196 protein-coding genes, 5 tRNA genes and 3 pseudogenes (1 of these 204 only partly in view) are annotated in these 230,686 nt (G+C 71.6%); 100 read left to right on the forward strand and 104 right to left on the reverse strand.

Annotation, left to right across the window (positions count from 1 at the left end; all coding sequences use genetic code 11):
• Positions 1 to 54: 54 nt before the first annotated feature.
• Positions 55 to 984 carry a dioxygenase family protein gene (locus BS75_RS20115; RefSeq protein ID WP_042438526.1) on the reverse strand — a complete coding sequence of 310 codons (930 nt, stop codon included), beginning with the start codon at positions 982 to 984 and terminating at the stop codon, positions 55 to 57.
• 141 nt (positions 985 to 1,125) lie between these two features.
• Here BS75_RS20115 and BS75_RS20120 point away from each other — a divergent pair, with 141 nt between their 5' ends.
• Positions 1,126 to 1,911, forward strand: coding sequence for an SDR family oxidoreductase (locus tag BS75_RS20120; protein WP_034093401.1), 786 nt, complete (start codon positions 1,126 to 1,128; stop codon positions 1,909 to 1,911).
• Positions 1,912 to 2,030: 119 nt separating this feature from the next.
• Here the strand turns inward: BS75_RS20120 and purL are convergent, their stop codons facing one another.
• From purL to purS, 3 genes are read right to left on the reverse strand one after another with little or no spacing between them, the layout of a single operon-like run.
• Positions 2,031 to 4,286, reverse strand: coding sequence for a phosphoribosylformylglycinamidine synthase subunit PurL (purL, locus tag BS75_RS20125; RefSeq protein WP_034089249.1), 2,256 nt, complete (start codon positions 4,284 to 4,286; stop codon positions 2,031 to 2,033).
• Complete coding sequence (gene purQ, locus BS75_RS20130; protein WP_034089250.1) at positions 4,286 to 4,975, reverse strand: phosphoribosylformylglycinamidine synthase subunit PurQ; 690 nt, start codon at positions 4,973 to 4,975, stop codon at positions 4,286 to 4,288. The genes purL and purQ overlap by 1 nt, the downstream gene beginning before the upstream one ends.
• Positions 4,972 to 5,223: a phosphoribosylformylglycinamidine synthase subunit PurS gene (gene purS, locus BS75_RS20135; protein WP_030258068.1), complete on the reverse strand. Its 252-nt coding sequence runs from the start codon at positions 5,221 to 5,223 to the stop codon at positions 4,972 to 4,974. Before purS ends, purQ begins: the two co-directional genes overlap by 4 nt.
• Positions 5,224 to 5,764: 541 nt before the next feature.
• Here purS and BS75_RS20140 point away from each other — a divergent pair.
• The 3 genes from BS75_RS20140 (at position 5,765) to BS75_RS20150 (ending at position 6,585) form a co-directional block, all read left to right on the forward strand.
• A complete protein-coding gene (locus tag BS75_RS20140) occupies positions 5,765 to 6,082 on the forward strand; it encodes a histone-like nucleoid-structuring protein Lsr2 (protein WP_034089251.1) in 318 nt (105 codons plus the stop codon).
• A gap of 243 nt (positions 6,083 to 6,325) precedes the next feature.
• A tRNA-Gly gene (locus BS75_RS20145) sits at positions 6,326 to 6,400 on the forward strand.
• A 110-nt stretch (positions 6,401 to 6,510) separates the two neighbouring features.
• Positions 6,511 to 6,585 (forward strand) — tRNA-Gly (locus BS75_RS20150).
• 103 nt (positions 6,586 to 6,688) lie between these two features.
• On the opposite strand, the gene BS75_RS20155 is transcribed toward BS75_RS20150, so the two are convergent.
• From BS75_RS20155 to purD, 4 genes are all read right to left on the reverse strand, one after another.
• Positions 6,689 to 7,606 (reverse strand): phosphoribosylaminoimidazolesuccinocarboxamide synthase, encoded by a 918-nt coding sequence (locus tag BS75_RS20155; RefSeq protein ID WP_034089252.1) that lies wholly within the window; start codon positions 7,604 to 7,606, stop codon positions 6,689 to 6,691.
• 181 nt (positions 7,607 to 7,787) lie between these two features.
• Positions 7,788 to 9,305 carry a N,N-dimethylformamidase beta subunit family domain-containing protein gene (locus BS75_RS20160; RefSeq protein WP_408022547.1) on the reverse strand — a complete coding sequence of 506 codons (1,518 nt, stop codon included), beginning with the start codon at positions 9,303 to 9,305 and terminating at the stop codon, positions 7,788 to 7,790.
• A 193-nt stretch (positions 9,306 to 9,498) separates the two neighbouring features.
• Positions 9,499 to 11,154: a M48 family metallopeptidase gene (locus tag BS75_RS20165; RefSeq protein ID WP_034089254.1), complete on the reverse strand. Its 1,656-nt coding sequence runs from the start codon at positions 11,152 to 11,154 to the stop codon at positions 9,499 to 9,501.
• A gap of 475 nt (positions 11,155 to 11,629) precedes the next feature.
• A complete protein-coding gene (gene purD / locus BS75_RS20170; protein WP_034089255.1) occupies positions 11,630 to 12,874 on the reverse strand; it encodes a phosphoribosylamine--glycine ligase in 1,245 nt (414 codons plus the stop codon).
• Positions 12,875 to 13,183: 309 nt separating this feature from the next.
• Here purD and BS75_RS20175 point away from each other — a divergent pair, with 309 nt between their 5' ends.
• The gene (locus BS75_RS20175) at positions 13,184 to 13,990 is read left to right on the forward strand and encodes an SLATT domain-containing protein (protein WP_081982465.1); all 807 of its coding nucleotides are present in this window, start codon (positions 13,184 to 13,186) and stop codon (positions 13,988 to 13,990) included.
• 152 nt (positions 13,991 to 14,142) lie between these two features.
• Here BS75_RS20175 and BS75_RS20180 read toward each other — a convergent pair whose 3' ends face one another.
• From BS75_RS20180 to BS75_RS20210, 7 genes are all read right to left on the reverse strand, one after another.
• Positions 14,143 to 14,790, reverse strand: coding sequence for a hypothetical protein (locus tag BS75_RS20180; RefSeq protein ID WP_034089257.1), 648 nt, complete (start codon positions 14,788 to 14,790; stop codon positions 14,143 to 14,145).
• Between the two features lie 118 nt (positions 14,791 to 14,908).
• Positions 14,909 to 15,778: a GntR family transcriptional regulator gene (locus BS75_RS20185; protein ID WP_063771514.1), complete on the reverse strand. Its 870-nt coding sequence runs from the start codon at positions 15,776 to 15,778 to the stop codon at positions 14,909 to 14,911.
• Between the two features lie 147 nt (positions 15,779 to 15,925).
• Positions 15,926 to 17,281: an aspartate aminotransferase family protein gene (locus BS75_RS20190; RefSeq protein WP_034089258.1), complete on the reverse strand. Its 1,356-nt coding sequence runs from the start codon at positions 17,279 to 17,281 to the stop codon at positions 15,926 to 15,928.
• Between the two features lie 110 nt (positions 17,282 to 17,391).
• Complete coding sequence (locus BS75_RS20195; RefSeq protein ID WP_034089259.1) at positions 17,392 to 17,862, reverse strand: GNAT family N-acetyltransferase; 471 nt, start codon at positions 17,860 to 17,862, stop codon at positions 17,392 to 17,394.
• A gap of 2 nt (positions 17,863 to 17,864) precedes the next feature.
• Positions 17,865 to 18,461 (reverse strand): GNAT family N-acetyltransferase, encoded by a 597-nt coding sequence (locus BS75_RS20200; protein WP_034089260.1) that lies wholly within the window; start codon positions 18,459 to 18,461, stop codon positions 17,865 to 17,867.
• A gap of 10 nt (positions 18,462 to 18,471) precedes the next feature.
• Complete coding sequence (locus tag BS75_RS20205; RefSeq protein WP_034089261.1) at positions 18,472 to 19,068, reverse strand: GNAT family N-acetyltransferase; 597 nt, start codon at positions 19,066 to 19,068, stop codon at positions 18,472 to 18,474.
• A gap of 166 nt (positions 19,069 to 19,234) precedes the next feature.
• On the reverse strand, positions 19,235 to 20,521 hold the full coding sequence (locus BS75_RS20210; RefSeq protein ID WP_034089262.1) for an adenylosuccinate synthase: 1,287 nt from the start codon (positions 20,519 to 20,521) through the stop codon (positions 19,235 to 19,237).
• A gap of 132 nt (positions 20,522 to 20,653) precedes the next feature.
• Here BS75_RS20210 and BS75_RS20215 point away from each other — a divergent pair, with 132 nt between their 5' ends.
• A complete protein-coding gene (locus BS75_RS20215) occupies positions 20,654 to 21,868 on the forward strand; it encodes a diacylglycerol kinase family protein (protein ID WP_197091953.1) in 1,215 nt (404 codons plus the stop codon).
• 115 nt (positions 21,869 to 21,983) lie between these two features.
• Positions 21,984 to 22,403, forward strand: a complete 420-nt coding sequence (locus BS75_RS20220; protein ID WP_034089264.1) for a DUF3151 domain-containing protein — start codon at positions 21,984 to 21,986, stop codon at positions 22,401 to 22,403.
• A gap of 85 nt (positions 22,404 to 22,488) precedes the next feature.
• On the opposite strand, the gene fbaA is transcribed toward BS75_RS20220, so the two are convergent.
• Positions 22,489 to 23,511: a class II fructose-bisphosphate aldolase gene (fbaA, locus tag BS75_RS20225; RefSeq protein ID WP_034089265.1), complete on the reverse strand. Its 1,023-nt coding sequence runs from the start codon at positions 23,509 to 23,511 to the stop codon at positions 22,489 to 22,491.
• A 529-nt stretch (positions 23,512 to 24,040) separates the two neighbouring features.
• On the opposite strand from fbaA, the gene BS75_RS20230 reads away from it, so the two are divergent.
• On the forward strand, positions 24,041 to 24,772 hold the full coding sequence (locus BS75_RS20230; RefSeq protein WP_034089266.1) for a DedA family protein: 732 nt from the start codon (positions 24,041 to 24,043) through the stop codon (positions 24,770 to 24,772).
• 85 nt (positions 24,773 to 24,857) lie between these two features.
• Here BS75_RS20230 and pyrE read toward each other — a convergent pair whose 3' ends face one another.
• From pyrE to BS75_RS20285, 11 genes are all read right to left on the reverse strand, one after another.
• Positions 24,858 to 25,394 (reverse strand): orotate phosphoribosyltransferase, encoded by a 537-nt coding sequence (gene pyrE, locus BS75_RS20235; RefSeq protein ID WP_034089267.1) that lies wholly within the window; start codon positions 25,392 to 25,394, stop codon positions 24,858 to 24,860.
• Between the two features lie 59 nt (positions 25,395 to 25,453).
• Positions 25,454 to 26,323, reverse strand: a complete 870-nt coding sequence (locus BS75_RS20240) for an aldose epimerase family protein (RefSeq protein WP_042438520.1) — start codon at positions 26,321 to 26,323, stop codon at positions 25,454 to 25,456.
• Positions 26,324 to 26,362: 39 nt separating this feature from the next.
• Positions 26,363 to 27,442 carry an SRPBCC family protein gene (locus BS75_RS50415; protein WP_034089268.1) on the reverse strand — a complete coding sequence of 360 codons (1,080 nt, stop codon included), beginning with the start codon at positions 27,440 to 27,442 and terminating at the stop codon, positions 26,363 to 26,365.
• Between the two features lie 138 nt (positions 27,443 to 27,580).
• Positions 27,581 to 29,203: a spermine/spermidine synthase domain-containing protein gene (locus tag BS75_RS46760; RefSeq protein WP_052069558.1), complete on the reverse strand. Its 1,623-nt coding sequence runs from the start codon at positions 29,201 to 29,203 to the stop codon at positions 27,581 to 27,583.
• A 132-nt stretch (positions 29,204 to 29,335) separates the two neighbouring features.
• Positions 29,336 to 29,845 carry a DUF2617 family protein gene (locus BS75_RS20255; RefSeq protein ID WP_034089269.1) on the reverse strand — a complete coding sequence of 170 codons (510 nt, stop codon included), beginning with the start codon at positions 29,843 to 29,845 and terminating at the stop codon, positions 29,336 to 29,338.
• Positions 29,846 to 30,351: 506 nt separating this feature from the next.
• Positions 30,352 to 31,194, reverse strand: coding sequence for a metal ABC transporter permease (locus tag BS75_RS20260; protein WP_034089270.1), 843 nt, complete (start codon positions 31,192 to 31,194; stop codon positions 30,352 to 30,354).
• A complete protein-coding gene (locus BS75_RS20265) occupies positions 31,191 to 32,114 on the reverse strand; it encodes a metal ABC transporter permease (RefSeq protein WP_042438513.1) in 924 nt (307 codons plus the stop codon). Before BS75_RS20265 ends, BS75_RS20260 begins: the two co-directional genes overlap by 4 nt.
• A gap of 4 nt (positions 32,115 to 32,118) precedes the next feature.
• Positions 32,119 to 32,985: a metal ABC transporter ATP-binding protein gene (locus BS75_RS20270; RefSeq protein ID WP_231607838.1), complete on the reverse strand. Its 867-nt coding sequence runs from the start codon at positions 32,983 to 32,985 to the stop codon at positions 32,119 to 32,121.
• Between the two features lie 149 nt (positions 32,986 to 33,134).
• Positions 33,135 to 34,112: a metal ABC transporter solute-binding protein, Zn/Mn family gene (locus BS75_RS20275; RefSeq protein WP_034089271.1), complete on the reverse strand. Its 978-nt coding sequence runs from the start codon at positions 34,110 to 34,112 to the stop codon at positions 33,135 to 33,137.
• Between the two features lie 297 nt (positions 34,113 to 34,409).
• Positions 34,410 to 35,426, reverse strand: coding sequence for a WD40 repeat domain-containing protein (locus BS75_RS20280; RefSeq protein ID WP_042438511.1), 1,017 nt, complete (start codon positions 35,424 to 35,426; stop codon positions 34,410 to 34,412).
• 315 nt (positions 35,427 to 35,741) lie between these two features.
• A complete protein-coding gene (locus BS75_RS20285) occupies positions 35,742 to 36,908 on the reverse strand; it encodes a pyridoxal phosphate-dependent aminotransferase (RefSeq protein WP_034089273.1) in 1,167 nt (388 codons plus the stop codon).
• Between the two features lie 165 nt (positions 36,909 to 37,073).
• Between BS75_RS20285 and BS75_RS20290 the strand changes: the two genes are divergently transcribed.
• Complete coding sequence (locus BS75_RS20290) at positions 37,074 to 38,309, forward strand: mannosyltransferase family protein (RefSeq protein WP_231607839.1); 1,236 nt, start codon at positions 37,074 to 37,076, stop codon at positions 38,307 to 38,309.
• A gap of 79 nt (positions 38,310 to 38,388) precedes the next feature.
• Here the strand turns inward: BS75_RS20290 and BS75_RS20295 are convergent, their stop codons facing one another.
• From BS75_RS20295 to BS75_RS49390, 4 genes are all read right to left on the reverse strand, one after another.
• Positions 38,389 to 38,943 (reverse strand): type III secretion system chaperone family protein, encoded by a 555-nt coding sequence (locus BS75_RS20295; RefSeq protein WP_034089275.1) that lies wholly within the window; start codon positions 38,941 to 38,943, stop codon positions 38,389 to 38,391.
• Positions 38,944 to 39,011: 68 nt separating this feature from the next.
• Entirely contained in the window at positions 39,012 to 41,636 is a 2,625-nt protein-coding gene (gene clpB / locus BS75_RS20300) for an ATP-dependent chaperone ClpB (RefSeq protein ID WP_034089276.1), read from the reverse strand.
• Positions 41,637 to 41,812: 176 nt separating this feature from the next.
• Positions 41,813 to 42,307 (reverse strand): LURP-one-related/scramblase family protein, encoded by a 495-nt coding sequence (locus BS75_RS20305; protein WP_034089277.1) that lies wholly within the window; start codon positions 42,305 to 42,307, stop codon positions 41,813 to 41,815.
• Between the two features lie 392 nt (positions 42,308 to 42,699).
• A complete protein-coding gene (locus tag BS75_RS49390) occupies positions 42,700 to 42,969 on the reverse strand; it encodes a hypothetical protein (RefSeq protein ID WP_052069559.1) in 270 nt (89 codons plus the stop codon).
• A 781-nt stretch (positions 42,970 to 43,750) separates the two neighbouring features.
• Here BS75_RS49390 and BS75_RS49405 point away from each other — a divergent pair.
• Positions 43,751 to 44,014, forward strand: coding sequence for a hypothetical protein (locus tag BS75_RS49405; protein ID WP_197092100.1), 264 nt, complete (start codon positions 43,751 to 43,753; stop codon positions 44,012 to 44,014).
• Positions 44,015 to 44,051: 37 nt separating this feature from the next.
• Here BS75_RS49405 and BS75_RS20315 read toward each other — a convergent pair whose 3' ends face one another.
• Positions 44,052 to 45,143, reverse strand: a complete 1,092-nt coding sequence (locus BS75_RS20315) for a glycosyltransferase (RefSeq protein WP_034089278.1) — start codon at positions 45,141 to 45,143, stop codon at positions 44,052 to 44,054.
• A gap of 157 nt (positions 45,144 to 45,300) precedes the next feature.
• Complete coding sequence (locus BS75_RS20320) at positions 45,301 to 48,432, reverse strand: FG-GAP repeat domain-containing protein (protein ID WP_152645939.1); 3,132 nt, start codon at positions 48,430 to 48,432, stop codon at positions 45,301 to 45,303.
• A gap of 314 nt (positions 48,433 to 48,746) precedes the next feature.
• Between BS75_RS20320 and BS75_RS20325 the strand changes: the two genes are divergently transcribed.
• Entirely contained in the window at positions 48,747 to 50,564 is a 1,818-nt protein-coding gene (locus tag BS75_RS20325; protein WP_174515062.1) for an NHL domain-containing thioredoxin family protein, read from the forward strand.
• A gap of 61 nt (positions 50,565 to 50,625) precedes the next feature.
• Here BS75_RS20325 and BS75_RS20330 read toward each other — a convergent pair whose 3' ends face one another.
• Both BS75_RS20330 and BS75_RS20335 read right to left on the reverse strand, forming a co-directional pair.
• A complete protein-coding gene (locus BS75_RS20330) occupies positions 50,626 to 51,930 on the reverse strand; it encodes a M18 family aminopeptidase (protein WP_034089281.1) in 1,305 nt (434 codons plus the stop codon).
• Between the two features lie 267 nt (positions 51,931 to 52,197).
• Positions 52,198 to 54,027 carry an acyl-CoA dehydrogenase gene (locus BS75_RS20335; protein WP_034089282.1) on the reverse strand — a complete coding sequence of 610 codons (1,830 nt, stop codon included), beginning with the start codon at positions 54,025 to 54,027 and terminating at the stop codon, positions 52,198 to 52,200.
• A 168-nt stretch (positions 54,028 to 54,195) separates the two neighbouring features.
• On the opposite strand from BS75_RS20335, the gene BS75_RS20340 reads away from it, so the two are divergent.
• Complete coding sequence (locus tag BS75_RS20340) at positions 54,196 to 54,714, forward strand: SseB family protein (RefSeq protein WP_034089283.1); 519 nt, start codon at positions 54,196 to 54,198, stop codon at positions 54,712 to 54,714.
• Between the two features lie 160 nt (positions 54,715 to 54,874).
• The gene (locus BS75_RS20345) at positions 54,875 to 55,834 is read left to right on the forward strand and encodes a pirin family protein (protein ID WP_034089284.1); all 960 of its coding nucleotides are present in this window, start codon (positions 54,875 to 54,877) and stop codon (positions 55,832 to 55,834) included.
• A 58-nt stretch (positions 55,835 to 55,892) separates the two neighbouring features.
• On the opposite strand, the gene BS75_RS20350 is transcribed toward BS75_RS20345, so the two are convergent.
• Entirely contained in the window at positions 55,893 to 56,711 is an 819-nt protein-coding gene (locus tag BS75_RS20350; protein ID WP_034089285.1) for a protein phosphatase 2C domain-containing protein, read from the reverse strand.
• A 137-nt stretch (positions 56,712 to 56,848) separates the two neighbouring features.
• Positions 56,849 to 57,502 (reverse strand): NAD(P)-dependent oxidoreductase, encoded by a 654-nt coding sequence (locus tag BS75_RS20355; RefSeq protein ID WP_034089286.1) that lies wholly within the window; start codon positions 57,500 to 57,502, stop codon positions 56,849 to 56,851.
• A 96-nt stretch (positions 57,503 to 57,598) separates the two neighbouring features.
• Between BS75_RS20355 and BS75_RS20360 the strand changes: the two genes are divergently transcribed.
• Both BS75_RS20360 and BS75_RS20365 read left to right on the forward strand, forming a co-directional pair.
• Positions 57,599 to 58,204: a TetR/AcrR family transcriptional regulator gene (locus tag BS75_RS20360; protein ID WP_034089287.1), complete on the forward strand. Its 606-nt coding sequence runs from the start codon at positions 57,599 to 57,601 to the stop codon at positions 58,202 to 58,204.
• Positions 58,205 to 58,420: 216 nt separating this feature from the next.
• A complete protein-coding gene (locus tag BS75_RS20365) occupies positions 58,421 to 58,948 on the forward strand; it encodes a universal stress protein (protein ID WP_042438506.1) in 528 nt (175 codons plus the stop codon).
• 73 nt (positions 58,949 to 59,021) lie between these two features.
• Here the strand turns inward: BS75_RS20365 and lysA are convergent, their stop codons facing one another.
• Together lysA and BS75_RS46770 are read right to left on the reverse strand one after the other, a co-directional pair.
• Complete coding sequence (gene lysA / locus BS75_RS20370) at positions 59,022 to 60,422, reverse strand: diaminopimelate decarboxylase (RefSeq protein WP_081982467.1); 1,401 nt, start codon at positions 60,420 to 60,422, stop codon at positions 59,022 to 59,024.
• A 15-nt stretch (positions 60,423 to 60,437) separates the two neighbouring features.
• On the reverse strand, positions 60,438 to 60,932 hold the full coding sequence (locus BS75_RS46770; RefSeq protein WP_081982468.1) for an SseB family protein: 495 nt from the start codon (positions 60,930 to 60,932) through the stop codon (positions 60,438 to 60,440).
• A gap of 308 nt (positions 60,933 to 61,240) precedes the next feature.
• On the opposite strand from BS75_RS46770, the gene BS75_RS20380 reads away from it, so the two are divergent.
• A complete protein-coding gene (locus BS75_RS20380) occupies positions 61,241 to 61,939 on the forward strand; it encodes a hypothetical protein (protein WP_034089289.1) in 699 nt (232 codons plus the stop codon).
• Positions 61,940 to 62,238: 299 nt separating this feature from the next.
• Here the strand turns inward: BS75_RS20380 and BS75_RS20385 are convergent, their stop codons facing one another.
• Together BS75_RS20385 and BS75_RS20390 are read right to left on the reverse strand one after the other, a co-directional pair.
• Positions 62,239 to 63,507, reverse strand: coding sequence for an HTTM domain-containing protein (locus tag BS75_RS20385; RefSeq protein WP_052069561.1), 1,269 nt, complete (start codon positions 63,505 to 63,507; stop codon positions 62,239 to 62,241).
• Entirely contained in the window at positions 63,504 to 64,256 is a 753-nt protein-coding gene (locus tag BS75_RS20390) for a DUF5819 family protein (protein ID WP_156164273.1), read from the reverse strand. Before BS75_RS20390 ends, BS75_RS20385 begins: the two co-directional genes overlap by 4 nt.
• 181 nt (positions 64,257 to 64,437) lie before the next feature.
• Here BS75_RS20390 and BS75_RS20395 point away from each other — a divergent pair, with 181 nt between their 5' ends.
• The 5 genes and pseudogenes from BS75_RS20395 to BS75_RS20410 all read left to right on the forward strand — a co-directional run bounded on the left by BS75_RS20395 (position 64,438) and on the right by BS75_RS20410 (position 69,160).
• Positions 64,438 to 65,589, forward strand: a complete 1,152-nt coding sequence (locus BS75_RS20395) for an acyl-CoA dehydrogenase family protein (protein ID WP_034089290.1) — start codon at positions 64,438 to 64,440, stop codon at positions 65,587 to 65,589.
• Between the two features lie 29 nt (positions 65,590 to 65,618).
• A complete protein-coding gene (mobA, locus tag BS75_RS52255) occupies positions 65,619 to 66,263 on the forward strand; it encodes a molybdenum cofactor guanylyltransferase (RefSeq protein ID WP_081982469.1) in 645 nt (214 codons plus the stop codon).
• A 135-nt stretch (positions 66,264 to 66,398) separates the two neighbouring features.
• Positions 66,399 to 66,452: pseudogene (locus BS75_RS52260) on the forward strand (hypothetical protein); the annotation flags it as partial.
• Between the two features lie 360 nt (positions 66,453 to 66,812).
• Positions 66,813 to 68,072 (forward strand): molybdopterin molybdotransferase MoeA, encoded by a 1,260-nt coding sequence (locus tag BS75_RS20405; RefSeq protein ID WP_231608154.1) that lies wholly within the window; start codon positions 66,813 to 66,815, stop codon positions 68,070 to 68,072.
• Positions 68,069 to 69,160, forward strand: a complete 1,092-nt coding sequence (locus BS75_RS20410; protein WP_034089291.1) for a potassium channel family protein — start codon at positions 68,069 to 68,071, stop codon at positions 69,158 to 69,160. Before BS75_RS20405 ends, BS75_RS20410 begins: the two co-directional genes overlap by 4 nt.
• A 7-nt stretch (positions 69,161 to 69,167) precedes the next feature.
• Here the strand turns inward: BS75_RS20410 and BS75_RS20415 are convergent, their stop codons facing one another.
• Positions 69,168 to 69,551: a hypothetical protein gene (locus BS75_RS20415; protein WP_034089292.1), complete on the reverse strand. Its 384-nt coding sequence runs from the start codon at positions 69,549 to 69,551 to the stop codon at positions 69,168 to 69,170.
• A 131-nt stretch (positions 69,552 to 69,682) separates the two neighbouring features.
• On the opposite strand from BS75_RS20415, the gene BS75_RS20420 reads away from it, so the two are divergent.
• Complete coding sequence (locus BS75_RS20420) at positions 69,683 to 70,660, forward strand: NAD(P)H-quinone oxidoreductase (RefSeq protein ID WP_034089293.1); 978 nt, start codon at positions 69,683 to 69,685, stop codon at positions 70,658 to 70,660.
• Positions 70,661 to 70,696: 36 nt separating this feature from the next.
• Here BS75_RS20420 and BS75_RS20425 read toward each other — a convergent pair whose 3' ends face one another.
• Genes BS75_RS20425 through BS75_RS20450 form a run of 6 tightly spaced genes read right to left on the reverse strand, consistent with a single transcriptional unit; the run spans position 70,697 to position 76,615 of the window.
• On the reverse strand, positions 70,697 to 71,149 hold the full coding sequence (locus BS75_RS20425; RefSeq protein ID WP_042438504.1) for a DUF6917 domain-containing protein: 453 nt from the start codon (positions 71,147 to 71,149) through the stop codon (positions 70,697 to 70,699).
• Positions 71,146 to 72,069, reverse strand: a complete 924-nt coding sequence (locus BS75_RS20430) for a Gfo/Idh/MocA family protein (RefSeq protein WP_034089294.1) — start codon at positions 72,067 to 72,069, stop codon at positions 71,146 to 71,148. The genes BS75_RS20425 and BS75_RS20430 overlap by 4 nt, the downstream gene beginning before the upstream one ends.
• Entirely contained in the window at positions 72,066 to 73,262 is a 1,197-nt protein-coding gene (locus BS75_RS20435) for an Ldh family oxidoreductase (protein WP_231607840.1), read from the reverse strand. The genes BS75_RS20430 and BS75_RS20435 overlap by 4 nt, the downstream gene beginning before the upstream one ends.
• Positions 73,238 to 74,590, reverse strand: coding sequence for a M20/M25/M40 family metallo-hydrolase (locus BS75_RS20440; RefSeq protein ID WP_042438500.1), 1,353 nt, complete (start codon positions 74,588 to 74,590; stop codon positions 73,238 to 73,240). Before BS75_RS20440 ends, BS75_RS20435 begins: the two co-directional genes overlap by 25 nt.
• The gene (locus BS75_RS20445) at positions 74,587 to 75,540 is read right to left on the reverse strand and encodes a sugar phosphate isomerase/epimerase family protein (protein WP_081982470.1); all 954 of its coding nucleotides are present in this window, start codon (positions 75,538 to 75,540) and stop codon (positions 74,587 to 74,589) included. The genes BS75_RS20440 and BS75_RS20445 overlap by 4 nt, the downstream gene beginning before the upstream one ends.
• Positions 75,530 to 76,615: a Gfo/Idh/MocA family oxidoreductase gene (locus BS75_RS20450; protein ID WP_034089295.1), complete on the reverse strand. Its 1,086-nt coding sequence runs from the start codon at positions 76,613 to 76,615 to the stop codon at positions 75,530 to 75,532. The genes BS75_RS20445 and BS75_RS20450 overlap by 11 nt, the downstream gene beginning before the upstream one ends.
• Before the next feature lie 235 nt (positions 76,616 to 76,850).
• Here BS75_RS20450 and BS75_RS20455 point away from each other — a divergent pair, with 235 nt between their 5' ends.
• The 15 genes from BS75_RS20455 (at position 76,851) to BS75_RS20525 (ending at position 95,262) form a co-directional block, all read left to right on the forward strand.
• A complete protein-coding gene (locus BS75_RS20455; RefSeq protein WP_231607841.1) occupies positions 76,851 to 78,047 on the forward strand; it encodes a DegT/DnrJ/EryC1/StrS family aminotransferase in 1,197 nt (398 codons plus the stop codon).
• Positions 78,044 to 79,183, forward strand: a complete 1,140-nt coding sequence (locus BS75_RS20460) for a DegT/DnrJ/EryC1/StrS family aminotransferase (protein ID WP_034089296.1) — start codon at positions 78,044 to 78,046, stop codon at positions 79,181 to 79,183. The genes BS75_RS20455 and BS75_RS20460 overlap by 4 nt, the downstream gene beginning before the upstream one ends.
• A gap of 360 nt (positions 79,184 to 79,543) precedes the next feature.
• Positions 79,544 to 80,044 carry a hypothetical protein gene (locus BS75_RS20465; protein WP_034089297.1) on the forward strand — a complete coding sequence of 167 codons (501 nt, stop codon included), beginning with the start codon at positions 79,544 to 79,546 and terminating at the stop codon, positions 80,042 to 80,044.
• A gap of 160 nt (positions 80,045 to 80,204) precedes the next feature.
• Positions 80,205 to 81,059 (forward strand): class I SAM-dependent methyltransferase, encoded by an 855-nt coding sequence (locus BS75_RS20470; RefSeq protein WP_042438572.1) that lies wholly within the window; start codon positions 80,205 to 80,207, stop codon positions 81,057 to 81,059.
• The gene (locus BS75_RS20475; protein ID WP_231607842.1) at positions 81,056 to 82,699 is read left to right on the forward strand and encodes a CoA transferase; all 1,644 of its coding nucleotides are present in this window, start codon (positions 81,056 to 81,058) and stop codon (positions 82,697 to 82,699) included. Before BS75_RS20470 ends, BS75_RS20475 begins: the two co-directional genes overlap by 4 nt.
• The gene (locus tag BS75_RS20480) at positions 82,696 to 84,327 is read left to right on the forward strand and encodes a class I adenylate-forming enzyme family protein (RefSeq protein ID WP_034089298.1); all 1,632 of its coding nucleotides are present in this window, start codon (positions 82,696 to 82,698) and stop codon (positions 84,325 to 84,327) included. The genes BS75_RS20475 and BS75_RS20480 overlap by 4 nt, the downstream gene beginning before the upstream one ends.
• A gap of 57 nt (positions 84,328 to 84,384) precedes the next feature.
• Positions 84,385 to 85,404: a UbiA family prenyltransferase gene (locus BS75_RS20485; protein ID WP_081982471.1), complete on the forward strand. Its 1,020-nt coding sequence runs from the start codon at positions 84,385 to 84,387 to the stop codon at positions 85,402 to 85,404.
• A complete protein-coding gene (locus BS75_RS20490; protein ID WP_034089299.1) occupies positions 85,401 to 86,987 on the forward strand; it encodes a class I adenylate-forming enzyme family protein in 1,587 nt (528 codons plus the stop codon). The genes BS75_RS20485 and BS75_RS20490 overlap by 4 nt, the downstream gene beginning before the upstream one ends.
• Positions 86,984 to 88,384, forward strand: coding sequence for a protoporphyrinogen/coproporphyrinogen oxidase (locus BS75_RS20495; RefSeq protein WP_034089300.1), 1,401 nt, complete (start codon positions 86,984 to 86,986; stop codon positions 88,382 to 88,384). The genes BS75_RS20490 and BS75_RS20495 overlap by 4 nt, the downstream gene beginning before the upstream one ends.
• Before the next feature lie 78 nt (positions 88,385 to 88,462).
• Positions 88,463 to 88,804 carry a hypothetical protein gene (locus BS75_RS20500; RefSeq protein ID WP_034089301.1) on the forward strand — a complete coding sequence of 114 codons (342 nt, stop codon included), beginning with the start codon at positions 88,463 to 88,465 and terminating at the stop codon, positions 88,802 to 88,804.
• A gap of 77 nt (positions 88,805 to 88,881) precedes the next feature.
• The gene (locus BS75_RS20505) at positions 88,882 to 89,763 is read left to right on the forward strand and encodes an SAM-dependent methyltransferase (RefSeq protein ID WP_034089302.1); all 882 of its coding nucleotides are present in this window, start codon (positions 88,882 to 88,884) and stop codon (positions 89,761 to 89,763) included.
• 165 nt (positions 89,764 to 89,928) lie between these two features.
• On the forward strand, positions 89,929 to 90,939 hold the full coding sequence (locus BS75_RS20510) for a hypothetical protein (protein ID WP_042438498.1): 1,011 nt from the start codon (positions 89,929 to 89,931) through the stop codon (positions 90,937 to 90,939).
• 64 nt (positions 90,940 to 91,003) lie between these two features.
• Positions 91,004 to 91,561 carry a bacterial proteasome activator family protein gene (locus BS75_RS20515; protein WP_034089304.1) on the forward strand — a complete coding sequence of 186 codons (558 nt, stop codon included), beginning with the start codon at positions 91,004 to 91,006 and terminating at the stop codon, positions 91,559 to 91,561.
• Positions 91,562 to 91,738: 177 nt separating this feature from the next.
• Entirely contained in the window at positions 91,739 to 93,358 is a 1,620-nt protein-coding gene (locus BS75_RS44550) for a protein kinase domain-containing protein (protein ID WP_081982472.1), read from the forward strand.
• Positions 93,359 to 93,525: 167 nt separating this feature from the next.
• On the forward strand, positions 93,526 to 95,262 hold the full coding sequence (locus tag BS75_RS20525; RefSeq protein ID WP_081982473.1) for a protein kinase domain-containing protein: 1,737 nt from the start codon (positions 93,526 to 93,528) through the stop codon (positions 95,260 to 95,262).
• A gap of 41 nt (positions 95,263 to 95,303) precedes the next feature.
• On the opposite strand, the gene BS75_RS20530 is transcribed toward BS75_RS20525, so the two are convergent.
• A complete protein-coding gene (locus tag BS75_RS20530) occupies positions 95,304 to 96,380 on the reverse strand; it encodes a phosphotransferase enzyme family protein (protein WP_231607843.1) in 1,077 nt (358 codons plus the stop codon).
• A gap of 105 nt (positions 96,381 to 96,485) precedes the next feature.
• Positions 96,486 to 97,145 (reverse strand): response regulator, encoded by a 660-nt coding sequence (locus BS75_RS20535; protein ID WP_034089305.1) that lies wholly within the window; start codon positions 97,143 to 97,145, stop codon positions 96,486 to 96,488.
• A 266-nt stretch (positions 97,146 to 97,411) separates the two neighbouring features.
• On the opposite strand from BS75_RS20535, the gene pdhA reads away from it, so the two are divergent.
• From pdhA to BS75_RS20565, 6 genes and pseudogenes are all read left to right on the forward strand, one after another.
• Positions 97,412 to 98,566, forward strand: a complete 1,155-nt coding sequence (gene pdhA / locus BS75_RS20540; protein WP_034093424.1) for a pyruvate dehydrogenase (acetyl-transferring) E1 component subunit alpha — start codon at positions 97,412 to 97,414, stop codon at positions 98,564 to 98,566.
• Positions 98,566 to 99,564: an alpha-ketoacid dehydrogenase subunit beta gene (locus BS75_RS20545; RefSeq protein ID WP_042438496.1), complete on the forward strand. Its 999-nt coding sequence runs from the start codon at positions 98,566 to 98,568 to the stop codon at positions 99,562 to 99,564. The genes pdhA and BS75_RS20545 overlap by 1 nt, the downstream gene beginning before the upstream one ends.
• An 18-nt stretch (positions 99,565 to 99,582) precedes the next feature.
• Positions 99,583 to 100,990: pseudogene (locus BS75_RS43445) on the forward strand (dihydrolipoamide acetyltransferase family protein).
• 92 nt (positions 100,991 to 101,082) lie between these two features.
• The gene (locus tag BS75_RS49410) at positions 101,083 to 102,240 is read left to right on the forward strand and encodes a M64 family metallopeptidase (RefSeq protein ID WP_052069563.1); all 1,158 of its coding nucleotides are present in this window, start codon (positions 101,083 to 101,085) and stop codon (positions 102,238 to 102,240) included.
• 126 nt (positions 102,241 to 102,366) lie between these two features.
• The gene (locus BS75_RS44555) at positions 102,367 to 103,476 is read left to right on the forward strand and encodes a trypsin-like serine peptidase (protein WP_052069564.1); all 1,110 of its coding nucleotides are present in this window, start codon (positions 102,367 to 102,369) and stop codon (positions 103,474 to 103,476) included.
• Between the two features lie 84 nt (positions 103,477 to 103,560).
• Entirely contained in the window at positions 103,561 to 104,973 is a 1,413-nt protein-coding gene (locus BS75_RS20565) for an MFS transporter (protein WP_042440378.1), read from the forward strand.
• A 22-nt stretch (positions 104,974 to 104,995) separates the two neighbouring features.
• Here the strand turns inward: BS75_RS20565 and BS75_RS20570 are convergent, their stop codons facing one another.
• Positions 104,996 to 105,826, reverse strand: coding sequence for a maleylpyruvate isomerase family mycothiol-dependent enzyme (locus tag BS75_RS20570; protein WP_034089306.1), 831 nt, complete (start codon positions 105,824 to 105,826; stop codon positions 104,996 to 104,998).
• A gap of 176 nt (positions 105,827 to 106,002) precedes the next feature.
• Between BS75_RS20570 and BS75_RS20575 the strand changes: the two genes are divergently transcribed.
• Positions 106,003 to 106,797 (forward strand): carbon-nitrogen family hydrolase, encoded by a 795-nt coding sequence (locus tag BS75_RS20575; RefSeq protein WP_034089307.1) that lies wholly within the window; start codon positions 106,003 to 106,005, stop codon positions 106,795 to 106,797.
• Positions 106,798 to 106,802: 5 nt separating this feature from the next.
• Here the strand turns inward: BS75_RS20575 and dhaL are convergent, their stop codons facing one another.
• Both dhaL and dhaK read right to left on the reverse strand, forming a co-directional pair.
• Positions 106,803 to 107,456 carry a dihydroxyacetone kinase subunit DhaL gene (gene dhaL, locus BS75_RS20580; protein ID WP_034089308.1) on the reverse strand — a complete coding sequence of 218 codons (654 nt, stop codon included), beginning with the start codon at positions 107,454 to 107,456 and terminating at the stop codon, positions 106,803 to 106,805.
• A 4-nt stretch (positions 107,457 to 107,460) separates the two neighbouring features.
• Positions 107,461 to 108,459, reverse strand: a complete 999-nt coding sequence (dhaK, locus tag BS75_RS20585; protein ID WP_034089309.1) for a dihydroxyacetone kinase subunit DhaK — start codon at positions 108,457 to 108,459, stop codon at positions 107,461 to 107,463.
• 50 nt (positions 108,460 to 108,509) lie between these two features.
• On the opposite strand from dhaK, the gene dhaM reads away from it, so the two are divergent.
• Positions 108,510 to 108,899 (forward strand): dihydroxyacetone kinase phosphoryl donor subunit DhaM, encoded by a 390-nt coding sequence (gene dhaM, locus BS75_RS20590; protein WP_034089310.1) that lies wholly within the window; start codon positions 108,510 to 108,512, stop codon positions 108,897 to 108,899.
• 132 nt (positions 108,900 to 109,031) lie between these two features.
• On the opposite strand, the gene BS75_RS20595 is transcribed toward dhaM, so the two are convergent.
• From BS75_RS20595 to dnaK, 6 genes are all read right to left on the reverse strand, one after another.
• Positions 109,032 to 109,589: a hypothetical protein gene (locus tag BS75_RS20595; RefSeq protein ID WP_034089311.1), complete on the reverse strand. Its 558-nt coding sequence runs from the start codon at positions 109,587 to 109,589 to the stop codon at positions 109,032 to 109,034.
• A 201-nt stretch (positions 109,590 to 109,790) separates the two neighbouring features.
• Positions 109,791 to 110,765 carry a helix-turn-helix transcriptional regulator gene (locus BS75_RS20600; RefSeq protein WP_052069565.1) on the reverse strand — a complete coding sequence of 325 codons (975 nt, stop codon included), beginning with the start codon at positions 110,763 to 110,765 and terminating at the stop codon, positions 109,791 to 109,793.
• 573 nt (positions 110,766 to 111,338) lie between these two features.
• A complete protein-coding gene (locus BS75_RS20610; RefSeq protein ID WP_081983326.1) occupies positions 111,339 to 111,890 on the reverse strand; it encodes a heat shock protein transcriptional repressor HspR in 552 nt (183 codons plus the stop codon).
• Between the two features lie 4 nt (positions 111,891 to 111,894).
• Entirely contained in the window at positions 111,895 to 113,073 is a 1,179-nt protein-coding gene (gene dnaJ, locus BS75_RS20615) for a molecular chaperone DnaJ (RefSeq protein ID WP_034089313.1), read from the reverse strand.
• 96 nt (positions 113,074 to 113,169) lie between these two features.
• Complete coding sequence (gene grpE, locus BS75_RS20620) at positions 113,170 to 113,796, reverse strand: nucleotide exchange factor GrpE (protein ID WP_034089314.1); 627 nt, start codon at positions 113,794 to 113,796, stop codon at positions 113,170 to 113,172.
• The gene (gene dnaK, locus BS75_RS20625; protein WP_034089315.1) at positions 113,793 to 115,649 is read right to left on the reverse strand and encodes a molecular chaperone DnaK; all 1,857 of its coding nucleotides are present in this window, start codon (positions 115,647 to 115,649) and stop codon (positions 113,793 to 113,795) included. The genes grpE and dnaK overlap by 4 nt, the downstream gene beginning before the upstream one ends.
• A gap of 402 nt (positions 115,650 to 116,051) precedes the next feature.
• On the opposite strand from dnaK, the gene BS75_RS20630 reads away from it, so the two are divergent.
• The 4 genes from BS75_RS20630 (at position 116,052) to BS75_RS20645 (ending at position 122,300) form a co-directional block, all read left to right on the forward strand.
• Positions 116,052 to 118,286: a (Fe-S)-binding protein gene (locus BS75_RS20630; protein WP_034089316.1), complete on the forward strand. Its 2,235-nt coding sequence runs from the start codon at positions 116,052 to 116,054 to the stop codon at positions 118,284 to 118,286.
• A gap of 702 nt (positions 118,287 to 118,988) precedes the next feature.
• Positions 118,989 to 120,128 (forward strand): mannose-1-phosphate guanylyltransferase, encoded by a 1,140-nt coding sequence (gene manB, locus BS75_RS20635; protein WP_042440382.1) that lies wholly within the window; start codon positions 118,989 to 118,991, stop codon positions 120,126 to 120,128.
• A gap of 168 nt (positions 120,129 to 120,296) precedes the next feature.
• A complete protein-coding gene (locus BS75_RS46780) occupies positions 120,297 to 121,340 on the forward strand; it encodes a Yip1 family protein (RefSeq protein ID WP_152646228.1) in 1,044 nt (347 codons plus the stop codon).
• A gap of 78 nt (positions 121,341 to 121,418) precedes the next feature.
• Positions 121,419 to 122,300 (forward strand): alanyl-tRNA editing protein, encoded by an 882-nt coding sequence (locus BS75_RS20645; protein ID WP_034089317.1) that lies wholly within the window; start codon positions 121,419 to 121,421, stop codon positions 122,298 to 122,300.
• Between the two features lie 21 nt (positions 122,301 to 122,321).
• Here the strand turns inward: BS75_RS20645 and dcd are convergent, their stop codons facing one another.
• On the reverse strand, positions 122,322 to 122,897 hold the full coding sequence (dcd, locus tag BS75_RS20650) for a dCTP deaminase (RefSeq protein ID WP_034089318.1): 576 nt from the start codon (positions 122,895 to 122,897) through the stop codon (positions 122,322 to 122,324).
• A 71-nt stretch (positions 122,898 to 122,968) separates the two neighbouring features.
• On the reverse strand, positions 122,969 to 123,187 hold the full coding sequence (locus tag BS75_RS20655; protein WP_034089319.1) for a hypothetical protein: 219 nt from the start codon (positions 123,185 to 123,187) through the stop codon (positions 122,969 to 122,971).
• A gap of 322 nt (positions 123,188 to 123,509) precedes the next feature.
• Here BS75_RS20655 and BS75_RS20660 point away from each other — a divergent pair.
• Positions 123,510 to 123,583 (forward strand) — tRNA-Gly (locus BS75_RS20660).
• A gap of 317 nt (positions 123,584 to 123,900) precedes the next feature.
• Positions 123,901 to 125,031: an SMI1/KNR4 family protein gene (locus tag BS75_RS44560; protein ID WP_052069567.1), complete on the forward strand. Its 1,131-nt coding sequence runs from the start codon at positions 123,901 to 123,903 to the stop codon at positions 125,029 to 125,031.
• A 94-nt stretch (positions 125,032 to 125,125) separates the two neighbouring features.
• On the opposite strand, the gene BS75_RS20670 is transcribed toward BS75_RS44560, so the two are convergent.
• Entirely contained in the window at positions 125,126 to 126,529 is a 1,404-nt protein-coding gene (locus BS75_RS20670) for a hypothetical protein (RefSeq protein ID WP_034089320.1), read from the reverse strand.
• Between the two features lie 23 nt (positions 126,530 to 126,552).
• On the opposite strand from BS75_RS20670, the gene BS75_RS20675 reads away from it, so the two are divergent.
• Positions 126,553 to 126,801, forward strand: a complete 249-nt coding sequence (locus tag BS75_RS20675; RefSeq protein ID WP_197091954.1) for a hypothetical protein — start codon at positions 126,553 to 126,555, stop codon at positions 126,799 to 126,801.
• Positions 126,802 to 126,839: 38 nt separating this feature from the next.
• Positions 126,840 to 127,382: a hypothetical protein gene (locus BS75_RS20680; protein WP_152646230.1), complete on the forward strand. Its 543-nt coding sequence runs from the start codon at positions 126,840 to 126,842 to the stop codon at positions 127,380 to 127,382.
• A gap of 12 nt (positions 127,383 to 127,394) precedes the next feature.
• Here BS75_RS20680 and BS75_RS20685 read toward each other — a convergent pair whose 3' ends face one another.
• From BS75_RS20685 to BS75_RS51540, 7 genes are all read right to left on the reverse strand, one after another.
• Positions 127,395 to 127,859 carry a hypothetical protein gene (locus BS75_RS20685; RefSeq protein ID WP_034089323.1) on the reverse strand — a complete coding sequence of 155 codons (465 nt, stop codon included), beginning with the start codon at positions 127,857 to 127,859 and terminating at the stop codon, positions 127,395 to 127,397.
• Positions 127,860 to 128,021: 162 nt separating this feature from the next.
• Complete coding sequence (locus BS75_RS44565; RefSeq protein ID WP_052069568.1) at positions 128,022 to 128,930, reverse strand: hypothetical protein; 909 nt, start codon at positions 128,928 to 128,930, stop codon at positions 128,022 to 128,024.
• 264 nt (positions 128,931 to 129,194) lie between these two features.
• Positions 129,195 to 130,229 (reverse strand): hypothetical protein, encoded by a 1,035-nt coding sequence (locus tag BS75_RS48385; protein ID WP_152646231.1) that lies wholly within the window; start codon positions 130,227 to 130,229, stop codon positions 129,195 to 129,197.
• Between the two features lie 196 nt (positions 130,230 to 130,425).
• On the reverse strand, positions 130,426 to 130,920 hold the full coding sequence (locus tag BS75_RS20695; RefSeq protein WP_063771597.1) for a DUF4365 domain-containing protein: 495 nt from the start codon (positions 130,918 to 130,920) through the stop codon (positions 130,426 to 130,428).
• A 249-nt stretch (positions 130,921 to 131,169) separates the two neighbouring features.
• Complete coding sequence (locus tag BS75_RS20700) at positions 131,170 to 131,997, reverse strand: DUF6928 family protein (protein WP_231607844.1); 828 nt, start codon at positions 131,995 to 131,997, stop codon at positions 131,170 to 131,172.
• 562 nt (positions 131,998 to 132,559) lie between these two features.
• The gene (locus tag BS75_RS44570; protein WP_052069570.1) at positions 132,560 to 133,000 is read right to left on the reverse strand and encodes a hypothetical protein; all 441 of its coding nucleotides are present in this window, start codon (positions 132,998 to 133,000) and stop codon (positions 132,560 to 132,562) included.
• A 66-nt stretch (positions 133,001 to 133,066) separates the two neighbouring features.
• Entirely contained in the window at positions 133,067 to 134,131 is a 1,065-nt protein-coding gene (locus BS75_RS51540; RefSeq protein ID WP_042440391.1) for a helix-turn-helix transcriptional regulator, read from the reverse strand.
• 228 nt (positions 134,132 to 134,359) lie between these two features.
• On the opposite strand from BS75_RS51540, the gene BS75_RS20715 reads away from it, so the two are divergent.
• Complete coding sequence (locus BS75_RS20715; RefSeq protein ID WP_034089324.1) at positions 134,360 to 135,082, forward strand: G1 family glutamic endopeptidase; 723 nt, start codon at positions 134,360 to 134,362, stop codon at positions 135,080 to 135,082.
• A 314-nt stretch (positions 135,083 to 135,396) separates the two neighbouring features.
• On the opposite strand, the gene BS75_RS20720 is transcribed toward BS75_RS20715, so the two are convergent.
• From BS75_RS20720 to BS75_RS20730, 3 genes are all read right to left on the reverse strand, one after another.
• Positions 135,397 to 135,726, reverse strand: coding sequence for a hypothetical protein (locus BS75_RS20720; protein WP_034089325.1), 330 nt, complete (start codon positions 135,724 to 135,726; stop codon positions 135,397 to 135,399).
• Positions 135,727 to 135,913: 187 nt separating this feature from the next.
• The gene (locus BS75_RS20725; protein WP_034089326.1) at positions 135,914 to 136,444 is read right to left on the reverse strand and encodes a hypothetical protein; all 531 of its coding nucleotides are present in this window, start codon (positions 136,442 to 136,444) and stop codon (positions 135,914 to 135,916) included.
• Between the two features lie 331 nt (positions 136,445 to 136,775).
• A complete protein-coding gene (locus tag BS75_RS20730; RefSeq protein WP_034089327.1) occupies positions 136,776 to 137,051 on the reverse strand; it encodes a carbamoyltransferase N-terminal domain-containing protein in 276 nt (91 codons plus the stop codon).
• A gap of 21 nt (positions 137,052 to 137,072) precedes the next feature.
• On the opposite strand from BS75_RS20730, the pseudogene BS75_RS20735 reads away from it, so the two are divergent.
• A pseudogene (locus tag BS75_RS20735) lies at positions 137,073 to 137,381 on the forward strand (winged helix-turn-helix domain-containing protein); the annotation flags it as partial.
• Positions 137,382 to 137,665: 284 nt separating this feature from the next.
• Here BS75_RS20735 and BS75_RS20740 read toward each other — a convergent pair.
• The gene (locus BS75_RS20740) at positions 137,666 to 140,020 is read right to left on the reverse strand and encodes an ATP-binding protein (protein ID WP_052069571.1); all 2,355 of its coding nucleotides are present in this window, start codon (positions 140,018 to 140,020) and stop codon (positions 137,666 to 137,668) included.
• 229 nt (positions 140,021 to 140,249) lie between these two features.
• Between BS75_RS20740 and BS75_RS20745 the strand changes: the two genes are divergently transcribed.
• The 3 genes from BS75_RS20745 (at position 140,250) to BS75_RS20755 (ending at position 142,303) form a co-directional block, all read left to right on the forward strand.
• A complete protein-coding gene (locus BS75_RS20745; protein WP_034089329.1) occupies positions 140,250 to 140,855 on the forward strand; it encodes a hypothetical protein in 606 nt (201 codons plus the stop codon).
• A gap of 231 nt (positions 140,856 to 141,086) precedes the next feature.
• On the forward strand, positions 141,087 to 141,665 hold the full coding sequence (locus BS75_RS20750; protein ID WP_034089330.1) for an RNA polymerase sigma factor: 579 nt from the start codon (positions 141,087 to 141,089) through the stop codon (positions 141,663 to 141,665).
• Complete coding sequence (locus tag BS75_RS20755; RefSeq protein ID WP_034089331.1) at positions 141,662 to 142,303, forward strand: hypothetical protein; 642 nt, start codon at positions 141,662 to 141,664, stop codon at positions 142,301 to 142,303. Before BS75_RS20750 ends, BS75_RS20755 begins: the two co-directional genes overlap by 4 nt.
• A 68-nt stretch (positions 142,304 to 142,371) precedes the next feature.
• Here the strand turns inward: BS75_RS20755 and BS75_RS20760 are convergent, their stop codons facing one another.
• Positions 142,372 to 142,605, reverse strand: coding sequence for a hypothetical protein (locus BS75_RS20760; RefSeq protein ID WP_034089332.1), 234 nt, complete (start codon positions 142,603 to 142,605; stop codon positions 142,372 to 142,374).
• Positions 142,606 to 142,960: 355 nt separating this feature from the next.
• On the opposite strand from BS75_RS20760, the gene BS75_RS20765 reads away from it, so the two are divergent.
• Positions 142,961 to 143,413, forward strand: a complete 453-nt coding sequence (locus BS75_RS20765; RefSeq protein WP_152646232.1) for a hypothetical protein — start codon at positions 142,961 to 142,963, stop codon at positions 143,411 to 143,413.
• A 105-nt stretch (positions 143,414 to 143,518) separates the two neighbouring features.
• On the opposite strand, the gene BS75_RS20770 is transcribed toward BS75_RS20765, so the two are convergent.
• Complete coding sequence (locus BS75_RS20770; RefSeq protein ID WP_042440397.1) at positions 143,519 to 144,073, reverse strand: hypothetical protein; 555 nt, start codon at positions 144,071 to 144,073, stop codon at positions 143,519 to 143,521.
• A gap of 427 nt (positions 144,074 to 144,500) precedes the next feature.
• On the opposite strand from BS75_RS20770, the gene BS75_RS20775 reads away from it, so the two are divergent.
• From BS75_RS20775 to BS75_RS20790, 4 genes are all read left to right on the forward strand, one after another.
• Positions 144,501 to 144,995: a MarR family winged helix-turn-helix transcriptional regulator gene (locus BS75_RS20775; RefSeq protein ID WP_052069572.1), complete on the forward strand. Its 495-nt coding sequence runs from the start codon at positions 144,501 to 144,503 to the stop codon at positions 144,993 to 144,995.
• Between the two features lie 62 nt (positions 144,996 to 145,057).
• Positions 145,058 to 146,734 carry an MDR family MFS transporter gene (locus BS75_RS20780; RefSeq protein WP_063771595.1) on the forward strand — a complete coding sequence of 559 codons (1,677 nt, stop codon included), beginning with the start codon at positions 145,058 to 145,060 and terminating at the stop codon, positions 146,732 to 146,734.
• Positions 146,735 to 146,838: 104 nt separating this feature from the next.
• Complete coding sequence (locus BS75_RS20785) at positions 146,839 to 147,690, forward strand: DUF72 domain-containing protein (protein ID WP_034089335.1); 852 nt, start codon at positions 146,839 to 146,841, stop codon at positions 147,688 to 147,690.
• 100 nt (positions 147,691 to 147,790) lie between these two features.
• A complete protein-coding gene (locus tag BS75_RS20790; RefSeq protein ID WP_081982478.1) occupies positions 147,791 to 148,456 on the forward strand; it encodes a C39 family peptidase in 666 nt (221 codons plus the stop codon).
• Between the two features lie 13 nt (positions 148,457 to 148,469).
• Here BS75_RS20790 and BS75_RS20795 read toward each other — a convergent pair whose 3' ends face one another.
• The 4 genes from BS75_RS20795 to BS75_RS20810 form a co-directional block, all read right to left on the reverse strand.
• Complete coding sequence (locus BS75_RS20795; RefSeq protein ID WP_034089336.1) at positions 148,470 to 149,126, reverse strand: mycothiol-dependent nitroreductase Rv2466c family protein; 657 nt, start codon at positions 149,124 to 149,126, stop codon at positions 148,470 to 148,472.
• Positions 149,127 to 149,281: 155 nt separating this feature from the next.
• Entirely contained in the window at positions 149,282 to 150,010 is a 729-nt protein-coding gene (locus tag BS75_RS20800; protein ID WP_052069573.1) for an HAD family hydrolase, read from the reverse strand.
• 150 nt (positions 150,011 to 150,160) lie between these two features.
• Positions 150,161 to 150,811, reverse strand: coding sequence for a pyridoxine/pyridoxamine 5'-phosphate oxidase (locus BS75_RS20805; RefSeq protein ID WP_034093444.1), 651 nt, complete (start codon positions 150,809 to 150,811; stop codon positions 150,161 to 150,163).
• 70 nt (positions 150,812 to 150,881) lie between these two features.
• Complete coding sequence (locus BS75_RS20810) at positions 150,882 to 151,094, reverse strand: hypothetical protein (RefSeq protein ID WP_034089337.1); 213 nt, start codon at positions 151,092 to 151,094, stop codon at positions 150,882 to 150,884.
• Between the two features lie 179 nt (positions 151,095 to 151,273).
• Between BS75_RS20810 and BS75_RS44575 the strand changes: the two genes are divergently transcribed.
• On the forward strand, positions 151,274 to 152,755 hold the full coding sequence (locus tag BS75_RS44575; protein WP_081982479.1) for a methyltransferase domain-containing protein: 1,482 nt from the start codon (positions 151,274 to 151,276) through the stop codon (positions 152,753 to 152,755).
• Between the two features lie 60 nt (positions 152,756 to 152,815).
• On the opposite strand, the gene BS75_RS20820 is transcribed toward BS75_RS44575, so the two are convergent.
• Positions 152,816 to 153,859, reverse strand: coding sequence for an ROK family transcriptional regulator (locus BS75_RS20820; protein ID WP_034089338.1), 1,044 nt, complete (start codon positions 153,857 to 153,859; stop codon positions 152,816 to 152,818).
• A 72-nt stretch (positions 153,860 to 153,931) separates the two neighbouring features.
• On the opposite strand from BS75_RS20820, the gene BS75_RS20825 reads away from it, so the two are divergent.
• The 4 genes from BS75_RS20825 (at position 153,932) to BS75_RS20840 (ending at position 163,360) form a co-directional block, all read left to right on the forward strand.
• Entirely contained in the window at positions 153,932 to 155,116 is a 1,185-nt protein-coding gene (locus tag BS75_RS20825) for an MFS transporter (protein WP_034089339.1), read from the forward strand.
• A 269-nt stretch (positions 155,117 to 155,385) separates the two neighbouring features.
• The gene (locus BS75_RS20830; RefSeq protein ID WP_052069576.1) at positions 155,386 to 156,051 is read left to right on the forward strand and encodes a hypothetical protein; all 666 of its coding nucleotides are present in this window, start codon (positions 155,386 to 155,388) and stop codon (positions 156,049 to 156,051) included.
• A gap of 49 nt (positions 156,052 to 156,100) precedes the next feature.
• Positions 156,101 to 158,500 (forward strand): flotillin family protein, encoded by a 2,400-nt coding sequence (locus BS75_RS20835; RefSeq protein WP_052069577.1) that lies wholly within the window; start codon positions 156,101 to 156,103, stop codon positions 158,498 to 158,500.
• Between the two features lie 48 nt (positions 158,501 to 158,548).
• Positions 158,549 to 163,360, forward strand: a complete 4,812-nt coding sequence (locus tag BS75_RS20840; RefSeq protein ID WP_052069578.1) for a DNA repair ATPase — start codon at positions 158,549 to 158,551, stop codon at positions 163,358 to 163,360.
• On the opposite strand, the gene BS75_RS20845 is transcribed toward BS75_RS20840, so the two are convergent.
• From BS75_RS20845 to BS75_RS20855, 3 genes are all read right to left on the reverse strand, one after another.
• Positions 163,345 to 164,469 carry a PucR family transcriptional regulator gene (locus BS75_RS20845; protein ID WP_063771559.1) on the reverse strand — a complete coding sequence of 375 codons (1,125 nt, stop codon included), beginning with the start codon at positions 164,467 to 164,469 and terminating at the stop codon, positions 163,345 to 163,347. The genes BS75_RS20840 and BS75_RS20845 overlap by 16 nt on opposite strands.
• A gap of 141 nt (positions 164,470 to 164,610) precedes the next feature.
• On the reverse strand, positions 164,611 to 165,342 hold the full coding sequence (locus BS75_RS20850; protein ID WP_034089340.1) for a response regulator transcription factor: 732 nt from the start codon (positions 165,340 to 165,342) through the stop codon (positions 164,611 to 164,613).
• Complete coding sequence (locus BS75_RS20855) at positions 165,339 to 166,505, reverse strand: sensor histidine kinase (RefSeq protein WP_197091955.1); 1,167 nt, start codon at positions 166,503 to 166,505, stop codon at positions 165,339 to 165,341. Before BS75_RS20855 ends, BS75_RS20850 begins: the two co-directional genes overlap by 4 nt.
• A gap of 117 nt (positions 166,506 to 166,622) precedes the next feature.
• Here BS75_RS20855 and BS75_RS49415 point away from each other — a divergent pair, with 117 nt between their 5' ends.
• On the forward strand, positions 166,623 to 166,877 hold the full coding sequence (locus BS75_RS49415; protein WP_034089341.1) for a hypothetical protein: 255 nt from the start codon (positions 166,623 to 166,625) through the stop codon (positions 166,875 to 166,877).
• 96 nt (positions 166,878 to 166,973) lie between these two features.
• Here BS75_RS49415 and BS75_RS20865 read toward each other — a convergent pair whose 3' ends face one another.
• Together BS75_RS20865 and BS75_RS20870 are read right to left on the reverse strand one after the other, a co-directional pair.
• The gene (locus BS75_RS20865) at positions 166,974 to 167,399 is read right to left on the reverse strand and encodes a TIGR03667 family PPOX class F420-dependent oxidoreductase (RefSeq protein ID WP_042439795.1); all 426 of its coding nucleotides are present in this window, start codon (positions 167,397 to 167,399) and stop codon (positions 166,974 to 166,976) included.
• An 81-nt stretch (positions 167,400 to 167,480) separates the two neighbouring features.
• A complete protein-coding gene (locus BS75_RS20870) occupies positions 167,481 to 168,242 on the reverse strand; it encodes a DeoR/GlpR family DNA-binding transcription regulator (protein ID WP_034089342.1) in 762 nt (253 codons plus the stop codon).
• An 89-nt stretch (positions 168,243 to 168,331) separates the two neighbouring features.
• On the opposite strand from BS75_RS20870, the gene BS75_RS20875 reads away from it, so the two are divergent.
• The gene (locus BS75_RS20875) at positions 168,332 to 169,570 is read left to right on the forward strand and encodes an MFS transporter (RefSeq protein ID WP_034089343.1); all 1,239 of its coding nucleotides are present in this window, start codon (positions 168,332 to 168,334) and stop codon (positions 169,568 to 169,570) included.
• 31 nt (positions 169,571 to 169,601) lie between these two features.
• Positions 169,602 to 170,246: an HAD family hydrolase gene (locus BS75_RS20880; RefSeq protein ID WP_034089344.1), complete on the forward strand. Its 645-nt coding sequence runs from the start codon at positions 169,602 to 169,604 to the stop codon at positions 170,244 to 170,246.
• A gap of 22 nt (positions 170,247 to 170,268) precedes the next feature.
• Here the strand turns inward: BS75_RS20880 and dnaB are convergent, their stop codons facing one another.
• On the reverse strand, positions 170,269 to 173,151 hold the full coding sequence (gene dnaB / locus BS75_RS20885) for a replicative DNA helicase (protein ID WP_152646101.1): 2,883 nt from the start codon (positions 173,149 to 173,151) through the stop codon (positions 170,269 to 170,271).
• 489 nt (positions 173,152 to 173,640) lie between these two features.
• Here dnaB and BS75_RS20890 point away from each other — a divergent pair, with 489 nt between their 5' ends.
• Positions 173,641 to 174,969 (forward strand): MATE family efflux transporter, encoded by a 1,329-nt coding sequence (locus BS75_RS20890; RefSeq protein WP_034089345.1) that lies wholly within the window; start codon positions 173,641 to 173,643, stop codon positions 174,967 to 174,969.
• 66 nt (positions 174,970 to 175,035) lie between these two features.
• Here the strand turns inward: BS75_RS20890 and BS75_RS20895 are convergent, their stop codons facing one another.
• The 5 genes from BS75_RS20895 to rpsF form a co-directional block, all read right to left on the reverse strand.
• The gene (locus BS75_RS20895) at positions 175,036 to 176,193 is read right to left on the reverse strand and encodes a GNAT family N-acetyltransferase (protein WP_034089346.1); all 1,158 of its coding nucleotides are present in this window, start codon (positions 176,191 to 176,193) and stop codon (positions 175,036 to 175,038) included.
• A gap of 186 nt (positions 176,194 to 176,379) precedes the next feature.
• On the reverse strand, positions 176,380 to 176,826 hold the full coding sequence (gene rplI / locus BS75_RS20900) for a 50S ribosomal protein L9 (protein ID WP_034089347.1): 447 nt from the start codon (positions 176,824 to 176,826) through the stop codon (positions 176,380 to 176,382).
• A 19-nt stretch (positions 176,827 to 176,845) separates the two neighbouring features.
• A complete protein-coding gene (rpsR, locus tag BS75_RS20905) occupies positions 176,846 to 177,082 on the reverse strand; it encodes a 30S ribosomal protein S18 (RefSeq protein ID WP_034089348.1) in 237 nt (78 codons plus the stop codon).
• A gap of 115 nt (positions 177,083 to 177,197) precedes the next feature.
• The gene (locus BS75_RS20910) at positions 177,198 to 177,806 is read right to left on the reverse strand and encodes a single-stranded DNA-binding protein (RefSeq protein ID WP_034093453.1); all 609 of its coding nucleotides are present in this window, start codon (positions 177,804 to 177,806) and stop codon (positions 177,198 to 177,200) included.
• A 111-nt stretch (positions 177,807 to 177,917) separates the two neighbouring features.
• Positions 177,918 to 178,208 carry a 30S ribosomal protein S6 gene (rpsF, locus tag BS75_RS20915; protein WP_034089349.1) on the reverse strand — a complete coding sequence of 97 codons (291 nt, stop codon included), beginning with the start codon at positions 178,206 to 178,208 and terminating at the stop codon, positions 177,918 to 177,920.
• Positions 178,209 to 178,558: 350 nt separating this feature from the next.
• Here rpsF and BS75_RS20920 point away from each other — a divergent pair, with 350 nt between their 5' ends.
• From BS75_RS20920 to BS75_RS20930, 3 genes are all read left to right on the forward strand, one after another.
• Positions 178,559 to 178,900, forward strand: coding sequence for a hypothetical protein (locus tag BS75_RS20920; protein ID WP_034089350.1), 342 nt, complete (start codon positions 178,559 to 178,561; stop codon positions 178,898 to 178,900).
• Positions 178,901 to 179,000: 100 nt separating this feature from the next.
• Positions 179,001 to 180,119, forward strand: a complete 1,119-nt coding sequence (locus BS75_RS20925) for a lipid II:glycine glycyltransferase FemX (protein WP_034089351.1) — start codon at positions 179,001 to 179,003, stop codon at positions 180,117 to 180,119.
• A gap of 58 nt (positions 180,120 to 180,177) precedes the next feature.
• Entirely contained in the window at positions 180,178 to 181,212 is a 1,035-nt protein-coding gene (locus tag BS75_RS20930; RefSeq protein ID WP_034089352.1) for an alanine racemase, read from the forward strand.
• A gap of 95 nt (positions 181,213 to 181,307) precedes the next feature.
• Here the strand turns inward: BS75_RS20930 and BS75_RS20935 are convergent, their stop codons facing one another.
• The gene (locus BS75_RS20935; protein WP_042439798.1) at positions 181,308 to 182,804 is read right to left on the reverse strand and encodes a glycosyltransferase family 87 protein; all 1,497 of its coding nucleotides are present in this window, start codon (positions 182,802 to 182,804) and stop codon (positions 181,308 to 181,310) included.
• A gap of 226 nt (positions 182,805 to 183,030) precedes the next feature.
• Complete coding sequence (locus BS75_RS20940; RefSeq protein WP_081982482.1) at positions 183,031 to 185,685, reverse strand: transglycosylase domain-containing protein; 2,655 nt, start codon at positions 185,683 to 185,685, stop codon at positions 183,031 to 183,033.
• Positions 185,686 to 186,113: 428 nt separating this feature from the next.
• On the opposite strand from BS75_RS20940, the gene BS75_RS20945 reads away from it, so the two are divergent.
• The 3 genes from BS75_RS20945 (at position 186,114) to BS75_RS20955 (ending at position 189,669) form a co-directional block, all read left to right on the forward strand.
• Positions 186,114 to 186,815 (forward strand): PadR family transcriptional regulator, encoded by a 702-nt coding sequence (locus BS75_RS20945; RefSeq protein WP_034089353.1) that lies wholly within the window; start codon positions 186,114 to 186,116, stop codon positions 186,813 to 186,815.
• 145 nt (positions 186,816 to 186,960) lie between these two features.
• Entirely contained in the window at positions 186,961 to 188,043 is a 1,083-nt protein-coding gene (locus BS75_RS20950; protein ID WP_034089354.1) for an inositol-3-phosphate synthase, read from the forward strand.
• Positions 188,044 to 188,259: 216 nt separating this feature from the next.
• Positions 188,260 to 189,669: an MFS transporter gene (locus tag BS75_RS20955; RefSeq protein WP_063771560.1), complete on the forward strand. Its 1,410-nt coding sequence runs from the start codon at positions 188,260 to 188,262 to the stop codon at positions 189,667 to 189,669.
• Between the two features lie 6 nt (positions 189,670 to 189,675).
• On the opposite strand, the gene BS75_RS20960 is transcribed toward BS75_RS20955, so the two are convergent.
• Entirely contained in the window at positions 189,676 to 191,190 is a 1,515-nt protein-coding gene (locus tag BS75_RS20960) for a CCA tRNA nucleotidyltransferase (RefSeq protein WP_081982483.1), read from the reverse strand.
• Positions 191,191 to 191,431: 241 nt separating this feature from the next.
• On the opposite strand from BS75_RS20960, the gene BS75_RS20965 reads away from it, so the two are divergent.
• From BS75_RS20965 to BS75_RS21000, 8 genes are all read left to right on the forward strand, one after another.
• On the forward strand, positions 191,432 to 193,930 hold the full coding sequence (locus BS75_RS20965; protein WP_034089355.1) for a DUF6049 family protein: 2,499 nt from the start codon (positions 191,432 to 191,434) through the stop codon (positions 193,928 to 193,930).
• Between the two features lie 176 nt (positions 193,931 to 194,106).
• Entirely contained in the window at positions 194,107 to 196,476 is a 2,370-nt protein-coding gene (murJ, locus tag BS75_RS20970; protein WP_081982484.1) for a murein biosynthesis integral membrane protein MurJ, read from the forward strand.
• Between the two features lie 149 nt (positions 196,477 to 196,625).
• Positions 196,626 to 198,530, forward strand: a complete 1,905-nt coding sequence (locus BS75_RS50435) for a protein kinase family protein (RefSeq protein WP_034089356.1) — start codon at positions 196,626 to 196,628, stop codon at positions 198,528 to 198,530.
• Positions 198,531 to 198,556: 26 nt separating this feature from the next.
• Positions 198,557 to 199,375: an RNA polymerase sigma factor SigM gene (sigM, locus tag BS75_RS50440; RefSeq protein ID WP_231607845.1), complete on the forward strand. Its 819-nt coding sequence runs from the start codon at positions 198,557 to 198,559 to the stop codon at positions 199,373 to 199,375.
• The gene (locus BS75_RS20985; RefSeq protein WP_034089357.1) at positions 199,372 to 200,298 is read left to right on the forward strand and encodes an anti-sigma factor family protein; all 927 of its coding nucleotides are present in this window, start codon (positions 199,372 to 199,374) and stop codon (positions 200,296 to 200,298) included. The genes sigM and BS75_RS20985 overlap by 4 nt, the downstream gene beginning before the upstream one ends.
• Positions 200,299 to 200,399: 101 nt before the next feature.
• Positions 200,400 to 201,356, forward strand: a complete 957-nt coding sequence (gene trxB / locus BS75_RS20990) for a thioredoxin-disulfide reductase (protein WP_034089358.1) — start codon at positions 200,400 to 200,402, stop codon at positions 201,354 to 201,356.
• Between the two features lie 48 nt (positions 201,357 to 201,404).
• Positions 201,405 to 201,734: a thioredoxin gene (gene trxA / locus BS75_RS20995; RefSeq protein WP_034089359.1), complete on the forward strand. Its 330-nt coding sequence runs from the start codon at positions 201,405 to 201,407 to the stop codon at positions 201,732 to 201,734.
• A 118-nt stretch (positions 201,735 to 201,852) separates the two neighbouring features.
• Positions 201,853 to 203,019, forward strand: coding sequence for an N-acetylmuramoyl-L-alanine amidase (locus BS75_RS21000; RefSeq protein ID WP_042439802.1), 1,167 nt, complete (start codon positions 201,853 to 201,855; stop codon positions 203,017 to 203,019).
• Between the two features lie 52 nt (positions 203,020 to 203,071).
• On the opposite strand, the gene BS75_RS21005 is transcribed toward BS75_RS21000, so the two are convergent.
• From BS75_RS21005 to rpmH, 9 genes are all read right to left on the reverse strand, one after another.
• The gene (locus BS75_RS21005) at positions 203,072 to 203,689 is read right to left on the reverse strand and encodes a GNAT family N-acetyltransferase (protein WP_034089360.1); all 618 of its coding nucleotides are present in this window, start codon (positions 203,687 to 203,689) and stop codon (positions 203,072 to 203,074) included.
• A 314-nt stretch (positions 203,690 to 204,003) separates the two neighbouring features.
• Entirely contained in the window at positions 204,004 to 205,113 is a 1,110-nt protein-coding gene (locus tag BS75_RS21010; protein ID WP_034089361.1) for a ParB/RepB/Spo0J family partition protein, read from the reverse strand.
• The gene (locus BS75_RS21015; RefSeq protein ID WP_081982485.1) at positions 205,110 to 206,237 is read right to left on the reverse strand and encodes a ParA family protein; all 1,128 of its coding nucleotides are present in this window, start codon (positions 206,235 to 206,237) and stop codon (positions 205,110 to 205,112) included. Before BS75_RS21015 ends, BS75_RS21010 begins: the two co-directional genes overlap by 4 nt.
• 384 nt (positions 206,238 to 206,621) lie before the next feature.
• Positions 206,622 to 207,413 carry a 16S rRNA (guanine(527)-N(7))-methyltransferase RsmG gene (gene rsmG, locus BS75_RS21020; RefSeq protein ID WP_034089362.1) on the reverse strand — a complete coding sequence of 264 codons (792 nt, stop codon included), beginning with the start codon at positions 207,411 to 207,413 and terminating at the stop codon, positions 206,622 to 206,624.
• A 32-nt stretch (positions 207,414 to 207,445) separates the two neighbouring features.
• Complete coding sequence (locus tag BS75_RS21025) at positions 207,446 to 207,973, reverse strand: Jag family protein (protein WP_034089363.1); 528 nt, start codon at positions 207,971 to 207,973, stop codon at positions 207,446 to 207,448.
• Between the two features lie 68 nt (positions 207,974 to 208,041).
• Positions 208,042 to 209,307: a membrane protein insertase YidC gene (yidC, locus tag BS75_RS21030; RefSeq protein WP_052069580.1), complete on the reverse strand. Its 1,266-nt coding sequence runs from the start codon at positions 209,305 to 209,307 to the stop codon at positions 208,042 to 208,044.
• Complete coding sequence (yidD, locus tag BS75_RS21035) at positions 209,304 to 209,705, reverse strand: membrane protein insertion efficiency factor YidD (RefSeq protein ID WP_081983329.1); 402 nt, start codon at positions 209,703 to 209,705, stop codon at positions 209,304 to 209,306. The genes yidC and yidD overlap by 4 nt, the downstream gene beginning before the upstream one ends.
• A gap of 11 nt (positions 209,706 to 209,716) precedes the next feature.
• Positions 209,717 to 210,202: a ribonuclease P protein component gene (rnpA, locus tag BS75_RS46790; RefSeq protein WP_081982486.1), complete on the reverse strand. Its 486-nt coding sequence runs from the start codon at positions 210,200 to 210,202 to the stop codon at positions 209,717 to 209,719.
• Between the two features lie 16 nt (positions 210,203 to 210,218).
• On the reverse strand, positions 210,219 to 210,356 hold the full coding sequence (gene rpmH, locus BS75_RS21040; RefSeq protein ID WP_034089364.1) for a 50S ribosomal protein L34: 138 nt from the start codon (positions 210,354 to 210,356) through the stop codon (positions 210,219 to 210,221).
• A gap of 408 nt (positions 210,357 to 210,764) precedes the next feature.
• Here rpmH and dnaA point away from each other — a divergent pair, with 408 nt between their 5' ends.
• From dnaA to BS75_RS21105, 14 genes are all read left to right on the forward strand, one after another.
• The gene (gene dnaA, locus BS75_RS21045; RefSeq protein WP_034089365.1) at positions 210,765 to 212,684 is read left to right on the forward strand and encodes a chromosomal replication initiator protein DnaA; all 1,920 of its coding nucleotides are present in this window, start codon (positions 210,765 to 210,767) and stop codon (positions 212,682 to 212,684) included.
• 985 nt (positions 212,685 to 213,669) lie between these two features.
• A complete protein-coding gene (dnaN, locus tag BS75_RS21050; RefSeq protein ID WP_034089366.1) occupies positions 213,670 to 214,800 on the forward strand; it encodes a DNA polymerase III subunit beta in 1,131 nt (376 codons plus the stop codon).
• Positions 214,801 to 215,020: 220 nt separating this feature from the next.
• Positions 215,021 to 215,896: a phosphogluconate dehydrogenase (NAD(+)-dependent, decarboxylating) gene (gnd, locus tag BS75_RS21055; RefSeq protein WP_034089367.1), complete on the forward strand. Its 876-nt coding sequence runs from the start codon at positions 215,021 to 215,023 to the stop codon at positions 215,894 to 215,896.
• A 65-nt stretch (positions 215,897 to 215,961) separates the two neighbouring features.
• The gene (gene recF / locus BS75_RS21060) at positions 215,962 to 217,092 is read left to right on the forward strand and encodes a DNA replication/repair protein RecF (protein ID WP_034089368.1); all 1,131 of its coding nucleotides are present in this window, start codon (positions 215,962 to 215,964) and stop codon (positions 217,090 to 217,092) included.
• A gap of 73 nt (positions 217,093 to 217,165) precedes the next feature.
• Entirely contained in the window at positions 217,166 to 217,714 is a 549-nt protein-coding gene (locus tag BS75_RS21065; RefSeq protein ID WP_034093464.1) for a DUF721 domain-containing protein, read from the forward strand.
• A 372-nt stretch (positions 217,715 to 218,086) separates the two neighbouring features.
• Positions 218,087 to 220,066 carry a DNA topoisomerase (ATP-hydrolyzing) subunit B gene (gyrB, locus tag BS75_RS21070; RefSeq protein ID WP_042439817.1) on the forward strand — a complete coding sequence of 660 codons (1,980 nt, stop codon included), beginning with the start codon at positions 218,087 to 218,089 and terminating at the stop codon, positions 220,064 to 220,066.
• A 117-nt stretch (positions 220,067 to 220,183) separates the two neighbouring features.
• Positions 220,184 to 222,808, forward strand: a complete 2,625-nt coding sequence (gyrA, locus tag BS75_RS21075; RefSeq protein WP_052070668.1) for a DNA gyrase subunit A — start codon at positions 220,184 to 220,186, stop codon at positions 222,806 to 222,808.
• A gap of 152 nt (positions 222,809 to 222,960) precedes the next feature.
• The gene (locus tag BS75_RS21080; RefSeq protein ID WP_231607846.1) at positions 222,961 to 223,806 is read left to right on the forward strand and encodes a DUF3566 domain-containing protein; all 846 of its coding nucleotides are present in this window, start codon (positions 222,961 to 222,963) and stop codon (positions 223,804 to 223,806) included.
• Positions 223,807 to 223,966: 160 nt separating this feature from the next.
• Positions 223,967 to 224,040: transfer RNA gene (locus BS75_RS21085), tRNA-Ile, on the forward strand.
• Between the two features lie 92 nt (positions 224,041 to 224,132).
• The gene (locus tag BS75_RS21090; protein WP_034093466.1) at positions 224,133 to 224,450 is read left to right on the forward strand and encodes a DUF6191 domain-containing protein; all 318 of its coding nucleotides are present in this window, start codon (positions 224,133 to 224,135) and stop codon (positions 224,448 to 224,450) included.
• 217 nt (positions 224,451 to 224,667) lie between these two features.
• Positions 224,668 to 224,799 carry a DLW-39 family protein gene (locus BS75_RS50445; RefSeq protein ID WP_225446657.1) on the forward strand — a complete coding sequence of 44 codons (132 nt, stop codon included), beginning with the start codon at positions 224,668 to 224,670 and terminating at the stop codon, positions 224,797 to 224,799.
• A gap of 155 nt (positions 224,800 to 224,954) precedes the next feature.
• A tRNA-Ala gene (locus BS75_RS21095) sits at positions 224,955 to 225,027 on the forward strand.
• A 364-nt stretch (positions 225,028 to 225,391) separates the two neighbouring features.
• Positions 225,392 to 225,958 carry a Uma2 family endonuclease gene (locus tag BS75_RS21100; RefSeq protein ID WP_034089371.1) on the forward strand — a complete coding sequence of 189 codons (567 nt, stop codon included), beginning with the start codon at positions 225,392 to 225,394 and terminating at the stop codon, positions 225,956 to 225,958.
• Positions 225,959 to 226,186: 228 nt separating this feature from the next.
• Complete coding sequence (locus BS75_RS21105; RefSeq protein WP_152646105.1) at positions 226,187 to 227,665, forward strand: serine/threonine-protein kinase; 1,479 nt, start codon at positions 226,187 to 226,189, stop codon at positions 227,663 to 227,665.
• A 10-nt stretch (positions 227,666 to 227,675) separates the two neighbouring features.
• On the opposite strand, the gene BS75_RS21110 is transcribed toward BS75_RS21105, so the two are convergent.
• A protein-coding gene (locus tag BS75_RS21110) for a M48 family metalloprotease (RefSeq protein ID WP_034089373.1) crosses the window boundary here: on the reverse strand, positions 227,676 to 230,686 show its 3' portion. It continues 280 nt past the right edge of the window; only the last 3,011 of its 3,291 coding nucleotides appear in the window; its start codon lies off the right edge, out of view — the gene reads right to left on this strand; the stop codon is at positions 227,676 to 227,678.

Genomic DNA, 230,686 nt, shown 5'->3' on the forward strand with positions numbered 1-230,686 from the left:
GCCCTGCGCCCTCGGCCCGGGCCGTGTCGAGCCGGAGCTCCACGGGCGCGGCGCTCATCCGGCCGCTCCGGCCGGCCCGTGGTGGAACGGCCCGTGGTGGACCGGCCCGCTGTCCGCCAGCACGATGTCGAAGTCCAGCCGCCACCAGGGGGCCGTGAGCCGCCGCCCCTCGGGTCCGTGGCCGGCCGGCTGCCGCCGGAACTCCACGACCAGGGAGTCCTTCACCCCGAAGACCGCGTCGGAGCCGAGGTGGGGGTCGCCGGCCGCGAACACATGGGTGGTCAGCGTGCGGTAGCCGGGGGCGGTGACCAGGAAGTGGATGTGCGCCGGGCGCATCGGGCCGCGCCCGGCGGCGGTCAGCAGCTCGCCGACCGGTCCGTCGTGCGGGATCGGGTACGGGGCCGGCCGCACCGACCAGAAGCGGTAGCCGCCCTCGGCGTCGGTGAACAGGTGCGCCCGGTTGGCGACCGGCCCGCCCTCGTACTGGACGTCGTAGTAGCCGTCCTCGTCGGACTCCCACAGCTCGATCCGGGCGCCGGGCACCGGGCTGCCGTCGGTGCCGCGCACCGTCCCGGCGACGTAGCAGGGCTCGCCGGAGGCCACCCCGGCGATGTCCGCGCCCAGTTCGGCCCGGGGCGAGCCCTCGACGAAGAAGGGCCCGAGCACGGTCGACTCGGTCACCCCGGCGTCCCGGCCCGGGTGGTTGGCCCCGACGGTGGCCATGGACACCCCGAGCACGTCGGAGAGCAGGATGAACTCCTGCCGGGCGGGGCCGCTCAGCTGCCCGGTGCGGGTGAGGAAGTCGATACCGAGCGCCCACTCGGCCTCGGTCAGTCCGACCTCGCCGACGAAGGCGTGCAGATGCCGCACCAGGGCCTGGAGGACGGTGCGGAAGCGGTCGTCCGAGGCTCCGTCGAAACTTGCTTGCACCGACCGGGACAGCTCACCGAGCATGTTCTCCGGCTTCGGGTCCGCTGCTGCCATGGCTGGGCCGCCCTCGTGGTTCGCTCGCCCGGTCGCCCGGGCACCGGCGCGTCAGTGTGTCGGCGCACAGCGTCCGCCCGCCGCCCCCGTCCGTGCAAGCCCGCCTCTGCCCGCCTGTCAGTTCACCCGAGGAGCGCCGCCATCAGCAACCCCGGCACAGAGACCCCCGGCACCCGCCCGCTCGCCCTGGTCACGGGGGCCGGACGGGAGCGGGGCATCGCCTTCGCCGTGGCACTGCGGCTGGCCGAGACCGGCTGGGACGTGGCCTTCAGCCACTGGCCGCAGTACGACGCCGGGATGCCCTGGGGCCGGGACACCGACGCCGCGGCCCGACTGGGCGAGCGGCTGACCGCGCTCGGGGCGCGGTCGCTCGCGGTCGAGGCCGACCTGGCCGACCCGGCGGCGCCGGCCGCGCTCTTCGACACGGTCCAGCGGGAGCTGGGCCCGGTGACCGCCCTGGTGCTGCTGCACGCCGAGTCGGTCGACTCGGACCTGTCCGGCACCACGGTCGAGAGCTTCGACCGGCACTTCGCCGTCAACGCCCGTGCCACCTGGCTGCTGGTCCGCGAGTTCGCCGCGCGCTTCACCGGCGCACCGGAGTCGGCGGTCGGCCGGATCATTGCCTTCACCAGCGACCACACGGCCGGCAACCTGCCCTACGGGTCGAGCAAGGGCGCGCTGGACCGGATCGTGCTGGCGGCCGGCCAGGAGCTGGCGGGGCGCGGGATCACCGCCAATGTCATCAATCCGGGCCCGGTGGACACCGGCTGGATGACCTCGGAACTCATCGCGGAGATCGTCTCCTCGACCCCGCTGGGCCGGCTCGGCACCCCGCGCGACGCCGCGCACCTGGTCGGCTTCCTCTGCTCGCCGGAGGGCGGCTGGATCAACCGGCAACTGCTGATGAGCAACGGCGGGCTGGCCTGACCGCCGGTCCTCGGCCACCAGCTGCCGCAGCCCGGTCGATCCGGGCTGCCTCCCGACGCGCTGCTGCCCCCGTGACCGGTCGGTCACGGGGGCAGCAGCGGTCGCGCTCTGACGTGTCGTCAGCCGAGCAGCGCCTCGATCACGCCGGTGTGGGCCTCGCGCAGCTCGGCCAGGGTCAGCGTGAACTGTCCCTGGACCTCGACCACGTCGCCGTCGACCACGCCGATACGGGTCGCCGGGAGGCCCCGGACGCCGCACATCTCGGTGAAGCGGAGCTCCTCGCTGCGCGGGACGGAGACGACCGCACGGCCGGCCGACTCGCTGAAGAGGAACACGAACGGGTCGAGCCCGTCCGGGACCACCAGGCGCGCGCCCTTGCCGCCGCGCAGGCAGCTCTCGGTCAGCGCCTGGATCAGGCCGCCGTCGGAGAGGTCGTGCGCCGCGTCGACCATGCCGTCGCGGGAGCCCGAGATCAGGATCTCGGCGAGCAGCCGCTCGCGCTCCAGGTCCAGCCTGGGCGGCAGGCCGCCCAGGTGGTCGTGCGCGACCTGGGACCAGGCCGAGCCGCCCAGCTCGTCGGCGGTGTCGCCGAGCAGGTAGACCAGCTGGCCCTCCTCGGCGAAGCCGATCGGGGTGCGGCGGTTGACGTCGTCGATGACGCCGAGCACGGCCACCACCGGCGTCGGGTGGATCGCCACCTCACCGGTCTGGTTGTAGAGCGAGACGTTGCCGCCGGTGACCGGGGTGCCCAGGATCTGGCAGGCGTCGGCCAGGCCGCGGGTGGCCTCGGCGAACTGCCACATCACGTCCGGGTCCTCGGGGGAGCCGAAGTTGAGGCAGTCCGAGACCGCGAGCGGCTTGGCGCCGGTGGCGGCGACATTGCGGTACGCCTCGGCCAGGGCCAGCTGCGCGCCGGTGTACGGGTCGAGCTTGGCGAAGCGGCCGTTGCCGTCGGTGGCGATGGCGACGCCGAGGTTGGACTCCTCGTCGATCCGGACCATGCCGGAGTCCTCCGGCGTGGACAGCACCGTGTTGCCGAGGACGTAGCGGTCGTACTGACTGGTGATCCAGGACTTGTCGGCCTGGTTCGGCGAGCCGACCAGCTGCAGCGCGGCAGCGCGCAGCTCCTCGCCGCTGACCGGGCGCTTCAGCCGCTCGGCGGTGGGCGCGTCGGCCTGCAGCGCGTCCTGCCAGGACGGGCGGGCGAAGGGCCGGTTGTAGGTCGGGCCGTCGTGGGCGACGCTGCGCGGCGGCACGTCCACGATCTGCTCGCCGTGCCAGAAGATCTCCAGCCGCTCGCCCTCGGTGACCTCACCGATGACGGTCGCGATGACGTCCCACTTCTCGCAGATCTCCAGGAAGCGGTCGACCTTCTCCGGCTCGACGATGGCGCACATCCGCTCCTGCGACTCGCTCATGAGGATCTCCTCGGGCGAGAGCGTGGCGTCGCGCAGCGGCACGGTGTCGAGCTCGACCCGCATCCCGCCGGAGCCGGCCGAGGCCAGCTCGCTGGTGGCGCAGGAGAGCCCGGCGCCGCCGAGGTCCTGGATGCCGAGGACGAGCTTCTCCCGGAAGACCTCCAGGGTGCACTCGATCAGGAGCTTCTCCTGGAACGGGTCGCCGACCTGGACCGCCGGGCGCTTGGCCGGGCCGGTCGCGTCGAAGGTCTCCGAGGCCAGCACCGAGACGCCGCCGATGCCGTCGCCGCCGGTCCGCGCCCCGTAGAGGATGACCTTGTTGCCGGCGCCCGAGGCCTGCGCGAGGTGGATGTCCTCGTGCTTCATCACGCCCACGCAGAGCGCGTTGACCAGCGGGTTGCCCTGGTAGCAGGGGTCGAAGACGACCTCGCCGCCGATGTTCGGCAGGCCCAGGCAGTTGCCGTAGCCGCCGATGCCGGCCACGATCCCGGGCAGCACCCGGCGGGTGTCCGGGTGGTTCGGCGCACCGAAGCGCAGCGGGTCCATCACCGCGACCGGGCGGGCGCCCATCGCCAGGATGTCCCGGACGATGCCGCCGATGCCGGTGGCCGCGCCCTGGTAGGGCTCGATGTAGGACGGGTGGTTGTGCGACTCGATCTTGAAGGTGACCGCGTAGCCCTGGCCGACGTCCACGACGCCGGCGTTCTCGCCGATGCCGACGAGCATGGCGTCGTTGGCCGGGGCCTTCTCGCCGAACTGCTTGAGGTGGACCTTGCTCGACTTGTAGGAGCAGTGCTCGGACCACATGACCGAGTACATGGCCAGCTCGGCGCCGGTCGGACGGCGGTCCAGGATCTCCCGGATCCGCGCGTACTCGTCCGGCTTGAGGCCGAGCTCGGCCCACGGCTGGTCGGCGTCCGGGGTGCCGGTCGCGTGCTGGACGGTGTCGAGAGTCATCAGGCGCTCACCAGCTGCTTCAGGATCGAGGCGAAGAATCCGAGCCCCTCGGTGCCGGATCCGGTGCCGGGTCCGGTCAGCGGCTCGACCGCGTGCTCCGGGTGCGGCATCAGGCCGACGACGTTGCCGGCGGCGTTGCTGATGCCGGCGATGTCGCGGTAGGAGCCGTTGGGGTTGACGTCGAGGTAGCGGGCGACCACCCGGCCCTCCGCCTCCAGCGCGTCGAGGGTGTGCTCGTCGGCGACGAAGCGGCCCTCGCCGTTCTTCAGCGGAACGGTGATCTCCTGGCCCTGCTCGTAGGCGTTGGTCCAGGCGGTGCCCGCGTTCTCGATCCGCAGCTTCTGGTCGCGGCAGACGAAGTGCAGGCTCTCGTTGCGGGTCAGCGCACCGGGCAGCAGGTGCGACTCGCAGAGCACCTGGAAGCCGTTGCAGATGCCGAGCACCGGCATCCCGGCCCTCGCCTGCTCGATGATCGTGTCCATCACCGGCGAGAAGCGCGAGATCGCACCGCAGCGCAGGTAGTCGCCGTACGAGAAGCCGCCGGGCAGCACGATCGCGTCGACCTGGTGCAGGTCCTGGTCGCGGTGCCAGAGGGCGACCGGCTCGGCGCCTGCCAGCCGGACGGCTCGCTGGGCGTCACGGTCGTCGAGGGAGCCGGGGAAGGTGACTACGCCGATGCGAGCGGTCACTTCTCCTCCTCCACCCTCACGGTGAAGTCCTCGATGACGGTGTTGGCGAGGAAGGTCTCGGCGGCTTCCCGGATACGGGCGAGGGCGGCGTCATCGACCGGCCCTTCCAGTTCCAGCTCGAAGCGCTTGCCCTGACGGACGTCCGCGATCCCGGCGAAGCCCAGACGCGGCAGCGCGCGCTGCACCGCCTGGCCCTGGGGGTCGAGGATCTCCGGCTTGAGCATGACGTCGACAACGACGCGTGCCACGGGTACTCCCGGTGGTTTCTGGTGCGGGGGGACTTCCAGACTACCGGGGGTCGGAGCGGGCTTTGGATTCTCGTCCACGGCGACGCGCGTAGACAGCAATGGCCGCACGGATGATCGCACAAACGGGGGGTGGGACTCCGGAGTCGGGCTCCGCCCCTGTTCCGGGCCCCGGCCGGGCCGGGGCCCGGGCAAAGGAACAAGGGCCCCGCAGTCGGAATTTACCTCTTTCGTCGCATTCGGACAGAGAGTTCCGACTCCGACCACAACCCGCCCCGCTACGCATTAGCAGGACCCGGCACCGGCTGTCCACAGGTTTCGACAGGGTATCGGCGAGGTATCGAAGCGACACGGAATATCGGACAGAAAATCCTGCCTCATCGATTTTCTCGGGATTTAGGGGCAGAATGAGCCCATCGGCCGCAGTGTTGTTCCGCAGCCGGTCAGCAGTGGTGTCCGCAGAGTTGCGGGCAGCAGAACATACCTCCGACCTGCGGGCTTGGACCGTCGCTGCGGCGATGCCAATCCCGAGAGGATTGGCATCATGGCTCAGCGCGTAGTGGTCACTCTCTCCGACGACATCGATGGTGGGACGGCCGAGGAAACCGTGCAGTTCGCGGTGGACGGCAAGTCGTACGAGATCGACCTGTCCACCCAAAACGCCGAAAAGCTGCGGAACATGCTCGCGCCTTATGTGGCCGCAGGTCGCAAGCAGAACCGAGCCGGCAAGACGGTCAAGCACACCGAGATCGCCCCGGATCCGAAGACGGTCCGCGCCTGGGCGCAGTCGCGCGGGATCGATCTGCCGGCCCGGGGCCGACTGCCGAAGCACGTGTACGAGGCCTTCGCCGAGGCGAGCTGAGCCCGCACGGACCGGAGCCGGAGCGGGCGGGGGCACGGGCCTCCCGCCCGCATCCCGCCCGCTCCCGCCGGACACCGGACACTGGACACCGGGGTCCAGCGTGGGGGCAAAACAGACTTTTCTGCCCTGATCGTGGCGAAGCACCCATCCGCGTTGATCACCTCTCGGGGGATGGGCTAATGTTCTTCTCAGCGGAAGACGCCGCAGACGAAAGCCGAAAGGCCAGGTCAACGGGGTCAACTCGCAGGTGTAGCTCAGTAGTAGAGCGCTCCCCTTCCAGGGGAGAGGCACAGTGTGCAATCCCTGTCACCTGCTCCACTCGACGCTCCGAGGGGATGGCGAAAGCCGCTCCGAGGATCAGGTAGAGTAGAGCTCGCCGGAACGGACCGGAGGCCGAAAGGCCGAAGGAAAGCGAAGGCGAACGCCACGCGGATGTGGCTCAGTGGTAGAGCATCACCTTGCCAAGGTGAGGGTCGCGGGTTCGAATCCCGTCATCCGCTCCAGTAGGACCGAAGGGCGCACTCGTCGAGTGCGCCCTTCGTCGTTTCCCGGCCCCGGCGCCCGTGCCCGCGCGTCCCGGGGGGACGCGGGGCGTGGGCGCGGCGGTCAGCTCCAGTTCTGGCCGGTGAGCCGCTCGTAGGCCTCGACGTACTTCTCCCGGCTGAGTTCCACGATCTCGGCCGGCAGCGCCGGCGGCGGCTCCTCCGAGCGGCGGTCCCAGCCCGAGGCGGGCGAGCTCAGCCAGTCCCGGATGAACTGCTTGTCGAAGGAGCGCTGGGCGCGACCCGGCTCCCACTCGTCGGCCGGCCAGAAGCGGGAGGAGTCGGGGGTGAGCACCTCGTCCCCGATGACCAGCTGCGGCTGCTCGCCGGGGGCAGCCGGAAGGGTGCCGAACTCGAACTTGGTGTCGGCGAGGATGATCCCCCGGTCCCGGGCGATGTCACGGGCCCGGCTGTAGACCGCCAGGGTGGTCTGCCGCAGCTGGGTCGCGGCCTCCGCGCCGACCCGGCGGGCGACCTCCTCGTAGGGGACGTTCTCGTCGTGCTCGCCGACCTCGGCCTTGAGCGCCGGGGTGAAGATCGCCGCAGGCAGCTCCGAGCCGTCGACCAGGCCCTCGGGCAGGGCGATCCCGCAGACCGTGCGGAACTGCTGGTACTCCTCCAGCCCCGAACCGGTGAGGTAGCCCCGGGCCACGCACTCCACCGGGAGCATCTCCAGGTTGCGGCAGACCAGCGTGCGTCCGGCCCAGTCCGCCGGGGCCCCCGCCGGAACCTCGGTCGAGATGACGTGGTTGGGCACGATGTCGGCCAGCCGGTCGAACCACCACAGCGAGAGCTGGGTGAGGATCCGCCCCTTGTCGGGGATGTCGGTCGGCAGCACCCAGTCGAAGGCCGAGGTGCGGTCGCTCGCGACCATCACCAGCTCGCCCTCCTCGTTCCGGTACAGGTCCCGGACCTTTCCGGTGTGCAGGTGGATCAGGCCGGGCACCTGAACCGGCACGGGCTTCTCGACAAATCCGCTCAAGGTGTGTCCCTAGGTGGAAGACAGGAGGGTGGGGGCCGCTCCGAGTCTGTCACAGCGAATTCGCCGCGCCCCACGGCGCAAGCCCGGACAACAGTGGACAACAGTGGACAGCCTGAGTCCGATTCTGACGGGACTTCGCGCCGGAACCCGCGCCGGAACCCACACCGGAGGTGCGGAGCGTTCAGTGGACCTTGCAGATGCGGTCCAGCAGGTTGGCGGTCGCCCGCTGCACCCGCTCGTCCGTGTGGGCCGGCCGGTCCAGCGCCGGGGACCAGGAGAAGGTGCCGCTGGCGAAGACGTACGCGCCGCTGGGCGCGCGGTGCAGCGAGGTCTCCTGGTAGCGGGGCGCCCCGGCCGCGTCCCGGTACGGCGAGTGCGCCAGCAGGGCCCGCTCGCTGTGCGCCGGCAGCGGCACCCTCGGGTAGTAGCGGTCGGACTCCCCCGCCACCAGCCCCGGGATCCGGTCGCCGTCCTGGAGGCCGGTGCCCTCCCACAGCCAGTGGTCGGTGTTGTGGACCACCATCGGCGTCGGCTCCGGCACCCGGCCCGCGTACTGGACGCCCAGCAGCAGCTGCTCCGGCTCGCCCTGCTCCCGCCAGAGGGCGCTGCGGGCCGGGGCGGCGCGGCGCTTGCGGCAGGTGAGCAGCCGGTCCGGCTCGCCGGTGATCCCCGGGTCCAGCTCGACCTGCCAGTACATCGAGTTGGCGCTGAGGAAGACCAGCGAGGTGCCGCCGTCCCGGGCGGCCTCGACCGCGCGGCGCATCGGCACCGACCAGTACTCGTCGTGGCCGGGGAAGACCAGGCCCCGGTAGCGGCCGGGGTCGATCCGGCCGGCGTGGAGGTCGGTCGCGTTGGCGTAGGCCAGGTCGTAGCCGTAGCGCTCGGCCCAGCGGATGAAGTCGTAGGCGTGGCCGATGTGCAGCGGCAGCCCGGCCCCCGCGTAGGGGCGGTCGAAGGAGACGGTGACGGCGGCCTCCTCCTCCCCGAGCAGCTCGCCCTTCTCGTTCCAGGCGTGGTAGAGGCTGGCCCCGGACCGGCCGTCCTCCGGGTAGAGGTTGTAGGCCTGCCAGGTGACGTCGGGCAGCAGGAGCAGCAGGTCGGCGGCGCTGTCGGCGGGCGCCCGGACGGTGAACGGGATGTGGCTGCGGTGCCGGTTGTCGGCGGTGGTGAGCACGGCGACATAGGCGCCGGGACTCCAGTGCGGCGGGATCTGCAGCCGCCAGGACATCCACCAGTGGTGGCAGGAGACGGTGCGGTCGGCGACCAGCGGGGCGGGCTGCACCAGCCCGGACAGCCGGGGGCTGGCCGAGACGTGCCGGGCTCCGTCCCCGCCGTAGTGGCCGATCCGGTAGACGTCCACGGTGAAGCCCTGGGCCGGGCGGACGCTGACCCGCAGGTCGAGCGAGCCGCCGAGGTCGGCGCCGGGCGCGGCGAAGCCCTTGATCTGGCCGCCCACGTCGTCGGAGGCCCGGGGCCGGCCTGGGTCGCCCGGGTCGGGGAACTGCTCCGCGTCGAGCGGCTGGCGGGCCCCGGGGAGCGGCCCCTGCCGCTGCCCCCGGTCGACGTACCAGGGGACGATCAGCCCGGTGTCGTCGAAGTACTGGTCCGCACCCCGGAGCCAGGGCAGCGGGCCCTGGCCGAAGGGATCGGTCGCTCCGTGCGCGAGCGCACCGGACTCCCACCGGCGAATCTGGTCCATGACCGCGCCCACCCCCTGACTCTGGTCCGCACGCCGGGCGGAAGACCACCGCCCGAGCCGTGGCCGTACCGTACAGCGGAACATGACGTGCCGTCAGGACGACAGAGCGTCACATTCGGCTGCCGACTCATCACTGCACGTACTCTCATCGTACGTGCTGACTATCCGTCGGAGCACTGTTGGTGGAGATCCTTCATCGCAGTCGCACGGCTTTCTCCACGTGCACGCCGAGATCGGCCAGCCAGCGGCGCAGCGGGGCGTCGTCGGCCTGCTCGACCGCGAGCGCCACCGGGACCGCGAAGTCGTTCCGCCGGACCCCGCCGACGATCAGCACCGGCCCGTCGAGCCAGTCGAGCCCGGGCTCGGCGACGCCGGCGTCCAGGGCGGTGCAGCAGACCAACGCCGACAGGTGCTCGCAGACCAGGTCGTGCCCGGTGCGACGGGGCTGCTGCGCGGTCTCGGCGGAGCGCTCGGCCAGCCCGGCCAGCCGGTCCGGGAGCGCCGCGCCGTCGGCGGCGGGACCGACCAGCGGTCGCAGCCGGTCCAGGACCCGGGCCAGGTCGACCGGTTCGCCGGGGTCGGCAGTGAGGCCGGCGCCGCCGCCGGCCGCCAGCGCGGCCTCCAGCTGGGCGGCCTGGACCCGCCAGGTCCGTTCGACCACGGCCTGCGGGTACTCGTCCCAGTCGACCGGGCCCGCCCCGGCCGGTCCGGCCCCCGGCCGGTCGAAAAGGTGGCCCGCGGTGCCGTAGCCGGCGTAGAAGTGCCGGGCCGCCAGCAGCGAGACGGCCTCGTCGATCCGGCCCGGCTCCTCCAGCAGGTCGCAGGCCGGGCGTTCGCCGAGGCGGCTCTCGAAGCCCTCGGCCAGCCGGTCCCGCCGGGAGAGCTCGGTGAGCGCGGAGACCACGCCCGCGTCCAGCCGCCCCGGCCAGCGGCCTATCCGCCAGGCCGGCAGAGCGACCCGGGTCAGCAGCCGGTCCCAGCCCGCGTAGGCCAGGCCGACCTGCTCCTGGGCGGCGATCCGCTGCCCGTAGTCCACCTGCTTCGCCTGCTCCGAGGCCCAGGCGGCGACGGCCCGCTCCATCTCGGCGGCATGGACCCGGCTGCGGCGCAGCAGCACTGCGGCCGTCCTGCCGACCAGCCGCAGCGCCGGACGCCGCCAGGCGGGCGCCGAGGGGGCGTCGGCGGCGAGGCCGAGGGCAGCGTCCAGGCCCCGGACGAAGCGGCGGGCGGCGGCGATGTCCGGGTCGGCGGAGCAGGCGGTGCCGGCGATGACCGGCGCCAGCAGGGCGCGGAGCTCGGCGACCCGCATCCACCAGATGAACGGGGAGCCGATGACCAGGGTGGGCGCGACCGGCTCGGCCGGACCGCGCCGGTCCAGGACGTCGGCGCCGGCCCGGGGCCCGGCCTCGGAGCGGTGCCGACGGGGCGCGGGCGGGTCCTCCAGCCAGCTGTCGCAGTCGGGGGTGAGCACCACCCGCTCGGGCGCCGGGACCTCCATCCGCTCGGCGACCTCGCGGACCAGCCGGTACAGCTCGGGGGCCTCGGTCTCGGCCAGCGGGACCTCCGGGGTCTGCGGGCGCTCGGCCCGCAGCACGGCGAGGGCGAAGCCGGCCGTGCCCAGCAGCACCGCCAGGGCCACCGCGGAGACCGTCCAGCGGGCGATCCCCCAGGCACCCGCGTCGGCCGAACCGGCCGCCCCCAGCCGCCCGGTGAGGCCGCCGAGGATCAGCACGGCCGCGACGGCGGCCGGGAGCACGGCGACGGCCAGGGCACGGCCGCGAAGTCGCAGCACAGCCTGTGCGCGTGCCCGCGCCGCCTGCATACCGGCCGTGGCGCTGGTACCGGCCATGTTCGGATCACCCCCTGCCGCTGACGCTCACCGCCCCGGTCGTCCGGGTCGGATCAGGTCCTTGTCTGATCCGACGCGCAACCGGGGTGAGGTGTTCCAGGAACGGTCCGGAACCACTCGGATCGGTGATTCCCTCTGGACCGCAGCTTGCCCCCTCGCCGCTCGGTGTACCCGCGCGGCACCGCGCCGGAGGCCCCTGGACGAGGCCTGGCCGAGCGGTCCAGGGCACCATAAGGCCGAGGGCGGCCCATCGTCAGCCGGATCGGCTTCCCGTCACTCGAAGGGTTCGCGGGCTGCGGCTGTTCGCGCCCGCAGCGACGGCGGACGGCACCGGGCCGGGGTGTTGCTCCCGCCGGGTGGCGCCCCGCCGGACGACGAACGGCCGGACGACGAACGGCCGGGCCCGGAGGTGCCGGGCCCGGCCGAGGTCGCGCGGGTGCTGCTGAACGGTGCCCCTGGTGCGGGGGCGGCGGCGTCAGACCTGGGCGGCGATGTCCCCGCGGTGGTGCGCACCGGCCAGACCGATCCGCTCGGTCGCCGCGTAGGCCCGGGTCCGGGCCTCCGCGATGTCCCGGCCGGTCGCGGTGACCGACAGGACCCGACCGCCGGCGCTGAGCACGGTCTCGCCGTCCTCGGCCAGCCGGGTGCCGGCGTGCAGGACGTAGCTGGTGCCGTCGGCGGCCTCGGCCTCGGCCAGCCCGGTGATCGGGTCGCCGCTGCGCGGGGACTCCGGGTACCCCTCGGCCGCGATGACCACGGTCACCGCCGCGCCCTCGCGCCAGCGGAGCTCGGGGAAGTCCGCCAGGTGACCGGTGGCGGCGGCGTGCAGCAGACCGCCCAGGGGCGTCTTCAGCCGGGCCAGCACGACCTGGGTCTCCGGGTCGCCGAAGCGGGCGTTGAACTCGATGACCCGGACCCCGCGCGAGGTGATCGCGAGCCCGGCGTACAGCAGGCCGGAGAACGGGGTGCCCCGGCGGCGCAGCTCGTCCACGGTGGGCTGGAGGACCGTCTCCAGGACCTCGTCGACCAGCTTCGGGTCGGCCCAGGGCAGCGGCGAGTAGGCGCCCATGCCGCCGGTGTTGGGGCCCTCGTCGTTGTCGTAGGCGCGCTTGAAGTCCTGGGCGGGCTGGAGCGGGATCACCGTCTCGCCGTCGGTGACGGCGAAGAGCGAGACCTCCGGGCCGTCCAGGAACTCCTCGATGACGACGCGCTCGCAGGAGGCGGCGTGGTCGACGGCGGCCTGCAGGTCCGAGGTGACGACCACGCCCTTGCCGGCCGCCAGCCCGTCGTCCTTGACCACGTAGGGCGGCCCGAACGCGTCGAGGGCGTGCGCGGCCTCCTCCGGCGTCGTGCAGACGTAGGAGCGCGCGGTGGGGACGCTGGCGCCCGCCATCACATCCTTGGCGAAGGCCTTGGAGCCCTCCAGCTGGGCGGCCTGCCCGCTGGGCCCGAAGACCGGGATGCCGCGCTCGCGCACGGCGTCGGCGACGCCCGCCACCAGCGGGGCCTCCGGGCCGACGACCACGAGCTCGGCGCCCAGGGCGACGGCCAGGTCGGCGACGGCGGCGCCGTCCAGCGGGTCGACCGGGTGGACCTGGGCGACCTGCGTGATCCCGGCGTTGCCGGGGGCGCAGTGCAGGGCGGTTACTTGCGGATCGAGCGAGAGCGCGCGGCACAGGGCATGTTCGCGGGCGCCGCCGCCGATAACGAGGACCTTCACAGGTCCGAGCCTAGTGCCTGTGCCCGGGGCCTCCGACTGTCCTGCCGACGCATCCGGACGTAACACCGCAAATCACCCCGGGGTCAGGTCTCCCACCGCCGGAGCACCCACCCGTACGGGTGAGACTGCTTCGGCCCCGGTGACCCCCTGGGCAGCGCCTCGACCACCCCCGAAACACTTGCCCCAGAAGTTTTCGCACAACAATCCCAGCGAATCTGCAACCATGGTCAGCCATTTGGCGGTAAGAACATGGTGTTTGACGACTGGGACAATCGGGCCCGATGGGCCGAAGGACAGGGAGTTCTCGCGGTGAGCCAGCCCGATATGCAGCCCGAAGAGAGCCCCTGGGGTTCCGATTCGGCTCCGGAGGAGCAGCGGTCCGCCGCAGCGGCCGCCGCCAACCCGTCCCGCAGTGCGGCCGCGACCAGCGGCACCCGGGGCCGTGACCTCAGTGTCCGACAGTTCCCGCTGGGCGACTGGGGCGAGCCGGCCGAGCGTCTTGAGGAGCTCTACCGCTGGTCGGAGGAGCGCGCGCTGGAGGCCGTCGACTGGTACCACCGGGACCGCCGCTGGAAGCGGCGCGGCGCCAGGGTGCTCCGCTACCTCGCCGTGCTGCTCGGCATCGGCGGCGCGGTGCTGCCGCTGGTCGGGCTGACCGGTCTCTGGGACAAGGGCGTCGACTGGGGCTACGTGCTGCTGCTGCTGGCCGGCGCCTGCCTGGGCGCGGACCGGGTCTTCGGGCTGACCAGCGGCTGGATGCGGGACATCAGCACCGGCCAGGCCCTGCAGCGCCGGTTGGAGGCGTTCCAGTTCGACTGGGCCTCGGAGTGCGTCCGCGAGGTGCTCGGCCCGACCGAGGGCACCGCCAGCGAGGCGGCCGAGCGCTGCCTGGGTGTGCTGCGCCGCTTCTGCGAGGACGTGTCGGACATGGTCCGCACCGAGACCTCGGAGTGGATGCTGGAGTTCCGCGCCTCGATGACCCAGCTGCCGACGCAGGCGGCCGGCGTCTGGGGCGGACGGGCCGAGGGCTCGGGCGCCCAGGTGCGGGTGCTGCCCTCGCTGGGCGGCCGGCCGACGATGCCGCGCCAGCGCCCGCCGGAGTCCCCGCTGCGCTAGCGGGAGGAGCCGGACGGACGGTGTCGGGGCGGGTACGCGATGCGTACCCGCCCCGTCGCGCGGTACGGGGCGGCAGCGGGCGCGGTGCGGCCGGGGCCCGGTCGGGGCCCGGTCGGGCTCAGGGTCGGGTCCGGCTCAGGGTCGGGTCCGGCTCAGGCGAAGACGACCATCGAGCCCTGGCTGAGGGCGCGGACGGCAGCCGCGTGCAGACCGGTCCAGGCGTGTCGCTCGCGGGCGAAGGGGCCGTCGTTCCCGGGCGGGGGGTAGGCCGGGCCCTCCAGCGTCGTCGGCGCGACCGGACGCACCGGGATCGGCGGCAGCTGGTGGTCGATCCCGATGTACGGGGCCACCGCCTGCAGCTCCCGGAGCAGGCCCTGGGCCGAGCCCAGCGGACCGCCGGCCGCCAGCAGCGCGTCGTCGACGATGGGCAGCTCGAAGTCGATCGGCACGTAGGCGCCCGCGTGGTCGAAGTGCCAGACCAGGTGCGAGCGCTCGGCCGCGTCCTCGAACATCTCCAGCAGCTGCTCGTAGTCCCCGCCGAGTTCGTCCACCGGGGTGACGTCCAGACCGGTGAGCTGCAGCAGGTAGGCACGGCGCAGGAAGTGCAGCGAGTCGTAGTCGAAGGCCGCTATCGGCTCGACGTCCCCGCTGAGACCGGGCATGTAGCGGAAGATCGGCACCTCGGGCAGGCCGCAGGCGGTGAGCGAGGCGTTGTAGACCGCGAGGTCCTCCGCGAACGGGTTGTCGGGGCTGTGGACGAGCACATCGACGAGCGGGACGAGCCAGATGTCACAGGCCACGGGCACTCCTGGGCGCGTAGGCACCGGTGTCGGGAAACGGTCGGGTCAACCCTAACTGCTGAGCTGCCGCCGGTCAGCGGTCCGGCGAGAGTGATCAAACAATCGCGCGGCCCGGACCTCAGGCCGGGTGCCTGGGCTGCGGCAGGGCCGCCTCGACCACGGCCTCAGCCGCCCCGACCGCCTCGGCGGCCCCAGTGGTCTCGGCAGCCTCAGCCGCCTCGGCGGCGGAGCGGTGCAGGGCGAGCCGGAGCCCGGCGGCCCCAGAAGTGTCCGGGCTCTGCCCGCACAGTTCGGCCATCTGCGCCAGCGACTCGTCGTTGTAGCGCAGCAGCATCCGGTGCACGGCCCGGAAGTCGCCGGCGAGCATGTGGTCCGCCAGCTCCTCGTGGCGGGACCAGCAGTACTGGGCGATGTCGGTGCGGGCGCGCAGGTAGGGCGCGGCGAAGATCCAGTACTGGACCCGCAGCCAGTCCAGGTAGTCGGTCATCCGCCGGTTGCCTGCCAGCGCCGAGAGTTCGCTCCAGAACCGGCGGTCGCAGCCGACCAGCAGGTCCAGCTGGCCGTTGCGGGCCGCCTGGGCGGCGGACTGGGCGCGCCGCCGGAGGGACTCCAGCCGCTCCGGGGCGGGCTCCGGCCAGGGGGTGCCGGCCGCGAGGGCGTTGCCGACCCGGCGGAAGATCGCGTCCATCACCAGGGTCCGGGCCTCGACGACCTCCAGGTAGTCCGCGAAGCTCAGCAGCGGGACGGTGAAGCCCCGGTTGGGCTCCATCCACAGCAGGTCCTGGGCGGTGAGGTCGACCAGGGCCTCACGGACCGGGGTCGCCGAGACGCCGTACAGCTCGGCGATCTCCTTGACCGTGAACCGGGTGCCCGCCGGCAGCCGGCCGGCCATCATGTCCTCGCGCATCGCGCCGGCGATCTGTTCGCGCAGGCTGTTGCGCTGTACCGCGCCCTGGGTGTCGGGACGGAGGAGGGCGCCGGGCGGCATGACGGTCCTCCTCAAGGGGGTGGGGATGCTGGATGATTACGACGAAACGGACTCCAGCGTAAACAGTACGGCCCCGAACGCCGCCGCACAGCGGAATTCGGGGCCGCATTGGTCCAGACCTCAGGTCAGCGGTCCGGTCCGGGCAGGTCAGACGGTGTGCGCGTCCGCGAGGGTCAGCACCTCGTCCAGGATGGCCAGGCCCTCCTTGACCTCCGCGTCGCTGCTGTTGCACGGCGGGACGACGTGCAGGCGGTTCATGTTGACGAACGGCCACAGCCCGCGCTGCTTGCAGGCGGCGGCCAGCTCGGCCATCGGCGCGGCGGCGGGGCCGGCCGCGTTGTAGGGGGTCAGCGGCTCGCGGGTGGCGCGGTCCTTGACCAGCTCCAGGGCCCAGAACACGCCCATGCCGCGGACCTCGCCGATGACCGGGTGGCGGTCGGCCAGCGCGCGCAGCCCCGGGCCGATGACGTCCGCGCCGAGACGCTTGGCGTTCTCGACGATGCCCTCCTCGGCCATGGCGTTGATGGTCGCCACGGCGGAGGCGCAGGCCAGCGGGTGCCCGGAGTAGGTCAGGCCGCCCGGGAACGGGCGCTCGGCGAAGGTCGCGGCGATCGCGCCGCTGATGGCGACGCCACCGAGCGGGACATAGCCGGAGTTGACGCCCTTGGCGAAGGTCAGCAGGTCGGGGACGACGCCCCAGTGGTCGGCGGCGAACCACTCGCCGGTCCGGCCGAAGCCGGCCATGACCTCGTCCAGGATGAAGACGATGCCGAAGCGGTCGCAGATCTCGCGGACGCCGGCCAGGTAGCCGGCCGGCGGGACCAGGATGCCGGCGGTGCCGACGACGGTCTCCAGGATGATCGCGGCCACGGTCTGCGGGCCCTCGAAGGCGATGGTCGCCTCCAGGTGCGCCAGCGCGCGCTCGCACTCCTGCGCCTCGTTCTCGGCGTGGAAGTTGGAGCGGTAGGCGTAGGGGCCCCAGAAGTGGACGATGCCGGAGACGCCGGTCTCGTTGGCCCACCGGCGCGGGTCGCCGGTCAGCGCGATCGCGTTGGCGGTGGCGCCGTGGTACGAGCGGTAGGTGGAGAGCACCTTCTGCCGACCGGTGTGCAGCCGCGCCATCCGGATGGCGTTCTCGTTGGCCTCGGCGCCGCCGTTGGTGAAGAAGATCTTGTCGAGGTCACCGGGGGTGCGCTCGGCGATCAGGCGAGCGGCCTCGCTGCGCACGTCCACGGCGAAGGCCGGGGCGAAGGTGCAGAGCTTGCCGGCCTGCTCCTGGATCGCCGCGACGACCTTGGGGTGCTGGTGGCCGATGTTGGTGTTCACCAACTGGGAGGAGAAGTCCAGGAATCGGTTGCCGTCGTAGTCCCAGAAGTACGAGCCCTCGGCACCGGCCACGGCGAGGGGATCGATCAGGGCCTGGGCGGACCACGAGTGGAAGACGTGGGCACGGTCGGCGGCCTTGACGGCCTGCCCCGTAGCGGTGTCGACAGGGATGCTCATGCGCGCCAGCCTACGGAGGCCGCCCAGGCGCGAGAACGGACACTGTGGTAGGCGATCCGGAAGCACGGCGACACCTTGTCAATCCGCACGCCGCCGGACCGCCCGGCCGCCTACGCCTGGGCGGGCGACATGCTGTAGGTCAGGAAGACGGTCTTCACCGCGTGGCGGTCGTAGAGGCCGCGGGCGCGGTAGTTGTCCTCGGCCGTGTTCCAGCGGATCACCGGCCAGCCCTCCTCGGCGCCGATCCGGTTCAGCTCGGCCAGCAGGGCGTCCGCCGCGCCGCCGCCGCGGTAGGAGGGGTCGACGAAGAGGTCGTCGAGGAAGCCGCAGGTCCCGCGCAGCGGGGTGTCGTAGGCACGGTAGTGAGCGAGGCCGACGGGGGTGCCGTCGGCGTCACGGGCGATCAGGCAGCGGGTCTCCCGGGCCGGGTCGTGGATCCAGGACCAGGCGCGCTCGTAGTCGGCGTCGGTGAGCTCGGTGCGGTAGAAGGCGGCGTAGCCCTCGAACAGCTCGCGCCAGCGCGGCTTGTCCTCGGGGTGGGGCGGAGTGATGGTCAGTCCGGTCGTCGTCGGCCCGGTCATGGTCAGCCTCGTTCCAGTCGTTCCGTCAGTCGGGCCCTGGCGGCGGGCCACTCGTCCAGCAGCAGCGAGAAGTAGACGCTGTCGCGCCAGCTGCCGTCCGGGCGCTGCCGCTCCCGGCGGTGCACGCTCTCGCGCCGCGCGCCCAGCCGGGCGATGGCGTTCTGCGAGCGCAGATTGAAGATGTCGGTGCGCCACTGGACCCGGCCCATGCCCAGCTCCTCGAAGGCGTGGGTGAGCAGCAGCAGCTTGGACTCGGTGTTCACCGCCGTCCGCCAGGCGGAGCGGGCGTACCAGGTCCAGCCGATCTCCAGTCGCTCGTCCCTGGCGTCGATCTCGTGGTAGGTGGTCCAGCCCAGGGCCCGGCCGGAGTCGCGGGCGACCACCGCGAAGGCGAGCTGCTCGGGGGCGCGGGCCAGCAGCATCGCGGCGACGGCGCGGAGCTCGTCCTCGGTGCGCGGGGCGGCGACCGGCATCCAGCGCCAGATCTCCTCGTCGGCCGCACCGGCGGCGAAGAGCTCCGGGACGTGGTCGAGGGCCAGCGGCTCCAGACGGACGTGACGGCCGGTGAGCGTGGTGGGGGCGGGTGTCCTCGCGGTCATGGCGCCGCCCTCACCCCTCCGCGAGCCGGGCGGTGAGCCGGGCCCGGGCCGTCGGCCACTCGTCGGCCAGCATCGAGAAGTAGACGGTGTCGCGCCAGCTGCCGTCCGGCCGCACCCGGTGCCGCCGGTGCACGCCCTCGGGCTGCGCGCCCAGCCGGGCGATGGCGTTCTGCGAGCGCAGGTTGAGGTGGTCGGTCTTCCACTGGACCCGGCCGATGCCCAGGTCCTCGAAGGCGTGGGTGAGCAGCAGCAGCTTGGACTCGGTGTTCACCGCCGTCCGCCAGGCGGAGCGGCCGTACCAGGTCCAGCCGATCTCCAGCCGCTCGTCCCTGGCGTCCCAGTCCATCAGCGTGGTCCAGCCGACGGCCCGCCCGGAGGCCAGGTCGATGACGGCGAAGGGGACGTAGGAGTCCGTAGCGGCGAGCAGCCCGGCCGCGACGGCGCGGAGCTCGTCCTCGGTGCGCGGGGTCCAGACGCCGAGCCAGCGCCAGACCTCGTCGTCGTCGCCGCCGGCGGCGAAGAGCTCGGGGACGTGGTCGAGGGTCAGCGGCTCCAGTCGGACGTGACGGCCGGTGAGCGTGATGGGCGAAGGCGTCTTGGCAGGCATGATCAGACTGTAGGCAGCTTTTGAACTAGGTGCAAATAGTTTCTGCACTAGTGCAGATGTCGACCCCGGTGGGCCGCCCGGCAGACACAGCGCGGCCCCGCCGCTCCGGAGGGAGCGGCGGGGCCGCAGGCACTGCAGCGATTTCCGGTCGGTCAGGACCGGAGGCTCAGGACAGGAACGAGTTGATCTGGATGGTCTCGGTGCGGCCGGGGCCGACGCCGATCGCGGAGATCGGGGCGCCGGACATCTCCTCCAGCGCCTTGACGTACGCCTTGGCGTTCTTCGGCAGGTCGTCGAAGGTCTGCGCCTTGGTGATGTCCTCGGACCAACCCGGCAGGTTCTCGTAGATCGGCTTCGCGTGGTGGAAGTCGGTCTGCGAGTAGGGCAGCTCCTCCACCCGCTTGCCGTCGATCTCGTAGGCCACGCAGACCGGGATCTGCTCCCAGCCGGTGAGCACGTCCAGCTTGGTGAGGAAGAAGTCGGTCAGGCCGTTGACCCGGGTCGCGTAGCGGGCGATCGGGGCGTCGAACCAGCCGCAGCGGCGGTCGCGGCCGGTGGTGACCCCGCGCTCGCCGCCGATGCGGCGCAGCGCGTCGCCGTCGGCGTCCAGCAGCTCGGTCGGGAACGGACCGGAGCCGACGCGGGTGGTGTAGGCCTTGAGGATGCCGATGACCCGGTCGATCTTCGTGGGACCGATGCCGGAACCGGTGCAGGCGCCGCCGGCCGTCGGGTTCGACGAGGTGACGAAGGGATAGGTGCCGTGGTCGACGTCGAGCAGGGTGCCCTGACCGCCCTCCATCAGCACGACCTTGTTCTCCTCCAGGGCCTTGTTCAGGACCAGGACGGTGTCGGCCACGTACGGGCGGAGCTTGTCGGCGTAGCTCAGGTACTCCTCGACGACCAGGTCGGCCGGGACCGCGCGCCGGTTGTAGAGCTTGACCAGGATCTGGTTCTTGTCGTGCAGCGCCGCTTCGATCTTCTGCTGCAGGATGCTCTCGTCGAAGAGGTCCTGGACCCGGATGCCCACGCGGTTGATCTTGTCGGCGTAGGCCGGGCCGATGCCGCGCCCGGTGGTACCGATCTTGCGCTTGCCGAGGAAGCGCTCGGAGACCTTGTCCAGGGTCCGGTGGTAAGGGGTGATCAGGTGGGCGTTGCCCGAGACCAGCAGCTTGGAGGTGTCGATGCCGCGCTCCTGCAGCCCGACCAGCTCGGAGAAGAGCACCGCCGGGTCGATCACGACGCCGTTGCCGATCACCGGCGTGCAGCTGGGACTGAGGATGCCGGAGGGGAGCAGGTGAAGTGCATACTTCTGATCGCCGACGACCACCGTGTGACCGGCATTGTTGCCGCCCTGATAGCGGACTACGTAGTCGACCGAGCCACCGAGGAGGTCGGTGGCCTTCCCCTTGCCCTCGTCGCCCCACTGAGCGCCGACCAGCACGAGTGCGGGCACAGGCGTACACCCCTTTCGGGCGGGGCACAACCACGGCGGGAAGGCCGCCGTTCTGGCCCCGGATAGACCAAGCCCCTGGCGCAACAGCGCAAGGGGCTCTTACACCGAGAGATTACCCGAGGAAGGACCGCGGTGTCGGCTGCGCAATCGGCGGGAGAGGCCCTTCTGGTGGTGGTCTCCCCCGTGGCACTGGCCCTGGACGGCGAGTCCGTACGGGTCGCCAGGGACGTCCTCGGGGCCGCCTTCGCGATGAAGGCGGTGGTGCCCGAGGACCTCGCCGAACTGGAGCACGCGCTGTCCCGCAGGGGCAGAAGGCGACTGGTTGTGATCGGTGACGATCAGGCCCTGCACGAGGTGGTGCAGCTGCTCCACCGGCATGCCGAGCTGGAGGCCGGACCGATCGGGATCATCCCGGTCGGAACCGGGCAATCACTGGGCCTGAGCAGGTCGCTGGGGGCGGCGAGCCGCCCGGTCGAGGCGGCCAGAGCGGTGGCCCGGGGCGCGGAACGCCGGCTCGACCTGCTGGTCGACGAGGACGGCGGAGTCGTCCTCGGGAACCTGTGGATCCCCGGCCGCGCGGAGCCGCGGGCGGGCCGCGCGGAGGGCTCGGAACCGGGTCCGCGCGAAGCCGGCGGAGGCCCTCGGGCGACGTCCGAGCGAGCGTCGAATGAACGCACCATGGACGCCGATCCGCACGAGGCATGTTCGCCGAGGGCGAACAGCGCTGCCTCCGGGCGGGGCTCCGGCGGACTCATCGGGAGCTGGTGCTCCCAACTCGGACGCACCGCACAGGCCGCGGCCCGAGCCGTGACCGGCCCGTTGCTGGCCCACGGGGACGCACCGGCCGACGGCGAGGGCCTCGGGCACCGGGAACCGTGGCCCGGAGGGTCGGGGCAGCGCGGGAGCAGCGGCGGGCGGAGCGGGAAGAACGGGGAGTCCGCGGGCGCCGGGGCCGACCGCGCCGGGGCCGGGCGGCCCGGCCAGTACCTCCGGGTCGAGGCCGACGGCCGGCTGCTGGCCGACCTGGACCGACCGGTCGGCCCGGTCTCGGTCCGCAACGCCTCCGCCGCCGGGAGCGCCTCCGGGCTGTCCGTCCCCGACGACGGCCTGGTGGAGGTGCTGATCGGGACGGACGCCGAGCTCGGCGCGGCGCTCCGGGTCCGGGCCCAGCGGATCACCGTGACCGGCGGTACGGGCTCGACCGGGAACGGCTCCGCCCTGTTCACCTACGAGGCCGACCACACCCTCAGCAGCCCGGTCCACGAGCGCACCTGGACCGTCGTACCGGGCGCCTGGCGGCTCACCGTCCCGCTGGGCACCGGAACCGGCCCTCTCCGGACGGACTGACGGTCCGTCCGGAGAGGGGGTGTCGGCAGGCCGGTCCGGCTCCCGGCCCCTGCTCGGCGGCTGCCGGTGCACCCGACTTAACGGAGCCCTCATCTACGGATGGCAGACTCTTCCTATGAGCATTCACAAGAACCTGCTGGGCGGCCCTGAGCCGACACTGCTTCCGGAGGACGAGCAGCCGTACCGGCTGCTGGCGGAGCAGTCCGCTTCGCCGGTCCAGGTCGCCGCGGACTTCCCGACGTTCTCGCTCGCCTGGGCCATGCTCGCGGACGACGCCTTCACCGAGGACCATGTCGTCGAGTCCTACGCCTACGCCCGCACCGGCTACCACCGCGGGCTGGACGCCCTGCGCCGGGCCGGCTGGAAGGGCCACGGCCCGGTCCCCTGGGACCACCGCGCCAACCGCGGCTTCCTGCGCTGCCTGGCCGCCCTGGCCCGGGCCGCCGATTCCATCAAGGAGACCGAAGAGGCCGATCGCTGCTGGCAGTTCCTCAAGGACAGCAGCCCGGAGGCCTACGCCGAGCTGAAGCGCTGACGCTTCGACAGCGCCGCCACCCGGAAGACATCGCGCCCCCGTACCCGGTCGGACCGGGTACGGGGGCGCGTCGGTGCGCTGCCGACTACTTCAGCCGGGTGCCCGCGGAGCGGAGCATCCGGGTGGCCTCGACCACGCGGGCCGCCATCCCGGCCTCGGCCAGCTTGCCCCAGGTGCGCGGGTCGTAGGTGTTCTTCTTGCCGACCTCGCCGTCGACCTTCAGCACGCCGTCGTAGTTGCGGAACATGTGGTCCACGATCGGGCGGGTGAAGGCGTACTGGGTGTCGGTGTCGAGGTTCATCTTCACGACGCCGTTCTCCAGCGCGGTGGCGATCTCCTCGGCGCTGGAGCCGGAGCCGCCGTGGAAGACGAAGTCGAACGGGTCCTTCTGGCCGGTCATCTTGCCGATGGCGTCCTGCAGCTCGCGCAGCAGCTCCGGCTTGAGGACGACGTTGCCCGGCTTGTAGACGCCGTGGACGTTGCCGAAGGACGCGGCCAGCAGGTAGCGGCCCTTCTCACCGAGACCGAGCGCCTCGGCGGTGCGGACGGCGTCGTTGACGCTGGTGTAGAGGTTGTCGTTGATCTCGTGCGAGACGCCGTCCTCCTCACCGCCGGTCGGGGTGATCTCGACCTCAAGGATGATCTTCGCAGCGTGGGCCTGGGCCAGCAGCTCCTGCGCGATCGCCAGGTTGTCGTTGAGGGTCTCGGCCGAGCCGTCCCACATGTGCGACTGGAACAGCGGGTTCTGGCCCTTGGCCACGCGCTCGGCGGAGATCGCCAGCAGCGGGCGGACATAGCCGTCCAGCTTGTCCTTGGGGCAGTGGTCGGTGTGCAGGGCGACGGTGACCGGGTACTTGTCCGCGACGATGTGCGCGAACTCGGCCAGCGCGACCGCGCCGGTCACCATGTCCTTGCTGTACTGACCGCCCAGGAACTCGGCGCCACCGGTGGAGATCTGGACGATGCCGTCGCTCTCGGCCTCGGCGAAACCGCGCAGGGCGGCGTGCAGGGTCTGGGTCGAAGTCACGTTGATGGCCGGGTAGGCGAACTTGCCTGCCTTTGCCCGGTCCAGCATCTCGCTGTAGACCTCGGGAGTTGCGATGGGCATACGAATCCGCTCCTGTCGGTGATGCGTCTACGGATACTGCTGCTTACCCCGACCAGGGCCGGGCACCAGGGGCATTGTCCCATCCCCGAGCTGCTGGTTCACCTCTACGAGGGACGAACAGCCATGAATACCATCAGATACCTACGAAAATACTGAAAGGGATCTTACGGGTGAAGCGGCCCCCTTGCCGGATGAACTGCCGCCCGCCGTGGGAAGGCTGACGACGAGCCCGGGGAGCGGGACCCCGGGGAGCGGGGCCGCGCGAGCAGGCCCGAGGGAGCAGGGGGTCTCATGGCAGTCAGGGCCGGCACCTCGGACGCCGAAGGCCCGACCGGGCGGACGCCGCGCCTCGGCCGCCGGGCCGCGGCCGTCGCCGCCGGAACCGCGCTGCTGTTCGGCGCCGGAGCCGGCCCGGGCGCGGCCGGAGCCGGCGACGCCGGTCTCGCGGTGCAGAACGCCGGGCGGCCGCTGCGGTCCGAGGACCTGCCCTTAACAGTGCGCGGCCAGCCGGGACCGCTAGTCTGCCCGGGTGACCACGACCACGACTCTCGCGTTGAACGTCCTCGACGCCAAGGCCCTGATCTCGCAGTTGGGAACGGTCGGTCTGCTCGCGATCATCTTCGCGGAGACCGGGCTGCTCATCGGCTTCTTCCTGCCCGGCGACTCACTGCTGATCCTGGCCGGCGTCGCCGCGTCCAGCGCCGGCCTGAAGGTCGTCGGCTCGCAGATGCCCATCGGCGTGCTGCTGGTCGGCGCGCCGCTCTGCGCCATCGCCGGGGCGCAGCTCGGGCACCTGCTCGGGGCCAAGGGCGGGGCGAAACTGTTCAACCGGCCGAACTCCAGGCTCTTCCGCCGGGAGCACGTGGAGAAGGCCGAGGCGTACTTCGTGAAGTTCGGCCCGGCCAAGGCCGTGCTGATGGCCCGGTTCATCCCGGTCGTCCGGACCTTCCTGAACCCGGTCGCCGGGACGCTGGAGATGCCGGCCCGGACCTTCCTGCTCTGGAACGCCATCGGCGGCGTGGTCTGGACCGAGGGGATGCTGCTGATCGGCTACAACTTCGGCGCGGCACTGGCCCCGGTGATCGACACCTACCTGGTGCCGGCGATGGCGCTGATCGTGCTGGTGTCGGTCTCGCCGATCCTGGTGGAGGTCCTGCGGGAGCGGAAGAAGCGCAGGCTCGGCCTGGTCGAGGCCCCGGCCGAGCAGCTCGACCCCGCCGGCGCGGGGGCCGGCAACGGCGGACGGCACCGCAGGGGCTGACCCGCCGGGCGGGAACCCACGGACGCGTCGCGGCCCGGACCGGATCACCGGTCCGGGCCGCGTCGCGTTCAGTCCCGGGAGCGGGTCACAGCCCCAGGTCGGGCAGCTGGTACGCCGCGAGGTAGGGCAGGCCCTGGGCCTCGATGACGGGGGCCGCGCCGCGCTCCACGATCACCGCGACCGCGACCACCTCGCCGCCGGCCTCGCGGACCGCCTCGACCGCGGTCATCGGCGAACCACCGGTGGTGGAGGTGTCCTCGACCACCAGCACCCGGCGGCCCTTGACGTCCGTGCCCTCGATCCGGCGCTGCATCCCGTGCGCCTTCTGCGCCTTGCGGACCACGAAGGCGTCCAGGCGGCCGCCCCGCGCCGCGGAGGCGTGGAGCATCGAGGTGGCGACCGGGTCGGCGCCGAGGGTGAGGCCGCCGACCGCGTCGAAGTCCAGCTCCGCGGTGAGGTCCAGCATGACCTGGCCGACCAGCGGAGCGGCCAGGCCGTCCAGGGTGACCCGGCGGAGGTCGATGTAGTAGTCGGACTCCAGGCCGGAGGACAGGGTCACCTTGCCGTGGACCACGGCCTTGGACTTGATCTGCTCGAGAAGCGCGTCGCGGTGGTTGCTCATGAGGCACCAGCTTAGAGGCTCCGCGGCTCGGAGGCTCCGTGCCCCGGCGCCCCGGCGGCTCAGTGGCGCCGCCAGCGCCAGGTGGTGGTCGCTTCGAGCGGGTCGACCAGGGTGACCAGGCGCGGAGCGGTGTTCAGGCCGTTCGGCGGACCGGACTGGGGCTCCACGCAGAGCGCGTCCGGGCGTCCGTCGAAGACCACCAGCCACTCGCAGTCGGCGGTCATGCTCAGGCTCAGCTCGCCCTCCCAGACCAGGGTGGCGGAGACGCCGTCGGGCATGCCGAAGCAGTCGTCGCGCGGGCCGGGCAGCGGCTCGATCCGGCGGCCGGTGGGCAGGTGGTCCTCGCCGCGCTCCTCCTGCCAGGCGGGCTCGAAGTCGAGCCGGGCGCTCGCGCCGTCCGGGCTCAGCTGCTTGCGGAACCAGGGGTGCCAGCCGACCTGGGCCGGGAACGAGTCGGCGGCGGTCTCCACCGAGAGCGTCGTCCGCAACTCGTCGGCGGACAGTTCGAACAGCTGGGTGACCCGGCCGGCATAGGGCCAGGGCTCGGCCAGGTCGTAGTAGAACGCCGCCGAGCCCTCGGTCGCCGGGGACGCCTGCCGCCAGCCGGTGCGGACTCCGGTGCCGTGGATGGCGTGCGGCGGCATGTCCACCGGGAGCCGGTGGGAGACCTGGCCGTTGTTCCAGCGGCCGCGGTCGACCCGGCCGGCCCAGGGCACCATCGGGAACGAGCCGTGCCCGAACACGCCCGCGTCCCGGGCTTCCACCGAGTCGGCCGAGCGCAGCAGCTCCAGCCCGCCGATGCGGAGGCTGGCCAGCCGGCAGCCGTCGGCTGGGAGCACGGTCGCCTCGGCCTCCCCGGCGGTGAGCCGGACCGGCGGCAGCGGCGTCGTCGTCGGACGCGGCGGAGTCGTCGAGGTGGGGCTGGGCACGGGACCTCCAGGTCGGGCGGTACGGATGGGTCGGGCGGGTCAGCGTCGGCGCAGGGCGCGGGCGAGCAGCACCACGCCGCCGACGACCGCGACCCCGCCGCCGACCAGCCACGGCACCACGCTGTGCTCGCCGTCGGCGGTCGGCGGCTCGCCCATTCGCCGCTCCGGGTAGCCCCAGCGGGCGGCGGCCCGGGAGCGGGCGCTGCGCGGCGGCAGCGCGGGGCCGTAGCGGCCGCGCGGCGGGGCGTGGTCGACCTCCTCGGCGGAGCGGCCGACGATGCTGCGCCGGTGCGCGGGCTCGTCCGGCCAGGGCTGGTCGAGCCCGGGGACGCCGTGGGCGGCGACCGACTCCTCGATCAGGAACAGGTCGGGCGCGTCCAGGTCGGAGATCTCGGAGAGCCCGGCCAGGTCGCCGATCTCCGAGAGGTCGGTCAGACCCGAGAAGTCACCGAGTTCGGAGAGGTCCGGGAGGTTGTCGAGTTCCTCGAAGAGGTCCTGGTCCGCGGGGCGGTCGGGGTCCTCCCCGTCGGCGCCCTCGTCGCCGAGCTCGGCGACCAGGGTGGCGCAGAAGCGGTCCAGCAGGCGGCGGGCCGCGAGTGTGACGGTCTCCGGGTCCAGTTCCGCTATCCGGCCCAGGCCCCGGACGCCGCAGTCGAAGACGATCCGGCAGCTGTCCGGGTCCTCGGCGCCGTCCTCGCCCACGGCGGGCTCCACGCCGACCAGGACCGCGCCGGAGAGCTCGCCGCTGCCGACCGACTGCTGGGCGGCCACGTCGACCAGCAGGTCGGTCCCGGGATGGAGCCGGAGCGTGCCCCGGTAGGTGATGGAGGAGTTGCCGATCCGCAGCTTCATCCGCCCGGCCAGGACCGGACTCCCGGCGTCGGCGCTGTCCTCGCCGTCCTCGCTGTCCTCGCTGTCCTCGCTGTCGGCGGCTTCCCCGGCGTCCCCGGTGTCGCTCCCGGCCGGGTCGGCCCGGTGCTCGTCCGGCGCGGGCACCGGCTCCGCGGCGCCGGAATCGTCGGGGGTGAACCCCGGCAGGCAGCGGGACAGCAGTTCGGGACGGCGCAGCGACCGGCGGGCGGTTTGCGGCGACAGCGGTACCAGAACTTCGTGCTCCATACCTGGCGAGCGTACAGACCTGTCGGCGCGGAAGGGACGTATGGAGACAGTGTTTTTGCCCGGTTGCGCCGCCCGCGCCGGCCGCTTTGCCCGACCCCGCGCCCGGCCCCGCGCCCGGCCCCGCTCGGGTGGGGCGGGTCAGCGCGGGTGGAGCAGGGTCGACGGGAGCGGCGGGCGCAGCGGGCGGCGGGTGCCGGCCAGGGTCGCGGCGAGGCGCAGCGCGGCCGGATCCAGGCCCAGCGGCTCCGGGGTGTCGGCGGGCAGGCCCAGCTGCGGGGTGCTGCGGGCGGCCAGGATCAGGCCCCAGTCGGCCGGGCTGCCGCAGTCGTCGGGCCCGCTGGGGATGGAGTACTCGACGGTGCGCAGCCCGACCGCGCGCAGCCCCGCGTCCGCCTGCCAGTAGTCCGCCTCGGCGACCGACCCGGCGTGGACGACGACCCGTCCGCCGGGGGCGAGCATCCGGGTGACCAGGCCGTAGAACTCCTCGGTGTAGAGCTTGCGGCTCTGGTCGAGGGCGGGGTCGGGCAGGTCGGCCACGATCACGTCGTAGGGCCGCCGGGTCGCCGGGGCGGTGCGCAGCCACTCGAAGGCGTCCGCGGTCACGGTCCGCACCCGGGGATCGGCCAGCGAGCCGCCGTTGAGCCGGGACAGGACCGGGTCGGTCCGGGCCAGCCCGAGCACCACCGGGTCGACCTCGACCACGGTGACCCGGTGGACGTCGGGGTGGAGCAGCGCCTGGCGGGCGGCGAGGCCGTCGCCGCCGCCGAGGATCAGCACCCGGCTCCGCGGGCCGGTCATGGCGGGCTGGACCAGGGCCGCCTGCCGCAGGGGCTCGTCGGCGCCGCAGACGGCGAGGCGTCCGCCGAGGTAGAGCCGCAGCTCGGCGGCGGACCGGGAACGGGCGGGGTCGGGCGCGCCCTGGCCCGCGCCGTCCGCGCCGCGCGGCGGCGGGACCCGGCCGGCGGCGTCGTCCGTCCCGTCGGGGCCGGGCCCCGGTCCGGGACCGGTGAGGACGACCTCCTGGTAGCGGCTCTGGTGGGTGTAGCGGACCGGTGTCCCGTAGAGGGCCTGCCGGGCCGAGCGCTCGAAGAAGCCGGTGAGTCCGGCGGCGAGGGCGAGCAGCAGCAGCACGGCCCCGCACAGGCTCCACAGCAGGACCCGGGTCCGGGACGAGGACTCCTCGCGGAACAGCCAGAGCACGACCACGGCCCCGGCGACGGCGTTGACCGCCCCGGTGACCAGCGCCCCACCGGCCTGGCCGAGCGCGGGCAGCAGCAGGAAGGGGAAGGCGAGGCCGCCGACGAGCGCGCCGACGTAGTCGGCGGCGAAGAGGTCGGCGACGGCACGGCCCGCGTCCTGCCGACGGATCCGCTGCAGCAGCGTCATCAGCAGCGGGATCTCCGCGCCGATCAGCACCCCGAGCAGGGTGGCCACCCCCACCAGCACCCACTGGTAGTGCCCCAGCCAGACGAAGCAGCTGTACAGGGCGAGCACCGAGAAGCCGCCGACCAGCGCGAGCGCGCTCTCGACCAGCGCGAACGAGGTCGCGGGCCGGGTGGTGAAGCGTTTCGCGAGCAGCGAGCCGATGCCCATGGCGAAGACCATGACGGAGAGCACCACGGACGCCTGGGTCACCGAGTCACCGAGCAGATAGCTGCCGAGGGCGACCAGTTCCAACTCGTACACCAGCCCGCAGGCGGCACAGACAAATGCCGCGAGGAGTACCAGCCATCGGGCAGCCCGGGCACCGACAGCTTGCATCGGCGTCGGCACTGCTGATTGGTCGATCACGTATAAACGCTAGGCGACGTCAGGTGACGTCCTCTTCCCCCGGAGGAAGTCGTGGTATCAGCACCGGGTTGACGCCTCGCTCGAATGAGGCATTTCGTGCCGTCATGCCCGCCGGAGCTTGAGCGATGAACGCGTGCAGACAAGTCGGCCTTCCTGCGGATAGGCGTGCCAGGTACGCCAGTAGATCTCGTGTTCGGTGCCCCCGGCCAGAAGTGCGGTGAAGGCGGTGGGGTCCCCGGGGAAAACTCCGGCGAGACCGTGCGGGTGATTCTCCACCAGGGCCAGCAGTTCCTGGGCGCGCCTGGCGAAACCCTGCTCGTGGAGGGTTTCCACATGGGCCGCGAATTCGTATTCCCAGCCCTGGACGCATTCGGCCACCCGGGCCGGCAACGGGCTCCGGCGACCGGGCAGACAGGCGACGGTCTCCGAACAACGGGCGGCCCCGCCACCCAGGATGACCTGGTGCGATGCCCCGAGCAACCGGAGCTGGAGGTCGGTCGGCCCGATCGTCAGATCGAGGACGGCCAGGGCCGGCAGCTCCTGGCTGCCCAGGCACCAGGCCAGATCTCCGGCACGGGTGTCGGTGTAGGTGGTCTGCAACGTGGTGAGCATGGTCTTGGCTCCGCGTACTTGGGTCGCTCGAGGACGCCGGTGCGGGCGCATACCGGAGGACAGGGGGAACCGGAGGGCATGGAGGCCGGCGGCACGGGTATCAGCGGACATGCCTGTCGGCGGTCATGGGGTCAGCGGGCACGGATGTCGACGGGCACGGTCGCCCTGCGGCGGAGTGACTTTCGGGGACTCAGGAAGCAGGGAAGCACGAATGCTCCATGTCTGTTGATGCTTTACCCAACTTCCCCGCCCAGTCATCATTTCCCGGCCGAATCCTTTGCATGCCGGGCACACAGTTGATCGAGTCTGCGCGTTGACGTGCGAAAACTATGGCGAAACCGGGAACAGAGCGGACCGCTTCCGGTCCGGAATCCAACCACCGCTTCCGGTTCGACGGGCCCGGAAACCGGGAATCGGGGGCGACACATGCCAGCGGCAGTACCCGTAGGCACTGCCGTCGGCGAAGTTCACCCCTTCGGGGGTCACTCGTACGGACACCCCGGCCGTCAACCGGCCGCCGGAACCGCACTCTTCCGGGTAAGGCCCCCGAATACCCATGCCGCGCCGTAGACCAGCGTCGCCGCCAGCATGATCGAGAAGCTCGGGGGCAGGCTCGTGGCGACCGCGCTCAGCGCCAGCCCGGCCCACATCTCGGCGACCGCGAGCCCGGCCGAGAGCGCCAGCCCCACGAACGGACGGTTCGTCAACCGCAGCGCCGCACCGGCCGGGGCCGCCAGCAGGCCCAGCAGCAGCAGCGAGCCCACCGCCTGCGTGGCCTCGCCCGCGCAGGCGCCGACCAGGGCCAGGAAGCCCAGCCCCAGCACCTTCACCGGCACGCCGCGCGCCGCCGCGACCGCCTCGTCCAGCGTCGCGAACAGCAGCGGACGGGCGATGGCCAGCACCGCGACGCTGATCGCGGCCGCCACCAGCACCGCGACCAGGGTCTGGCTGCCGCTCAGGCCGAAGATCGAGCCGAAGAGCACGCTGGTGCCGGCGTTGCCCACGTCCGAGCCGCTGCGCGAGGTCGTGTAGAGGGTGAGGAAGAAGGCCCCGAGGCCGAGGATCCAGGCGAAGGCCGCTCCGATCACCACATCGTCGGCCCGGCCCCTGCGACCGATCCCGGCCAGCAGCAGCCCGCCGCCGATGCACCCGACGAACAGCCCGAGCCGCAGGTCCCAGCCGGCGGCCAGGGCCGCCATCGCCCCGGCGAAGGCGACATGGCTGAGCGCGTCCCCGGTGAAGACCTGGGCGCGCAGCACCAGGAAGTAGCCGACCAGACCGGACGCCAGCGCGATGAACGTCCCGGCGAGCAGGGCGTGGTGGAAGAAGTCCTGACTCCACACGTTCATACGGCGACCCTCCTGGCGGCGTCGGTCCTGGGTACGGCGGTCATGGCGCCGGCACCGGCGCCGGTGCCGCGTCGGCGGGCGACCAGCCGGGCCGCGTGCGCCAGCAGGTAGCCGGCGAAGGCGAAGCTGGTCACGAAGAAGCCCAGCGGGTACGGCCAGTACCAGGCCGCGATCAGCCCGGCCCAGGTCGCGCCGAAGCCCAGCAGCAGTGTCAGCAGCAGGCTCAGCGCCGGGCGAGCGGTCAGCACCTGTGCGGTCGCGGCCGGCAGCACCAGCAGCGCGAACACCAGCAGCGAGCCGGTGATCTGCGCGGCCTCCGCCGTCGCCGCGCCCAGCAGCAGCAGGAACAGCGTCGACAGCAGCCGCACCGGGACCCCGCGCGCCGCCGCCACCTGCGGGTCGACCGAGGCGAACAGCAGCGGCCGACCGATGACCACGAGCACCGCCAGCACTGCCAGGCCGACCAGGGCCAGCAGCAGCACCTGGCCGGTGGTGATCCCGAGGAAGCTGCCGAAGAGGATGCTCTCCGGCCCGCTCAACAGCCCCTTGTAGAGCGCGATGAAGAGGAAACCGCAGGCCAGCAGGAATGCCTGGACGACCCCGGTGGCCGCGGACTCCTCCGCGTCCGCGTCCCGGCCCTCCCGCCGCAGCAGCGCGATGACCAGCGCCGCCGCCAGGCAGAAGCCGAAGTAGCCGAAGCCGGTGCTGATCCCCGCGAGGGTCGCGAAGGACGCCCCGGGGAAGGCCACCACGCCCAGGGTGTGCCCGGCGAAGGACTGCCGCCGCAGCACCATGAACCAGCCGATCGCGCCCGCGACCAGCGCGACCACCGCGCCCGCCCGGAAGGCGTTGACCATGAACGGGTAGGACCACATCTCCTGGAAGTCGGTCAGCAGGTTCCAGCTGAACTGCACGGGCATCGGTTCAGGCCTCCGGTTGTCCGACGACGACCAGTCGTCCGTCGGCGGTCCGCAGCACCTCGACCGGGGTCCCGTACAGCCGGGTCAGGTTCTCGGAGGTGACCACCTCGCCCGGGGCGCCGGCGACCGCGCCGCCGCCCGCGATGTACACCACCCGGTCCAGGTGGTGCAGGATCGGGTTGACGTCGTGCGCGACCATCACCACGGCCACGCCCTCCTGATGGCATATCCGGCCGATCAGAGCCGCGACCGCGCTCTGGTTCGGCAGGTCCAGGCTGTCCAGCGGCTCGTCCAGCAGCAGCACCGCCGGACGCCGGACCAGCGCCTGGGCGATCAGCAGCCGCTGCTGCTCGCCGCCGGAGCACTCGCCGATCGGACGGTGGGCGTAGGCCGTCGCACCGACCAGCTCGACGACCTCGGCTATCCGCTCGGCCTGCTCCCGGCGCCGGCGGCCGCCGGGCAGCGGCAGCCCCCAGCGGTCGCCGTCGAGGCCGAGCCGGACCAGGTCCACACCCCGGATCCGCATCCCGGGCCCGAAGCTGCGGCGCTGCGGCAGGTAGCCGACCCGGTCCCCGCCCTGGCCGGGCCGCAGCCCGAGCACCCGGGCCTCGCCCTCGGCCGCGGGCAGCACCCCGAGCAGGACCTTGAGCAGCGTGGACTTGCCGACCCCGTTCGGACCGAGGACGGCGACGAACTCGCCCGCCCGCACGTCCAGGTCGACGCCGGACCAGAGGGTGCGCCCGCCGACGCGGACGGCGGCGCCGCGCAGTTCGAGCACGGGATCGGCGGCGGCCGCGGTCGTCGCGACGGCGGCCGGGATGGTCGCGGCGGCGGTTGCCTGAACGGGTACTGCTGCCTGTTCGATCGCCACTGTGTGCACCGTCCCGTCTTGCGTCGTCCGCCGGTCTGCCCTCGGCAGTTGTGTCCCCGCCCGCTGCGACGTCAGCTGTCGGCGGGCCGCCGTTTGTTCCGGCTCCCCGTCGCGGATCTGCTGCCGCGCCGCCGTCATGTCCCGCACCGTCACCGTCCGGTCGCCTCCTTGAGGGCCGCCGCGATCCCCTGGAGCTCGCTGACCTGCCACTGCTGGAAGGTGTCCCCGGCCGGGCTGAGCGTCTCGGTGACCGGGGCCACCGGGATGCCCTCGGACTTGGCCAGGTTCACCTGGGCGACCACGTCCGGCGTGGAGTTCTGGGTGTTGTAGACGTAGACCTTGATCTTCTTCGACCTGATCTGCTGGTCGATCGTGGACTTGTCGGCGGCGGTGGGGTCGGTGCCCTCGCTCATCGCGTCCAGGAAGCTCTCGGGGGTGATCAGATCCAGACCGAGGCCCTGCGCGAGCGGGGTCACGATCGACTCGGAGGCGCCGATCGGCGTCCCGGCGTAGGTCGCCCTGATGCTCGCGATCAGCTGGTTGTACTGGGCCAGGGTCTGCGTCTCGAACGCCGTCTTCAGCTGGTCGAAGTAGGCCGCGTCGGCCGGGTCGATCTTCTTGTAGTCGGCGGTGATCGCCTCGATGACCTGGTGCACGTTGGTCGGCGAGTACCAGCGGTGCGGGTTGCCGCCGGGCTGGATGCCGACCAGGTCGCCGACGTTGAGCTCGGTCCGGCCGCTGCCGGGGTTGGTCGCCAGCAGTTTGTCCGCCCAGCCGTCGTAACCGACGCCGTTGACGATGGCGAACTGCGCGGTGGTGACCGTGCGGGCGTCGGCGGCGGTCGGCTCGTAGGAGTGCGGGTCGGTGTTGGGGTTGGTGATGATGCTGGTGACCTGGACGTGGTCGCCGCCGAGCTGGGCGGCGATGCTGCCCCAGAAGTTCTCGGCCGCCGCGACCTGGATCACCTTTCCGCCGCCGGCCCCCGCGCTCGAACCGCCGGCCGTCGCGGCGCTCGGCGAGGTCGGCGCGGTCGTGGCGCAGGCACTCGTCAGCGCGAGGGCGGCGACGCCGACCGCACCGAGCGCGAGGCGCGCGGGGTGGGGAAGGCGGGAGGCGGGGGTCTTCACGTGGTCTCTCCTCGGACAGGCCGGAGCGGAACACCCACCACGCTAGATGAAAATGATTCTCACTTCTAGCCCGATCGGTCCAACGATGAAAACCATTACCGTTCCGTGACCCGCTGCACGCCCCCGGCGCGCGCTCCGGCGCTAGGACGTTTGCGCAGGTCAGGGCCATCGCCTCGGCGCAGACGGCAGATCGCCCCGGGCCGGTGGCCCGGGGCGATCGACGTGATCAAGCGTGTTCGGCTTCACATTCCGGCGCCGAGCCCGGCCGCACCGTCCGTGCCAGGCCCGGAGGCCGGGTCAGCGCACCGGCGGGAGCCAGAGCATGGTGTCCAGCTCACCGTCGACCCGCTGCGCGCCGGCGGGCGTGAAGCGGGTGGGACTCGCCACCGGCGCCGTCTCGACGGTGCTGTAGAAGCCGCCCATGGCTCCCCAGGGGAAGAGCGCCGCGACCACCGCGACCTGTCGCCCGTCCGGCGAGAAGGTCGCCGCGTAGAAGGCATGGGTGTTGTGCTGTGCGTCCTGGTACTCGGCGGCGATCCCGGTCACCTTGCCGGTGGCCAGGTCGGCCAGATAGGCGCTGCCGTCCCCGTAGGCCAGCTCACGGCCGCTCGGCGAGAAGCTCACCGCCCCGGTCGGCTCCACCGACAGGTGCAGCTCGTAGGGCTTGGCGTTGCCCGCCTTGAGCCAGAGGTTCCCGCCGACGTCCGCGGCCAGGGTCCGGCCGTCCGGCGAGTACGCCTCCGGCGCGACCAGGGTCGACTGCGGGAAGCCCGGAGCAACCGGGGTCAGCCCCTTGCCGTCGATGCCGATCCGGTAGAGCTGGTTGCCGTCGGTGCTCCTGTTCTCCACGTCGAAGAGCAGGTGCCGACCGTCCGGCGTGAAGATCGCCCGGTCGAAGGAGTAGGCGGTGCTCGGCAGCCGGTAGACGACCCGGCCGTGGGTGCCGTCCCGGTCCATCACGTGCAGCGCCAGCGGGGTGGTGATCGGCCCGCTCCCGGCGTCCGGCACCGCCGGTCCGATGTACGAGACCAGCCCGGCGTCGGGCGAGGCCGAGGGCTCGCAGCCGGCGCCGGTCGGGGTGAACTCGGCGACCTTGCCGGTGACCGGGTCGGTCGCCGACAGCGCGCACACCCCCGGGAACCCGTCGTCGGCCGTCCCGGAGATGATCTGCCCCTCGCTCGGACGCGCGGCGGATGCGGTGGCCGCCGTGGCGCTCGGCCCGGTGGCCGCCTCCGCGCCGGCGCCGGAGGCTCCCCACATCCCCGCCAGCAGCACCGCCGCCGTCACGAACGCACGCGCGCGCTGATTCCCCATGGCACTCCCCCCACCTGCGCGAGCACCGCTCTGACGCCCGCCACCGCTCCCGCCCCCTCACGCTTCCTCGACCCCCAGGGAACCGGGCAGCCCCTCGAACATATCCGCCACCAAATGCGGTCAGCAATACCGCTGTTGACTGATCCTCAGATCCGTTGGCGCACAGGGGCACGACCGGCGCACCCGCCCCGACGGCGCGCCGCCGCAGCCCGGGAACCCGCTATCAGGGTCGCGGCACGCCGTGACCGCCCCGGAATCAGTCACTCTGCTGCCGCGGGACAGATCAGCCCGTACAACGGACAGCGGCCGAGCAGGTCACCCTCCCAGGCGCTGAAGCTGGACTGCCGCATCGGCGAGGACCTGGTCCTGCTTGCAGAAGGTGAAGCGGACCTGGGTGCGGCCGGCTTCGGGGTCGTCGTAGAAGACGGAGTTGGGGATGGCGACCACGCCGCAGCGTTCGGGCAGCGCGCGGCAGAAGGCGTAGGCGTCCTTCTCGCCGAAGGGGGTGATGTCGGTGGTGATGAAGTAGGTGCCCTGGGGCTGGTAGACCTCGAAACCCGCCGCGCGCAGGCCGTCGGCCAGGAGGTCGCGCTTGCGGAGCAGGTCGGTGCGCAGGGTGGTGAAGTAGCCGTCCGGGAGCCGCAGGGCCTCTGCGACGGCGTACTGGAACGGGCCGGCGCTGACATAGGTCAGGTACTGCTTGGCGGTTCGGACGGCGGCGACCAACTCCCGCGAAGCCGTCACCCAGCCGACCTTCCAGCCGGTGAAGGAGAAGGTCTTGCCGGCGGAGGAGATGGAGACGGTGCGCTCGCGCATCCCGGGGAGGGCGGCGATGGGGTGGTGCGCGCCGCTGAAGACCAGGTGCTCGTAGACCTCGTCGGTGACCACCAGGAGGTCGTGCTCCACGGCCAGTTCGGCGATGGCGCTGAGCTCGTCCGGGGAGAGCACCATGCCGGTCGGGTTGTGCGGGGAGTTGAGCAGGAGCAGCCGGGTGCGCGGGGTGACCAGCGAGCGCAGCAGGTCGAGGTCGGGGCGGAAGTCCGGGGCGCGCAGGGTGAGCGGGACGCGGGTGGCGCCGGCCATGGCGATGCAGGCCGCGTAGGAGTCGTAGAACGGCTCGAAGGCGATCACCTCGTCACCGGGCTCCAGCAGCGCCAGCATCGCGGCGGCGATGGCCTCGGTCGCTCCGGCGGTGACCAGCACCTCGCCGTCGGGGTCGTAGGCGAGGCCGTAGAACCGCTGCTGGTGCTCGGCGATCGCCGCGCGCAGCTCGGGGATGCCGGGGCCGGGCGGGTACTGGTTGCCCCTGCCCTCGCGGATCGCGCGGACCGCCGCCTCGGCGATCTCGGCCGGGCCGTCGGTGTCCGGGAAGCCCTGGCCCAGGTTGATCGCGCCGGTCGCGGTGGCCAGCGCCGACATCTCCGCGAAGATCGTCGTCCCCAGCCCGTCGAGGCGTCGGTTCAGCAGCGGCCTTGCAGTCATCTTCGGCTCCTCGTGTGTGCGACTGCTGGCCATCCTCGGGCCGGGCCCGCGACCGCGACAAGCCCGGTCGGGTCACTGCGGCCGATCGGACGCCCGGGACGTGCGAGGAACCGTGGTCGGCCGAAGCCGGATCCCGGGCCGGTGGACGTACGGGAGAATGCCCGGGTGGACGAAGACCTTCTCGACAGCGCTCAGCAGCAGGCCGGGCGACGAACCAGGGGCGCTGCGAGGGCCGGCGCGGACCCGGCGGACGCATCGGCGCCGTCACGGCCGTCCGCCGGGCGCAGCGTGCTGCGCGCGCTGCGGGGTGCGGCGCTGCCACTCGCGGTGGCGGTCGCGTCCGCGCTGCTGAGCTGCCTGCTGATGAACTGGATGAAGACCCCGGGCGAGACCCTGGCCGGGCGGTTCCACGTCTGGGACGCGAGCTTCTACGTGCAGATCGCCGAGTCCGGCTATCCGCACGGCTACACCTACGGAGCCAACGGCCAGCTGTCCGGCAACAGCCTGGCGTTCTTCCCGCTCTACCCGCTGCTGATCCGGATCGTCCACCTGCTCACCGGGTTGGCCTTCGGCACCTCCGCCGTCGTCGTCGCCTGGCTCTGCGCGGCGGGTGCGGCCGTCGCCGTCCACCACCTGGTCGCCCGGCTGCACTCGGCCCGGGTGGCCGGCTTCGCGGTGGCGCTGGTGTTCTGCCAGCCGATGGCCGTGTCGCTGTGGATCGGCTACACCGAGAGCCTGTTCCTGCTGCTCGCGGCGGCGGCGCTGCTGGCGGTGCGGAAGGAGGCGTGGGTCTGGGCCGGTGTGCTCACCTGCCTGGCCGGGCTGACCCGGTCGACCGGGGTCGCCGTCGCGGCGGCACTGGTCGTCGGCGTGCTGCTGGCCGCGCGCCGGGAGCGGTCGCTGCGCCCGCGGATGCTGGTGGGCTGCCTGCTCGGCTGCGTCGGGATGCCCGTCTACCTGCTGTGGGTCGGTCTGCGGGTGGGCCAGCTGGACGGCTGGGCGCGGATCCAGAGCGCCGGCTGGAGCACGGCCTGGGACTGGGGCAGCAGCACGTTCGACTTCCTCAGCAGCACCCTGCACGGCGCGGACGGCTGGGTGCAGGTGAGCGTGGCCTTCGTCCTGCTCGGCTACGTGGTGGCGTGCGCGGCGGCCCTGCTGAGCCGCCCGTGGCCGCCGCTGGCCGTGTACGGGGCGCTGATCCTGGTGATGTCGCTGGGGCAGAGCAACTACTACCACTCCAAGCCGCGGCTGCTGGTCCCGGTGCTGCTGGCGGTGCTCCCGCTCGCGGAGGCGCTGGCCCGCGGGCGCCGGCCCGGGGCGTACCTGGCGCTGGCCTGGATCGCCTTCCTCGGCAGCTGGTTCGGCGCCTACATGCTCACGGTCTGGCCCTACGCGATCTGATCCGCAGCAGGACGGGGCCGCAGCAGGACGGGGCCGGTACGCATGCTGCGTACCGGCCCCGTTCAGCTGTGCTGACAGATCAGTCCTCGGCGGGACCGTCGGAGTCCTCGTCGCCCTCGGCGGAGCCGTCGACGTCCTTGACCAGGCCGAGGCGGTTCGCCAGCCACTGGTCGAAGGCGACCGAGGCCTGGGTCCAGTTGGCGGTCATGGCGACGAAGTAGTTGATGTTGACGCCCATGCCGACGATCATCTGCGACTCACCGATGACCCGGATCACGCCGTCGTCGTGGGTGTGGGTGTAGACCTTCGGCCAGAGCGACTCGCGGTTCCACTCGTCCAGCGCCTCCAGCAGCTCGGTCTTGGAGTCGATCGAGTGCGGGCGGTCGTAGAAGGTGCGGACCGCGAAGAGCTCCTTCTGGTCGCCGCGGAACATGTAGTAGACGCGGAAGCCCTCCCAGGGGGCGAGGAGGTCGCCCTCCTCGTCCATGGCGTGCTTCAGCTCCATCTGGTCCAGCAGCTGGCGCACCAGGTCCTGGTTCGGAACGACCACGGGCGGCGGCCCGGCCTCGCCCGACGGCTGCTGCGGCGGCTGCGGCACCCCGAAGGACGGGATGGACGACGGGTCGATGCTCATCGAGACGAGTTCCCTTCAAGAAGACTTTGCATGTCCATCCTGCCTCATGGGTGCCGGGCCGCGAAGCTTCAGCCCAGCTTCTTCAGAGAAGGCACGGAACGTTCAGCCGCCCGCACCGTGAGCTTGTCCGTTGCCTCATCCAGGTCCACCTCGACGGTGTCGCCGTCGAGCACCTCTCCGCTGAGGATCGCGCGCGCCAACTGGTCGCCGATCGCCGACTGCACCAGCCGCCGCAGCGGGCGCGCCCCGTACGCCGGGTCGTAGCCGGTGAGCGCCAGCCAGTCCCGGGCAGCCGCGTTGACCTGCAGCGTCAGCCGCCGGTCGGTGAGCCGCCGGTCCAGCGCGGCGACCTGGAGGTCGACGATCCGGGCCAGCTCCTCGGTGTCCAGCGCATCGAAGATCACGATGTCGTCGAGCCGGTTCAGGAACTCCGGCTTGAACGAGGCCCGCACCGTCTCCATCACCCGGGACCTCTTGGTGGCCTCGTCCAGGTTGGGGTCGATCAGCCACTGCGAGCCCAGGTTGGAGGTCAGGATGAGGATGGTGTTGCGGAAGTCGACCGTCCGCCCCTGGCCGTCCGTCAGCCGGCCGTCGTCCAGCACCTGCAGCAGGATGTCGAAGACCTCCGGGTGGGCCTTCTCGACCTCGTCCAGCAGCACCACGCTGTAGGGGCGGCGGCGCACCGCCTCGGTCAGCTGGCCGCCCTCCTCGTAGCCGACGTAGCCGGGGGGCGCCCCGACCAGCCGCGCCACCGAGTGCTTCTCGCCGTACTCGCTCATGTCGATCCGGGTCATCGCCCGCTCGTCGTCGAAGAGGAAGTCCGAGAGCGCCTTCGCCAGCTCGGTCTTGCCGACACCGGTCGGGCCGAGGAAGAGGAAGGAACCGGTCGGCCGGTCCGGGTCGGCGACGCCCGAGCGGGAGCGGCGCACCGCGTCCGACACCGTCTGGACGGCGGTGCTCTGGCCGATCAGCCGACGGCCCAGCTCCTGCTCCATCCGCAGCAGCTTCGCGGTCTCGCCCTCCAGCAGCCGGCCGGCCGGGATCCCGGTCCAGGAGGCGACGACGTCGGCGACGTCGTCCGGGCCGACCTCCTCCTTCACCATCGAGGCCGTCGAGGCCTCGGAGCGGGCGGCGTCCTGGCCCTCGGCCAGCTCGCGCTCGGCGGCCGGGATGTCCGCGTACATCAGCCGCGAGGCCGTGGTGAAGTCGCCGTCGCGCTCGGCGCGCTCGGCCTGGCCGCGCAGGTCGTCCAGCCGCTCCTTCAGCTCGCCGACCTTGTTGAGGGTGGCCTTCTCCGCCTGCCAGCGGGCGGTCAGCCCGGCCAGCTGCTCCTGCTTGTCCGCGAGGTCGCGGCGCAGCCGGGCCAGCCGGTCGACGGAGGCGGCGTCGGACTCCTTGGCCAGCGCCATCTCCTCCATCCGCAGCCGGTCCACGGCGCGCTGCAGCTCGTCGATCTCCACCGGGGAGGAGTCGATCTCCATCCGCAGCCGGGACGCGGCCTCGTCGACCAGGTCGATGGCCTTGTCCGGCAGGAACCGGGAGGTGATGTAGCGGTTGGACAGGGTCGCGGCGGCGACCAGCGCGGCGTCCGAGATCTGGACCTTGTGGTGGGCCTCGTAGCGGCCCTTCAGCCCGCGCAGGATGGCGATGGAGTCCTCGACCGAGGGCTCGCCGACCATGACCTGCTGGAAGCGACGCTCCAGCGCGGCGTCCTTCTCGATGTGCTCGCGGTACTCGTCCAGCGTGGTCGCACCGACCATCCGCAGCTCGCCGCGGGCCAGCATCGGCTTGAGCATGTTGCCGGCGTCCATCGAGGAGTCGCCCCCGGCACCGGCGCCGACCAGGGTGTGCAGCTCGTCGATGAAGGTGACGACCTGCCCCTCGCTCTGCCTGATGTCCGCCAGGACGGCCTTCAGCCGCTCCTCGAACTCGCCGCGGTACTTCGCCCCGGCCACCATCGAGCTCAGGTCCAGTGAGACCAGCCGCTTGCCGCGCAGCGACTCCGGGACGTCCCCGGCGACGATGCGCTGGGCCAGGCCCTCGACCACGGCGGTCTTGCCGACGCCGGGCTCGCCGATCAGCACCGGATTGTTCTTGGTCCGCCGGGACAGCACCTGGACGACCCGGCGGATCTCCTGGTCGCGGCCGATCACCGGGTCCAGCTTGCCGTCACGGGCGGCCTGGGTGAGGTCGGTGCCGTACTTCTCCAGCGCCTTGTAGGTGCCCTCCGGGTCCGGCGAGGTGACCTTGCCGCTGCCCCGCACGTCCTTGAACGCGGCCAGCAGCGCCTTGGGGGTGGCCCCTTCGGCCCGCAGCGCGTCGGCGACCTGGCCGCCCTCGGCGGCGAGGCCGACCAGCAGGTGCTCGGTGGAGACGAAGGCGTCGTCGAGGTCGGCCGCCCGGGCGCCGGCCTCGTTCAGCACGGCGACCAACTGGCGGGCGATCTGCGGCGCGGAGACCGTCGAGCCCTGGGCGCTGGGCTGGGCGGCGTTGAGCCGCTCGGCGGCGGCCCGGAGCCGTACCGGGTCGGCCTTGACGGCCTCCAGCAGCGGCTTGGCGATACCCTCGGGCTGCTCCAGCAGCGCGAGCAGCAGGTGCACCGGGGTGACATCGGGGTTGCCCGCACTCGATGCCTGCCGGATCGCAGCCGACAGGGCTTCCTGCGCCTTGGTGGTGAGCTTGCTCGCGTCCACGCTGGGGTGTCCTCCTGAGCTCGGCGTGACTGTGGACCGGAGTGAACCACTGGGCGTGCCTCACCCAGCGAATCCTGCCATGGTGAACATGACGTAAGTTGAGTCTATTCCACTCAAGGCAGGATCTGGGACGTCTCCGGCCGACGCCGGACCGCAGTCGGCGCCGAGCGCCTGCGCTACAGCCGGTCCTGGTGCTCCGCCGCCTGCATGTGGTCCACGCAGACCGCGACGCTGAGCAGCAGCGGCACGTCCTGGTCGTCCTGGATGTCGATGCCGTAGGTGTCGCGGAAGCTGAACCACTTCCGGCTGATGTGGGCGATCCGGTGGCCGTGCTCCTCGACCGCGAACTCGTGGTCGCTGAAGTTGCCGTGCACCTCCAGCTCCCGCCCGTCGTGGAGGTGCACCTCGTACTTGTCCCGGAACGGGGTGAACAGCTTCTTCTTCACCGTGGCGACGACCTCGCCGTCCCGTTCGATCTTCATCGCGTCGCGGATGCTCACCAGCTTCTTCTTGACCACGGCCACCTTGTGGCCGTGCATGTCCTTGAGCTCGAAGGTGTCCGAGATCCGGAGGATCTTCGCGTCCACCAGGAACGCCTTCTCGCCGTGCTCGGTGGTGATCCAGAAGTCGTCGCCGATCGAGAACAACCGGTCGCGCAACAGGTACTTCATGCCGCCCCGCCTCCTTGAGTGATCCTGCGTCGGCGTACCGGCCCGCCTCGGCGCGCGCTTGCGCGCGTCCGCGCGGGGCCGTGCATCCGCTGTCCGTGGAGACGCCTTCCCCCGGCCCGCCGGTTCGACCCTTCCATGCACCCGTACGTGGCGGAAGACCGAACGGAGAAACGGTCAGCTGACGGTGGGTGAGCTGACGGGGTGGCATTCCGTTCATGCGGTTATCGGATCTCTGCTCAGGGGGACGTTCGCGACGGCCGAGGCGCGCGAAGGTCATGCACCGGGGGCGTCCGCTGCGAAGCACGCCCCCGCGCCACACCCGAGAGAAAGCGACAGTGACGGGCCATGACGCAGAGAAGGATCCCCCGCCGTTCCGGCACGACGTTCGGCAGCTACTCCCGACCGGTCCAGCGCGTCGCGGCCCTGACCGGCGCGCTGGCGACCGTCTGCCTGCTGTGCGCCACCCCGGCCGGGGCCAGCGCGAGCGCGAACGAGACCGCCCATACCCGGCAGCAGGCCGCGCGCCTCGGCGGCGCGGTGCAGGGAGGCGCGAGGCAGACGGGCTCGGGGTACGCGGGTTCGGGGTACGCGGTCTCGGAGCACGGGCAGCCGAAGTCGACCTGCCCGCCGAAGAAGTCCCATGAGCACGAACACGCGGCCATGTGCGAGGAGCAGGGCCGGACCGGACCGGCCGGTCCTGCGGGAGCGCCGGGCCAGACCGGCCCCGCAGGGGCGACGGGCGCCACGGGAGAGGCCGGGGCGATGGGCCCCGCCGGACCCATGGGGGCGACCGGAGCGACCGGGGCTATGGGAAGTCCGGGTGCGACCGGCGCCAGGGGGCCGGTGGGAGAGGTCGGCGCCACGGGAGCCACCGGTCCGGCCGGGCCGAAGGGCGACCGTGGGCCGTCCGGACTGACCGGACCGACCGGAACTGCGGGGACGCCGGGGGCAACCGGGCAGCCGGGGGCAGTCGGGGCAAAGGGCGATACGGGGGCGGCAGGGGCGACCGGGGCGAAGGGCGATGCCGGCCCGATGGGGCCGATCGGGGCGAAGGGCGACACCGGCCCCGCAGGGCCGGCCGGAGCGAAGGGCTCGAAGGGCGCGACCGGCGCGACCGGGGCAGCGGGTGCTACTGGCATGCCGGGTGCCACTGGGGCTGCAGGGTTGCCAGGGGTACCTGGCTTGATCGGAGCTACCGGAGCTACCGGAGCAACTGGAGCTACCGGTGCCACCGGACCCTCCGGGGCAACGGGTGCAACCGGTGCGAAGGGTGCAACGGGTCCTGCAGGTCCCAATGGGGCTACGGGTCTCACCGGTGCGGACGGGGCCACCGGCGCCACGGGGCCAACCGGCGCAACCGGGGCCCCGGGGGCGGTCGGGGCGACCGGGCCCGACGTCGGCATCGCTGCGATCTTCGACGGGAGCACCGAGCTGCGGACCGCCGTGAACGCGAGTGGCGCCGCCTACCTCCAGGACAGCCGCACTGCGGGAACGCCCTGGATGCCGCTCTCCCTCGTCGCCGACTACCCCTCCGGCAGGATCGCCGCCGGCTCCGTCGCCCTCCAGGGTCACAACCTCTTCATCACCCTGCTGACCAGCAGCGGCTCTGCCTACGAGACCGTCTGCATGGACGACCCGACGTCGCTGACGGCGGAGAACCTCAACTCCCGGTGCAGCGCCTTCACCGCCGTGACACCCATTCCCTGACGAGCCGCCCTGGCCGAGGAGTCGGCGGCGGATCCGCTCAGCGGACCGCCGCCGACTCGGCCAGGAGCTGGACCGCGAACTCCCGGTTGGCCCGGGTCTGCTCGCGGTACGGGGCGGGCAGGTCGGCCAGGGCCAGCAGCCGGTCGCAGGCCGCGAGCGAGCCCTGCGGGTCGCCGCTCCAGTAGGCGGCGATGGAGTGCTCGAACAGCAGGCCCCAGCGGTAGATCCACGGCTGGACGAAGAGCCAGTCGTCGGGCTGGGGACGGTCGAGGCCGGCCCGGGTGAAGGCGTGCGCCGCCTGGTAACGGCCCAGCAGTCGCAGCCGCGAGGCGAGCTCGTAGCTGGCCTCCAGCCGCTGCGGCCGTACCTCCCCCGCCCGCACCAATGCGTCCATCGCGCCCGGCCAGTCGTCGTTCCCGGCCCTCAGGACGCCTGCCTGGAGCAGCGCGTAGTACACCTCCTCCTCCCAACCGCCCATCTCGGCGCGGCGTTCGTAGAGGTCGACCGCCGCCGTGGTCTCACCGAGGTCCCGAAGGGTCTGGGCCAGGTAGAAGACGGCACGGGAGTTGCCGGGATCGCGGTCGAGCTCCGCGCGCAGCAGTCGGGCGTCGCGGGTGAACTTGTCCGACCTCGACCCGCCGTCGGCGAAGTGCTCGACGGAGATGGCGTCGATGGTGGCCGGAACGTCCCGCTCATCGGTCGTCAGGTACTCGTGGGTCGAGCCGACGTAGCGCCAGTCGGTACTGCTCCGCACCAGCCGCTTCACCCGGTACTCGGTGTCGCTGACATGCCGCACCAGGTACGAGTCGGCGGTCAGCTCGGGGATTTCCCCCGCCTGCCGGACGACCATGTCGGCGTCGATCAGCAGCAGGTAGTCGGACCGGCCCCGGGCGTGCCGGATGTTGAGCGTGCGGTTGTGCCCGAAGTCGACCCAGGGCTCCTGGTGCAGTTCGCCGGGGATCCCGGCCAGGGCCGACCGGATCAGCTCCTGGGTTCCGTCGGTCGAGCCGGTGTCGGAGATCACCCAGTAGTCGATCAGCCCTCGTACCGAGGCCAGGCAGCGCTCGATGACCTGTACCTCGTTCTTGACGATCATGCACAGGCAGATGGAAATCCGCTGTTCCACCATGACCTCCCAGGCTGCGCCGTCGCCGCACGCCGCCCGGGCGTCCGCACCGTTCGGATCGTATCCGGCCGACCCCGGCCCAGCCGGAAGCAACACCTCCGGATATGGGAACGCGGCCCCGCCGGTGTTCCGGCGGGGCCGCGCGTCCTCGGTCGGTCGGTCAGTACAGGCCGGCGAAGACGTTCCAGCCGCCGCCGAGACGGACCCGGGTCGGGAAGGTCCCGTTCGCGCTGCTCTCGTAGCGCCAGAGCGTCCCCGAGGAGTCGCGGGCCACGATGTCGCTGCGGCCGTCGCCGCCCAGGTCGCCGACGCCGACGACGGCGGTGTAGCCGCCGAAGCCGCTGCCCACCTCGGTCCGCGCGCCGAACCCCCCGTGGCCGTTGCCGAGGTAGCGCCACAGGATGCCACGGGAGTCCATGGCGACGATGTCGCCCGCGCCGTCGCCGTTGACGTCGCCCACGGAGACGATCCAGTCGTAGGCGTTCCACCCTGCGCTGATCCGGACCGGCGCCGAGAAGCCCCGGCTGTTGCCGGCGAAGAACCACAGCACACCGGAGCGGTCACGGGCGATCAGGTCGTCGTGGCCGTCACCGTTCAGGTCCCCGACACCGACCAACTGGTCGAAGGCGTTCCAGCCGGCGCCGATGGTCATCGGCTTGGAGCTGTTGAAGCTGGGCCAGTTGGCGATTCCGGGGTAGTACTTGAGCACGCCGTTGCCGGTGCGCGCCAGGACGCCGTTCACCCCGCTGCTGTCCAGGTCCCCGAACAGGACCACGTCGTTGACCTGGTTGGCGCCGTTGCCGAGCGACCAGGACGAGTAGAGCCCCTCGTCGACCAGACCGCCCTGGCCATTGCCCTGGTAGATGAAGCCGGAACCGGCCGGGTACTGCGGGATGGCACGGCCGGTGATCCCGAACAGCGTCGGCGTGCCGTTCTCGTCGTAGGAGTGGAAGGGCTCGACGCCGCCCTGGAGCAGAACCGTTCCGGACGCCACCTGATCCGCAGGACCGGTCGGATCATCGGCCGGAGTCGCCCATACCGTCCAGGTGTAGGGGCCGTCGTAGACGCGCTTGCCCGCGTCCGTCAGCCCGTTCCAGTTCGCCGTCAGCTCGGCCGGGGTCGGTCCGCCGGTCTCCACGTGCACCTGCTGGCCGGTGGAGGCGCGGCTGACCACCAGGCGCCAACTGCTCACCGGGCGACTGACCGTCGCCCCGACGTACCAGGGAACCCCGCTGGTGTTGGGCGGCGTGATCACATCGATCGACTGTGCGGCGATCCCCGACACCGCCGAGGCGGGTACCCCGGTGGTGAGCACGTGGACCGTGTTCGACGCGTCGGCGTAGGCGACGTCGCCGCTGGTCCGGTCGACCGTCCAGTCGATGTCCCGGTCGTCACCGGTGAAACCGGCAGCGAAGGTGGCGAGTGTCGTGGTCGCCCCCACGCTGTCCGCGTGAACGTCCGTCAGCTGCAGCTCACCCGAGGCCGAGTCGTGTCGGACCACGTATCCGTCGCCGAGCAGTAGCGGTCCGGCCGGGACCGGGATCTCCTGGTCGGTGGCCAGGTCGTAGACGCCCGCCGGGCCGGCCGCCCCACAGCTCCAGTAGAGCCAGTGCTGCGCCACCTGGATCTCGCTGGCCGCGCAGTCGGCGCCGGTGGAGATCGTCCGGACGACCGGCGCGGAGCGGAGGCCGTCCTGCTCGGCAAACGCCTGGATCCGGCCGGGGCCGGAGGTCCGCCAGAGCGTGCCCTGCCACAGCGCGGCACCGGTGACCGGGACGGGGGCGGTCGCCACGTCCTGGCCGGGCTCCCAGACATACTGCTGGCTGCCGGAGTCGACGACCTCGAACTCGGAGTCCGCGTCGACGATCCGGGTGTCCGGCGAGGGGAAGCCGTACTGGATGCCCTCGACATAGGCCGTGGCCCCGCTCGCCGAGGGCACCACCTCGGTGTCGCCGTACCAGCTGCCGTCGACCATTCGGACGCACTCGGCGTCCACGGCGCAGGGGCCCGGGGTCCTGCTCAGGTAGCCCCAGCTGACCGGACCGGTGCCGAGGGTGTTGCTGGTGGCCGAGGCCGCCGCCAGCGGGGTGGTGGAGAGCGCGAAACGGTCGGGCGCGTTCAGTTGCGGGACCTGCAGCAGCTGCCGGACCTGGCCGTAGTCCATGGTCAGCGTGGCGGTGGTGGCGGCCGGCGGCGGAAGTTGACGCACCACGGTCGTGCTCAGGCTGCCGTCGGACGCGGCGGTGAACCGCTGCACCGACTGCACCGTGCTCGTCCCACCGGCGACCAGGACTCCACCGACGCCCTCGAACAGCGGGGACAGGCTGGTCACGGCGGCCAACTGAGTGTCGATCAGAGTGGGCGTGCCACCGGTCGCGAGTGGCACCGCGTACAGGCTTTTGGGACCGCTGCCCACATTCGGCGCCGCTGCCGCCACCATCAGCAACTGGCCGCCGACCACCGCGAATCTGCCGGGCTGGGTCGGCATCGCGACGGACACCTGCTGCACCGTCGCCGCACCGGCGACCACATCGGCCACCGCGACCGACGACACCGTCAGGGTCCCGCTGGAATAGGAGGAGGTGTAGAGGTAGCCGCCCGAGAGTGTCGGGACGGTGGGGCCGAACCCGACCGGTACCGGCACCGCCACCCCGCTGGAGAGGTCCAGCAGGAACTCCTGCTGGCCGGTCTCGCCCGGCTGCGGCGCCGTGGTCACCAGCGCGTAGTCGTCGGTGCCCTGGTCGAAGGAGACCGCGAGCACGGCCGCGGACGGCAGGCCCGAGACCGGCAGGTCGGACGTGGTTCCGTCCGGGTTGAGCTGGAGCAGGTTCAGAGCGCTGCCCTGCGTGGTGACTGCACGAGTGCCGTCCAGCCCGAAGCCCCGCAGCCGGACGCCGGGGAACTGGTAGACCGCCCAGACACCGGTGGCCGGGTCCCCTACGGTGATCGCGCCCGAGGTGCTCCTGTAGACCAGGTGGTCACCGCCGGCCGACAGGAAATCAGTGGTCGCCACACCCGCCATCTCCGGCTGCGGGGTGTCCGTGCCGGTCGCGTAGTCCGTCCAGACGTAGCCCTGCAGGCCCTGCTCAAGGTGCAGGAACCCGGTGGCGCCGGCCGCCACGATCTGCTCGGCGCGAGAGGGCGCGAGCTGCGGCGCGGGCAGCGTCGCCACCTCCGTCGGCGTTCCCGCCGGAACCGGCTGGGCCGCGGACGCCCCGGGCACGCCTCCGGCCAGTGCCGCCACGACCACCAATGACGCCAGGCCGATTCTCAACCGCTGCTGTACCGCCACGCCCCACCCCAACCGCACGAAGAATTGTCGGCTCAGGCCGCAGTCCGCACCGGGCAGCTCATCGTCGGCTGTTCCACCCCGTCGGCACCGCGTCGTCCACTGAGCAGGCGGAGCCTAGCAACGGCCACAGACCGGCCACCGCCGCGTTTTCGACCGCTGGGGACGAGCCGGACGGATGTGTCAGGTATGTCCCCGCGCCACTTACCGATTTCACACCCGACGAGAACCGACGGCACCGTGATCACCGCGCTGTCGGGCACAGGTCCGACCCGGTCGAGGAATGCGCCCGCATCCCGATGGGGTTGGATACGGACATGGCTTCACGTGCACGGGTACGCGCCCCCGAACTTGTCGGCGCAGGCGGATGGCTCAACACCGGCGGCAGCGAGCTGACCCTCGCCGAGCTGCGGGGCAAGATCGTCCTGTTGGACTTCTGGACCTTCTGCTGCATCAACTGTCTCCACGTCCTGGACGAGCTGCGCGAGTTGGAGGAGAAGCACCGCGACACCCTGGTGATCGTCGGGGTGCACTCGCCCAAGTTCGTGCACGAGGCCGAGCACCGGGCCGTGGTGGACGCCGTGGCCCGCTACGACGTCCGGCACCCGGTGCTGGACGACCCGGAGCTGGCGACCTGGAAGCAGTACGCCGTCCGGGCCTGGCCGACGCTGGTGGTGGTCGACCCCGAGGGCTACGTCGTCGCCCAGCACGCCGGCGAGGGCCACGCCCACGCCATCGCCGCCCTGGTCGCCGAGCTGGAGGCCGAGCACGCCGCCAAGGGCACCCTCCGGCGCGGGGACGGCCCCTATGTCGCGCCGGTCGCCGAGCCCGGCACGCTGCGCTTCCCCGGCAAGGCGGTCCGGCTGCCCGGCGGCGGCTACCTGGTCGCCGACTCCGGCCACCACTCGCTGGTGGAACTGGCCGAGGACGGCGAGACACCGGTGCGCCGGATCGGCAGCGGTGAGCGCGGCTTCGCCGACGGCCCGGCCGCGCAGGCGAGCTTCAGCGAACCGCAGGGGCTGGCGCTGCTGCCGGACGGCAGCGTGGTCGTCGCCGACACCGTCAACCACGCCCTGCGCCGGGTGGATCCGGCCGACGGCAGCGTGGTGACCGTCGCCGGGACCGGCCGCCAGTGGTGGCAGTCCTCGCCCACCAGCGGGCCCGCCCGCGAGGTCGACCTGTCCTCGCCCTGGGACGTGGCCTGGTTCGAGGACCGGGTCTGGATCGCCATGGCCGGCACCCACCAGCTCTGGAGCTACGACCCGGCCCAGGACACGGTCGCGGTCGCGGCCGGGACCACCAACGAGGGCCTGGTCGACGGCCCGGCCGCCGAGGCCTGGTTCGCCCAGCCCTCCGGGCTCGCCGTCGGCGCGGACCGGCTCTGGGTCGCCGACGCGGAGACCTCGGCACTGCGCCATGTTTCACGTGAATCGGACGGCTCGTACACGGTCGGCACCGCGGTCGGCACCGGTCTGTTCGACTTCGGCCACCGCGACGGCGAGGCCGGCCAGGCGCTGCTCCAGCACCCGCTCGGGGTGACCGTGCTCCCCGACGGATCAGTCGCCGTCGCCGACACCTACAACCACGCCCTGCGTCGCTACGATCCGGCGTCCGGCCAGGTCAGCACCCTCGCGACCGATCTGCGGGAGCCCAGCGGCGCGGTCGTCGCCGACGGCGACATCGTGGTCGTGGAGTCCGCCCGGCACCGGCTCACCCGGCTCCGGCTGCCCGAGGAGGCCGTTCGGGTCGAGGCCACCGCGCACCGGACCCGGCGTCCGGCCACCGAGGTCGCCCCCGGCGAGCTCCGACTGGACGTGATCTTCACCCCGCCGGCCGGGCAGAAGCTGGACGAGTCCTACGGGCCGGCCACCCGGCTGCTGGTCAGCTCCACCCCGCCCGAGCTGCTGCTGGGCGGCGACGGCGCGGACACCGCACTGCACCGGACGCTGCGGTTGAACGAGGCGGTCGCCGAAGGGGTGCTGCACATCAGCGCGATGGCGGCGTCCTGCGACGACGATCCGGCGATCGAGTACCCGACCTGCCATGTTCACCAGCAGGACTGGGGGGTGCCGGTCCGGCTGGTACCGGGCGCGGCCGACCGCCTGCCGCTGGTGCTGGCCGGGATGGACGAGTAGGAAGCGGGTTTCTCGGGCGGCCGGGCACAGATTTGCCCGGCGGCCCCGAGAAGCGCGTCGGTCAGCCCTCCAGGAACGCCTTCAGCGCCGCGGCCAGCAGGAACGGGTCGTCCGCACCGCACAGCTCGCGTGCGGAGTGCATCGACAGGGCCGCGATGCCGCAGTCGACGGTGGCGATGCCCAGCCGTGCCGCGGTGATCGGGCCGATGGTGGTGCCGCAGGCGATGGCGTTGTTGGAGACGAAGGTCTGCCACGGCACCCCGGCCCGCTCACAGGCGGCCGCGAAGACCGCGCGACCGACGCCGTTGGTGGCGTAGCGGTTGTTGACGTTGACCTTGAGCACCGGTCCGCCGTTGGGCACCGGGTGGTGGCCCGGCTCGTGCCGCTCGCTGTAGTTGGGGTGCACCGCGTGGCTCATGTCCGAGGACAGGCAGATGGTCCCGGCCAGGGCCCGGGCCCTGGCCTCCAGGTCACCGCCACGGGCGAACACCGAGCGCTCCAGCACCGTGCCCAGCAGCGGACCCTGGGCGCCGGTGTCGGACTCGCTGCCGGTCTCCTCGTGGTCGAAGGCGGCGAGGACCGGGATGACCTCAAGCCCGGGCTCGCCGGCCACGGCGGCCAGGGCCGCGGTGCCGGCGTGGACGGAGAGCAGGTTGTCGAGCCGGGGCGCGGCCAGCAGTTCGCGGTCGCGGCCGAGGTAGGCGGGCCGCTGGACGTCGTGGACCATGAGGTCCCAGCCGGACACCTCCTCCGGCTCCAGACCCGCCGAGCCGGCGACATAAGCGATCAGCGCGCCCTCGGTGACCGGGCCGAGCCCCCAGATCGGGGTCAGGTGCCGCTGCTTGTCGAGGGTCATCCCGTCGTTGACGCTGCGGTCCAGGTGGATGGCCAGCTGCGGGACCCGGAGCAGCGGCTCGTCCAGGTGGACCAGCCGGGTGCTGCCGTCGCGGAGCACCAGCCGGCCGGAGAGGCCGAGGTCGCGGTCGAGCCAGGTGTTGAGCGGCACGCCGCCGTAGATCTCCACCGCGACCTGGCGCCAGCCGGCCGCGCCGGTGTCGGGGACCGGCTTGACCCGCAGGTTGGGTGAGTCGGTGTGGGCGCCGACGATCCGGAAGGGGGTGGTCGCGGTGGCGCCCTCGGGGACGTACCAGGCGATCAGCGCACCACCGCGGATGAGGTAGCGCCCGCCGGGGGTGCCCTCCCAGGCAGCGGTCTCCTCGACCTGCCGGAAGCCTGCCTTCTCAAGCCGCTCGGCCGCGCCGACCACCGCGTGGTACGGCGAAGGGCTGGCCTGGAGGTAGGCGATGAGGTCGTCAGTGTGGCTGCGGTCGAAGGCGAGGGAGCCTACGCCGGCTGCGCTGGTCAATGCTGCTCCTGAAGTGAGGGTCCTGAGGTGAAGCCGGGCAGGGGGGCGTGGGGCCGGTGGGGCCGGGGCCTCCCCCGGTCGAGCCTACGCCCGGGAGGAGACGGGTTAGCCGCGCTCGGACAGAGGCATGGTGCCGGAGAAGTACTCCATGGCGGACGGTTGTCCGACATATTCACGTCAGGACCTGGGTATGAGGCAGGGCCCCGAGGCGGTGCCTCGGGGCCCTGCGGGAGTTGCCGTGCGAACGCTGTGCCGGGAAAGCGGTGCTCAGAAAGCGGCTTCGGGCAGGTCCATGATCGCGTTGTCGACGCCCTCGACCAGCAGGCGCTGGGCGTGGACCGGGGGCAGCACGGTGCGGGTGAAGAGACGGGCCGCGGCGATCTTGCCCTGGTAGAAGGCCACGTCGCGGTCGGAGGCGCCGGCCGCCAGCTTGGCCTGGGCCACGGCGGCCTGGCGCAGCAGCAGCCAGCCGAGCACGACGTCGCCGGAGGCCAGCAGCAGCCGGGTGGTGTTCTGGCCGACCAGGTACATGTTGCGGACGTCCTGCTCGACCGAGCCGAGCTGGGCCAGCATCGCGCCGACGATGGCCTCCAGGTCGCCGGCCGCGGCGGCGAGGAACTCGCGCTCGGCGGCCAGGTCGTCGCCGCCGAGGCCGGAGGCGATGGACTTCTGGATCTGCTCGGAGAGCGCGGTCAGCGCCTGCCCCTGGTCCTTGACGATCTTCCGGAAGAAGAAGTCCTGGCCCTGGATGGCCGTGGTGCCCTCGTAGAGGGTGTCGATCTTGGCGTCCCGGATGTACTGCTCGATCGGGTACTCCTGCAGGTAGCCGGAGCCGCCGAAGATCTGCAGCGACTGGGCCAGCTGCTCGTAGGACTTCTCCGAGCCGTAGCCCTTGACGATCGGCAGCAGCAGGTCGTTCAGCCGCTCGGCCGCGTCGGCGGACTCGCCGCGCGCCTTGAGCAGCTGGATCTCGTCCTGGACCGAGGCGGTGTAGAGCACCAGCGCGCGCATGCCCTCGGCGTACGCCTTCTGGGTGAGCAGCGAGCGGCGGACGTCCGGGTGGTGGGTGATGGTGACCCGGGGCGCGGCCTTGTCCAGGAACTCGGCGAGGTCGGGACCCTGCACCCGCTCCTTGGCGTACTCCAGGGCGTTCAGGTAGCCGGTGGAGAGGGTGGCGATGGCCTTGGTGCCGACCATCATCCGGGCGAACTCGATGATGCGGAACATCTGCCGGATGCCGTCGTGCTTCTCGCCGAGCAGCCAGCCGCGGGCGGGGTGCTTGGCGCCGAAGGTGAGCTCGCAGGTGTTGGACGCCTTGAGGCCCATCTTGTGCTCGACGTTGGTCGCGTAGACGCCGTTGCGCTCGCCCAGCTCGCCGGTCTCCCAGTCGAAGTCGTACTTGGGCACCAGGAAGAGCGAGAGGCCCTTGGTGCCGGGGCCGTGGCCCTCGGGGCGGGCCAGCACCATGTGCATGATGTTCTCGGACATGTCGTGCTCGCCCGAGGTGATGAAGCGCTTGACGCCCTCGATGTGCCAGCTGCCGTCGTCCTGGCGGACCGCCTTGGAGCGGCCGGCGCCGACGTCGGAGCCGGCGTCGGGCTCGGTGAGCACCATGGTGGCGCCCCAGCCCTTGTCGGCCATCAGCTTGGCGACCTTCAGCTGCTCCTCGGTGCCCTCCTCGGCGATGACGCCGGCGAAGGCCGGGCCGGAGGAGTACATCCAGATGGCCGGGTTGGCGCCGAGCACCATTTCGGCGTAGGACCAGATCAGGCTGGAGGGGGCGACGCTGCCGCCGATCGCCTCCGGGATGCCGAGCCGCCACCACTCGGCGTCCATGTACGCCTGGTAGCTCTTCTTGAAGGTGTCCGGCACGGGCGCGGTGCCGGTCTCGGGGTCGAAGACCGGGGGGTTGCGGTCGGCGTCGGCAAAGGAATCGGCCAGCTCGTTCTCGGCGAGGCGGGCTATCTCGCCGAGAATGGTCTTCGCGGTCTCGACGTCCATCTCGGCGAACGGTCCGCTGCCGTAGACCTCGTCGCGTCCGAGGACCTCGAAGAGGTTGAACTCCAGGTCGCGGAGGTTCGACTTGTAGTGACCCATTACCTGCTCCGGTGTTTGCGACGGTGTTAGCGACGGCTGAGGTGCCGGGCTCCGGCGGCGGCCCCGACGCCACTACCCAGCGGTAGTTCCCATGATGCTACCCGAGGGTAACTTATTTCAACCCCGCCTGCCGGTCCATCGGGCACCGGAGTCGCTAGCCTTGGCGACGTGTACGGCTACGAGCAGACGACGAGCGGCACCGGTCCCGGCTACCAGGGCGGCCCCTACCAGCAGCAACAGCAGCAGATGGGCCAGCCCGGCATGGGCGGGCCCGCCGACGGCATGTACGGGCAGCAGCAGCCGCAGCAGCCGCTCTACCCGGAGCCCTCGCCCCCCTCCCTGGCCGACGCCGTCCGGGCGTTCACCACCGGCGCGCTGCCGGTCGAGGACTTCCAGGCGATCTTCATCACCTCCAAGGTCTACTGCCCGCGCGGCGAGCGCCCCGGCTTCCTGGCGCTGCACAACACCCCGCAGCCGGTGATCCCGATGTTCAGCTCGCTCAAGGAGCTGCGCCGCTACGCCGGCAAGGAGTCCAAGTACTTCACCGTCACCGGGGCCGAGGTGCTGGATCTGCTGCCCACCGGCTACGGGTTCGCCATAGACATGGAGGGCGAGCACCGGATGGTCTTCGACGCCAAGGCCGTGGAGCAGATGGTCGACTTCACCATGCGGCGGATGTACGGCTGACCGCCGCCCACCCCCGCCCCGCCCCCTCCAGCACGAAACGCCTGCCCGGCGGAGCCATGGCCCAGTTGTTTAACTTTCAACTTGCTTTATGTTGATGCTTCAACTACCTTGGTGGATGTCGGCGCATCCCCGTACCGACCGCAAGACCCAGGAGGTTGGCATGCCCGCCGTGACTGTCGAGAACCCGCTCGTCCTGCCGCGGGTCGAGACCCCGGATCCGATCACCAGCGTCCCCCGTCCGGTCCACCAGGTCGCCACCGCGCCCGAGGGCTTCGAGGGCGAGGGCTTCCCCGTGCGACGCGCCTTCGCGCGGATCAACACCAAGTACCTGGACCCGTTCATCATGATGGACCAGATGGGCGAGGTGGAGTACGCCGCCGGAGAGCCCAAGGGCACTCCCTGGCACCCGCACCGCGGCTTCGAGACGGTGACCTACCTGATCGACGGCAAGTTCATCCACAGGGACTCCACCGGCGGCGGCGGCTCGCTCGGCGACGGCGACACCCAGTGGATGACGGCCGGCTCGGGCATCCTCCACATCGAGACCCCGCCCGAGGACCTGGTGATCTCCGGCGGCCTGTTCCACGGGCTGCAGCTGTGGGTCAACCTGCCCGCCTCCGACAAGATGATCCAGCCCAAGTACCAGGACATCTCCGGTCAGAACGTCAAGCTGCTGACCACCCCCGACGGCGGCGCGATCCTGCGCCTGATCGCCGGCGAGATCGGCGGCGTCGAGGGGCCGGGCGCCACCCACACCCCGATCACGATGATCCACGCGACGGTCAGCCCCGGGGCGAGCATCACCCTGCCCTGGCGCAGCGACTTCAACGCGCTGGTGTACGCCCTCAACGGGCGCGGCACCGTCGGCGCCGAGAAGCGGCCGTTCGGCATGGGCCAGGCGGTGCTGTTCGGCGACGGCGACAGCATCACCGTGACCGCCGACGCCACCCAGGAGTCCCGGTCGCCCAACCTGGACGTGGTGATCCTCGGCGGCGAGCCGATCCGCGAGCCGGTCGCGCACTACGGGCCGTTCGTGATGAACAGCCACCGGGAGCTGCAGCAGGCCGTGGAGGACTTCCAGGCCGGCCGCTTCGGGCAGATCCCGGCCGAGCACAACTGAGGCAGGGCAACGGCAGGGGCCGACCGGTGGTTCACCGGTCGGCCCCTGCCGCGTGCGTTCAGAACCGGGCGTAGACCACCGTGGCGTCGTCCCTGGCCTTGCCGCGCGGCCAGCGGGCACAGGCCGGGTCGGTGCTCTCGACCTCACGGACCCGGCGCAGCAGCTCGGCCGGGCCCCGGTCGTCCAGCAGCTTCATCGCGTCCGGCCAGCCGCCCAGGTCGAAGCGCTCCACATAGCGCGAGGCGCCGTCGCTCAGCGCCGCGAAGGCGCGCAGCTCGGACAGCGGGACGCTGCCGGTCTCGGCGTGCTCGGCCGCCCGGGGCAGGGCCGCCGCGATCCACGGGCCGTGCTCGGTGTTCCGGGCGGCCCGCACCGCCAGGGCGTAGCGCATGTGCAGGGTCAACCGCTCGGGACTGCCCGGCACGGTCGCCTGGACCTCGCGGCGCAGCCGCTCGCCGGCCGGGAAGGGCTGGTTGTCGCCGATCACGGCGATGCTGCCGAAGCGGTCGAGGACCAGCAGCGAATCGCCGAGCACCAGGTACTGGAGCGCCGCCCCGTGCCGGCGCACCGCCACCACCATCGCGGCCGGGGTGTTGGGATGGGACAGGTCGCAGCGGGCCCCGTGCAGCGACGCCGTCTCGGCGATGGCGTCGCTGAGGCACTGGGCCATCGTCCGGTCGGCACGGTCGACCAGGCGTGCCAGCAGGTGCACCCCCAGCCTCCGCGCGTACCAGGCCGTGCCGTGCTCGCAGCCCGACTCCATCGCCGCCGGCGAACTCGACCCGTCCAGCAGCACCAGGGCCTCCGGCGTGGCCACCGCGAAGTCCTCGCTGACCCGCTCCGGGCGCTGCGCCTCCCCCGCCATCTCTATGCGCATGGGAGCCAGTGTGGGGCCGCCGGTTCGCGGTTGACAGGCCTTTGCGCGGGCTGTCGCCCGAAAGGGGAAGGACGGCGGAAAGCGGACGCCCGGACATCCGGGATGTGGTGGGGCGGCGGCCCTCGGCGACCCGTCCGTCAGCTGGCCACGCCGACGGTCTGCTTCAGCGACGCCGGGTCGTCGAGCAGGGACAGCATGGCGTGGGCGAGGTCGGCGCGCGGGATCGACCGGCCCGCCAGCGGCGCCCCGATCGAGATCCGGTAGTGGCCGGTCAGCGGCTTGTCGGTGAGCTGCGGCGGGCGCACCGAGGTCCAGTCCAGGCCACTGCTCCGCAGTTCCTGCTCCATGGCGGCGAGGTCCGCATAGACGTTGCGCAGCACCCGGCGGATGCCGGGCACGGCGACGGTGCGCATCAGCAGCGAGTCGTCCGGAGCGGTCGGGCCCACCGGGGCGGCGCTGATCACGACGATCCGGCGGACCTGCTCGGCCTCCATCGCGCGCACGATCGACCGGGTAGCGGCGGTGGCGATGCCGGCCGCCTTGCGGTTGCCGGGTCCGATTCCGGAGAGCACGGCGTCGCGTCCGGCGACCGCGCCGCGCAGTGCCTCGGCGTCGGTGACGTCCGGGACGGCCACCACCCGCAGGGCGCTCCGGGCGGAGTGGCCGGTGATGCCGGCGTCCAGCCGGGCCGGGTCGCGGACCACGGCGGTGACCGTGTGGCCCCGGTCGAGCGCCTGTCGGACGAGCTGGCCGCCGGTTCCGCCGGTGGCTCCGAACACGGTGAGATCCATGTCCCCTCCCAGGGGGTGAGTATTCACTCACCATCTATAGTGAGCATTCACTCACCCCCTCGTCAAGCCGCTCCCCTTCTCAGCGACAGGCCCGCCATGACTCAGACGCCCACCCGCGAACGGCTCCTCGACTCGGCCGAGCGCCTGCTGCGCACCATCGGCCTCGCGCGGACCACCACCAAGGAGATCGCCCGCGCCGCACAGTGTTCCGAGGCCGCCCTCTACAAGTACTTCAGCAGCAAGGAGGACCTGTTCGTCGCCGTGCTGCACGAGCGGCTGCCCTCGCTGATGCCGTTGCTGGCGGAGCTCACCGCCCGGCCCGGGTCCCGCACCCCGGAGCAGGCACTGACCGAGATCGCCCGGACGGCCACGCTGTTCTACGAGGCGAACATGCCGATCGCCGCCTCCCTCTTCGCCGAGCCGGGCCTGCTGCAGCGGCACCGCGAGGGCCTGCGCCCGCTCGGCGCCGGACCGCAGCAGCCGCTGCTGGCGCTGGCCCGCTACCTGGAGTCGGAGCGGGAGCACGGACGGCTGCGGGCCGACGCCGACCCCGAGGCGGCGGCGGCACTGCTGCTCGGGGCCTGCTTCCAGCGGGCCTTCCTGCGCCACTTCCTCGGCGAGAGCGGGACGGCCGAGCCCGAGGGCGCGGTCGACGGCTTCGCCGCCGGCCTCACCCGCACCCTGCTGGGCGGGCTGACCTGAGGACTCCGGGGCCGAGAGTCAGGACGGCGTCAACGAAACGGCTGGCGGCGTATGCGGCGCGCTAAGGGACTAGCGGTCGAAGTTCAGCGGATGTCCACTTAAGTGAAGGGTGTTTCGCAGTGGCGCCATGTGAATCATGGCTGCTAGGCTGAAATCACCAACGAAACGAAGGTTCGATCACTGTAAGGGTCGGACCCGTAGAAGGAAGCGATACCCATGGCCGAGCGCACGCGAGTCATCGTCGGCGTCAGCGGATCCCTGAGCAGCCTGGCCGCCCTCCACCAGGCGGCCGAGGAGGCCCGGCTCCGCGACGCCGTGCTGGTGCCCGTGCTTGCCTGGACCCCGGCCGGCGGCGAGCTCGAATACCGTCGCCGGCCCTGCCCCCGGCTGCTGGCAGCCTGCGAGCAGGCCGCGCGCGAGCGCCTGGACACCGCCTTCGAGCAGGCCTTCGGCGGCTACCCGGAAGGGCTGGCCGTCCAGCCGATGGTGGTCCGCTGCCGCAACGCCGGCCAGGCCCTGGTCGAGATCGCCGACCGCCCGGACGACCTGCTCGTGGTGAGCACCGGCCGACTGGGCCGGCTCGGCCGGATGTTCCACAGCCCCGTCAGCCGCCACGTCCGGGCCCACGCGGTCTGCGGCGTCGTCCCGGTGCCGCCCTCCGAGCTGCTGGAGACGCTGGAGCGGACCACCCGCGACGGCCGGCGGAACCCGGCGCCGCGGCTGCGGGTCCACGCCGGCCACTGACCGCCGCTGCTCCCCGCGAGCGCCGACGCCCCTGCGGCGTCGGCGCTCGCGGCGTATCCGCGGCGGGTCCGCCTCAGCGGCCGATGTCCCGGCGGCGGAAGTCGTCCAGCGTCTCCCGGCGCAGCAGCATCCGGGAGGCGCCGTCCCGCACCGCGACCAGGGGCGGGCGCCCGACCAGGTTGTAGCCGGAGGCCATCGACAGGTGGTACGCCCCGGCGACCGGCACCGCGACCAGGTCGCCGGCCCGGATGTCGGCCGGCAGCCGGACCTCCGGCACCAGCACGTCCCCGGCCTCGCAGTGCCGCCCCACCACACAGGCGTCGGTCAGCGGCGCGTCCGCGGCGACGGCCCTGCCCACCAGGGTGGCCGTGTAGCGGGCGTCGTAGAGGGCGGGGCGCGGGTTGTCGCTCATCCCGCCGTCCACGGCGACGAAGGTCCGGCCGCCCATGGTGTGCTTGACGGCCAGGACCCGGTAGACGGCGACCCCGGCCGGGCCGACCACCGCGCGTCCCGGCTCGACCGCCAGCCGGGGCACGGCGAGGCGGTGGCGCGCGCACAATTCGGCCAGCCTGGCGTTCACCCGCTCCGCGAACTCCGCCAGGTCCAGCGCCGACTCGCCCGCACGGTAGGGGACGGCGTGCCCGCCGCCGAGGTCCAGTTCGGGCAGCGCGATCCCGTGCCGGTCCCGGATCGCGGCCAGCAGCGGGACGACCCGGTCGAGGGTGTCGAGATAGGGCCCGACCTCGGCGATCTGCGAGCCGAGGTGGCAGTGCAGCCCGGCCAGTCGCAGCCGGGGCTGGTTCAGCACCCGCTCGACCGCGTCGGCGGCGTCCCCGGCGGCGATGGAGAAGCCGAACTTCTGCTCCTCCACACCGGTCCGCACGGCCGCGTGGTGGCCGGCCGACACACCGGGGACGACCCGGACGAGCACGTCCTGCGGACGCTCGGGCGAGGCGAGCACCGCCAGCCGGGCGATCTCCGAGAAGGAGTCCACGACGATCCGGCCGACGCCCAGCCGGACGGCGGCGGCCAGTTCCTCCGGGCTCTTGGCGTTGCCGTGCATGACGATCCGCCCCGCCGGGAACCCGCAGGTCACGGCATGCTCCAGCTCGCCGCCCGAGCAGACATCCAGGCCCAGGCCCTCCTGTTCGACCCACTCCGCCATCGCGCCGCAGAGGAACGCCTTCGCCGCGTAGACCACGTCGGCGCCGGGCAGCGCCCGGCGGTAGGCGCGGCAGCGGGAGCGGACCTCGGCCTCGTCCAGGACGTAGAGCGGGGTCGCGTAGCGGGCGGCGAGCCGGCTCAGGCCGACGCCGCCGACCAGGACGTCCTGGTCGGTGCGCAGCGCGCCGGCGGGCCAGGGGCTGCCGGCCGGGACCGCGTCCGGCGGGACGACGGCAGCGGCAACGGCGGAGGCGACGCTCGCGGCGGCGGCGTGGCCGGCCGCGTCGGAGGCGGGGCGGGTGACGAGCACGGAGGTCTCCCTCTCTTACGGGGTGGTGCGGTGACGGGACGGCGGACGGGGCGCGGGCCCCGTCCGGCCGTTCACCGGACGGAGGTCACGAGAGCAGTTGCAGCAACAGGTCGGCGGCTCCGACCGCGACCGTGGCGCGGAAGACGCCGTTGAGGCCGGAGTCCCAGGAGCGTCCGCGCGTCCTGACCGGGGCGCCCGCCATGGCGGGCGCCGTGGCGGCCACTGGTGCGGCGGGGGCGCGGTCGGCGGGGCGACCGGCGGCGCGACCAGGTTGGGGTCGACCACCAGGGCATCGACGCCGAGCGGCCGGGCGAGGTCGCGCAGCGCGGGCTCGGCCAGCGGGACCCAGTCCTGCCGCTCGCCGAGCACCTCCCGGAGCCGGTCCTCGGAGGTGAAGGCGACGGCGCAGCGCGAGCCGTCGCGCTCGCGGAACAGCCGGAGGGCTGAGCCGTAGCCGGCGTTGCGCACCGGCACACAGAGCAGGGGGTGGTGGATATGGTCCTCGGACACGTCCGATCGGTCCTTTCCTACGGGCCCGGAGCCAGTCCTGAGGCCGGGCCACACCTCGAAGCTAAGCCCGTCGCCCGGGTCGCGGAGTCCGCCCTGACGTCACGTTGATCGCCTCCGGGCCGACGCTGACGATGCCTTGACGAGACCGGGGGCGAGACCGGGGGCGCCGAGTGGAATTGGTTGCTAATGACACATCAAGAATGGTGATGTGTTGATCCGTTGGTATTGAAACCGATTTCATCGGAGTCATACGCTCGATGAGCCGGGTCGTCCACCGTGGTACGGCCCCGGTTTCCAGGGAGTCCGCCATGAGCGATGTCATTCCCGTCCTGCTATTCCTCTGCCTGGCCGGGACATTCACCCTGGTCCCGCTGCTCGGCCCGCGCCGGGCGCAGCGGCACTGCCGGGAGGCCCTCCGCGCACTGCAGGCCCGGTACGGGTTCACCCCCGAGCCGGACGGGCACCAACTGTCCGAACTCTCCTCACTGCCGCCGTTCCACTACGGGCGGCGCCGGCGCGTGGTCGACCCGGTGCGGGGCGCCTTCGCCGGACTGCCGGCCGAGGTCTTCGGCTATACCTGCGAGGAGAACGGAACCGCGCACTGGTACCTGGTCGCGATGGTCCGACTGGGTCGGACCCTTCCGCCGTTCGAGGTCCAGCACGAGCCGGTGTTCACCTCCAGCAAGGTCCACTACACCTGGACCGACGACCGGCAGGAGACCGGCGTGGCGGAGTTCGACGCGACCCACCGGGCCGCCTCCCCGGACGAGCGGCTGTCCCGGACGCTGATCACGCCCGGCCTGGCCCGGACGCTGATGGCGGCACCGGAGACCTTCGACCTGCGGATCGAGGGCGGGCTGCTGGTGCTCTGGCGGCGGGACGGCTGGAGCGACAGCGGGGCCCTGGTCGACTGCTGCCTGACGGCGGTGCACGCCCTCGCCCAGGTGCTCGACCTGGACCCGGACCAGTTCGACGCCCCGAGGTCGATCCCGGGGCAGGGCGGCTGAGGGTGACCGCCCCGAGCCCGGCGGACGTGGGCCGACTCCCCCTGTTGGAGTCGGCCCACAGCCCTGACCGGTTCACGGTGGACCAGGCGCCCACCGGCCGGACCGCACCGGCGGTCCGCCGTCGCTCCTCCCCCGGTCCCGTTCACCCGTCCGGGGAGGGACGGGCGCGACGCCAGGTTCCCCACGAACCGGGCGTCGATGCGGGAGCGGGCTCTCGGCGACGGCGGAACCGGCATGACGTCCCTGCCTGACCGGACGACCGCCGTGCGTTCCCGGTGGTGCCGCAGGACCACCGGGATTCACTCTCCGGCCCGGCCGGGCCCCCCGTCAGCTGCGCTGACGTGGTCCTGATGGCCCCGTCCCGGTTCTTGACGCGGCATTGGCACCACCGCCGGGAGCGCCGCGGAGGGCCTCCGCCGGAGCCCTCCGGCCCGTCGCGCCAGCCCGTCGCCGACCCGGATCAGGAACGGGGTCGGCAGGAAGACCGCGTCGGCGGAGACCATGGCGAGCGAGAAGAACGGCAGCCCCAGGGTCACCGCGATGGCGAGGTGCTCGGCCATCATCAGCACCAGCAGCACGTTCTTGACCCGCCGGTGGAAGACCAGGAACGGGAAGGACACCTGCACCGCCACGGTGCCGTAGGTGATCAGGAACACCGGCACCGGCTGCGCCGCCAGCGCATGGGCCAGCCCCGGCCAGGGGTCGAAGTAGGCCAGGTGGAGCGGGTAGTAGAGGGCGCTGCCGCCCTGCCAGAGCGAGCCCTGGACCTTGTACCAGCCGGCTGTCGCGTAGATCAGGCAGACCTCCACCGCGATCACCAGCATCGCGCAGTTGTGCAGCATGGTGGCGAGGGTGTCCAGCACCGCGCGCGGCTCGCCCTCCGGGTCGCGCCGGCCCAGCCACCACCAGGCGCCGCCCAGCAGCCAGAAGCCCCAGAAGACCGTGCTCCAGGAGTACAGCCCCGGGCTGAGCATGCCCGACTCGGCGATGCCGCTGAACTGCGCCCAGGCCAGCAGCAGGCCCGTCGCCGTCCACAGCAGGACGCCGGTCCGGCCGCCGTCGGCACGCTCGGGGTGCAGTCGGCGGCGACGGGCGTCCAGCGACCAGACCGTGCCGCAGCGGGTGAAGGCCAGGTAGGTCGCCATCAGGTGGACCACGTTGTCACCGCCGTCGCCGACCAGCACGCTGCGGTTCTCGATCGACAGCACCAGCACCAGGAACAGCACCGACATGGTGCGGGTCCGCCAGCCGAGCAGCAGCAGGACGCTGACCACGATGGCGAGCGTGTACACGCCCTCGAACCACCAGCGGTTCCCCGACCAGGCCAGCACCGTGAAGGCGTGGTTGGCCGCCAGCATCTGCCGGGCCAGGTCCAGGCTCCAGGCGGTCCGGTCGCCGTAGAGCTCGCGCCGGTTCGGCCACTCGCGGAGCAGGAAGCCGCCGAAGCAGAGCGCGAAGCCGATCCGGACCATGGCGGCCTGGTAGGGCGCCTGCGGCCGACCGGTGAACCGGTCCCGGAGGAGCAGGGTCTGCTGCCACAGCCCGACCGGCGGGGCGGCGGCGCTCACCGGTCGGCTCCCGACGGGCCGAGCCCCTGGACGTCGGCGGCGGAGACCGTCCACCAGCCGAGGGTGCTGACCGTCGCGGTCGCCGTCGCCGGGGCGCCGGTCCACGCCGGTCCGGTGATCGGGGTGGACACCGAGCGGAACTCGATCCGGTCGATCGGGAGACCGTGCCAGTCCCGGCCCAGCCGCTGCACGGCGATCCGCAGCAGGTACTGCTGCGACAGCGGGCCGCCGTAGCCCAGCGAGGAGCCGCCGGTGGAGCTGTGCCAGACGGTGTAGTAGTCCCAGGCGCGGCGCAACAGGTTCTGGTCCAGGTGGCTGGGGAAGGGGTTGCCCCGGATCCGGGCGAGGTCCTGGGCGGTGAGGTCGGTCCAGCCGGAGGCGCTCTGCCCGCCGCTGCGGTCCGGAACGGCCACCCTGACCTCGACCGCGAGGTTGTCCTGGAGCGGGTTGGGGGCGAACAGCTGCCAGTTCTGCTCGAACTCGGGGTAGACGTAGCCGTTGATCTGGGTCTGGTACTGCTGCGAGAGGGTGTTCGAGGGCGCGACCGCCAGGAAGACCGCGACCAGGTGCCAGGCGGTGGCCAGCAGCAGCACCGTCGCGCCGCCGGCCAGCACGGTCAGCGCGGGCCGCGACCAGCGCCGGTCGGCGGGATCGGGGTCCGGGACGGCGGGATCGGGAGCTGCGGCGGGATCGGGGTCCGGCACGGCGGGGTCCGGGACGGCGGGGTCGCCGCCGGGCTGCTCTGCCACGCACACCTGCTTCACCACGTCCGCTGGGTCGACCCGAACGCTACTGACCCGGTCCGGCCGCCGTCAGCCGGAGTCGGAGATCCACCGCCCCGCCTGCCCCGGTCCTGGTCCTGGACTTCCCATCTCCTAGAACCTGTTCTAATCTGACGAGTCGTCACATCCGGTCGTGGAAGGGGCAGCCGTGGACTTCACCCTCAGCGAGGAGCAGCAGGCCGCAGCCGAGGCGGCACGCGCGGTCTTCGCCGACGTGCCTCCGGACGGAGGCGTCCCCAGTCCCGCCGTCGGCATCGAACCGATCGCCGCCGACTTCGACCGGGAGCTCTGGCAGCGCCTCGCCAAGTCGGACCTGCCCGGCATCGCACTGGACGAGCAGTACGGCGGATCGGGTCTCGACCCGGTCGCCTGGTGCCTGGTGCTGCGCGAGTCCGCCCGCGTACTCGCCCGCGTCCCGCTGCTGGAGACCGGCGCGGCCGCGCTGGCGGTGCAGCGCTACGGCAGTGAGGAGCAGCGCCGTCGGCTGCTGCCGGAGGTGGTCGGCGGACGGCTGCTGCTCGGCGTCGCACCCCATGGCCGCAGCGGGCACGAGGCCGCCGACCTCGCCGTGCGGGCCGAGCCCGACGGGGCCGGCTGGACCCTGCACGGCGTGCAGACCGCCGTCCCCTACGCCCAGCTCATGGACAGGGTGCTGGTGCCGGCCCGGGCGGCGGCCGGGACGCTGCTGCTGCTGGTGGACCCGCACGCGCCCGGCGTGGAGCTGCGCCGCCAGGTGTCCGCCCGGGGTGAGCTGATGGCCGAGATGGTGCTGGACGGGGTCCGGGTCGACCCCGCCGGACAGCTGGGGGACCCGGTTCCGACCGGCGCCAACTGGCAGTACGTGCGCGGCCTGCTGATCGTCGGCACCGCCGCGCTCTGCCTCGGGCTGGGTGAGCAGATCCTGCGGATCACCTCCGACTACACCAGCAAGCGCGAACAGTTCGGCCATGTCGTGGCCACTTTCCAGGCCGTCGCCATGCAGGCCGCCGACCGCTACATCGACCTCCGGGCGATGGAGGTCACCCTGTGGCAGGCCGCCTGGCGGATCGGCCTGGACCAGCCGGAGCTGTCCGGACGGCTGCCGCTGGCGGCCGACCTGGCCACCGCCAAGGTCTGGTCCGCCGAGGGCGTGCGGACCATCGCCTCCACCGCGCAGCACCTGCACGGCGGCATCGGCGCGGACCTGGACTACCCGCTGCACCGCTACCACGCCTGGGCCAAGTACCTGGAGCTCTTCCTCGGCCCGGCCCCGGCGTTCGAGCAGGAGGTCGGCGACATCCTCGCCGAGCACGCGCCCTGAGCGGGCCGCCGGTGGCCGATACTGGCCGGATGACGACGGCTTCCGGCTCGGCTCCCGACGCTCTCGACTCTCCCGGCGCTTTCGACGCCGTGGTACTGGCCGGCGGCGCGGCCCGGCGGCTCGGCGGCGCGGACAAGCCCGCGCTGCGGATCGGCGGCAGCACCCTGCTCGACCGGGTGCTGGCCGGCTGTGCGGGGGCGCGGACGACGATCGTCGTCGGCCCGGAGCGGAGGACCGTGCGACCGGTCCGCTGGGTGCGCGAACAGCCGCCCGGCGGCGGCCCGGTGGCGGCGATCGCGGCGGCGCTGCCGCTGGTGACGGCCGACACCGTGCTGCTGCTCGCGGCCGACCTGCCGTTCTTCGCCGCCGCCACGGCGGCCCGGCTGCTCGCGGCGCTCGACGACGGTGCTGCGGGCCCGGCCGGTGCCGCGGGTCCGGCCGCCGCCGTGCTCACCGACGCCGACGGCCGCGCCCAGCCGCTCGCCGCCGCCTACCGGACCGCGCCGCTGCGCGCGGCGCTCGCCCGGCTGCCCGAACCCGCCGGACTCGCCCTCCGCCGCCTGGTCGGCGAGCTGCCGACCCGTCAGCTGGCGGACGTGGACCGCGCGGCCGAGGACTGTGACACCTGGGAGCAGGTGGAACTCGCGGAGGAGCGCGCACGCGGCACCGGCTGAGCGGTGGGCGGAGGGAAACGAAGTCGACACCACCCCTTGCACGCTCCCGGGCCGTCCATCGGCGACGATGGGTGGGTGCTGGATGACTGGATCACCGCTGTGAAGTCCGAACTGGGCATCGACCTGGACGTCGATGTGACCGGTCTGCTCGACATGACCCGGGACGTGGCCCACGGTGTGGCCCGGCCGGCCGCGCCGCTGACCGCCTTCCTGGTCGGCTACGCCGCCGCGCGGGCGGGCGGGGCGCCGAGGCCGTCGCCGAGGCGAACCGGGCGGCGTCCGCCCTGGCCGTCGCCTGGTCCGCGAACGCCGACAGGGCCGCCAAGGCCGACGCCGGGGCTGCCGGCAAGCCGGAGAGCCCGAAGCCGGAGGCCCCGAGCAAGCCGGAGACCCCGGGCACGCCGGAGACCCCGGGCCGATGACCGTCGACTCCGAGGCCGACAGCGATCTGCTCAGCCCCTACCCCTACCTCGTCCGGGAGCGTCCCGTGCCGCCGCCCGCCCCGCGAGCCCGGCCCCCGGCGCCGACCAGCCGCGCGGGTCGGCGCCGCTGTCCTGGGCGCAGGCCCGCCGCCGCGCCGAACGCGCGGGCGGGGCACCGCTGCCCGCCGTCCGGCTGGCGCTCGCGGACGCGCTCGGCGGGGTGCTCGCGGTCCCGCTCGAAGCGCTCACCGACCTGCCGGCCTTCGACACCTCCGCGATGGACGGATGGGCCGTGGCCGGCCCCGGCCCCTGGCTGCTCGGCACCCGGCGCACCAACGCCACCACCGCCGCCACCGCCGCCACCGAGCAGACCGGCCCAGCCCTCGCCGGGCAGGTCCTCGCCGGGCAGTGCGCGCCGGAGCGGCTCGCCGACGGCACCGCCGTCCGGATCGCCACCGGCGCCCAACTGCCTCCCGGCGCCACCGCCGTGCTCCGCCGCGAGGACGGCCGGGTGGACCGCGACCGCAACGGCGGCGAACTGCTGCACGACGACGGGACCAGCCCGCTGGACCTCGGCCGGGACATCCGCCCGCGCGGGCAGGAGTGCCACAGCGGCGAGCCGCTGCTCCCGCCCGGCACCCTGGTCACCCCGGCCGTGCTCGGGCTGGCCGCCGCCGCCGGCTGCGACCAGCTGTCCGTCCACCGCCGGCCCAGCGTCGAACTGCTGGTCCTCGGCGACGAACTGCTCGACTCGGGGCTGCCGCGCGACGGCCGGATCCGGGACGCCCTCGGTCCGCTGCTGCCGTCCTGGCTGCGCAGCTACGGCGCCCGGGTCACCGCCGTCCGGCGGATCGGCGACGACCTCGGCCTGCTCCGGGACGCGCTGCTGCGCAGCCCCGCCGACGTCGTGGTCACCACCGGCGGCACGGCGGCCGGGCCGGTCGACTTCCTGCACACGGCGCTCACCGAAATCGGCGCCAAGCTGCTGGTCGACGGGGTGAACGTGCGCCCCGGGCATCCGATGGTGCTGGCCGTGCTGCCCAGCGCGGCGGGCCAGCTGACCCGGCGTCATCTGATCGGACTGCCCGGCAACCCGCTGGCCGCCGTCGCCGGGGCGGTCACCCTGGCCGAGCCGCTGCTGCGGGCCCTCTCCGGCTGCGCACCCGGCGAGCCCTACCTGGTCGAGGCGGCGGTGCCGCTGCCCGGGCACCACGAGGACACCCGGCTGCTCCCGGTCGCCCTGCCCGCGCGCGGCGTGCTGCCGCTGGCCTTCGACGGCCCGGCGATGCTGCGCGGCCTGGCCCTGGCCGAGGGCCTGGCCGTGGTGCCGCCCGGCGGGCTGCCGGCCGGGGCGCGGGTCGAGGTACTGGAGGTCCCCGAGGCATGACCCGAGGCAGCAGGAAGCCCCCGCCGCCGGGCAGTTCCGAGGAGCAGAACACCGAGCTCCGGCAGATCCTGCTGCCGACGGCCTCCTCCGGCCCGCAGCGGCAGGTCAGCCGCCGGGTGCTGCTGGCCACGGCGGTGCTCGCGGTGACCGTGGTCCTGGTCTACCTGGGCCGGGACGGCTACCACGACAACGCCTATCCGCACCTGAACTTCCTCGGTGCGCTCTACTACGCCACGGTCTCCCTCTCGACCACCGGCTACGGCGACATCACCCCGGTCAGCACCGCCGCCCGGCTGACAAACGTCTTCCTGATCACGCCGCTCCGGGTGGTCTTCCTGATCGTCCTGATCGGCACCACCCTGGAGGTGCTGACCGACCGCGGGCGCAAGCTGCTGCGGATCAAGCACTGGAGGTCCGCGTTGAAGCGACAGACGGCCGACACCGGCCACACGGTCGTCATCGGCTACGGCACCAAGGGCCGCAACGCCGTGGAGACCCTGCTGGTCAAGGGCGTCCCGAAGAACCGGATCGTGGTGATCGACCCGCAGCACCGGTCGATCCAGTCGGCCAACGAGAACGGGCTGGTCGGCATCCTCGGCGACGCCACCCGCACCGAGGTGCTGCGCCGGGCCGAGGTCGAGCACGCCGCCCACGTCATCATCGGCGCCCAGCGGGACGACACCGCCGTCCTGGTCACCCTGACCGTCCGGCAGCTGAACACCAGGGCCACCGTCGTGGTCGCCGCCCGCGAGGACGAGAACGTCCCGCTGCTGCGACAGAGCGGCGCCAGCGTCGTGGTCACCAGCTCCAGCTCGGCCGGGCGGCTGCTCGGCATGTCCACCCTCAGCCCCAATGCCGGCGCCGTCCTGGACGACCTGCTGACGGTGGGCAGCGGGCTGGACGTGATCGACCGACCGGTCACCGCGCCCGAGGTCGGCGGCTCCCCGCACGACTGCGGCGACCTGGTCATCGCCGTGGTCCGGGAGGGACAGCGGCTCGCCTACACCGACCCGGCGGCGAGCCCGCTGCTGGCCGACGACCGGCTGATCGCCATCCGCCGCGCCCGGCCGGCGGCAGCGCCGCGCTGACGGCCCGCTACCCCTGCGCCGAGCCCCGGTCCGGGTCGATCAGCGTGGGGGCGAAGACGATGCCCAGCGGCTCGGGCCCGATGTACTGCTGGCAGTTGCACGGCCGCGCCTCGTAGCGGAGCGGCTTCCGGTCGGCGTCCCAGGCGGTCGCGGTCTCGACCTCCTCGTGGCACTTGCCCGAGCGGTCGTGCTTGGCGAGGTGGTGGGTGCAGCCGCAGACGGGCTCCGGCGGCCGCTTCGCTGCCTCCACCGCGAGTCGCTTCTGCTCCTTGGCCTTGAAGACGTCCATCCGTCGCTCATGACGGGTCATCAGTCCGCGCCGGGCCGTGTCGGCCACCTTCCCGCCCGCCACGACGACGACCGGGATCAGCCACCACAGTGATCCGTCCATGCCGGCCCCTCCTCCCCGGTCGACCGCCGAGGACCAGTCTAGGCTGCGGCCCCGCCGCCGTCAGGTGGCCGGACGGCGGGGGACGGCGCAGTTCACGGCGGGACGCCCGCGAGGACGGTAGCGTCGGGACCATGCGTGCAATCACGGTTGTTCAGCCCGGCGGCCCCGAGTCCCTGGTTCTGGCAGATGTCCCCGACCCGGTGCCCGGACCCGGCGAGGTGCTGGTCGACGTGGCCGCCTCCGCGGTCAACCGGGCCGACGTCCTGCAGCGGCAGGGGTTCTACGACCCGCCGCCCGGGGCCTCGCCCCACCCGGGCCTGGAGTGCTCCGGCCGGATCGCCGCGATCGGCACCGGGGTCTCCGGCTGGGCCGTCGGCGACGAGGTCTGCGCACTGCTCTCCGGCGGCGGCTACGCCGAGCAGGTGGTCGTCCCGGCCGGGCAGCTGCTGCCGGTTCCCCAGGGGATGGACCTGGTGACGGCGGCCGCCCTGCCCGAGGTCGTCTCAACGGTATGGTCCAACGTCTTCCAGGTCGCGCACCTGCGCCCGGCGGAGATCCTGCTGGTCCACGGCGGCTCCAGCGGCATCGGGACGATGGCGATCCAGCTCGGCAAGGCCATCGGCGCCAAGGTCGCCGTCACCGCCGGCAGCCCGGAGAAGCTCGAAGCCTGCCGCGCCCTGGGCGCCGACATCCTGATCAACTACCGCGAGCAGGACTTCGTCGAGGAACTGCGCGAGACCACCGCCGGACACGGCGCCGACGTCATCCTGGACGTCATGGGCGCCAAGTACCTCGACCGCAACCTCGACGCCCTCGCCCTCAACGGCCGCCTGGTCATCATCGGCATGCAGGGCGGCGTCCAGGCCGAACTCAACCTCGGCAAGCTCATGGCCAAGCGCGCCGCCATCGCCGCCACCGGCCTCCGCGCCCGCCCGCTGGACGAGAAGGCCGCCATCATCGCCTCCGTCCGCGAGCACGTCTGGCCACTCATCGAATCCGGCACCGTCAAGCCCGTCGTCGACCGCGTCCTCCCGCTCGCCGACGCCGCCGAGGCCCACCGGCTGATGGAGAGCAGCACCCACATCGGCAAGATCCTGCTCCGGGTCTGAGCGCGGTCGTGGCCCCTGCCCCGCCCCGGCCCCGGGTCAGGGGCGGGCCTGCGGCTCGAAGGCGACCCGGGTCTCCGGGGCCAGGGCGAGGTCGGAGCCGGTCAGCGTGGTCGGCGTCGCGATCAGGATGTTGTAGTGGTTGGGGAAGTGGCAGGCGTCGAAGCCGAGCACGGTGCCGACGGCGTGGTCGCCGATCCGGACGGTGTCGCCGCGGTCGATCACACCGGCCCGCTCCAGCTCCACGAAGCCGAGGAAGCCGACGCGGTCGATCCGGGCGCCGGGCGAGGAGTCGGCGTGGTCGGTGGTCACCAGCTCGTGCACCTCGCCCACCCGGACGCAGCGGCTGGCGTACGGCTCCAGCGACATGCCCCGGTCCTCGCGCCGGTGCAGCAGCACCTTGACGAGCGAGCCGTGGACGGTGCGCTTGGGCCCGTTCTCGCGGATGGCGGCGATGGCGGCGGCGATGGCGGAGGTGCGGGTCGTGGTCATCGGGCGACCGCCAGTTCGGCGCGGTAGGCGGCCTCGACCAGCTCCAGGGCGGGCAGGCCGCCGTCGGCCGCCCGGGTGGCGGCCGGCTCGGCCAGGAGCCTGGTGAAGTCGTCGAGGATGCCCGCGTACTCGTGCCGCAGCGACTCCTTGAAGCCCTGGTAGCCGGCCAGCAGGTCGGCCCTGAGCACCGTTCCGTCAGTCAGCGTCGCTTCCACGTCCTTGAGTTCGCCGTCGTACGACCAGTCCAGCTCCACCTGCGCCGGCACTCCGGCGGCGGAGGACAGGGCCACGGAGGCGCGGCGGTCGGTGCCGGTCGCGTCCCGCTCGATCCGGGCGCCGGTGACCGCGGCCTCGCCGAGCAGCAGCCGGACCAGGTCGAAGGCGTTCGGACCGTTGTCGGCCACGCAGCCGCCGCCGCATCGTGCCGGGTCCAGGTACCAGCGGTCGCGGCCGACGTGCTCCTCGATCCGCTCGAAGTAGCGGACCGTCAGCGACGCCACCGGGGCCCGGTCGGGCAGGAGTTCGGCGAGCGCCCGGACATGGGAGTTGTACCGCCGGTGGAAGGCGGTGAGCAGCAGCGCTCCCGAGGTGTCGGCGAGCCGGGTGAGCCGGCGCGCGTCGGCGGTGGTGATGGCCAGCGGCTTCTCCACGCACAGCGCCCGGCCTGCGGCGAGGACGTCGTGGCCGATGCCCGCGTGGGCGTCGTTGGGCACGGTCACGATGACGCCGTCCGGGAGCTCCCGGGCCAGCAGCTCGCGGTGGTCCCGGTAGCAGGGCACCCGGCCCCGCCAGGGTGCCAGGTTGGCCTCGTCCAGGTCGCAGACGGCGGCCAGCCTGGCGTTCGGCGCGGCCTCGATCGCCGCGAGGTAGAACCGGGAGATCACGCCGAGCCCGACGACGGCGAAGGAACAGGGGCTCATCGGCCCACCTCGGCTTCGGCGGCGGTGGCGGCGGCGGTGGCGGCGGTGGGCGGCAGGCGGAGGCCGTGCGCCTGTGCCAGCTCGGCCAGTTCCCGGTAGCGGGCCGGGTCCAGCAGTACCCCGTCCCGCAGTTGGGCCTGGCTGCGCTCGCCCTCCGCCCAGCCGGGGTAGCCGACGGGGCGGGCCGGGTCGACCGGCGGGCAGGCCAGCAGGCTGCCGAAGAGGCCGCCGCTGTCGTCGGTGAAGCCCGGCGCGGGGCGCAACAGGTCCGGGGCGATCGCGGCCACCAGGTAGCCGATGTCGTCGTCCCGGCCGGAGGGTCCGCCGTCCCCGTCCAGTGCCTCCGGGGCGGGTCCCAGCCCGGCGCCGCCGACCAGCGCGCTCAGCACCTCGACCACCAGGCCCAGGCCGTAGCCCTTGTAGCCGCCGGTGGCCGGGTCCCCGCCGAGCCAGCGCAGGTGCGACTCGCCCCGGTCGAAGGAGGCCGGGTCGGTGACCGGGCGGCCCGCGTCGTCGGCCAGCCAGCCGGTCGGGACCGCCTCCCCGGCGCGGGCGGCCGCGCGGATCCGGCCGGTGGGCACCACCGTGGTGCTCATGTCCAGCACGAAGGGGTGGTGCCGCCCGGCCGGGGCCGCCACGCTGAGCGGGTTGGTGCCGAGCATCGCGACCCGGCCACCCGGGGGGCGGGCGATCCGCTGCCGACCGCAGTTGGACGCGACGAGGCCGACCATGCCGCTGCCCACCGCCCGCAGCGCGTGGTGTCCGGCACAGCCCAGGTGGGTGGCGCCGCGCACCGAGACCAGGCCGATCCCGTACTGTCCGGCCCGCTCGACGGCCAGGTCCATGGCCGCCCCGGCGGCCCACAGCCCCAGCGCCCGGTGGGCGTCCAGCAGGACGGCCGCGCCGCGGTCGGCGAGCACCTCGGGCTCGGCGGCCGGGTCGACCCGGCCCTCCTCGAACAGCGGCAGGTAGAGCCGGGTGAGGTTGGCCAGGCCGTGCGAGCTCATCCCGGTGAGGTCGCCGTAGCACAGGGCCTCGGCGGCGGCCAGGGCCCGCTCGGGCCGCAGACCATGCAGCGCCAGCAGGTCGCCGACGAAACCGACGAGGTCCTGGTGGCGGACCCGGAGGTCGACGGACGGCCCTGCCTGGGGCGGCAGGGACTGCTGGCTCAGTTGCGGACTGGTGGGCGGCACGGGGTGCTCCCCTCCTCCTGGATCGGCGCGGACGGACTGGGCAGGTGGGCGTATCGGTCACGGAAGGCGGCGAGGAGGCGCGGCACGGCTGCCGCGAACGCCTCCAGGTCGTCGAGGTCGGCGAACTCGCCCCGGGCGTGGGCGTGGTTGGCGTCCAGGCTGCCGGGGCCGAGGACCACGGTGTGGGTGTCGGGGACCCCGGCGAGCCAGATGGCGTCGCAGGTGAAGGCCGGCTCGGCGGCCGGCCAGGACGGGACGCCGGCCGCCGCGAGCAGCGAACTACCCCAGTCCGAGCGGGAGTCGAGGGCCGGCAGGCCCCGCTTGAGCCAGTCGAGCCGGGTCACCCGGGCGGCGTCGGCGGCGGTCCGGGCGAACCGGCGGCTGTCCGCGAAGCGTTGGGAGAAGGCACGCAGCCCGCCGTCGAGCGACTCGGCCAGGCGGCGTTCCAGCCGGTCCGCGGTGGCCCGCGAGTCGTAGGAGAGGTTGATCAGCAGCTCGCCGGTGCCGTAGACGCGGTTGTGCAGTCGGCCGGTGTGCAGGCCCGCCAGGCAGAGCTGGCCCGCGGCCGGGTCCAGCTCCGGGTCCAGCTCGGCGGCCAGGTGCTGGGCGAGGAAGCCGAGCAGCACCCCGGCGTTGTGGCCGGCCTCGGGGCGGTCGTCGACGGCGTCCTCGCCGACGACCCGCAGCCGCGCGGTCATCGACGCCGTGCTGCGGGCCAGGGCGCGACCGCCGGTCGGTTCGCAGAAGACATTGAGGCGGCCGTAGTACCCGGCCTCGACCAGCGGCCGGGTGCCGATGGTGCCGAGCGCGCCGCCCTCCTCGCCGGACACCGCCTGGATCAGGATCCGGGTGTCGTCCGGAAGGTTCGGCTGTCCGGCGAGGGCGGAACGCAGTCCGGCGAGCAGGGCCACGGCCGGCCCCTTGGCGTCGACCGCCCCGCGACCATGGAAGCGGCTGCCGTCGAAGGAGACCGGCTCGGCCCCGGCCACGGTGTCCAGGTGGACGTTGAACATCACCGTGCGGGACCGGAGTTCGCTGTCAGGACCGAGGCTCAGCACCAGGCTGGGCTGACAGGCCAGGAACTCGGGCTGCTCGACCACCGCCCGACGCACCGACAGTGGGACGTCGGCGCGGTCGGCGCACTCGGGCGGCGCCGGGGCGTGGTGCGCGACGCGGAAGCCGAGCCCGGCCGCCGCCGCCGCGTAGCTGCGCTGGGCCTGCCAGAGGGCGGGGGGCGGAGCGCCGGCCCCGGTCTCCAGCGGCCCGGCCGTGGGCAGCCGCAGCAGTTCCAGCAGCAGCGCCCGGTCGGCGGGGGTGAGCAGGCTCACCGCGCACCCTCCGGTCCGGCGGGCGTGGAGTACCGGACCGCCGGGTCGGGCAGGACCTCGCGGTCCAGCAGCCGCCGCAGTGACCGGCCGCACTCGTCGAAGGCGGCACGGCAGACCTCGGGCTCGGCCCGGTAGTCCTCGTGCGGGCGCACCGCGACATGCGGCTCGATGGACAGCGCGCCCCGGTAGCCGTGCGCGAGCAGCAGCCGCACCGCCTCCGCCACCCGCAGTTCGCCGGTGCCGGGCGGCCGGTAGACCGGAGCGGGGCCGAGCACCGCGTCCTTGATGTGGACGTGGTGGACGTGCCGCGTGTACGGCAGCAGTTGCCGCAGCAGCTGATGCCCGTCGTAGCCGTGGGCGGGCCCGTTGCCGGTGTCGAAGAGCAGGCCGAAGGCGGTGTCGCCGGCGGCCTCCAGCAGCCGCAGGGCCCGGGAGGCGTCGGCTCCGGCCCAGCCCGAGCAGTTCTCGTGCAGCAGCATCAGCCCGGCGTCGGCGGCGCGTTCGGCCAGGGCGGTGATCCGGCGGGTCGCCTCCCGTTCCCAGGCCGCCTCGTCCAGGCCGCCGTCGGGGTAGGACATCACCCGTACCAGCCGGGTGCCGAGAGCCGCGCAGCGGCGGGCCAGCACCTCCAACTCGCGCAGGTCCTCGGCGAAGTCGCCGGTGGCCGGCCGGGACCAGCCGCCGATCCGGGCGTCCACGGCGACCACGCCGACACCGGCGTCGGCCAGTCGGCCGGCCGTCCGCTCGAAGGCGGGTTCGGACAGTTCGGCGAGCGCGACGCCGTCCACCGACCGCAGTTCCAGGCTGTGCCAGCCCAGCGTGGTGACGGCCTCGATCTGCCCGTCGATGCCGAGCGCGGCCTCGTCGCCGATGCCGGTGCAGGTCACACCGGGACCGACGAGACCGGCCCGGCCCCGGAGCGGGGTGGGTTCGAGCAGTTCAGGGGACATGCGAGAGCTCCCGTTCGGGGTGGTCCTCGATCACCGGCGGACCGCCGTCGGCGGCGCCGAACTGCTTCGCCCGGCTCAGCAGTTCCACGACCCTGAACTGCCGTTCAAGGTCGGCCCGGAAACCGGGTCCACCGGCGAACCCGGCGGCGAACCCGGCGTAGCTGCGCAGCACGAAGGCGGTGAGCGCGTCGTCGGCGAAGACCTCCGGGGCCGCGGGCGGCCCGGACTCCCCGGTCGTGAACCTCAGTTGGGCGTACTCGTCGTCGGCGCTGCCGGGGTAGTGGCCGACGGCGGTCCCCCGGTCGAAGTGCAGGGTGATCCGTCGCTCCCGCACCGGCGAGGTGAGGTCGGAGTGGATCTCACTGCGCACGCCGCTGTGGTGGCGCAGTCCCAGCCTGGCGCTGCCGAGCCGGGGCAGCAGTGCGGACCCGAGCGCCAGGTCGGTGGTACCGGCGGCGGTGACCTCGGCGTCCCCGGCGAGCTGGAGCAACACGCCGAGCGCGTGCGGCACCTCGATGTCGAAGGCGGTGGGATGCCCGCAGGTGGCCAGCGAGCGCTGGAAGCGCGGCTTGTACTGGATCACGTCGATGCCGCGCAGCCGCCCCGGCCCGGTCGGCGACGCGTCGGCGACCAGCCGGACCAGCCGGTCGGTGAGTACGCTCGCCGACCACGGCGCCACCACCGCGACCTCGGCCTTCGACGCCTCGAAGAGACCGGCCAGGGAGCGGAGTTGCGTGGGCTCGACCGCCAGCGGCTTCTCCAGCACCAGTCGGCGGTAGCCGAGGTCGAGCAGCCGGCCGACGATGTCGACCCGGGCGACGGGCGGGGTGCAGACATGCACCACGGTCCGGTCGGGCGGCGGCAACTGGGCGACATGCCGCAGTGAGGCGGCCAACCGCAGCTCCGGGCCCGCACCGGAACCGCCCGAACGCCCGGCTCCGGCGGGGTGGGGGTCGACGCCGACCAGCGGTCCGGGCGCGAACAACTGCGGCTGCGCCCGCCGGGCACGCAGCAGCACCGGAATGTGCAACCCGGCTCCCGCACGGCCGAGACCGACCACGAGCGTGTGGAACATCGCCTGGAGCAGCCTTCCTTGGGAGTGTTGCGGCGCTGGTCAGCCTGTGGGCAGCGGTGGGCACAAGTCAAAGTTTGTCCACGTATACCTCTCCAAAAGGGTGAATCAGCAATGAATTCCCCCTCTCCGGACATTCTGGCTGACGGTGGCTGGGTAGCCTCGGGGCGTGCGTCGACGGACTGCCGCGAGTCAGCCGCGGGCAGCCGCGCGTCTCCGGGAGGCAGCCATCACCACCGTGACGTCACCGGCCGCGGCGGACCACCCGCCCGGGCCGCTGGTGCCGTTCTTCTCGCAGGCCGCGACCTTCGCGGCGCTGCGGCCGAGGATCGACCGGGAGCTCAACGAGGTACTCGACGACGGCAAGTTCTCCCACGGCGCCAAGGTCGCCCAACTGGAGCGGGCGCTGGCCGACTACACCGGCGCCCGGCACGTGATCGGCGTCAACAGCGGCACGGACGCGCTGGTCCTGCTGCTGCGGGCGGCCGGGCTGCAGCCGGGTGACGAGGTCGTCGTCCCCGCGTTCAGCTTCGTCGCCTCGGCCTCGGCCGTGGTGCTGGCCGGCGGGCGGCCGGTCTTCGCGGACATCGAGCCGGTCGGCTACGGCCTGGACCCGGCCTCGGCCGAGCGGGTGCTCACCCCGCACTGCCGCTTCCTGATGCCCGTCCACCTGTTCTGCCAACTCGCCGACATGCCGCGCCTCTCGGCCCTGGCCGAGCGGCGCGGACTGCGGTTGGTCGAAGACAGCGCCGAGGCCATCGGCATGCGCCAGGACGGCGTGCACGCCGGGCTGCTCGGGGCCGGCGGGGTGCTCTCCTTCTTCCCCACCAAGACCCTCGGCGCGATCGGCGACGCCGGCGCGATCCTCACCGACGACGACGCCATCGCCGCCACCGCCGACGCACTGCGCCACCACGGCCGCCCCGGTCGGACCATCGGCGACTTCCGCACCATCAACACCAGCAGCGAACTGTCCGGCTGCAACAGCAAGATGGACGACATCCAGGCAGCCGTGCTGCTGGCCAAGCTGGACCGGCTGGACGCGGACATCGCCCGGCGGGCCGCACTGGCGGCCGCCTACGACGAGCGACTGGCCGGCCTCCCCGGGGTGCTCCGGCTGCCGACCGTGGTCGACCGGGGGACCGCGGCCGCCCCGGTCCACTACGTCTACCTGATCGAGGTCGAACGGCGGGACGAACTGGTCGCCCACCTGACCCGGCACGGCGTGGAGAGCGAGACCTACTACCCGCTGCCGCTGCACCTCCAGCCCTGCTTCGCCGAACTGGGGCACCGGCCGGGGGACTTCCCGCGGGCCGAGGCCGCCTGCGCGCGCACGGTCGCGCTGCCGCTCTACCCGGACCTGCCGCTCGACGCCGTCGACGCGGTCTGCGACCGCATCCGCAGCTTCTTCACCGGAACCGGAGCCCGCCCGTGACCGCACCCGTAGCCACCGCGGAACTGCCTTTCTTCCCGGCCGACCTGTTCGAGGACGACCGGGAGCACCTGCTGCGCATCGTCCACGAGGTCGCCGCCGACCCCGCCCAGAAGTTCATCCTCGGCCCGCACACCGCCCGGCTCGAAGCCGCCCTGCGCGAGCAGTTGGGCGCGGCCGACGTGGTGGCCTGCGGCAGCGGGACCTCCGGACTGACCCTGGTGCTGGCCGCGCTGGGCATCGGACCCGGCGACGAGGTGGTGGTGCCCGCGTTCGGCTGCGCACCGCTGGCGAGCACCGTCGTCGCGCTGGGCGCGGTACCGGTCTTCGCGGACGTGGACCCGTTGACGATGGTGGTGGACCCGGACGCCATGGAGCGCCGGATCACCTCCCGCACCCGGGCGTTGATGCCCGCCCACATCTTCTCGGTGATGGCGGACCTGCCGCGGATCAGACCACTGGCCGAGCAGTACCGGCTGCGGCTGGTCGAGGACTCGGCGGTGGCGCAGGGCGGCGTGCTGGACGGGGTGCCGGCCGGTCTCGCGGGCGAGGCCGGGGTGTACTCGTTCGTGCAGGTCAAGACCTTCGGCATGGCCGGCGAGGGCGGAGTGGTGGTCACCCGTGACGCCGAGGTCGGACGGACGGTGCGGATGCTGCGCAACCACGGCCAGGACGGACGCACCCGCTTCCTGCACCACCGGATCGGCTGGAACAGCCGCTTCGACGAGGTGCTGGCCGCCTTCCAACTGCACCGGCTGCCGGGCCTGGCGGCCCGGCTGGAGCGCCGCGCCCGGATCGCCGAGCGCTACGCCGAGGCGTTCGCGGACCTGGCCGGGCACGGGGTGCTGGCCCCGCCGCCGGGGCGGGAGGGCCGCTGCTACTACGTCTACACGCTGCTGGCCGAGCGCCGCGACGCGCTCCAGGCGCACCTGGCCGAGCACGGCATCGGGTCGCACGCCTACTACCCGCTGCCGCTGCCCCGGCAGGCGGCCTTCGCCCGGTACACGACGGCGGGCGACGACTGGCCGGCCGCGCAGCGCGCGGCCGAGCGGGCGCTGTCCATCCCGATCTACCCGCACCTGACCGACCCGGACGTGGAGCGCATCGTCGACGCGGTACGGAGGTTCGCGAGCGCCTGAGCCCCCGGCCACCCCGACCGCCGTGCCCGACCGGACGACGCCCGCACCGCGCGCCCGGCCCCCGGTGTCGGCGGCGCCGACCCGCAACCGCACTGCGGTCCGCCGGAATCCATTTCCGCGGCATGGGTGCAATCAGGTGAAATCGCCACCGCCGCAGGCCCGGCCCGTAACTTCCACCGTCTCGGCACATGCCTCTGGCAATGCCCGTCAGCACTGGGATTCACCAGCACTTCGCCAACGGTCGGAGATCAGCGGGCAGCCGACCCGCCCGCTCACTCGAAGTGACACTACCGACACGAACTGTGATCAACTGGCTCCGAATTCGGGCACCAGGCCCGAAAAGTCCAAGGAGGAACCTTCATGCGACGCACCATCACCGTCAAGCGCTCTGTCGGCTTCGCTGCCGCTGCTCTGGTGGTCGGTACCGTCGGCGCGCTCAGCATGCCGGCGCTGGCGAGCACCACGGACAGTTACCGTACGGCGGGCGTGCCGTCGATCACCCTTGACTTCACCGGCACCAACGACGAGGGCGCGGTCGCCAACGCCGTCGGCGCCAACTTCGGCGGCACCGGGCGCGTCAAGGACACCCACGGCGCGGTCATCGGCACCGCGTACGACCAGTGCGACAAGGACAGCGTCAAGCCCACCTCCACCGAGGCCTTCTGCACCGGCATGGTCAAGCTGGACGACGGTGACCAGCTCGCGTTCACCACGACCTTCCCGATCCCGAACACGGCGTCCTCCTACCCGCAGTCGTTCGAGGGCGTCATCACCGGCGGAACCCGCCGCTACGAGGGCACCAGCGGCGAGGCACACTTCGTCGCGCGCTCCGCGGGCATCTACGACCTCAACTTCAGCTGACCTCCCGCATCCTGCACATCGTTGGCGCCGATGTCGTCACGGCCGACCATCCGCTCCCGACGATTCACGGCCGCAGGTTTCAGTAACAGGCGCTGAACAGGGAGCCGCCGGATCCTCCGGTGGCTCCCACCCGTTGACCGACCACCACGTGGAGCCGATCGTGAACCTCGCAACCGGCGGAGCGGCCCTCACCGCCCCGGCCCTCCCGGACCGCTCCGAAGTCCCGGACCCCGGCGCCGGCTATGCCTTCGACAACCACGGCCCGCACGCCCAGGAGCAGCACCGCTGCCTGGCCTCGGCCTACGACCCGGTCACCACCGCCCGGCTGGCCGGCACCGGGGTCACGGCCGGCTGGCACTGCCTGGAGATCGGCGCGGGCGGCGGCAGCATCGCGAGCTGGCTGGCCGAACGGACCGCCCCGGGCGGACGGGTGCTGGCGACCGACCTCAAACCCGAGCTGATCCCGTCCCGGCCGGGGCTGGAGGTGCTGCGGCACGACATCGTCCACGACCCGCTGCCGGAGGCCGGGTTCGACCTGGTCCACGCGCGGCTGGTGCTGACCCACATCCCGGAGCGCGAGGCCGTGCTGCGACGGCTGTGGTCGGCGCTCCGCCCCGGGGGCTGGCTGCAGTTGGAGGAGTTCGACGTCGAGTACGCCCCGGTGCTGCTCGCGCCCGACCGGCGGGCCCGCGAGGCGTACCAGCTGTTCCAGACGGCCAAGGCGCGTGCTCTGCGCGCGGCCGGTGCGGAGCCGGCCTGGGGCCGGTCCTGCGCCGAGGCGATGCGGGCAGCCGGCTTCGTCGAGGTCGACCCGGTGCCGCAGCTGGTGCCCTGGGACGCCGGCTCCCCCGGCCTGCAGCTCCAACTGCACCACACCGACCACCTGCGGGAGGCCCTGTTCGCGCAGGGCATGACTGCCGACCAGCTGGACGAGGCGCGTGCGGTGATGCGCCACCCCGGCTTCCGCGCGGCGTCCTGCGTCCTCTACTCCGTGCAGGGGCGGAAACCCGAGTGAGGCAGGGCACCTACGCAGAACCCGGGTCGGTGCTCCGGCCGACGGCGGGCCCCGAGCGGGCAGTGGACCTCGCGGCCCGGCACCTCACCGCGCTGGGGTGCCGCGCCACCGGGCGGCCCGACGGGGGCCTGGCGCTGCGGGCCGGGCGGCACCTCGCCGAGTGCGCCGTTGACTGGGCCGGCCCGGTGGAACTGCCGCTGGCCGACGAGTACGACGTCCAGGCCGCCTGCGGCCTGATGGAGGTGCACGGCCGCCGCTTCGGCGGGCCCATCCCGCTCGGCGTCGACTTCGCGGCCGCGACCGCCGGCGTCCTGGCGGCGCTGGGCGCCTCGGCCGCGCTGTGGGCCTGCGCCCGGGACGGCCGGCCGCGCCGGGTCCGCACCTCGGTGGCGGCGGCGGCACTGCTCGCCGTCGGCCAGTACCTGGCGGCGGCGACCGCCGACGAGGCCGGGCCGGAGGAGCCCCGGCTGCCCGGCGGCCCTCCGTTCACCTCGGCCGACGGCGTCCGCTTCGAGCTGGAGTCGCTGGCGGCGGAGGGCTGGCTGGCCTTCTGGACCGGTCTCGGCGTCGGGCGGACCGAGGCCGGCCGGGGCTGGGGCGCCTTCCAGCAGCGCTACGCCACGGCGACCTGTGCGCTCCCGGCCGTCCTGTACCGCGCGGCCGGTTGCCGCAGCCTCGGCGAGCTGACCGGGCTGGCGGAGCAGGCCGGGGTGGACCTGACGCCGGTCCTGGCGCAGCCGCCGGACGGCGCACCCGAGTTGCCCTGGCGGATCACGCCGACCGGCTCCGCCGCCGACCGGAGCGGCGCCGACCGGAGCAGCGCCGACCGGCCCGCCCCTGCGCGAACCGCCGCCGGTCCGCTGGCCGGACTGGTCGTGGTGGAGGTGGCCCGGCGGGTCCAGGGGCCGCTGGCGGCGCACCTGCTGGGCCTGCTCGGCGCGCGGGTGGTCCGGATCGAACCGCCGGGCGGCGACCCGCTGCGCGGCGTGCCGCCGATGGCGGGCGACTGCTCGGCGCGCTTCCACGCGCTCAACCACGGCAAGGAGCGGGTCGAGGCGGACCTCGGCACCGCGGCCGGCCGTTCCGTGGTGCGGGAGTTGGCGTCCGGCGCGGACGTCTTCCTGCACAGTCTGGCGCCCGGCAGCGACGAGCGGTTCGGCCTGGACGCCGCCCGGCTGACCGCCGCCCGGCCCGGCCTGGTCTACGCCCGGGCCTCGGGCTGGGGCGCGGAGCGCGGCGAACGCCCGCCGGTGGGCACCGACTACCCGGTCCAGGCCTACTCCGGCCTCGCCGCCCTGGTCACTCCGCCCGGCCGACCGCCCACGCCCTCGCTGCTGACGCTGACCGACGTGCTGGGCGGGGCGGTCTGCGCCGAGGGGGTGCTCGGCGGACTGCTGGGCGTGCTGCGCACCGGTCACGGCCGACGGGTGGACAGCTCGCTGCTCTCGGCCGCCCGGCTGCTGTGCAGCCCGGAACTCCGCTCCCGGCCACGGCGGCAGGGACCGGAGGCGGCCGGTCCCGAGCCGGCGGAGGCGACGGTCTGCACCGACCTGGCCCGGCTGGCCGACGACCCCCGCTTCGCCGGCGCGCTGCGGCGCGACCGGTGCGTACTGGTGCGCAGCCCCTGGGACTTCGGATGAGCAACGGCAGCTGGGAGTCGGGGAACGGGCTGGTGCTGCGCGACCTGGTACCGGGGCGGCTGCGGCGCCAGTGGGCCGACCGGGGGGACTGCCCCGGTCTCGGCCTCTACCAGTCCTTCCACGCGCAGGTGCGGAGGCGACCCGGGCGGATCGCCGTCCAGGACCCCGAGGCCGACCTGAGCTTCCGGGAACTGGACGACCGGGTGCGGGAGATGGCCGGGGCACTGCGTGCTCGCGGCATCGGGCCCGGGGACGTGGTGGGGATCCGGGTGCCCGACAGCCGGCATGCGCCGACCGCGGACCTGGCCGTCGCCGCAGTGGGGGCGGTGGCGCTGCCCTGGCCCACCGGCCACGGCCGACGGGAGGGCCGGGCGCTGCTGGCCGGCTCCCGCGCGGTCGCGCTGATCACCGACCGGGTGGTCGACGGGGCCGACGACTCCCCCTATCTGCGGCACCGGCTGACGCTGGATCAGCTCCGGGCGGCCGGAGCCGGGCGGCTCCCGTCCGATTTCCGGCCGGCCGTGGTCGACCCCGAGTCACCGGCCCGGATCCTGGTCTCCTCAGGGTCGGAGGCGGCGCCGACGATGGTCGCCTACTCCCACAACGCCGTGGTCGGCGGCCGGGGCGCCTATGTGGAGGCCGTGCTGCGGGTGGGGACCGACCCGGAGGCGGGGACCGCGGGCCCCGCACGGGTGCTGGTCATGGTGCCGCTGGCCTCGTCCTTCGGCTCGCTGGGCGTGGTGGCGCTGGCCCGCTGCGGCGCGACGCTGCAGTTGCCCGGCCGCTTCGGGGCCGCGACGGCGCTGCGGGCCGTCACCGGCCTGCGGCCGACCCACCTGGTCGGGGTGCCGACCATGCTGCGGCGGATGGCCGACCACCCGCCGGTCCCGGGCGAGGACCTCTCCTCGCTGCGGGCCGTGGTCTCCAGCGGCGCGCTGCTCGACCCGGCCGTGCTGTCCGCCGCGCTGGCCAGGTTCCGGCGTCCGCTGGTCAACGTCTACGGGTCGAGCGACGGCGTCAACTGCCGCACCGTCTGGACCGCGCCCGGCGGCGACGTGCGCCGGGTCGGGCGGCCCGACCCCCGGGTCACCGACATCCGGATCTGCGGGGCGGACGACGAGCCGCTGCCCCCGGGGGAGAGCGGTGAGATCCAGGCGCTCGGGCCGATGAGCCCGCTCTGCCACGTCGGCGCGCCCGCAGCCGACCGGCGCCACCGGACCCCCGACGGCTGGGTGCGCACCGGCGACCGGGGCGTGCTCGGTCCCGACGGCGAGCTGCTGGTTCTGGACCGGATCAAGCACGTGGTCATCAGGGGCGGTTGGACCATCAGCCCGGCCGAGGTCGAGGCGCTGCTGCACGCCCACCCGGCCGTCGCGGAGGCGGCCTGCGTCGCCGTGCCCGACCCCGACCTGGGCGAACGGCTGTGCGCCTGCCTGGTCCAGCGTCCGCGAACCGCAGCGCTCGGCGTCGACCTGCTCGGCGCGTACCTGGCCGGGGAGCACGGGCTGGAGCGGCGCAAGCTGCCCGAGTTCGTGCTCCAGCTGGACTCCTTCCCGCTCGGTCCCACCGGGAAGGTCTGCCGGAAGTCGCTGACCGCGACCGCGCAGGCCCGGTTCGGGCCGCCCTGACGCCGATCCCCGCCCCCGGCTCCCCCGCACGAGCCTGTTCACCAATCAAGAGGACCCATGCCTTCCCTCGATCCCGTACCGGCGTTGGAACTGTCCCAGCCGGCGGCGCCCGCCCAGCCGGCGGCCGCCGCCACCGACGCGGCGCCGCCGATCGCCGCCGGCAGCTGGCGTGCCTACGCCAAGCTCGCGAAGCTCGACATCCTCGACTACTACCTGAGCATCCCGCTGGTCGCCGCGATGCTGCTGCCGCTGGGCCGGACCTCGCCCTGGCGGGCCGCCGCCGTCCTCGCCCTCTACCTGCTGGGCGAGTTGACGATGGTGGCCGGCATGGTCGCCTTCGACGACGTGACCGGCTACCGCGACGGCAGCGACAAGGCCAACTACGGCCCGGACGCCGCCGCCCGGCGGCTGGCCCGCAAGCCGCTGGTGGCCGGCACCCTCACCGAGCGGCAGGCGATCCGCTTCGGCTGGCTCGCGGTCGCGGCCTGCGCGCTCCTCTGGTCGGCCGCCGTCGCCGTCGCCCCGCTCCGGCCCTGGTGGGCGCTGCTCGGCATCGCCGCCTGCGTGGGGCTGGGCTTCCAGTACACCTGGTGGCTCAAGCTCAGCTACCACGGCCTGCAGGAACTCTTCATGGCCGCGCTGGGCTGGGCGTTCGTGCTGCCGGCCTACGGCCTGCTGGCCGGTCGCCCCACCGGCTTCGTGCTGGTGCAGACCCTGCTCTTCGGCCTCGGCCCGCTGCTGTTCGGGGTGTACTCCAACATGAACGACGCGGACGGGGACCGGGCCGTCGGCCGGCTCACCGTCGCCGCCGTCGCCGGTCCGCGCGGCAACGCCTGCTTCATCGCGGCGGTCTCCAGCCTGGAAGCGGTGCTGGTGGTCGGTTCGGCGGTGGTCGGCCTGGCGCCCTGGTGGTTCCCGCTGCTGATGTCACCGGCGCTCGCGCTGCGCGGGGCCCAGTTCCTCCAGGGGATCAAGGACGGCGACGTGCTCGGCGCACGCAGGCGCGGCATCACCGTCCACCGGCTCTCGGTGCTGCTGATGATCTCCGCCGACCTGCTGGCGGCGGTGCAGTCGTGAAGCCGCTCGACCCCGGGACGCTGTTCGACACCCTCGCCGCGCGAGGCTCGCGCACCCTGGTGCGGTTGAGCCGGCCGCTGGACCTCGCGCCCGACGCCGGCACCTGCTGGGACGTGCGTGCCCTGGCCCGGCTGGTCCGGTCCACCGCCGCCCGGCTGGCGGCGGCCGGGGTCCGGCCCGGCGACCACGTCGCCGTCGTCAAGCGCAACCACTGGGACTACGTGCTGCTGGCCTGCGCCGCGGCCCGGATCGGCGCGGTGCCCGCGCTGCTCTCGGACCGCGTGCCGACCGCCGCACTGGACGTGCTGCTGGCCCGGCTGCAGCCCGCCGTCCTGCTGACGGAGGGTCCGCTGCTGCGCGCGGCGGCGGAGCAGGGCACCGACCTCACCCGCCATGCCGCCCGCACCCTCACCCTGGACCCGGGCCCCGGCGCCCTCGCCGCGCTGCCGGACGACGGCCCGTGCCCGGTGCCGCGCCGCCACGACGACGATCCGCTGGTGGTGATCCACACCTCCGGGACCACCGGCGTCCCCAAGCTGGTGGTGCACTCCACCACCACCCTGATCCGGCGGCTGGCCGGGTTCGAGGCGCGCCGCTGGCCGGTGCTGACCGCGCGCGGCGACGACACCGTCGCCAGCGCCATCTCCTTCGCCCACGGCCGCGCGCTGGCCTGGACCGTCAGCGCGCTCTGGCACCGCCCGCGGCAGCTGGTGATCATCGACGACTGCGACCCGGCCGCCGCCCTGCCGGTGCTGCGCGCGCACCCGCCCACGGTGCTGGAGGCACTGCCGTCCGGCTACGTCCGCTGGCAGTCCTCGGCCGCGGAGCCGGACCATCCCTTCCGCGACGTGCGGCTGTTCATCAGCACCTTCGACGCCGTCCACCCGCCCACCGTGCGGACCCTGCTGGCCGCGACCCGCCACCGCCGTCCGGTCTGGATGCAGGGCTGGGGACAGAGCGAGACCGGTCCGCTGTCCTTCCGCTTCTTCACCCGCCGGTCCCTGGCCGTCCGCGAGGGCCGGCACCCGACCACCCGCAACCTCGGCCGTCCGGTGCCGGGCCGGGTCGCGCTGCGGGTGGTCGACCCGCAGACCTTCGCGCCGCTCCCGCGCGGCCGCACCGGACTGGTGCTCGCCCGGACCCGGGCGCGCTGCGTGGCCTACCTCGGCGAGGAGGAGCGGCTGCGGGAGAAGGTGCACGGCGCCTGGTTCAACACCGGGGACCTCGGCTCGCTCACCCCGAGCGGGGCACTGCTGCTGTTCGACCGCGAGGTCGACATGATCCCGGGCACCAGCTGCGTGGAGCTGGAGGACGTGCTGCACGACCGGCTCGCCGAGGTCGAGGAGGCCGTGCTGCTCGGAGCGCCCGGCCGGGACCCGCTGCCGCTGCTGGTCACCACCGGCGGCACGCTGGACCGCCACCGCTGGGCGCACGCCGTGCACGACCTCCCGCCGCTGGACCAGCCGGTGCTGGTCGACCGCGACGCCGTGCCGCGCACGGCCACCGGCAAGGTGCGCCGGCACGAGCTGCGCCACCGCTACCTCCAGGGCGCGGCCGGCTTCGGCACCGGGCGGTGGACATGACCGACCTCGACGTGGCCGTGGTCGGCGCCGGGATCTCCGGCCTGGCCGCCGCCCACCTGCTGCAGCGCGCGGGCCGCTCGGTGCAGGTCTTCGAGTCGGCGGAGCGGGTCGGCGGACGGATGGCCTGCACCCGCCTCGACGGCTACCTGATCGACGAGGGGGCGGAGACCATCGCCGCCCGCGGCTACCAGGCCACCTGGCGGCTGATCCGCGAGGTCGGCATCCCGACCTCCGGCATCCTGCCCATCGGCGGCGCGATCGCGGTCTGGCGGGGCGGCCGGGCGCACGCCCACCTGGGCCACCCCCGCGGACTGCTGACCGGGGCCGGGATGTCCTGGCGCGGACGCCTCGGCTGGCTCCGATTCACCGCCGAACTGATGGCCCGGCGGCGGGAGTTCGACCCCGACCGGCCGGAGTCCACGCCGCTGGGCGCGCGCACCGTCGCCGAGCACGGCCGGCGCTACCACCCGGACCTGCACGACTACCTGCTGCAGCCGCTGGCGAGCCACGGCTTCGGCTACCGTCCCGAACGCTCGACGCTGGCGCCGATCGTGGCCTCCATGCTCGCGGTCGGCGGGGTGGGCGCGCAGTGGCTGACCTACGACACCGGGATGGACACCCTCGCCCGCGCGCTGGCGCGGCGCGTCCCGGTGCAACTGGGCCGGGCGGTCGCGGCGGTGCACACGGACCGGACCGCGCCCGACGGCGGCACGGCCCGGCTCTGCTTCGCCGACGGCAGCGAACTCACGGCACGCCAGGTCCTGTTGTCGGTGCCCGCGCCGCTCGCCCGCGCGCTGCACCAGGACGCGCCGCCGCAGGAGCAGCCGTTCCTGGCGGCCTGCAGCTTCACACCGATGCTCAAGGTCTCCTGCCTGCTCGACCGGCCGCTGCCCAGCCCGACCCGCAGCCCCTCCTACGCGCTGTCGGTGCCGGCCCGCGAGAGCAAGGTGCTGGCCGGGCTGATCCTCGACCACATCAAGGCCTCCGGCCGCGCGCCGGAGGGCCGCGGCCTGGTCAGCCTCTTCGTCTCGCCCTGGACCAGCCCGGCGCTGCTGGAGGCCCCCGACGGGACGGTGGCCGCCACCATCACCACCGAGGCCGAGCGCTACCTCCCCGGCCTGTCGGCCGCGACCCTGCGCACCGTCGTCCACCGGTTCCGGCACGGACTGCCCGAGTCCACGCCCGCCGCGCTGCGGCTGCGCGCCGACTTCGCCCGGCGGCCCCCCTCCCGGATCGAGTACGCGGGGGACTGGACGCTGCTCCGCCCCAGCAGCGAGGGGGCGGTCCGCTCGGCGGAACTCGCCGTCCGCCGGATCTGCGCCTCACGGCGGAGTGCGCCCCGCGCCCCTGCCGGCGCGGCGCGCGCGGGCGCCTCCGGCACCGCGGCCGACGGGTGAAGCCGTCCGGCCGGACCGTCCGGACCCGGACCCGAACCCAGACCCAGCAGACACACCGCACCCACCTCAGGAGTCACCATGCCCCGCACCGTGCCCCGCGCCGTGCTCGCCGCCCTGCTCGCCGCCACCGCCCTGCTCGGCGTCTGCGCGGCCCCCGCGCAGGCCGCCAACGGCCAGATCGTCCTGTTCTCGACCGAGTTCCAGCAGCTGAAGACCTACCAGGACCCGGTCGGCTGCCAGCAGCTGCCGCCGACCGCCCATGTCCTGGACAACCTCACCGACCAGCCGGTCATGGTCTACGCGGACCCCTTCTGCACCATCCCGGCCACGCTGCCGGTCAGCGGCCTGGGCGTGCTGCGCCCGGGCTACGGCAGCCATGTGACCGGCATCGGCAGCTTCTCCGTCCCGGCGGCCTCCTAGCCGGCCCGCCGGTTCCCGTGCCCTCCGTCCAACGCATCCAGAGCGCCAACGCATCCAGAGTGAATGAGAGAACTGCTGTGACCACGCAGGACATCGTCGACAGCCCGAGCCGGACCGTGATCCGTGACGCCTACGAGGAGCGACTCGCGGCCTACTGGAACACCAAGCAGAACGACCCGGTCAACCTGCTGCTCGGCGAGATCGACGGCCTGTACCACCACCACTACGGGGTCGGCGACTACGACCCGGCGATCCTGGACGGCGCCCCCGAGCAGCGCGAGGAGAACATCGTCCGGGAGCTGCACCGGCTGGAGAACGCCCAGGCGGAGCTGATCGCGCAGAGCCTGGCGGGCCTCGGCCCGCAGGACCGGGTCCTCGACGCCGGTTCGGGGCGCGGCGGCACCTCCTTCCTGCTGCACGACCGCTACGGCTGCCGGGTGGACGGCGCCAACATCTCCGAGTACCACCTGGAGTTCAGCCGCCGCGCCGCGCGGCAGCGGGGCTACCAGGACAAGGTGCGGTTCCACTTCCGGAACATGGTCGACACCGGCTTCGCCGACGCCTCCTTCCAGGGCGTGGTCACCAACGAGACCACGATGTACGTCGACCTCCCGGAGCTGTTCGGCGAGTTCGCCAGGGTCCTGGAGCCCGGCGGCCGCTACGTCTGCATCACCTGGTGCCGCAACGACCTGGTCGCCGACAGCAGCCCGGAGAGCGAGGAGATCGACCGCCACTACCTCTCCCGGATGCACCGCCGCAGCACCTACTTCTCCGCGCTGGCCGAGACCGGTCTGGTGCCGGTCAGCGTGGTCGACCTGACCAGTGAGGCGATCCCCTACTGGGAGCTGCGCACCCACAGCAGCCACCGCACCGGGATCGAGCAGCCGTTCATCGACGCGTACCGGGCCAACCGGATGAACTTCCTGCTGATCGTCGCCGAGAACATGAGCCCCCGGTAGCGGCAGCCGCGCCCCGTCCCGCCCCGCCGCCGACTCCGGGCCGGCGGCGGCCGGGGCGAAATCACATGGCATGTCGGACATGCGAATGTCCATACCTTATGTAAATGTTTCAGCAGTAGTCCCACCCCGCCAATGGCCTACGCCGATCCGGAGTGCGTACCCACCATGGCTGTTCCCCGCGCCCTCGTCCTCGCCCTCCTCCCCGCCGCCGCACTCGCCGCCCCGACCCTGGTCGACGTGGCAGTGGCGGCCGGTCCCGCCTTCGCCGCCGCCCCCGCGAAGCACGGCGGGGGGCGGGCCGCCGAGCACCGGGCGCCGCGCGGACTCCGCTCGCTCGACCGGGGGACAGTCGGCCGGGGGACAGTCGACCGGGGAGCAGCCGGCCGGGGAGCCGCCGGGCACCACCTGGCGCCGGGCCGGGCGACGGGGTCCAACCCCTACACGGGACACGGTCTGACGATCGTTCTGCCGGACGGCCGGCACGTCCGCTTCATCGAGCCCGCACCGCCCGCGTCGGCCGCCCCGGCCGCGCCACCGACCGGGTCGCCGTCGGCGGCCGCCCCCACCGCAGCCGCCTCCGCCGGCCCGGCGCCCGGCTCCGCCGGACGGGGGACCGGCTCCGCTCCGGGCGACGCCGATCCCCCGTCCGGCGCGGTCACGGGCCGGACGGTGCTGCCGGTGCCGGTCATCCAGTCGCTGTTCCCGCCGCTGGCCGGCGGGGCGGCCGCGGGGTCCGGCGCCCCGGCTGACACCTCCGCCCCCGGCGCGCCGCCGACCTCCGACGCTCCGCCGAACGGCGGAACCTCGGCGACGGAGGGCACCCCGATCGGCCGGACCGGTGCGGGTGCTCCCGGGGCGGGGAGCGCCGCGTCCGCCACCGCCGGCCGACTGCCCTCCGCCGCCGTCACCGGAACGGGCGGAACCGCCGGGGACGCGGTGGCGCCCGCACCGGCGGTCGGCCGGATCGCCCCGGCCTGGCCGCCGGTGCCGGCCGGACCGCCGCCGCTGGGCCCGCAGTCGCTCGCCCGCCCGCAGCCGGTGGACCTGGTCCCGCCCCGCGACGCCGAGGCCGACTACAGCGGGACGCTGCGGCACCGGCTGCTGCCGCTGGGTCTGGGTCTGGCCCTGATCGGCGCGGGGGCCGCGCTCTTCGGCTGGAAGCTGCGGCGGCTCTAACCGGGCACACCAGTTCTACGAGGTCCAGCCCTCAGCCACCTCCGGGTGGGAGAGAATGGCAAGTATGAACATGCCGATGAACGCGCGGCCCGAAGACGGCCCCCAGGTCCTGATCGTCGGTCCCGACGGGATTCCCGTCGGCGGCCTGCCCCAGAGTGCGGGCGGGGGTGAGTCCCGGGAGCTCCCGATCACCGAGATGGTGGAGCAGCCGGCCAAGGTCATGCGGATCGGCAGCATGATCAAGCAGTTGCTGGAGGAGGTCCGCCAGGCCCCGCTGGACGAGGCCAGCCGGGTCCGGCTGAAGGAGATCCACGCCAGCTCGGTGAAGGAGCTGGAGGCCGGCCTGGCTCCGGAGCTGGTGGAGGAACTGGAGCGGCTGTCGCTGCCGTTCACCGAGGAGGCCATTCCCAGCGAGGCCGAACTGCGGATCGCCCAGGCCCAGTTGGTGGGCTGGCTGGAGGGCCTGTTCCACGGCATCCAGACCGCGCTGTTCGCCCAGCAGATGGCCGCCCGCGCCCAGTTGGAGCAGATGCGCCGGGCCCTGCCCCCGGGCGCCGCCGGTTCGGACCAGGACGACGACGACAGCGGCCACGGCCACCTCCGCTCCGGCCCGTACCTGTAGGCGGCCGGCAAGGAGCTGAAACGTACCTGTAGGAGAGTCAGCACCGAGTTGCGGTGCGGATCCTTGTACGGATCCGGCGCGACGCGGGTCGGCTGCGCCCGCTAGCCTTACGCCTTGGTACGCGATGGGCGCCGATCGCTGGCATGCGCTTCCGCGCGCCGGGGGGAAGAGACACTGATGAGTGAGCACGGCGGCGGGAGCGGGGGCGGTTTGCCCCGGACGGTGGGCCACGGCCGGTACGCACTGCGCGACCTGCTCGGACAGGGCGGGATGGCGACGGTCCACCTCGCCGACGACACCGTGCTCGACCGCCCGGTGGCGATCAAGACCATGCTCGGCGAGATGAGCCGGGAGCCCGCCTTCCGCGAGCGCTTCCGCCGCGAGGCTCAGGCCGTGGCGCGGCTGAACCATCCCAATATCGTGCAGGTGCACGACAGCGGCGAGGACCTGAACGAGGACGGGGTGCTCGTCCCCTTCATCGTGATGGAGTACGTCGAGGGCTCGACCCTGAGCTCGGTACTGCGCAAGGACATGGCCGAGCAGGGCGCGATGGCCACCGACCGGGCGCTGCGGATCACCGGCGAGGTGCTGGCCGCGCTGGCGATCTCGCACGAGCAGGGCCTGGTGCACCGCGACATCAAGCCGGCCAACGTCATGGTCACGCCGCGCGGCGTGGTCAAGGTGATGGACTTCGGCATCGCCCGCGCCATGCAGTCCGGTGTCACCTCGATGACGCAGACCGGCATGGTCGTCGGCACGCCGCAGTACCTCTCCCCCGAACAGGCCCTGGGCAAGTCCGTGGACGCCCGCTCGGACCTCTACTCGGTCGGCTGCCTGCTGTTCGAACTGCTCACCGGGCGGCTGCCGTTCGAGTCCGAGTCGGCCCTGGGCATGGCGTACCAGCACGTCCAGGAGACGCCCCCGGCCCCGTCCAGCTTCAACGCGGCCGTGCCCCAGGGCGTCGACGCCCTGGTCGCCCGCGCCCTGCGGAAGGACCCGGCCCACCGCTTCCCCGACGCCGACGCGATGCGGCTGGAGTGCGAGCGGGTCGCCGGCGGCGGGGCGCCCACCCCGCTGATCGTCTCCGAGGGCCCGCGGGTCGGCCCCGGAGTCGGCGGCTCGGGTGCGAACGCGGTGTTCCCGCAGGCCCAGGGCATGCTGGGGACTCCGCCGCCCGGCCCCCAGCAGCCCTACCAGGGCCAGCACCAGCAGCAGCCCTACCAGGGACAGCAGCAGGGCCGGCCCTACCCCAACCCGGCCTACACCGGTCAGCAGCCGATGCAGCAACCGATGCCGCAACCGATGCCGCAACCGATGCAGCAGCGGCCGCCGTACCAGCAGCCGGTGCAGCAGCGGCCCCCGGTCCAGCCGACCCCGCCGCCGTACCCGCGCCAGGGCATGCCGCCGACGCCGCCGCCGTACGCCGCCCGGCCCGGCGTGCAGACCCCGCCGCCGTACGCCGCCCGGCCCGGGGTGCAGACGCCGCCGCCCTACCGGCCCGCCCCGGTGCCGCAGCAGCAGCGTCCGCCGATACGTCCGAACACCCCGCCGCCGATGGCGGTGCGACCGGCGCCGGTGCCGCCGCCGTCCAACGGCCGGAGCTGCGGGATCGCCGCGATCGTCATCGGCGTGATCGTGGGCGTACTGGTGCTGCTGGGTCTGATCGCCGCCGTGGTGGCCAAGAACAACGCGGACAATCCCGACTCCAGCGGCCTCGGCCGACCGGCCGCGGTCGCCACCGTCACCGGAACGGCCCAGAGCCCGGCGAGCTTCGCGGAGCCCCGCACTCTGGACTGATCCGGCGGGGCGCAGCCGCGGCGGGGGCGGCCGGACGGCCTCCACGCGCGTCCCCGGAAACCGGTAGCGTGCTCAGAAGGACCTGCGCGCGGGCCGTGCAGGATACACAGCGGGTGACCAACCCGGCGACACCGGGTGCACAGACGGATGACCGACGGCGGAGAGTAATGGCAGACAACGAGCACGCCGGTGGCGCTGACGGCACGGAGCCGCAGCGCGACTCCGCCGCCCCCTTCAGTGGCGAGAACGACGAGAACGCGGTAACGGAGGCGACCCCCGTCCAGGACGGCCGCCCCGCGCCGGATCCGGGCCACCCGCAGACCTGGGTCGAGCAGCCGTCCGCCCAGCCCGCCCCGGTGCCCCAGGAAGGTCGGATCACCTCGACCAGCGGGCTGAGCGTCTTCGGCGAGGGCCGCTACCAGCTCACCCGCCGGCTCGGCCGGGGCGGCATGGCCGAGGTCTTCGCCGCCCACGACATCCGGCTCGGCCGGACCGTCGCGGTCAAGGTGCTCCGCCCCGACCTGGCCGAGGACGCCATCGCCCGGATGCGGTTCACCCGCGAGGCGCACGCCGTCGCCTCGCTGAACCACCACGCCGTCGTCGCCGTGTACGACACCGGCGAGGAGGCCCACGACGGGGAGTCCGTCCCCTACATCGTGATGGAGCTGGTCGAGGGCCACACCGTCCGCGAGCTGCTGCAGAGCGAGGAGCCGCCGCCGGTCGACCAGGCGCTGATCATCTCGGCCGGGATCCTGGAGGCACTGGCGTACAGCCACCGCCACGGCATCGTGCACCGGGACATCAAGCCCGCCAACGTGATCATCACCAACACCGGCGCGGTCAAGGTGATGGACTTCGGCATCGCCCGCGCCCTCACCGGCGCGAGCAGCACCATGACCCAGACCGGCATGGTCATGGGGACGCCGCAGTACCTCTCGCCCGAGCAGGCGCTGGGCAAGCCGGTCGACCACCGCTCCGACCTCTACGCCACCGGCTGCATGCTCTACGAGCTGCTGACGCTGCGCCCGCCGTTCACCGGCGACACCCCGCTCTCGGTGGTCTACCAGCATGTCCAGGACCCCCCGGTGCCGCCCTCGCAGGCCAACGGCCGGGTGCCGGCGGTGCTGGACGCGCTGGTGCTGCGCTCGCTGGCGAAGGACCCGGACGACCGCTTCCAGAGCGCCGACGAGATGCGCGCCCACGTCCAGCACGCGCTGCGCACCATGCACCAGGGCACCGCCATGACCGAGGTGCTGCCCGCCGCGGCGGCCGGTGCGGCGGACGGGATGGCGGCGACCCGGATCGGCGACCCCAACGCGCTCACCACCGCGATGGGACAGGTCGGCAACGGCAACCCGGTCACCCCGGTGATGGGGACCCCGCAGGCGCCGGCCGGGCCCAACGGGCCCGGAAGCCCCCGTCCCCCGGTCTACGACGACCGGTACGACGACGACCACGACGACCGCAACAGCCGTCGGGCGATCTTCGCGGTGATCGCGGTGCTGGTCGCCATCGCGGCGATCACCATCGGGGTGGCGCTGGCGATGAACAAGAACCACGGCGGCACGCCCACGCCGGCGGACAGCTCCACCGCCACCACCTCCCCGACGAACACCCTGCCGCCGACCGAGTCCAGCACCCCCTCGGACACCGCCTCGACCACGCCGGACGCCTCGCCGACCCCCTCCGACAGCTACACGCCCAGCTGGCCGCCGTCGCCGCCGCCCTCCGCCTCGACGACGCCGAGCGCCTCGACGACGCCGAGCGCCAGCAGCACCCCCTCGGACACCGGTTCGGCCACCCCGACCGGCAGCAGCAGCGCCACCGGCAACCCCAGCGGCACCGCCACCGCCTCGTCCACCGCCAAGGCGGCCGGCAACGGCGGGGTGGACGGCACCACCTGACGCACCGTCGTCCCAGCCCGCACGCCTGCGCGAACCGCCCGTCAGTTCGCGCAGGCGTCCAGCACCTGTTCGTACTCGGCGCACCACCAGACGATCTGCGCCGCCGCGGCCGGGAACAGCGGGTCGGCCCGCAGGTCCCGGCGCTGGTAGCGCCAGCGCAGCATCCAGAAGTCGTTGAGCCGCTCCCACCAGACCCGGTGCACGCCGGCCGCCAGCTGCTCCGGGGTGCTGCCCGACTCCGCGCGGTAGGCGCGGGCGTAGTGGCGCACCCGGGACAGGTCGAGCACCCCGGTCTCCGGGTGGTGGAAGAAGAGCGTGGCCGCGCGGACCGCCTCCTCGGTGCGGGGCCGGAGCCCGAGCCGGTCCCAGTCCAGCACCGCGACCGGCTCCGCCGCCCGCCCCTCGCCCCGGTACAGCAGGTTCAGCGGATGGAAGTCCCCGTGCACCCAGCCCGTGGGCGGAGCGGTCCGCGCGGCGGGCCGGCGGTGGGCGTGGGCGGCGAGCAGTTCCCGGCGCTCCCGCAGCCGACGCCGGGCCAGCTCGTCCAGGGGCTGCTGCGGGACCCGTAACCGGGCCAGCGAGAGCAGGGTGCTGATGGTCCGGTCGGTGTCGGCGGGATCGACCCCGGCCGTCGGCGGCGGCTGCTCGAACGGCGGGTGGAGCCGGTCGAGCGCGCGGTGCAGCCGCCCGAGCAGGGCGCCCAGTGCGGCGCACTGCCGGTGGTCCAGCGACCGCCCGCTGCGGTGCTCGCCCTCGACCCACGGGAAGAGCGCGTAGCGGCGTCCGCGCCGGAGGACGCAGGTCCGCCCGTCCGCGGCGGCCAGCGGCGGCACGGCGGGCAGGCCGAGGTCGCGCAGCCCGGCCATCGCCCGGTGCTGGTCGAGGATGGCGCCGCTGGAGGAGTGCCCGGCGTCGTCGAGGTACTGCTTGAGGAAGTAGCCGCCCCCGGGGCCGGTGAGCCGCACCCCCCGGTTGAGCAGCCCCTGGCTCACCCGTTCGGCCGCCTGTGCGTCGATGTCCTGGTAGTGCCGCAGTACCGCCGCGACCGGGATCCCGTGCACCGTGTCCGCCGCCGGCTCCACCGCGGTCCGGTCCTGCACGGCCCGATCCTGTGTCACGCGGCAGATGCTACGCCCGGAACCACCGCCGTCAGGGCGGATTCCGTCGAGCACCCCACCTCCGGGGGACGGCTGCGGTACGGGCGGACGCCCCGGGCCCCTGGCTCAGCGTCGGCCGAGCTGGAGCCTGGTCACATAGGCCGCGGCCTGGGTGCGGCGCTCCATGTGGAGCTTGGCCAGCAGCCCGGAGACGTAGTTCTTGATGGTCTTCTCGGCCAGGTGCAGCTCGTTGCCGATCTGCCGGTTGGTCATCCCCTCGCCGATCAGCTCCAGGATCCGCCGCTCCTGCGGGGTCAGCCCGGACAGCCGCTCGTCCTCCTCCGGCGCGCCGCCCTCCCGCAGCCGGGCCAGCACCCGGCCGGTCGCGACCGGGTCCAGCAGCGACTTCCCGGCCGCGACGTCGCGAACCGCGGACACCAGGTCGAGGCCGCGGATGGCCTTCAGCACGTAGCCGGAGGCGCCCGCCATGATCGCGTCGAACAGCGCCTCGTCGTCGGAGTAGGAGGTCAGCATCAGGCACTTGATGCCGGGATCCCGGACCCGGACCTCGCGGCAGACCTCGACGCCGCTGCCGTCCGGCAGCCGGACGTCCAGCAGCGCCACGTCCGGGCGGGCGGCGGGGATCCGGACCAGTGCCTCGGCGGCGGTCCCGGCCTCGCCGACGACCTCGATGTCGTCCTCGACGGAGAGCATCTCGTGGACTCCCCGGCGGACCACCTCATGGTCGTCCACCAGGAACACCCTGATCTGTCCGCTGTGCGTCATTTTTTCAGATTGGCACAATTTGCCGCCAGGCACGCGCCCGATTGACACCGATCACCCCGGTTTCGGCCGGTCGAAACCCGGCCGAAAGTACGTGGACGTCCGAGGACAGAAGCGGCAGGGTCTTCCCCTGGGTAACGTTCTCCTGCAGGATCGGGGCACACCTACCGCCGATCCGCGTCCTTGCGCACACCCCGCGCAAAGAGCTGGAGAGGGCGACCGGACCGGTTGCCGGCAACCCCGGAAGCCGGAGAGACCGAGGAGTGAACGTGACCGTCAAGAGCACGGTGGGGGCGCCGACGGCTGCCCCCGGCCACCACGGCACCGCCGCCGAGGCCGGACCCCCGGACCTCGTCCAGCTGCTCACCCCCGAGGGTGAGCGGGTCGAGCATCCGCAGTTCTCCGTGGAGACCACTCCGGAGGAACTGCGCTCGATCTATCGCGACCTGGTCCTGGTACGGCGCTTCGACGGCGAGGCCACCTCGCTGCAGCGCCAGGGCGAGCTGGGGCTGTGGGCCTCACTGCTGGGCCAGGAGGCCGCGCAGGTCGGCTCGGGCCGGGCGATGCGGCCGGGCGACTACGCCTTCCCGACCTACCGGGAGCACGGCGTGGCCTGGTGCAAGGGCGTCGACCCGCTGAACCTGCTGGGGATGTTCCGCGGGGTGAACCACGGCGGCTGGGACCCGAACGAGAAGAACTTCCACCTGTACACCATCGTCATCGGCTCGCAGACGCTGCACGCGACCGGCTACGCGATGGGCATCACCAAGGACAGCTCGGACGACGCGGTGATCGCCTACTTCGGCGACGGCGCCTCCAGCCAGGGCGACGTGGCCGAGGCCTTCACCTTCGCCTCGGTCTACAACGCGCCGGTGGTCTTCTTCTGTCAGAACAACCAGTGGGCGATCTCCGAGCCGACCGAGAAGCAGACCCGGGTGCCGCTGTACCAGCGCGCCTCGGGCTACGGCTTCCCCGGCGTCCGGGTCGACGGCAACGACGTCCTGGCCTGTCTGGCGGTCACCCGCTGGGCCCTGGACCGGGCCCGCAACGGCGAGGGCCCGACCCTGGTCGAGGCGTTCACCTACCGGATGGGCGCGCACACCACCTCGGACGACCCGACCCGCTACCGGATCGCGGACGAGCTGGAGTCCTGGCGGCTCAAGGACCCGATCGAGCGGGTCAAGGCGTACCTGCTGCGCGAGGGCTGGGCCGACGCCGAGTTCCTGGACTCGGTCGAGGCCGAGAGCGAGCAGCTGGCCCGCCGGGTCCGCGAGGGCGTCCGCACCATGCCGGACCCGGACCCGTCGTCGATCTTCGAGCATGTCTACGCTGAGGGCCACGCGCAGGTGGACGAGGAGCGCGAGGCCTACCTCGCCTACGCGGCCTCCTTCGAGCGCGACGACGTCGAGGGGGAGGACAACTGATGGCTGTCGACCAGGCCTTCAACAAGCCGAGCACCATGGTCAAGGCGCTCAACGAGGCGCTCCGCCGCTCCCTGGACGAGGACCCCAAGACCCTGGTCATGGGCGAGGACGTGGGCCGGCTGGGCGGTGTCTTCCGGGTCACCGACGGGCTGCACAAGGACTTCGGCGAGAGCCGGGTGATCGACACCCCGCTGGCCGAGTCCGGCATCGTCGGCACCGCGATCGGCCTGGCGCTGCGCGGCTACCGGCCGGTGGTGGAGATCCAGTTCGACGGGTTCGTCTACCCGGCGTTCGACCAGATCGTCACCCAGCTGGCGAAGATGCACGCCCGCGCCCTGGGCCACATCAAGCTCCCGGTGACCATCCGGATCCCGTGGGCCGGCGGCATCGGCGCGGTCGAGCACCACAGCGAGTCGCACGAGGCGTACTTCGCCCACACCGCCGGCCTCAAGGTGGTCGCGCCCTCCAACCCGGTGGACGCCTACTGGATGCTGCGGCAGTCGATCGCCTCGGACGACCCGGTGATCTTCCTGGAGCCCAAGCGGCGCTACTGGGACAAGGCCCTGCTCGACCCGGACGGCACCGCCGAGCTGGGGCTGCACCAGGCCAGGATCGTCCGTCCGGGCCGCGACCTGACGCTGCTGGCCTACGGCCCGATGGTGAAGGTCTGCCTGGAGGCCGCCGAGGCGGCGGCCGAGGACGGCCAGCGCCTGGAGGTCGTGGACCTGCGCTCGCTCTCCCCGGTCGACTTCGACACCCTGGCCGAGTCGGTCACCCGCACCGGCCGGGCCGTGGTCGTGCACGAGGCGCCGGTCTTCATGGGCATGGGCGCCGAGCTCGCGGCCCGGATCACCGAGCGCTGCTTCTACTCGCTGGAGGCGCCGGTCCTGCGCGTCGGCGGCTACTTCGCCCCCTACCCGCCCTCCCGGGTGGAGGACGCCTTCCTGCCCGATCTCGACCGGGTGCTCGACGCTGTCGACCGCGCCCTGGCCTTCTGAGGGTGTGAGGAGACCGTCATGAGCGTCACCAAAGAGTCAGTCCGCCAGTTCAAGATGCCCGATGTGGGTGAGGGCCTGACCGAGGCCGAGATCCTGACCTGGTACGTCAAGCCCGGCGACACCGTCACCGACGGACAGGTGGTCTGCGAGGTCGAGACCGCCAAGGCCGCCGTGGAGCTGCCCATCCCCTTCGACGGGGTGGTCCGCGAGCTGTTCTTCACCGAGGGCACCACGGTCGACGTCGGCCAGGTGATCATCACCGTCGCGGTGGCCGGCGACGCGGCCCCGGCGGAGGCCCCGGCCGCCGCCGCACCGGCTCCCGCCACCACCGTCGAGGCCGAGGCGGAGGCCGAGCCCGCGCGGCGCGAGGTGCTGGTCGGCTACGGCCCGCGCACCGGCACCGTCCAGCGCCGGGCCCGGCGCACCGACGCCCCGCCCGGCCGGCCGCCCCGGTCGCGGCCCCGGTCGCAGTCGCCGCCCCGGCGCCGGTCGCGGTCGCCGCTGCTCCGGCGGCCGTCGGCACCCGGCCGCTGGCCAAGCCGCCGGTGCGCAAGCTGGCCAAGGACCTGGGCATCGACCTCGCCTCGGTCACGCCCACCGGCCCGCACGGCACCGTCACCCGGGCGGACCTCCACGCGCTGGTCGCCGCCCCGGCCGCGGCCCCGCCGCAGTCCCGGCGCCGGCGCCGGTCGCCACCGCCACCACGGCGGCCGCCTCTGCCGAGGGCGACGTCCGGGTCCCGATCCGGGGCGTCCGCAAGGCCACCGCGGCCGCGATGGTGGCCTCGGCGTTCACCGCGCCGCATGTCACCGAATGGGTGCAGGTCGACGTCACCCGGACGATGAAGCTGGTCCGGAAGCTGAAGGAGTCCGGCGAGCTGGGCGCCGGGGTGCGGGTCAGTCCGCTGCTGCTGGTCGCCAAGGCGCTGCTGACCGCGATCCACCGCCACCCGGAGGCCAACGCCTCCTGGGACGAGGCCAACCAGGAGATCGTGCACAAGCGCCGGGTCAACCTCGGCATCGCCGCCGCCACCCCGCGCGGGCTGATCGTCCCCAACATCAAGGACGCCGGGTCGAAGACCCTGGCCGAGCTGGCCGACGCGCTGACCGCGCTGATCGGAACGGCCCGGGAGGGCAAGACCTCGCCGGCCGACATGCAGGGCGGCACCGTCACCATCACCAATGTCGGCGTCTTCGGCGTCGACTCGGGCACCCCGATCCTGAACCCGGGCGAGGCCGCGATCCTGGCCTTCGGCCAGGTCCGGGAGCTGCCCTGGGTGCACAAGGGCCGGGTCGTCCCGCGCCAGGTCACCACGCTGGCGCTGTCCTTCGACCACCGGCTGATCGACGGGGAGCTGGGCTCCCGGCTGCTGGCCGACACGGCGGCGGTGCTGGAGCAGCCCAAGAAGCTGATCAGCTGGGGCTGACGGTCCATCGGGGTGACGCACCGTCATCATCGGTTGTTCACATCAACGCCACGGGTACTCCTCCGCAGTTCAACCACTGCGGAGGAGTACCCGTGGCTTTTCTGTCCCCCCGTCCGACCGTCCTCTCCGCGGTGCTCGCGCTGGCCGCGCTGGTGGCGCTGGCGCCCGCCCGACCGGTGGCCGCCGTCGCCCCGACCGGCGTCCTGGACAGCCGGCCGCTGGTCTCCAACGGCGATCCCGCGCACCGGATCACCCTGGTCCTGCTCGGCGACGGTTACACCGCGGCCGAGCTGCCCGCGTACCGCGCCGAGGCGACGTCCGCCTGGCGGGCGCTGACCGCGATCGAGCCGTTCCGCACCTACCAGCGGTTCTTCGACGTCCAGCGGGTGGACCTGGCCTCCCCCGCCTCCGGGCTGCGCTCCGGCTCGCCGCTGGGGATGCACTTCGGCTGCGAGGGCGTCGACCGGATGCTCTGCGCGGACGACGGCGCGGTCGCCCGCTACGCCGGTCCGGCCGCCGGCAGCCGCTGCCTGCTGGCGCTCGGCAACACCACCCGCTACGGCGGTGAGGGCGGCGGCGGGCTGGCGACCCTGGCGGCCGGCTCGCCGGAGGCGGCCAGGATCCTCCAGCACGAGATGGGCCACGCCATCGGCGGCCTCGGCGACGAGTACGACGCGGCCCCGCCCGACGCCGGCCCGCCCAACCTGGCCGCGCAGGACGCGGACGGCATGCGCCGCGAGCGGGTGAAGTGGTGGCGCTGGCTCGGTGCGCCGGATCCCAGCGGCGGGCCGGTGGGGGCGTACCGCAGCGGCAACGGGCTCTACCGCCCGACCCGCGACTCGGTCATGCGGACGCTCGGCGGGGTCTACAACCTGCCCAGCCGGGAGGCCCTGATCGAGGCGCTGTACCGGCAGGTCAGGCCGATCGACCGGAGCACCCCGGACACCGACGCGGTCGCCGTCGGCGCCCCGCTGCAGGTCTTCCCGATCCCGCTGGTGGGCGCGCGGCAGCTGGCCGTGGTCTGGACGGTCGACGGCCGCCCGGCACCCGCCCGGGCCGTGTCCGGCGACCGGCTCGACACCTCCCGGCTCGGGCTGGGGCCGGGTGACCTGGCCCAGGTCGAGGCCACCGTCGAGGACACCACGCCCTGGCTGCGGGACGAGGATTTCCGCCGGGTACGGATGACCGAGCGGGTCGACTGGACCGTCGGCGACCGGGCCGCGGACCGGACGGCCCACCAACTCCCGTAGCACCTACCGGCCGTGTCCGTGTGCCCGGGGAAATTCCCGGGAACGGATCTGCGAACGAAGATCACTCACGAGCACTGCTAGATTCTGACAATCAGATAAATCTTGGTTCAGCTATCGGGGGACGACATGCGACGCGCTCGGACAGCCATCTGGTCCGCGGTCACCGCCATCGGTCTGACCGGGGCACTGGCCGTCGGCCTCTCCCCGTCCGCGCGGGCGCTGGTGCTGCCGCCCACGCCCGCCGCCGGGTCCGGCTCCGCTCCCGCCTCGCCGACGCCGGCCGCCGCCCCGGTGGCCGGGGCGGACTCGATCGGCTCCGCACCGGTCGTCGCCCGGGTCGCCGCCGTCGCCGCCCCGACCGCGGACGGCAGGACCGGTGCGGCCAGTACGGCCGGCAGCCAGGCGGCCCTCCAGCAGTTCTGGACCCCGGCCCGGCTGGCCGCGGCCACCGCCACCCTGCCGGGGGTGACCGGCAGCGGCGACACCAAGGTGGCCGCCGCGGGCGCGGCCCCGCGCACCGGCACGCGCGCCATGGCGGTCAGGTTCGCCTCGGCGACCACCACCACGCTCAAGCAGGCGTACTTCGGCTCCAGCCCGACCATCGGCATCCTGGTCTACGCCGACAAGAACATGAAGACCCACTTCTGCACCGCCTCGGTGGTGCAGAGCCCAACCAAGAACCTGATCCTGACGGCGGCCCACTGCCGCCCGGGGTCCTGGGTCGCCTACATACCCGACTACGTCTCCGGCGCGGCCGTCCAGCCCTACGGCATCTGGGCGGTGAAGACCGTCTACACCGACAGCCACTACGCGGCCACCGGCAGCGGGACCGACTACGACTACGCCTTCGCCAAGGTCGCCCCGGACAGCAAGGGCCGGCTGCTGCAGAACGTGACCAACGGCAACGTCCTGACCCGGACCCCGAGCTACAACAACTGGGCCGGCCTGACCGGGTACCCCGAGGTCGCCTCCGCCTCCGCCGACAAGTCGGTGACCTGCTGGAACCACACCAGCAAGCTGCCCGGCTACGCCCAGATGCAGCTCCTCTGCGGCGGCTTCTACTCGGGCACCTCGGGCAGCCCGTGGCTGATCAACATCAACAGCAGGACCCACCTCGGGCAGGTGGTCGGCGTGATCGGCGGGCTCAACTACGGCGGCGCCAACAACTGGACCAACAACAGCCCGATGTTCGGCAACAACGTCTTCTCGCTCTACGCCTACGCCGTCAAGCACTGACGCAGCCGGTCATTCAGCCATCAAAGCGGGTATATCCTCCCGGCGCCGGGCAGCAATTCATCCCTCCATAGGATGAGTGGCATCATGTCTGCAGACTCCGCCCTGCCGGTCACACCCCCCGCCACCAGCGCTGTCCCCGTCCTCACCGCCCCCACCGCCGCCTCCTCCGCGCACCGGCCGCCGCCGGGCGGGCGGGCGGCCTGGGGCGCCTGGGGCGTCGGCGTCACCGTCTACGTCCTCGCCGTGGTGCACCGCACCAGCCTCGGCGTCGCCGGGATCGCGGCGGCCTCGCGCTTCGGCATCGGCGCCTCGGCGCTGTCCTCCTTCGCCATCCTCCAGGTGCTGGTCTACGCCGGCATGCAGATACCGGCCGGTCTGCTGGTGGACCGGCTCGGCCCGCGCCGGGTGCTCAGCACCGGCCTGGTCCTGCTCACCGCCGGACAGCTCGGCTTCGCCTTCGCCACCGGCTTCACCCCGGCGCTGCTCTCCCGCGCGGTGCTCGGCCTGGGCGACGCGATGACCTTCGTCAGCGTGCTGCGCCTCGGTGCCCGCTGGTTCCCGGCCGCGCGCAACCCGTTCATCGCCCAGCTCACCGGACTGGTCGGCACGGTCGGCAACCTGGTCAGCACCCTCGTCCTGGCCCAGGTCCTGCACAGCGCCGGCTGGACGCCGACCTTCGCCACCACCGCACTGCTCGGCCTGGTCGTCCTCGCCATGGTGCTGCTGCTGCTCCGGGACACCCCCGACAGCCCGGCCCGCGCCCCGCTGTTCCGGCTTCCGCCGACGGCGGCGGAAGGGCGGGCCGGCGAGGGGGCGGAGGCGCCGAAGCGGCCGGCGCTGCTGCCGCAGATCAGGGCGGCCTGGCAGGAACCGGGCACCCGGCTCGGGCTCTGGGTGCACTTCACCACGGCCTTCCCGGCCTCGGCGTTCCTGCTGCTCTGGGGGATGCCCTTCCTGATGGAGGGCCAGGGGCTCTCCCGGACCTCGGCCGCCTGGCTGCTGTCGCTGATCATCATCGTCAGCATGGGATTCGCGCTGCTGTTCGGCCAGTTGATGTCGCGTCGGCCCGGTGTCCGCACCCCGCTGGTGTTCACCGTGGTGCTCGGCACCGGCCTGCTCTGGGCCGCCGTGCTGAGCTGGCCGGGGGCACGGGTGCCGATGTGGCTGCTGGTGGTGCTGGTGGTGGTGATGGGCAGCAACGGACCGGCCTCGCTGGTCGGCCTGGACTACGCCCGCCCGGTCAACCCGCCGGAGCGGATCGGCACCGCCTCCGGCATCGTCAACATGGGCGGCTTCGTCGCCGCCGTACTGGCCCTGTTCGGCATCGGCCTGGTCCTGGACCTGCTCACCCCGGGCGGCGGGGACGACTACACCCCGCACGCCTTCCGGCTGGCCTTCTGCGTCCTCTACCTGCCGATGGCGCTGGGCCTCGTCCAGATCCTGCGGCTCCGGCCGCAGGCAGCCCGCCGTGAGGCGGAGCTGCGGCGGCGGCCGTAGCTCCACCTCACCGGTGCTCGGCTCAGGGGGTGACCGCGAAGTTGTCCAGGATGCGCCCGGCCAGCACCTCGTCGCCCTCGACCTTCACCTCGGCCGCGCTCGCCGGGATCCGCCCGCAGGCCAGCCGGGCGAAGGTCTCCCAGTCCATGGTCAGCCGCACGGCCGGGGCCAGCGGCACCTGCTCGTCCACGCTGCCGCGGCCGCTGCCGTCCACCCGCACCGTCCGCATGAACTCCTGGGCCCCGCTGACGTCGAAGACCACCTCGGTGCCGGCCGGGGCGCCGGCCAGCTTGGCGACGGCCTTCGGCAGCATCTCGACCAGGTAGTCGCGGGTGATCGCGGCGGCGGCGGTGTCCAGGTCGCCGGGGGTGCGCAGCGCCCGGCGCAGGTCCTGCTCATGGGTCCAGACGTCGAACACCCGGGTCCGCAGCAGCTGGTGGTACGGCACGTCGCGCGAGTAGGGGCCCATCGGCCAGCGGATCTCGTCCATCGGCGCGTACCGGGTGTTGTCGCGCAGCGCGCGCGAGCGGCGGATGATCGTGTACTCCAGCTCCGCGGTCATCTCCGGCGCGGTGTGGCAGCGCCGCTTGTCGACCGGGACCTCGCAGTAGCGGCTGAACTCGTCCACCACGTGCCGCAGGTCCCGCGGCAGGGTGTGGATCGGGCGGGGATCGCCCAGGATCTCCAGTTCCATGGCGATGAGGTGCGAGACCACGTCCCGCACCGACCAGCCCGGACACTCGGTGGGCCGGTTCCACTCGCCCTCCACGAGCGGGGCCACCAGTTCGGAGACGGCCTCGATGGACTGGGTCCAGGCGTCGGCGTACGCCTGGACTATCTGCGTGTCGGTCACGTTTCGACCCCTTGGCTCCGGGCACCCCGGCGGCGGACCCTCGAATGTTTACCTCGCACCACCAACACCGATCGTTGGACCGACGGGTGCACAAGTGGCACGTTACGCTCCCCTATGTCACCGGGTCAGCGCTTTCACGTGTTGATCGTAGGGCCCTTCCCAGAGCGGGTGGTACTGTGCGCGCCTCACTCCTTCAGATCGACGTCAACCCGAACGAGTCACCCGACGCCCGGCGGGACCGCGTCGCCGCCCTGGTCCTCGACCAGCGCGGCAGTGACCTGGTCGTTCTCCCCGAGTTGTGGACCCTGGGCGGATTCGCCTACGACGCCTGGTCGTCGGGGGCGGAGACCCTGGACGGCCCGACCGCCGACGCCATGTCGGAGGCCGCCAGGGGCGCGGGCGTGTGGCTGCACGCTGGGTCGATCGTGGAACGCGACCCCGACGGGCCGCTCTACAACACCTCGCTCTTCTTCTCACCGTCCGGCGAACTGACCCATACCTACCGCAAGATCCACCGCTTCGGCTTCGACAGCGGCGAGGCGGTCGCGATGGGCGCCGGCACCGAGCTGGCGGTGGCCGAGACCGAGTTCGCCACCTTCGGCCTCGCCACCTGCTACGACCTGCGGTTCCCGGAGCTCTTCCGGGCGCTGCTGGACGCCGGCACCGAGGTCTTCGTGATCCCCGCCGCCTGGCCGGCCCGGCGCCGCGAGCACTGGACGCTGCTGGCCCGGGCGCGGGCGGTGGAGGAGCAGGCGTTCGTGCTGGCCTGCAACACCGGCGGCACCCACGGCGGCGTCCAGCAGGCCGGGCACAGCCTGGTGGTGGACCCCTGGGGAGAGGTCCTGGCCGAGGCCGGGGACGGCGAGGAGGTGCTCACCGTGGAGTTCGACCCGGGCCTGGTCGCCCGGACCCGGAAGGACTTCCCGGTGCTGCGGGACCGGCTGATGGGGATCCAGCCGCCGGCGCACTGAGCCGGTCAGGCCGGCCGGGTGAGGGCGTCGGCCAGCGCGCGGAACAGCAGCGCGGTCGACGTCGCCCCCGGGTCCTGGTGGCCTATGCTGCGTTCGCCCAGGTAGGAGGCACGGCCCTTGTGGGCCTGGAGCGGCGTGGTGGCGACGGCGGCCTGCTCGGCCGCCGCCGCGGCGGCCACCGCCGCCGCTGCCGGACCCCCGCCACCCTCGACCGCGTCGCCGAAGGCCGCCACCGCCGGGCCCCAGGCGTCCACCATGGTCTTGTCGCCCGGCTGCGCCCCGCCGAGCCGCTGGAGCGTCTCCAGGGCCGCGGTGAGGGCGGCCGACAACTGCTTGCCGTCGGCCTCCGCCGCCTCGCCGAGCGACTTGCCCAGGATGCGCAGCGCGCTGCCGTACAGCGGCCCCGAGGCGCCGCCCACGCTGGAGATCAGCGTCATCCCGGCCTTGGCCAGCACCGCGCCCGGGGTGGCCGGCTCCGGCGCCGATCCGAGCGCGGCCTGCACGGCGGCGAATCCGCGCTGGAGGTTCGCCCCGTGGTCGCCGTCGCCGATGGCCGCGTCGAGCTCGGTGAGCCGGTCGCGCTCACGGGCGACGGCCTCGGCGGTCCCGGCCATCCAGGCACGGGCCGACTCCTGGTCCAGTGCTGTCCGCTCCGACATTCCGTCACACTCCCCAGCGCAGCGCCGGGGTGTTCACCGGCGCGTCCCAGAGGGCCAGCAGTTCCGCGTCGACCCGGCACAGGGTGATCGACACCCCGGCCATGTCCAGGCTGGTCACGTAGTTGCCGACCAGATTGCGGGCGATCCGTACGCCCTGGGCCGCCAGCAGGGCGGCCAACTCGCCGTAGACCAGGTAGAGCTCCAGCAGCGGGGTTCCGCCGAGGCCGTTGACCAGGGCGATGACCTCCTCGCCCGAGGCCAGTGGCTGGTCCGCGAGGATCGCCGCCACCACGTCGGCGACGATCTCCCTGGCCGGCCGGAGCTTCTCCCGGCGGCGGCCCGGCTCGCCGTGGATGCCGACGCCGACCTCGATCTCGTCCTCCGGCAGGTCGAAGCCGGGACGCCCGGCGGCCGGGGTGGTGGCGGCGGTCAGGGCGACCGCGAAGGAGCGGGAGGCGGCGTTGACCCGGTTGCCGACCGCGGCGACCTCGGCCAGGCTGCCGCCGCGCTCGGCCGCCGCCCCGGCCATCTTCTCCACCAGCAGGGTCGCCCCGGTGCCGCGCCGTCCCGCCGTCCAGGTGGAGTCCTCCACCGCCACGTCGTCGTCGACCAGAACGGTCTCGACGGCGATGCCCTCCTCCGCGGCCAGCTCGGCCGCCATCCGGAAGTTGAGGACGTCACCGGTGTAGTTCTTCACGATGAACACCACTCCGGCGCCGGCGTCCACCCGCTGCGCGGCCGCCAGCATCTGTCCCGGGACGGGGGAGGTGAACACCTCGCCCGGGCAGGCCGCGTCCAGCATCCCGGGACCGACGAAGCCGCCGTGCAGCGGCTCGTGCCCGGATCCGCCACCGGAGACCAGCGCGACCCGGCCGATCCTGGTCTGGGCGGCCCGCGCGATCACCCGTTCCTTGGTGTCCACACTGAGTTCGGGATGGGCTGCGGCCAGACCGGCCAGCGCGTCGGACACCACGTCGTCGGGGGAGTTGATGAGCTTCTTCATGGTGCTGCTCCTTGTGGTGGCAAGGCAGTGCGGCACTAGCATGGGCGAGCATGAGCCATGTGGGCATCGTACTCGTCTCGCACAGCCATGACCTGGCCACCGGGCTGCGCACACTGACGGATCAGCTGGCCGCCGGGCTGGTACCGGTGGCGGCCGCCGGCGGCACCGGGGAGGGCGGACTCGGCACCAGCTACGAGCTGATCGAGTCGGCGGTCGCCGAGGTCGACCGGGGCGCGGGCGTGCTGGTCCTGATGGATCTCGGCAGCTCGGTGCTGACCACCCGGCTGGTCCTGGACGACCTGGAACGCGCGGACGTGGTGATGGTCGACGCGCCGTTCGTGGAGGGTGCGGTGGCCGCCTGCGTCACCGCCTCGACCGGCGCCCCGCTGGCAGCGGTGGCAGCGGCGGCGCGGGAGGCGCGGGGGATCGCGAAGTTCTGAGCCTGCGACGTTCTGGGCCTGCGACGTTCTGAGTCTGCAGGGTTCCGCGTCTGCAGGGTGGTCCTGCGGCCTTGGGGTTCCGGACCTGCGAGGTGGCTCCGGAGCCGCGGGGTGCCCGGTCCGGGTCCGGCCTCAGGCGGTCTCGGGGTAGGTCAGCGCGGTGTCGGCCCAGTCCAGCGCGGTGACCACGGCGTGGCGCAGGCTCTGCCCGGTCCACCCGGTGTCGAAGCGCAGCGGCAGCACCGGCGAGACCTCCTCCAGCGTGGAGATCATCGGGTTGTGCGCGGCGGCGTGGTCGACCAGCAGCACCACCGGCTTGCGCAGCGCGGAGGCCCAGCCCAGCTCCATGCCCACGCCCGCCGAGAGCGGCGACTCGACGTAGGCGAAGGCCAGGTCGGCGGACTGCATCCCGCGGAACGCGGAGGGGACGCGGAAGCCGGTGCCGAGGCCACGGGTCGTCCAGCAGTCGTCGTGGTGCTGGCTGTAGACGGTCACCCCGGCGTCGAGCAGGGCGTCGCGGAGAGCGGTGACCTTGGCCCGCAGGGCGAGGGTGAAGACACCGTCGGCGGGTCCGGTGAGCCGCAGCGAGGGAGCGGCGAGAAAGACCCTGAGGCTGCGCTGAGCGTCGGCGGCGATCTGCTCCTCCGTTACGAGGGCCTTCTTCTCCTCCATGCGCTGCAACTCGCCCATTTCTCACTCCATCGAGATAGTTGACCTGTTAACATCAAGTTCCCTGTCACCACGTCCTGTGGTCACTACGAACTTGGGGGCTAAGGCGGTCGGCGCCGACGGCCATCCGGGGGGATGTCTCGATGGTGCGGGAACGCACACCAGTGCGTCCACGGGCTCCCTGTGTCATCTAGTTACCGGCCAGTGGCATCTCCGTACCGACTACTCCTCGGCCTCGCGGGTCAACAGGCCGAACTGTGCGGCCCTGACGCCGGCTTCGAAGCGGCTCTCGGCTCCGAGTTCCTGCATCAGGGAGGCGATGTGACGACGGCAGGTACGGACCGACATGCCCAGCCGGCGGGCGACCACCTCGTCCTTCAGCCCCTGGGCGAGCAGGTCGAGGATGGAGCGGCGGAGGTCGTCCGAGACGTTCTGGTACCCGGGGCCGTCGGTGATGAACGGCACTGCGGAGACCCAGAACTGGTCGAAGAGCGCGCACAGGAACGAGATGAGCACCGGCTCCCGGACCACCACCGCGCCCGGGGCCTGGTGCGGCTGGCTGCGCTTCGGTATGAAGGCGACCTCCCGGTCGAAGATGAACATCCGCTCGGCCAACTGGTCGGCCGTGCGCACCTGGGCGCCGGCCTCGACGATGGCGGAGACGTAGGAGCGCATGCTCAACTGCGTCCGCGACGTGTGCTGGTAGAGCACCCGGAACCGGACGCCCCGCTGCACCGCGGCCAGGTCCTGCGGCAGCGCGGCCTCCAGCACCGCGGGATCCCGGTAGCCGCCCGGTTGGACCGTCATCATCTCCCGGGAGCACTTGGCGGCGGCCTGGTTGACCATCAACTGCACCTCGGCCGCGTCCGTGATGATCTCCAGCCCGCCGGGGACGTGTCCGGAGACGGTGCGCCCCAGGTAGGCCGGCATCAGCTGCAGCAGCCGCTCGCGGCTGGTGTCGACCGCCTCGCGGTACACCCGTATGGTCTCCTCCATCGGCTCCGCCATCCGTGCGGCGGCCACCTCCGGGTTCACCGGGAGCAGCCGTTCGCCGTCGGCCGTGTCCAGCTGGAGCAACCGGTTGACAAGTAGTTCGTCACGGCACTGCGCGATCTCGTCCTTGTCCATACCGGTCACCGCAGCCGCACCGTCCCATCGGAACTCCCCGTCGACCAGCGCTCTCAGGTAGACGGCCACAGCGCCAGGAGTCAGATTCGGAGGCTTCAGCGCATCCAGCATTACAAGTTCGTCCCCTCTTGTACCGAATTCTTCTCTGTCCACTTCAAGAGCGACCACTTGTTGCCACCATCGAATACGGAACCGACGCCCTTCTGTAGCCCATTGTGGTGGATGACTGTCGCGGGGGGGATGGTTAAGACGTTCACGAGGCAGTTCTGGATCACCCCCGATCCGTGATCCCGCTTGAAAGGGAGTTGTGTCATGCGCTCTGCGTATCGCTTCATTCGTAGTGCCGCTGTGGCAGCGTCCGTCTGCGCCGCGGTGCTCCTCGTCACGACAGGCGTGTCCGCTGCCGCAGCGACGACCGGGAGCGCGTCCAGCGCTCGCACCATCACCGCGGCCGACACCGGCTGGAACTGAACCGTCACCCTGCGGCGCAACACACCGCAGGTGGGCGGCCCTGTCTCCCCGGTTGATCTCCTCGGCCGCCGGGGCAGCCGGTACGACTGAGGGACCGTGCCTCCCCGGACACGGCCCCTCAGTCGTTGCTCACGGCGCACAGCCTCAGCACAGCGGCTGTTCACGGGCGGGCTACTCCCCGCGTCGTCTGGGTCGCCAGACCACCAGTGCGCTGCTCTGCTGCGCCGCGCTGTACGGGACCAGGTCACGCCGGTACGAGGCGTGCACCGCGGCCTCGCGCTGCGTCGCGGCCAGCCCGGCGTTGGCGACCTCGCCCTGGAGCTCGGCCACCCGCGCCTGCAGCGCCGTCACCTGGTTCTCCAGCTCGATGATGCGCTTGATCCCGGCGAGGTTGATGCCCTCCTCCTGGGAGAGTCGCTGCACCTCGCGCAGCTGCTCGATGTCGCGCGCGGAGTACCGTCGGCCCCGGCCCGCCGTTCGGTCGGGCGAGACCAGGCCGAGCCGGTCGTACTGGCGCAGCGTCTGCGGGTGCAGCCCGCTCAGCTGTGCCGCCACCGAGATGACGTACACCGGCGTGAGCTCGGTCAGCTGGTAGGCCACGCGCCCGCCGCCCGCGCCCCGGCCGGGCGCGCCGCCCGGCAGCCCGTCACCGATGCCGACGCCGATCCGTCCGCCGCCGCCACCGGTGGGGCTGCCACCGGTGGACCCGTTGTTGCCGTCCATCACCTCACGCCTCCTCCGCCGCCTTGAACAGAGCCGCCCGCGGGTCGTCCGCGGACGTCGCCTCGCGGTACTGCTCCAGCGCCGCCAGAGCGTCGCCGCCGGTCTCCTCCGGGACCGCCACCTCGACGGTCACCAGCAGGTCGCCGCGGGTGCCGTCCTTGCGGACCGCGCCCTTGCCGCGGGCGCGCATGGTCCGCCCGTTGGCGGTGCCCGCCGGGATCTTGAGGGTGACCGGGGGGCCGCCCAGGGTCGGCACCCGGATCGTGCCGCCGAGCGCGGCCTCCGGGAACGAGACCGGGACGGTGACCGTCAGATTGTCGCCCTTGCGACCGAACACCGGATGCTCCTGAACATGCACGGTGACATAGAGGTCACCCGGGTTGCCGCCGCGTTCGCCCTGCGCGCCCTTGCCCTTGAGCCGGATCCGCTGGTCGTTGGAGACCCCGGCCGGGATCCGGACCTGCATCGTCCGCGCCGAGGTGGCGCGACCGCTGCCGTGGCAGACCTCGCAGGGGTCGTCGACGATCAGGCCGCGACCCTTGCAGTCCCGGCACGGCTCGGAGAGGGCGAACCCGCCCTGGCCGCGCTGGACATGGCCGGTGCCGACACAGGTCGGGCAGACCCGGGGCGTGGTGCCGGCCTTGGCGCCGGTTCCCGCGCAGGTCTTGCAGGCGGCCTGACTGGTCATCCGCAGCGGCACGGTGGTGCCCTCGACCGCCTCCACGAAGCTCAGCGTGACCTCGGACTCGACGTCCGCGCCCCGCCGCGGCTGCGCGGTGCGGGTGGAGCCGCCGCGGTTGAAGATCCCGCCGAAGACGTCGCCCAGACCGCCGCCACCGCCACCGCCGCCGCCGAAGGTGCCGCTCTGCTGGCCGCCGTTGAAGAGGTCGCCCAGGTCGAAGCCGAAGCCGCCGGTACCGCCCCCGCCGGTGCGGAAGCCGCCGTTCGCGAACAGCGCCCTGGCCTCGTCGTAGTCCTTGCGCCGCTTGGCGTCCGAGAGCACGTCGTTGGCCTCGGAGATCTCCTTGAAGCGCTCCTCGGCCTCCGGGTTGCCCTTGTTGGCGTCGGGATGGAACTCCCGGGCCAGCTTGCGGTAGGCCTTCTTGATCTCAGCGGTGGAGGCGTCCTTGGGCACGCCGAGGACCTTGTAGTAGTCCTTCTCCACATAGTCCTTGCCGCTCAAAAGGATTCCCTCCTCTCCGCAGTAGCGGTCGGTGCGATGGGACCGTGGGACCGCACCCCGGTGTCACCGGCGTACGGCCCCACAGTCTCCACCTGATCAGTCCTCGCTGTCACCGTCGCCCTTGGCGTCCTCGGCAGAGGATTCCGAGGCGGCGGAGCCACCCGGTTCGGGCTCCGCCACGGCGACCCGCGCCGGACGGATGATCCGCTCGCCGATCTTGTACCCCGGCTGCAGGATCTGCACGCAGGTGGTCTCCTCGACGTCCGCCGAGTAGCTGTGCATCAGCGCCTCGTGCAGCTGCGGGTCGAAAGGCTCGCCCTGCTTGCCGAACTGCTGGAGGCCCAGCTTGGCGACCACGGTCTCCAGCGACTCGCCGACGGACTTGAAGCCGCCCGTCAGCTCCTCGTGCTCACGCGCCCGGCCGATGTCGTCCAGTACCGGCAGCAGGTTCTCCAGCAGGGCGGCGACGGCGATCTCACGCACCGTCACCCGGTCCCGCTCGACCCGCTTGCGGTAGTTCTGGTACTCGGCCTGGAGCCGCTGCAGGTCCGCGGTCCGCTCGGCGAGCTGCTTGCGCGCCTCACCGAGCTCGTCGGCGGTGCCGCCCTTCGCCGCACCCTCCGTGGCCCCGGGGGCGGGGGCCGCCTTCTTGTCGGCGGCCCCCTTCCCGTCACCGGTGGTGGCGGCGCCGGGCTCCTCGAAGCCCTGCGTCTCCTCCGTCACGCCGCACCGCCGTCGCGCTTCTCGTCGTCGACGATCTCGGCGTCGACGACATCGTCCTCAGCGGCGTGACCCGCGTCGTGCGGGGCGTCGGACGGGCCGCCGGCTGCGGCCGCACCCTCGCCGGCCTGCGCGTACAGGGCCTGGCCCAGCTTCTGCGAGGTCGTCGAGAGCTTCTCCGTGGCCTCGCGGATCGCCGCGCTGTCCTCGGTCTTCAGCTTCTCCTTGAGCTCGGAGACGGCCGCCGCGACCTCGTCCTTGACCTCGGCCGGGACCTTGTCCTCGTTGTCCTTGACGAACTTCTCGGTCGAGTAGACGAGCTGCTCGGCGGTGTTGCGGGTCTCCGCGGCCTCGCGACGACGGTGGTCGTCGTCCGCGAACTCCTCGGCCTCGCGCATCATCCGCGCGATGTCCTCCTTGGGGAGCGCGGAGCCGCCGGTGACGGCCATGCGCTGCTCCTTGCCGGTGCCGAGGTCCTTGGCGGAGACGTGCATGATGCCGTTGGCGTCGATGTCGAAGGTGACCTCGATCTGCGGCAGGCCACGGGGGGCCGGCGGCAGGCCGGTCAGCTCGAACATGCCGAGCTTCTTGTTGTACGCCGCGATCTCGCGCTCGCCCTGGTAGACCTGGATCTGCACGGACGGCTGGTTGTCCTCGGCCGTGGTGAAGATCTCGGAGCGCTTGGTCGGGATGGTCGTGTTGCGCTCGATCAGCTTGGTCATGATGCCGCCCTTGGTCTCGATACCGAGGGACAGCGGGGTGACGTCGAGCAGCAGGACGTCCTTGACCTCGCCCTTGAGCACGCCGGCCTGGAGGGTGGCGCCGATGGCGACGACCTCGTCCGGGTTGACGCCCTTGTTCGGGTCCTTGCCGCCGGTCAGCTCGCGGACGAGCTCGGCGACGGCGGGCATCCGGGTGGAACCGCCGACGAGGACCACGTGGTCGATCTCGCTCAGGGCGATCCCGGCGTCCTTGATGACGTTGTGGAACGGGGTCTTGCAGCGGTCCAGGAGGTCCGCGGTGAGCTGCTGGAACTGCGAGCGGGAGAGCTTCTCGTCCAGGTGCAGCGGGCCCTCGGCGGAGGCCGTGATGTAGGGCAGGTTGATCGTGGTCTCGGTCGAGGAGGAGAGCTCGATCTTCGCCTTCTCGGCCGCCTCGCGCAGACGCTGGAGCGCCATCTTGTCCTTGGACAGGTCGACGCCGTGGCCGTTCTGGAACTGCTTCACCAGGTGGTCCATGACCCGCTGGTCCCAGTCGTCGCCACCGAGGTGGTTGTCGCCGTTGGTCGCCTTGACCTCGACGACGCCGTCGCCGATCTCCAGCAGCGAGACGTCGAAGGTGCCGCCACCGAGGTCGAAGACCAGGATGGTCTGGTCGTCCTTGTCCAGGCCGTAGGCCAGGGCCGCGGCGGTCGGCTCGTTGACGATACGCAGGACGTTGAGGCCCGCGATCTCACCGGCCTCCTTGGTGGCCTGGCGCTCGGAGTCGTTGAAGTAGGCGGGGACGGTGATGACCGCGTCCGCGACCTTCTCACCCAGGTAGGCCTCGGCGTCGCGCTTCAGCTTCTGCAGGATGAAGGCGCTCATCTGCTGCGGGGTGAAGTCCTTGCCATCGATGGCGACCTTCCAGTCGGTCCCCATGTGGCGCTTCACGGACCGGATGGTCCGGTCGACGTTGGTGACCGCCTGGCGCTTGGCCACCTCGCCGACGAGGACCTCGCCGTTCTTGGCGAAGGCGACGACGGACGGTGTGGTCCGGGCGCCCTCGGCGTTGGTGATGACGGTGGGCTCACCGCCTTCGAGGACGCTGACGACAGAGTTCGTCGTACCGAGGTCGATTCCGACCGCACGAGCCATCGTGGAACCCTCCAATAAGAAGTTGAGCTGAACAGGCTCAAGCATGCACGGGAGATTCGCATCCGTCAACAGAGGTGAGTGGTGTCGGCTCAACTTTATTGCCCCCTTATGTCGAACCACCCGATCAGCGGTGGTGCGGGCGGGTCCGGGGTGAGCCACGAGCCCGGTGTGACCGGCGGCATAGGGGCAGGGCGGCCCACCGGGCGGTATCGTCCGGCTGACCGGACCTCCCGGTGACGAAGCAGTCACCACTCGCCCCGACTTTCGCCGTGGCGACGTGCAGCTAAGTTACCGACCGGTACACTCAGTGGGATTCTGCCTGCCGTCGCGCGGCCCGCACGGGCGGCCGGCCGGGCGGGTCAAGCCCACGCAGCCAGGACGCAGCCCGAGGAGACGGAGCCGATGCAGCTCGCCGCGATCGTGATCTCACTGGTCACGACACTGGTCGGAACCGCGCTCGCCGCGCGCGCCGCCCTGTACATCTTCACCTTCGTCAGAATCGGCGCCGCCGAACCCGCCGGCGCCCGCACCGGCAACCCGGTGCAGCGGGTCAGGACGGTGGCCAAGGAGTTCTTCGGCCACACCCGGATGACCACCTGGGGCATCGTCGGCATCGCCCACTGGTTCGTCGCCACCGGCTTCTTCTGCCTGATCCTGACCCTGGTGACAGCCTTCGGGCAGCTGTTCGACGCGACCTTCGCCCTGCCGATCATCGGGCACTGGTGGCCGTACGAGCTCTTCGAAGAGGTCATCGGCCTGCTGACGACGCTGGGCATCCTGGTGCTGATCGTGATCCGGGTGCTCTCGCTGCCCGGCCGGGCCGGCCGCAAGAGCCGCTTCGCCGGCTCCATCGCCTGGCAGGCGTTCTTCGTCGAGTACGTGATCATCGGCATCGGCATCTGCATCCTGGTGCTGCGCGGCCTGGAAGGCGCGCAGGAGGGGGCCACCCACTACCAGGCCGCCTACGCGGTCACCTATCCGCTGGTGCTGGCGTTCAAGGGCCTGAGCACGGGCACCCTGAACAACCTGATCTGGCTGTTCGCGATGCTGAAGATCACGATCTCCTTCACCTGGGCGATCACCATCGGCCTCAATCCCTCGATGGGCGTGGCCTGGCACCGCTTCCTGGCCTTCTTCAACATCTACTTCAAGCGCGAGGAGGACGGCGACGTCGCCCTCGGCGCGCTGCGGCCGATGACCTCCGGCGGCGCCCCGATCGACTTCGAGGACCCGGCCGACGACGCCGTGTTCGGCGTCTCCCAGGTCGAGGAGTTCTCCTGGAAGGGCCTGCTGGACTTCTCCACCTGCACCGAGTGCGGACGCTGCCAGTCGCAGTGCCCGGCCTGGAACACCGGCAAACCGCTCTCGCCCAAGCTGCTGATCATGAACCTCCGCGAGCACGCCTACGCCAAGGCCCCCTACCTGCTGGCCGGCGGCGGCAAGGACGCCGAGGGCAACGAGAAGGCGACCCCGGAGCAGTTGGCCGGCGTCCCGGCCGCCGCCCTGGCCGAGGCCGAGCGCCCGCTGATCGGCACCGCCGAGGAGAACGGGGTCATCGACCCCGACGTGCTGTGGTCCTGCACCACCTGCGGCGCCTGCGTCGAGCAGTGCCCGGTGGACATCGAGCACATCGACCACATCGTCGACATGCGCCGCTACCAGGTGATGATCGAGTCCTCGTTCCCGACCGAGGCCGGGACCATGCTCAAGAACCTGGAGAACAAGGGCAACCCGTGGGGCATGGCCACCAAGGCCCGCCTGGACTGGGTGAAGGAGCTGAAGAAGGAGACCGGCATCGAGGTCCCGGTCATCGGCGAGGACATCGACCCGAGCGAGGTCGAGTACCTGTACTGGGTCGGCTGCGCCGGCGCGCTGGAGGATCGGGCGAAGAAGACCACCAAGGCCTTCGCCGAACTGCTGCACACGGCCGGGGTGAAGTTCGCGATCCTCGGCAAGGAGGAGTCCTGCACCGGCGACTCCGCCCGCCGCCTCGGCAACGAGTTCCTGTTCCAGATGCTCGGCGCGCAGAACGTCGAGACCCTGAACACGGTGCTGGAGGACGCCCCGGTCAAGCGGATCGTGGCCACCTGCCCGCACTGCTTCAACACCATCGCCAACGAGTACCCGCAGCTGGGCGGCCACTTCGAGGTCATCCACCACACCCAGCTGCTGCAGCACCTGGTCGACGAGGGCAAGCTGGTCCCGGTCAACCCGGTCGAGGGCCTGATCACCTACCACGACCCCTGCTACCTGGGCCGGCACAACAAGGTCTACACGCCGCCGCGCGAGATCATCGCCGCCGTGCCGGGGCTCCGCAACGAGGAGATGCACCGTCACAAGGAGCGCGGCTTCTGCTGCGGCGCCGGTGGCGCGCGGATGTGGATGGAGGAGCGCATCGGCAAGCGGATCAACACCGAGCGCGTGGACGAGGCGCTGTCGCTCAACCCCGACATCATCTCCACCGCCTGCCCGTTCTGCCTGGTGATGCTCTCCGACTCGGCGAACGGTAAGAAGAGCGAGGGCGCGGCCAAGGAGAACCTCCGCGTCGTCGACGTCGCCCAGCTGCTGCTCGACTCGGTGAAGGCGATCCCGGAGGCCCCGGCCGAGGAGCCCACCCCGGAGCCGGCCGCCGGCTGACCCCCGATCACCGGCCGACCCCGGCTCACCGGCTGACTCCCAGCCGACCCGGCCGGCGCCGGCCACCGGCCGACCCCGGTCACCGGGCACGGACGGACCCACTGGGCCGCCCCGCGAACACGCGGGGCGGCCCAGTGTCGTCTGCGGCCAGGACCGCCGCCGCACGGGCCGCAGCACGGGCAGCCGTACGGGCCGCAGCACGCCGCTCCCACGCTTTTCAGGAATTGAAATCCGACCGCCCAGAACATTGCCCTGCCTGCGTCGGCTATGATTCCGGTGTTCTGATTGCCATTCATACCGAAATCATGAAGAAAGTGCCGCCGCATAATTCAGCGCCTCGTTCCGACACATTCACCCGACCGCAACCGGCCGGGCGTTGTGCGCGTGCGGAACCGCCGCCGAGCGGCGCGCGCACGACCCGCACCCGTCCCGCACGGGCCTGCGGCGGCCGTCGGCGGTCGATCGGCGGCCTTCGGCGGTCGTCGGCGAGCGCTGGAACGGCGCGCCGGGCGAATCACCGGAACCCGCACCGGCCGGACGGAACCGGGCCGAACTATTCAGACCCGGTCCCCGACCGTCCTCCTGGCCCTTCCTCCCGGCCCTTCCTCCCGGCCTGTCCTGCTCCGGCCCCTTCCAGCCCTTCCTTCCTGCCCCTCCTGCCTCTTCCCGCCCCCTTCCTGAAATGAACGCGTAAAGCCACTCATGAGCGAAGCAATCCTTCTTGTCGGCGGCAAGGGCACCCGGCTGCGTCCGCTGACCACGCACACCCCCAAGCCGATGGTGCGCGCCGCGGGCGTGCCCTTCCTGGCGCACCAGATCTCGCGCGCGGCCGCGGCCGGCGTCACCCGCATCGTCCTGGCCACCTCCTACCTCGCCGAGGTCTTCGAGGAGCACTTCGGGGACGGGCAGCGGGAGTTCGGGCTCAAACTGGTCTACGTCACCGAGGCCGAACCGCTGGGCACCGGCGGCGCGATCCGCAACGCGGCGGAGCAGCTGACCGCCGGCCCGAACGACCCGGTCCTGGTGTTCAACGGCGACATCCTCTCCGGCGTCGACATCGCCGAGCTCGTCCGGCAGCACCACCTCAGCCGGGCCGACGTCACCCTCCACCTCACCCGGGTCCCCGACCCCCGCGCCTTCGGCCTGGTGCCGACGGACCCGGACGGCAGGGTGCTGGCCTTCCTGGAGAAGCCGGAGACGCCCGAACAGATCGTCACCGACCAGATCAACGCCGGCTGCTACGTCTTCACCCGCTCGGTCATCGACGCCATCCCCACCGGCCGCGAGGTCTCCGTCGAGCGCGAGACCTTCCCCGGCCTGCTCAGCGGCGGCGGCCTGCTCCACGGTGTCGTCGACAGCACCTACTGGCTCGACCTGGGCACCCCCGCCGCCTTCGCCAAGGGCTCCGCCGACCTGGTCCGCGGCCTGGTCGACTCCCCCGCCCTGCCCGGCCCCGTCGGCGACGCCCTCGTCCTGCCCGGCGCCCAGGTCTCCCCCCGCGCCGTCCTCAGCGGCGGCAGCGCCATCAGCGAGGACGTCCACGTCGACGACGGAGCCGTGATCGAGTCCAGCGTGCTGCTGCCCGGCGCCCGGGTCGGGGCCGACGCCGTGGTCCGCAACTCCATCATCGGAAGCCACGCCCAGGTCGGGGCCCGCACCGTCCTCGACGGCGTCACCCTCGGCGACGCCGCGCGGATCGGCGCCGACAACGAGCTGACCACCGGAGCCCGCATCGCCTGCGGCACCGATCTGCCCGACGGCTCGCTCCGCTTCTCACCCGGCACCATGGCCTGCACCCCGCACCTCGGCGCCGTCCCGCAGACCGTTCCCGTCCGCGTCTGAGGGGCCGTCCGAACGACCGGCGGTACGGACCGGCGGTGCGGACCGGTGGTACGACCGGCCGGCGACCCGACGGAGGAGATGTCACAGCGGTACCACGAGGTCGGTACAGAGGTGCCACAAACCGTGGGGCCGATGACCGGGCACGACGGCAGCGGGTACCGTCGGTCCGTGGGCAGCTACAGGTTCGGAGTCGGTCGTCGGCAGTCGTCCCGTCCCAACGGCGCGGCTGCCAGGGGTGTGGGCAGACCCGGAACGGGTGCGAGTGCGGGTGCGGCCACGCCGCGAACCGGTGCACCCGGACCCGATCTGGCGACCGCTGACCTGCCGCGAACCGATCCGACACGGCCCGGTCCGGCACGGCCCGATGCCGCGCGGACCGATGCCGCGGCGGCGGGCCGGATCGCGGCCGGGGCGCCCCGTACCGCTCCGGCCTACGACACCTCCGCCCCTGGGCACACCAAGGCCTTCGACACCCGCGACCTGGCCGACTATCCGGCAGGGTCGGAGCGCCCCGGTGGCGGCCCGCGCCCGGGCCCGGGCGCGGGTCCACGGCCTGCACGCCCCCCGCGAGCCGCAGGAGCCCCTGGAGCCCCCGGAGCCGCGCAGGACTCGGAGCGCGAGGCCGCGACCGTCTACCGGGCCGGGCAGCCGCACCCCGGGGTGAACGGCGCCCGGCTGCGCTGGAGGCCGCTGCTCGCCGGGATCTACCGCCGCCCCGCCCGGACCTTCACGCAGATGCGCGGCCACCAGGTGTGGGGGCCGGCGCTGACGGTCTCGGGGCTGTACGGCGTGCTGGCGGTCATGGGCTTCGGCACCACCCGCAGCGAGGTCCTGGGCACATCCTTCAGCCTCGCCGTGTTCTTCGTCCTCTCCAGCGCCGTCGGCATCGTCATCGCCGGGCTGATGTTCGGCGCCGTCACCCACGTGCTGGCCCGCCGGTTGGGCGGGGACGGGGCCTGGATGCCGACCATCGGCCTCGCCATGCTGGTCATGTGGACGACGGACGTGCCCCGGCTGCTGATGTCCTTCTTCCTCTCCGGGGGCAACCTCCTCCTCCAGATCGTCGGCTGGGTGACCTGGCTGCTGTGCGCGGTCCTGCTGACGTCCATGGTCCGTCAGGTGCACGACCTGCCCTGGGGCAAGGCCCTGGCCGCGGCCGGCGTCCAGTTGATCGCGCTGCTGCTCATCATCAAGCTGCCGACCCTCGGCTGACCCCGGGCCGGCCGCCCCACCCGGCACATGCGCGAGGATGGTGACATCCGTCCCCCCGCACGCCAGGAGCACCCCGCCATGTCCCTTCCCCGCACGTCGACCCAGGTGAGCTTCCCCTCCGGGTCGGTCCAGGACCGGTCCACCGTCCTCGCCGTCCTCGACCTGCCGGAGGGACGGACCGGGATCATCACCGGGAGCACCCCGTTCCATCCGCTGGACCACACCTGGCCGGACCAGCCCTCCGACACCGGGACCCTGGTCGTCGACGGAGTCGACCTGGCGGTGGTGGACTGCGTCACCGGCGGCGTCGGCCCGGAGGGAGTCCTCTCCCTGGGCGCGGAGATCCCCGTCCGCCGCGGTGAGGAGGGCTGGGCCTGGCTCGTGGTCCACGTCGTCGAGGCGGCCGAGGCCACCGGGGTCACCGTCGGCGCCGCCGCCGAGCTGCGGGTGGACGCAGAGCGCCGGGCCGCGCTCTCCGCCGCGCACACCGGCTGCCACCTGCTCGCCCTGGCCCTGAACGCCGCGCTCGCGCCCCGCTGGCGGAAGGACCCGGGCCGCCGCGACGCCCTCGGGCACCCGGACTTCGACAGCCTCGCGATGGAGTCCTCGCGGATGGACACGACGGCCAGCACCGACGTCTACCGCATCGGCAAGTCCCTGCGGAAGAAGGGCTTCACCGCCGACGACCTGGCCGCCGACCTGCCGACGATCACGGCTGCCGTGAACGAGCAGCTCGCGGCCTGGGTGGCCGCCGACGCACCGGTGCGGATCGAGGCGCCCGGCCCCGAGCTGACCGCGCGCCGCCGCTGGTGCTGCGACCTGCCGGAGGGCTCCGCGTCGATCTTCTGCGGCGGCACCCACCTGCACCACCTGGGCGAGCTGACGGCCCTCCGCACCGAGCTGCGGCTGAGCGAGGACGGCACCGGACTGACCGCCGTCACCGCCCCCGAACGGCGCTGACCGACCTCCGTCGGTCCTCGGTCAGATCTTGGTCCGGTGGAAGTTCATGAACGAGCGGGAGGCCGTCGGACCACGCTGGCCGAAGTAGCGGGAGCCGTACTCGGCCGAGCCGTAGGGGTGCTCGGCCGGCGAGGACAGCCGGAACATGCACAGTTGGCCGATCTTCATACCCGGGTAGAGCTTGATGGGCAGCGTGGCGACGTTGGAGAGCTCCAGCGTCACATGCCCGCTGAAGCCCGGGTCGATGAAGCCGGCGGTGGAGTGGGTCAGCAGACCCAGCCGCCCGAGCGAGCTCTTGCCCTCCAGCCGCGAGGCGACGTCGTCCGGCAGCGTGATGACCTCGTAGGTCGACGCCAGCGCGAACTCGCCCGGGTGCAGGATGAAGGGGTCCTCGCCCTCGGGCTCGACCAGCCGGGTCAGGTCCGGCTGCTCGACCGAGGGGTCGATGTGGGGGTACTTGTGGTTCTCGAACACCCGGAAATAGCGGTCGAGCCGTACGTCGATACTTGACGGCTGGATCATCTTCGGGTCGTACGGGTCGATGACCACACGACCGGATTCGATCTCGGCCCGGATGTCCTTGTCTGAGAGCAGCACTCCACGAGGTTACGTGCACGGGTGGGCCCCCGCCCAATCAGCGGAGGCCCACCGCGGCTGCCGGGGTCGTCCTAGGCCAGGAACTCGACAGCCTCGCGCCGCAGCGCCTGCTCGATCTGCTCCCCGGTGAGGGTGGCCAAGTCGGCGGGGACGGAACTGCGCAGTCGCGCGCACCGGGGACAGCGGATGAGCCGACCGGGGCCGATACGCCCGGCCCCGAGATTCTGCAGCGGGAACGTGGCAGTGCTGAACAGGTGCCCCTCGGCACAACGGACGACAGTGCGCTCCATTGTTTCCTTTCCCCATCAGGTGGCATGCCGACGACCGGCTCGGCTCCGCACCTCGCCGTGTGGCATCGCATCACGCCGCATCGGACTTCGCGGCGGCATCACATTAGGGGATGATCCGGACGCCCCGCCCCGAGGCTCGCCGTCCGCCGCACTCCGCGAAACCCGCCCGCCACAGTACGCCCGCCCGCCCCGCCGGCACCACCACCAGTCGGCCCCCGACACCCCTCGCCGCCGCCCCCGCACCACGCCTCCGGGGTCGCTGCGAAGCCCGGCAACCATGGGGTAGAGTGAGAGCAGTCGGCCGTACCTGACGGTGGATCACGCGGGTGTAGTTTAATGGTAGAACATGAGCTTCCCAAGCTCAGAGCGCGAGTTCGATTCTCGTCACCCGCTCCAACAGAAAGCCCCAGGCCAATGGCGTGGGGCTTCTTTATTGTCCAGACCATTCGGGTCCCGTCGTGCCAGATTCGTGCCAGAACGATGCTAACGGCCGGTCAGATTTCTCCATTCGAAGTCACTTTCCGCATGACAACGGGGCATGCGTCGCCTGGCGTCTCACATTACAAGACGCATTTTCTGTGATCTGCGTCACTTGAATAGCCGCTACCGTCCAACCTCGGCTGGCTCACCAGTTTGGTGGAAGCCGACAAGGCGGCGCTCGCGACCGGGCACCGGCCAGGGGCCAGCCGAGGGGCCGCAGCTAAGCTCCGGCTGTGACCGCCACGCAGCCGGAACCCCTGACCCCTGAAGCGGCGACCGCCTTGCTCGCCGCCTTGCCGACGGAGGTCGGTCCCGGTCTGAGCGAGGCCGAGTTGGAGGCGGTCGAGAGCAGGTACGGATTCGCCTTCGCGGACGACCACCGGGCCTTCCTCAAGGCCGGGTTGCCACTGGGCCGGCCATGGCCGGACTGGCGCGACGGCGATCCGCACGAGCTTCGCGGCCGCCTCGACGCTCCCGCCGAGGGCGTGCTCTTCGATGTCGAGCACGGATTCTGGTACCCGGGCTGGGGCGAACGCCCGGATGACCGCCAGGCTGCCCTGGACTTCGCCCGGGAGCGCCTGCTCGACGTCCCACAGCTGGTGCCCGTGTACGCACACCGCTACCTGCCAGCCGGGCGCGGGCAAAGTGGTCATCCGGTGCTTTCGGTCATGCAGACCGACATCATCTACTACGGCAACCACCTCGCCGATTACCTCCGCAACGAGTTCGGCGGGTCCCCGAGCGATCTCAGCCGCACCCGCGCGAACGTGCCCTTCTGGTCCTACTTCCTCGGCGGCAACGCGACACCGAGGGAGGCCGTCGTCACCACCCCCCACGATCCCTACGCCATCAGCGCGGACGAGGCCGTCGACCACCTACGCATGCTCGCCATCGAGCAGCGCTTGGGCCGCATCGTCGGCGCCGACCAGCTCATCCAAGCCGCTCTGGTCGCCCTCACCCTCACCCTGGATGTCGACACCCCCGCTCTGCGGGTCTTGGCCGGACTGACCCGCAGCGAGGAGCCGCTGGCCCAGGATCTCTTCGTTCAGGTCATCGATGAACTCGACCTCGCACCGGTCATTCCCGAAACGCAGCCAGCTGCCCGCTGGGCCCTGGTGCACTGGTGGCTCCAGCTGATCGCCAACGGCAACCTGAACCCCGTCGAAGGCGGCAGCCTCATCTGGTACGAGGGCTGGGACCACCTCGGCCGCCCGGCAGCGCTGCGCCCGATCATCGGCTGGAAGAGCGAGTACGACGACTGGACACCGGACTACCCCTTGCCCCGCGACACTTACAAGGACCGGATCATCGACGAGGCCCGCGCCCTCCTGAATGGGCCGTGGCCACCCGTTCGGCGGCTCTGATCCATAGGCCGCCAACGCATGATCGAGGCAAAGCGCGAGGCCGATCAGCGCAGCAACGGCAAGGCAAGTACCGCACATTCGCTAGAGCCCTGGCTCACGCAGTCGGCCGGGCCGCTCGGGGGTCAGCGGGTGCCCCGGTCGCCCGCCGCGGGAGAGCGGTGAGGGCTTCTTCGGCGCGGTGACGCTGGAGCCACTTGCGTGCGGCCTCGTGGCCGAAGCCGTTGGCCACAAGCACCTCCATGGCGGCCTTCCGTAGTTCCCGCTCGCGATCGAGTTGATTGAGGTGGGAACGCATGCGCGCGACTACCTCATCGTGGTCGTAGTCGTAGCGGCCACTGACCTTCTGCGCGAAGAGCGGCAGCAGCTTGTAGTACCTGCGCTCACTGATCCCGACCTGTGTCCAGGGGTAGCGGTCTGGCGTCTCGCGCTTCCGGTGCTGCATCACCGCGATGCTCGCCTTGCGCCGTACGTACCGGCGGGTCGCCTCGGCGCCCTGGGCCGGGTTGAAACCCGGCCGGACCAGTCCTTCCAACAGCGTCGCGGCAGCGGACTGCCGACTGGGGGCGTGTGTGCCGCGCTCAATGCGCTCGACGGCCTGCGGATATGCCGCAGCGACGGCGTTCGCCAACGCAGGCTCGTCGCCCGCGATGTAGCCGTGCCAGTAGGCCTTGAGGACGAACTGGCAGGCGATCTCCTCCGGAGTCGAGACGGGGTCGAGCGTGATCGTCGGGATGCCGTGGCCATGGATCGCGGAGGCGATCCGGCTCCACGGCCGGTCCTTCGGCACCTTGACCTTCTCGGTCCACAATCGCGCGGTGAAGACCCATCGGACCGGCTGGTGCGTTATCGGAGCCATGATCAGGACAGGTTCGACGGCCAGCAGCGGAATCGGGGAGTCGGCCGAATCATCCAGCAACTCTGCCATCCGACCTTCGTCTTCAGCATTCTCCCGGACCAGGCGGCGAGTGATCTGGATCAGCCAGCCGTCGAAGGTGGTTGCGCCGATTGGGATATTCAGCCGCACAGCAGGGTCCATCGCCCGGCGCAGCAGTTCGGTGTACGCCCCAGCAGGCATGCCTCCGAGCTGGAGCCGGATGAACTCCCTCGACATTCTGCCCTCCCGGTAAACCTGGGCCACTCTGCGACCCGCCTCCCACAAGGCGTCGGCTTCACGTGCAGCCCGCGGAACCAGGTCCACATCTTGGAAGGCGGCCAACTGCAGGACAGCTGCGTGAGTCGGGTCGACTGGGTCCGGGATCGCCCAGGGCCCCTCCATCGGCGCGGTCGCGCCGATCAGCAGGTCCGGCACATCCGCGAAGGGCAGTCCGTTGGGCTCGAAGATCGAGCGCCTCTGCTGGACAGGGTTGAAGGTACGCCCGGCCAGCACGTCGATCTCGTGTCCGGCGCGGGAGAGCAGATCCGCCAGCACCTCGCGGTCGACAGTGCCGCCGAACTGCCGGTCCATCTCGTCGAGCAGAATGTCCGACCAATGTCCCATCTGGGCAGTATACGGGGGTGAAAGTGCACCTCGAAGAGCTGAAGGCGCCGCCGGGCGGCATGGGATCGGGAGACGGTTCGATGGGCAAGAACGACAAGAAGGAGCCGCGCAAGCGGCACCGGCCGGAACTGAGTATCCGCACCGGCGGAGTCCGGCTTGAACTCGACCGCCTACCCCGGTTCCCGAAGCGGCTGGGATGGATCCTCGGATTGCTGATCCCCGGCGTGATCGCCGCCGCGAAGCTGATCTTTCACCTGCACCTGACAGGCTGACCGCTCGTGTTGGCCGATGTGAGTCCTATGCTGCGTGGGTGAACGATCAAGATGTGGGCTGGGATCCACTGATGGCCCTTCCCGACGGTGAGCCAGAGCGGTCTTTCGGCGGCCGTTGGGAGCAGCGCCTGTGGCAGAACGTCCCCGGCCCCTTCTACACCGGCATGTCCGATAACTGCTGGACCGGTCGACTGCACGCGCCCCGCCATGTGCTCTACGGCGGCGAGTACCTCGGTGAATACGTCTACCGCCAGCCAACTGCACCCGCCGACGTCCTGGCCTTGCTGACGGCCGCACAGGAAGATCCGTTCGCCGGTTACGCCTGCGATGGGGACGGTTGGTGGACTCCCGGTGCCGTTCGCGGCTGGTGGCAGGAGCGGAGACGGGTCACGGACTATCTGGCGACGCTGCTGCCAGCATGGTCGTCCAGCACGAGGCCCGAGGAACAGGAGGCTGCTGAGGGGCTGCGTGACTACGCCGCGTACATCGCGGGTGAGCTGGCCGGCGACCTTCGCAGGTACCTGTTCCGTCTTGAGGAGGGGCATTACCCGGGAGCCTCCGCGAGGCTGCCTGACATCTGACCACAGCGAGCGTCAGATGTGTGCCCGTACCTGGCGGACGGAGTGTCCCAGGGCCTCGGCGAGAGCGGTCAGTTCCTCGTCCGTGAACCAGATGCGCTCGGGGTTCCATACGGCGATCTCGAAGCGGGCGAAGCCACACGGCCAGTCGTACTCCAGCACGTCCAGCGTGGTCGCGGTGCCACAGCAAGGGACGGTTACGGCGAGGGTCGCGAAACCCTCCTCGTGCGCATCCATGAGACCACCCCACCATTCGGTGTCGATCTCGTTACCGCAGTGCGGGCAGCCGATCCGTTCCAGATTCTGCCCGCAGTCGACGAAGGCCAGCATGTCGTGCCAGGTGACGTCGATGTCCACCTCAACTGCGCCGGGAGCTCCTGGCACCAGGGTTTCCATGAGCGCGGCGGCACGGGCTCCTGCAGCGGGTTCTGGCTGCCAGTTGGGGTCGGTCGGTATGACGGAGGGGACATCGTCGCTCATGGGCTCACACTCTGTCGGTCGGATCGCAGTGATCGTGGTTCGGGTGATTCTCAAACCTGTTTCAACCACGCCATGCTCGGCATGGCGGACTGCTGCTCGGGGACTCAAATCCGGGGGCAACGAAACGGAGGCCAGACGGAAGATCGGTGTCGTGGTGGTCCCTCAGGTCAGGGCTCGGACGAGTCCATCGTGCTGGGTCTCAGTGAGATTGAGGGCGCGGAGCATAGCCATCTCCGGTGATCCAGTCTCGGACGCCAGCCTCGGACCGCTGAGCGGAGACTTCGAGAAGCCCCCAGGTCCGCTGTGGCGTCTGCCGTCCAGCAGGGCTCTCGCCATGATTTGGATGCTGCTGTTCGGTGCCCCAACGGTTTCCAGAGCGGCTTCGACGCGCGTCTGTGCGTCTGCCGGCAGCTCGGCTTGGCACAAGGCAGGTAGCAGAAGCAGCAATCGCTCCGCAGGGTCGTGCGCGCCGTTTGTCGTCAGATCCGGAGAGGCGGTGATGCGCACCAGGTTCTTCCAGGTGAGGCCCGGCCCCGACCAGCTACCGTCGCAGCTGGCCAGCACCTGCGCGCAGTTCCAGTCAGGATGGGTGAGCAGGTAGTCGATTCCGCAGTCGCCGAGCAGATTGCGGTAGACCACGATGGCCGCATGCCCTCCGTCGAACGGGACGCGAAACACGGGCCACGCCTGGTCGTCCATCAGGGTCTCGGACATGGCCTCGGTATCAGCGCCATCGTCACCGAACCACTCGGGCATCGGCCGCGTCGCACCGGAGCTGGACCAGCACATGCCAAGCAGGTGATTGGACCAGATCTCGGCGCGCCCCAGCAGCGCTTCCCCTGGCACCAACGGACCGTAGTCGTATCCCTTGACTAGCACAACAGAACAGTCTGCCAGGCCCGCGCCGCTCAGATTCAGGAGATGTCCCTGGATACGCGACAGTATCTGGAGAGCAGCGACCAGGACGGCTGGAATCTCGCTCGAACCGCTGTGCTGGATCCGGATGGCCCCGTACTCCCGGAAGTCACTGGCCACCGTTTCGGCTGAGTGGATGAAGTAGCCAATATGCACGTCCGACAGGTCTCATCCACCACCCAGTACATCGTGGTCGGATCCGAGGGAATCGGAGTCAGATTCCACGAGGGCGTCGGACAGGCCACCCTTATTGCTCCACAGCTCCGCCTATAGTCTCAGTATCGATCTCAAGCGTTCTGCCATGAATTCGCTTCACAGCGCGCTAATCCGCATTGATTTGCATTCAAGGCCGCCGTGTAAGGGCGACCGAATCTGCGGCATCCGCCCAAGAAGCCAACCGCCGCCAGCCTACAGGGGGACTTACAGGTCATCGATACTTACTTGGCCTTCAATTTCGATCTTGCGGCGCCCCATTTGCTCCGAAGCCTCCACGGCCTCTACTGGACCGAGGATTCGAACGATAATCGCATCATAGATCCAACTGAGATTTCCCTCCTTCTCCAAGCGTCCGGAAACCTGAATGGCAAGCGACTCCTCATGAGCCTGAATCGCCTCATGATATTCATCAGAGTCGGCAAGTCTAATGCGGTATTTTCGAGGCTTCCCCTTGCCCAGAGAGTCCAGTCCAAATACGCCAGGGCTATCTGCTTCCTTCTTGCTTAGGAGATGGACTCGACCGATCACTGAAATAGATTCTGATGTTTCGCTTCGCGCCAGCCGATTTGCTACGGTGTCAAGTACGGGAGCATCACTACCTCTGAATTCATAGCGAACGGGCGTCAGTAGATCTCCGCCGACGACTGAAGTGTCCCATTCGACGGTGACATCGGCCCCGTCGGAGCCTTCTGCGATCCCGAGCAAGGCCTTGGCCATCTCGTATGAGATCCCCTGATCGACTCCTGCATCAAATCCCGAAAGGGATCCGCTTTCTCGGAAATGCTCTAGCGCCTCTACGGTGGCCTCAAGAGCCTTAACCACAGACAGGCTAACCTCTCTGGAGTATGCTCCCGCCACGCCTTGAAGCTCGGGGGATGCCTCGGAAGGCTTGTGCAGCGGCACCGTTGCAGCTGAAGGCGCAAGCGCAGTAACGATGTAGCTTCCCGGTTCCGTCTGGCCCATTAGAACTGAATCCAGGTAGCGATTTGCAAACTGCCCAAAGCGATTACCAAAATGGCGAACAGGAGCCATGTAGGATTTGGCCCCAGCAACAAGGGTTCGCCTTGCGGAGGAGATGAGCCGTTCTCCTTCACGCCATGTAATTAGGCCGCTCGGAGCGGATGACTCCTTTCGGAATTTAAACTCATCGCTTGGGTCTGTAAATAGGCGCGGCGAGATCACGCGAACCCATGTTTCGCGATGCAGAGGAGAACTGATTTGTGCTAGTGCATGCAGCATCAAATCATTGAATTCGGGGGCTTCTCGATCCAGCGGAATTACTAGGGAGCCTAGCCGGCTCGCAATTTCCCCTGGAGGCGAAAATCGATAGTAGATTCCGGAGCGCTTTCCGGACAATGTCCAGCCAACTTCTCGGACTAGGGTAGCGAGGCGCTCAGGGTCAATTCGCCCGGGGCTTACGTCGGGGTACCTGAGATCAGTCATTGATCGGCTCACCTCTCCCGACGCTGTCCATTAGTATATTTAGCGCGCTGCTATCGAATAGGTTCTTTGTAGGAATCCTGATACTGGGCTTCTGTACTCCAGTGGGAACCTGTACACCCTCGAGATTGATCCAGTAGCACGCTTGCTTGACCTCAAGGTGAGAGTGATGCGCTACTGTCCACTGTGCTTGCTGAGGCGGGACAGCCATGACGATTAGGATTGCCTTTACGCCACGCCGTGGCGCAGCGAGACGCTCCATGTACTCACGCTTCTGAAACTGATAGCTGAACGTTTCCCGCGTCGGATCAGGCTGAACCTGCGTGGTGCTCTTCAGTTGAACGTAGAAGCTGGTCTCTTCCCCAGCAGGATCAGGTGAGGGTCTGACCAACATCGCGTCCATGCCAAAGACGTCACGTTCCTGTTTCACATAGAGGCAGGCCGAGGTAGCGGCGACATCCATGATGTAGCCCTCCTGGAGCTGTTCCATGCAAGCCGTGAACGTCGCGTCAGCGACGGGCTCCGTCCTCCGCTGTCTGGCGGCCTGCGTCACCAGCGCTCCCTCTGACCTCAAACCTGGTGAGCTCAGCATAGGACCAGTCACCCTCGCTGGCCCGAAGTCTCTCGAAAGCAACATAACCAGGTGCACTGTCAGGCCGTGTCCGACGAGTCGCCTCGAAGGTGCTGGGCAGTTCTTCGACATAGCGGACGGACAGTCGTCGGGGCCGAGTTGGCCTGGTCACGGCTGCTCGGCGGCCGCACAGAGACCGTCGGACGTCGTGATGGAACCGTCGGGATTGACTCGGAGGAGCCGGGGTGGGGCCATGGCCCGCACAGCGCGTTCGAGGGCAGCTCGCGCCGCTGCTGGGTCTGCGGCCTGGGGATCGGTTATGCGGTAGCCATTCAGCGGGACTGTGCGTGGTTCTACGTCATCGGGATCAGGCCGTCCTTCCAATATGAAGCCGGCCAGCGCGCGCAACGCGTCCTCGCCGAGTTCTAGGGGGTGGAACGGCAGCGGGTACGGCTCCTCGTCCTCCCAGTCCAGTTCGGGTTCTACTGCGTGCTCTCCGGCCCAGTAAGAGGTCTCGAAGGCGTAGGGGACGCCGATGTTCTCGACGATTCCACTGTCGGGGGACAGGCTGAGTGAGCGGGTGAGCTGCCCGTCTTCCCAGACCGCAAAGGTCAGGGCGTCCACGACGCTGTGCATGGCGTGCAGTACCAGCCTCCGACCAGCGCTCGCTTCCACGAGATGCGCGGGCAGCTCGGAGGGCAGGTAGTCCATCCATCGGCGGTCGCAGACGACCTCGACGCCGTCGAAGGCCGCCGCGTAGGAGACCCCGTCGGGCGGGTAACTTCCGTCGCTGAGGTCACTGCCGTCCGCAGTGTGGATCTCCCACCCCGGGTACGTACGCCCGAGTAGCTCGGCCGTCTGACGTACGTCCACAGTCGTAGCCTGCTTAAGCGCCTCAGCCGCCGCACCACGCGAGTAGATCAGCACAGCCGTCTTCGCACCCATGAGCACCGCCCTCCCCGAATGGCTTACGTTCATCTGCACGGACTTCGCCACAAGCTATCCAACCCGACTGACATCGCAGGAGAGCGGCTGCGCACCAGCAGCCCCTGTAGCCCTGTGCACCGCCGGCGCACCGGTAGGAGCAGTACCCACGGGTCAGCAGCGGCCAAGTCCGAGCCGCGCTCAGTGGCCCTCCAGCAAAGCTGGATCACGCTGACCTGCGACGATACCGCCGGAAGCCGGGAGCTTCCCAAGCTCAGAGCGCGAGTTCGATTCTCATCACCCGCTCCATGAAGAAGGCCCAGCCCAGGGACATGATCCCCGGACCGGGCCTCTTTGTTGTTCGAACCCGCGTCGAGGGCCGTGCCCCTTGCCTGCCCTTCGCTACGATCATGGTTTCTGAGGCTGCCCCGCTGTCAGCGCCAGTTGGACCAGCGCAGCCTGGCCCCGCTGCTGGCGCTGGAGCCGTTCATGGGTCGCCTCGCTGCCGAGGAGGTCCAGTTCCGGCGCAGGAGCACTTCGGTCCCGTCGATCGGGCACGCCGGGCGCCGGGTTGAGTGTGTCCGGCCGAATGCCGGACGCACTCGCAGCGGTCACCGACAGGTCGGCGAGTGGATCAGAGCTGGCGTCCGTCCGGCCCAGCGCATGCGTGGACCCAGGAGGAACAGGAGGACGAGGGGGACGAGGGGGTCCAGGTCCCAGCGTCGGTGCGCTGGCGGTCCCAGAGTTTGTCGTCAGTGCCGTAAGCCCCGACGAAGAAGCTCCAGCCGTCGGCGCTCTTCCCCCAGATCTGGATCGGGCTCTGGACAACGCCGCCCAGGGACTGCCATCCGTGGAAACCACCTCCGACCTGGGTCCAGATCGTCCACAGTGCGTGGTCGGTGCCGAGGACGACCCACTGGGTCGTCCCGTTCGGGAGGTGCACTGACGCCATGGCGCCACACACGTAGGGCGCGCCCTGGAACCCACAGGCGGTGTCCGCCTGGGCGGGGGCGGCAGCGGCGAGCCCGCCCACAGCGATGGCGGCGGCGACAATGGCAGCCTTGATCTTGTTCATTTCCGCTTCGGCTGCACCGATCAGGACAAGTTGATCATGACGGAGTGAGCCACACCAGGGAGCCGTTCAGAGCAGGCCGCGGCGGTTGGCCTGGACTCCGGCCTGGAAGCGGTTGTCGGCGCCGAGGCCGCTCATCAGCGCGCTCACCCGTCGTTGCACGGTGCGCGCGGAGACCCCGAGCTGTCTGGCGATCCTCTCGTCGGTCATCCCGGCGGCCAGCAGGGTCAGCAACTCGACCTGGCTGTCCGTGGACTGGGGATCCGGGGCCGGTACCGGCACAGCCCTGGCCCACTGCGCCTCGAAGGTCTGCAGCAGCGCGTCCAGCAGTGGCGAGGGCCGGACCACCAGCGCCCCGGACAGCTCCGTGCCCGGAGCCAGCGGCAGCAGGCCCCAACGGAAGTCCACCAGCGCCAGTTTGAACGGAAGCCCGACCGCCGTCCCGGCCTGCTCCCCGGCCGCCACCAGCGCCCGCACCTCCGCCAGCTTGGCCGGTTGCAGCAGGGTGGCCCGCTCGTACACCGAGCGCACCGGCACACCCCGCGCCAGTACCGCCAACTCCGGTCCGACGATGTCGAGCTGGACGAAGGGCGGCTTTTCCAGGATGGCCACCTGCTCGCGTGCGCCGTCCAGCAGGGCCAGCCACAGCTGCTCGATGTCCTCGCGACCGGTCACCACCTCGACCAGGTCGCCGAGTGAGGGGTCGCGCAGCCCGCGCGAGCGGTGGTAGTCGTCCAACAGCCGGGTGATCCCGACCCGCAGCCCGGCCAGCTCCGCCTCCCGGTCGCGCAGCACGTGCTGGAGCGCGACGTCGGGCGCGGTCGCACTCCAACGGGCCGGGGCCACCTGGGCCCGGTCACCGCTATCGGCTCGGTCACCGCCACCGGGCCCGCCACCGTCGTCGTCGGAGCCTCCGTCGGAACCTTCGCCGGCGCCGGAGTTGGCCGGTCGGTGGGCCAACGCCCGGGAGTCCAGCCCGACCAGGGCCTGCAACACCACGACCGACGGCACTGCCAGGGCGGCGGCCAGCTCGGCCACGGTCGACGGGCCCAGTCGGCACAGCTCCACATAGACGGCCTCCTCGGCGCCGCTCAGCTCGTTCCGGCCGTCGTCGCGGCCTCCCGCTGTGAGCACGCCATCACGCCTTCCCTGGCTGTTCGGAGGCCTTCCCGGAACTGTGCGCCCTTCGCGGCGGCAGATCAAGACGGCATTGACGGAAACACGTCATGTCGGGATTCCGCACCGTACTTTCACTACCGCGCCGGCCCCACGCTGACCAGCATTCCCCTGGGGCCAATGCGCAGCACCCACGGCCGCTGTGCCCCTCCCCACACCCCCACGCGTCCAGCCGAGGAGCACGGCATGCCTTCTTCGATATCCCGAACCTCGTTCCGCACCAAGGCCTTCACCGTCAGCGCCGCCGCCGCGCTGGCCGCCGCGCTGTTCCCGGCCGGCGCCGCCGCAGCGACCGCCGTGCCGTTCGGCTACGCCCCCGTCGGGCCCGCCTCGGTGTACGGCACCCAGTGGGCCAGCAGCAGCCCCTGGGGCGGGTACGTCGCCACCGGCAGCGGCTTCACCAGCATCACCGGCTCCTGGACCGAGCCCTCGGTCACCTGCACCAGCAGCAACAACCTGTTCGCTCCCTGGGTCGGCATCGACGGCTACGGTTCGCAGACCGTGGAGCAGACCGGCGCCCAGGTGTCCTGCGCCTCCGGCAGCCCGGTGTACAGCGCCTGGTACGAGATGTACCCGGCCAGCCCGGTCTACCTGAGCAAGCCGGTGGCCGCCGGGGACAGCTTCACCGGCTCGGTCACCGCGACCGGCGGCAGCAAGTACCTGATCACCCTGACCGACAACACCCAGGGCTGGACCTACTCCACCACCAAGCGGTTGAGCGCGGAGGACGTCAGCGCCGAGGCCATCATCGAGTCGCCGTCGCAGAGCTACCCCAAGTTCACCGCCACCAAGTTCACCGGGATCACCGTCAACGGCAACGTGTTCAGCTCGTACAACCCGATCCCGCTGTCCAGCGGCGGCTACTCGCCGACCGCGCTGAACGGCGGCTCCTTCTCGCTCGTCCCCTGACCGGGTCCCGCACCCGGCACTGACCACCCCCGCAGCGGCGCGCCCGGCTGGAAGTCTCCAGCCGGGCGCGCCGCTGCTACAACTCCGTAGAGCTCCTGGAGACCCGGGAGCTTCAGGCCATGCTCGGGGGAGCCAATATTCCGGCACCGCCGACCGAACAGAAACCTGCCAGACCCTGCGGCGACGGCGCCACGGGGCCGCGCCTGTTCGACTGGGCCGCCATCCGGCTACGCGGGCGCGGCACTACCACCACGGCGACGCAGGACGACCCAACCCTGCATCGGCGGGCCCACCTCAAACCGGGACCGAGCGCGCTACGCCGGGCTTTCCGCCACGTCCTTGACCAGTTGGTAGGCCGCCACGAGGGACAGACCGGGCACCGCTTGCCGCAGCACCTTCACCGCGCTCACACTGTCGGACGCCGCGTCGACGCCCGCACGATCCAGGATGTCCCGCACCCAGCGCCGACGCACCTGAACGTCCGGGAGCCCAACGGTCTGCTCCACGACGGTCAACGCTCGTTGCAAGCCTGCACGTTCATCTGCATCCGCAGTCTCCAGAGCCTGGCGCAGGGCGGCTTCCACGCTCCGGGAGTCGCGAATGACGAAGACCGACTCATCCTGGTCCTTTCCCCACTTGAACACTTCGACATCTCCTTACTTGGCAACAGACTAGGAAGATCCACCCCGCCCAGGGCTCCGGCGACCAACGCGGCACCGCCCTGGACGAAGTCCCTACGACAGCGCCACCGTGGCTGCGGCCGTGCCCCAGGCAACCGCCTGGGGACAGACCAGGAACTGCCGGTGTCGCAGCCACCCAATACGGGAGACCTCAGAAGCAATTCGACTGGATGGCGGAGACGCCCAGGATGTCCAGCGCGGCGTTGCCTGCGGCTTTCTTGAACTCCGCAGCACCTCCTGCCTTGATCAGCAGCTCGATGGCCTTCACCACCCCACCGAGGCCCTTGATCGCCTTGTACGCCTTGGCCGCGGGAATGAAAGCGGCACCGACCGCGGCCACACACTTGGTGTACTTCCAGGCGTTGCCCCAGAAGCTCATCGGACGCATCCCGCGGGTGGCGGCTGCCGGCATCTGGCCGATTTGTGTCAGCGCCTCCTGCTGCACGGCCGTGTCCCCGGGGTACATGGCCTCCACCACCTGCGCGGTGGTGCGGCCGGCAGGCAGAGCCGCGAGACGCTGGTCCAAACCGTCCGCCACGATCTGCGGCACTCCCGCGTCATCCGCGAGCTGGACTGCCGCTGTGTGGTTCGCCGCAGCGCGGGCGTCGGCAGCCTCGGTGGCAGATGCCATCGGAGCGGCGACGCCGAGCGCTACCGCGGCGACCGCGATGGTGGCGGCCATACGTATGCCCTGGCGAATCACTTTACTGTCTCCTTGAACACAGGGCCCGTCAGGGATGAACCGTTCAACGGCCCCGACTCGTAGCCCCGACCCGGACGCGCGTCCCCTTGTTCGTCGCGCGCCGCTGTATCGGTGCACGTCATCCTGCCTACCGCAGGCTCTCGGCGGTACCCCTCTCATCGGCGGTACCTGGACCGCCGATAAGAGGGGTACCGCATAACCGGTTTGCCGGTTGCGGCCTTTCCCGGAAGGTGTAGCGGTGGCGGGAGTTCGCTGGTGGGTCGGGGTTTGGTGCCGCATCAGCAAGCCCGCCTCTGGCGGCTATGCATGGTTAGCGCGCCGTCCCGTACGGCGCGAGCCCCATGACCTTGTACTCGTCACTGTTCACCGCGAAGCCGAGGTACGACGTAACGACGCTGTAGAGGATGCCGAGCGAGTGCGGGAAGTCGACCTCCTCGAAGAGGCTGACCCCTTCGGCGTGCCCGCGCCCGTAGCTGGTCGTGGTCCACTCGCCCACCGCGTCCGCCGTGAAGAGCGCAGCCTCGGCGAAGCCGGACTGGTAGAACGCACTCGCCGCGTGCGCCTCGTGATGCTGGACGCGGGTCACCTCGCCTGAATAACGCGGGATATGGCGCGTGACCTGGGTGTCTCCGAGCGTTCGGTGCGCGGGTGGCGGCAGGTGTGGCGGGCGGGCGGGGCGGAGGCCCTGCGGTCGAAGGGGCCCTTCTCACGCGAGTGGTTGTCCCCTCGGCAGTGGGAGCGGCTGGAAGCGGAGTTGCGGCGGGGTCCGCTGGCGCACGGGTACGCGGACGACCAGCGCTGGACGCTGGTCCGGGTCAAGGCGCTGATCGGCCGGCTGTTCCACGTGTCGTACACGGTGCAGGGCGTGTGGAAGCTGATGCGCCGGCACGGCTGGACCCCGCAGGAACGGGTGCGCACCCCGCGCGAGGCGCTGGGGCGGGGCGCGCAGCCACAGCGTCCGGACTTGGCCGGGAAACTGGCCTCCGCCCGACTCCCACCGGCACAGTGATCAGCACGAGCCCAGTTCAACGGGGGATGGGCTCGAACGGGGGATGACATCGCGCCTTCGGGCGCACGCACCACACGGGACGCAGCGTCCCTGGGCCGCGCAGCCCTGCCAGCGACCGGGCTGCGCGGCCCCACAGGCCGGTTTTCGAGCAGGAGGTGACACGACAGCGCGACCCGAGGAACGCTCCGGCCTCAGCCGTCGGCAGCTGTCGGAGCGGAGGCACCCGCCTCGCTCTTCTCCAGCAGCGCCCGGACCTGGTCGACCCGCGGACTCCCGATGCCAAGCAGCAACTCGTACGCCGCCCGCCAGGACGCCTGGGCCTGCTCCGGCCGTCCCATCGCCTCGAAGGCCTTGCCAAGGCCGATGAGGCCCCGCCCCTGCTGCTCCTCATTGCCGATCTGCTCGGCGACCGACTGCTGCTCCGTGTAGAAGTCGTGCGCGCCTTCCGCCCGGCCCAGCTCCAGGTTCAGATCGCCGAGATTGCTCAGGAGAATGCACTCCGCACGCTGCTCGCCGCCCGCGCGAGCGGCAGTCAGCGCCTGCTCGGTGTAGCGGTACGCCGCCTCCACGTCGCCGAGTCCGTAGTACGCGACACCGAGGTTCACCTGACAGTTCATCACATGTCGTTGATCACCGCCGTTGCACGCGATGCTGCGTTCGAGAACCTCGACCGCCTCGGCCGAGCGGCCCCGCGCGTTGTAGAGCCGGCCGAGCTCCATCAGGGCCCAGCCCTCACCCTGGCTGTCCTGCACCTCGCGGTACAGACGGAGCGCCTCGCTGATCATTTCCTCCTGCTCCCCCTGCTGGGAGAGGTCCGCCAGCGAGGTACTGACGCCGAGCAGATTCCATGCGACCACCGGCCTGTCCCCACGTGCCCGTGCCGCCTCGACCGCGGCACCGTGCGCCACGACGCTGCTCGCCACGTGGAACCGAATGTGCCTGAAATGCGCGAGGACCACCGGAAGCTGCCAGGTGACCTCGTAGATGTCCTTCTCCACCGCCGCACGGTGCACGGCCTCCAGATTCGCGTGTTCCGCGTCGCACCAGGCCAAAGCCGCCGCGTAGGAGTCGAATCCGAGGTGTGCGGCCTCGCCTCCGTCCCCGAGCTCGGGCAGGACCGGGGCCTTCATGGCCTGCGCCGCGCGGTAGGCGCTGTGCAGGAACCACCGGGCGAGACGCTCCAGGGCAGCAGGAGCGTCACCGTCGGCGCTCTCCGCCGCCACCTCGACGGCATACGCCCGCAGCAGGTCGTGGAACTCGTAACGGCCCGGCGTGCTCTGCCGGACCAGGTTCTCGTCCAGGAGCTGATCGAGGCAGTCCTCGGCCGCCGAGGGTGAGATGTCCGCCAGCACTGCCACCATCGCCGCGGTGAAGTCAGGTCCGGGATGTTGGCCGAGGAGCCGGAAGACGCGCTGCAGCGGCTCGGTGAGCTCCCGATAGGACAGGTCGAACACCGGGCGAATCGAGCGTCCTCCGGCGCGGAGCGCGTCAAGACGACCGGCCTCCATCCGGTCAGCCAGCTGTGCAAGGGTCCAGGCCGGCCGAGAACGCAGTCGTGCCGCGGTCAGGGAGAGTGCGAGCGGCAGCCGGTCGCAGTAGTCGATGATCCGAGCGGCGGCCCCGGGTTCGGCGGCGACCCGCTCGTGTCCGACGATCCGGGCGAGCAGGTCGAACGACTCGGCGTCGGTGAAGGTGTCGAGCAGGTAAGGGGTGACACCGTCCAGGCCGGCGAGACTGCGGCGGCTGGTGATCAGGACCAGGCACGTGGGGCTGGCCGGGATGAGGTCACGGACCTGCATCTCGTCGGCGGCGTTGTCCAGCAGAACCAGGGCGTGACGGTCGCGCAGCCGGTCCCGGAACATCACCGCCCGCTCGTCCAGCCCCGCGGGGATCTGCTGCGCGGGCACGGCGAGCTGCCGCAGAAACGCCTCCAGGACGGCGGACGGGTCCGCGGGCGGGAGGTCCGGGTCGAAGCCACGCAAGTTCACGTGCAGCTGCACCTCGGCGAAGTGCCCGCCGCGAACGAGCTCGTGCGCCGCGTGGACGGCGAGCTGGGTCTTGCCGACACCGGCCATGCCCTCGATCGCGGAGACCACCACCGTCTTCGCACCCGTGCTGTCGGCGTCACGCCGGGAGGTCGCAGCCGTGATCAGCCGCGCGAGCTCCTCCTGGCGACCCGTGAAGGTCGCCAGATCCGCCGGGAGCTGACTGAAGACCCCAGCCGGACCACCGGTCTTCGCCTCGGCATGCACGCGCACGCACGCGGCACTCCACCGGCGGACCACGTCCTCGTCCGGACACAGGGCGCGCACCACCGCGACCACGAGGTCCTGGTTGAGCCGACGCCGGCCAGGTTGGAACATGTCCGCAAGCGTCGACTTCGACACCTGTCGCGGCGGCCGCAGCAACGCCCCGACCCGGTGGGCGAGATCCCGCAGCGGCGGAGCACCCATGCTCAACCGCAGCTGCTCCAGCATCCGCACGAACTCGGCCAGATCCGCCGCCCCATCGGGATCAGGAATACCGCTGACCTGCATGCCGACCATGTTCCTCAACACCTTCTTCGCACTTCGCGTTCTCGATCTTTGAGGTCAGCGCAAGACTAACGCCCGCACAATTCCGAGAACCCGGCGCCCGACGCGCCAGACACGAAAGCGCGGCGCAGTGATCTGGTCGTGATCGGTGGGTGGGAAGGGTGAGGTAACACTTTTGGGCGCTGCGACCAAGTACAGGTGTAAGGCACCACACGCTCGGCCTGCCCCAGGGAGCCATCTCATGCGCAATGCAAGCGAGACCACTGAAGCTGCACCGTCCGGCCGTCGCTCCCCGCGCCGCCGCCTCACCTTCACGCTGGGGGCCGTCGCAGCCGCCGTGGCCGTGGCCGTCGCCGTGCCCCTGGCCGGCGGCTCGCACGCCAAGCAGGCCGCCGCCGGGCCGGCTGCCGCGTCGGCTGCGAACGGCACCGCAAGCAGCAGCCTCGACATCGTCACGACCGACTACTCGGTGAAGTCCACCCCGACCGGCACGGTCGCGGTGACCCTGGTCCACCCCCAGGGCATGGCCGCCCTGGACGCGGCTCTGCACAAGGCAGGCATCCCTGCCGCAGTGATGGAGTTCTCGACCTCGTGCCACGCCAAGGTCGACTACGACAACAACATCGACCCCCAGAAGGTGTTCCCCCAGTCCGCCAACGGACGCGTCGCACTGATCCAGCCCAGCGCCATCCCCAAGGGCGAGTTCGTGCTGATCGGCGAGATGATGACACCCGTCGGAGGACTCGTCCCCAGCTCCCTGTCAGTGGTGCACCAGGTACCCACCTGCCTCTCCGCGTCCTACAACGACATCGGCGGAGGCTACGTCGCCCCCGGCACCCAGCCGTAGGTCTCGCTGTGCGACTCGGTGAAGTCCGCCGCCGGTCATCGGACACGAGTCTGTTGGAGGAGTGAGTGCCCGGTCGGGACCATCAGTGGAACCGGCCGGGCCTCCTGCCCGAACCGCATCGCACCTCACCAGGACCGCTCACCGACCGGTGAGCCGTGTAACGCTTTCGGATGCCGCGAACAAGTACGGATGTAAGGCACCACCCGCCCGACCTGCCCCAGGGAGTCATCCGTGCCAGCGGAGCGTCCGTCAGCACCACCCGTGCGCGACCCGGCCGGGTTCGCCGCGTTCTACGAGCAGCAGTTCGACGCGGTGCTCGGCTTCGTCACCCGGCGCGTGGACAGCCCGCACCTGGCGGCCGACCTCACCGCGGACATCTTCGTGGCCGCGCTGGAGAACGTGCACACCTACGACGCCCGACGCGGCTCGCCCGTCGCCTGGCTGTACGGCATATCCCGCAACGTGATCTCCGCGCACTTCCGGGGCAGCGTCCGTGAGCAGCACGTGGTGGCCCGAATCACCGGTCGACGGCTGCTGGACGACGAGGACATCAGCGCCATCGAGCGACAGATCGACGCCGCCCGCGCCGCCCGGCGGCTGGCAACGGCCCACGCCGCACTGTCCGAGCCGCTCCGCGAGGTGCTCGACCTGGTCGCCATGGACGGGTTGACCACCCGCGAGGCCGCACAGGCACTGGGCATCAGCTCGACCGCCGCCCGGGTCCGCCTGCACCGCGCCCGCAAGGCCCTGCAAGCCGCCGGGCAGACTCCCAACAAATCCCGCGAACCCGTTCTGGAGGCCAGCCAGTGAACGCCCCCCTGCACTTCAAGCAGCAGCTCGCGGACGAGCTCCACGCCCGGGCGACCACCCTGGCCGCCCCCACCGGCGCCCGCGCCAAGGTCCGCGCCCCGCGCCGTCGGCTGACCTTCACCCTGGGCGCCGTTGTCGCGGCTGCCGCCGCCGTGGCCGTCGCCGTGCCCCTGGCCGGCGGGACACCGGGCAAGCAGGCATCCGCCAATGCGGCGACCTGGAACGGAAGCAGCCTCGACATCGTCACGACCGACTACTCGGTGAAGTCGACCTCGGACGGCACGGTCGCGGTGACCCTGGTCCACCCCCAGGGCATGGCCGCCCTGGACGCGGCTCTGCACAAGGCAGGCATCCCTGCCGCAGTGATGGAGTTCTCGACCTCGTGCCACGCCAAGGTCGACTACGACAACAACATCGACCCCCAGAAGGTGTTCCCCCAGTCCGCCAACGGACGCGTCGCACTGATCCAGCCCAGCGCCATCCCCAAGGGCGAGTTCGTGCTGATCGGCGAGATGATGACACCCGTCGGAGGACTCGTCCCCAGCTCCCTGTCAGTGGTGCACCAGGTACCCACCTGCCTCTCCGCGTCCTACAACGACATCGGCGGAGGCTACGTCGCCCCCGGCACCCAGCCCTGAGCGCCGATCAGGCCACCGGAACACACGAGCGATCAGGGCGGGCGGCGATGGCGGGGAGCCGCCCGAGCTCAGTGTGCGTGGTGGAAGGCCCCCGATATGCCCAACACGATCATGCCCCAGCCCAATGACGCCCAGGCCATGATGCCCCCGCCGAAGATCTTCGGGAAGAACTCCTCGAACGTCGGTGAAGGTCGCGACGGAGAAACGAGCCGGATCTTCCGCCGGAAGACTGCCAGGCCGAAGGAGAAGATCCCGCCCAGCAAGACGGTTCCGCCCAATAGGACCAAGATCTTCTGTTCCACGTGCTCGCCTCACCTCTGATCAACCGGGTCACAGGCTACCCCGCACCGGTTGCCCGCCAGAGCGAGCACTCCGCTAGGGCGGAGTGGTCATGTGCTCCCGGCCGTGCCACATCGGGAGCCCGCGCCGGGCCCCCGACAGAGATGTCAGTCCAAGGCGCTACGTTCCCCCTGTTGCGACTCGCTGATCCGCGACAGAGCGGCCGGAGTCAAAGGGGGGTGGCTGCGGAAGGCCCCCGGGAGCCACCTCGGGGCCGGAATGGGATGCACGCCCCCACCCCCCTCACTCTGCCGGCGGCCGGGCGCGAGGTCCGCGCCACCGACACAGCGCAGAGGGCTCTGAACGGAACGAGGTGCCATGGCCCGTCAACTGAGTTTCTTCTGCCGCGCCGGTGAGGAATCAGGGCAAGAAGCCATGAGTCAACTGCTGGACGCCGTATTGGAGACCGGTCATCAGCTTGTGGCCGAGGTGTGCAGCCCGTTGTTCCAGGACGGCACTGCTGTCTACAGACTCCGCACGACGGGCGCCGATGCGAGCACGCCCGGCGCAGACTGGCTGACACTCGCAGTGCATGTGGGAATCGCTGCTGTTGCAGACTCGGTCGTCGCAGCCTCACCGAACGGTGATCACGGAATCTGGGGCAGTGACCTCCTCGCCGTCGTCACGCTGAGTGGGGACAGTCCCGACTGGCTCCTCCTGGAGCGGATCCGGGGTGCCACAGCGAGGCTGTGGGGAGGGATCCCTTGGGACGAGACGTCCGGCTTCGAGATCGCCGATGGTGCACCACAGGCTGAGCGCGGCCAAGCCTGAGCCGGTCCGTGCCCCACGCGTGCCCCGCACGTGCCCTGACGGGCGGATCCGGGTGGTGGGCCACGGTGAAGCCGTGGCGTGTCCCACCACCGGAGCAGCCACCCGTCAGGCGTCCATCCACCGGTCGTAGCCGTTGTCGTCCTCGCAGGTGATGGCGTTGCCGTTGGCATCGGTGGTGCTGAGTCCGAGGTCGCGTTCGGGACAGAACTCGCCTGCCCGGTAGCAGTTTCCGGCGCTGGAGGTGAGGCTGCACGATCCGTCGCCGCCGGAGCCCGAGCCGGAACCGCCCCCGGACGATCCCCCGGAGGTCGACCCGCCCGATCCGCCCGCCCCGCCCGATGACGCTGAACCGGAACCCGAACCCGAACCGTCGGCCGCAGCGGCCGTCACTGTCACCGTGACCGTGGTCTTCACGGTCCGGGTGACCGTGGGGATGACCGTCGGCTTCGCGGTCACCGTGACCCGCACGGTGACCGTGGCCGTGGCCGTCGCTGTCACCGTCGGCCGTGCTGCCACCAGGGCCTCGGCCTGGGCGACTTGGCTCTGGTTCCCGATCGTCACGAGGGTCGCGCCGAGGACGAAGGCGCCGATACCGCCCAGCCATACCCGCTTGCGACGATGCAGCGGCCGGCTGTCCGGCGCCCTGGGCGGTCCCGGCACCTGGCGTTCCCAGGGCGGCCCCGGCCGGGGCGGTCCCTGCGGCGGCCAAGACGGACCTTGCGACATAGCGCCCCCAGGAGAACGAAGTTGTCCGGCGCATGGATTGTGTCAGCGGTGAAAAGATCCTGTGTGCTTGTTGCGAAGATGTGATGGGGCCCGCTCCATGAGGGCCCGGACAGCGGGAGTTGCCGCCGCTCGCGCCGACGGTAGTTGTGACTGGGCCCTCCGACCGGAGGGCCCAGTGCGTTCGTTCCGGGCACGGGCCGCCGCGGGGCCGGAACGGAATACTTGTATGCTTCAAATACTTGGGGTATGCAAGTACAGGTGCGGGTGGAGAGCGGCGACTGTGGATCGGGTGGGTGGGATGTCAGGTGCGGGGCAAGGTGGCGCGTCGCCCGGGGCCGGTGAACGCGGCCATGGGGCCGGGGTGGCCTCGGTCGCGGACTCGGTGGTCGACCTGCTGCGGACGGTCCGCCGGTCCAAGGCCCGGCTGCTGGCCGCGGCGGGCGACAACATCGACTCGGCGACCCAGATGCTGCTGCGCACCATGGCGACCGACGGACCGATGCGGGCGAGCGCGCTCGCTGCCGCCGTGCAGTCGGACCTGTCGACGGTCAGCCGCCAGGTCGCCGCGCTGGTGACCCGCGGGCTGCTGGAACGTCGGGCCGACCCCGTGGACGGCCGGGCCAGTCTGCTGGTGGTCACCGAGGCCGGCCAGTCCGTCATCGCCGAGTACGAGCACGCCCGGGAAGCCTTCTTCGAGCAGGTGCTGAGCGACTGGACGCAAGCGGAACTGCGTCAGTTCGCCCACCTGCTGGAACGGTTCACCTCGGCCTACGACACGACCCACACCCAATGGATGACCGACGCGACGCGGCAATCCGCTCGCCCCCACGACTCGGAAGAAGGCAGTACAGCATGAGCGCCACTGCAACCCGCCCAGCGGGCCCACCCTCGGACGGGGCGCTGTCCCACCGTCAGATCATGACGATCCTGTCCGGGCTCGTCCTGGGCATGTTCCTGGCCGCGCTGGACCAGACCATCGTCTCGACCGCGATCAAGACGATCGGCAACGACCTGCACGACCTGACCGCGCAGGCCTGGGTCACCACCGCATTCCTGATCACCTCCACGATCGCCGCACCGCTGTTCGGCAAGCTGTCGGACATATACGGCCGCAAGCGGCTGTTCATGCTCTCGATCGTGATCTTCGTGCTCGGGTCGGCCCTGTGCGGCCTGTCCCAGTCGATGTACGAACTGGCCGGGTTCCGCGCGTTCCAGGGCATAGGCGCCGGCGGCATCATGCCCCTCGCCCTCGCCGTGATCGGCGACATCATTCCGCCCCGCGAGCGCGCCCGCTACCAGGGCTACATGATGGCCGTCTTCGCCAGCGCCTCCGTCCTCGGGCCGGTGCTGGGCGGTCTGCTCTCCGGGACCAACAGCTTCCTGGGGGCCGCCGGCTGGCGGTGGATCTTCTACATCAACGTCCCCATCGCCATCTTCGCGCTGGTCGTGATCGCCAAGGTGCTGCACCTCGACCACGTCCGCCGCGAGCGGCGCATCGACTGGTGGGGTTCGGTGCTGCTGGCGGTCGGCCTGGTGCCGCTGCTGGTCGTGGCCGAGCAGGGCCAGAGCTGGGGCTGGGGATCGGTCAACTCCTTCGCCTGCTACCTGATCGGCGCGGCCGGGCTCGCCCTGTTCGTCTGGGTCCAGCAGCGGATGGGCGACGACGCGCTGCTGCCGCTGCGGCTGTTCCGCAGCAGCACGTTCTCCGTCGCCTCTGCACAGGTCACGATCATCGGTATGGCGATGTTCGGCGGCATGTCGGTGATCCCGCTCTACCTGCAGATCGTCAAGGGCGCGTCGCCGACCAAGTCCGGCCTGCTGCTGCTTCCGCTGGTCGCCGGGCTGATGCTGGCCTCCCTCGCCACCGGCCAGCTGATCGCCCGCACCGGGCGCTACAAGATCTTCCCGGTGATCGGGTCGATCCTCATGGTCGTCGGCACCAGCCTGATGATCACGATCGGCGCCGACACCTCGCTGTGGGTGACCGACATCTACATGGCGATCTTCGGCGTCGGCCTGGGTATGAACATGCAGAGCCTGGTGCTGGCCATGCAGAACGCCGTGCCCGCCCAGGACATGGGCGTCGCCTCGGCCGCGTCGAGCTTCTTCCGCTCCATCGGCGGCACCCTGGGCACCGCGATCTTCCTGTCCATCCTGTTCTCACTGGCCGGGTCCAAGATCACCCACCAGTACGCCACGGCGGCCAGTAACCCCTCCTTCGTCGCCGCGGCCACGGCCCACCCCGACCAGATCGCCTCGCTGCACCAGCACCTGAGCGGCGGGCTGGACGACACCTCGTTCCTGAACGACCTGGCCAAGCCGCTGAGCCACCCCTTCTTCGTCGGTTTCTCCGACGCCGGCGACGTGGTGTTCGCGGTCGTCGCGGTCATCCTGCTGGCGGCAGTGGTGTTCTCGATGATGCTGAAGGAGGTCCCGCTGCGGATGGTCTCGGGCAACCAGGCCCGCGCCCAGGAGGAATCCGTCGCCGCGGACGTGACCGCGGACATGTCCGCGGACGCGGACTCCGGCGACGTGCTCCCGGCTTCCGAGCGGGTCGCCGACGATGCCAGGACCGGCTCCGCCGGCGACCACTAGCCACCGCGGAACAGCCACTCCCCCCCCACACACACAGGTGCCCCGCTGCCCGGCCCCGGGCAGCGGGGCACCTGCGCGCCCGGGGCGTCCACTACGCTCGCGGCATGAGACTCCACGTCGGATGCGCGATGTGGGCCCACACCGCATGGCAGGGCCGCCTGCTACCGCAGGCCCTGGCCCCTAGGGAACGGCTGCGCGCCTACGCGAGCTGGTGCAACGCGGTCGAGGGCAACACGACCTTCTACGCGACTCCGTCCGCCGCCACCGTCGAATCCTGGGCCGAGCAGACCGCACCGGACTTCCGGCTGCTGCTCAAGCTGCCCAAGCAGATCACCCATGTGCTCCGGCTGTCCGACACCGACGGCCCGCTGCGCGCCTTCCTCGACGTGATGGCGCCGCTCGGCCCGCGCGTGCACGCCCTGTGGGTCCAACTCCCGGCCACCTTCGGCCCCGGCGACCTCGGCGCGCTGGCCGCCTTCCTGCACCGGGTGCCGCGCGGGCTGCGCTGCACCGTCGAGGTCCGCCACCCCGCCTTCTTCACCGACCCGCGCTGGGAAGGCCGGTTGGAGCAGGTGCTGGCCGGTGTCGGCGCCGAGTGGACGTCCTTCGACACGACCGACCTGTTCGCCGCGCCGCCGACCAGCGCGCCGGAACGGGAGGCCTGGGAGAAGAAGCCCCGGCTGCCGCGCAGGTCCCGCGCGCTCACCGCCGGTCCCGTGGTCCGCTACATCGGCCGCGACAGCGCGCAGACCTCCGCCGAAGGGTGGCACCACTGGACCGGCACGGTCGTCGACTGGCTGCGCGAGGGCCGCTCTCCCACGGTCTTCATCCACACGCCCGACAACAACGAGGCCCTCGCACTCGCCCGACGCTTCCACGACGAGGTCAGAGCCCGGGTCCCGGAACTCGATCCGCTGCCCGAGCCGATCCCCACCGGTCCGCCGACACTCTTCTGACGGGTCGCCGGAGCGGTTCGCCGGAGCGGTTCGCCGGAGCCGGCGGCGGAACTGCTAGAACTGGTGCCCGGCAGCCGTCCACACAGGAAGATCCTCGTCCATGAGCAGCGTGTCCCCGCCGGTGCGGAGCAGGTCCGAGGACGACGGGCCGGTCCGCCGGACGGTGCCCTACTACTCCCAGTGGGAGAGTCCGGAGCTGGTCGGCGACATCATCGCCCGCCGGATCGCCGCCGAGGACGACCCCGAGTGGCGGCGCTCCGGAGCCGAGTCGCCCGAGGAGTACGCCTTCTGGTCCTGGCGCACCTGCGGCATGGCCTGCCTCCGGATGGCCCTGCACCACTGGCAGGGCGGCACGCCGCCGATGATGGAGCTGGCCCGGGACTACCTCGCCGCCAGCGCCTATGTGCTGCGGCCGGACGGCGGCCTCGACGGCCTGATCTACGCCCCCTTCGCGGCCCGCACCCGGGAGCGCTTCGGCCTCCAGGCCCTGACCCGTCCCGACCTGCCGCCGCAGGAGGTCCGCGACCAGCTCGCGGCGGGCCGCCTGGTCATGCTCTCGGTCCACCCCTCCGTCCGCACGCCCGACGCCGAGCCGCCGAGACGGGGCGGGCACCTGGTCCTCGCGGTCGACTGCAGCCGGGAGTCGGTGGTCCTGCACAACCCCTCCGGCCTCCACGGCGAGTCCCAGAAGTACGCGGAGGTGCCGTGGCGGAAGTTCACCCGCTTCTACGCCGGGCGCGGCATCGTCCTCGGCGCGCACGGCTGAGGCCGGGGGCCGGTCAGTCGAAGCTCAGGCTCCCGGTGCGGGTGCGCTTCAGCTCGAAGAAGTCCGGGAAGGAGGCCAGGGCCCGGGCTCCGTCGAAGATGCGGGCGGCCTGCTCGCCCCGCGGGATCGAGTTGAGCACCGGCCCGAAGAAGGCCACCCCGTCGATGTGGATGGTGGGCGTGCCCACGTCCTCGCCGACCGGGTCCATCCCCTCGTGGTGGCTCCGGCGCAGCGCCTCGTCGTAGGCGTCGGTGTCCGCCGCCGCCAGCAGCTCGGCGGGCAGCCCCAGTTCGGCCAGCGCCTCGGCCGCGACCAGCCGGAAGTCCTTGTTGCCGCCGTTGTGGATCCGGGTGCCGAGGGCGGTGTAGAGCTCCTCGTGGATCCCCTCGCCGTGCTGCTCCGCCGCGGCCGTGACGATGCGCGCCAGCGCCAGCGAGTTGTCGACCAGCTCCCGGTACCAGTCCGGCAGCTCCCGGCCCTCGTTGAGGACGTACAGGCTCATCGGACGGAACCGGAGCTCCACCGCGCGCAGGGTGCGCACCTCATGGATCCAGCGCGAGGTGATCCAGGCGAACGGGCAGGCGGCGTCGTAGTAGAAGTCGACCCGGGCAGGGGCGGTATCGGTGTCGGTTTCGGCGTCGGCGGTGGTCGCGGTGGTCGCGGTCGTCATGGGGTACCTCCGGGTACGCGGGCCTGGCGGCGGACGGGGCCGGGCGGCCGGACGACTCACCGCCGTCCCTCGCCCCGCACTACGACGATAGGCGCCGGGCGGCCCGGCCCACAGGGACAATCCGGGGCCGGAACCCTGGGCCAATTGGTCCGCCGTCAGCGCCAGCGGACGTCGCTGAAGACCGGCCAGCCCTGCGCGGAGGCGTATTTGCGCAGCTTGCGGTCGGGGCAGACCGGATTGGGGTTCCCGACCGCGAGCAGCAGCGGCAGGTCGTTGACCGAGTCCGAGTAGGCGCTGCTGGCCGCCAGGTCGATGCCGACGGACGCCGCCAACTTCCGCACCGCCTCGGCCTTCTGCGGACCGTGCAGCAGCGGCCCGTCCTGCTCACCGGTGTAGTAGCCCTCGGCCACGACCACCTTCGAGCCCATGGCGCCGTCCAGCCGGAGCTGTCGGGCGAGGATGTCGGCCAGCGGCTGCGGCGAGGCGGTGACCAGCCATACCCGCTGGTTGAGGTGCTGGTGACGGCGGGCCGCGGCGAGCACGACCGGACGCACCCGGGGGAGGATCCGGTCCCGGACGATCACCTCGACCTCGGCGTGCAGCGTCTCCGCGTGCAGCCCGCGACCGACCGCGCCCATCGCGGCCTGGACGGCGGCGATGTTCCGCTGCTTCTCCATCCGGCCGAGGGCGTAACCGATGTGGCGGCGGCCGAGTCTGACGAAGTCCTTGGTCGAGACGACGCCCCGGGCGTGCAGCCCGACCCCCAGCTGGTAGAGGGACGAGCCCCGGATCAGGGTGTTGTCGACGTCGAAGAAGGCCGCACCCTCCGCGGGCGCCGGCCGGGAGGCCCGGCCGGAACCGGAGGAAGGAAGGCCTTCGGACATGGGTCCTCTTTCGGGGTACGGATGGGCGCTGATCGCAGCCTAAATCCGTCCATCTGGAGCTTTTATCCAGATACGCCCGATTGGTCCACTTATTCCGGCGAAAGAGCCCCACCGGTGGTCACAACGGGTGAACCCCGCCCGAGGCCCCGCTCAGGGCCACAGGTACTCGCGGGACCAGCCGTCCGCCTCGCGCCAGTAGCGCAGCCGCTGGTGGACGCGGTCCGGGCTGGCCTGCCAGAACTCGACCTCGTCGGGCCGGATGCCGTACAGCGTCCAGAACTCGGGGCAGGGCACGGCCTCCGGGTACTCCTCCGAGAGCCGGTCGAAGGCGCGCAGCACCTCGGCCCGGTCGACCGGCGGGACCTCGCCGTGCAGGTGACTGGAGAGCTGCGAGCCCCGGCCGCGATCCGCGAAGTCGGCCTCGGCCGCCGAGCGGTCCAGGGCGGCGGCAGTCCCGGTGATCCGGAGCTGTCGGCCCACGGCGGGCCAGTAGAAGTGCGCGGCCACTCTGGGCTGCCCGCTGATCTCCAGGCCCTTGCGGCTGTCGCCGTGGCTGGCGAAGTAGAGCCGGTCCTCGTCGACGTCCTTGCAGAGCAGGGTCCGGGTGGAGGGGGTGCCGTCGGCGCCGACGGTGCACAGCACCATGGCGTGCGGGTCGTCCTGGCCGGCCTCGGCCGCCCGGAAGATCCAGTCCGCGATGCCGGGGAGCGGGTTCGCCGGGAGCGCGGCGAGGTCGGTGCCGTCCGGGACGACATGCTCGAACACCGGCAGGGCCCTGAGGCGGTTGCGCACAGTCATCATGGTCACCCGGCTCACGCTACTCCGGCGGCTCTCCGCCCCGCGGCCGCGTTCGCACGGCGAGGACCGGCGCTCAGCGGACCGCGACCGCCGCGTCCGCGTTGCGTCGACGCTCCCGCTCCAGCTCCCGGCGGAACCGACGGCCCGCCAGGCGCCGCTGCACCGGCCGGAGCACCAGGAACCGGAAGGGGCGGACCACCAGGTGCTTCCACAGGGACTCGACGACGGGCCGGAGCAGCAGCTCCCAGACGAACTCGAACAGGACCTCACCCAGGAACTCGCCCATCCGCCCACCCTCCCGACAATCGACCGGGAGCGGCTGCCCCCCGGCGCATCGACCCCCCACCGCACCGGACCGGCTCCGAGAATATACCGGCCCGAACATCCCGCCGGATGGCAAAGCAGGAGGTCAGGCCATTGATCACGCTCGGCGCACGATAAGATGCAGAGTGTAGTCTCGGAGGGATGCGATCCGCCGACCGAAGGGCACCGTCCGCGATGACCTCCGCCACCAGCCCCGCCGCCGCACAGCCGTCCGCACAGCCGTCCGCACAGCCGTCCGCCCGGCCGTCCGCCCAGCCGTCCGCGCACTCGCCCGCAGCATCGCCCGTCCACCTGCCGGAGCAACTCGCCGCCATCGACTGGCTGCTGGCCCGGCTCCCGGCCGCCGCACGGGTGCTGGACATCGGCTCGGGCACCGGCCGGCCCACCGCCGACCTGATCGCCGGCCAGGGGCACCGGGTGACCGGCTACGACGTCTCGGCCGCGATGGTGGAGCTGGCCACCGCCCAGGTCCCGGCGGCGCACTTCGCCGTGGCCGACCTCCGCGAGCTCCACTTCGCGCCGGGCAGCTGGGAGGCGGTGACCGCGTTCGTCCCACCGCTGGAGCTGGACCGGGACGAGCTGGACGCCGCCCTCGCCCGGATCGCCGACTGGCTCGCCCCCGGCGGCTACACCGTCCTCGCCACCGACGATGCCGCGGAGGCCGAGGTCTTCGCCCAGCGGCTCCGCGCCTCCGGGCTGAAGGTCCTGCACGAGCAGACCAGCGCCTTCCGTGCGGAACTCCCCGGCACCGGTGGTGCGGACGGCACCGGCGGAGCGGACGGAGCGGAGCGGCTCTTCCTCTACTCCCGCAAGCCCGGCGGCCCGGCCGTCCCCGCCCACGCCCTGGCCGCGCCCTACCCGCACCCGACGTCCTACCGGGGACCCCGCCGGCCCACCCGGCAGGGCGGGTACGACAGGCAGGACGGGCAGGACCGGGCCGCCGTCGAGTCCCGCGTCGAACGCCATGACATCGCGCCCGTGGTGGAGTCCCTGGCCGGGAACACCGCGGTGCTGCACCTCGGCGCCGCCGACGACCCGCTGGTCCGGGCGCTCTCCGCCCGGGGCGTCACCGTGCTGCCGCAGGACACCGGTCAACCGCCGCTCCCGGACGCCTCGGTGGACGCGGCCGTGGCAGACCGGGTGCTGGACGGCGCCGACGATCCCAAGGCCGTGGTCGCCGAACTGGTCCGGGTGGTCGACCGCAGCCACCCGCGGGCCAGGATCGTGCTGCTGCAGGGCGCCCCCGACAACGGACCGGTCGACCTGTGGAACCGGGTCTGCGCCCCGCTCACCGGCGAACAGCCGGACCACCAGGGGTTCCTGCTCACCCAGGCCGCCGAGGTGCTGGCCGCGCACGGATTCGACGACCTCGCCTGGCACCGGGTCCCGGTGCGGCTGCTCTTCCCCGAGCGCGACCCCGAGCAACGTACCCGGGCCGCCGCCGATGTCCTCGCCGGACTCTGGCAGACCGGCGACCCCCGCCTCGACCGGCTCCCCGAGGCCCTGCTGCCGGTGCTGAACGCCCACTTCCGGACGGCCGAGGAGAGCGCGGACGACACCGGGGCGGACAGCGTCAACGACGACGGGGTCATGCTCGTCGCCGCGCCCCGCTACCACCACTGACGTCCCGTTCGGCCGCCTCCCGAACGGTGGGCGGCCGGACGGCGGGCCGCCGTCCGGCGATCAGCCGAACACCTCGTCGCGGGCCAGGTCGAGCGCGGTGAGCACGGCGCCCTGCAGGACGGCGTTGCCCTCGACCGTGCTCGGGCGGATCTCCGTGGGCGCGAGGGAGCGCAGCGCCACGCGCTCGGCGACCAGCGCGGCCAGGGCCTCACCGCCGGCCCGGCCGGTGGAGCCGCCGAGGACGATCAGCCCCGGGTCGAGCACGGCGACCACCGCGAACAGCCCCCGGGCGATCCGGTCGGCCAGCTGCTCGCGGGGCAGGTCGAGCACGGCCCTGAGGTCGACCGTTTCGCAGAAGCTCTCGCCGCCGATGTCGAGCAGCCCCAGCTCGCCCGCGCCGCCGGAGACCCCGCGCCGCAGCCGCCCGCCGAGCACGACCGCACCGCCGACGCCCTCGTTCTCCAACCAGAGCAGGACGAAGTCCTCGCTGCCGGTGGCCGCGCCGGTCCGGTGCTCGGCGATCGCCGCGAGGTTCACCTCGTTCTCCAGCAGCACCTGTCCGGCCCCGAGCCGGCTGCCGAGCTCCGGCAGCAGGTCGGCCCGCCAGCCGGGAACGTCGTTGCCGGCGATCATCGCCCGGGTGCGCGGGTGCATCAGGCCGGGCGCGCCCACGGCGACCACCTGCAGCGTCCGACCGGCCGCCGCCTCGGCGACCGCCTCGGCGACCAGCGCCGGCAGGTCCACCTCGCCGCCGGCCGGGGGCCGGGGGAGCGGCCGGGCGGCGGAGCCGACGGTGCTGCCGGTGAGGTCGGCGACGGTGACGGCGATTCCGCTGCGCCGGATGTCCACGCCGGCGACCAGGGCGCGGTCGGCCACCAGGGCGTAGAGCCGGGCATTGGGGCCGCGCCGCTCCTCGCCGGTCTCGCCGCCGGCCTCGACCAGGCCGGCCGCGCGCAGCCGTTCCACCAGGTCGGCGACGGTGGGCCGGGACAGGCCGGTGAGGTCGCGCAGCTGCGGCGCGGTCAGCGGACCGTGCGCCAGCAGCAGGTCGAGGGCCAGCCGGTCGTTGATCGCGCGGGCCGTGGCCGGGGTCGCGGTCTTCATGGAGCCATATTAGTCAGGGATCCTGCCTGATGACCTTTTCATCAGGAACCCTGCCTGATAATTTGATGCCCCGTGACCCACCACCGCGCCATCGCGCTCGTCTTCGCCGTCCACGGAGCCGTGTCAGGAAGCCTCATCACCTGCATCCCCTGGTTCCAGCAGCACTTCCACCTCAGTCCGGCCACCCTCGGCCTGCTGCTGCTCTGCCAGCCGGTCGGCGCGTTCCTGGCGATGCCGATGGCCGGCCGGATCGCCCACCGCCTCGGCGGACGCACCGCGACCCGGCTGCTGATCCTGCTCTGGTGCGCCTGGCTGCCGGTGCCCGCGCTGGCCCCCGCACCGGGCTGGCTGTTCGCCGCGTTCCTGGTCTACGGCATGGTCGCCGGCACCAGCGATGTGCTGATGAACGCCCACGGCGTGGCGTTGGAGCGGCGGCTGGGCCGCTCCATCATCGCCGGGCTGCACGGGCGCTGGAGCATCGGCAGCCTGGCCGCCGGCGGTGTGGGCATCCTGGCCTCCGGCTACGGAATGGGCGCCCGGGACCACCTGCTGGCCGTCACCGCCCTGCTGCTGGTGCCGGCCGTGGTCGCGGGCCGGGCGCTGGCCCCGGACGAGCCCGTGGACGCGGACGCCCCGGCGCCGCGCCGGTTCGCGCTCCCCAACCGCGCCATCCTCGCCATCGGCCTGGTCGGCTTCTGCGGGACCTTCGCCGAGGGCGCCACCTCCGACTGGGCGGCCGTCTACACCAGCAAGGTCGCCTCGGCCGGACCGAGCACCGCCACCGCCGCCTACACCGTCTTCATGCTCTGCATGGCCGCCACCCGGCTGGTCGGTGACCGGGTGGTCGGCCGGATCGGGGCGGTGGCCGTCGTCCGGGGCGGCGGGGCCACCGCGGCCGGCGGCGCCGTCCTGGTGGTCCTGGCCCGGACGCCCTGGCTGTGCATCGCCGGCTTCGCACTGGTCGCCCTCGGTATCGCGGTGATCGTGCCGCTGGTCTTCAGCGCCGCCGGCAACTCCGGCGGTGCGGCCGGTGAGGGCGTGGCCGGGGTGGCCACCATCACCTACCTCTCCGGGCTGATCGCCCCGGCAGCGATGGGCTGGGTGGCCGGAGCCCTGTCCTACCCGGCGGCCTTCGCCATGGTCGCCCTCGCCGCCGCGGCGATGGCCGCGCTGGCCGGGACCCTCCGCCGCCGGGGCGACTCCCCCGCCGTCGGCCCGCGCCGTCCGAGCCGCCCGCTGCGGCAGCCGACCGGCTGAGCCCGCGCCGGAGCGGCACCGCCCGGCCGGGGCGGCCCGCCCGGCCGGAGCGGCCCGCGATCCCGGCCCCGAGCTGGGCGACCGCTGAGTGTGACCTGGCTCACGGCTGAGTACGGACGTTTAGAAGGCATCAAGATTGCCGGGATCTTGCACTGCGTGCCACACCCCCGCGCTGCCACTCTGACGCAGGCGGCGAACAGAGGTCCGGTTCGCCGCCGGGGTACGGCCGACAGCGCCGTACTGGAATCTGCAGAAGCGGCGGGACAGCGGTGGACGGCTTTCTGAGGGCGATCTCGTCCTTCCCCACCTCACTGTTCTCGCTGCTGCTCGTGGTGGTCGTCGGGTACTGGGTGCTGGTGCTGGCCGGGGGGATCGGTCACGGGGGGCACCACATCGACGGGGGGACCGGCGGGGGGACCGGCGGCCACGGGGGACACCACGGGTTCGGGGGACTGCAGAGAGCACTGGGCCTGGGCGGAGTGCCGATCACGGTGGCGGTATCACTGGTGATCGCCTTCGCCTGGTTCAGCGCGCTGGCGGGGGACCAGCTCCGGCAGGGCGGGAACGGAGGCCTGCTGCTGCTGGGGGCGACAGCCGGGGGATGGCTGGGTGCACGGGTGCTGGTGTGGCCGCTGCGGCGGATCATGCCGGCCCCCGTGCCGCCGCCCTCCCGCCGCGACTTCGTCGGCCGCGCATGCGTGATCCGGACCGGGCGCGTCGGCCCCGACTTCGGCCAGGCCGAGGTCCGCGCCGAGGACGGCGCCGCCGCGATCGTGCAGGTCAGGCAGAGCACCGAGGAAGCCAGGGGGGTCGGCTCGACGCTCACTGCCGGGGCCGCCGCGCTCATCTACGACTACGACGCCGAGGGCGAGTTCTTCCGGGTGATGCCGGACCTGCCGCATCCTCTCGACGCCCAGGACCGCTCCATCCATTGAGAACCAGTCGCGACCCAGCCGACCCGCAGGGTCGGTCAAAGGACCAGTCATGTCTGCAGTCAGCATCGGCATCGTCGTACTCGTCGGCGTCCTCCTGCTCATCGGCATCGGCAGCATGGTGCTGTTCGGCCGACTGTTCCGGAAGGTCGCCCAGGGCCAGGCCCTGATCATCTCCAAGTCCCGGCACGTCGACGTGACCTTCACCGGCGCACTGGTGGTGCCGGTGGTGCACCGGGCCGAGCTGATGGACATCTCCGTGAAGACCATCGAGATCGCCCGCACCGGCCGCGAGGGCCTGATCTGCCAGGACAACATCCGCGCCGACATCCGGATCACCTTCTTCGTCCGGGTCAACAAGACCGCCGAGGACGTCATCAAGGTCGCCCAGGCGATCGGCACCGAGCGGGCCAGCCACCAGGAGACGATGCAGAACCTCTTCAGCGCCAAGTTCGCCGAGGCCCTGAAGACCGTCGGCAAGCAGTTGGACTTCGTCGACCTCTACACCAAGCGCGAGGAGTTCCGGGACCGGATCGTCGCCGTGATCGGCACCGACCTCAACGGCTACCACCTTGAGGACGCGGCGATCGACCACCTCGAACAGACCCCGATGACCCAGCTCGACCCGGCCAACATCCTGGACGCCCAGGGCATCCGCAAGATCACCGAACTCACCGCGCTGGAGCACATCCAGACCAACGACTTCCAGCGCAACGAGGAGAAGGAGATCACCCGGCAGAACGTCGACGCCCGGGAGGCGGTGCTGGAGCTCGAACGCCGCCGCGCCGAGGCCGAGATCCGGCAGCGCCGCGAGGTCGAGACACTGCGTGCCAAGGAGGAGGCGGAGACCTCCAAGGTCCAGGAGGAGGAGCGGCTCAAGGCGCACAGCGCGCTGCTGCGCACCGAGGAACTGCTGGGCGTGCAGCGGGAGAACCAGGCCCGGGAGATCGCCGTCGCCGAGAAGAACCGCGAGCGGGTCATCGCCGTCGAGACCGAGCGGATCGAGAAGGACCGGCTGCTGGAGGTCGTCAACCGGGAGCGCGAGGTCGAACTCTCCCGCGCCGAGAAGGAGAAGCAGGTCGAGGTCGAGCGCCGGTCCGTCGCCGAGGTCGTCCGCGAACGCGTCTCGGTCGACCGGACCGTGGCCGAGCAGGAGGAGGAGATCAAGCGGGTCCGGGTGGTCCAGGAGGCCGAGCGCACCCGCCAGGCCGTGGTCATCGCCGCCGAGGCCGAGGCCCAGGAACTGCTGGTCAAGGACATCAAGTCGGCCGAGGCCGCCGAGCAGGCCGCGCACTTCCGGGCCCGGGAGCAGCTGGTGCTGGCGGAGGCCCGGAAGCAGAGCGCCGAGTTGGACGCCGACGCGGCGGTCCGGCTGGCCCAGGGCGAGCGGGCCCGGGCCGGCGCGGCCGGACTGGCGGCCGCCGAGGTCTCCGAGCGGCAGGCGCTGGCCGACGCGGCCGGCATCCGCGCCCGGTTGGAGAGCGAGGCCGAGGGCCTGAAGCTGAAGGCCCAGGGCATCGAGAAGGTCGGCCTGGCCGAGGCCGCCGTCAGCGAGAGCAAGGCGCTGGCCGACGCCGCCGGGGTCCGCGCCCGACTGGAGAGCGAGGCCGAGGGCCTCAAGCAGAAGGCCGTGGGCATCGAGAAGGTCGGCCTGGCCGAAGCCGCCGTCAACGAGAGCAAGGCACTCGCCGACGCCGCCGGCATCCGCGCCCGACTGGAGAGCGAGGCCGAAGGCCTCAAGCAGAAGGCCGTGGGCATCGAGAAGGTCGGCCTGGCCGAAGCCGCCGTCAACGAGAGCAAGGCACTCGCCGACGCCGCCGGCATCCGCGCCCGACTGGAGAGCGAGGCCGAAGGCCTGAAGCTGAAGGCCCAGGGCATCGAGAAGGTCGGCCTGGCCGAAGCGGCCGTGAACGAGAGCAAGGCACTGGCCGACGCCGCCGGCATCCGCGCCCGGCTGGAGGGCGAGGCGACCGGGCTCAAGGAGAAGGCCGCGGCGATGGCGACGCTGGACGAGGCCAGCCGCACCCACGAGGAGTTCCGGCTCCGGCTCGCCGCCGAGAAGGAGGTCCGGCTCGCCGGACTGGACGTCCAGCGCCAGGTCGCCGAGGCCCAGGCGGCGGTCCTCGCCGCCGGGTTGGAGGGCGCCGACATCGACATCGTCGGCGGCGACAGCGTGTTCCTGGAGCGGCTGGTCGGCGCGGTCTCCTTCGGCAAGGGCATCGACGGCATCGTCCAGAACTCGGAGACGGTGCAGACGCTGGGAGCGGACTGGCTCGACGGCCGGAAGAGCTTCAGCGGCGACGCCACCGAGGTGCTGCGCTCCCTGGGCGCGGGCGGCCCGCAGAACATCGCGGCGCTGCTGCGGCTGCTCGGCGGCGGCACAGCCGGCACCGGCACGGACGGCACCGGCGCGGCCAACGGCACGCCGGTCGTCAACGGCCTGGCGAAGTAGCACGACGCAGCGGCACGACGGAGCACGGCAAGGGAAGCGGGAACCACCATGGGCGTCGAGGACGGCACCTACCAGCTGCTGCGGGCACGACTCGCGGACCGGTCCGCCGAGTTGGGGCGGCGCACGGCGGAGCTCAACAGCCGGCGGCAGAAGGTCTTCGGCGCCCGGGAGCTGGAGCTGTCCGGCTCGGAGCGGCTGCGGACGGCCGGGGAGGCCCGGCCCTGCGGCCTGGTCGCGGTCACCGACGAGGTGCTGCTGCTCGGCACCTCGGCGCCCGGACCCGAGCAGGGCATGCTCTCGCTGCACCGCCTGGACGGAGGCCCCGGCGCCGAGGTCCCCGGTCTGCTGGACGCTCCGCGCTTCCAGCACGACCTGGCCGAACTGCTGCGCTACTACCGCGACGCCCGGCTGGCCGACCTGGTCCGGACCCCGGCCGGGCTGCTGCTCGCCGTCTTCCGCACCGGGACCGGCGGGGGAGCGGCCGAGGGAAGGGCCCCGGAGGACATCCGGGTGCTGCGCTGGCAGCTCAGCGGCGACCGCTGGGAGTACCTGGACGGCCACGGCGAACGCGACCTCCCCCGGCACCCGCCGTTCGAGCTCGACTGGACGCCGACCGGCCGCGAGCAGCACCGGCAGGGCCGGATCGTCATCGACCTGCCCGGCGACACCGGCAGCGGCACCGGCGGTGCGGTCTCGGTCGCCACGACCGGCGGGATGCTCACCGTGGCCGCCGCCGACGGCCGCACCCTGTTCGAGGAGCCCGTCGCGGAGCCGCTGCAGAGCCTCGCCGACGCCACTGTCGACCACGCCTCGCCCGCACCGCTGCTGGTGCTCCGGATCCGCCCCTACAAGGAGCCCGAGGACCGCTATCTGGTCGTCAACACCCGTACCGGCAGCGTCCGCCGGCACGACTCGCTGGCCCAGGGGGCGCGGCTGCTCCCGGCCGAGCAGGGCCTGATCTTCCCCGACGGCTGCGAACTCGCCGACGGCACCCACCGCAGCTTCCGCGCCGAGGCCGGGGCCATGCGCTTCGACGCCGTCGTCCACTCCCCCAACGGCGAGGACCTGCTCTACGTCCTGCGCAGCCCGGGCCGGGCCCGGGTGCTGCTGCTGCCGTGGAACACCGTCCGCCGCGAGGCCGGCGCACCGCTCCACGGCGCCGCCCACACGCTGCTGCCCGACGGCACGCTGGTGCTGCTCAAGCCCGGACGCGAGGCCGTCCGCAGCCACGACGTCCAGCTCTGGCACACGCCCTTCACCTCCGCCGAGTACGCCGCCGCCCAGCCGGTCGGCGAGGGACCGCTCGCCCGGATCGGCAACGCCGACCTGGTCCGTGGCATCGCCGACTGCCTGGACGCGGTCCGCAGCGGCGCCGCCGACGACACCGATCCGGCGGTCGTCGTCGACGCCTGCGCCAAGGCCGCGGACCGGCACCACTGGCTGGCCGCCACCGGGCTGCTCGAACCGCTGGCCGAACTCCGCGCCGCCGCCGAACTCCTGGGCGCCGAAAGGGAACGCGTCGCCGCCCTCGCCGTCCGCGCCGCCGAGGCCCTGGACCAGGCCCGCGAGCAGACCGCCGCGCTGCTCCGCCGGGCGCAGGGCGAACCGCCGACCGACGCCGACGCCTGGGCGCTGCTGCTGGACGGGCTCCGGCGGGCCCAGGGCCGCACCCGGCTGCTGCGCGAGCTGCCGCAACTCGACCTGGAGGCCCTGGCCGAGGTCGAGCAGCGGCTCGCCGCCGGACTCACCGCCGCCACCGGACGCGCCCTCGCCTTCCTGGCCGGCCCCGACGCCTTCACCGCACCGCTCGCCGCCGCGGAGGCCGCGGCCGTGGAGGCCGCCGCGACCGGCACCGCCGCCGAAGCCGCGGAGCTCGCGGCCCGGCTCACCGCCCAGGCCGAGGCTCTGACCACGGTCGGCGACCTGGTCACCGGCGCCCAGCTCGGCGACGGGCAGTCCGACAACGGTGGAGCCCCGGGCGAGGGCGACGGCGCCGACGCCACCACCGGCACCGCCGTGCTGCTCGCCCTCGGCGAGGTGCTGGCCGCCGTCAACCGCGCCCGCGCCGTTCTCGACGCCCGCCGCCGCAGCCTGCTGGACGAGGAGCACCGGGCCGCCCACGCCGCCGAGTCGGCCCTGCTCGCCCAGGCCACCACGGCCGGGCTGGCCGCCGCCGACACCCCCGCCGGCTGCGACGAGCAGCTCGCCAGGCTGCTGCTCAGGCTGGACGGTCTGGACGCCCGCTTCGCCGAGGCCGAGGACCTCGCCGAACGGCTCGCCGCGCGCCGCGAGGAGATCCAGCAGGCCTTCGCCGTCCGCCGGCAGTCGCTGCTCGACGAGGCCGCCGCCCGCGCCGCCCGGACCGCCGCCTCCGCCGGGCGCGCGCTGGAGGCGCTGCGCCGCCGGCTGGCCGCCCTGCCCGCCGCCGAGGACGTCCACACCTGCCTCGCCACCGACCCGATGGCGGTCCGGGTCCGCTCCGCCGCCGCCGAGCTGCGCGAACTCGGCGACCCGGTCCGGGCACAGGAGTTGGACGACGGCCTGACCGCCGCCGGACGGCTGGCCGCCCGGGCCCTGCGCGACCGGGCCGAGCTGTCCGCCGACGGCGGCGCCACCGTCCGCCTCGGCCGGCACCGGTTCGCCGTCCACCGCGAGCCGGTCGAACTGGCGCTGCTGCCCGACGGCGACGGCCTGGTCTATGCCGTCACCGGAACCGGCTACCGCCGCCCGGCCACCGACCCGGCGCTGCTGGCCGGCCGGGAGTTCTGGACCCAGACCCTGGTCAGCGAGGACCCCGGGCTCTGCCGGGCCGAGTACCTGGCCACCGGGCTGCTCGACGCCACGTCACCGTCCTTCTCCGGTACGGACGGTGAGGCCATCGGTGCGGAACTGCTGGAGCTGGTCCGCAGGGCGGCGGAGACGGCGTACGACGAGGGATACGAGCGGGGCGTGCACGACCAGGACGCAGCGCTCATCCTCGGCGCGCTGCGGCGGCTGCGCGCCGGAGCGGGGCTGCTGCGCCATCCCGCGCCGCAGCGCGCGACCGCGCAGCTCTTCTGGGCGCACGGCGCGTCCGAAACGGCCCGCTCCGCCTGGCAGCTCCGCGCCCGCTCGCTGACCGCCGCCCGCGCCGCCTTCGGCCCCGGCAGCGCCCCTACCCCGGCGGACGTCCCGGCCCCACTGACCGTCCCGGCCGCATTGACCGACCTGGCCGCCGAACTCACCGATGCCATCGACGCCTTCGCCCGCGCCACCGGCCTCCCTCCGGCCCCGGACGTCGGGACCTACCTGGCGGAGGAGCTGGCCGCCGCCCCCGAGGGCTTCGCCTGCGGCAGCGCCGCCCGGCAGCTGCTCGACGGGCTCCGCCACGCCGCCGGGCCCCGGCCCGAGGAGGACCTGCGGCAGTTGGGCGACGACCTCGCCGCCCGGCACCAACTCGCCACCGGCTGGCTCGACTCCTACGCCGACGCCACCGGCCTCCCCGCCGCCGACCGCGCCGCCCGGCCCGAGGCGGTCGCCCTGCTGTGCGCGGCCGACCTGCCGCGCTACCCGGTCGACGCGCCGCTCAGCGAGACCGTCGACGGGCTGCTCGGCCGCCACCCCCGGATCCAGGACCGCCGCCTCACCGTTCGCATCGACGAACTCCCCTACCGCGCAGCCGCGTTCCGCCGACAGCGGGTCCCGGCCCACCGCGCCTTCCAGCGACAGCGCGCGGAGCTGCTCACCGCCGAACGGAACCGGCTGCGCCTGGAGGAGTACCGGCCCCGGCCGCTGTCCGGCTTCGTCCGCAACCAGCTCATCGACGAGGTCTACCTGCCGCTGGTCGGCGACAACCTCGCCCGGCAGCTCGGCGCCGCGGACTCCGCCTCCGCCGACCGCAGCGGGCTGCTGCTCCTCCTCTCCCCTCCCGGCTACGGCAAGACGACCCTGCTGGAGTACGTCGCCGACCGGCTCGGACTGCTGATGGTCCGGGTCGACGGCCCGGCCCTGGGCACCGGGACGACCTCGCTCGACCCCGACCGGGCGCCGGACGCCGCCGCCCGCCGCGAGGTGGAGAAGATCGTCTTCGCACTGGAGGCGGGCAGCAATGTGCTGTTGCACCTCGACGACATCCAGCACCTGTCCCCCGAGCTGCTGGAGAAGTTCATCCCGCTCTGCGACAGCCAGCGCCGGATCGAGGCCGTCTCCGACGGCCGGGCCCGCAGCTTCGACCTGCGCGGACGCCGCTTCGCCGTCTGCCTGGCCGGCAACCCGTACACGGCCTCGGGCCGACGCTTCACCATTCCCGACATGCTGGCCAACCGCGCCGACGTGTGGAACCTCGGCGAGGTGCTGTCCGGGCGCGGGGAACTGTTCGCCCAGAGCTTCCTGGAGAACGCCCTCGCCGCCAATCCCGTGCTCGCCCCGCTGGCCGGCGGCGACCCGGCCGAACTGCGGCTGCTGATCCGGCTCGGCTCCGGCGACCCGGCCGCCCGGGCCGACCAGCTCGGCCGCGCCGTACCCGACCTGGACCGGGTGCTGGCCACGCTGACCCGGCTGAGCACCGTCCAGCGCACCGTGCTCGCGGTCAACCGGGCGTACACCGCCTCGGCCGCCCAGGACGACGCGACCAGGACCGAACCGCCGTTCCTGCTCCAGGGCTCCTACCGGACCATGAACGCCCTGGCTGCCCGGATCGACCCGCTGCTCGACGAACGGGAGCTGGAGGCCCTGCTGGACGACCACTACCGGGCCGAGGCACAGACCCTCGGCAACGCCGCCGAGGCCAACCTGCTGCGCCTCGCCCAGCTGCGTGGACGGGCGACCGCCGAGCAGACCGCGCGCTGGGAGCAGGTCCGCACGGGCTACCCGGCCGGCTGATCCCGCCCGCCGTCCGGCCAGGGCTCCGGCCAGGCCTCCGGAGCCGGGTCCGGCAGCGGCCCCCGCAGCGGCTCCGGCAGTGACTCAGGCAGTGACTCCGGTTCGGGCCAGCCCAGCAGCCGGGCCCCCAGCGCCGCCGTCTCCAGGGTGTAGCGCTGGAGCGAGTCGTCCGGGTCCAGTCCGGTCAACTGGGTTATCCGGGCCAGCCGGTAGGACAGCGCCCGGACGCTCAGGTCCAGCCGCCGCGCGGCCTCGGCCGCCACGAAGCGGGCCTCCGCGTACACCGCGAGGGTCTCCAGCAGCGGGGCCGCGCCGCCCCTGGCGCCCGCCAGCGGACCGAGCACGCTGTGCACCAGGTCGGCCAGCGCCTCCCGGTCCCGCAGCAGCACCGGCAGCACCAGCAGGTCCGCCGCGTGGAGCAGCGGCCCCGGCAGATTGAGCCGGGTCGCCTGCTCCAGCGCGGTCCTGGCCTCCTCGTAGGAGTGCAGCACCCCGCCCGGGCCGCTGTGCGCCCGGCCGACCGCCACCCGGCGGCCCTGGGTCAGCGCCGCGAAGCCCTTGACCGCACGGCTCTCACCGGGGCCGCTCGGCACGATGCACACCAGCCGGCCGTGCTTCACCGCGAGCAGCACCTCCTGCTCGCCGAGGCGGCCGAGCAACTGCCGCTCCACGCCGCGCACCAGCGGGTCCTCCAGGTCGTAGCCGTCCCCCTCGGCCACGGCCACGACATGCGCACAGGACAGGTTCAGCCCGAAGCGCTCGGCGTGCTCCGCCAGCCGCCCCAGGTCGCTGCGGTTGCTGAGCAGGTCCGCGAGGAACTCGCGGCGGCTCGCCTCCTCCTGCTGCAGCCGGTGCCGGTGCGCCCGACCGTGCCCCTCGGCCAGCGCCGAGACGGCGGCGCGGAGCGCGGCCATCGAGGGGGCGTCGACCGCCCGGCCGAGCCAGACCGTCCCGGTGCTGGCCAGCTGCTCGTCGATCACCTCGGCCAGCCCCCGGCCCCTGGTGGCGGCCAGGTCCCCGTCCGCGCGGAAGGACTCCAACTCCTCGCGCCGCAGCTTGCGCCCGGTATGTGCGACTTCGTTCAGCAACTCGGCCCAGGCGGTGGCCATCGGTGCGGTTCCTCCCGTGCGGTTGCGGCGTCGGCCGCCGACCGCTGCGGTCGCTGCGGTCCCTGCTACTACGACGCGTCAGAGTAACCGGCCCCGACCAGCACGGAAACAGTGGGCCACTGACGCGTTCTTAACGCCACGTCAGCGGGGTCCGTCCATGAGCCCGCCCGCCCAGGCCCAGGCCGCGATCTCGACCCGGTTGCGGACCCCGAGTTTGGCCTGGATCGTCGCCAGATGGCTCTTGACCGTGCTGAGCGAGATGAAGAGGCCCGCCGCGATCTCCTGGTTGGTCCGGCCCCGGGCGATGGCCCGGATCACCTCGTTCTCCCGCGCCGACAGCGGACGGCCGGGCAGCGGACGGCCCGGCCGCGCCGCACCCGACCGCACCGCACCCGACCCCGCACCCGACCCCGCACCGGCGGCCGCCCCCGCGCCCGCACCGCGCTCCGGGGCGAGGTGCCGCAGCAGCCGCAGGGTGACCGAGGGGGAGATCAGCGCGTCCCCGCTGTGGGCGGCCCGGACCGCCTCGACCAGCAGCGCCGGACCGGCGTCCTTCAGCACGAAGCCCACCGCCCCGGCCCGCAGCGCGCCGTGGACGTACTCGTCCAGGTCGAAAGTGGTGACCACGACCACCCGGAGCGGATCGGCCACCACCGGGCCGGCCAGGGCGCGGGTGACCTCGATGCCGTCGAGCAGCGGCATCCGGACGTCCACCAGGCACACGTCCGGGCGCAGCCGCCGGGCCAGCGCGACCGCCTCCGCGCCGTCGGCGGCCTCGCCGACCACCACCAGGTCCGGCTGGTCCTCCAGGATCAGCCGCAGCCCGCCGCGGACCATCGCCTGGTCGTCGGCGATCAGCACGCTGATGCTCATCGTCGCTCCTCCAGCGGCAGAACGGCCGACACCGTCCAGCCCGCGCCCTCGGACCCCGCACCGGGACCGGGACCGGCGTACAGCGTCCCGCCCAGCGCCTCGACCCGCTCGCGCATCCCGATCAGCCCGAACCCACCCGGCCGCGGCGGGCGCACGGACACCGGCGGGGCGTCGTCCCGCACCTCCACCGCGACCCCGGCGTCCACCCGGCGGACGCTGACGACCGCCGAACGCGCGTGAGCGGCATGGCGGGCGATATTGGTGAGGCCCTCCTGGACGATCCGATGGACGGTGCTGGTCACCTCCGGCGGCCAGTCCGCGGTACCGGTCGGCTGGTCGAGCCGCACCGCCGGACCGTGTCCCTCGAAGCGGCGGACCAGGTCGACGAGTTGCTCGGGTCCGGACGCGGTGCCGACCGCGTCCTCGGCGTCCCGCAGCAGGCCCACCACCCGGCGCATCGCGGCCAGTGCCTCGGTCCCCGCCGCCTCGATGCCGGCCAGCGTGCCGTCCAGCTGTTCGGGGTTCCGTCGGGCGACGATCCGCGCGCCCTGGGCCTGGAGCACCACGCCGGTGATGTGATGAGCCACCACATCATGCAACTCCCGTGCCAGAGCCAGTCGTTCGTCGCGGCGCACCGACTCCGCCATGGCCCGGCGGCGATGGTCGCGGAACCGCAGGCCCAGCCCGCAGCCGAGCCCGACGCACCACAGCTGCAGCCCGATACGGAACGCGGTGGTCGAGGCGCCGGCCGTGTGCTCGACGCCGAACAGGCCGCCCGCGAACAGCGTCACGCCGCCGAAGGCGACCCCGGCGGCCCGACGGGCCGGCAGCGAGCGGACCGCCGTTCCAGCCAGTACCAGCAGGCCCAGCACCGCCGCTCCCCCCGGCTCGCCGGGCAGCCCGGCGACCACGGCGACCAGGCCGGCCGTCCCCGCCACGGCCAGCCCGAACACCGGCGCCCACCCCCGGAGCCGGTCGCGCAGCAGCGCGGCGGCGCAGACCACCACGCCCACAGCGACATCGAACAGCCAGACCCGCCCCTCCCGGGCGTACCGGGCCGCCACCAGGACCAGCACCAGGGCGAGGACCGCGCCGAGCCCGGCATTCAGCACGGCCCCGAACCGTCGGGCCGGCCGGTCTGCCGCATCCACTACTCCGTTCACGCCGTCGACGCTACGTGATCCCCCGGGCCGTCGAACCGGCCGAAAGTACGACTCGGCCCGGCCGAACCGTTCCTTCGGCCGGTGCGGGGGCGGGACCGCCGCCCGGAGGGTGGAGCCATGCCAGCCATCCACTCCGCGCTCACCGTGTTCAGCGCGCTCAGCCCGCTCGCCGCCCCGGCCCCGGCGCCGACCACCCAGCGAAGTCCGCTGCTCTACGCCTGGCTCGTGCTCCAGGCAGTCGTGCTGCTGCTGGTGATCGGCCTGGTGATCCGCCATGTCCGCCGCTTCGCCAGGTCCCGGCGGCCCCACCGCCCGAGCACCGGCCCCGCCCCGCGGCCGGAGACCCGGGCGCTCGGCAAGCGCAAGCGCTGAGCCCGCCGCCACGCCCTCGCCGCGCCCTCGCCGCGCTGCTCGCCGCGCTCCGCTTCGGCCGGATCCGGGGGCGGCTCGGTCGAGCGGCCGGGCCGGTCAGGCGTGGAGCCTGCTCGGCGTGAGGACCAGGGCGACGGAGAAGAGCTCGGCGAACTTCTCGGGGGTGCCGAACACCACCCCTATCCGCTCCAGGTACTTGGCCGCAAAGGCCGGTTGCTCGTGCGCGGCCGGCTCGTCGTGGCTCTGCCGGAGGGTCCCCTCGATCCGGACGACGTCCCGGCCGAGGTCGGTGACGTCGAGGGTCAGGCTCACCCGGGGGTTCCCGACGATGTTGCGGAGCTTGGCCTTCCCCGGCTGGCTGTAGAGCAGGATCGTGCCGTCCTCGCGCAGCAGGAACCAGACCGGGACGCTGGCCGGCTGTCCGTCCGGGCCCACCGTGGTCAGCCAGGCGATGAGGTTGCTCCGCAGCCGGGCCTCGACCCGTTCGCGCTTGTTCTGAGGAAGTTGCGACGTGAGTCCCATGGTTCCGCCTCTCACTCGGTTTTCGCTCACCTCGAAGCTACCGCAGGGATCTGACGGACCGTCCGACAATGTTCGGACGGGCTAGACGGTCCTGACGACGGTGCCGGCCGCTTCGAGCGCCGCCACCTCGTCGGCGGGCGCGGCAGTGTCGGTGACGAGGGTGTGCACGAGGGTGGAGGGGCCGACGTAGGCATGGGCGGTGCGGCCGAGTTTGCCGCCGTCGGCGGCGGCGATGATGCGGCGGGTGGAGGCGATGATCCCCTTCTTCACTGCCGCGTCGTCGAGGTCGTAGGCGGTCAGGCCCTCGGCGGCGCTCAGGCCGCAGCAGCCGAGGACCGCGGTGTCGAAGCGCAGCGCCGCGAGGGAGGCGAGGGTGAGGGGGCCGGTCAGGGCGCCCTCACCGTTGCGGGGCCGTCCGCCGGGCACCATCAGGGCGGTCGCGGCGGGGGCGTCGCTGAGTGCGTGGATGGCCTGCAAGGACAGGGGCATCACGGTGAGCTGTCGGCCGTGCAGCAGTCGGGCGACCTCCAGGCAGGTGGTGCCGGTGTCGAGCAGGACGGTCTCGCCGTCCGCGACGAGTCGCGAGACCTCGGCGGCGATCCGGCGCTTGGCGTCGACCGCCTCGTGGGCGCGCAGGGCGAAGGGCGGCTCCTCGCCGCGCAGCAGCAGGGTGCGCGCCCCGCCACGGAATCGTTCGAGCACGCCCTGCGCGGCCAGGGCGTCCAGATCGCGGCGGACGGTCATCTCCGAGGCGCCGGTCAGCTCGGCGAGTTCCGGGACAGTGGCACTGCCCGAGTCCTTCACGGCCCGGGCGATCAGTCGGTGCCGGTCTGCGTTGCTCATACCGCGATTGAACACCACCCTGGAACGAACAGGCAATATGTTCGCAGAGTGGCTTTCCAAACACTTATCTTGTTCGTTACGGTGGTCGCATGGAACGTTCACTGCGAGCCGCCCGCGTGGCGACCTTCGTCTACTTCGTCCTCGACGGCACCTTGATGGGCATGTGGCTGGTGCAGATCCCCGCCGTCGAGAAGCGCGTGGGCATCAGCAACGCGACGCTGGGAAGCCTGCTGGTGCTCCTCGGCCTCGGCGCCTTCCTCGGCATGCAGGTCGCCGGCCGGTTGGCCGACCGGTTCGGCACGCGCCTCGTGGTCCCCGCCTCGGCCGTGCTGTGCGGTGCGTCGCTGGTACTGCCGGGCCTGGCCCGGGAGCCCTGGGCGCTGGCCGGCGCGCTGCTGGTGTTCGGCTTCGGCAACGGCTGCCTGGACGTGAGCATGAACGCCCATGCCGTGCACGTGGAGAAGGCCTACAACCGCCCCGTCATGTCCGCCTTCCACGCCACCTTCTCGGTCGGCGGGGTCATCGCCGCGCTCGTCGGGGCCCGGGCGGCCGGCGCGGGGATGAGTCCCGCCGCGATCCTCGGCGCCTCGGGAGCCGTGGGCATCGTCGTCGCCCTGCTCGCGGCCCGCAGCCTGCTGGCGACCGTACCGGCCTCGCCCGGACCCGTGGCCGGGCCCGGAGCAACGGCCCTGGAAGGCATGGGGGAACCGGCGGCGAAGCGGCGTACCGCCCCCCGACGCATCTGGATCCTCGCCGCCCTGGCACTGATGTGCATGCTCTGCGAGGGCGTCGCCAACGACTGGAGTGCGCTGGAGGCGAAGAACATCCTCGGTGCCCCCGCAGCCACCGCCTCGTTCGCCTACGGCACCTACGCCGCGGCCATGACCATCGGCAGGCTGCTGGCCGATCGCGTCTCCCGGCGATTCGGGTCGGCAGCCGTCCTGCGCTACGGCGCGGCCGCCGGCGCCGTCGGCCTCACGGTCGTGGCCTTCTCCCCGTGGATCTGGACGGCCCTGGTGGGCTGGGCGGTGTTCGGCCTGGGCCTGTCCGGCTGCGTCCCGCAGTTGTTCAGCGCCGCCGGGCACACGGATCCCGCCGCCGCGGGCGCCAACGTCTCCCGGGTCGCCGGCCTCGGCTACCTCGGGATGCTCGCCGGCCCGGCGCTGATCGGCTGGATGACCCGGCTCATGGGGCTCAACCACACGTTCCTGCTTCCGGCGCTGCTGTTGGTGGTCGCCGCCGTCGCCGCCGGGATCCTGCGCACCGGAGCCCAGCGGGAGTCCGAACCCGAGCCGGAACCCGAGACCGAACCGGCGCAGTGCCCTTGAACGTTCGTCGCCGCACTGGAAAGGAGTCGCCATGGCCGCCGGCCATCGGATCGTGCTGTTCGACCTCTTCGGGGTGATCGCCCTGCAGCAGCGCCCGGGCTCCCTCGCCCGGATGGCCGCCTGCTGCAACGCGCCCACGGACGCCTTCACCACGGCCTACTGGGAGCTGCGCCCGCCCTACGACGCCGGACGGCAGTCCGCGCCGGAGTACTGGGCCGGGGTCCTACGGCTGCTCTCACGTCCTGCCGATCCCGGCACGACGGAGGAGTTGCGGCTCGCCGACATCGACAGCTGGTCACGCGTCGACCGGCGCATGGTCTCCTTCACCCGATCCCTGCGCAGCCGCGCCCGAGTCGCCGTGCTCTCCAACATTCCCGCGGACCACGCGGACGCCTTCCTCGCGGCCCAGCCCTGGATGCACAGCCTCGACCTCCTCGCCCTCTCCGGGAAGATCAACACGGCCAAGCCGGAACCGGCCGCGTTCCACCACTGCATCAACGCCCTGCACGCCGCCCCAGCCGACTTCCTCTTCGTCGACGACCGTGCGGAGAACGTCGGCGCCGCACGGGCCGTCGGCATGACGGCACACGTCTTCACCGGACTCGACGACCTGGTGGAGGTCATCGACAGCTGGCTGGCGACCGGTGCCGGGTCGCCCACGGCATCCCGGCACTGACCTCACCGGCGACCACATGGCGTCAGCTCTGTGCCATGTCCACGAAGCGCGAGTAGTGCCCCTGGAAGGCCACGGTGATCGTCGCCGTGGGTCCGTTACGGTGCTTGGCCACAATCAGGTCAGCCTCGCCGGCACGCGGCGACTCCTTCTCGTAGGCGTCCTCCCGGTGCAGCAGGATGACCATGTCCGCGTCCTGCTCGATGCTGCCGGATTCGCGCAGGTCGGAGACCATGGGGCGCTTGTCGGTGCGCTGTTCCGGGCCACGGTTCAGCTGGGACAGCGCGATGACCGGGAGTTCCAGTTCCTTTGCGAGCAGCTTGAGGTTTCGCGACATCTCGGAGACCTCCTGCTGCCGGCTCTCCGGTCGGCGCGAACCGCCCGCCTGCATCAGCTGGAGGTAGTCGATGACGACCAGGCGCAGGTCGTTCCGCTGCTTGAGCCGCCGGCACTTGGCCCGGATCTCCATCATCGACAGATTGGGGGAGTCGTCGATGTAGAGCGGGGCGTCGTTCAGCTCCGGCATCCGCCGGGCCAGCCGGGTCCAGTCCTCATCGGTCATGTTCCCGGAGCGCATGTGGTGCAGGGCGACCCGGGCCTCGGCCGAGAGCAGTCGCATGGCGATCTCGTTGCGGCCCATCTCCAGTGAGAAGAACACACTCGGGATCTTGTGCTTGACCGAGCAGGACCGGGCGAAGTCCAGGGCCAGCGTCGAATTGTGAACGATGATGTCGTTCGCCACGAAGTTGTGCGTCCCGTCGACCGTCAGGTCGTAGACCTCGGCCTCGCCGTCCGGCAGCACCGACTCGACCCGGTCCCACTGGACGTCCGAGGTCGCGATGGACGCGAGCAGCTGCGACTCGAGCGCCTTGGCCAGTTCGAGCAGCCGATGGCGGCTCAGCTGCTGCCCCACATGCCAGTTGTGGTTGCGCGGACGTCCGGTGCGCTCGCTGATCTCCGACCAGCTGCGATCGCCCTTCTCCTCCTTGACCGACTCCCAGACCTCGCCCGGGACCAGGTCGAGGTCGGGCTGCCCGGTCCTCTCGCCGCAGGCCGCCAGAGCCTCAGCGACCTGGCGCTCCTTGGCGAAGATGCCGACGCGGGCCGCGAACACACGGATCTGGTCGATGTCGTGGATCAGCACCTGGTAGGCGACCCGCCGCTCGCCCTCGTAGGCCACCGTCCGGCGCACCGTCCTGGCCACGATGCCGAGGCGCAGCAGCAACTGAGCCACGTCCCGCGCCAGCCGCTCGCTGACGGAGCAGTAGCCGATCTGGGGTTGGCTGCCCGGCTTCGAGACCGAGGCCCATCCGTCCGTGGCGTAGAGGCGCGAGAGGAAGAGCGCGATCTGCTGCTCGGGGAGCCGGAAGAAGACCTCGGGCACGAACGTGCTGTGGCTGTCCGTCCCCATCAGCCCCCAGGCCCTGAGCTGCGAAGTCAACGGGTTCGCGCCCGGGGTGGCAGCGGAGAAGGCCACCCTGGAGGGATGCTCGTGCTCCGTCACCCCGAAGAGCCGGCAGTCCGCGTCGCTGCATCGACGCGGCACCGAGAGGTGTGTCCGCAGCAGCGCCTCCCCCGCCCAGCGCGCGGCATCATTCCGGATCGACTCCGACCCGGACGTGAGTTCCGGGGTCCGGCCACGCAGACATCCATCGCCCAGGAGGTAGCCGGTCAGGGCCACCAGCGCGCTGGACAGCTCCGCCGAGGGCAGACACGGCAGGGTCCGCGCGACGGCGATGCGGTCGCCGATCCGCAGTTCCTCCAGCGGCACCCACCCCCGCAGCGTCCGGAACGGATGGTTCCCGGTCGCCGAGATGCTCCTCCCCAGCTGTGTCGTCAGCTTGAACACCGAGCGGCGCCCGTTGTGGAGGAAGTCCGAGGGCCGGACAGCCTCCAGCCCCCAGTCGTCTGTCAGCGTGTGAACTTCCAGTCGCTCACCGGCTTGGCCCCGGCGGACGAAGTCCTTGACCGCGATCCGTTCGCCGGTGCTCGCCTCCACCAGAACAGTTTCGCCATGCACGCACTTGCCCATGGCGGGGCGGGCCGCGACGACGATCATCTGGCCCGGGTGGAGGCCGTTGGTCAGGGCGTCGAGGTCGGCGAAGCCGGTGGGGACGCCGGACATCTGGCCGCTGCGCGAACCGATCGACTCGATCTCGTCGAGGGCGCCCTCCATGATGTCGCCGAGCGGCGCGTAGTCCTCGTTGGTGCGCTGCTCGGTGACGGCGTAGATCTCCGCCTGGGCGGCGTTGACGATCTCGTCGACGTCGCCCTCGGAGGCGTATCCCATCTGGGCGATCCTGGTGCCCGCCTCGACCAGCCGGCGCAGCACCGCGCGCTCGTGCACGATCTCGGCGTAGTACTCGGCGTTGGCGGCCGTGGGGACGGAGTTGACCAGGGTGTGCAGATAGGAGGGGCCGCCGACGCGGGTGATCTCGCCGCGCTTGACCAGCTCGCTGGCGACGGTGATCGGGTCGGCCGGCTCGCCGCGGGCGTAGAGGTCGAGGATCGCGCCGTGGATCAGCTCGTGGGCGGGGCGGTAGTAGTCGGCCGGCTTGATGACCTCGACGACGTCGGCGATGGCGTCCTTGGACAGCAGCATGCCGCCGAGGACGGACTGCTCGGCGGCCAGGTCCTGCGGGGGGACCCGCTCGTAGTCGGCCGCCGCGCCCTTGTCCTCGTAGCCGTCGCCGCCGCGGCCACCCCGGCCGCCGCCCTTGCCGCCGCCGCCGTTGCCGTTGCCGGAGGAACCGTAGGAGGAACGGTCCGCCGCGCTCCCGCCACCGTTCCCGCCACCGGCCCGCTTGAAGGGCAGCCGGTCACCGGCCCCGCCGGGCTCGGGCGGGGGCGGCCACTCCTCGTCGGGCGGCGGCACGTCGTCGTGGTCGTCGTACGGAACGTCGCTCATCGCGTACCCCTGCCCGGGGTCGTCCCGTATGCCTCGCCCATCGTGCGCCTCCCGTGCCGAGCCCTGCTGGTCGTTCCACGCGACCGCCCGGGGAGGGCGCTCGCGTCACCTCTTCTATACGGCACCGCTCTGACAAAACGGTTCCCTGCGCGCAGGTGCGGCGCGTCGGCAGACCGCCCACGCTAAGGGGGAAAACGCCCGCCGTCCAAGGCGGTTATCCACAGGGGGTGTGGATGAACGGGCAACGGCTGTGGAGAACTGCCCCGAAGCTGTGCACGACGCGGGGGACAACCTGTGGACAACCCGCCGCTCCGCTCACAAGCACCGCCCTGACCTGCTATGACTCCACCCTGGACACCCGCGTGAGAAAAACTTCACGAAGCCTGCGAAGTCCACGACCAGGGGTGCGCGAACCGCTACGGGGCGCAGTGAAATGTAATGACCAGTTCCCTCTTGCACTGCTTACTTGTGGATGACTACGGTAGGATCATGAGATCTCCCACGGACCCCACCGCGCGCAGCGGCCACGATCGGGAGATCCTAGCCCTCGCGATCCCCGCGTTCGGCGCCCTGATCGCCGAACCGCTCTTCCTGATGGCCGACTCCGCGATCATCGGACACCTGGGCACACCGCAGCTCGCGGGGCTCGGCATCGCCGCCGCGATGCTCACCACCCTGGTCAACGTCTTCATCTTCCTCGCCTACGCGACCACCGCCGCCGTCGCCCGCCGGGTCGGCTCCGGTGACCAGCGGGCCGCGATCCAGCAGGGCGTCGACGGCATCTGGCTGGCGCTGATCCTCTCCGTCCCGGTGGTCGGCCTGGCGCTCCCGCTCGCGCCCGCGCTGGTCCACCTGTTCGGGGCCTCCGCCACCGCCGCCCCCTACGCGATCACCTACCTGCGGATCAGCGCCCTCGGCATACCCGCGATGCTGGCGGTGATGGCCGCCACCGGCGTGCTGCGGGGGCTCCAGGACACGCGCACCCCGCTGCTGGTCGCGATCACCGGCTTCTCCGCCAACCTGGTGCTCAACCTGCTGCTGGTGTTCGGCGCCGGGCTCGGCATCGCCGGCTCGGCCCTGGGCACCGTCCTCGCCCAGTGGGGCATGGCCGCGGCCTACCTGGTCGTGGTGGTCCGCGGCGCCCGGAGGACCGGGGCGGGGCTGCGGCCCGACCTGGCCGGCATCCGGGCCTGCGCCACCGCCGGCGCCCCGCTGCTGGTCCGCGCCCTCAGCCTGCGCGCCATCCTGCTGATCGCCACCGCCGTCGCCGCCCGGCTCGGCAACACCTCCATGGCCGCCCACCAGATCGCCATGTCGCTCTGGGGCTTCCTGGCCTTCGCCCTGGACGCCATCGCCATCGCCGGCCAGGCGATCATCGGCCGCTACCTCGGCGCCGGGAACGCGACCGGCGCCCGGATGGCGACCCGGCGGATGGTCGAGTGGGGCGTGGGCGCGGGATTCGTCCTGGGCGTCCTGCTGCTGCTCACCCGCCCCCTGTACCTGCCGCTCTTCACCGAGGACCCGTCGGTCCGGCACCAGCTCGACGCCGCACTGCTGGTCGCCGCCCTCGGCCAACCCGTCTGCGGCGCGGTCTTCGTGCTGGACGGTGTGCTGATGGGGGCCGGCGACGGCCCCTACCTCGCCTGGGCGATGCTGGGGACCCTCGCCGTCTACACCTCGGTGGTGGTGACCGTCGCCAGCGGGAGCCTGGTCGCGCTGTGGATCGCCATCGACCTGTGCATGGCGGTCCGGCTGCTCTCCCTCGGCGCGCGGGCCCGCACCGGGGCCTGGCTGGTCACCGGAGCGGTCCGCGGCTGACCCGGCCGACCCCCGGTGCGGGTCGGGGCCGCCCCATCGGAGCCGCCCCCTCGGAGCCGATCCCGGTCAGACCCGCAGCCGGCGCTGGTAGAAGGCCGTCCCGTGGAGCGGACGGCCGCCCATCCCCCGGTAGGCGGACTCCGCCGCCGCGTCACCGAGCGGCACCCGGGATCCGCGCAGCACCCCGTACCCGGCCGCGACCAGGTTCCGGTACAGCTCCCGGGAGAGCAGCGTCTGATAGCCCCGGCCCTGCCACTCCGGCAGCGTCCCCATCGCCACCAGCACCGCCTCGCGCCGGCGGCGGGCCCGGCCGGCCCGCAGCCGCAGGGCTCCGGCCGGGCCGATCCGGCCCCCGTGCTCGACCAGGTACGGCGAGGCGTCCGGCACCGCCAGCACGAAGGCGACCGGGACACCCGACCGCTCCAGCCACAGCAGCAGCCGGTCGTCCAGGACCTGGCGCAGCTCCCGCGCCCGCTCCGCGAAGTCCTCGGCCGAGATCTCGGTGCGCTGCTCCTGCCGCTCGGCGGAGGCGTTGAGGATGCCGTGCAGGGTCGGCAGCAGTCGGCGCACGGACCGGCCCCGGCCGCAGTGGACGGTGAGCCGCTCCCGCAGCAGCCGCCGCTCGTCGAAGGGGAAGGACTTCTCCGGGGTGAGCCGGCCGAGCTCGGTCAGCCCCTCGCAGATCCAGGTCCGTCCGGGCCAGCGCCGGGTGAAGCCGTGGCGTTCGTAGGCGGCGCGGTAGTGCGCCGGGCTCCAGCCGCCGCCGCTGAAGCCGCGCCGGTCGAAGCCCGAGGTGAGCACCCCGGGGGACTGGTCCGGCAGCAGTTCGACCGGGCCGAGCACCAGGTCGCAGCCGCTGACCGCACCGGCCTGCTCGGCGAGGTCGAGCAGTTCCTTGCCCGGCTCGTCCAGCGCACCCTGCCGGTCGGTCCGGCGGTCCGCGAACTCGGTGAGGCCGAACAGTTGGACGCTGCGGCCGACCCTGGCCTCCAGCGCGCTGTTGCGGTGCAGGCAGGTCCGGCCGACGGTCCGGCCGTGCTCGTCGCGGGCGAGGTAGAGGTCCACCGGCCCGTAGCGCCGGTGCGGCCCGCTCCCGGCGTACCAGGACCGGATCCGCCGCTCGGGTACCGGGACGTAGAGCCCGGGCGGGTGCAGCCGGAGCGGGAGCTCACAGAACTCCCGCAGGTCGGAGGGATCGGTCACCTTGGTGACCCGGATGGTCATGGGAGAGCTCCGCTCTGGGAACCTGCATCAAGTTACTGGCGAGTACCCTCCCATCCTGGGGGACCGCGCCAGCGGGCGAATGCGCACGCGGGCTCAGCGCGCTACTCATCCCGGCCCCTGAGTACGCCGGAAGGCCGGCCCCCCGAGGGGGACCGGCCTTCCGGGTGGTGCGAGATGCGTGACGCGTCAGGCAGCGACAACGTTGACGTTGATCTTGGCGACCACGTCGGAGTGCAGCTTGACGGTGACCGTGTGGGCACCCGTGGTCTTGATCGGCGAACCGATCTCGACCCGGCGCTTGTCGACCAGCGGCCCGTCGACGGCCTTGATGGCGTCGACGACGTCGCTCGGGGTCACGGAGCCGAAGAGCCGGCCCGCCTCGCCCGCGCGCACGGCGAGCTTGACGGCCAGGCCTTCGAGCTTGCCCTTGACCTCGTTGGCCTGCTCCAGGGTCTGGATCTCGTGGATCTTGCGGGCGCGACGGATCGCGTCCACATCCTTCTGCCCGCCCTTGGTCCAGCGGATGGCGAAGCCACGCGGGACCAGGTAGTTGCGGGCGTAACCGTCCTTGACCTCGACGATGTCGCCGGCGGTGCCGAGGCCGGAGACCTCGTTCGTGAGGATGATCTTCATTATTCGGTCACCCTCCTAATCAGCGAGCGGTCGAGGTGTAGGGCAGCAGAGCGACCTCGCGGCTGTTCTTCACAGCCGTGGCCACGTCGCGCTGGTGCTGGGTGCAGTTGCCGGTGACCCGGCGGGCGCGGATCTTCCCACGGTCGGAGATGAACTTGCGGAGCAAGTTCGTGTCCTTGTAGTCGACGTAGGAGATCTTGTCCTTGCAGAAGACGCAAACCTTCTTCTTAGGCTTGCGTACAGGCGGCTTCGCCATCATGTACTCCAACTGGTGTTCACGATCCGGCCGTTCCCGCTCTCGCGGGTCGGACCGGGTCGCACGGGATCAAGTCTGAGCGGGCCCGCCCCTGCGGGGAGGGCCCAGCACACTGTTAGAACGGAGGCTCGTCGGAGAATCCGCCGCCGGCCGGGGCACCCCAGCCGCCACCGCCGCCGCCCTGCTGTCCGCCGGGCGCCGGGGCGCTGGACGCCCAGGGGTCGTCGGACGGGCCGGACTGGCCGCCGCCGGAGTTTCCACCCCAGCCACCGCCGCCCCCGCCCTGCTGGCCACCGCCGCCGAAGCCACCGCCGCCGTTGCCGCCGAAGCCACCGCCCGGGCCGCCCTGACCGCCGGACCGCTGGGCCTTGGTGACCTTCGCGGTGGCGGAGCGCAGCGACGGGCCGACCTCGTCGACCTCGACCTCGAAGACAGTCCGCTTCTCGCCCTCTTTGGTCTCGTACGTGCGCTGACGCAGACGGCCCTGGACGATGACGCGCATACCGCGCTGCAGCGTCTCAGCGCAGTTCTCCGCCGGCTGACGCCAGACGTTGCACGTGAGGAAGAGGCTCTCGCCGTCCTTCCACTCGTTCGTCTGACGGTCGAACGTACGAGGAGTTGACGCGATGCGGAACTTCGCGACGGCCGCACCCGACGGCGTGAAACGCAGCTCGGGGTCGTCGACGAGGTTGCCGACAAGAGTGATGACGGTCTCGCCTGCCATGGTGGTGATCGACCTCTCGGTGGGAGCGGTTCCGTTCAACAGTGCTCACCGCTCCGGCCGTACGGACGGCCGGGCAGTGCAGTACCTCGGAGCGAGGTACTTGGAAATGCCTCAGTGGGTGTCCGGGCGGAGCACCTTGGTGCGGAGGACCTGCTCGCTCAGGTTGAGCTGCCGGTCGAGCTCCTTGACGACCGCAGGCTCAGCCTTGAGGTCGATCACCGAGTAGATGCCCTCGGACTTCTTGTTGATCTCGTACGACAGGCGACGACGACCCCAGGTGTCGACCTTCTCCACGCTGCCGCCGCCGGTGCGGACGACATTGAGGAAGTTCTCGATCAGGGGGGAGACAGCGCGCTCCTCGACCTCAGGGTCGAGGATCACCATGACCTCGTAATGACGCATGTGGAACCCACCTCCTCTGGACTCAGCGGCCACGGTCTTTCCGTGGCAGGAGGGTTTTTGAGACGCGTCGCAACAGTAGTGGTCGGCACTGACAAACGAGCGGAGTACCGCATCGTCACGCCAGCGAAGAACCCGCGCCACACCGGTGCAGACGGTCAAGCCTACAGGCACTCGAATGGGGTCTTGAAATCCGCCCCCGAGTCGCCGCAATCTGGAGACATCAGGTAGGTGTTGTACTACGGTGCGCCACCGCACCCGAGGCCGTACGGCCACCCACGGCCACGGCCCACCCCGCGCCCCGCGGCAGCCGACCGCCGCGTGCGCCCAACCTCCCCAAGGAGGCGGGTTCCATGGCCCAACCCATCGGGCAGCCCCAAGGCCAGGCCCACCACGGAAAGTCCTACACCAGCTTCTCCGTCGAGCACAGCGACGGACAGGCGCACCCGCTGCAGAACACCCTCGCCGCCATCACCGTGGTGCTCGGCGCCATCGCCATCGCCACCTGCATGTTCCGCGGCCTGCACCTGCTGGCCTCGTGGACCGGCCTGGTCGGCATCCTGACCGCCGCCTGGGGCCAGTACATCTCGGTCACCACCGCCGAGCGCTTCCTCCTGGTGATCGGGGGCGTCGCCGCCGCCGTCGGCCTCGGTATCGGCATCGCCCACGGCGGGCTGCTCGGCGGCGTGTTCTGACCCCTGCGGCCGACGCTACCGGGACGTCCCTATGGGGGTGCTCCACCTGGGCAGTAGGCTTCGCGCTTGACGCGACCTGACGCCCGAGGAGCACCCCCATATGAGCCTGCGCCTGAGGACCATCAGCCGGGAGGAGCACCTGGCCTTCATCAGGAGCCTGCCCTCCGCCAGCCACATGCAGGTCCCCAGCTGGGGCGATGTCAAGGCCGAGTGGCGTTCCGAGAGCATCGGCTGGTTCGACGACCGGGGCGCGATCGTGGGCGCCGGGCTCGTTCTCTACCGGCAGATCCCCAAGCTCAAGCGGTACCTGGCCTACCTGCCCGAGGGTCCGGTCATCGACTGGTTCGACCCGGCGCTGGACCGCTGGCTGGAGCCGATGCTGGCGCACCTGAAGTCGCAGGGCGCGTTCACCGTGAAGATGGGCCCGCCGGTGATAATCCGCCGCTGGCAGGCCGAGAGCATCAAGAACGCGATCGCCGGCAAGGAGGCCAAGCGGCTCCGCGACATCGAGGCCGACTGGTACGAGCCGCGGGCCATCGACACCGCCGACCGGCTGCGCCGGATGGGCTGGCAGCAGGGCGAGGACGCCGGGGCGGGCTTCGGCGACGTCCAGCCGCGCTACGTCTACCAGGTCCCGCTGGCCAACCGCTCGCTGGACGACGTCCTCAAGGGCTTCAACCAGCTGTGGCGGCGCAACATCAAGAAGGCCGAGAAGGCCGGCGTGGAGATCGTCCAGGGCGGCTACGACGACCTGCCGGTGTTCCACCAGCTCTACCTGGAGACGGCCGAGCGCGACCACTTCATCCCGCGCCCGCTGTCCTACTTCCAGCGGCAGTGGACCGCGCTGGTCAATGAGGACCCCAACCGGATGCGGCTGTACCTGGCCTACCACGAGGGCGACGCGCTGGCCGGGACGACGATGATCACCGTGGGCGAGCACGTCTGGTACTCGTACGGGGCCTCGACCGTCCACAAGCGCGAGGTCCAGCCGAACAACGCGATCCAGTGGCGGATGCTGCGCGACGCCTACGCCCTCGGCGCGACCGTCTACGACCTGCGGGGCATCAGCGACACCCTGGACGAGTCGGACCACCTGTTCGGCCTGATCCGGTTCAAGGTCGGGACGGGCGGCCAGGCCGCCGAGTACCTCGGCGAGTGGGACTTCCCGCTCAACAAGCTGCTGCACAAGGCGCTCGACATGTACATGAACCGCCGCTGAGCCCGGCGGGCACCTCCGTCCCACTCTCCGCTCCCCGCATCCCGGAAGGCCTCATCCCATGGCGCTCACTCTGTACGTGGACACCCACCGCTGGCGTGCCCACCAGCGCTCCGTGATCGAGTCCTTCCCCGGCCTGGTCCCGGTCGCCAAGGGCAACGGCTACGGCTTCCGCAACCTCCGCCTGGCCGACGAGGCCACCCGGCTCAACGCGGACGTGCTCGCCGTCGGCACCGCCTACGAGGCCGCCGAGGTCAAGGACTACTTCGGCAAGGACCTGATCGTCCTCACCCCGTACCGGATCGGCGAGGACCCGGTGCCGCTGCCGAACCGGGTGATCCGCACCGTGGCGAGCGTGCGCGACGTGCGCGGGCTGGTCGGCGCGCGCGTGATCATCGAGTGCATGACCGGCATGCGGCGGCACGGGATCGCCCCCGAGGACCTGCCGAAGCTGCGCGCGGCGATCGACGACGTCCGGGTCGAGGGCTTCGCGGTGCACCTGCCGATGGACCGGCCCGACGGCGTCGACCCGCTCGCCGAGACCGTCGCCTGGGTCGAACGGCTGCGCGCGGAGCGGCTGCCGCTGCGCCGGATGTTCGTCAGCCACCTGCGCTCGGCCGAGGTCGTCGAACTGTCCCGGCGCTACCCCGACATCCACTTCCGGGCCCGGATCGGCACCCAGCTGTGGCTCGGCGACCACCAGGCCATCGACTGCCGGGGCACCGTGATGGACGTCCACCAGCTGGCCAAGGGCGACCGCTACGGCTACCGGCAGCACCGCAGCGGCAGCGACGGCCATCTGCTGGTGGTGGCCGGCGGCACCGCCCACGGCGTCGGCCTGGAGGCCCCGAAGAACATGTCGGGGATCACCCCCCGCGCCAAGAACCTCGCCCGGGCCGGCCTGGCCACCCTCAACCGCACGGCCTCGCCGTTCAGTTGGAAGGGCAGCAAGCTGGCCTTCGCGGAACCGCCGCACATGCAGGTCTCCATGCTGTGGGTCCCCGGCGAGGTCAACCCGCCCGAGGTGGGCGAGGAGTTGAAGGCGACCCTGCGGCACACGACCACCCTCTTCGACCGGATCGTCGAGCGCGGCTGAGCCAACTCTGCTCGGAACGAGCACTCTTGGCAGCAATGGCAGCGGGCCTGTGGACAACTTCTTGTCCACAGGCCCGCGCTGACTTATCCACAGCCCTACGCCGGTGGTACCACGGGTTCTTCCTCGATTTCCACAGACCCGTGCTGCTCGTCCTCGAAGCGCGTCGGACCGACCACGAAGACGTCCTCGGTCCCGTCCAGCACCCCGCCCGAGGGGTCGTCGCTGCCGTCCCAGCGGACGACGTCGTACTCGGGGAGCAGCACATCACGGATGATCAGCACGCAGAGGTAGAGCGTGCCGAGGATGTGAATCATGATCGCGCCGTGGTACCAGTCCGTCGGCAGGCCCTTCTGCTGCGGGCTGGAGGTGTAGGCGAAGTTGTACCAGATGCCCAGGAAGTAGAGGACCTCGCAGGCCTGCCACACCAGGAAGTCGCGCCAGCGGGGACGGGCCAGCACCGCGAGCGGGGTGAGCCAGAGGACGTACTGGGGCGAGTAGACCTTGTTGGTCAGTACGAAGGCGGCTATCACCAGGAAGGCCAACTGGGCGAAGCGCGGCCGCCGCTGGGCCGCGAAGGCCAGCCAGGCGATGCCGAGGCAGCAGAGCGCCAGCATCAGCGCCACCATGATGTTCACCTGGGAGGTGCTGGGGTTGATCCACCCGTTCTGGGAGAGGATCAGCCAGAACGAGCCGTAGTCGATGCCGCGCAGCTCGCTGAAGGTGTAGAAGGTGGCCCAGCCCTTGAAGTTGAGCAGCATGAACGGCAGGTCCACGATCAGCCAGGCGACCAGCGCCGCGGCGAGGGTCCGGCCGAACTCGCGCATCCGGCCGGCCCGGAGGCAGAGCACCAGCAGCGGGCCGAGCAGGAAGACCGGGTAGAGCTTGGCCGCCGTCGCCAGTCCGATGAACACCCCGGCCAGCACCAGCCGCCTCCGGGACCAGCAGGCCATGGCCACCGCGGTCAGCGCGACCGCCAGCAGGTCCCAGTTGATGGTCGAGTCCAGGGCCAGCACCGGGGCGACGGCGAAGAGCAGGGCGTCCCAGGGCCGGCGGCGGTGGGTGCGCATCACGGCGATCACGGCGATCACCGCACAGACCATCAGCATCCCGGAGTTGACCAGCCAGAAGATCTGCTCCCGCTGCATGTCGGTGCCGCCGGTCGGCGTGAGCTGGGTGGCGAACCACATGAACAGCCCGGTCAGCACCGGGTACTCCAGGTACTGCATGTTCGGGTCGGTGGAGTCCGGCAGCCGGTCCAGGTACGGGAAGTTGCCGATGGAGAAGCCCCGCAGGGTGAACAGGTGCGGGATGTCGCTGTAGCAGGCATGGTCGTACTGGGCGGTCGCGCCGTAGAACCAGCCGCTGTCGTAGCAGGGGATCTTCTGCACCATCCCCAGGGCGAACACGACGATGGTCAGGATCGCCAGGACCCTGGCCGCCGTCCACCAGCCGACGCCGAGCAGCGCCCGCCGTCCCGGCGCACCGCCGATGATCTCGCTGCCCGCGGCAGCCACCGGATCCTCGTCCGCGGGGACGACGACGGTGTCCTCTGGTGGGGGAGTGGGCAGTGCGCGCGACGTCATGGCGCACATACTGCCGCACGATCCTGAGCGACGAGCCGTGCACCCGGCAGTTGCCCCCGCGTTGCTGCCCGGTACGGCCCAACTGTCCGGTTCCGTGCCTGCCCGGAGGCCCCGGCGCCCCGACCACGGGGTCGGACCGGGCGGGCGCCCAAAAGCGGCGGCCCCGGCGCGCCGCGCTCCGAGGAGCGGGGTGCGCCGGGGCCGCGTCGTGGTCCACCGGGGCGGACCGGCCGGCTCAGCCTCCTGGGTTGGAGTCCTGGTTGTTGCTGTGGCCCCAGGACAGTGAGGAGGAGTCCGTCGAGCTCGGGGTTGCACTTGTGCTCGCCGGAGGCGTGCACCCGGTCAGGAACTGCTGCGCCGGCGTGCAGGGCGGGGCGCTGGTGTCCGAGGGCGACGGGTTGGCCGAGATGGACGGGGTCAACGAGGGCGACGGCGGCGCGGAGTGCGACGCGGGCGCGGAGACCGGGGCGCTGGCGCTGGGGGTCGTGCTGGCGCTCGGCGAGGCCGACACACCGGGCTCGTTCTGCACCGTGCCGTAGTTCGGGTCGCTCGGCAGCGAGACCGGGTTGCTCCCCGCCAGCGCGGCCTTCATGTAGGCCACCCAGATCTCCGTCGGGAAGTCGGCGCCGTAGACGTTCTGCATGCCGTCCAGGCCGATCAGCGGCTCGAAGGTGTAGGTCTTCGGGTTCTGGTCGAACAGGGCGATCGCGGTGGAGAGCGTCTTGGTGAAGCCGACGAACCAGGCCGACTTGTAGGAGTCGGTGGTACCGGTCTTACCGGCCACGTCCCAGCCCAGCGCCCCGGCCCGGGAACCGGTACCGCTGGAGGCGGTCACCGCCTTGAGCGCGGTCAGCACCGAGTTCGCCACCTGCGGGCTGAACGCGTACTTGGCCTTGCTCTTCAGGGAGACCGTCTGCCCGTTGAAGGTGTAGTGGTCCACCTCGTAGGGGTCGTACTCGACGCCGGAGTTGGCGAAGGTCGCGTAGGCGGCCGCCATCCGGATCGGCCCGGGGGTCGAGGTGCCCAGGGCGAAGGACGGGGTCAGCGCACCCCAGTCGGTGCTCGGGCTGAGCCCGGCCTGGAGCGCGGCCTGCTGGACCTGCTTCATGCCCACGTTCATGCCGAGCTGGACGTAGACGGTGTTCACCGACTGCGCCATGGCCGTCTTCAGGTTGATCGGCCCGTAGTGGGTGTCGTCGTCGTTGGGCTGGACCCAGTCCTTGCCGTTGGGCTGGAGCCAGGGGGTCCCGTTCGGATTGAGGATCACCCGGTTGTTGTCGCCGTTGTAGAGCGAGTTCAGCGAGACCGGGGTCCCTGGCGCGGTGGTGCTGCCGTTCGCCGGCTGGACGCCGTACTCCAGCGCCGCCGCCAGCACGAAGGCCTTGAAGGTCGAGCCGACCAGGATGCCTGGGTTGTCGGCGTCGTCGGTCGCCTGCTGCATGTAGTCGGGTCCGCCGTAGATGGCGGTGACCGCGCCGTTGCCGGGCACCACCGAGGCGCCGCCGACATGGAGCCAGGCGTTGACCGGATAGGTCTTCATGTAGTCGGGACTGGTGGTGTCCGAGGTGTTCTGGACCGTGTCCTTGAGCTTGGGCTTGACGACGCTCAGCAGCTGGCTGTTGACGGCCGACTTCATCGCGTCAATGTCCTTCTTCACGAAGGTCGTGGTGATCGCGTAGCCGCCGTTGTCGAGCTGCTGCTGGGTCACTCCGGCGCGCAGCAGGTTGTTGTTGGCGAGGGTGACCAGGTAGCCGATGTAGCCGCTGTCGCTCGGGTCGCTGGAGGGCTTCTGCGGCATCGGGAAGCCGGCCGCGAGCAGCGACTGCGCCTGGGCCACGGGGATGAACTTGTCGTCACCCATCCGCTGGATCACGTAGGTCCAACGGGCCTTGGCGTTGGCCAGGATGGTCGGGTCGGGCGTGGTTCCGCCGGAGGTGTAGGGGTCGTACAGGCTCGGTCCGTTGACCAGCGCGGTCAGGAAGGCGCCCTGGCTGATGCTGAGCTTGTCGACGCTGACGCCGTAGTAGGTCTCGGCGGCCGCGTCTATCCCGTAGGCGCCGCGACCGAAGTAGCTGGTGTTGAGGTAGCCGTCGAGGATGGTCGACTTGGAGGTGGTGGTGCCGACCTTGATCGACATCAGGATTTCCTGGAACTTGCGGCCGACCGTCTGGCTCTGGCTCAGCCGGGTGTTCTTGATCCACTGCTGGGTGATGGTCGAGCCCGACTGCACCTCCCCGCCCTGGGCCATGTGGTAGATGGCGCGCAGGATGCCCTGCGGGTCGACCCCGGAGTCGGTCCAGAAGCTGGCGTTCTCGGCGGCCAGGAAGTCGTTCTGCACCTGGACCGGGACCTGCGTCAGCGGCACGTTCTGCCGGTAGTAGGCACCGCGTCGGGCCATCTCCGTGCCGTCGGCCCAGTAGTAGGTGTTGCTCTGCATCGCGGTGATCGCGTTGGGGCTGGGCACCGTCGTCTTCGCGTAGGCGTAGCCGATCAGGCCGACCACGCTCGCGGTGACCAGGAGGAAGCCGCTGAGGATCTGCTTCCACGAGGGCAGCCAGCGCCACACCCCGCGCTTGCCCCAGCGGGGATAGTCCAGGAAGCGCTTCGGCCTGGGGCCGCTGGGACCGCGTCCGCCGTCGGCAGAGCCGTTGGCGGTCCGGGTGCCGCCGCGCTTGCCCTTGGACTGGGCGGCCTTGCGCATCTCGGCGCGGGTCAGCCGGGGCTCGGCCGAAGGCGCGGGACCCTGCGGACGCGCGGTCCGCCGCTGGCCGGGGGGGCCACCCGGTGACTGCGATCCGCTGGGCGCCGCACGCCTGCCGCCCTGGGGCTCTCCCCCGCCGGCGGGGGAGTCGCCCCGACCCGACTGCTGCTTTCGCCGATGTTCGCTCATGCTTCCAGCTGCTCCTCGGACAGGCCCTCGGGCCTGAAGGCGGTGGTCCACATTCGATCCGTGGCAGAACGAGTAGTTCCCGCACGGGTCCCCCGGGGCTCCGGCCGAAGCGGCCGTACTGCACCGAGGACGAGGACGCCCCACGCGTCACTTCGGTTCCCGGCTTTCTGCATAGCCGACAGAGTACGCAGCGGGTGAGGGCAGCCAAACGGACTCTTCACTTCATTCAGGGCATATTGGCCGCAGATCCTTAGGAAAGCCACGACCAGCTGCCACCGACCGGCCCCCGGAAGCGGCCCGCGGCGGCGCTTGTGATCACATTCACCGGGTCGCCCCTTGCTCCTGGACCGGAGTCGGCATATCGTCTCGATGTATCGGACCGATACATCGAGACGGCATACACACCCGGCGAGAGGAGGCAGCACGGCATGAGCAGGCGCTCCGGCATTCTTGAGTTCGCCGTCCTCGGCCTGCTGCACGATTCCCCGATGCACGGCTACGAACTGCGCAAACGTCTCAACGTGCTGCTCGGTTCCTTCCGTGCCTTCTCGTACGGGACGCTCTACCCCTGTCTCAAGGGACTGGTGGCCCAGGGCTCCCTGGTCGAGGACAACACCGGTGAGGAGTACATCCCCGCCACCGCGCTCAACGGCAAGCGATCCAAGATCGTCTACCGGCTGACCCCCGAGGGCAAGCAGCGCTTCGAAGAACTCCTCGCCGACTCGGGCCCCGACGCCTGGGAGGACGAGCACTTCGGCGTCCACTTCGCCTTCTTCGGCCAGACCGACCGGGCCGTGCGGATGCGCGTCCTGGAGGGGCGCCGCAGTCGGCTCGAAGAGCGAATGGAGCGGATGCGCACCTCGCTCGCCCGCACCCGTGAACGTCTCGACGGCTACACCCTCGAACTCCAGCGACACGGCCTGGAATCGGTGGAACGGGAGGTCCGGTGGCTCAACGAGCTGATCGAGACCGAACGCGCCAACCGCACCAGCGCCCGCGGACCCGACATCGGACCGCCAGGCACCCCGCCTCCGGCAGGTGCCATCCCACAGAACTCGGACGGCAGGACCCCGGCAGCAGCGCACTCCGCTGCGCCACCCGACCGCCCGGAGCGCTCCCAGGAGCGCTGACCCCGCGCTGTCCACCGATGCCCCTCGTGAGATTCCTCTCCTGGGGGCGCGGACCGCGCATGCGGGCGGCAGGGGGACTGCCGGCACGTGTTTTGAATCATCGCAATGACCTTCTCCGAGACCATCACAACAGGGAGCAGCCGGAATGAGTTCGGTTCGCGTAGCAATCGTGGGTGTGGGCAACTGCGCCGCCTCGCTTGTCCAGGGCGTCGAGTACTACAAGGACGCTGACCCGAAGAGCCGCGTGCCCGGCCTCATGCACGTGCAGTTCGGTGACTACCACGTCCGTGACGTGGAGTTCGTCGCTGCCTTCGACGTCGACGCCAAGAAGGTCGGCCTCGACCTGGCCGACGCCATCGGCGCCAGCGAGAACAACACCATCAAGATCTGCGACGTGCCGCCGAGCGGCGTCACGGTGCAGCGTGGCCCGACGCTGGACGGCCTGGGCAAGTACTACCTGGAGACCATCGAGCAGTCCTCCGAGGAGCCGGTCGACGTCGTCTCCGTGCTCAAGGAGCGCCAGGTCGACGTCCTGGTCTGCTACCTGCCCGTCGGTTCCGAGCAGGCCGCGAAGTTCTACGCCCAGTGCGCCATCGACGCCAAGGTCGCCTTCGTGAACGCCCTCCCGGTGTTCATCGCCGGCACCAAGGAGTGGGCGGACAAGTTCACCGAGGCCGGCGTGCCGATCGTCGGTGACGACATCAAGTCCCAGGTCGGCGCGACCATCACGCACCGCGTGATGGCGAAGCTCTTCGAGGACCGCGGTGTCCTGCTGGAGCGCACCATGCAGCTGAACGTCGGCGGCAACATGGACTTCAAGAACATGCTGGAGCGCGACCGCCTGGAGTCGAAGAAGATCTCCAAGACGCAGGCCGTGACCTCGCAGATCGTGGACCGCGAGCTGGGCGCCCGCAACGTCCACATCGGCCCCTCGGACTACGTGGCCTGGCTGGACGACCGCAAGTGGGCGTACGTGCGCCTTGAGGGCCGCGCCTTCGGCGACGTGCCGCTGAACCTGGAGTACAAGCTCGAGGTCTGGGACTCCCCGAACTCGGCCGGCGTGATCATCGACGCCGTGCGTGCCGCGAAGATCGCCAAGGACCGCGGCATCGGCGGCCCGATCCTGTCCGCGTCGAGCTACCTGATGAAGAGCCCGCCGGTCCAGTACTTCGACGACGAGGCCCGCGACAACGTGGAGAAGTTCATCCGCGGCGAGGTCGAGCGCTGAGCGCTCGGCACCGAGGTCTGAGCTGACATCCCGCCAGGGATGCCCGCCCCGCGCCCCTTGCCCGCGCCCTGTCCGTCGCTGTTTCACGTGAAACAGCGACGGACAGGGCGCGGGTTCTGTCGTCCCCGGGGTCCGGCGCACGGCATTTGTCGCCACAGCCCCCCGGACGGCTGGTCCGGCGTAGGCATCCACAGTCTGACGTGGGACTCTGAGAGGGTGTCGATCATTGGCGACCTCCTGCTCCCCCGGGGCCGCGGCGCGGCCCTCCTCGGGCTGTCCGGGTTCCGCCGCCTCCTCGGCACCCGGTTGCTCTCCCAGCTCTCCGACGGCGTGTTCCAGGTCTCGCTGGCCTCCTACGTCGTCTTCTCGCCGGAACGGCAGCCGACCCCGGGAGCCATCGCCTCCGCGTTCGCGGTCATGCTGCTCCCGTTCTGCCTCTTCGGCCCCTTCGCGGGCGTCCTGCTGGACCGCTGGCGGCGGCGCCAGATCCTGCTCTACGGCAATCTGATCCGACTGGTCCTGTGCACGGCGACCGCCGGGCTCGTCCTGTTGCAGGTGCCGACTCCGGTGTTCTTCGCCGCGGCCCTGCTGGTGACCGGCGTCAACCGGTTCATCCTGGCCGGGCTCTCCGCCGCGCTCCCCCAGGTGGTGCCGGACGACCTGCTGGTGGGCGCCAACGCCCTCGCCCCGACCATGGGCACCATCGCCGGCACCGTGGGCGGCAGCGCCGCCTTCATCGTCCGACTGGTGCTCCCCGCCGGCACCGAGGCCAACGCGGTCCTGCTGCTGCTGGCCGGGATCGGCTACGGCAGCGCCTCGCTCGCGGCCGCCACCATGTCCCGCGACCTGCTGGGTCCCGTGCACGGGGCGAAGGCCCCGCAGCCGTTGCGCCAGGTCGTCGTGGAGACGGCCCAGGGGCTGCTGGCGGGCGTGCGGGAACTCGTCCACAACTGCCGCCCTGCCGCCTTCGCCCTGGCCGCGGTCACGGTCTCGCGGTTCTGCTACGGACTGCTGCTGGTCCTGCTGCTCATGCTCTGCCGGAACACCTTCGCCTCCCCCGACAACCAGAGCGCCGGCATCCGCTGGCTGGGCACCGCGCTGGCGGCCTCGGCCGTGGGCTACTTCGCCGCGGCGGTGGTGACCCCCTGGGCGACCCGGCGGGTGGGCGTCGGCGGGTGGCTGGTCCTCTGCTCGGTCCTGGCCGCGGTGCTGACCCCGGCCCTGGGACTGTTCTTCACCCCCGTCCCGATCATCACCGCGGCCTGCCTGCTGGGCCTGGTCGCCCAGGGGGCCAAGATCAGCACCGACACCATCGTCCAGACCTCGGTGGGGGACGCCTACCGGGGACGGGTCTTCTCGGTGTACGACGTCCTCTTCAACGGGGCGCTGGTGGCCGCCGCCGCGGTGGCGGCGGCGCTGATGCCGACCAGCGGCCGCTCGATCACCGTCATCCTGGTCTCGTCCGCGCTCTACGCGGCGACGGCACTGGGCTTCGGGCTGACGCTGCGCGAAGGCCCGCCGGCGGCCCGCCGCCCCGACGGCCTCCCCACCGACGGCCTCCCCACCGACGCCGAAGCCCGCTCCGAGGCCGGCACCGCGTCCGCCACCCCCTCCGCCCCGGCCTGACCCTGCCTACCCCCGCGCAGCCCACCACTCCAGCAGCGCGGCCGTCGCCCGCTCCCGGTCCATCGGGCCGTTCTCCAACCGCAGCTCCAGCAGGAACCGGTAGGCCTCGCCGACCTCGCGGCTCGGCTTCAGCCCGAGGATCGCCATGATCTCCTCGCCGTCCAGGTCCGGACGGATCGAGTCCAGCTCCTCCTGCTCCTGGAGCTGCGCGATCCGCTCCTCCAGGCCGTCGTAGGCGCGCGAGAGGGCTGCGGCCTTCTTCTTGTTCCGGGTGGTGCAGTCCGAGCGGGTCAGCTTGTGCAGCCGGGACAGCAGCGGACCGGCGTCGCGGACATAGCGGCGCACCGCCGAGTCGGTCCACTCGCCGGTGCCGTAGCCGTGGAACCGCAGATGCAGCTCCACCAGCCGCGACACGTCGGCGATGATGTCGTTGGAGTACTTCAGCTCCCGCAGCCGCTTCTTGGCCAGCTTCGCCCCCACCAGTTCGTGGTGGTGGAAGGAGACCCCGCCGCCGTCCTCGAAGCGCCGGGTGCGGGGCTTGCCGATGTCGTGGAGCAGCGCCGCGAGCCGCAGCACCAGGTCGGGGCCGTCCTCCTCCAGGTCGACGGCCTGTTCCAGGACGGTCAGCGAGTGCTCGTAGACGTCCTTGTGCCGGTGGTGCTCGTCGCGCTCCAGCCGCAGGGCCGGCAGCTCGGGCAGTACCCGGGCGGCGATCCCGGTCTCGACGAGCAGCAGCAGGCCCTGGCGCGGGTGGTCCGACAGCAGCAGCTTGTTGAGCTCGGCCTGGACCCGCTCGGCGGACACGATGTCGATGCGCTCGGCCATCTCCGTCATCGCGGTGACCACCTCGGGCGCCACCGTGAAGTCCAACTGGGCGGAGAAGCGGGCGGCCCGCATCATCCGCAGCGGGTCGTCGGAGAAGGACGCCTCGGGGGTGCCCGGGGTGCGCAGCACCTTCGCGGCCAGGTCGGCCAGGCCGTGGTGGGGGTCGATGAAGACGACCTCGGGCAGGGCCACGGCCATCGCGTTGACGGTGAAGTCGCGGCGAACCAGGTCCTCCTCGATGGAGTCGCCGTAGGAGACCTCGGGCTTGCGCGAGTCGCGGTCGTAGGCCTCGGAGCGGTAGGTGGTGATCTCGATCTGGAAGTCGCGGATCTCGCCACCGGCCACCGGTCGGGCCTTCTTCCGCGCCCCGACGGTGCCGAAGGCGATGCCGACGTCCCAGATGGCGTCGGCCCAGGGCTTCAGCAGCCCGAGGATCTGCTCGGGCCGGGCGTCCGTGGTGAAGTCGAGGTCGTTGCCGAGTCGGCCCAGCAGCGCGTCCCGCACGGAGCCGCCGACCAGGGCGAGCCGGAACCCGGCGGCCTGGAAGCGCTGTCCGAGTTCGCCCGCGACCGGATAGGAATCCAGAATCTCGCTGACGGCGGTCGCCTGGGCGGCACTCAGGGATTCGTCGACGGAACCGCTGCGGGGGCGCCCGTCGTCGGGGCGGGCGGAGCTGGGATCATTGGCGTTCGGCACGACAGACAAGCCTACGTGGCGCGGAGCACCCCCCGCGCCCCGATAGCGTCTGGCGGTGTGACCGGCGACACGCGCGGACGGGGGGTCGCCCTTGCGTCCATCCGGGCGCGCCCGGCTGCATCCGCTCCCAGCCAACATCGTTACCATGCCAGAGCGCACGTGCGGGGGGCAGAGCGCCGGAGTAGAGCACAGCGAAGTGCGGTCGGAAGCGGCGCAGGTGACGAACGAACGGCGAGGGCTCGTGGGCGAGGCGGCACAGTACAGAAGTCGCGGCAACGGGCGGGACGGCCGCCGCAGGGCCTTCCGTACCGTCGGGCGCCTGCGCCGTGCCGCCGTGGTGCTGCTGGCGTCCTCCGTCACCCTGATGGGTGGTACCGGTCTGGCCCCGGCGGCCGAGGCCGCCGGGCTGAGCATCGCACCGGCGACGGTCACCCCCGCCCCGGCCAAGGCCGGCTCCGGGACGGTGGAGCAGGCGTCCGCCACCAACTCGACGTATCCGGCGGTGGTCTCGCTGACCTCCATCACCCCGTCGGTCCCGGCGCCGAACGGCACGGTGACCATCACCGGCACCGTCAGGAACAGCGGGAGCACCCCGATCTCCTCCTTGCAGGTCGGCGTCGCCGTGGGCAGCTCCCCGCTGGAGGGCCGCTCGTCGATCACCGGGGTGGCGCAGGAGACCACCCCCCAGCCGAACACCGATGCCAACGAGCTGACCTCACCCGCCCCGGTCCAGCTCGGGACCCTCGCGCCCGGAGCGACCACCAGCGGGCCGTTCACCCTGGTGATCCGGATCAGCAGCCTGAACCTGAGCTCGGACGGCGTCTACGAGCTGGACGTCGACGCGAGCGGGAGCATCGGCGGCGACTCCACCCCCCAACCGCTGGGCATCAGCCGGACCTACCTGCCGTACTTCACCTCGACCAGCGCCAAGCCCACCCAGGTCGCGACGCTCTGGCCGCTGGTGGAGCAGCCGAGCGTCCAGCCGCAGCGGTTCAGCAACGCGAGCCAGGCCGACCAGGCGGTGCTCAGCAGCGACACCCTGGCCTCCGACCTCGGCGCCGACGGACGCCTCGGGCAGTTGGAGAGCATCGGCGCCGAGAACCCCTCGGTGAAGCTCAGCTGGGTGATCGACCCGGACCTGGTCGACACGGTGAACGCGATGCGCGGCCACTACCAGGTGGTGAGCGGCCCGGCCGGCTTCACCGGACCCACCAGTCCCAGCTGCGGCTGCACCACGGCCGGCAGCGGCTCACAGGCGGCGTCGACCTGGCTGCAGGGGCTGCAGGGCGCCCTCACCGGGCTGGGACCCGACCAGGTGCTGGCGCTGCCCTACGCCGACCCGGACCTGGCCTCGCTCGCCCACAACCGCAGCGACATCGCCCCGCTGAGCAGCCTGCTGACGGCTGCCTCCAGCCAGAGCAGCCTGGACCTGCTGCAGACCTCCGCCGACCACTCGGTGGCCTGGCCCTACCAGGGCTACCTGGACTCGTCGGTGGTGTCGCTGACCCGGAAGCTGCACGACACCATGATCGTGGCGAACAGCGACAGCCTGCCGTCCCCCGATCTGACGAAGTCCACGCCGAACGCGGCCCGTTCGCTCGGCGACGGCAGCACCGCGGTGGTGGCGGACTCGGCCATCTCCGACATCTTCTCCGGGAACCTGTCCACCCAGAGCGCGCAGACCATGGCCGAGCAGCGCTTTCTGGCCGAGACCCTGGAGATCACCGAAGAGCTGCCGAACCAGCAGCGCAGCATCCTGATCGAGCCGCCGCGCGACATGGCGCCGAGCACGGCCGACACCCTGATGCACGCGCTGGTGGCGGCCCAGAGCGGCAGGTGGATCAAGACAGCGTCCTTCGGCACCGTGGCGGCGGCGACGCCGACGCCGGGAGCGGGGACCTCCCCGGCCCCGTACCCGTCCAGCCTGCGCACCACCGAGCTGCCGACGCTGCCGGACGTCATGGGCGTCCAGAGCGACCTCGACGAGCTGACGAAGATCCTCGCGCCCCCCAACCCCTACCAGGGCCCCTTCGACGCGGCCATACTGCGTTCGATCTCGACCCAGTGGCGCGACCAGGTGACGGCCGGAAGCACCTACCAGTACAACACCGAGTCCTACCTTTCGAGCCTGCTCACCTCGGTACGCATCCTCCAGCCGACCGGGCTGGCGCTGCCGGGCAGCAACACCGCGACGGTACCGATCACGGTCGAGAACAACCTGCCGCAGGCGATCGACAACCTGGAGGTGGTGCTGACCTCGGCGCGTCCGTACTCGCTGAAGGTCGAGGGCACCGGCAGCAAGCCGGTGTCGGCCTCGGGGAACACCAAGCCCTCGTTCAAGTTCCAGGTGAAGGCCGAGGTCAACGGCCCGGTCACGCTGACCGCGAGGCTCTGGACCGTGGTCGACGGGGTGCCGGAGCCGTACCTGGACAGTGAGCCGATCTCCTTCGTCGTGAATGTCACCCAGGTCTCCGACGGGGTGATCGCCGTCATCGCCGGCGGCTTCCTGCTGCTGGTGCTGGCCGGTCTGCGGCTGTACTGGAAGCGCAAGCAGGACGCCGCGGCCGCGGAGCTGCCCGACCCGGATCCGGAGTCGGACCCCTCCGGCCAGGAGGCCGGGGCGGCCGCCGAACCCCCGGCGGACACCCCTGATGAGGACGGTGCACCGGCGGCCCGGGAGCCCGACCCGAAGCAGCCGGGACGTCATGATCAGGAAAATGGACTCCAAAGCCAGTCATAGGCTGTGCCGGATGAGAAGGTAGACAGACGAGGCGGCCGGGTAGGACCGACCGCCCCATCCGAAGATCCGGAGAAGGTGGCATGGGCGGGCCGCGAGACGGCAGAACTCAACGGGGGCGTGGTGGACGCGCCCCGGAGGAAGGCATGCCCCCCGTCCGCTCCGGAACGGAAGGCGGCATGGACCCGTACGTGGACGAGACCTACGCGCGCGACCCCTACGCGCAGGATCCCTACGCACCCGAGCTCTACGGCCAGCAGCCGTACGACCAGGAGGCGTACGGGCCCGGCCAGTACCCCCCGGGCGAGTACGGCCCGCCGCCGATCGACCAGTCCCAGTACAACCAGCCGCCGCAGGAGCAGCAGCAGTACGGCCAGGCGCAGTACCAGCAGCCGCAGCCCGAGCAGGTCGGCTACGACCCGCGCAGCTACGGACAGGGCGGGTACCAGCAGCAGCCCTACCAGCAGCAGCCGTATCCGGCCGACCAGTACCCGCAGGCCCCGTACCCGCAGGGCCAGCCGCAGCAGGGCCAGCCGCAGCAGATCCCGCAGCCGCCGCAGGCCCAACAGCCGTACGACCAGAGCCAGTACCCGCAGGACCCGCGGCAGCCGGGCGGCTACCCGCAGCAGCAGCCCTACGTCGGCGTCGACGAACTCGTCAGTCGTGCGGGGCGCCAGAACGAGCAGCAGCCCGCCGGCTCGGACGCCGACCCGTACGGGTTCCTCTTCCGCGACGGCGGCGGGCAGAACCCGTCCTACGCCGAGGTCTACGCGCCCGGTCCCTACGGGGAGGTCGGCGGCGACGCGACCATGGAGACCACCGGCACCATGCCGCTGTTCACCATCCCGCTCCGGCACCGGCCGGGCAGCGGCGAGGACGAACAGGACGGCTCGGCGACGGTCAGCACGGAGAAGAGCGGCGGCAAGGGAAGCAGCCTGCTGAACTCCAGCGCGATCATGGCGGCGGGCACCCTGGTTTCACGTGGAACCGGCTTCGTCCGCACCATGGTGATCACCTACGCCATCGGTGTCGGAACCATGGGCGACTCCTACAACGTCGCCAACACCCTGCCGACCCTGCTGTACATCCTGGTCGGCGGCGGCGCGCTCAACGCCGTCTTCGTCCCCCAGCTCGTGCGCAGCATGAAGAGCGACGAGGACGGCGGCGAGGCCTACGCCAGCCGGCTGCTCACCCTGGTGATCGTCGGCCTCGGCGGGGTGGTCTTCGCCACCGTGCTCGCGGCCCCGCTGCTGGTCCGTCTGGTCTCCGACTCCATCATGCGGAACCCGGCGAGCGCGGAGACCACGGTCTCACTGGCCCGGTACTGCCTACCCACCATCTTCTTCATGGGCGTCCATGTGGTGATGGGTCAGATCCTCAACGCCCGCGGCCGGTTCGGGGCGATGATGTGGACCCCGGTCCTCAACAACGTCGTGGTCATCTTCACCTTCGGCATGTACGCCTGGGTGTACGGCCCCTTCACCCGCACCGGGGTCTCGCCGGAGACGATCTCCCCCGAGGGCATCCGGCTGCTGGGCATCGGCACCCTGCTCGGGCTCACCGTGCAGGCGCTGTCGATGATCCCGTACATGCGGGCGGCCGGCTTCCGGTTCCGGCCGCGCTTCGACTGGCGCGGCCACGGACTCGGCCACGCCGCCAAGCTCGCCCGTTGGACCTTCCTCTTCGTGCTGGCCAACCAGGCCGGGTACCTGGTCGTCACCCAGCTGGCCACGGCGGCCGGGAACGCCTCGGGACGCAACGGCGCGGGACTCTCGGCCTACTCCAACGCCCTGCTGATCTGGCAGCTGCCCCAGGCCGTGATCACCGTCTCGGTGATGAGCGCGGTCCTGCCGCGGATCTCGCGTTCCGCCGCCGACGGCGATGCCACGGCCGTTCGCGACGACCTCTCCTACGGGCTGCGCACCTCGGCAGTCGCCATCGTGCCCGCGGCCTTCCTGTTCCTGGCCCTCGGCCCGGCCATCGGCTCGGTCCTCTACGGCTTCGGCAGCTCCTCGCAGGGCGGCCTCTCGGTCGGCTGGATGCTCTCCGCGTTCGCCCTCGGGCTGATCCCCTACTCGGCACAGTACGTGCTGCTGCGCGGCTTCTACGCCTACGAGGACACCCGCACCCCCTTCTACAACACGGTCTGGGTCGCCGCCAGCAACGCGCTGCTGTCCGGGATCTGCTACCTCGTCCTTCCTGCCGACTGGGCCGTCACCGGGATGGCCTTCGCCTACGGCGCCTCCTACCTGGTGGGCCTGATCGTCGCCCTGCCCCGGCTCAAGCGCCGGATCGGCGATCTGGACGGCCCCAACATCAAGCGCACCTACAACCGGCTCATCGGCGCCAGCATCCTTCCGGCGATCATCGGTTTCGCCTCCTCCTACGGACTGATTCAGACGGTCGGGGGCAGCTTCTTCGGTGAGGTGCTGGCTCTGGTCGTCGGCCTGGTGCTGCAGCTCGGGCTCTTCGTGGTCATCGCCCGAAGGATGCACATCGAGGAGATGGACGCGCTGATCGGCATGGTCCGCCGCAAGATCGGGCGCTGACGATCCGCCGACCGACGGTCCATAGCCGGATTCCGCCTCGCGGCTGCGGACGGAGAAGGGGATCGTGGGTCGTGGGCAGTGTCCGGGGTTGGCACAATTGACCGTACGTCCCCTCAGCGGGGAACGTTCCAAGGGGAGGAAGGACGAAGGTGGCGGATCGAAGCGAGGCTCCCGTCGAGACCAGCACGGAGAGCATCGACGACGCCGTTTCCGCTGACAGCGGCGACACCGACGATGCCACGGACGCTGAGCTGGCGTCAGAGACCGCATCCGAGACCGGTTCCCCCTCCGAACCCGAGCCCGTAGAGACACCCGAGCAGGAGTCCGAACAGGAGTCCGAACCCGAGGCCCCGGCCTCCGAAGAGTCGGCGCCCGAAGCGGATGAGCCGGCTTCCGAAGCGCCCGAGCCGAAGGACCCGAAGCCGACGGCAGCGCAGGCAGAACCCGAGCTGCCGCTGCTCCGGTCGGCGCCGGTACGCCACAGCGGGGACCGGATCGCCGACCGCTACCGGCTGGAGGAGTGCATCGCCCAGGCCGGCATCTTCAGCAGCTGGCGGGCCATGGACGAGAAGCTGCGCCGCGCCGTCGGCGTCCACCTGCTCGCCTCCGGCCACCAGCGCGCCAAGGACGCCGTCGCCGCGGCCCGGCAGGCCGCACTGCTCGGCGACCCCCGCTTCGTCCAGGTCCTGGACGCGGTCGAGGACGGCGAGCTGGTCTACATCATCCGCGAGTGGCTCCCCGACGCCGTCGACCTGGAAACCCTGCTCGCCGAAGGCCCGTTGGAGACCTACGAGGCCTACCAGATGGTGCGTCAGGTCACCGATGCCCTGGCCTCGGCCCACCGGCGCGGACTGTCGCACCTGCGGCTCACCCCCACCTGCGTGCTCCGCAGCGACACCGGCCAGTACCGCATCAACGGCATCGCGATGGACGCCGCCCTGCACGGGCTGGTGGCCGAGGACCGGGCCGACGCCGAACTCCGGGACACCCAGGCCGTCGGCGAACTGCTCTTCGCCGCACTGACGCACCGCTGGCCGCACGCCGAGGACCGCTTCGGCCTCCAGGGGATGCCGCGCTCCATGGGGCTGGTCGCACCGGAACAGGTCAGGGCCGGTGTGCACCGGGGGCTCTCCGACCTCTGCGCACAGGCGCTCTGCCCGGAACCGGGCCGGCACCTGGAACGGCTGACCTCACCGGAGGCACTGGCCAAGGCCATCAGCCTGATGCCCAAGGTCAGGCAGCCCGAGCCGGAGCCGCTGACCATCCCCGAGTACCCGCGTCCGAGAACGTCGCCGACCGTCCCGGCTCCCGCTGCCGTTCCCACCACCGCGACCAGGCCGGTACCCGGCCCCAACCGCCCCCCGGCGGGACCGCCGGCACCGGCCCCCCGTCGTGGCAACCGCGTCCTGAAATGGTCCTTCTCACTGGTTCTGCTCGCGGCAGTGGGTCTGGGCAGCTGGGCCAGTGCGGAGGCGCTGCTGGACAAGCACGACACCGCCGCCGGCCAGTCCAAGACCCAGATCTCCGCCGGAATCCAGCCGACGACCGCACCCCAGCCGAGCCCCACCCTGCTGCACATCGCCGGAGCCACGGAGTTCTCTCCCCGGGACGAGCAGACGATAGCGGGAGCAACCGCCGGGCTCGCCGTGGACGGCAACCCCGGCACCAGCTGGATGATCACGCCCTTCTTCAACTACCCCAACTTCGGCAACTTCTCGACGCGCTCGGAAGGCAGCGGTATCGTCGTCGACCTCGGCAGCGTGCAGACCGTCGGCAGCGTCAAGATCACGCTGCCCTTCGGCGGACAGACGCTGGAGGTGGTCGCTGCCGCCGGCACCGACGACACCACCGCCCCGACCGACTACAGCGGCTACCTCTACCGCCTCAGCAACCTGGCCGTGGCCACGGGCACCACGGTCGACACGGTTCCGCTGGCCCATCCCATCCGCACCCGGTTCGTCCTGGTGCACATCACCAGTCTGGCCGTGGACCCGGACCTGACATCGCAGCACGGCTACTACGGCGGCATCTCCGAGATCCAGGTCTTCAGCTGACGGCCGGCTCACAGGGGAGGGGAACGGTGCAGGAGGCGAAGGACGGCGGAACCGCGGCAGCAGCCGGGTCCGCCGACAGCGACAGCGAGCTGCTGGCCCGCCATGTGGCCGGCGACAGCGCTGCCTTCGGCATGCTGGTGCACCGTCACCGGGACCGGCTCTGGGCGGTGGCACTGCGCACCCTCGGGGACCGCGAAGAGGCTGCCGACGCCCTCCAGGACGCCCTGATCTCCGCCTTCAGGGCCGCCCACACCTTCCAGGGCCGTTCGGCGGTCACCACCTGGCTGCACCGGATCGTCGTCAACGCCTGCCTCGACCGCGCCCGGCGCGCAGCGAGCCACCGCACCCGTCCACTGGACGACCAGCCCGGACTGGAGCTGGCCCTGGGCCAGGACGAGGGGGCGGACGTCTCCCTGGAGCGGCACGAACTGCAGCGCGAACTGGAACTCGCACTCGCCTCGCTCCCCGCCGAGCAGCGCGCGGCGCTGGTCCTGGTCGACATGCACGGATACCCGGTCGCCGAAGCCGCCGTGATCCTCGATGTCCCCGTCGGCACCGTCAAGAGCCGTTGCGCCCGCGGCCGCGCCCGGTTGCTCCCCCGGATAGCGCACCTGCGTTCCGGCCCGAGCACCCGGGTCGCACCGGACGCAGGTGTTTCACGTGAAACCGGCAAGCCCGTCCGGGAAAGCACCACCATCCCCGATTCACGTGAAACATCCGAGAGCGAGCAGCACGGAACGGCTCCACCCCAACCGGGGAACCACAAGCAGGGCGGCTCCGTCCCACTCATGACCGCCCGGCAGTCCGCCACGGATGCCCGTCCAGGAGGTGAACCAACGACATGACACTCTTCCCAACGGACTCCTCCGGCCATCCCGACGTCGAGGTCATCTCCGAGTACCAGGAGGAACTGCTCCCGGACGACTCCGCCTCCGCGGTCCGGGCCCATATCGACGAGTGCCCCGACTGCCGGGAGACCCTGGACGCCCTCGACGAACTGCGCGAGCTGCTCGCCGAGTCCGAGTTCCCGCCGCTGCCCGCCGACGTCGCCCTGCGTATCGACACGGCCCTGGCCGAGGAGGCCGGGATGCGGGCGGAGCAGGGGCCGACCGCGTCGCTCACCGAGCATCCGATCCGCTCCGGCCCCGGCCGGACGACCGGCCGTACGACCGGCCGTCCCCAGGGGGCGGCCCACACGACCCCTGGCGGCCCCAAGGCCCCCCCGGCCCCGGGCCGTCCGAACAAGCGGCGGCGGAGCTCCAGATGGCTGCGGAGGGCCGCCCTCGGGGTCGGCGGCGCCGCCGTCATCGGGTGCGTGGTCACCCTCGGCTTCTCGCTGGGCGGGCCGGGTCCGAACACCTCGACCTCGGCCGAACGGTCCGTGGTCTCGAACGCGGAGGGTGCCACGGGTACCGCGTACGTCTTCACCGCCGTCGGCTTCACCGCGCAGATCCAGTCCCTGGTCGCCTCCGACAAGGGCTCCGTCGCTCCCCGAGCGATGACCCAGGGGCAGGAGTCCGGGGCTGCGGCCGCGGAACCTTCGAACACGACACCCCCCGCGTGCGTGCTCCGCGCCGTGGACCGGCCGGGTCAGTCCCCGATCACCAGTGCGTTCGGCAACTACCAGGGCACCGCGGCCTTCGCCCTGGTGTACCCGGGGAACAGCGCCGCCACCTCCGTCGAGGCCTATCTGGTGACCGCCGATTGCACGCCCCCGGTCGGCGGCCGCAGTGCCATCCTGCTCCAGCGCACGGTGCCGCTCCCATAATCCACCGGGAATGCGGGAGACTGGGGAACCGTTGAGAGGGCACGCAGGGATGCCAAGCCCTCTCGTCGGCCCCAGGCTTGCGAAGCGATTCAGGAGATGCAGTGAGCGACGTCCGTAACGTGATCATCATCGGCTCCGGCCCGGCCGGGTACACGGCCGCGCTCTACACGGCCCGTGCCTCGCTGAGCCCGCTGGTCTTCGAGGGAGCGGTGACCGCCGGCGGTGCCCTGATGAACACCACCGAGGTGGAGAACTTCCCCGGTTTCCAGGACGGCATCATGGGCCCGGAGCTCATGGACAACATGCGCGGCCAGGCCGAGCGGTTCGGCGCCGAGCTGGTGCCCGACGACATCGTCGCGGTCGACCTCAGCGGCGACATCAAGACCGTCACCGACTCCGAGGGCAACGTCCACCGGGCCAAGGCCGTGATCGTGACCACCGGGTCGCAGCACCGCAAGCTCGGTCTGCCGCGCGAGGACCAGCTCTCGGGGCGCGGGGTCTCCTGGTGCGCCACCTGTGACGGCTTCTTCTTCCGCGACCAGGACATCGTGGTGGTCGGCGGCGGCGACACGGCGATGGAGGAGGCGACCTTCCTCTCCCGCTTCGCCAAGTCGGTCACCGTGGTGCACCGCCGCGACAGCCTGCGTGCCAGCAAGACCATGCAGGACCGCGCCTTCGCCGACCCGAAGATCAGCTTCGCCTGGAACAGCGAGGTCGCCGAGATCCACGGCGAGGCCAAGCTGAGCGGTCTGACGTTGCGTGACACCGTGACCGGTGAGACCCGTGAACTGCCGGTCACCGGGCTGTTCATCGCCGTCGGCCACGACCCGCGCACCGAGCTCTTCAAGGGCCAGCTGGACCTAGACGACGAGGGCTACCTCCAGGTAGAGGCCCCCTCCACCCGCACCAACATCCCCGGCGTCTTCGGTGCGGGCGACGTCGTCGACCACACCTACCGCCAGGCCATCACCGCCGCCGGCACGGGCTGCTCGGCCGCCCTGGACGCGGAGCGCTACCTCGCGGCGCTCGCCCACGTCGAAGCCGTCGCAGCGGTCTGACTTTCCCCCTCACCCCCTTCCCCGCCCACGTACACCTGAGGAGAACCCGTGTCCGGCCCTACCATCACCGTGACCGACGAGACCTTTGACGCCGAGGTGCTCAAGAGCGACAAGCCCGTGCTGGTCGACTTCTGGGCCACCTGGTGCGGCCCGTGCCGCCAGATCGCCCCGGCGCTGGAGGAGATCGCCGCCGAGTACGGCGACAAGATCACCATCGCCAAGCTCGACATCGACAACAACCCCAACACGCCGGCGACCTACGGTGTGCTCTCGATCCCGACGATGCACGTCTACCAGAACGGTGAGATCGTGAAGACGATCGTCGGTGCCAAGCCCAAGAGTGCCCTGGTGCGCGACCTGGCCCAGTTCCTGGGCTAGGTCCACGCGCCAACGCCGGGGCGGCCACCATGTGGTGGCCGCCCCGGCGTTTCCTTGTTTCACGTGAAACGGCGCGTACGATCGTCGGATCCCATGCAGAGGAGGGGACCCTCGCACCATGACCCACCACCCGGCCCACATCTACCGCTGGAAGCTCGGCGACACCGGTCCTGCCGTCGCCGAGATCCGTTTCAAGCTGGCTCTCCTCGGACTGCTGAGCAACGAGGGTCCTGTCGCGCAGCGCAGACAACTCCACTCGGCGTCCGCCCTCTTCGACCTGGAGGTGGACGAGGCGGTCCGCTACTTCCAGCAGCAGCGCGGACTGACCTCGGACGGCATCGTCGGCCCGGAGACCTACCGCCACCTCAACGAGGCACGGTGGCAACTGGGTGACCGCATCCTCGCCCACACCTCCAGCAACATGCAGTTCGGCGACGACGTCGCCCAGTTGCAGCAGCGACTGCTGGACATGGGGTTCACCCCGGGCCGGGTCGACGGCATCTTCGGCCCGGCGACCGCCCAGGCGCTCAGTGAGTTCCAGCGCAATATGGGCCTCCATCCGGACGGCGAGCTCGGCCCCGTCACCCTGACGGTCCTGCTGCGGCTCGCCCGCACGGTCGTCGGTGGCGCCCCCCATGTCATGCGGGAGACCGAGATGCTGCTCCGCTCCGGTCCCGCGCTGGCCGGCAAGGTCGTCGTCATCGACCCCGGGCACGGCGGCAACGACCCCGGGGTCTGCGTCGACGGGATCAGCGAGGCCGAGGTGGTCTGGGAGATCGCCCGCAGTCTGGAGCAGCGGCTCCACACCCTCGGCGTCCGCACCCACCTCACCCGGCAGCCGGACAGCGGCGGCGACGAGAGCCGGCGCGCCGCCTTCGCCAATGCCACCGAGGCCGATCTGCTGATCTCCCTCCATCTGGAGGGCCACCGCAATCCGACTGCGGCCGGTGTCGCGAGCTACTACTACGGCGACGAGAGCCGGAGCCGCTGGTCGCACACCGGCAAGCAGTTCGCCGGGCTGGTGCAGCGCGAACTCGTCGCCCGCTGCGGCCTGGGGGACAACCGCAGCCACGCCCGCACCTGGACGCTGCTGCGATCCACCCGGATGGCCGCCGTACGGCTGGAGCTCGGCTACCTCACCAGCCCCGAGGACGCGGCCAGGATCACCACCCCGGACTTCCGCGTCCAGGCCGTGGAGGCCGTCGCGGTCGCCGTCCAGCGCCTCTACCTGCCGCCCGAGGACGACGCACCCACAGGAGTGCTGCACCTTCCGGTCCTGGCCTGAGCCTGCTGCTGGGACCGTCAGCGTGGGTCTGACCTTCCCAGCAGCCCAACCCTCAGAGCGGCCGCAGCGAGGGCTCCTTCTGGACCGCGCCCAGCAACCGTTCCAAGGCGACCTCGACCTCCCCCTTCCAGGAGATGGCTGACCGCACCTCCAACCGCAGTCGCGGATAACGGTGGTGCGGTCGCACCGTCTTGAAGCCGACCGCCTGCAGGTGCTCGGCCGGCAGCAGACAGCTGGGCTCCTTCCAGCGGGCGTCGCCGAACGCCTCCAGGGCCTTGAACTCCCGCCGGATCAGATCCTTGGCAACCGCCTGCACCAACGTCCGCCCGATGCCCTGTCCCTGGAAGCCGGGCAGCACCCGGGCGGTCATCAACTGCACGGCGTCGGGCGAGATCGGGCTCGTGGGAAAGGCCAGTGACCGCGGCACATAGGCCGGCGGGGCATAGAGCACGAATCCCACCGGCACGTCGTCGACATAGGCGACGCGTCCGCAGGAACCCCACTCCAGCAGCACCGAGGAGATCCAGGACTCCTTCTCCAACTCGGGCTGCCCGGCCGCCACGGCCGCCTTCCCACTGACCTGGTCCAGCTCCCAGAAGACACAGGATCTGCAGGTGGTCGGAAGATCAGCGAGGGTGTCCAGCGTGAGCGGTACGAGCCTGCGTCCCATGCACTACACCTTTGGGCTCAGCGGTCAGGAGAGACCGGTCCTCGCTCAACGATAAGCGGGGAGAGACCCGACCAGCACCCCCATGGGAGCGATCCTGCAACAGCCCGCCGACGAAGCCGCCGACCCCGCCCAACCCCAACCCCACCGCAACGAGTACCGCCGCCCGGCCGCGCACGTCCATGAACCCTCCCGGGTAGAGCCGACCACTGTGCTCCTGCCGCCATGGTAGCCACGGCCGGAGACATGAAGAAGGCCGTTGTGTTCCACGTGAAACGTGGAACACAACGGCCTTCCCGGGTTCGGCGCCGGAGGCACTACGCCTCGTCGGCCGCCGTCTCGCCGCTCAGTCCCTGCTTCAGCCGCTGTCCCTCACCCGGGGCAAAGGAGTTGAGGATCCGTTCGAGGTCCTCCACGGTGGCGAACTCCACCACGATCTTGCCACGATGAGTACCGAGGTCGACCTTCACCCGGGTGTCGAACCGGTCCGACAGCCGACTCGCCAGACTCGCCAGTGCCGGCGAGGGCAACCGCCCGGCGCGCGGTCCACGCGCCTTCGGCCTGGGCTGCTCCATCTTGGCCATCCGCACGATCTCCTCGACCGTACGCACCGACAGCCCCTCGGCAATGACCCGCCTGGCCAGTCCCTCCTGCTCCTCAGCAGTGTCCAGCCCCAGCAGCGCCCGGGCATGGCCGTAGTCGATCGTCTTGGCCGCGACCTTCGACTGGACGGTCGGCGGCAGCTTCAGCAACCGCAGGGTGTTGGACACCTGCCCCCGGGAGCGACCGATCCGGTCGGCGAGTTCCTCGTGGGTGCAGGAGAAGTCGCGCAGCAACTGGTCGTAGGCCGCTGCCTCTTCCAGCGGGTTCAGCTGGGACCGGTGCAGGTTCTCCAGCAGCGCGTCCAGCAGCAGCTTCTCGTCCTCGGTCGCCCGGACGATGGCCGGGATGACCTCAAGACCGGCTCGCCGCGAGGCCCGCCAGCGCCGCTCACCCATGATCAGTTCAAAGCGACCGGGGCCCACCTCACGCACCACCACCGGCTGGAGCAGGCCCACCTCCTTGATCGAGTGGACCAGTTCGTCGAGCTCCTCCTCGTCGAACACATCGCGGGGCTGACGCGGGTTCGGACTGATCCCGTCCAGCGGAATCTCGGCGAAGTACGCCCCGTCCACCGGACGCAGCTCGGAGCCGGAACCGCCGGCGGCCGCTGTTTCACGTGAAACAGCCTCGGTCTCCAGCGACCGCTCCAGCGTGCTGACCGCACCCGCCGACCGTGTCACCGCGCTTCCGCGCTCCAGCCCCGCCCCGGGGACGGTCGCCGGGGCGCCCGAACCCGCCAGGCCGGCCGGCCTGGCCTCCGGGCCGGACGCGGCCGGGATCAGTGCTCCCAGACCTCGGCCCAGACCCCTGCGACGCTCGCTCACCGGTTCCCCTCCATCGTGCTGTTCCGTGCGCTGTCGTGTTCCGCCATGCGACGCGGCTGCTGCTGGTAGACCCCGGAGTGCCCGGGCTCTCCCGCGAACGCAGCCTCGGCGGCCTTCGCATCGGCCGCGGCACCCCGCAGGGCGATCTCCTTGGCCGCCTCCAGATAGGAGAGCGCACCGGTGGAGCTTGGATCATAGGTCAACACGGTCTGCCCGTAGCTGGGAGCCTCGGAGACCCGGACCGAACGCGGGATGCTGGTCCGCAGCACCTCTTCGGCGAAGTGGGTCCGAACCTCCTCGGCGACCTGGGAGGCCAGCCTGGTACGGGCGTCGTACATCGTCAGCAGGATGGTCGAGACATGGAGGTGCGGGTTGAGGTGAGCCCGCACCAGCTCCACATTCCGCAGCAGCTGCCCCAGTCCCTCCAGCGCGTAGTACTCGCACTGGATGGGGATGAGGACCTCGCGCCCGGCCACCATCGCATTGACGGTCAGCAGTCCCAGCGACGGCGGACAGTCGATCAGAATGTAGTCGAGCGGCTGCTCGTAGGCCTCGATCGCCCGCTGCAGCCGACTCTCCCGGGCCACCAGCGAGACCAGTTCGATCTCCGCGCCGGCCAGGTCGATGGTGGCCGGGCAGCAGAACAGCCCCTCGACATCCACCACGGGTTGGACGACGTCGGCCAGGGGCTTGCCCTCGACCAGGACGTCGTAGATGGAAGGGACCTCGGCATGGTGGTCGATGCCCAGCGCCGTCGAGGCATTGCCCTGCGGGTCGAGGTCGATGACCAGGACCCGGGCCCCCTGCATCGCCAGCGAGGCCGCCAGATTGACCGTGGTGGTGGTCTTGCCCACCCCGCCCTTCTGGTTGGCGACCACCATGACCCGGGTACGGGCAGGTCGTGGCGATGTCTCGGTGGCACGGCCCAATGCCTCCATCGCAGCCTGGGTGGCACGACCGATGGGGGTGTCATCGCTGAGCGCGGTGGTATCCAAGTCCTGCATAGTCGTCAGTGTTTCACGTGAAACACGGCGCCTACTACGGGGTCCGGGCAATGGATCTGCCATCGGCGGGATTGTTTTCGGTTCGCCTGGCACTCCGAGAGTTCGGGCGTCGCTCGGCATGGGGTCACCCCCCTTTCCGTCCTCGCTGTCGCTGAAATCATGGCGCAGCCCGCCGGGACGCGGGGACGGTTGCGACTCCTGTGGCCCCAGGAGGTGCAGATCTTCACCCGATCGGCGACCGAACTGAGTGGCCTCACGGGCACGGCTCAAGATTCCAGGCAACAGCGAGCGACGTTTCACGTGAAACACGATGCCTGGCAAACCGGACATCTGATGACGCGACACTCCGGACCGGCACCGAGGGGAAGCAACCCCGAGGCGGACCAAGACCGAGGGGCCGTGGCCCACATCTCGGATGAGACATGGGCCACGGCCCCTCGGTCGACTCTTGCCAGTGCCAGTGCCAGTGCCAGTGCCAGTGCCAGTGACCAGTTCCGGTCCCGGTCAGCGGCGGCGGCGCGGTCCGCCCTTGCCGACCCCGGCCGAGCGTCCGGCCCGGGCGGCCTTGGCCCGGCGGGCCGCCGCCTTCACGCCCCCGGGGCTCTCCCCGACCTGGACCCGGACCACATGGGTCGGCACCTCCACGATCCCCTTGCCCGCAGTGTCGACCGACCAGGCCTGCGCGCCCAGCTTCTGCAGCGCGCCCTTGTGGTCGGCCAGCTCCTGCTCGGCGAGGTCGCCCTTGAGCGCCAGCATCTCCCCGTAGGGACGCAGCAGCGGAAGCCCCCAGCCGGCCAGCCGGTCCAGCGGTGCGACCGCCCGAGCGGTGACCACGTCGACGGCCAGCTTGCCGACCATCTCCTCGGCCCGGCCGCGGACCACCGTGACATTGTCCAGCCCCAGCTCCCGAACGACCTCCTCCAGGAAGGTGGTCCGCCGCAGCAGCGGCTCCAGCAGGGTGATCCGGACATCCGGCCGGGCCAGGGCCACCGGGATCCCGGGCAGCCCGGCACCGGAGCCGACGTCGCAGAGCGAGACCCCAGGAGGAAGCAGCTCACTCAGTACGGCGCAGTTGAGGATGTGCCGCTCCCACAGCCGGGGCACCTCGCGCGGACCGATCAGACCGCGCCGGACCGCCGCATCCGCCAACAGCTCGGCATAGCGGACCGCCTGCTCGAAACGCTCCCCGAAGACCTCACGGGCGGCCGTCGGCGGCTCGGCGAGCTCCTGGGAGAACTCTTCAACGGCTGTGGGTGCTTCGTCCCCACTCGGTGCCTCGGACATGGCCTCGGACATGGCGGCGTCTCTCCTCGTCTGCGTCGGCTGGGTCAGGCAGGCAGGACGACGACGCAGCGCTGCGGCTCCTCGCCCTCCGACTCGCTGCGCAGCCCTGCCGCTGCCACAGCGTCGTGGACGACCTTGCGCTCGAAGGGGGTCATCGGCCGGAGCTTCACCGCTGCCCCGCCCGTCTTGACCTCCTCGGCCGTCCTGGCGCCGAGCTCGGCCAGCTCCGTCCGCTTCCGGGCCCGGAAGCCGGCGATGTCCAGCATCAGCCGGCTGCGCTCACCGGTCTCCCGGTGCACCGCCAGCCGGGTCAGCTCCTGCAGCGCCTCCAGCACCTCGCCGTCCTGGCCCACCAGCCGGAGCAGCGACCGCTCGGCACCGGGGCCCTCACCGATGATGGACACGGAGGCACGATCGCCCTCGACGTCCATGTCGATGTCGCCGTCCAGGTCGGCGATGTCGAGCAGCGCCTCCAGGTAGTCGGCGGCGATCTCGCCTTCCTGCTCCAGGTTGCCGAGCAGATCGCCCTTGGACTCGTCCTTCTCGACCGGCGTCACGGTGCCCTCCGTCACGGATGGCCTCCTTGGGTACTCGTGGGGTGGACAGCAGCCTCGCGGGTAGGTCCGCGGTGAAGCCGCTACTAGGACTTCTTCTTGGGACGCTGGCCCGCCGGCTGCGGGCTGCGCTTGCCAGGCTGGTTGGTGCGCTTCGGCTGGCCGCCCTGGGCGGGGGTGCCGCTGCCGCCGCTGCCCGCCGTGCTGGCCCGGCCGCGGGCCTGCGCACCGGACTGTCCGCCGCTCTTCGCCGTGCCCGACTTGGCCGCCGTGCCCGACTTGGCGCTCGGCTGACCCGTCCGGTCGGCCGGCGTGTTCTTGACTGCCTCGGCCGCGTCCACCACGGCGTCGGAGGGGGCGCTGCCGGCCGTACCGGTGCCGGTGCCGCCACCGCTCTGGCGCTGCGACTTGGTCTGCCGCTTGGGCTGCTGGCGACGCACCGGAGCCGCGTCCTCGGGAGTCTCCTCCACCGGCTCGGAGCCGCCCTTGACCAGCGAGGCCAGACCGGCCTTGGCGACCGTGCCGTCCGCGTTCAGCTTGCCCTTGGCCTTCAGCCGCTCCAGGCGCTGCTTGTGGGCCACCGAGCCGGGGGTCGGGTTCTGGTGGATGATCACGAACTGCTGGCCCAGGGTCCACAGGTTGGTGGTCACCATGTAGACCAGCACACCGATCGGCATGTTGATGCCGAAGAAGATGTAGATGATCGGCAGCACGTACATCATCATCTTCTGCTGCTGCATGTACGGCGTCTTGACCGTGAGGTCGACGTTCTTCGTCATCATCATGCGCGTCATCAGGAACTGCGACGAGCACATGATCGCGATCATGATGCCGGTGACGATCTTGGTTTCGGTGTTCGAGTGGGCACCGACGAAGGTCGCCGACAGCGGCGCACCGAAGATCAGCGCCGCACTGGCGCTGTGCAGCACGGCCCCGTTCATCGCACCGACCGACTTGCCGTCGGCCACCTTGCGCAGCACGCCGTACAGGGACATGAAGAAGGGCGACTGGATGAGCAGCGGAAGGCAGCTCGACGCCGGGTTGACGTTGTGCTCCTTGTAGAGCTTCATCGTCTCGGCGGCGGTCTTCTCCCGGTCGCCCTTGTAGCGCTCCTGGATCGCCTTCAGCCGGGGCTGCAGGGCCTGCATGGCCCGCATCGACTTGGTCTGCTTGATGGTGAGCGGGATCATGCACGCCCGCACCAGGACCGTCAGCGAGACGATCGACAAGGCCCAGGCCCACCCGCTGTTAGCCGCAAAGATCTGGCTGTACAGCGAGTGGAACTGGACGACGATCCACGACACCGCGGTGTACAGCGGGTCCAGGATGGTATCGATAAACCCCACGGTCATGCTCCTTGGGCTTTGGTCGAGGGAGCCGGCACATCGGCGCGGCCCAGGTTGTGGGGTCCCACGTGGTCGATCTGCTGGGACGGAAGCTGCTGGGACGGAACACGGTCTCGGAGAACAAGACTGCGCAGCCACCGGTGCCAGACCGGTCGCTTACGCGCGGGAACGTAGTCGAACCCGCCCGGGCTCCACGGATTGCACCGCAGGATGCGCCATGCAGTGAGGACAGTACCCTTCGCGGCACCGTGGACTCTGATCGCCTCGAACCCGTAGCGGGAGCAGGAGGGGTGGTACCGGCAGACCGGGCCCAGCAGCGGACTGATCGTCCACTGGTACACCCTGATCAGCCCCATCAGCAGGTACTTGCCCACCAGTAGAGCGACCAGGGCGATGAGGCCCATCAGCAGGTACGTCACTGCCCTGCTCCCGTCGGCGAGGAGGAGGCGGTACCGGTGCTCCGCGGCCGGTTGCCACGGGGCGCCGTCAACTTCCGCAGTGCGGAGTCAAGATCGCGTTCCAGGTCCGCGTAGTCCGCTGTCCCGGCTGAGGGCAGCGCGCGAACCACTACCAGGCTACCTGCGGGCAGCCCGGAGATACGTGCGGCTACCAAGTGACGCAATCGACGCTTCACACGGTTGCGGACCACGGCGGGTCCGACTGCCTTGCTGACGACAAAACCCGCACGCACCGGGGAGAGACTCTCCTTGGTGCTGTGCGGGTCTGTAGACGACAAGCCCGTGTGTGCAACGGGATCACCGACGCCGTACGAACCCGGTCCGGATGCACCCTCGCTTTCGCAGAGGTGCACGACCAGTAGGGGACGTCCAGCGCGGCGACCCCGCCGCACCGCGGTCGCGAAGTCCTGGCGCCGCCTCAGCCGATGGTCGGAGGGCAGCACGTCATGACCGACAAGATCAGGCGGACAGGCGGGCGCGGCCCTTTTCGCGGCGGGCCGCGAGGATCGCGCGGCCGGCACGGGTACGCATCCGCAGGCGGAAGCCATGGGTCTTCGCGCGACGACGGTTGTTCGGCTGGAAGGTGCGCTTGCTCACGGGGGGACTCCAGGGATGAATCGAAGGGTGGCGGGGCGTCGTCTGGCCGTCACCGTGCGTCCGCGCGATCCCCGAAACCGTTATGTACGGTGATCCACGACGCCCGTAGCTGCGCGCCTTGGTGTGCGGATATTCCGCGGGCATGCGGCAGCGGCCATCGACAACTCGACCTCGTTACGGTACGTGGAACTGACCCGACGGGTCAAACCGAGCATCCTCGCCCGGGGCGGCACGGGAGGGTGCGACGGGTCTGCGACACTGCTTGTACACACCCTGTGGACAAGAACTTGAACGCAGGCACCACCGCTGACTACCGTTGGCAGACTCATCGCCCCCTCCCGTCCTCCGGCACCTCGCCCCGGTTCTTCCCACACCACCCGCCCCGGTGGAACGAGAAAGCGTGCACCAGTGGCTGATACGAGCAGCGACCTTGCGACCGTCTGGGAGCGGGTCGTCGAGCGACTGGGCAACGACCTGGGCGTGGAGTCCATGGACCGCAAGTGGCTGGAGCGCACCGCCCCGATGGGGCTGATGCATGACACCGCGCTGCTGGCCGCACCCAACGAGATGGCGAAGAGCAAGCTGGAGGGCCATCTTCTCCCGCGGATCACCGACGCGCTGAGCCAGCAGTACGGCCGCGCCATCCGGATCGCGGTGATCGTGGACGCCAATGCCGCCGCGCTGGCCAAGCCCTCGGCCGGCGCCCCACCGCTGGAGGGCGAGCGCCAGGGCGAGCGGGCCGGCGAGCGCCCCGGGGACCGGGGCAACGAGTACGGCGGCTACCAGCCGCAGCACCGCGACTACCCGCCGGCCCCGCAGCAGCAGCCCGGCTACGGCTACGAGTACGACCCCCGCTCCGGCGGCTATCCGGAGCGGGGCGGCTACTACGGCGGCGGCCCCGGCTACTCCGGCGGCTTCCCCGGACGCGGCCAGCACAGCCAGGACGACGAGTGGCCCCCGGCCGCGCCCCCGCAGACCCGTCCCTGGGAGCAGCGCTCCGAGCCGCAGCGCCCCGAGCACCTGCGCCAGGAGCACGGCCACCAGGACCGCCCGGTTCCGGACCGGCACCAGCAGGACCTCCAGCAGGAGCGGTTGCACCAGGACCGGCTGCACCAGGAGCACCAGCAGGAGGACCGTTCCGAGCACCTCCCGGCCGTGCGTCCCGCCTCCGAGGTCGGCGGGCGGCCCGCGCCGGACGGCTCGATGCCGACCCCGATGCCGCAGCACCCGAACATGCCGGCCCACCGGCCCGGCGGCGGTTCGAGCAACAGCGCGGGCCTGGCCCGCAAGGACGAGCCGGCTGCCCGGCTGAACCCCAAGTACCTCTTCGAGACCTTCGTCATCGGCTCCAGCAACCGCTTCGCCCACGCGGCCGCGGTCGCCGTCGCCGAGGCGCCCGCCAAGGCCTACAACCCGCTGTTCATCTACGGCGAGTCCGGTCTCGGCAAGACCCATCTGCTGCACGCCATCGGGCACTACGCCCGCAGCCTCTATCCCGGGACCCGGGTCCGGTACGTGAGCTCGGAGGAGTTCACCAACGAGTTCATCAACTCGATCCGGGACGACAAGGGCGACGGCTTCCGGCAGCGCTACCGGGACATGGACATCCTGCTGGTCGACGACATCCAGTTCCTGCAGAGCAAGGAGTCGACCCAGGAGGAGTTCTTCCACACCTTCAACACCCTGCACAACGCCAACAAGCAGATCGTGATCTCCTCGGACCGGCCGCCCAAGCAGCTGGTCACGCTGGAGGACCGGCTGCGCAACCGGTTCGAGTGGGGCCTGACCACCGACGTCCAGCCGCCCGAGCTGGAGACCCGGATCGCGATCCTGCGCAAGAAGGCCATCCAGGAGCAACTCAACGCCCCTTCCGAGGTGCTGGAGTTCATCGCCTCCCGGATCTCGCGCAACATCCGGGAGTTGGAGGGCGCACTGATCCGGGTGACGGCCTTCGCCAGTCTCAACCGGGCGCCGGTGGACCTGCAGTTGGCCGAGGTCGTGCTCAAGGACCTGGTGCCCGGCGGTGAGGAGGCCGGCCCGGAGATCACCGCGACGGTCATCATGCAGCAGACCGCGGCGTACTTCGGGCTGAGCGTGGACGACCTGTGCGGCTCTTCCCGGAGCCGGGTACTGGTGACCGCCCGGCAGATCGCCATGTACCTGTGCCGGGAGCTGACCGACCTGTCGCTGCCGAAGATCGGCGCCCAGTTCGGCGGCCGGGACCACACCACGGTCATGCACGCCGACCGGAAGATCCGGACGATGATGGCGGAGCGGCGGTCCATCTACAACCAGGTGACCGAGCTCACCAACCGCATCAAGAGCTGACCCCGGACGAGCCGGGTGGCGGGCGTCGGGACTCCGGTCCCGGCGCCCGCTTTCACGTTCCCGCCGGATCGGCGGGGCAGCGGCGGCACCGGCGAGGGCAGTGGCGGCACCGGCGGCGCCCCCGATCCGCGAATCGGCCGCCCGTACAGCTGCGCAGTCGATTCGAACGGCAGGGTCCGCAGGGGAGGTAGTCCACAGATTGCCGGAGTTTTCCCCGTCCACACCCTGGGGAGGACCGAGTTATCCAGAACCTCTCCACAGCGGCACCTCCGACCGAGGTGTTTGCCCAGCTCATCGGCCTGTGTACTTGTGGGCAAGGATTATCCACAGGCTGTGGAGAACTGAGGGGCCGTCAACCGGCCGCCAGAGTTGTCCACGCTCCGTCCCCAGGATCAGGGTACTTGTCCCCAGGTTTTCCACTGTTCTCCACAGGAATATCCCCAGTTCGGCAACATCGATCCGCATTTCACTGCCACGAGTGAAAGAGGCCACAGAGTGTTGCCAGAGGGGCTGGGGAGAACTGCCCCCAAACCTGGGGACGGCGCTGGGGAAAACCTGGGGACAACTCAACTGCCCTGTGGGGGAAGCACGCTACGTCCACAGCAGGCCCTGTTTGTCCACTGCCGGGTCCCCAGGTCAATGTGGATAAAAAATGGGCCCTGACCTGCTGAAGAAGGGGTTATCCACGGTATCCACAACACCTACTACTACTACTCAACATAGATAGCTGGAGCATGATCGAAAAGCAGGTGGGTGCCAAATCTGTGGACGAGCGGAACCCGACACGAGTTCGAGGCCTCTTCGGCCCATCTGCCTCGACCGTCGGTGGAGTGCGTCAGACTGTCCTTCGGCAACAGGCGCAGCAGCCGACCCGTTCGGTGGTTCACTGCACCTACTGGAACTGTCCCCACCCTGGGGACGGTCCCAAACAAGACGTGCCGAAGAAGCAGTCCCGACAGCAGCAGCACACAGGAGGCGGTTACCGGTGAAGTTCCGGGTCGAGCGTGACGTCCTCGCGGAGGCCGTGGCCTGGGCCGCGCGCAGCCTCCCGGCACGGCCTCCGGTGCCGGTGCTGGCCGGCCTGCTGCTGGCGGCGGACGAGGGCAAGCTGAGCCTCTCCGGGTTCGACTACGAGGTCTCCGCCCGGGTGGAGACCGAGGCCGACATCGACGAGCCGGGCACGGTCCTGGTCTCGGGCCGGCTGCTGGCCGACATCTCCCGCTCGCTGCCCAACCGACCGGTGGAGATCTCCACCGACGGTGTGCGCGTGATCGTGCTCTGCGGCAGCTCGCGGTTCACCCTGCCGACCCTGCCGGTGGACGAGTACCCGGCGCTGCCGCAGATGCCGACCGTCTCCGGCGTCGTCCCCGGGGACGCCTTCGCCGCCGCCGTCGCCCAGGTCGCCACCGCGGCCGGCCGCGACGACACCCTGCCGGTGCTCACCGGTGTCCGGGTGGAGATCGAGGGGGACCGGGTCACCCTGGCCGCCACCGACCGCTACCGCTTCGCCGTCCGCGAGCTGCTCTGGAAGCCGGAGCAGGAGGGCCTCTCCGCGGTCGCCCTGGTGCCCGCCAAGACGCTGCTGGACACCGCCAAGTCCCTCAGCGCCGGCGACGTCGTCAGCATCGCCCTGGCCGGCAGCGGCAAGGGCGAGGGCCTGATCGGCTTCGAGGGCGCCGGCCGCCGCACCACCACCCGGCTGCTGGAGGGCGAGTTCCCGAAGTTCCGGGCGCTGTTCCCGACCGAGTTCAACTCCATCGCCACCATCGAGACCCCGGCCTTCGTCGAGGCCGTGAAGCGTGTCTCGCTGGTCGCCGAGCGGAACACTCCGGTGCGGCTCAGCTTCGAGCAGGGCGTGTTGACCCTGGAGGCGGGCTCCGGCGACGACGCCCAGGCCACCGAGCGCGTCGACGCGGACCTGGAGGGCGACGACATCTCGATCGCCTTCAACCCGGCCTACCTGCTGGACGGCCTCTCGGCCATCGACTCGGCCATCGCCCAGCTGAGCTTCACCACGTCGACCAAGCCGGCCCTGCTCAGCGGCAAGCCCTCGCAGGACGCCGAGGCGGACGAGGCGTACAAGTACTTGATCATGCCGGTGCGGTTGTCCGGCTGAAAAGGGTTGGAGCATGCCGGTGCGGTGGTCCGGCTGAAAAAGGGTTGGCGCACGCTGGGTGCCCCGATGGAGCGACTTCGCCGGGGCACCCACCGGCCGTTCCGGGCCGGTACCGCAGATGGGCCCCTACGCCCGGTGCCGGGGTACCCCCGGGCGTAGGCTCGCCCCGTGGCGGCAAGGGGGCCGCGCGTCGGTAGTCACCTCGAACGAAGGACTTGTGATGGAGCTCGGACTGATCGGTCTCGGCAAGATGGGCGGCAACATGCGCGAGCGCATCCGCCGCGCGGGCCACACCGTCGTCGGCTACGACCGCAACCCTGACCTGGCCGACGTGGCGAGCCTCAAGGAACTGGTCAGCACGCTCCACGCGCCGCGTGTGGTCTGGGTGATGGTTCCGGCCGGCGCCCCGACCCAGGCCACCGTCGACGAGCTCGCCGAGCTGCTGGAGCCCGGCGACGTGGTCGTGGACGGCGGCAACTCCCGTTGGACGGACGACGAGAAGCACGCCGCCGAGCTGGCCGCCAAGGGCATCGGCTTCGTCGACTGCGGTGTCTCCGGCGGCGTCTGGGGCCTGCAGAACGGCTACGCGCTGATGTACGGCGGCGAGGCCGCGGACATCGCCAAGGTCCAGCCGATCTTCGACGCGCTGAAGCCCGAGGGCGACTTCGGCTCCGTCCACGCGGGCAAGGTCGGCGCCGGCCACTTCGCCAAGATGGTCCACAACGGCATCGAGTACGCCATGATGCAGGCCTACGCCGAGGGTTGGGAGCTGCTTGAGGCCGTGGACTCGGTCACCGACGTCCGCGAGGTCTTCCGCAGCTGGCAGGAGGGCACGGTCATCCGTTCCTGGCTGCTGGACCTGGCCGTCAACGCCCTGGACGACGACGAGCACCTGGCGAAGCTCAAGGGCTTCGCCCAGGACTCGGGCGAGGGCCGCTGGACGGTCGAGGCCGCCATCGACCACGCCGTGCCGCTGCCCGCGATCACCGCCAGCCTGTTCGCCCGGTTCGCCTCGCGCCAGGACGACTCCCCGCAGATGAAGATGATCGCCGCGCTGCGCAACCAGTTCGGCGGCCACGCGGTCGAGTCCAAGTAGTACCGACAGACCGCGGCAGTACCGGGCAGTCCGACGACGAGCAGAAGGCCGACGAGAACCAGACCATGCACGTCGCGCATCTGTCGTTGGCCGACTTCCGCTCCTACGCCCGGGTCGAGGTTCCGCTCGACCCGGGCGTCACCGCGTTCACCGGTCCCAACGGCCAGGGCAAGACCAACCTGGTCGAGGCCGTCGGCTATGTGGCGACCCTGGCCAGCCACCGGGTCGCCGGTGACGCACCGCTGGTGCGGCTGGGCGCGGAGCGGGCGGTGATCCGTGCCGCCGTGGTCAGGGACCAGCGCTCCACCCTGGTCGAGCTGGAGCTCAACCCCGGCCGGGCCAACCGGGCCCGGATCAACCGCTCCGACAACGTCCGCCCGCGCGATGTGCTCGGGCTGCTGCGCACGGTCCTGTTCGCGCCCGAGGACCTGGCCCTGGTCAAGGGCGATCCCGGCGAGCGGCGGCGCTTCCTGGACGATCTGCTGGTCGCCCGGGCCCCACGGCTGGCCGGGGTCCGGCAGGACTACGAGCGGGTGCTGAAGCAGCGCAACGCCCTGCTGAAGAGCGCGGCCATGGCCCGCCGGTCCAGCGGGCGGGTGGAGCTGTCCACTCTCGACGTCTGGGACGACCACCTGGCCAGGGCCGGTGCGGAACTGCTGGCCGCCCGGCTGGACCTGGTCGCCGCGCTGCAGCCGCTGGTCCGGGCCGGCTACGAGGAGCTGGCCCCCGGGGGCGGGCCGACGCTGCTCCAGTACCGCAGCTCCATGGGCGAGGAGGCGGAGCTGGGTGGCGGCCGGGAGGGCCTGTACGGGGCGCTGCTGGGGGCGTTGGGCGCGGCCCGCAAGCAGGAGATCGAGCGCGGCATCACCCTGGTCGGTCCGCACCGCGACGAGCTGGGGCTGCGCCTCGGCGAACTGCCCGCCAAGGGCTACGCCAGCCACGGTGAGTGCTGGTCCTTCGCACTGGCGCTGCGCCTCGGCTCCTACGAGCTGCTGCGCGCCGACGGCGGCGAGCCGGTGCTGATCCTGGACGACGTCTTCGCCGAGCTGGACTCCCGCCGCCGCGAGCGGCTGGCCGAGCTGGTGGCCCCCGGGGAGCAGGTGCTGGTGACGGCGGCGGTCCCGGAGGACGTGCCGGAGTCGCTGAAGGGCGTACGGTACGCCGTCGCCGGCGGTGATGTGAGCCGCATCGCATGACGTCTCCCGTTACCGGCGGGTGCTCGTAGGCTTGCATCCCCAGGCTGGGGAGAGTGAGGCTGCGGTGAACCACGTGAACGGACCGACCGACCCGGTGCAGGCGTCCACGCCCGTCGACGAGCCCGAGCTCTCCGGTGTCGACCTGGCGCGGGTGGCGCTGCGCAATGCCAAGGAGCAGGCCCGGCTGCGCGGGGACAGCGTCCGGCAGCGCAAGGAGGCCAAGCGGACCGGGCTGCGCAGCGGGGCGCGGGCGGACGGCCGGGACCCGCAGCCGCTGGGGGCGGCGATCAGCCGGCTGGTGGCCGAGCGCGGCTGGGAGGCGCCGGCGGCGGTGGGCGGGGTGATGGGCCGCTGGCCGCAGATCGTGGGCCGGGACCTGGCCGCGCACTGCGAGCCGGAGAGCTATGCGGAGGAGGACCGGGTGCTGACCGTCCGTTGCAGTTCGACGGCCTGGGCGACGCAGATCCGGCTGATGGCGCCACAGCTGGTGCGGCGGCTGAACCAGGAACTCGGCAGCGGCACGGTGACCCTGATCAGGGTTCAGGGACCGGGGGGTGCGCCGCGCAGTTACGGGCGGCTGCGGGCACCCGGAAGCAAGGGTCCGGGTGACACCTGGGGGTGACCGGGCGGATCGGCTGCGTGCCCATGTGAGCCGATTCCGCCCCCCGGTCCGGTGGTGGGATACATCCGGCCCGGATTTCGTGCGGCACGGGCGGGCCCAGGGGCCGCCAAAGGCCCATGAGTGTCAGTCCTACCGGTAGACTGGAGACTGAAACCGCCGCTTGCGGTGACTGAGTCGAGTGCCGAGGCCGCTCCGGTCCCACCCACGGGGTACGGAAGCCGGTCCGAGCTGTGCCAGAAAGGGCGCTTCGTGGCCGATTCCGGCGACCCCAGCCAGACCCCTGATCCCCTGTCCACCGAGGCGTCGACCGCAGTGTCCACCGAGGGCGCACCTGCCGAGGGCACGCCCGCCGAAGCTGCGTTCGCCGACGGCCTGTCTGCGGTCACCAGCTCGCTGTCGGAGAACAACTCCTCCTACGACGCCAGCGCCATCACCGTGCTGGAGGGGCTGGACGCGGTCCGCAAGCGCCCCGGTATGTACATCGGCTCGACCGGTGAGCGCGGGCTCCACCACCTCGTCTACGAGGTGGTGGACAACGCCGTCGACGAGGCCCTGGCGGGCCATGCCGACACCATCGACGTGACGATCCTGCCGGACGGCGGGGTCCGGGTGACCGACAACGGCCGCGGGATCCCGGTGGGCATCGTCCCCGGGCAGGGCAAGCCGGCCGTCGAGGTCGTGCTCACCGTGCTGCACGCCGGCGGCAAGTTCGGCGGCGGCGGCTACTCCGTCTCCGGCGGTCTGCACGGCGTCGGCGTCTCGGTGGTGAACGCGCTGTCGCAGCGGCTCTCCGTGGAGATCAAGACGGACGGGCACCGCTGGAGCCAGGACTACAAGCTCGGTGCACCGACCGCGGAGCTGGAGCGGCACGAGGCCACCACGGAGACCGGTACCGCGGTCACCTTCTGGGCCGACGGGGACATCTTCGAGACCGTCGAGTACTCCTTCGACACCCTCTCGCGGCGCTTCCAGGAGATGGCCTTCCTCAACAAGGGCCTGACCATCGCGCTGACCGACGAGCGTCCCGACCATGTGGACGACGAGGGCAAGCCCTTCTCGGTGAAGTACCACTACGAGGGCGGCATCTCCGACTTCGTCACCTACCTGAACGCCCGCAAGGGCGAGCTGATCCACCCCACGGTCATCGACTTCGAGGCCGAGGACAAGGGTCGGACGATCTCGGTCGAGGTCGCGATGCAGTGGAACTCGGCGTACACCGAGAGCGTCCACTCCTTCGCCAACACCATCCACACCCATGAGGGCGGCACTCACGAGGAGGGCTTCCGCGCGGCGCTGACCGGCCTGGTCAACCGCTACGCGCGGGACAAGAAGCTGCTCCGCGAGAAGGACGAGAACCTCACCGGCGAGGACATCCGCGAGGGCCTGACCGCGATCATCAGCGTCAAGCTGGGCGAGCCGCAGTTCGAGGGCCAGACCAAGACCAAGCTGGGCAACACCGAGGCCAAGACCTTTGTGCAGAAGGTCGTCCACGAGCACCTGAACGACTGGCTGGACCGGAACCCGGTCGAGGCCGGCGACATCATCCGCAAGTCGATCACTGCCGCGACGGCGCGGGTCGCCGCCCGCAAGGTGCGCGACCTGACCCGGCGTAAGGGGCTGCTGGAGACCGCGTCGCTGCCGGGCAAGCTCTCGGACTGCCAGTCCAAGGACCCGTCCGAGTGCGAGATCTTCATCGTCGAGGGTGACTCGGCCGGCGGCTCCGCCAAGCAGGGCCGCGACCCGCGGGTGCAGGCGATCCTGCCGATCCGCGGCAAGATCCTCAATGTGGAGAAGGCCAGGATCGACAAGGTCCTGCAGAACGCCGAGGTCCAGGCGCTGATCTCGGCCTTCGGCACCGGCGTCCACGACGACTTCGACGCCGCGAAGCTGCGCTACCACAAGATCGTGCTGATGGCCGACGCCGACGTCGACGGCCACCACATCAACACCCTGCTGCTCACCCTGCTGTTCCGCTTCATGCGCCCGCTGATCGAGGGCGGCCACGTCTACCTGGCCCGCCCGCCGCTGTACAAGATCAAGTGGGGCCGGGACGACGTGGAGTACGTCTACTCCGACGCCGAGCGCGACGCCTCCATCGCGGCCGGCCGCGCGGCCGGGCGGAAGCTCCCCAAGGACGACGCGATCCAGCGGTTCAAGGGCCTCGGCGAGATGAACGCCGAGGAGCTCCGGCTCACCACCATGGACCGGGACCACCGCCTGCTGGGCCAGGTCACCCTGGAGGACGCCGCCCGCGCGGACGACCTGTTCTCCATTCTGATGGGCGAGGACGTCGAGGCCCGCCGCTCCTTCATCCAGCGCAACGCCAAGGACGTCCGCTTCCTGGACGTCTGACGACCCCGCAGGTCGTCAGAAGGTCCCTGGCAGCAACGCACGAGAGGAAACTGACCCGCAGTGGTCGACGACGACAAGCCCAACGGCCCCGAGTCCAACGAGGACCCCGACGCCGGTCTGGCCGCCCTGGCCCGCACCGACCTGCGCATCGAACAGGTCGAGCTCGAGAGCGAGATGCAGCGCTCCTACCTCGACTACGCGATGAGCGTGATCGTGAGCCGGGCCCTGCCCGAGGTCCGCGACGGCCTCAAGCCGGTGCACCGCCGGGTGCTGTACGCGATGTACGACGGCGGCTACCGGCCGGAGAAGGGCTACTACAAGTGCGCCCGCGTCGTCGGCGACGTGATGGGCAACTACCACCCGCACGGTGACACCTCGATCTACGACACCGTGGTCCGGCTGGCGCAGCCCTGGTCGCTGCGGATGCCGCTGGTGGACGGCAACGGCAACTTCGGCTCGCCGGGCAACGACCCGGCGGCGGCCATGCGCTACACCGAGTGCAAGATGATGCCGCTGGCCATGGAGATGATGCGGGACATCGACGAGGAGACCGTCGACTTCTCCGCCAACTACGACGGCCGCTCGCAGGAGCCCGACGTCCTCCCGGCCCGCTTCCCGAACCTGCTGGTCAACGGCGCGACCGGGATCGCGGTCGGGATGGCGACCAACATCCCGCCGCACAACCTGCGCGAGGTCGCCTCGGGTGCGCTGTGGTACCTGGCCAACCCGACCGCCTCCAACGAGGAGCTCCAGGAAGCCCTGATCGAGCGGATCAAGGGCCCGGACTTCCCGACCGGCGCGCTGATCGTCGGCCGCCGCGGGATCGAGGACGCCTACCGCACCGGTCGCGGCTCGATCACCATGCGTGCGGTGGTCGAGGTCGAGGAGATCCAGGGCCGTCAGTGCCTGGTGATCACCGAGCTGCCGTACCAGGTCAACCCGGACAACCTGGCGCTGAAGATCGCGGACCTGGTGAAGGACGGCCGGGTCGGCGGCATCGCCGACGTCCGTGACGAGTCCTCCTCGCGGACCGGCCAGCGGCTGGTCGTGGTGCTCAAGCGCGACGCCGTGGCCAAGGTGGTGCTGAACAACCTCTACAAGCACACCGACCTGCAGACCAACTTCGGTGCCAACATGCTGGCCCTGGTCGACGGGGTGCCGCGGACGCTGGCGATCGACGCCTTCATCCGGCACTGGGTCAACCACCAGATCGAGGTCATCGTCCGGCGCACCACCTTCCGGCTGCGCAAGGCCGAGGAGCGCGCCCACATCCTGCGCGGGCTGCTCAAGGCCCTGGACGCGATCGACGAGGTCATCGCGACGATCCGGCGCTCGCACACGGTCGAGGAGTCGCGGGCGGGCCTGATGGCGCTGCTGGCGATCGACGAGATCCAGGCCAACGCGATCCTGGAGATGCAGCTGCGCCGGCTGGCCGCGCTGGAGCACCAGAAGATCACCGCCGAGTACGACGAGTTGATGTCCAAGATCAACGAGTACAACGCCATCCTGGCCTCCCCGGAGCGCCAGCGCGCCATCATCGCCGAGGAGCTGGCGATCGTGGTGGAGAAGTACGGCGACGAGCGCCGCTCCACGCTCATCCCCTACGAGGGCGACATGTCCGTCGAGGACCTGATCGCCGAAGAGGACATCGTCGTCACCATCACCCGGGGCGGCTACGTCAAGCGCACCCGGAGCGACCTCTACCGCTCGCAGAAGCGCGGCGGCAAGGGCGTGCGCGGTGCGCAGCTGAAGCAGGACGACATCGTCGACCACTTCTTCGTGACCACCACCCACAACTGGATCCTGTTCTTCACCAACAAGGGCCGGGTCTACCGCGCCAAGGGCTACGAGCTGCCGGACGCCGGCCGCGACGCCCGCGGCCAGCACGTGGCCAACCTGCTGGCGTTCCAGCCGGGCGAGCACATCGCGCAGGTGATGGCGGTGCGCACCTACGAGGCGGCCCCCTACCTGGTGCTGGCGACCCGTGAGGGCCTGGTCAAGAAGACCCCGCTGAAGGACTACGACTCACCTCGTTCGGGTGGTCTTATCGCGATCAACCTGCGGACCGACGATTCCGGCCGCGACGACGAGCTGATCGGCGCCGAGCTGGTCTCCGCCGACGACGACCTGCTGCTGGTGAGCCGGAAGGCCCAGGCGATCCGCTTCACCGCCACGGACGAGTCGATGCGGCCGATGAGCCGGGCCACGTCGGGTGTGAAGGGGATGAGTTTCCGCGAGGGCGACGAGCTGCTCTCGCTGAACGTCATCCGCCCGGGCACCTATGTGTTCACGGCCACCGACGGCGGCTACGCGAAGCGCACCAAGGTGGACGAGTACCGGGTGCAGGGTCGCGGCGGTCTCGGCATCAAGGCGGCCAAGATCGTGGAGGATCGCGGCTCGCTGGTCGGGGCGCTGGTGGTGGAGGAATCGGATGAAATCCTCGCAATCACCCTGGGCGGCGGCGTCATTCGCACAAGAGTGGCCGAAGTTCGTGAAACCAGTCGTGACACCATGGGCGTCCAACTGATCAACCTGGGTAAGCGGGATGCCGTCGTCGGCATCGCCCGCAACGCTGAGGGAGCCGGTGAGGACGAGCTGGACGAGACCGCCGACGGCGAGGCTGCCGTGGACGGGACGGTCGACGCGTCGGGCACGGAGGCCGCCCCGGCGGACGCCGAGGCCACGGAATCCGGTGTCGGCGAAGACGAGGACCAGGACCGGACGGACGACTCGTCCGACTGACCACCCTCCTGGCTGCGGTACGGTCGGACTTCCTGCTGGGGGTGCAGGGGGCCGGCCGTCCGCGGTGCGCGGACGCGGTGACGTGAAGCTGTACAACAACACATGATCCAGGGCTGACCTGCCCTGGGTGGGGAACTGCGGGAGGATCCAGGGTGAGTGGAGCCACGGGCGCCGCTGGCGGCAACGCCGCTTCGGGGCGGAAGGGCCCTGGGCCGAGCGTGCCCCAGGGCGGTATGGCCGGCGGTCAGATGGCCGGCGGTCAGATGGCCGGCGGACAGATGGCGGGCGAGGCCACGGCGGTGCGGCCGACGGTCGTCGGCGGAGGCACCGCCGCGGCGCGCCGCCGCCAGGCCGGCGGTCCGCCGTCGGCGCCGTCCGCGCAGCCCCAGTCGGGCGCGCAGCCGGGGCAGTACCCGCAGCAGTCGGCGCAGCAGCACACGGCCTCGGCACAGGCGGCTCCGCCCGCGGCGGCCCCCGCTGCCGGGCGCTCGGGCTACTCGACGCCGACGACGTACCAGAAGGGCCAGCCGACGCCTCCCGGCGGCACCAGGGTGCCCGGGGCGGCACGGCCGGACGGGGCGGCCCGTCCGGCCCCGGCGTCGGCGCCGTCCGCGCCGCCGTCCGGCCGGACCCGGCGGGCCCGGCTGCGGGTCTCCCGGACCGACCCGTGGTCGGTGATGAAGATCAGCTTCCTGCTGTCCATCGCGCTGGGCGTGGTCACCCTGGTCGGCGCCTCGCTGCTGTGGATCCTGCTGGACGTTGCGGGCGTGTTCAGCTCGGTCGGCGGCACGATCAAGCAGGCGACCGGCTCCGACACCAACGGCGGTTTCGACCTCCAGTCGTACCTGTCCTTCGGCAACGTGCTGATGACCACGGGTCTGATCGCGGTGATCGACGTGGTGCTGCTGACGGCCCTGTCGACGCTGGCGTCGTTCATCTACAACATGGCGGCCGGCATCACCGGCGGCATCGAGCTGACGCTCGCCGAAGAGGACTGAGCCGAAGCGGACCGAGAGCGGTTCCGAAGCCTGTCCTGAGCCCCCGCCGACGGCGGGGGCTCAGGCGTTTCCGCACCTCCCGGCCCTGACGGAGGCAATGGATTTGGGCGGAGCGGCATCGGTGCGCTAATCTTTCAACGCAGCGCAGGCAAGGAAACACGGACCTATAGCTCAGACGGTTAGAGCGCTTCCCTGATAAGGAAGAGGCCGGAGGTTCAAGTCCTCCTAGGTCCACTGCCCGGAAGGCCCCGGTCGTACAATCGACCGGGGCCTTCGTGCGTTCCGGTCCCGTGGACGAGTCGGACGAGTCGGAAGGCGTGGGTGCGATGGTGGCTCTGGTGGCGCTCACGGTGCCCGGACTGGTCATCCTGCTCACTGCGGTCATGGTGATCGATCAGATCGCGCTACGGGCCAGCAGGACCTCGTGGATCCCCTGGCGCGGCTCCGGCCGGGAGGGCCAGGTCAGCTCGACCGGCTTCGAGCAGCTGCACCTGGTGTTCTCCGCCGGGAAGCAGCACGAACTGGATGAGCGGAAGAGCTCGTTGATGCTCCGTGACGACGAGGGCGACGGTGCGCCTCCGCGCACACGGGTGGATCTCGACGGCGGGCAGGCGGTCGTCCGGCTGCCCGGGGCGGCCGGCTGAGCCCGCGCGGCGGCCGACGGACGTCCGCCGCTGCGTCAATCGCGGCTGGTCGGGGGCGTGTTGGCGGTGGTCACGCGACTGTACGGGTTGCGCAAGGGCTTGCCGGGAGCCCGGTTGTCCCGCAGGCCGGGTGTGTATCATCGGCCGGAAGGACGGCAACCGGCCCGGTTGCCGCCGCTCAGTACCGGATCAGACGCAAGAAGGACGAGGTCGCGCGGTGAAGAAGCTTCTTCTGGTAGCCCTGGCTGCACTCGGCGGGTACTTCGTGTACCGCCAGGTCCAGGCGGACCGCGCCGAGCAGGACCTGTGGACCGAGGCGACGGACGCTGTCCCGGTCGGTGCCCGCTAGCCTGGCACCACCCCAGTCTCCGCAGCCCCGGCCCCGGCCGGGGCTGCGCCTGCGGAGGGGGCCGGACGGCTGCGGCCGCCGGTCCGGGTCGAGGTCCGGTTCTGCTCCGGGAACCGGTACCCTGGTGCGCGGCGGACAGCTTGTTCTTCCGCCGAGGGGCCTTAGCTCAGTTGGTAGAGCGCCGTCTTTGCATGGCGGATGTCAGGGGTTCGACTCCCCTAGGCTCCACCCCATAAATGCCCTCTGACCTGCGGAAACGTGGAGTCGGGGGGCATTTTTCGTGACCACTGGTGGTCACGGCCGCGCCCACCAGGAGCTCAGGGGTTCAAGCTGGGCGCCGTCTGCTCCTGTTGATCTTTCGAGTTGCCGGAGATCACCATACGTTTGACCTGCGGAAACACGGATCCGTGTGGCGCCCTGGCGCACCTGGGTACGCACCAGGCTCCCAGGGGACAGCGGGGAGCATCTCCCCTAGGTCTGGAGAGCGGGCCGGGGTGCGGAGCGGGGGTGGTGCGGTCTGTCGGTGTGAAGTCCGAGGGGACGTGTCGGCCCGTACGATGGCGGTGTCCGTTGGCCGTTTGGGAGGCGCGCGATGAGCACGATGTACCCGGAGTACGCGCAGTGGCTGCGGCAGGTGCGGCGGTCGATGAAGCTGCCCAAGGCGGTCAAGCTGCTGTTCGACCAGGGGCGTCTGTACATGTCCCCGGTGACGGAGGCCCACAGCGAGGCGGATGACTCGATCCGGTTGCAGTTGGCGGAGCAGCTCGCCGGCGAGGCGGGGCTGCACGTGACGCGGGACAAGGGGGTGCTGCCGGAGCTGGACGGCTACACGCCTGAGCCGGACGTGCTGGTGGTGGACGCGGGAGTGCTCGGTCCGGGGGACGCTTTCGTCAAGCAGGAGCACGTGCACTTCGTTGCCGAGAGCGTGTCGCGTTCCACGGTCGGTCAGGACTACGGGCGCAAGCTCAACCAGTACGCGGCGCGCGGCATCGCGGTGTACCTGATTGTGGACGTGCTGACCGGGGAGTGCGTGCTGTACCGGGAGCCCAAGGGCGACGAGTACACCTCGGCGGTGCCCTACCGCTTCGGCGAGGAGGTCCGTTTCACTCTCGCCGGGGTCGCCGTGACGGTGCGTACCGACTTCAAGAGAATCCGCTGAGTTCTGTCAGCCCCCTGAGCCGAGGTGGCGGATCGCAGGTTCCGGTGAACACCTCCGCTGGTGCGGAGCGGATCGGGCCAACCTGGCCAAGCTCTCTAAGACCTATGCTCGGCGCCGACTGCGGTCACCCGATCGAGACTCTCGTTCGACGAACACGACCCAAGATCGGAACGGCAGCAGCCACTTAGCGGACCTAGCTGACCGTGCATCACAGATGTGTCAGCCTTGGTGTCGGACAACGTGCACGTACAGCGGGGGCTGACGATGAACGGACAGGTGGGACTTGTCGTCGGGGGCCGGTACCGACTCAGCGAACGGATCCGGTCGGAGGCGGACAGCACCTTCTGGACAGCCCTGGACCAGAACCTCGGCACCCTGGTTGCTGCCAACGAGTTCGTTCCGCCCGACCCGGTGGCCGCTGCGGGTTGGTTGGCCTCGGCAGCCGACGAGGCCCGGAATGCAGCCGGGATATGCCACCCTGCCTTGGCCGCTGTTCAGGATGTCTTCGTGGAGGACGGGACTCTGTGGATCATCGCAGCGGCTGCCGGGGGCCGCACGCTTCGGGAGCTGATCAGCGATCACGGCCCTCTCCCCGCGACCACGGTTGCGCTGCTGGCTCGCGGCCTGCTCGACGCGCTCGGTGCTACACACGGCGCGGGCCTGCCGCACCGGCGTGTAGTACCTGACTGTGTGGTGTTCACTGCGGTGGGCAACGTCGCGCTCACCAGTTTGGGGGTGCCGCCCCCAAGGCTTGACGTGGGGATCAGGTCGGCCACCGCGTTCGATCCGATCCAGTACGCGGCCCCCGAACTGCTCATGGGTAACGAGGCCAGCTCCGCCGCCGACCTCTACGCCCTTGGTGCGACGCTCTTCCACGTGCTCGAAGGCCAACCGCCGTACTTGTGTGACTCTGCCGCCATGACCGTTGCCTCGGTGCTCTCGCCCGCCCCGCCGCCGATGCCTGTGCACGGCTACGACCAGCTCAGACTGCTGGTCTCGCGGCTGCTCACCAAGGACCCGGACGGCCGCCCCAACGCCGTCCAGGCCAGGGATCTGCTGGCGGGTAGCAGCGGTGGCGCGATCCCCGCCTTTCCCGCGCGCCCGTCGGTCCGGGCAGCCGCGCTCGTGACCGTGCTGGCGGTGGCCGCTGTCGCCAGCCTGATCACCGTTGCAGTCTTCGCGCTCTCCGGCGGTGACGGCTCTGCGCGGCCTTCTGCGATCAGTCCCCCTTCCAGCACGGGTACACCCTCGACCAGCTCGCCGGTAACTTCTGGATCGCCCCTGGCGGGCGAACTGGCCGATCCCTGCTCGGCCGTAACGCCGACGGTCCAGGCCGACTTGGCGCTTTCGCAGGGGCAGGCACCGGCTACAAAGAGCCCCGCGCAGGAACGCAACTGCCAGTGGCAGAGCCCGCTGTTGGACCCCTCGGACCCCAGTGGTCCCGGCACCTTCACCCTCGTCTATTTTGCCGGGGCTATTCCGATCAATGGACCCAGCGGAGTGACGCCCGTCTCGGTGTCCGTTCCGGGTCTGCCCGCCGTGACCGAGGTCAGTACCACCAGTGGGCTGGCCTGCGTACTGTATTGGCACACCTCCTTCGGCGAGACCGTTGTGGAGGCGCAGCGGCCGACCGATTCGGTACAGCTGGACGTGTGTCCGCTCGCGATCCGGTTCGCCGCGGCGCTGGCGCCGAGCCTCACGGGTTGACCGGGTTCCGTCACCCCCCGGCACCCCTGGTGCCGAGCTCGGCCAGGCGCGACTCGATGTCCGCCGCGGTCAGGCTGGCCTGTGCGAATGAGCTGCGCGATTGTTCAAACAGGCTGGAGCTGACCTGGGTCATCGCCTGTGTGCACTGCGTGCCGCCCTGGGCCACCTGTCCGGCGAACGCGAGCCAGAGGCGTTGGGTGACCGCGTCGGAGACGGGGAAGTAGGCCGACACATCCTGCCCCAGCTTGCTCAGCTGCCCGCAGTAGGGCAGGACCGAAGTGGTCATCAGCTGCCCGTGTGCTGCCGAGACATACATCGACAGATCCTGCCATTCGCTGCCAAAGGTGACCAGCAGGCTCTGGGCTCCTTCCTCGTTCCAGGCTGTCACCGGGACCGTTTGGTAGTGCACTACCACCGGTGTAGTGGCCACCGCCGAACCCTGCTCTGTGACCTCATCGAGTCGGATCTGGATGGCCTCGGCGATCTGCGTAGATTCCACCGCCCATTGCAGCGCGGCGGCGAAGAGGGAGGTCTCGCGCCGTGCGGTGTACTGCACGCAGCTTCGGGCCGCGTTACCAAGTTGTGCGATGAACACTGGCCACAGCTGTTGCGAGGCTGGATCGGGAACGGTGAAATAGCCATCGGCCTGCTGGTCCAGTGCACCAAGTTCCGCGCACAAGGGCCCGGCAGTGGCGGCCACCACCGTCGGTGGTTGGGACGCTGTGGAGGCCACCTGCTGCATGTCAGCGAGGAAGCGGTTGAGTAAGCGCTGCCCGCCGTAGGCCAGCCAGGCCCGGCTCTGTGCGCGGCGGATGGCGCTCGGCACCGGGGGCCCAGCCTCGCGCAGGTCGATGCTAGTGACGGACGACGTCGAGAGGTGGCCGCCGTCGGCCACCTGATCGGTGAGCGGGGCGCTCAGCGCCAGTGCGGCCGCGCACCCGAGTGCCAGCAATACCCGCAGACTGCGCCGGCATGCGCGCGACGGCGGCAGGGTCGAACGGTCTCGACACGGTCTCTGTCCTCGGTCGGGCCGCTTGCGCACCAGAGAGACGACCGCTGCAGTCAGCCCGGCCAAGACCAGGGCGCTCATCAGCACAGGAGCGAGCACGACTGAGAAGGCCTGCCAGATCGGGCCGGGCCTCCAGCCACAGCCTGTCCGGTCGAGGGAGAGCGCGGGCAGGCACCCCCCGTTGGTCGAGCCGAGCAGGAACACCACGCCCAGGCCTCCCAGCGCGGCCGTCTCCGCGGCGATCAGCGTCGCCACCAGCCGGTAACGGTGGGCACAGAGAGCTGCGCCGAAGGCAGCTGCACACGCGGCCGAAGCCACCGCCACGGCATAGATCAACGCGAGGTAGATCAGATAGTTTCCCCCGACCAGTGGGCTGGGTCTCAGCGTGTGCGCGTACGCGTATGCGCCAAGGGCCATGCCCGTACCCAGACCCGTGCCGAGGAGCCCGGGTAGCAACAGCCGCCGCACCGAGCCCCGCTGCTGGTCCGCAGGCTCCGCCCAGCTGAGCGCGACCAGGTCACCCGGGTCGCGCAGCGCTCCGAGGACCCAGCGGGGGGTCCCTGAGCCTGGCCGCATGCTCCAGGCCAGCAGGGGCACGGTCCACAACGCGGTGATTCCGGCTCCCAGTAGCGGCCCCCGCTCCACCGATGCGATAACAGGAATCACTTCGAGGAACGCACGGATGACTAGAGCGTGCCCATCCCCGTGGCCGGGGAAGGCCTGCTCAATTCCTTGACGCAGCGGGGAAGTATCGAGCGGCCAACCGGCAGCGAGTAGTTCCCCGCCGCCCTGCCACCAGGCAAACCAGCAGGCCATTCCCAGTCCGGCCGCGAACAGCGTCGGGACCATCGCCAACCGGATCCCGCCACCGGGCCAGCTGCGGGCCCAGAGCAGCGCGCACTGCGTGGTCCAACAGGAGAAGACCACTCCAGCGCAGACGAGCAGCAACAGGAACTCGGGCTGGCCCGGTAGCCACCCGCCGACGACCTCCTGGCCAGTAATCAGATCACTGAGGGCGAATCCCGTGCCCAACCATGCCCCCTCCCGCATACCGGTCGGGACCGGTCCGCCAGTAACCACCGCGTGGGCCACGGCCCGCCAGAGCATGACCCCGGCGATGGCCGCCACCAGGCCAGCCGCACTCAGGTCTACCGCCCACAGCACCCCGTTACCGGTGAAACCGTATGTTTTGAGGTAGTACCAGGCCTGGGAATAGAGGAATGCCGCAAGAGCCCCGGTAGCAAACATCGGCAGTGCCCTCGCACCGTGGAGCCGACCCGGATCGGCCAGCACGGCTGCACGCAGGTCGCGGCGCGGGTGCGGCCGCCAGAGCTCCGCGAACGCGCCCAGGGTGCGCCGCAGGCGGCCGGGGGCGAGATCCTGACGGGCGGTCGACCACTGCCGCGGGTCGGCGCCGGCCCGTACGGCGGCCAAGTCCGCATAAGCCTCCCGGCTACGCAGGACATCGCCGCGGACCAGGTAGACCAGCACGACCATTAACGCTACGGACGCGATCTGCCTAGGCCCGTCGTCTGCCGAATCGAGCGACCATGCAGCGGAGTCTGCTAGGAATACATAGACCTGGAGCGCCGAGTACGGCAGTGCCACGACCAGGAGAAAGACCCGCCACAGGGCAATGGTTGCATGGGCCAGGGTCACGTCCCGGTTACGGATATGAGCGAACTCGTGGAGCAGCACGGCCTCGAAGCCGCCGGGGCTGATCACCCGTTGGGCGAGGAGGCCGCCGTGCAGCCGGACGATCGGTCGTCCGGTGCGGCCGAAGACTGAGGCATCCGTCGTGGTCGCGGTCGGATTCACGACCACGCTCGGCAGACGGCTGAGCCCGGCACGCAGAGCCAAGGTCGAGACGGTGCGACGCAGTTCGCCGGTTGGGTCGACCTCAGCCAGAGCGACGGCGCGGCGTGGCCGCGCCCTCCACAGTGGGACCCAGGAGGCCAGGGCGGCTGCGAGCAGTATGACGACGACGGGCCACAGCAGCGGGAGCCACCACT

Origin of the sequence: Streptacidiphilus albus JL83 (assembly GCF_000744705.1) — a bacterium.
Taxonomy (GTDB): Bacteria; Actinomycetota; Actinomycetes; order Streptomycetales; family Streptomycetaceae; genus Streptacidiphilus; species Streptacidiphilus albus.

Excerpts from the sequence above, each read along its gene's own strand:
- BS75_RS20115 (WP_042438526.1), bottom strand. The coding sequence starts at position 984 with ATGGCAGCAGCGGACCCGAAGCCGGAGAACATGCTCGGTGAGCTGTCC.
- purL (WP_034089249.1), bottom strand. The coding sequence starts at position 4,286 with ATGACTCTCGACACCGTCCAGCACGCGACCGGCACCCCGGACGCCGAC.
- BS75_RS20140 (WP_034089251.1), top strand. The coding sequence starts at position 5,765 with ATGGCTCAGCGCGTAGTGGTCACTCTCTCCGACGACATCGATGGTGGG.
- BS75_RS20160 (WP_408022547.1), bottom strand. The coding sequence starts at position 9,305 with ATGGACCAGATTCGCCGGTGGGAGTCCGGTGCGCTCGCGCACGGAGCG.
- BS75_RS20165 (WP_034089254.1), bottom strand. The coding sequence starts at position 11,154 with ATGGCCGGTACCAGCGCCACGGCCGGTATGCAGGCGGCGCGGGCACGC.
- BS75_RS20185 (WP_063771514.1), bottom strand. The coding sequence starts at position 15,778 with ATGCCGCCCGGCGCCCTCCTCCGTCCCGACACCCAGGGCGCGGTACAG.
- BS75_RS20190 (WP_034089258.1), bottom strand. The coding sequence starts at position 17,281 with ATGAGCATCCCTGTCGACACCGCTACGGGGCAGGCCGTCAAGGCCGCC.
- BS75_RS20195 (WP_034089259.1), bottom strand. The coding sequence starts at position 17,862 with ATGACCGGGCCGACGACGACCGGACTGACCATCACTCCGCCCCACCCC.
- BS75_RS20200 (WP_034089260.1), bottom strand. The coding sequence starts at position 18,461 with ATGACCGCGAGGACACCCGCCCCCACCACGCTCACCGGCCGTCACGTC.
- BS75_RS20205 (WP_034089261.1), bottom strand. The coding sequence starts at position 19,068 with ATGCCTGCCAAGACGCCTTCGCCCATCACGCTCACCGGCCGTCACGTC.
- BS75_RS20220 (WP_034089264.1), top strand. The coding sequence starts at position 21,984 with ATGAGCATTCACAAGAACCTGCTGGGCGGCCCTGAGCCGACACTGCTT.
- fbaA (WP_034089265.1), bottom strand. The coding sequence starts at position 23,511 with ATGCCCATCGCAACTCCCGAGGTCTACAGCGAGATGCTGGACCGGGCA.
- pyrE (WP_034089267.1), bottom strand. The coding sequence starts at position 25,394 with ATGAGCAACCACCGCGACGCGCTTCTCGAGCAGATCAAGTCCAAGGCC.
- BS75_RS50415 (WP_034089268.1), bottom strand. The coding sequence starts at position 27,442 with ATGGAGCACGAAGTTCTGGTACCGCTGTCGCCGCAAACCGCCCGCCGG.
- BS75_RS46760 (WP_052069558.1), bottom strand. The coding sequence starts at position 29,203 with ATGCAAGCTGTCGGTGCCCGGGCTGCCCGATGGCTGGTACTCCTCGCG.
- BS75_RS20255 (WP_034089269.1), bottom strand. The coding sequence starts at position 29,845 with ATGCTCACCACGTTGCAGACCACCTACACCGACACCCGTGCCGGAGAT.
- BS75_RS20260 (WP_034089270.1), bottom strand. The coding sequence starts at position 31,194 with ATGAACGTGTGGAGTCAGGACTTCTTCCACCACGCCCTGCTCGCCGGG.
- BS75_RS20265 (WP_042438513.1), bottom strand. The coding sequence starts at position 32,114 with ATGCCCGTGCAGTTCAGCTGGAACCTGCTGACCGACTTCCAGGAGATG.
- BS75_RS20280 (WP_042438511.1), bottom strand. The coding sequence starts at position 35,426 with ATGGGGAATCAGCGCGCGCGTGCGTTCGTGACGGCGGCGGTGCTGCTG.
- BS75_RS20285 (WP_034089273.1), bottom strand. The coding sequence starts at position 36,908 with ATGACTGCAAGGCCGCTGCTGAACCGACGCCTCGACGGGCTGGGGACG.
- BS75_RS20295 (WP_034089275.1), bottom strand. The coding sequence starts at position 38,943 with ATGAGCATCGACCCGTCGTCCATCCCGTCCTTCGGGGTGCCGCAGCCG.
- BS75_RS20305 (WP_034089277.1), bottom strand. The coding sequence starts at position 42,307 with ATGAAGTACCTGTTGCGCGACCGGTTGTTCTCGATCGGCGACGACTTC.
- BS75_RS49390 (WP_052069559.1), bottom strand. The coding sequence starts at position 42,969 with ATGGCCGCGTGTTCGTGCTCATGGGACTTCTTCGGCGGGCAGGTCGAC.
- BS75_RS20315 (WP_034089278.1), bottom strand. The coding sequence starts at position 45,143 with ATGGTGGAACAGCGGATTTCCATCTGCCTGTGCATGATCGTCAAGAAC.
- BS75_RS20325 (WP_174515062.1), top strand. The coding sequence starts at position 48,747 with ATGGCTTCACGTGCACGGGTACGCGCCCCCGAACTTGTCGGCGCAGGC.
- BS75_RS20335 (WP_034089282.1), bottom strand. The coding sequence starts at position 54,027 with ATGGGTCACTACAAGTCGAACCTCCGCGACCTGGAGTTCAACCTCTTC.
- BS75_RS20345 (WP_034089284.1), top strand. The coding sequence starts at position 54,875 with ATGCCCGCCGTGACTGTCGAGAACCCGCTCGTCCTGCCGCGGGTCGAG.
- BS75_RS20350 (WP_034089285.1), bottom strand. The coding sequence starts at position 56,711 with ATGCGCATAGAGATGGCGGGGGAGGCGCAGCGCCCGGAGCGGGTCAGC.
- BS75_RS20355 (WP_034089286.1), bottom strand. The coding sequence starts at position 57,502 with ATGGATCTCACCGTGTTCGGAGCCACCGGCGGAACCGGCGGCCAGCTC.
- BS75_RS20360 (WP_034089287.1), top strand. The coding sequence starts at position 57,599 with ATGACTCAGACGCCCACCCGCGAACGGCTCCTCGACTCGGCCGAGCGC.
- BS75_RS20365 (WP_042438506.1), top strand. The coding sequence starts at position 58,421 with ATGGCCGAGCGCACGCGAGTCATCGTCGGCGTCAGCGGATCCCTGAGC.
- BS75_RS20380 (WP_034089289.1), top strand. The coding sequence starts at position 61,241 with ATGAGCGATGTCATTCCCGTCCTGCTATTCCTCTGCCTGGCCGGGACA.
- mobA (WP_081982469.1), top strand. The coding sequence starts at position 65,619 with ATGACGACGGCTTCCGGCTCGGCTCCCGACGCTCTCGACTCTCCCGGC.
- BS75_RS20410 (WP_034089291.1), top strand. The coding sequence starts at position 68,069 with ATGACCCGAGGCAGCAGGAAGCCCCCGCCGCCGGGCAGTTCCGAGGAG.
- BS75_RS20415 (WP_034089292.1), bottom strand. The coding sequence starts at position 69,551 with ATGGACGGATCACTGTGGTGGCTGATCCCGGTCGTCGTCGTGGCGGGC.
- BS75_RS20420 (WP_034089293.1), top strand. The coding sequence starts at position 69,683 with ATGCGTGCAATCACGGTTGTTCAGCCCGGCGGCCCCGAGTCCCTGGTT.
- BS75_RS20425 (WP_042438504.1), bottom strand. The coding sequence starts at position 71,149 with ATGACCACGACCCGCACCTCCGCCATCGCCGCCGCCATCGCCGCCATC.
- BS75_RS20430 (WP_034089294.1), bottom strand. The coding sequence starts at position 72,069 with ATGAGCCCCTGTTCCTTCGCCGTCGTCGGGCTCGGCGTGATCTCCCGG.
- BS75_RS20445 (WP_081982470.1), bottom strand. The coding sequence starts at position 75,540 with ATGTCCCCTGAACTGCTCGAACCCACCCCGCTCCGGGGCCGGGCCGGT.
- BS75_RS20450 (WP_034089295.1), bottom strand. The coding sequence starts at position 76,615 with ATGTTCCACACGCTCGTGGTCGGTCTCGGCCGTGCGGGAGCCGGGTTG.
- BS75_RS20465 (WP_034089297.1), top strand. The coding sequence starts at position 79,544 with ATGCGACGCACCATCACCGTCAAGCGCTCTGTCGGCTTCGCTGCCGCT.
- BS75_RS20480 (WP_034089298.1), top strand. The coding sequence starts at position 82,696 with ATGAGCAACGGCAGCTGGGAGTCGGGGAACGGGCTGGTGCTGCGCGAC.
- BS75_RS20485 (WP_081982471.1), top strand. The coding sequence starts at position 84,385 with ATGCCTTCCCTCGATCCCGTACCGGCGTTGGAACTGTCCCAGCCGGCG.
- BS75_RS20495 (WP_034089300.1), top strand. The coding sequence starts at position 86,984 with ATGACCGACCTCGACGTGGCCGTGGTCGGCGCCGGGATCTCCGGCCTG.
- BS75_RS20500 (WP_034089301.1), top strand. The coding sequence starts at position 88,463 with ATGCCCCGCACCGTGCCCCGCGCCGTGCTCGCCGCCCTGCTCGCCGCC.
- BS75_RS20510 (WP_042438498.1), top strand. The coding sequence starts at position 89,929 with ATGGCTGTTCCCCGCGCCCTCGTCCTCGCCCTCCTCCCCGCCGCCGCA.
- BS75_RS20515 (WP_034089304.1), top strand. The coding sequence starts at position 91,004 with ATGAACATGCCGATGAACGCGCGGCCCGAAGACGGCCCCCAGGTCCTG.
- BS75_RS44550 (WP_081982472.1), top strand. The coding sequence starts at position 91,739 with ATGAGTGAGCACGGCGGCGGGAGCGGGGGCGGTTTGCCCCGGACGGTG.
- BS75_RS20525 (WP_081982473.1), top strand. The coding sequence starts at position 93,526 with ATGGCAGACAACGAGCACGCCGGTGGCGCTGACGGCACGGAGCCGCAG.
- BS75_RS20535 (WP_034089305.1), bottom strand. The coding sequence starts at position 97,145 with ATGACGCACAGCGGACAGATCAGGGTGTTCCTGGTGGACGACCATGAG.
- BS75_RS20545 (WP_042438496.1), top strand. The coding sequence starts at position 98,566 with ATGGCTGTCGACCAGGCCTTCAACAAGCCGAGCACCATGGTCAAGGCG.
- BS75_RS44555 (WP_052069564.1), top strand. The coding sequence starts at position 102,367 with ATGCGACGCGCTCGGACAGCCATCTGGTCCGCGGTCACCGCCATCGGT.
- BS75_RS20565 (WP_042440378.1), top strand. The coding sequence starts at position 103,561 with ATGTCTGCAGACTCCGCCCTGCCGGTCACACCCCCCGCCACCAGCGCT.
- dhaL (WP_034089308.1), bottom strand. The coding sequence starts at position 107,456 with ATGTCGGAGCGGACAGCACTGGACCAGGAGTCGGCCCGTGCCTGGATG.
- dhaK (WP_034089309.1), bottom strand. The coding sequence starts at position 108,459 with ATGAAGAAGCTCATCAACTCCCCCGACGACGTGGTGTCCGACGCGCTG.
- dhaM (WP_034089310.1), top strand. The coding sequence starts at position 108,510 with ATGAGCCATGTGGGCATCGTACTCGTCTCGCACAGCCATGACCTGGCC.
- BS75_RS20595 (WP_034089311.1), bottom strand. The coding sequence starts at position 109,589 with ATGGGCGAGTTGCAGCGCATGGAGGAGAAGAAGGCCCTCGTAACGGAG.
- BS75_RS20610 (WP_081983326.1), bottom strand. The coding sequence starts at position 111,890 with ATGGACGGCAACAACGGGTCCACCGGTGGCAGCCCCACCGGTGGCGGC.
- dnaK (WP_034089315.1), bottom strand. The coding sequence starts at position 115,649 with ATGGCTCGTGCGGTCGGAATCGACCTCGGTACGACGAACTCTGTCGTC.
- BS75_RS20630 (WP_034089316.1), top strand. The coding sequence starts at position 116,052 with ATGCAGCTCGCCGCGATCGTGATCTCACTGGTCACGACACTGGTCGGA.
- manB (WP_042440382.1), top strand. The coding sequence starts at position 118,989 with ATGAGCGAAGCAATCCTTCTTGTCGGCGGCAAGGGCACCCGGCTGCGT.
- BS75_RS20645 (WP_034089317.1), top strand. The coding sequence starts at position 121,419 with ATGTCCCTTCCCCGCACGTCGACCCAGGTGAGCTTCCCCTCCGGGTCG.
- BS75_RS20655 (WP_034089319.1), bottom strand. The coding sequence starts at position 123,187 with ATGGAGCGCACTGTCGTCCGTTGTGCCGAGGGGCACCTGTTCAGCACT.
- BS75_RS20670 (WP_034089320.1), bottom strand. The coding sequence starts at position 126,529 with ATGGGACATTGGTCGGACATTCTGCTCGACGAGATGGACCGGCAGTTC.
- BS75_RS20685 (WP_034089323.1), bottom strand. The coding sequence starts at position 127,859 with ATGAGCGACGATGTCCCCTCCGTCATACCGACCGACCCCAACTGGCAG.
- BS75_RS48385 (WP_152646231.1), bottom strand. The coding sequence starts at position 130,229 with ATGCTGCATGCACTAGCACAAATCAGTTCTCCTCTGCATCGCGAAACA.
- BS75_RS20695 (WP_063771597.1), bottom strand. The coding sequence starts at position 130,920 with ATGGAACAGCTCCAGGAGGGCTACATCATGGATGTCGCCGCTACCTCG.
- BS75_RS44570 (WP_052069570.1), bottom strand. The coding sequence starts at position 133,000 with ATGAACAAGATCAAGGCTGCCATTGTCGCCGCCGCCATCGCTGTGGGC.
- BS75_RS20715 (WP_034089324.1), top strand. The coding sequence starts at position 134,360 with ATGCCTTCTTCGATATCCCGAACCTCGTTCCGCACCAAGGCCTTCACC.
- BS75_RS20725 (WP_034089326.1), bottom strand. The coding sequence starts at position 136,444 with ATGGCCGCCACCATCGCGGTCGCCGCGGTAGCGCTCGGCGTCGCCGCT.
- BS75_RS20740 (WP_052069571.1), bottom strand. The coding sequence starts at position 140,020 with ATGGTCGGCATGCAGGTCAGCGGTATTCCTGATCCCGATGGGGCGGCG.
- BS75_RS20745 (WP_034089329.1), top strand. The coding sequence starts at position 140,250 with ATGCGCAATGCAAGCGAGACCACTGAAGCTGCACCGTCCGGCCGTCGC.
- BS75_RS20765 (WP_152646232.1), top strand. The coding sequence starts at position 142,961 with ATGGCCCGTCAACTGAGTTTCTTCTGCCGCGCCGGTGAGGAATCAGGG.
- BS75_RS20780 (WP_063771595.1), top strand. The coding sequence starts at position 145,058 with ATGACGATCCTGTCCGGGCTCGTCCTGGGCATGTTCCTGGCCGCGCTG.
- BS75_RS20785 (WP_034089335.1), top strand. The coding sequence starts at position 146,839 with ATGAGACTCCACGTCGGATGCGCGATGTGGGCCCACACCGCATGGCAG.
- BS75_RS20790 (WP_081982478.1), top strand. The coding sequence starts at position 147,791 with ATGAGCAGCGTGTCCCCGCCGGTGCGGAGCAGGTCCGAGGACGACGGG.
- BS75_RS20795 (WP_034089336.1), bottom strand. The coding sequence starts at position 149,126 with ATGACGACCGCGACCACCGCGACCACCGCCGACGCCGAAACCGACACC.
- BS75_RS20800 (WP_052069573.1), bottom strand. The coding sequence starts at position 150,010 with ATGTCCGAAGGCCTTCCTTCCTCCGGTTCCGGCCGGGCCTCCCGGCCG.
- BS75_RS20805 (WP_034093444.1), bottom strand. The coding sequence starts at position 150,811 with ATGATGACTGTGCGCAACCGCCTCAGGGCCCTGCCGGTGTTCGAGCAT.
- BS75_RS20810 (WP_034089337.1), bottom strand. The coding sequence starts at position 151,094 with ATGGGCGAGTTCCTGGGTGAGGTCCTGTTCGAGTTCGTCTGGGAGCTG.
- BS75_RS44575 (WP_081982479.1), top strand. The coding sequence starts at position 151,274 with ATGCGATCCGCCGACCGAAGGGCACCGTCCGCGATGACCTCCGCCACC.
- BS75_RS20820 (WP_034089338.1), bottom strand. The coding sequence starts at position 153,859 with ATGAAGACCGCGACCCCGGCCACGGCCCGCGCGATCAACGACCGGCTG.
- BS75_RS20835 (WP_052069577.1), top strand. The coding sequence starts at position 156,101 with ATGTCTGCAGTCAGCATCGGCATCGTCGTACTCGTCGGCGTCCTCCTG.
- BS75_RS20840 (WP_052069578.1), top strand. The coding sequence starts at position 158,549 with ATGGGCGTCGAGGACGGCACCTACCAGCTGCTGCGGGCACGACTCGCG.
- BS75_RS20845 (WP_063771559.1), bottom strand. The coding sequence starts at position 164,469 with ATGGCCACCGCCTGGGCCGAGTTGCTGAACGAAGTCGCACATACCGGG.
- BS75_RS20850 (WP_034089340.1), bottom strand. The coding sequence starts at position 165,342 with ATGAGCATCAGCGTGCTGATCGCCGACGACCAGGCGATGGTCCGCGGC.
- BS75_RS49415 (WP_034089341.1), top strand. The coding sequence starts at position 166,623 with ATGCCAGCCATCCACTCCGCGCTCACCGTGTTCAGCGCGCTCAGCCCG.
- BS75_RS20865 (WP_042439795.1), bottom strand. The coding sequence starts at position 167,399 with ATGGGACTCACGTCGCAACTTCCTCAGAACAAGCGCGAACGGGTCGAG.
- BS75_RS20870 (WP_034089342.1), bottom strand. The coding sequence starts at position 168,242 with ATGAGCAACGCAGACCGGCACCGACTGATCGCCCGGGCCGTGAAGGAC.
- BS75_RS20875 (WP_034089343.1), top strand. The coding sequence starts at position 168,332 with ATGGAACGTTCACTGCGAGCCGCCCGCGTGGCGACCTTCGTCTACTTC.
- BS75_RS20880 (WP_034089344.1), top strand. The coding sequence starts at position 169,602 with ATGGCCGCCGGCCATCGGATCGTGCTGTTCGACCTCTTCGGGGTGATC.
- dnaB (WP_152646101.1), bottom strand. The coding sequence starts at position 173,151 with ATGAGCGACGTTCCGTACGACGACCACGACGACGTGCCGCCGCCCGAC.
- BS75_RS20890 (WP_034089345.1), top strand. The coding sequence starts at position 173,641 with ATGAGATCTCCCACGGACCCCACCGCGCGCAGCGGCCACGATCGGGAG.
- BS75_RS20895 (WP_034089346.1), bottom strand. The coding sequence starts at position 176,193 with ATGACCATCCGGGTCACCAAGGTGACCGATCCCTCCGACCTGCGGGAG.
- rplI (WP_034089347.1), bottom strand. The coding sequence starts at position 176,826 with ATGAAGATCATCCTCACGAACGAGGTCTCCGGCCTCGGCACCGCCGGC.
- rpsR (WP_034089348.1), bottom strand. The coding sequence starts at position 177,082 with ATGGCGAAGCCGCCTGTACGCAAGCCTAAGAAGAAGGTTTGCGTCTTC.
- BS75_RS20910 (WP_034093453.1), bottom strand. The coding sequence starts at position 177,806 with ATGGCAGGCGAGACCGTCATCACTCTTGTCGGCAACCTCGTCGACGAC.
- rpsF (WP_034089349.1), bottom strand. The coding sequence starts at position 178,208 with ATGCGTCATTACGAGGTCATGGTGATCCTCGACCCTGAGGTCGAGGAG.
- BS75_RS20920 (WP_034089350.1), top strand. The coding sequence starts at position 178,559 with ATGGCCCAACCCATCGGGCAGCCCCAAGGCCAGGCCCACCACGGAAAG.
- BS75_RS20925 (WP_034089351.1), top strand. The coding sequence starts at position 179,001 with ATGAGCCTGCGCCTGAGGACCATCAGCCGGGAGGAGCACCTGGCCTTC.
- BS75_RS20930 (WP_034089352.1), top strand. The coding sequence starts at position 180,178 with ATGGCGCTCACTCTGTACGTGGACACCCACCGCTGGCGTGCCCACCAG.
- BS75_RS20935 (WP_042439798.1), bottom strand. The coding sequence starts at position 182,804 with ATGTGCGCCATGACGTCGCGCGCACTGCCCACTCCCCCACCAGAGGAC.
- BS75_RS20940 (WP_081982482.1), bottom strand. The coding sequence starts at position 185,685 with ATGAGCGAACATCGGCGAAAGCAGCAGTCGGGTCGGGGCGACTCCCCC.
- BS75_RS20945 (WP_034089353.1), top strand. The coding sequence starts at position 186,114 with ATGAGCAGGCGCTCCGGCATTCTTGAGTTCGCCGTCCTCGGCCTGCTG.
- BS75_RS20950 (WP_034089354.1), top strand. The coding sequence starts at position 186,961 with ATGAGTTCGGTTCGCGTAGCAATCGTGGGTGTGGGCAACTGCGCCGCC.
- murJ (WP_081982484.1), top strand. The coding sequence starts at position 194,107 with ATGGACCCGTACGTGGACGAGACCTACGCGCGCGACCCCTACGCGCAG.
- BS75_RS20985 (WP_034089357.1), top strand. The coding sequence starts at position 199,372 with ATGACACTCTTCCCAACGGACTCCTCCGGCCATCCCGACGTCGAGGTC.
- BS75_RS21000 (WP_042439802.1), top strand. The coding sequence starts at position 201,853 with ATGACCCACCACCCGGCCCACATCTACCGCTGGAAGCTCGGCGACACC.
- BS75_RS21005 (WP_034089360.1), bottom strand. The coding sequence starts at position 203,689 with ATGGGACGCAGGCTCGTACCGCTCACGCTGGACACCCTCGCTGATCTT.
- BS75_RS21015 (WP_081982485.1), bottom strand. The coding sequence starts at position 206,237 with ATGCCGAGCGACGCCCGAACTCTCGGAGTGCCAGGCGAACCGAAAACA.
- rsmG (WP_034089362.1), bottom strand. The coding sequence starts at position 207,413 with ATGTCCGAGGCCATGTCCGAGGCACCGAGTGGGGACGAAGCACCCACA.
- yidC (WP_052069580.1), bottom strand. The coding sequence starts at position 209,307 with ATGACCGTGGGGTTTATCGATACCATCCTGGACCCGCTGTACACCGCG.
- yidD (WP_081983329.1), bottom strand. The coding sequence starts at position 209,705 with ATGGGCCTCATCGCCCTGGTCGCTCTACTGGTGGGCAAGTACCTGCTG.
- gnd (WP_034089367.1), top strand. The coding sequence starts at position 215,021 with ATGGAGCTCGGACTGATCGGTCTCGGCAAGATGGGCGGCAACATGCGC.
- recF (WP_034089368.1), top strand. The coding sequence starts at position 215,962 with ATGCACGTCGCGCATCTGTCGTTGGCCGACTTCCGCTCCTACGCCCGG.
- BS75_RS21090 (WP_034093466.1), top strand. The coding sequence starts at position 224,133 with ATGGTGGCTCTGGTGGCGCTCACGGTGCCCGGACTGGTCATCCTGCTC.
- BS75_RS21100 (WP_034089371.1), top strand. The coding sequence starts at position 225,392 with ATGAGCACGATGTACCCGGAGTACGCGCAGTGGCTGCGGCAGGTGCGG.